Raw genomic sequence first — 230686 nt, 5'->3', positions numbered from 1 at the left:
ATTAAGCCTTCTCCGGAGACGTTGAGGAAATTGGCACAAGCCTATCAATATCCGTATACTGATTTGCTCAAAAAGGCAGGATATCTAGAAGAAACTTCCACCTGGTCAAAACCGGCTGAAGTGAATCTAGATAATATCTGGTACGTTGAATTCGGTATCCAATCGATTCTTTATGTCTCTGAAGATGGTATGAAAGAGGAACAGGTCGAATCTCTTGTGGCCTTCACACATTTCATTGAAACATTAACTGAGCACAACTTTGTGAAATTGGATATGCATCTTTTCGTAAATCTGAAAAAAATAAAAAAGTATGCCCCCGCAGAGGGCAGACTTTATTTTGACATCTATGACCAAGCACCTTATATTGTTGCGGCAGCCATTCCGCAGAAAAAATATCATCAAATGATACTCGATTATATCGCTTGTAACAATGGTCTTGCTATCGATTCATCGGCATCATCTTCCGCATGTGCTTCATCTTTGCAAACTAAGTTCTTTTCCTAACATGGTATAAAGGAAAAGAATAACTGCCATACTCAACATTTGAATTGGCATTGCTACACTATACACACTTGCTGGATAGGAATGACGGTAAATCAGTCCTAGCAGTACTACAATGATGAACAGGTATACACCGATATTTTCCCGTACAACCGGAATTTTCGTATAGTTCGACAGAAACGTAAAACCTAAACGAAATTTATACAATCCAAAAAGAATACCAAATTTCACAACTACGACAATCGTGCGAGTTGCATTGACGATGACTGGATTGTTTCTCATCTCCAAAAATTCGGCCGATTGCGTGGAATTAAGACTGACGATGACCGTTGTCGAAATAAAGGCACACATAATGTAACCTGAAAGTGCCATAAGTAACGCGGGTACGAACCGATATTTCCAAACAACCATAAGTAATATACAGATAATAGCAGCGAACAATAACGGATTGTTGGCGGTAAGTATCGATCCTGCTACGATAGCAAGTGATAGTTGTTTCCAATAAGGCTTAAGACGAAGCCTAAATAACATTAATGAGAAAAAGAGCATGGGAACAAAATGAAGTACGGATAGTATCAACTTCTCCCCTGTAAACAATTGCCTTTCCCTCTTTTCTTAGTGCTGCCATTATCCAGCGCAGCGTACCGATTTTCAACCCCACTTAGAACTATACAGGATAACTGCATTTTTGCGGTCGAAGTGGACTAAGTTGGCTGTTTCTGAGTATAAGATGACATGGTCCTTACAGAGATATAGCAAGGATTGGAGTGAGATTTAAGGAATGGAGCATCGCTTTAGAGTCGCGATCGTAGAAGATAATTATTGGGTAGGGCAATTGCTTGAAAGCTATTGTCAGCAATGCGGGTTGCAGGTCATTGCTAACGTGTCGGACGGGGAACAATTTCTACGAGAATACGATAAGCTACAGCCAGATATTTTACTTATGGATATTGGTCTTGAAGGTAATTTGGACGGGATCAGTGTTGTTCAAGCTTTACGCCTTTCTGGATACCAAATGAAGGTCATTATGGTTAGCGGAACAACGAATACCGAGCATATCTTGACGGCCTTCCATGAGCTGGATTCTGTCTATTTTCTCTCTAAACCTGTCGTACTGCCGAAATTTCAAGCAGCTATTTGCAAAACTATTGCTGAAATCCAACTGGAGCGAAGCCGTATATCGCTGGAACCACAACCTACTTCAGCTACATGGATTACAGTTAAAAATCAAAAATCGCAACTCCCTATTTCCGAAGACGCCATTCTTTTTGTTGAAAAGGAAGACAAACGTCTCTCCAGAATCCACCTGGTGAATGGTGCTCAAATGGAATCCAGTTCTAATTTATCTGAGATTCTAGCTCAGAGTACGACACATTTGTTCAGCCCCTTCAAGGGCTATCTCGTCAATCTAAGGCACGTCGTTTCCTTCGTGAAGGAGAGCGGGTTTCCCACTTCTCGGAGATTTATCATTCATTTAAGACATACTTCCGTCAAAATTCCTTTGAGCCGCGATTTGCAAAAGGATTTCGCTAGGTTGCTCCAGGAAATCAAATAAACGCATCCGTCTACGTGGACGGATGCGTTTATTGCGTACTTCTTTTACATTTTGACTACCAAATCAACAATTCTATACCATACGCCTCTAGGAATTCTTAGAGGTTTTTTTATTTTTCAGCTTGTCGCGGCGTGCGCTAAGCATTTTCAATCGTTTCATAAGTTGCTCTTCCCATTCCTGATCGGCAATGGTTTTGGCGAAGCCCAGAAGATCTAGCGCCATGTCAATTTGACAGCGAACGATATCGAGCGGCTCTTCCCCTTCGTGATTAACACAATTATCGTGCAACATATGATCTTTGCCATCTACGTATTCTATAAAATCTACTTCTGCAGCCCCATCCCCATGTGCATACTCGGCGAGAATTTCATATTCATTCTCCACCAAATAGTGAACCTCAATATGGTGACATACCGGGCAGAAGAGAATGGGCACATTGTGAATTTGTGTACGTACGTGCTTCAAAGTACCTTTCGTTCCAATCATACTGGCTCCACAGCAAAAACTCATGGAATTCCCTCCTCATCGTCGATCCCGGATTAATTTAATATATTCGTTACAAATGTGTGAAATTCCTTTTTCATATGAGAGCTAGCTTATGTCAAATCATTCTAAATGTGTTTGAATAAGCATAATTATAGTAATGATCGATCCAATACGTGTTTTCCGAATTCTTAAGATGAAGGGGAGAGCGGCGTGAATATGATTCCGAGTGTTTCCAGACAGATTGCCTTTGTGCAGTATGACGATCAATCCTCCAGCATGACAGTTCAATATCATACCGGATTCAGAGCCTCCTACACCAATGTAAAACAGGATGAGTATCTCTATGTTTTTACATCGGCCAATCGGTATGATTCTTTAATGAAGCTTACGGAAAGTAGGTACATGGAAGAAAACATGCCAGCCGAGTGATGCATAGGATTTTCTTTCCGCTCAGGCCAACCTGACGAGCAAACCCCTAGTAGTAGGCAAGCAATCTCCTCCCTTTCTATATGGGTGGAGATTTTTGGTTTATATGGTGCATATGCTACAATAAAACATAGGATTAACACAAATTGCTCTTCTTACTACTTACTACTGTCATACAGTCCTCTTGCTTCATGAACTCTGAATTCTGATAACTCTAGAAAAGGTGAGTCTGATCTCTACTCAAGCACGCCCCTTTGCCAATGATCGCGATACACTTTATTTACTGGCACAATCTCCTGTCGTGCAGTTCATTTATTGGCAGCTCTCAACTAGTAAGCAATGGCTTCTTCAGGAGCACTTCCAGAAGGACTGGCGTTCATTAACTCCCACCCTACGGTTTCATGAAGTCGGAGATCCTTCTCCCAGCATGTCATTCACCAAGCTGCAGCAGCCCGTTAAACGGGTCTCAGAGCTATTACTTCCCCAAGAAGATTCCTGCTTTATTCGCGGGTTAACTTCCGGTCAGTCGTACTTTGCAAGTCTTGGTATCCGGAATGAACAAGGCTGTTTCCTTCCGCTCCTTCATTCCAATACGATTCAAATTCCAGAGCTAAGCTTGCCTAACACACAGCATCCAGCTGAATCTGATCAGCCTTACATCTACCAGTTGGCGCCTATTCTCTTACAGCAAGTAACGCCCGATGCACATGCCTATTTCTCGGCCTATTCGGTGTATGTCCCGAAGAACACTTACCTAGTAGATATGGAATCCGGAGGCGATACTGATTGAGCACTAACGTACAAGGCCATGTTGCTTTGCTCTTGCATGCCCATATCCCTTATGTTCGCCATCAGGCATCTGAGATTACGTTGGAAGAACGCTGGTTTTTCGAGGCGGTTGTCGATACGTATCTTCCTCTCATCGACATGATGGAGCGACTTATTGAAGAGCAAGTCCCCTTCCGCCTTACACTGTCCTTATCTCCTCCGCTGCTTGCCATGCTAGAGGATTCACGGCTGCACTTGCGTCTTCGCAAGCACCTTTCCTCGCTTTGCGAGCTGGGGCAGCGAGAAGTTATTCGCCTGTGGGGCGATGAAGACTTCGGCCCCCTAGCCAAACTGTATGCCGATCACTATCACAGGCTCAAGCTCTTATACGATCGCCTGCATGGCGACCTCATTGCGAAATTCCGCAGCCTCAGCAGTTCAGGCTGCTTAGAAGTAATAACCTGTGCCGCTACACATGCGTTTCTACCGTTGGTCAAGCACGATGCCACGTTACGCGCACAGCTGGAGGCGGCTGTGCAGGAATTCCGTCGGCATTTCGGCGTTGCTCCTGCAGGCATCTGGCTGCCAGAATGCGGCTATTCCCCTGCGCTTGAACCTCACCTGCAATCACTAGGTCTTCGCTACTTCGTCGTAGAGACGCATGCGCACACCTTAGCACGCCGCGATGAGACGGCGAACATCGAAGGCTTGCCGCTGCGCACACCAGGCGGCGCTTGTGCATTCGCTCGGGATCCTGAAGCCGGCGCCAACGTATGGAGCGCCGAGGCCGGATATCCCGGCGACCCTGCCTATCGCGAATATTATCGCGATATCGGTCACGACCTCGGCCGCGATGGCGGCGCCGAGTGGGCCTACTTGAAGCCCTACGTGCTGCCGGATGGCGCACGCATCAACACGGGCTTCAAGTACTACAGCGTCACCGGCACGGCCGCTGACGCCAAAGTGCCCTACAACCCGGCACGCGCCGCTCAGAAAGCTCAGCAGGATGCTGAGCATTTCATCGCTAGCCGAGTTGCGCAGGTGCGCCGCCTCGCGGAGCGGCGCACAGCCCTGGGCGCAGGCGCGGATGCAGCGCCTGCAGAGCCCTCGGTCATCGTATGTCCATACGATGCCGAGCTGTTTGGGCACTGGTGGTACGAAGGCCACCAGTGGCTTGAAGCTGTGCTGCGCGGCTTTGCTGCGCGCAGTGATGAAAGCGTAGTCGTGCAGACGACTACGCTTGGCGGCTACGCCGCCGCCCATGCGCCGACCACCGTAGCGGAGCTACCGGTGTCGAGCTGGGGTCGCGGCGGCTATGCCGAAGTCTGGCTGCAGCCGCGCAGCCAGTGGGTTACGCCGCTGCTGCACGCGGCGGAGGATCGCATGGTGCTGGCTGCGCAGAAGCACCATGACCCGGCAGCGCTTAGCAGCTTGCAGCTGCGGGCGCTGAATCAAGCTGCGCGGGAGCTTATGCTCGCGCAGAGTAGCGACTGGACGTTCATACTGGATGCAGATACCGTTCCTTCGTATGCGAAGAAACGGATTGAAACGCATTTATCTCAATTTCATCACTTACTGAATAGCCTAGATAAAGCCGTCTCTGACAAAGAGCTGTCCACCCTGGTTCACGCTTTAGAACGGAAGTCTCCTTTTTTACCAGAACTTCATTATCTCATTTTTCAGTCATCTTCTGCCAAGCAGAACATTCAACGCTCCCTAGCGCGTGTAGATTCCTTCATTCCTTTAAAAGAAGTTGCCGTTACGTCCCATACAGAGGCTGCACAACTCAGTCCATCATCCAAACTGCGTATTCTCATGCTCGCATGGGAATACCCGCCACACGTCATAGGCGGTCTTGCAAGAGCCGTCTGCGATTTGTCCAAACAGCTCGCTTCCGATGGCCATACTGTTCATGTCATCACCTGTGAATCTCCCGGATCTCTGCCCTACGAAGTTTCAGAAGGCGTCCATCTTCATCGTGCAGAAGTACTCCCTTCGGCAGATTCCCTGCATTTCCTAGATCGTGTATTCCAAATAAATATGGCATTTACGGATCTCATGCTGGGATTATCACGGCAGGGCTTCGTTTTCGATGTGGTGCATGCGCATGATTGGCTAGTTTACTACACAGCGCATATTGCCAAGCAACAATTGCACCTTCCGCTGGTAGCAACGATTCACGCAACTGAAACAGGACGAAACCTTGGAAAATTAGAGTCACCGCTTCAGAAGCGGATTCATACCCTAGAAGGTAAATTAACAGAAGCAGCTGATCACCTAATTGTTTGCAGTCTATCCATGCAGCAGGAGATCAAGACTCTCTTTCATATCCCTAGTCATAAAATATCAGCCATTCCTAACGGCGTTGCTTTTCGTACTTCCGAACCATCGCAGCCAACCATAAATGTTCAGCTTACACACGCCATATCCGCTCCTGTTAAGCCGCAGCGCATTCTTGCTTTTCTAGGACGACTTGTATATGAAAAAGGAGTACACACCCTTCTAGCCGCGATGCCGCTCGTTCTCGCAAAATTCCCGGAAGCCAAGCTCGTTATCGCGGGAACGGGTCCGGAGCATGATGCCTTGGCGGCACTCGCTGTAAGCCTAGGAGATCGGGTAAGCTTCCCAGGCTTTCTGGATGAGGCTGATAAAAGCTTACTTTTAGACACGGCAGAGGTTTGTATATTTCCAAGTCTCTATGAACCATTTGGCTTGGTTGCACTAGAAGCCATGGCCAGTGGGACACCGCTTATCGTCTCTAATGTCGGAGGCCTCAGTGAAATTGTTAGCCATGGGGTAAACGGATGTACATGTCCTCCAGGCGACAGTAAGGCTTTAGCCGCACAAATCATTCAGCTTTTAGATCAGCCACAGTATGCCGCTAAGCTTGCTTCAACTGCTTTACGTACTGTTCAAAGTCGTTATGACTGGGGGAAAATCGGATCTTTGACAATTCAGGTTTACGAGGCTGTAATCTCCAAACAAGCTGCTCCAATCAGTCATTCCCCGCATCAAAAGGAAATAATCAAATAATTTGGAGATCTTCTCCAAATGTAAGCGTGACCAGTAAGAATTTTCAGTTTTTTTTCAAAGAATCATTGATTCCTTTGTCAGAATTAGGTAACCTAATTGCAAGACTTGTGCTCCATCGTTCAGTCCTCTTGGCCTGATCTGAATGCGCGATCAAACAAATGAGTGGGGAAGTGATTGTATTGCCAAGACATCTGGTCATCGGAAATGGAAAATTCCTTATTAACCTCGATCAGCATTCCTACATGCGGGATCTGTACTATCCTTTCGTAGGCCAGCTTAACCATATTGGCGGTTATCAGTGCCGTGTTGGTGTATGGGTAGATGGTGACTTCGCATGGCTGAATGCCCCTGAGTGGCAATTCAAGCTCGCGTATGTGGAGGATTCCCTTGTCACAGAAGTGACAGCTACACATCCCGGCCTCGGTGTTACTCTTCTTATGAATGACGGCGTTCACCAGCGTGAGGATATTTATTTGAAGCGAATTCACATTACCAATCACACGAATACGGTTCGTGAAGTACGCATGTTCTTCAACCAGGATCTGCTCATTAATGAGACGGAGGTTGGCGACACAGCCGCTTATTACCCTTCAACGAATACCGTCTTTCATTATAAAAAAGATCGTTACTTCATGTTTAACGGCAGTACCGGCACAGAAGGTATATTTCAATATTCTACAGGTGTCAAAAGATTCTATAACGCAGAAGGCACATGGCGCGATGCTGAAGATGGTCATTTAATGGGGAATGCCATTGCACAGGGCTCTGTCGATAGTACGATTTCGTTCCGACTCTTCGTTCCTCCTAATGGAAACCAAACCCTCTACTACTGGATGGGCGCAGGCAAGAATCTGGAAGAAGTTAAGAAGCTCGACGCCTACGTCAAAGACAGCCACCCTGGCAAGCTGCTTGATCGTGTGACGGTATATTGGCAGCGTTGGGCGAACAAAATCGAGCGCGACTACTTCGATCTCACACCTGAAGTGCAACGCCTTTTCAAACAAAGCCTTCTGCTCGTCCGCACGCAAACCGATGTCAACGGCGCAATTATTGCAGCGAATGATTCTGATATCATGCAAAGCAACCGTGATCATTACAGCTACATGTGGCCACGAGATGGTGCATTAATCGCTTACTCCATGTCCATGGCTGGTTACCAAGGAATGATTATTCCATTTTTTAACTTCTGCGCAAACGTGCTGTCACCGGAAGGATACCTACATCACAAATACAATCCAGACGGAACCGTGGGCTCCAGTTGGCATCCCTACATTCATTCTGGGCGCGTGCAGCTTCCAATTCAGGAAGATGAAACAGCGCTCGTCTTGTTCGCTCTCTGGCAGGATTTCCAGAAGAATGGAAGCTTGGAATTTGCGCAATCGTTATACCGCAATTTGATTCGTCGAGCAGCCAGATTTATGTCCACTTACATTGATCAAGAACTGAATTTACCTAAGCCGAGCTACGATTTGTGGGAGGAACGTTACGGAATCTATACCTTTACAGCATCTGCTGTATATGGTGGCTTGATTGCTGCCTCGAACTTCAGCAACTTGTTTGGGGATGAAGAGCGGAGCAATCGCTACAAGCATACCGCGGAGAAAATTAAATCCGGTATCCTGAAGCATCTTTGGGACGAAGGTGAACAACGATTTGTTCGCGGCTTATATATGGAAGACGGTCAATGGGTCAAGGATATGACGTTGGAAAGCTCTGTGTACGGGATTTTTGAGTTTGGCGTATTGCCTGCTGATGATCCACGTGTGGTCAGCACGATGCAAGCTAACAAAGAAGGTCTCATGATCAAAACCGAAGTCGGCGGCTCCGCCCGTTATCATCATGATTATTACTTCCAACGCTCGACAGACATTGAAAAAGTGCCAGGGAATCCTTGGATTATCTGTACACTCTGGATTGCTGAATGGGAAATTGAGTACGCCAAAACGGTGGCTGACCTTGAAGCTCCGCGCAAAACGCTGGAGTGGGTCGTCAAGCACGCCATGGAAAGCGGCGTATTGTCCGAGCAATTGGATCCATTCTCCGGCGAGCCGGTGTCTGTAGCGCCTCTTACGTGGTCGCATGCGACTTATGTGCTCACTGTGGTTAAATATCTCAACAAATATAAGCAACTTGCGAAATCGTAACGAAACGTGTCGGCCGTTCTCTCAGGGGGACGGCCTTTTTCAGATATGACCATTCATTTTTCGAGGAGGCGTGTATATGGGCAATCCTATGGGTACATTCATTACTTTTTTCATTATCGTAATTGCAGTTATATTCCTTATTACAGCCTTTACCCACGAATCTCGCAGCAGGAACCAGCGCAGACGCCGACATGACAACCATGACACTAGCTATAGCGGCTTTGCTAGCGATTCCTCTCCCTTTGAGGATCATCGTCATCATGGTAGTCATCATCATGGAAGCCACCATCATGGAGGTCATAGCGATCACGGGGCATCCAACGATAGTGGCGGAGGGAGTAGCGGTGGCGGAGATTCTGGCGGTGGCGGCGGTGGCGGGGACTAAGCCAACGCTACTCGGAATAACCAGCCTTTCTCATACGGTGACTCATAAAGCATTCCCGTTGCCCGCTCGATCAGTATGTTCACAGCGATCACTTCACCTGTTACAGGAGAAAATAAATCGTGTTCATCTACTGCGGTTTCAAGGGAACTCATGAACGCACCTTTCGTTAATTGCGCACCTTTTTCTGGCAGTTCGATGTATAGAATCATGCCCCATTTCTCTAATGCATGCTCAGTTAACCCTATAACCGCTTCATTGCCTTCTTGACGTATCCAATACAAATCTTCCGTCATCATTTCATCCATCGTCTGTTCTCCTTATAAAGAAAGACCCCTCCGCCCGCATTCGCATGCTAACCGAGGGGCCTTCCTATTGAGTTAAAACTTATTTAACAACCAAGTTTTTGTCGCCTGGTTTCCAGTTCATTGGGCACAATCCGCCGGATTGAAGCGCTTGAAGCACACGAAGTGTCTCTTCTACGCTGCGACCTACGTCGTTGTGGTTAACAACTTCGTATTTCAATTCGCCTTCTGGATCGATGATGAATAGACCGCGAAGCGCGATACCTTCTTCTTCGATTAGAACACCATAGTCACGTGCAACGGATTTCGTGATGTCTGCAGCAAGTGGGAATGCCAATTTGCCCAGACCGTTGTCGTTAACTGGTGTGTTGATCCACGCTTTGTGAGTGTGGATGCTGTCAATGGAAACACCAAGAATTTCAGTGTCCAATGCTTTGAATTGATCAGCAGCATAGCTAAGTGCTGTGATTTCAGTCGGACATACAAATGTGAAGTCCAATGGGTAGAAGAAAAGAACTAACCATTTTCCTTTGTAATCGGACAAAGATGCTTTACCAAATGCTGTACCGTCACCTGTAGCTGTCTCCATTGTAAAATCAGGAGCTTGTTTACCAACTAAACGTTCTGCCATGGGTATAATTCCTCCTCAAAATCTATCTAAATTCTATATTATCCGTATAAAATGGTAACATCCGCTTACCTGAAAGTCAATAATTAGATCGTATACTAGATAATAATTATTTTAATCCAATAGGGCTTCCCTTTGTGTGAACGCCTTCATTTCACTGCATACGTTTTTGTGGTAAAAAAGCCCGCATTCCCGAAGCAAAACCACTTCGGAAAATACGGGCTTATTTGTATGATTATTTGCGCATAGCGTCAACGATCAATTGACCCATTGCCAATGTACCGATTGCTGTGCTCTTATCCACTGCGATGTCACCTGTACGGTGACCAGCGTCCAACACTTCTTTCACCGCGCGCTCGATGGAATCCGCTGCTTCGTGGTAGCCGAAAGTCAAACGGAACATCAAGGCAACGGAAAGGATTGTTGCGATTGGGTTGGAGATACCTTGACCTGCGATATCAGGTGCAGAACCGTGTACCGGCTCATACAAGCCGAATGCGCCTTCGCCAAGGGAAGCAGATGCTAGCATCCCGATAGAGCCTGTCAACATCGCTGCTTCGTCGCTCAAGATGTCGCCGAACATGTTCTCTGTTACGATAACGTCGAAGCTGGAAGGACGGCGAAGCAATTGCATGGCACAGTTATCAACCAATACGTGCTCAAGTTCTACATCTGGGTAGTCAGCCGATACGCGGATGACGACTTCACGCCATAGGCGGGATGTTTCAAGTACGTTCGCTTTATCAACAGAAGCAAGCTTTTTGCGACGCGTGCGTGCGATGTCAAACGCTTGACGTGCGATACGTTCGATTTCATGCTCGCTGTATGCACAAGTATCAACCGCTTCTTGACCGTTTGCTGTTTCACGACGGAATTTCTCGCCGAAGTAAATACCGCCAGTCAACTCACGAACAACGATCAAATCCGTACCTTCAAGAACTTCTGGTTTCAATGTGGAAGCTTCTTTCAAGCAATCAAAGATGAACGCAGGACGGATGTTGGAGAACAAGCCAAGCGCTTTACGAATACCTAGAAGACCTGTTTCTGGACGAAGCTCTTTGGAATTGTTGTCCCATTTCGGACCACCAACTGCTCCAAGAAGTACAGCGTCTGCGGATTGACAAACTTTCAATGTCTCTTCCGGAAGAGGTGTACCTTTCTCATCGATCGCGATACCGCCGAAAAGCGCGTGTTCTGTTTCAAATTGATATCCGAATAATTCTTCGGTACGTTTCAATACTTTTTCTGCTTCTGCAACGACTTCTGGACCAATACCGTCCCCAGCGATTACCGCAATCTTTTTAACATCAGCCATGACAATCATTCACTCCTTATTTTAGCAAACCTAGTTTGTTAGTCTTCCAATCGTTTATATCCTGACCTCATTGTACCATAAGATAACACCCTACTTTAGATATAAAAGCTATCGCTTTGATAGTTTATTCCTATAAGTATGCCTAAAAAATCCCCTCTCTTGTTTCAGGCAAGAAAGGGATCACACATTAGCTAGGTTTGATGATCATGAAGATGAACAAAATGACACCTACCGTAGATGCCGCATAGAAATAGTTCCGGGCCTTGGCCCATAGCAGCAGCTGCTCGCCAGGGAGTGAAGTCGCCTTCTGGTTGGAAGGGTCCAACACCCAGCCTCCGAGTTTTTTCTGATTAGGCGTTGCAAAGCCAATAGCAATAATTTGAATGATGACATAAGCCACAAGCGAGCCGATCAACCAGATTTGCATGATAGAGCCATAATCGCCTAACCAAATCAACAATAGACCTGTTAGCACGGCAAGGCTGCCGCCGATCTTCGGGAACATTTCCAATCGACTTCCCACACGCAAGGACATTCGTAACTCTTCAAGCGTTTGATCTTTTCTAAGCAATACATGAGCAAAAAAAGTTGGACCAACCCCGATAATGGCAGACAACACATGAATGAGAACAAGATACTTCACGCCATTCACCTCTCGCTTTTTGTAATATATAAACAACACAGTTTATAAGATACAATCCAGAGGCTGAATTTTCTATGATGGCCCTCACCATTACTGTATTTTATTACCATAAATCTGATTAAAATTTCATCAATTTTTATCTGCATTCCCAGCCGTCAGCAACGGTTCATACATCATAATCGCATGGTTATCCGTTACCCATTCATCCCTCACCAAATGTCCTTCTCTATTCATGACTCTGCGGTGAATTTCATTATGCCTGACATATCCACCCCAGAATTCCCGCGTAATTCTATGGTTCTTCTCATAGATCTCATAGCTATGAAGATTAGGCCTAAGCGCACGCCATTCACCAACCAAATGGGTATCCGAAACATGAATCTTCAACTGATACGGTTCTTGTGTCTCATTCCTAATCTGCAAATCTAAGTAATTATAATAACACGTTGCTCCACTCCCAAAAGGTTGCGATCTCCCCGCATCTGGAAATACATCATAACTATGTCGATACCTCTCCGTTACCGTAAGCGGCGTGTGCAGGGTCATCCAGTAGATTAGATTCGAAAGCTGGCATAAACCGCCCCCAACTCCCGTCTTCACCTTCCCATGAAAGAGAACCATCCCATCAACATACCCCTTCCTGCGGGTTGTACTGCCAATTAAGCGCCAATAGGAAAAAGTCTCACCAGGCTGTAGAATTACACCATTTAACTGTTTGACTGCTACCTTCAAGTTGATCACCTTATTATGCTGGAGCCACATATCTACATCCTTCAACTGTCTTAAAAGAGGGGTACGATGCGTAAAAGCTACCTCTGGCAGCAATTGATCTTGTTTACGTGTTGCATATTGTTTACCGTCAAAAAACCATGCCAAATATCTTTTCAAACGATACGCTTTGATCCCTAGATAAATCCTGGCCCGACTTCGGTGGATCGGCTTTAAGGGCTTACTCATTTCGTGAAGGTCCCCCTTTCATCACATCCTATTTCCATCTTAGTTTCAAAATAATTCCAAGTCAACGGACTCAAACCTTGAATCTAGCTTAATGAGAAAGTGACAGTAGTAGCTGGCTGAATCCTTTTGCGTTCTCGTGTTGGGCAGCTTTTGCGGATTAACTGGATTTCCTACATCTATTTCTGGGTAAAACTAGCCTTTGGGGAGTTTAACTGGATATACTACATCTAATTTTGTCCGAAATGTCCTGTTTGGCGAAATTGGCTTGAAATATCGGGAGGAAATCCAGTTAATTTGCGAAATCCCGTAATTTCACTTGAATTAACTACAGAATATCCAGTTATTCACTTGACGATAATGCCCTATGGCTTGCGACGATAGTTGCGCCCACGTGCGCCGCAAGCACTTCAATAGCGCCCAAAAAGGGCGCTATTCCTCTCGCTCTCGACCGACGCAGCCGGCGCGCCTCACAAAAAAAACACCCAAAGCCAACGGCCTTGGGTGCTTCTTCTCTTATGCATTTTGCAAATAGGATTCCATTGCTTTTGCGAGCTTTTTCATGCCCAGAACGGTCGTTTCTTTATCCGTGTGTGTGTAATTCAGGCGCATCGTGTTGTACTGCGGATTCTCCGCGTAGAACGTAGCACCGGGAACAAAAGCAACGCCTTCTTTGACCGCGATTTTCAACAGATCGGCTGCGTTAATTTGCTCAGGAAGCTCGACCCAAATGAACATGCCGCCCTTTGGCTCTTCCCATTTCAGACCCGGCCAGTTCAACTCTGTGAGCAGTCCTGACATGAACTTCATCCGATCCAGATACTGTTCACGAATCAAGGAAATATGCGCGTCCAGATCAAAATGCTCAAGCAAATGATACAACGTTTGCTGATCAATCGTACTGGAGTGCAGATCCGCGGATTGCTTGAAACGAGCAACTTGACGAATGAGCGACTCGTCACCCATGATCCAACCTGTACGGAAAGCAGGTGCGACGGTTTTGGAGAATGTGCTCGTGTAAACAACATTCCCGCCTTCTGCTTTGCCACCTAGGGAGTAGACAGTCGGGTAGCTTTCGCTCTCGTCAAACTGGATTTCCCCATACGGGTCATCTTCCAGGATCAGCACATCAGCGCCGCGGCAAATATCCAGCAAACCTTGACGGCGTTCCAAGCTCCATGCACGACCCGCAGGGTTCGAAAAGGTTGGAATGACGTAGACCATTTTCGGATTATACTGTGCAATTTTAGCAGCCAAATCCTCGAGAATCATGCCGTCATTGTCACTATCGACAGAAACAATTTTGGCACCTTTGGCCTGATACACTTGGATTGCAGCCAAATAGGTCGGACGTTCAACAAGAATAACATCGCCTTCATCAATATATACACGTGTCAAAAGGTCAATCGCTTGCTGCGACCCTGTCGTCAACAGCATCTCGTCTGGGGTAACCAGCATGTTCTTCGCTGCCATTCGTTTACATAAGGATTCGCGCAAAGGCTTGTAACCTTCTGTTAACCCGTATTGCAACGCAGACTTCCCGCCGCCAATAACTCTTGTGAACGCTTCGCTAACCGCGTCTAATGGAAAAAACTCTTCAGCAGGCAATCCGCCAGCAAAGGAAATAATCGAGCTCCCTTGAGTCAACTTAAGAATTTCTCTTACTGCTGACGAAGAGAAGCCTTCCAACGATTTAGAAAATCGATATTTCATACAGGGACGCATCCTTTCGCATTTGTAGAAAGCACCCCTCCTCGATATATGGAGGTGAGGTGCTAATCCGGGTTGCCATAATAGCTAAGAGCTTATATTAACGTTACGTTGCTTCTATTACTTGTTGGGTTTTTGCGCTTATCGATTAGTCTGTTGACAGCGTCCAGGTAAGCCTTCGCGCTTGCTTCCAGAATATCGGTTGAAATCCCACGCCCTTGAACAGACACGGAATCTTGCTTTAATACAACGTGAACTTCACCAAGCGCATCTTTTCCGTGGGAAACGGATTTGATGGAATAGTCATCAAGCTCAACATTTTCCTTCGTCGCTTTATCAATCGCGTTGTAAATCGCATCAACGGAACCATTGCCTACCGCGCTTTCAGCCACTTCGCTGCCATCTTGGAAGCGAACATGAACCGTTGCGGTTGGTGTCATTTGATTGCCATAGGCAACTTGAAGCGTGCCAAGCGCGAAAATTTCCGGTGTCTCGATCAATTTTTCTTCGATCAATGCACGAATATCCTCGTCTTCGACTTGCTTCTTGCGATCTGCCAAATCCTTGAACTTGGCGAAAGCCACGTTGACTTGCTCGTCACCAAGCTCATAGCCAAGATCAATGAGCTTCTCACGGAACGCATGGCGTCCGGAGTGTTTACCCATAACAAGCTTACTTTCCTTCACGCCGATCGTTTCAGGAGACATAATCTCGTACGTTGTTTTCTCTTTGAGCATACCATCCTGATGGATGCCAGACTCATGCGCGAAAGCGTTAGCGCCAACAATCGCCTTGTTGCCTGGAACCACCATGCCAGTCAGCTTACTGACTAGTCGGCTGGTGCGGTAGATCTCGTTCAGCACAAGCGAAGTCTTCGCTTGGTAGAAGTCTTGGCGTGTTTCCAGCGCCATGACAACTTCCTCGATCGAGGTGTTCCCTGCTCGCTCGCCAATTCCATTGATCGTGCCTTCGATTTGATCGGCACCGTTCAGAACAGCAGCTAGCGCGTTCGCAGTCGCCATGCCTAGATCGTCATGGCAATGCGCGCTCAACTGAATTTTCTCAATGCCTGGGACAGTCTCTTTCAGCATTTTAAAAATATTCCCGTAATCATACGGTGTCATATAGCCGACCGTATCTGGAATATTCACGACAGATGCGCCAGCACGAATCGCCATGCTGGTCACCTCAGCGATGAATTCCAGCTCCGTACGTCCAGCATCCTCGAGTGAAAACTCGATTTTGCTGAAATACTTCTTCGCATATTTAATCGCAGCTTCAGCCGTTTCCAACACTTGGTGCTTCTCCATCCGCAGCTTATGCTGACGGTGAATCGGAGACGTAGCAAGGAATAGATGAATGCAAGGATCTTGTGCACCTTGAAGGGCTTCACGCACAGCCTCAATATCATTCTCTCTCGCACGGGACAAGCCGATAACCGAAGCGTTCTTAATCGCTCTAGCGACCGCATTCACACCAGCCAAGTCCCCTGGGGATGCCGCAGGAAAACCAGCCTCCATACGATCCACACCCAGCTTCTCCAGCTGCAAGGCGATCTCAACCTTCTCCTGTGTATTCAAGTTCACACCTGGTGATTGCTCTCCATCACGAAGGGTTGTATCAAAAATATAAATTTTACGCACCATGTCACCTCCTAAAAGTTTTCGATAGAAAACTTACTTCGTAAGTATTTGCATAGCTATTTTTTTCTAAGTCGTTATAGTATTCACAGGGAGCAATTGGGAAATTCTCCTCAATCACTCCCTGTGGAATGTACAGCTATAAGATTTTAATAATGCCTACAATTATTTTTTGATCCAGTGCATCATTTCGCGCAATTGGGAACCAACAACCTCGATAGGGTGTTGAGCTTCGTTACGACGCGTAGCGTTCATGAAAGCAAAGTTGGATTGGTTTTCCAAGATGAAATCGCGAGCGAATTTACCTTGTTGGATGTCGGAAAGAACTTCTTTCATCGCTTTTTTCGTTTCAGCTGTGATGATACGTGGACCAGTTACATAGTCACCGTACTCAGCTGTGTTGGAGATGGAACTACGCATGGAAGCAAGTCCACCTTCGTACATCATATCAACGATCAATTTCAATTCGTGCAAACACTCGAAGTAAGCCATTTCTGGAGCATATCCCGCTTCAACCAATGTTTCGAAACCAGCTTTAACTAGCTCGGAAGCACCGCCACAAAGAACTGCTTGCTCACCGAACAAATCAGTTTCTGTTTCTTCACGGAAAGAAGTTTCGATAACGCCTGCACGTGTACAGCCGATACCTTTTGCATAAGCAAGACCGATTGCTTTTGCATTACCAGTCGCATCTTTTTCGATTGCGATCAAGCCAGGTACACCAAAGCCTTCAACGTACGTACGACGTACCATGTGACCAGGGGATTTAGGAGCTACCAAGAATACATCTGTACCTTCAGGAGCAACGATTTGTCCGAAATGGATGTTAAATCCGTGGGAGAACATGATAGCTGCGCCTTTTTTCATGTTCGGTTGAATGGACTCTTTGTATACGCGAGCTTGCGTTTCATCCGGCATCAAAATTTGGATAACATCAGCGCGACGTGCTGCTTCTTCTACAGATACAACTTCGAAACCATCGTTTTTAGCTGCGTTCCATGAACGGCCTTCACGAAGACCGATAATAACGTTCAAACCACTGTCACGCAAGTTTTGTGCTTGTGCGTGCCCTTGGGAACCATAACCAACAACCGCAATCGTTTTACCTTTAAGTACCGCTAAGTCTGCATCTTTTTCATAGTAAGTAGTAACTGCCATTCGAATAAATCCTCCTTTGATATAATGAATCCGTTTTGTCTACCCCTTGAGTGGGTGTTTCAACGATTTACCGTGGTACCTCGCTGAAACCCCCACTCAAAGAGAGCTTACTTCTCTTCTAAAAATGGGTGTTTCTTTTATTTAACCGAACCGCGAATCATCGCAGTAACGCCCGTACGGGAAAGCTCACGAATGCCATAAGGACGAAGCAATTCGACCATAGCATCTATTTTATCTGAATCTCCGACAACTTGCACGATTAATGAAGCTGGACCAATATCAACAACCGCTGCGCGGAACGTTTCAACAATGCCTAGAATTTCAGGACGCATAATAGGTTCAGCATTTACTTTAATAAGTGCGAGTTCTCTAGCTACCATAGGGTTGGAGCTCAAATCCACAACCTTGATAACGTCAATCAACTTGTACAATTGCTTGGAGATTTGCTCCAACGTGTTGTCATCACCTGTGGTTACGATAACCATCCGGGAAAGTCCGTTTTCTTCGGACTCCCCTACGGTGATGCTTTCAATGTTAAAGCCGCGGCGTCCGAACAAACCAGATACACGTTGCAGGACACCAGGCTGATTGTTTACGAGTACGGAAACTGTATGTTTAGTTGTCATTCCGAATCCCCCATTAACATGTCACTAATTGTATCGCCCGCTTTAACCATTGGGAACACGTTCTCGCCCTTCGGTACGACGAAATCAATAACGACAGGCCCCGGTGTATCGAGGGCTTCCTGCCATACTCTTCTTGCTTCTTCCTTCGTCGTTGCGCGCAAGCCTTTTACGCCGTAAGCTTCTGCAAGCTTAACGAAATCAGGGCTTCCTGCCAAGTCAATGTGACTATAGCGATTGTCATAAATAATCTCTTGCCATTGGCGAACCATTCCAAGCACTTGGTTGTTGATAATAACAACTTTAACTGGAATGTTGTTGATCGCACAGATCGCAAGCTCTTGCGCACACATCTGAACACCGCCGTCGCCATTAATGGAAACAACTAGTTTATCTGGGTTCCCCATTTGAGCGCCGATCGCCGATGGGAATCCGAAGCCCATTGTTCCAAGTCCACCAGAGGTTACCAGGGAGCGAGGGTTTTTGAATTTATAGAACTGCGCGGCCCACATTTGATGCTGACCAACGTCAGTTGTAATGATCGCTTCACCTTTCGTTGTTTCGCTGATCATTTCAATAACGTATTGCGGTTTAAGCTCAGTTTCGGTTTCGCCGTATTTCAACGGGAACTTCTCTTTGCTTTCTTGCAGCTCAGCAATCCATGCTGCGTTATTCGCAGGTTTTGCTTTCGTATTCGCATACTCCAGAACGGCCTTCACATCACCAACGCAAGGGATATCCGTCTTCACGTTCTTGCCGATTTCAGCTGGATCTACGTCGATATGAGCGATTACTTTTACCTTTGGAGCAAAACCATTCAAATTCATCGTCACGCGATCATCGAATCGGGAACCGATAGAAATCAATAGATCTGCATTCTGGATCGCAGTATTCGCTGTAAACGTTCCGTGCATCCCTGGCATACCGAGCCATAGCTCATGTGCACTAGGGAAGCCGCTTAGACCAAGCAATGTCGTTGCTACCGGGATCTGCGTTTTATTAACAAATTCGATCAATTCTTTGGAAGCATCTGCATAAACAACGCCGCCCCCTGCAATGATTACTGGACGTTCAGCCTCTTCGATGGCTTTGATCAGCTTATCAATTTGCAGCTTATTCGGTTGTACCGTAGGGTTGTAACCACGAATGCTTACATCCTTTGCGGGTTTAAATATCGTTTTATGAGCGGAGACATCCTTTGGTATGTCAATGAGAACCGGGCCCTTACGTCCTGAGTTCGCAATATGGAATGCTTCGTGAATGATACGCGGCAGGTCATTAACGTCTCTTACCAAGTAGCTGTGCTTCGTAATCGGCATTGTAATACCTGTAATGTCAGCCTCTTGGAAAGCATCCGTACCGATGAAGTTCGTTGCAACGTTACCTGTAATAACAACTAGAGGAACAGAATCCATATATGCTGTAGCAATACCTGTGACTAGATTCGTAGCCCCCGGTCCGGAAGTTGCGATACATACGCCAACTTTGCCAGTTGAACGAGCATAGCCGTCAGCTGCGTGAATAGCGCCTTGCTCATGTCTAGTTAACAAGTGATTGAAATCATCAAAACCATGCATCGCATCATAGATGTACAATACAGCGCCGCCTGGATATCCAAAGACGCAGTCCACACCCTCCAGCAATAAGCTTCTTAGCAAAATCTCGGAGCCTGTAATCAGGTCTGGTTGCGTAAGCTTCTCAATTAGTTCTTCTTTAGAGCGTTTTGGTTCAGTTTGAACATTCATTGTGATCCTCCTCTCGAAAAGTCAATTCGTGTTATCTTCTACCATGCCATGAAAATAAGAAAAACCCCTATTCATCCCGTGCGCGCACAAAACGCGCTCAACGGGACGAAAGGGGTTTAAGCTTCCGTGGTACCACCCAAATTTGCTATATGCCTCACAGCACATAACCTTAGCAGGTATGTTCATGAACGAACATTACCCTCAGCACGATAACGTGTGCTCTTCCGATTCTCCCTAATACTTGCCTTCAGCAGGTTTCAGGAAAACAGCTCCGAGGTGACTTCGTACGTAAGGGATTAAGGCGATGGTTTCAGCAAGTCCAACGCTCTCTGCGCATAAGTGCCCTTATTACTTCTTCCTCTTCATAGCGATTCATTCGTATGCTTCACCATATCAAATATGATTAAAGATTATTATATGCATCCGAAGGCCAATAGTCAATAGGTAGATCGAATAAAACAATGGGAAGTGAGAGAAGATAATACCAATTCTATGGAAAGTTCTGAGGAGGCCTACAATGAAAACGTCTCTGCAAGTCCCTTTCCCCATGTCTACTTCGTTACAAGACAATGTCAAATGGCTGAAAGATAAACTAGGTACAAGCTCAGATGTGTACTATCGCCAGTTGGAAATCGGCGTGTACCCAGACACGAATAGTGTTGCTTTATTTTACATCGATGGACTCGTGCAGAATGAGATTTTGAATGAACACGTTACGAAGCCGCTCCTCAGCGCTCATGAGAATGCCTCCTATTGGCAGCAAGATCTATGCTTCCATGATTTGTTGTGTCAGGCGATCACGATCAGCGAACTCTCCTTAAGTAACGAGGGAACTGACGTCATTGCGGCCCTTCTCGGGGGACATACCATCCTGATTGCGGATGGCTATGACGAAGTGATTATCGCTGGTACCTCCGGTTGGGAAACGAGAGCCATTGAAGAACCACAAACACAAACCGTCGTTCGCGGTCCCAAAGAAAGCTTTACGGAGGACATTCGAACGAATACTTCTTTATTACGGAGAAAAATCAGATCTCCTGATCTTCGTTTTATTTCCCTGCGCATCGGTCGGTATACGCAAACCGAAGTCATCATCGCTTACCTAGAAGGCATTGCTGATGAACGCGTAGTCAAAGAAGCTACATCGCGATTAGAGCGAATTGATACGGACAGTATTCTAGAAAGCGGCTTTATCGAGGAATATATCGAGGATGTAACGTACTCCCCTTTTCCAACGATTATGAACTCCGAACGCCCTGATGCTGTTGCCGCCGGCATTCTTGAAGGTCAGATCGCCATCCTCGTCGATGGGACACCTTTTGTTTTACAAGCGCCTGTCACTTTCTTCAGCTTCATGAAATCAAGTGAGGACTATTATCAGCGCTTTGATATTGCAACGTTTGTGCGTGGTGTTCGCTATATCTCGTTTTTAGTCTCCATGCTGCTTCCAGCACTCTATATCGCCATCACGACGTTTCATCAGGAAATGCTGCCAACGACCTTACTCATTTCCTTGGCCGCACAACGTGAAGGTGTTCCCTTCCCAGCACTGCTAGAAGCGTTGCTCATGGAAGTCACCTTCGAGGTACTTCGTGAAGCTGGCGTACGCATGCCGCGTGTTATTGGCTCAGCCATTTCGATTGTAGGCGCACTCGTACTCGGGCAAGCGTCTGTACAAGCTGGATTAGTCTCTGCCGCCATGGTAATCATCGTTTCTTTTACGGCTATTTCAAACTTTGTAACGCCTGCACTCAATATGGCTGTTGCTGCCCGATTAATTCGCTTCGGACTCATGCTGCTAGCTGGCTCCTTTGGCTTATTTGGTATCCTGACAGGCTGTATGGCCATCTTGATTCACCTAGCTTCACTCCGCTCGTTCGGCGTCCCTTATTTAACACCTGTGGCACCACTCGCAGTTAGCCACATCAAGGATACGTTACTTCGCGTGCCGCGTTGGATAACTGGAATACGTCCCTTTACGCGCTCAAACACTACAAGAAATAAGCCCTACGATAAGCCTTCTCCACCTAAAAGAGATCGCTACTAAGACATTCTCTGGGAGGTTATCGCCATGAAGCTGTATCGCAACCGCAGCATGCAGTGTCTGATGATCCTCAGTTCTTGCTGCTTACTACTTACAGGTTGTTGGGATCGCAAAGAATTGAACCAACTTGCTATTACCTCTGCAACCGCCGTGGATTGGGACGGAAAAGTCTGGACCATTTCGTATCAGGTCGTCATCCCGCAATCCATCGCTAATCCCAATACGGGCGGAAGCCCTGGGCAGCAAGCACCTGTCATGGTTTTCTCCACAAGCGGTAGTTCGATTCGTGGTGCTGTCCAAGAATCCAGCTTAGAAATGCCAAGATCGCTATTTTTTGCTCACAATCGTGTGATTGTTATCGGAGAAAAGGCTGCGAAGGAAGGCATTTCCCAACTACTGGACGTCTACCTGCGCAATTCAGATTCACGCGAAACGGTGGGGATACTGATAACAAGTGGCGAAGGACGAAAAATTCTGGAACAAATTGTCCCATTAGAAAAAGTGCCCGGTGCCGCCATCAAAAACATGATTAGAAACGAAGATATGAATAGCTCCAATTTCAAGCAGGTATCCATCTATCAAATGATGACGACTATCGCGAGTGACGCCCCTTATACACTCGTACCCGAAATTACCATTTCTGGTGAAGGCGAGAACAATACGATTGCTGCACTAAAAAAAACCTCCTTCACAAACAAGTTGAAGCTTGGCCGAATGGCTGTTTTCAAAAAAGATAAATTAGCAGGCTGGTTTACACCTAGTGAAGAATATGGCCTCAGCTGGATTCGCAATACAATCAAAAGAACAACCTTATATTTTGGATGTACGAAAGGCAGCAGAGACATCAAAGCGGCAATTCGAATCGATCGTAACCGAACTAAAATGAAGTACATACGTTCCAACACGGGACGTTTGATTATGCATGTCGACGTAGATACCATGGGCACCATCAATGAGAATGCCTGTAGGAATGACCTTACACAACCTAAGGAGTTACAAGCTTTCGAAGGGGTCGTAAGCGCCGAAATCACTCGTCTCATGACGGAAGCCTTTCAGAGCGCAGTTCAGAAGAATCTAGATGTTTTTCACTTCGCCGATAAGATTCATAAGCATGACCCTACATTCTGGAAGCAGATTAAACCTGATTGGGACGAGTATTTTGCCAACCTGCAATTCGAGTCTCAAGTCAACGTGAAAATCGCCAGAATCGGTATGAGTGGCAAATCATTCTCGGAGATGATCAAAGGTACTGGTGAGTGAGCCATTAGCAGAGAAAGGAGGCCGAAGGGCATCGAAGATCGCATTACGAACTATCAACTCGTCGTTATGATTATCCTATTCGAAATCGGGAGCACTCCGCTATTCGCATTAGGCAGCAGCGCCAAACAAGACTCCTGGATTGCTATGCTTGCTGCAGCTCTATTTGGGTTTCTCTTACTTCTCATGTTTGTTACGATTCAACGACGCGCACCAGATCAAGACATCATCGGGCTCCTACGGCTCTGCTTCGGAAAACTGGCTGGAACGATCATCGGCATTTCCTTTGCCATATATTTTGCCTATGAATCCATGAGGAACGTCCGTGATTTCGGAGAAATCTCGAACTTAACCTTGCTGAACACAACACCTAAATACATAACGATGTTGATTATTCTGCTACTAGCTTCTTATGCCATACTCATGGGCGTGGATACGCTATTTCGCGTGACTGAAGCACTGCTTCCCTTATTGGCAATCAGCTATGGCTTACTTATTTTTTTGATCAGTATCGCACATCTAATTCATCTAGATCACTTACTGCCCATCCTGGAAAATGGCTTTAAACCCGTCCTTCATGCCGCTTTTCCTGATATGGTCTCTTTCCCTTTCGGGCAAACCATCATCTTCTTCATGGTATGGCACATGCTGCCTGAGCAAGGAAAAGTGAAGAAGCTAAGTCTTACGGCTTACACCATCGTCTCCCTCTTCTTGATTTTGATGAATATCATCAATATCACGGTACTCGGCACCACACTTGCTGCCAACAGCACGTTGCCCTTTTTGCAAACGGTACAGCTCATTGAAGTTGGCGATATCTTTGAGCGACTGGATGTACTCGTCACACTCCTGCTCTTCCTTGGCTTGTTCGTCAAAATGACAACGTTCTTCTGGGGGGCTGTTTATGCCTTCGCACATATTTTCCCCTCACTTCGGAAAGCCACCTGGCTTGTCATCGTGGGCAGTCTTATCTTCATCTCCTCCTTCTTTGAACCCAACTATACTATCCACGTATGGCTCGGGCTTAGGATCAGTGTGAAGCTCTACCCCCTGTTCCAGGTTGTCATTCCAACCCTCATGTTTATCGTGATGTTCTTTCGGAAAATCCAAGCCCCACAAGCCTCATCTGACGCATGACGCAAAAAAAGAGCCTGCCCCCTAATGGGGACAAGCTCTTTGGCGTATCGCATCGCTTACGCGTTTACTTTCGCTTTTGCAGCTGTTGCCAAATCGTTGAACGCTTTGGAATCATTCACAGCTAGGTCAGCCAAGATTTTACGGTTAACTTCGATACCAGCCAATTTAAGGCCGTGCATCAATTTGCTGTAGCTCAAGCCGTTTTGACGAGCGCCTGCATTGATACGAGTAATCCAAAGTCTACGGAAGTTACGTTTTGTTTGACGACGGTCACGGTATGCATATACCAATGACTTCATTACTTGCTCTTTAGCTGTTTTAAATAAACGGTGTTTGGAACCGAAATAACCTTTTGCTAATTTCAAAATTTTCTTACGACGGTGAGCGCGAATAAATCCGCCCTTGACTCTTGCCATTGTGAACTACCTCCTGGGATATATAAATGATGTTCCGTGTTTAAGCTGAGTAACGATTAACCTTTGATAAGGGACAATTGTTGTTGCAGACGACGTACATCGCCAGGAGCCATTACTGGGTTCGTGGACAATACGCGTTTTTGCTTGGATGATTTACCAGAAAGCAAGTGGTTCTTACCTTGTTTGTATCTCATCACTTTGCCTGTGCCAGTGATTTTGAAACGACCTTTCAGGCTGCTGTGTGTTTTCATTTTCGGCATGTTGTTGTTCCTCCTAATTTAGTATACTCGCCTAAGTTGTCGCTTTTGGCGTTAAGATCATGATCATGCTTCGTCCCTCAAGCTTAGGAGCACGCTCCTGCGAGGAGATTTCAGCAGTTTCTGTAGCAAGGCGCTCAAGCACTTTGCGACCAATCTCCGAGTGCGCAATTTCACGACCACGGAAACGGACGCTGGCTTTCACTTTATCGCCTTCGCCAAGAAACTTAACTGCGTTGCGAAGCTTCGTTTGGAAGTCATGTTCATCGATCGTCGCACTCAGGCGAATCTCTTTGATATCCACAATCTTCTGGTTCTTACGAGCTTCTTTTTCTTTCTTTTGCGTTTCATAACGGAACTTGCCGTAATCCATAATGCGGCAGACAGGCGGCTTCGCCGTCGGTGCAACGTTTACTAAATCAAGGTTCGCGTCAAGTGCAATTTGAAGAGCTTCGCGAATTGGTGTAATACCAAGTTGTTCTCCGTCCGCCCCAATAAGGCGTACTTCCTTCACACGAATCTCGTCATTAATCATATGGTCTTTGCTAATTGTGTTCCACCTCCATAAAGTATGTAACTCTCTTCCAAATATAAAAAAGATGCGGGCACAGTGGGCCCACATCTTCATCAATAACAGGTCTATAACAAACCTATTGAATGTACATGATGATTCATTCAAACCAGCCAACGGTACGTTAGTCAGGTGAGAAGCGGGCGCTTCTGCTTTACTCGAAATATAATATCATCTCATTCTAGAAAAGTCAACTCACTTGTTTACTTTTCATTTCATCCAAACGAATGACGCGTGTATGCTCGGTATGGCTCCATTGTTTGTTGTTTTGCGTGAAGAACGCATAGAACGTAATCGGCCACCAAGACAACATGAAAATAGGATATAGCAGCAAATATTTGTAGGTTTTCTTATGCGCCTTTTCAATCAACATCGACATCGGCAGCAAGACGTAGATCGCTAAGCTAAGTGAATTAATGACAACCGGATTGATATGAACCAAAGCCGAATCGGCTGTTCCATGCGATGTCATGGATTGGATCCACAGCATAACCGTTAGGATAGCACCAAAGAAGAAATTGTATACGTTGGCCGAATAGATCGCCGCGTCAATTTTCATCCAGCTTCCCGTTTTAATCCCCTGCCACAGCAATGGGAAGAAGAAGCGTTTGGCCACTTCAAAGTGACCTTGCATCCAACGCAGACGTTGCTTAGCCGATGCATTAAAAGATAACGGCTTCTCATCGTAAACGCGTGTATCGTAATTGAATGTCGGTTTGATCCCCATTTGGATACATCTCATTGAGAATTCAAGATCTTCGACCAAGCTTGTTGCACGCCAGCCAATCTGCTTTAACAGATTAGAGTCGAAGCACATGCCCGTACCGCCAAGATAGTTGGCTAGTCCCAGGTTCGATCTTGGTGTTTGGACAAAACGGTTCGCATAGAAGTACGAGATGGCAAAAGATCCGGTAATCCATGAGTCATTCGGATTCTTCGTATCCAGATAAGCTTGGATAACGCGGGAACCTGAACACAGATCGTTATTCATGTGAATCAGATAATCCGGGCTAACTAGGTTATCCGCATCGAACATTACGATGCCATCATACTGGCGCTCGCGTTTCCATAACTCTTTGAGCATCCATTCAATCGCATACCCTTTCCCTCTCAGGTTCGGGTTGTGGCGTTCCATCGCATACACACCATGGTGGCGTGCAATGTCAGCCGTGTTATCTGTACAGTTATCACAAATCACGAATATGTCATATAGCTCTTTCGGGTAATCCAAGGTCTTCAAATTCTCAATCAAGGCCCCAACAACTTGTTCCTCATTATGAGCGGCAACCAATACAGCAAACGATTTCTGCGGAGCAAACATCTTTTTGTTTTTGGGACGATACCAACCAAAAAACGTTAAAAACAACTGATACGCACCGATCAAAGCCAAAAAGACCTGAACGGAAAGCATAATCTTGTCTAGCATGAAGCAAAGTCCCCCTTTTTTTGTGCACGTCAGCTATCTTTTTGTATGCTTAGTGCTTTTATGTACAGGTCATTCATGTTAACAATCTAAACGTGAAACAATCGTTTTTGATTTTCCTCTCTTTCCCCCCGTTTGTCAAAGTCTGCAAACTACGAAAAAGCGTCAGTTCTTTGATATTTAGGAGGTTTGCACACACGGAATAGAGCATGCTCTTGAAATCAGGTCAAAAATGTCTTGTTTTCATCGTTTTTCATTTATTGTGTACCAAAAGTTCACCATTTAGACGAACACTAGCTTTTCTAAGTGGCAACGTCATTATTATAAGTCAATCAACAGAACGCTGACAACTTTTGCTTAAATACCCTGTTAATGGATAGCAATATTCACCATAACAACATTCGTATATCGAAGTCCAAAAGAGTCCGTCGTTCACAAGAAGGACATATCATGCGTAACTCGAGTCGGATAACCTACCCAAATGAAGGGAACAATTACTAGATATCCTGCAGAAAATTGTACCGAGTCGGGTCGAAGCTATTTGTCATCCTAACATAGAAATGTTAACGCCAGATTAGTGCAACATTAAATTCCACGCAGGAATATTTATCAGTCCGTTAATCTTCCTCGAATAAATCTTTCGTACAATAGAGATAGAGAGAACTTCAAATGAGAAGGAGGCGGTTACGCATGAATAGTAAAGTTGTCCATTGGCTGCAACATCATGAAACACGTCTATTTCACTTCGTTAACCAACGAATTCAACATCATTTCCTCGATCTTTTTTTTACGAGAATTACACATTTAGGCGGTGCTACAGCTGCTATTATGGTCTCGCTCTGCTTGGCATGTTTTGGTCAAGGTTCGTTGCGTATAGCCGGTCTTCAAGCACTGATTGCTTTGACAGTCAGTCATATTCCCGTTGCGATTATGAAAAAAAAATACCCTAGACTACGTCCTTATCTTGTTCATCCACAAGCCATTACTCATAGAAATCCTCTAACCGATCATTCCTTTCCCTCTGGACATACCACGGCTATCTTCTCTGTTATCGTTCCTATCGTATATGCCATACCCATGCTAGGACTCGTCCTAATCCCGCTTGCAGGTTTCGTTGGTCTTTCACGGATTTACTTGGGACTTCACTATCCATCCGATTGTATCGTAGGCTGCTTGTTAGGAACGACGGCATCGCTACTAACAGTCGCATTCTGGGGGTAATTCATGGCACAACCGCTCACGCAAAAAAGAAGAGTTCTCATCCTTTCCGAAGGTTTTGGTGCCGGTCATACACAAGCCGCATTTGCATTAGCTAGCAGCTTAGAACAGCGATGTTCTACGATCGAGACGCGTGTCGTTGAGCTCGGATCCTTCCTCCATCCCACGTTGGCTTCTTGGGTTTTCAGTGCCTACAAGAAAACAATCTCGAAACAACCGAAATTATATGGTCGCTTATACCGTTCACAATATCAGAAATCACTTAATCCGCTGACTCAGCTTGCGCTTCATCGCATTTTTTATGCGCAAACGGCAGCTATGATTCGTCACTGGGCGCCACAAGCCATTGTATGTACGCATCCTTTTCCAAGTGCCGTCGTTTCGCGGTTAAAAAGAGCAGGCTTACACATTCCCCTATGCACAGTCATCACGGACTATGATGTTCATGGGACCTGGATCAGCCGTGAGGTTAATAAATACTTGGTGTCTTCCGAGGATGTGAAGAATAAGCTCATCGTGCATGGCATCGCGGCTGCACATGTCGAAATAACAGGAATCCCCGTGCATCCCAGCTTCCGAGAAGCGCACGATCGAACGCTGATTCGACAACAGTTCGGGCTATCTTCCTTGCCAACTGTACTGGTCATGGGCGGTGGTTGGGGCTTGATCGGCGGAGATTCATTAAGTGAGCATTTGCTAGCCTGGCGAGAACAAATTCAATTTATTTTCTGCTTAGGGCATAATGAAAAAGCTATTTCAAAACTAGCCGCTGATCCGCGGTATCAACATCCGCATATCCGCTTGCTCGGATTTACGCAAGAGATAGGAAAATTAATGGAAGTTTCCGACTTGCTCGTTACGAAGCCAGGAGGGATGACGTGCTCCGAAGGACTTGCCAAGTCGATTCCCATGTTATTTTATGATCCGCTACCAGGCCAAGAAGAAGAAAACGTCCATTATTTCACCCGACATGGCTTTGGGGAATCCATCCAGTCGGCAGCTACAATTTCGCATTGGTTGTCCATGCTGGTTAGCCGCTATGCAGATGTGCAAGCCAAACGTTTATCCAATCAACATAAAAAGAGTCACCTGCCTGCTGGGGATGGATCCGAAGTCATTCTCGCGCTTTTAGGATAAAAAAAACAGACTGTCCTGGCTGCTAATTGGCAACCTGGATTAGTCTGTTTTTCAGCTTATTCAGCTGATTCTTTCGATTCCGCAGCTAGGGCAGATGCAGCGGCTTGCTTCAACTGCTCTTGGTGTGTGGACAAAGCTTCTTGTCCAATCACAACTTCGCATCGATGAATATTCATGCCTTGGCCTGCGAATTTAGTTTCGTACTCCGTCATCACATGATCAGGATGAATCCCATCAACGTGAAGATTCAGCGAAATATTACGCATTCTTAGACCCATATCCGCAAAGGAATTCAATGAAAATTCGAATAAGGATTGGGAATCTGTTTTCAAATGAATTTCGCCTTTCGCGTTCAAAATTTGTTGATATTTAGCAACAAATCCCGGATGCGTTAGACGTCTGCGCGCATGTTTCTTCTTTGGCCACGGATCACTAAAGTTCAAATACACGCGCTCTAGCTCGCCTTCGGCAAAAGCTTCCTCAATATGCTCGATATTAAACAGCATCAATCTTAGATTAGGAATGCTTAGTACCGCATCCTCCTCAGTTTCCACTGTAATATCGTGAGCAACCTTGGCTTTCTCACTTGCTTTTCGAATTAATTCGTCATACATATCCACACCGATGAAGTTAATGTTGGGATACTTTTTACTCATTTCACTGATAAAGCGCCCTTTGCCCATACCAAGCTCGGCATGAATCGGGTTATTATTTCCGAATAACTCGGCCCATTTGCCCTTGTAATCTTTGGCATTTAATACAACGAGTTCTTTTTGACGTTCGATATCTTCTCTGATACCTTTTCTACCCCGTAAACGCATTATTCATTTGCCTCCTACACGTACATGCTATCGAATACAAATCATAGTCGATTCTATAAAAAAAATCAAAACTTTCCTCTAGTAGATGAATGGAAGAATGAAAGAAAACACCCTCCGAAATGGAAGGTGCTTCACGTTTAGCAGATCAAAATGTTTATTTATAGCTTTCGTCTCTTCTACTATTATTGCTTCGTAATCCAGCTAAGCCCAATAGACCAACTAGACCTAACCAACCCCAATTACTTCCATTGGAGTTATCTGTTGTTGCATAAGCGCGATAAGAATTAGTTCCATAAGTGCTTGGCGGCGTTGTTGCAATACTTTTCGTACTCATTCTATCGACCATATTCGTGCTGCGATTCACACCTCGCTCAACCGCATTGGCTCCGCGTTCGACACCCCGCTCAACCGCGTTAGCTCCTTTTTCGATTGGATTGGTTCCATATCCATTCATATGGTCCATAACACCTGTGCCTCTTTCGGCAGTTCCATAGCCATTGTAGGTGTTCGTGGTCGTCAAATTCCCATTATAGACCCCGTTCGTGCCATTCCCGCTAAAATTCTGAGAGCCGATGCCACCAAGCCCCATTCCTGGTGAAGTCGCATCATAATTGCTCCCCGTGTATCCCGTTGATGTCGTAGTCCCCAATGTCCCAATTGGTGATCCGTTTCCGATCGCATTGCCCGTATCCACATTCTTGGCCTGAGCACTTGCTGCCCCCATACTTAAAGCTGTCGTCAATGCTACCGCCAAAGTTATCGTGCGAAACTTTTTCATGTAGTCAATTTCCCCTCTCAGCTTGTAATTGTGGTGCACCGTTATCATGCTCGCATATGATCTGTTTTATAGGGGGACTTGTTGGAAAGGCAGGGGTCGCTTTCATGTGTAAATTTCGCTACAATATAGGTTGAAACAAAATAAACGACAACGCCGTTTATGGAGAAGCAACAGAAAGAAAGGATACATGTCCTATGTCTACAATAATTCAGGAATCACCTCAGCTTTGGGGAGATAAACGTTTCCATACATGGAATTATGAAATGCGCGATGCCTTCGGGGGTAAAGTTTTCAAAGTTATGCTAGATGCGGGCTTCACCTGCCCGAACCGTGACGGAAAGATTGCAACAGGCGGATGTACCTTCTGTAGTGCACGTGGATCAGGAGATTTCGCAGGAAGCCGCCGCGATGATCTCGTTACACAATTTAATAAGATCCGCGATTTACAGCATCAAAAATGGCCGGAAGCCAACTATATCGGCTATTTTCAAGCCTATACGAATACTTACGCGCCAGTTGAAGAGCTGCGAGAGTATTATGAAGAGATTTTGAAACAGCCTGGTGTCGTAGGCTTGTCCATTGCAACGCGGCCGGATTGCCTGCCGGATGATGTTATTGAATATTTGGCAGAATTGAATCAACGCACCTATTTGTGGATAGAGATGGGTCTGCAAACGGTTCATGAATCCACATCCGTGCTCATTAATCGGGCTCATGACACGCAATGCTATCTAGATGCTGTAGCTAAGCTCCGCAAACATAATATTCGCGTGTGTGCGCACATTATTTATGGCTTGCCTGGAGAAACCCATGACATGATGCTGGATACTGGCAAAGCGGTTGCTCAAATGGATGTGCAAGGCATCAAAATCCATTTGCTTCATCTCATGCGCAAAACCCCTATGGTGAAGCAGTATGAAGCTGGCTTGCTGCAATTCTTGGAGAAAGATGAATACGTGAAGCTGATTGTCGATACACTTGAAATTTTGCCACCTGAAATGATCGTTCATCGCCTCACAGGGGATGCCCCGCGGGATCTCTTAATCGGACCGATGTGGAGTTTGAAGAAATGGGAAGTGTTGAACGCTTTTGATAAATTGCTCACGGAACGTAATACGTGGCAAGGGAAGTATTGGACTGGGAAAGCAGAGCAAGTTTGATAGGATAGAACAGAACAGAGCATCCCGTCCTGATGTAAGGGAACTAGGATGCTCTATTTATTTGATGGAGGCATGCTACACATGGGATTCGTTTCAGTTCTGAGTTATGTACACCAGCTAATTGGGCAACGCGTCCAGCCTGGTGATACCGTTATAGATGCCACGCTCGGCACTGGCGTGGATGCCTTGCATATGGCGAAGCTCGTAGGCGCTCGCGGCAGCGTCTACGGCTTCGATATCCAGCAGGCCGCGCTGGATCAAACCGGTGAACGTCTGGCGAAGGAGCAGCCAGACGCCCAAGTACACATGAGCTTATGCAGCCATGCGCTCATGGAAGCGGCGGTGCCGCAAGACCGCCACGGCAAGGTCGCCGCGGTCACCTTCAATCTCGGCTACCTGCCGGGAGCCGATACAGCCATAATCACTGAGCAGGCATCGACGATACCTGCTCTCGAGGCCGCCCTCCGCCTGCTGCGCAAAGGCGGGATCGTGACCATCGTGCTGTACAGCGGCCACGATGGCGGGTCCGATGAAGCCGCAGCGGTCGAGCGCTGGGCAGAGAACTTGCCGCTCGCAGCGTTTCAAGTGCTGCGGTATCAATTTGCCAATCGCAGCGCCTCCGCGCCGTATCTCTTGGCTCTAGAAAAAAGATAGCCGCATGATATAATGCTAGAGTGGTATAAATGACAGAATGCTAGAATAGACTAGGGGAAAGTAGGGATTGTTTTGAAATCATACCCGTTACAATTTCAACCTGAAATGAAAGAACGTGTTTGGGGAGGCAGAACCCTCGAACGTTTCGGCTTTGAGCTGCCAGAAGGCGCAATCGGTGAAGGCTGGATGATCGGCGATCACCCGAACGGAACAACGAAAGTCATCAATGGCGAATTAGCTGGACTAGGTCTGGACGAAATTCGTGAGAAATACGGCAAAACATTGTTCGGCACCAAGGGATTTTCTGAGAAAAACGGACGTTTTCCACTCTTAATTAAATTGCTAGATTGTGAGGACGATCTGTCTGTTCAGGTTCATCCCAACGATCACTACGAGAACCTCGCGGCTGGTGAACTTGGCAAAACAGAAATGTGGTACATTCTCGATGCGAAGCCAGGCGCCAAAATTATATATGGCATGAAAGAAGGGGTAACACGGGAAAGCCTTGCAGAAGCAATTGCGGAGAACCGCATTATGGATTGCTTGCAAGAAGTTCCTGTCGAAGCCGGAGATTCCTTCTACATACCTGCTGGAACGGTTCACGCGTTAGGTGCAGGTGTGCTAGTAGCCGAAATTCAACAAAACTCGGATACAACGTACCGATTGTATGATTACAACCGTCCAGGCTTGGATGGCAAAATGCGTGAACTTCACATCGAGGATTCCCTCAATGTCATCGCGTATGAAGGTTCAGGCTCCACACGCATGAAGACAGATTTGACGGAAGCAGGCACATGGTTGACGCTCGCTTCATCTCCTTTTTTCACTGTGGAAAAAGGTCTGGTAGGTCCGCAATGGGAACTCACAACGACGCCTGAAAGCTTCGTGATCCTTGTGATCGCAGATGGTAACGGAACGCTGCAATGGGCAGACGGTCAAATCGCGACGAAGCCAGGCGACTGTTTCTTACTTCCTGCTGATTTGGGCAGCTACTCACTTGAGGGCAAAATGACGGTAATTCGCAGTTATTTGCCATAATAAATAATTGTTCGCTAAGTAATGAAAAAAAGCTCTCTGATAGCAGCCGCGGTTGACGGGCACTGTCAGAGAGCTTTTATTTATCGGTGTTAGTGTTCTTCCGTAAGGCTGCTTTCTTTCAGGATCACGTCGTGTGCTCCGCCTTCAACGAGTGATGTTGCGGATACGAGCGCGATTCTTGCATTTTGCTTCAATTCATCCAGCGTCAAGGAACCGCAGTTGCACATTGTTGACTTAATTTTACCCAGCGTCTTGTCCAAGTTTTCTTGCAGACTTCCCGCATAAGGAACGTAGGAATCTACGCCTTCTTCGAATAGAAGCTTGCTCTTGCCGCCAGTGTCATAACGCTGCCAGTTACGTGCACGATTGGACCCTTCGCCCCAATATTCTTTGACGAAATTGTTGCCAACTTTCAGCTTGCGAGTAGGACTCTCATCGAAACGTGCAAAATATCTACCCAACATAACGAAGTCCGCACCCATCGCCAAAGCAAGAGTCACATGGTAGTCGTGTACGATACCACCATCGGAACAGATCGGAACATAGATCCCTGTTTCTCTGAAGTACTCGTCTCTCGCTTCAACAACCTCCATCACAGAGGAAGCTTGGCCGCGGCCAATACCTTTTTGTTCCCGCGTAATACAGATGGACCCGCCGCCGATCCCCACTTTAATAAAGTCAGCACCTGACTCTACCAAGTAACGGAAGCCTTCGCGATCAACAACGTTGCCGGCACCAATTTTCACATCAAAATTCTTCTTCACATACTGCACCGTCTCATGCTGCCATTCGCTGTAACCGTCCGAAGAATCGATAACGAGAATGTCTACGCCCGCTTCAACTAGCGCAGGAACTCGCTCCGTATAATCCTTCGTGTTGATCCCAGCGCCAACAATATAGCTCTTATTCTTATCTAGAAGCTCCATCGGGTTTTCTTTGTGCTCATCGTAATCCTTACGGAAAACAAGCGTATCAAGCTTCCCATTGTCATCCACGATCGGTAAGCAGTTCAGCTTATGATCCCAGATCAGATTGTTCGCTTCGGAGAGCGTAATGCCCGACTTACCATAAATTAATTTCTCAAAAGGCGTCATAAACTCCGAAATTTTACGATCTAACGGATCACGGCTCTTGCGGTAGTCACGGCCTGTTACGATCCCCAGCAATTGTCCGTTCGCTGTGCCATCATCGGTGATCGCAACGGTGGAGTGCCCTGTGTCTTCTTTCAAAGCTAGCACATCACTAAGGGTCTGCTCAGGTTTCAAGTTGGAGCGGCTTAAGACAAAGCCAGCCTTGTACCCTTTTACCTTACGCACCATCTGTGCTTGCTCTTCAATGGACTGAGAGCCAAAAATGAACGAAATCCCGCCACTACGCGCCAATGCAATAGCCATTCCATCATCGGATACGGCTTGCATGACAGCAGAAGAAAACGGGATATTCAGTGAGATCGCAGGTTCCTCACCTTTATTAAACTTAACTAGCGGGGTCTTCAACTTTACATTTGCCGGTGTACATGCCTTCTTCGTCAGGTTAGGAATCAACAGAAACTCACTAAACGTACGCGATGGGTCCATATAATACGTAGCCACTTTACACTTCCTCCTAGTATAGGGATTTTTGAGCGTAGCTCAAATTCTCTCCTTAAATTGATCCATAGGTAAATTTTTATAATCTTATCACTGAACCTTACCTGTGGTCAATGGATTTTTTAGGGAAATGTTCAGTAGGCTGCGAATCGATGTTATTTCTTCCAAATCTGCGGCTCAGAGCCATGACTCGAATATTCCATATAGTACGGGGACACATCCATCACGACATAGTCAGGATCATGCGGTCCATCAAACCATTGTTTCATCTCGTCTTTCCATAGCTTCTCCCGAAGCGCATTGTCTGAAGAAATCGTAGCTGTTGCCTGAATTTGCAAAATATGCGGCGTTGATTTGCCATCGTAGCCCACAAGAATATGCACATGCGGATTTTCTTGGAGTTCTTCCACCTTATCTGTTTTTTTGCTCGTTGTTAAATAAATCTCTAATCCTTCATGAAACAAAGCCATATAGCGCACCTTTGGCTTGTTTCCGTCAATTGTCGCAAAGGAGCACACTTGATTGGCGTTCAGCACTTGGATGATTTGCTCTTCGAGTTGTGCGTTTTTGGTTTCGATCATAGTTAGCTCTCCTTTCAGTTTTCAATCTACTTCAACTACCCTAGATTACCCAGATGGGCGCGTGTTCAATCGGTTTATGCGAAAAAAAATCCCTCTCACGCCAGAGGTGAGAGGGATGTGAAGCTAAATCGTTGCCAGTTGCTGCAACGGCATCGTATAGTAGGACGCCGGCTTCTGCGCGTCCGGCGGGAAATGCACGATAAGCAGCTCCTTGCTGCTTTCGTCGAGTTCGCCGCTTTGCAGGTACGTCTGCAAAGCGAAGGGTAGAACCTCAAGCATCGCATGCTTGTGGAGGTCTTTTTCGTTGATGCGGAGACTCCCGAAGTCTCCGCTTGCGAGCTCAGGCTGCTCTGCAAGCAGCTTGAGGTAGGCATTCTGTTCGGACTTCTCCAAGGTGAAGTCCCACCAGATTTTGCGCGGCTTATATTTATGGCCGAGGAAGTAATCGAGCTTCATCAGGCCTTCGATGATGTGCATGTTGTTCGTCCCGCGATGCATCAGGAACTCGTGCAAACGAGTGAACAGATCCTCGAGCTGATGCCCGATCTTCTGCCAGCCGCGGCCTTCCCAGAAGTCGCCGAATTCTTGGAAGAAGTCGAACGCCGAAGCAAACTCTTTGGCGATCAAGTGCTTCACCGTATGATCCATCCGGTGGGCGTTCCAATATTTCTCGAGCACATCCTCCACACGCTTGATTCGAATCAAGTCGGTGAAAGGTAGGATGTCGTTGCCGAGAATCTCGTAAGGAGCGTGGTCCATATAAATATAGCCATATTTATGGGCATCGTTACGCATGCCTGTGCCGCGTAGCATTTTGAGGAAGCCAAGTTGCAGCTCTTCCGGTCCTAGCTCGAAAACGTCGTTAAACGTCTTACGGAACGAGTTGTAATCTTCTTCCGGCAGACCAGCGATGAGATCGAGATGCTGATCGATTTTGAGGCTATTTTTCACCTTAGACACAGTACGACTCAGCTTGAAGAAGTTCTGTCTGCGCTGCACGAGGTCATTCGTCGTGTCGTTCGTCGATTGCACACCGATTTCAAAACGGAACGTGCCCGGAGGGGCATTTTCAGCTAGATAATCAAGAACTTCGGGTCGCATAATGTCCGCTGTAATCTCGAATTGGAACACGGTGCCGCGGTGATTCTTGATGAGGAATTCAAAGATTTCCATCGCATAGTCCCGCTTGATGTTAAACGTACGATCCACGAATTTGATCAGCTTCGCGCCCGAATCAATCAGATACAGCAGATCCGCCTTCGTCCGCTCCATATCAAAATACCGCACACCTACCTCGATACTTGATAAGCAGAATTGACAGGAGAAAGGGCAGCCACGGCTCGTCTCGAAGTACACAACACGATTCGCTAGGCTCGGAAGATCTTCCTTGAAGCGATGTGGAGACGGGATATCATCCAGCTTCAGCTTCGGTCTGCCCGGCATAAGAATCACTTCTTGTTCCTTGCGGTAGGCAACGCCGTAGACGAAGTGATATTTACGCGTCGTTGAAATTTCGGTGAGCAGCTGATGGAACGTTTCTTCCCCTTCGCCCATCACGATGAAATCAACCTCAGGAATGCGCTCCATCCAGTAGTCGGTGTCATAAGAAACCTCGGGTCCGCCGAGGACGATGATAAGTTCGGGACGGATTTTTTTGATCATTTTGATAATGTTGATCGTCTCTTCGATGTTCCATATGTAACAGGAAAAGCCCAGCACGTCCGGCGCCTTCTGATAGATGTCAGAAACGACATTCATGACAGGATCTTTAATCGTATATTCGGATATTTCAACATCAAAATCCTTCTCGCAGAACGCTTTAAGGTAGCGCAAAGCCAAGGAGGTATGAATGAATTTGGCGTTTAGTGTGGATACAAGTACTTTCATATGAAAAAAACCTCGTTCTATTCTGGGTTATCGTGCCTCTACTAATTCTACACGAAAACGGTTGAAATACAAAGGAAAGCCCTCCCATGCGGGACGACTTGTGCCGTGTTTTGGCCAAATTGGAAGAGTCATTCGGACAAATAAAGAGCTGTTAGAGCACCATATCGTCGTCCAAATGTGGGGCTTCATAGGGGAATTGCAAGTAGGAGGCTTCTTCGATGGCATTTTTCCAGCGTTCGGCGTGAGCGTACAATTGTTGTTCGACTTCCTGAATTTTCTGATGGATGACATCAGCGGATTCTGCCGGTTCATGCTGCAGCGATTGCTGCAAGGTTGAGCGTTCTTCGAACCACTGTGTTAATTGATATAAAAGCATAAGGACACATCTCCTTCACACGATAGATGATAATGTACGTGCTAGTGTTCCCTGATTTGTAGAGGTGTATTCGGGGGAGTCTGGCAGCTGCCGGCATTAAGGGATATAGCGTGCGTTAGAAGATTGGTGGTCATGTAAGGATGGTGCGGTAGCTGATTCTGTCCAGGGAGAGTGTGTTGGAGTAGCTAATGGTTAGTCATTGGATAAATCCAATGAAATCAACAAATTTGGACTTAATTTTTCTCTCACATTGGATTTATCCAGTGGAGAGGCTCATTTGGGGCAGAAAAAGTGGCTATTCTGGGAATTTGAATGGATTTATCCAATCAAACACAAAATCTGGCAACTTTTCAGAGCGTTCTATTGGATTTATCCAATGAGGAGCGGTGGGGCGGGGGTTGGGGTTGGGTTGGGTTGGGTTGGGGTTGGGGTTGGGGTTGGGGTGAGGCCTCCTACAAACACACATCAAAAACCCCAGCGTCACAAGACACTGGGGGTTCACTAACGATATCTACTTCAACAAAGCCCCATCCTTCTCAAGGACGGCTTGTAGCTCGGCAACGTTAATCTCTGCTGGCAGCACGCCGTGCTTCACAGCGAGCCCTGCAGCGGAGCCTGCGGCTTGGCCTGTAGCCATGCAACTTGGCGTTAGGCGCGTCGTCGCGAGCGCTTCATGCGAGGTGGAGATGCAGCGACCTGCGGTGAGCAGGTTCTCGATTTTTTGCGGGAGCAGGCAGCGGTACGGGATGTCGTAGGCACCATCGCCTTTAACCCAAGCTGCGGTTACGCCTTTGCCCGATGGATCGTGGATATCGATCGGGTACCCACTGCGTGCGATAACGTCATCAAAATGACGGCCTTGCACGACATCATCCACTTGAAGCGCATACTGGCCGTCAATACGACGTGTTTCGCGAATACCAATTTGTGCGCCAACGTTGGAAATCGAGGCTTTTTCAAAGCCTGGCAGGTTATTTCGCATAAACTCAGCGACCATCAACACTTGCTTGCGCCCAAGCTCTTCGGCCTCGGTCAAGTCTTCTACATTGGTGCCATCCAGCCCCTGCACACGCGTAGTATTGACCAGTACTTCGTCGTCCTCTGGACCTGTGAAGAACAGTACTTGATCGCGATTGATCGGCAGATTCGCTTCCTTCCAGTGTTTGAAATAGCCAAGCACACCAGAAAGAGGGAGATCAGCGAGCTCGGAGAAAGGCGTCTTTTTATAAAACTCATCCGGGTGATCGATCATGTATTGTTTCACGGCAGGCAGATTCACACCCCGCATTCTGAATTTCATCGTCATTGGCTGTGTCGCTTTATCCCCGTCGCGCCCCTTTAGGCACGGAGCACCAGACAGATACGCGAGATCAGCGTCTCCTGTTGTATCAATAAATACTTTGCCACGGACATCAATTCTGCCGGATTTGGACGTCAACTGCACCGATTGAATGCGATTGTCCACGGTCTCTACATGATCGACAAAGCTATGGAAAAGCAGCTTAACGCCCGCTTCTTTGAGCATATCGACGGCAAGAACTTTATATATTTCAGGATGATACGGTGTGATCGTATTCACGAAACCAACGGTATCGCGAAGATGTCCCGGTGATGCGTTCATCGCCATCAGGCGGTCAATAATTTCTTGCGCAAGACCCGCAATGACTTGTTTGCCATCCGTTGTATGAAACGTCATCCAAGGATACACTAGCGCTGCCGTGGACATCCCGCCAATAAAACCGTATTTCTCAATTAAAACAGTTTTGGCCCCGCTTCGACCTGCAGCAATGGCTGCGTTAACCCCCGCTGGTCCTCCACCTACAACGACCACATCTGCTTCTATCTGTTTGATCATCTGACTTCGCTCCCTTAGGTTCATTGTTTGGTTTTCCGAATGCTTTTTCTATGTCTTGCTTCTCTCCTAGTGTAGTTTAAAAAGAACCTTCTTTTTAGTATCAAATTAGTTTAAAATTAGAGATACAGAAGGTATCAGAAAAGGAGACATCTCAGACGAATGCGCAAACGAATTACGCTCTACGATTTGGCCGATCAGCTAGGCTTAACGATTCAAACGGTATCCAAAGCGCTGCGCGGACTGCCTGGCATGTCAGAGCAGACACGAAGTGAAGTTTTCAAACTCGCGCGCGAGCTTGGCTATATGACCAAAGACCAAAAAGTAACGCTTCAACAAGATCTCATCTCACCGTATCCCGTTGTACAGCGCAGGTTCGTACTCGTCCAAAACAAACAATCGTTAAACTTTAATCGCCTGCTGCTGCAAGGCCTGCATGAACGCTTCATGGAATTCGGACACACGGTCCAGCCACTTCTCATTCCTCCTAAACTGAAGCCATCGCAATTCAATGACTGGGCTGAGGATCAAGGACTGCTGTATGCAGAAGGGGTGTTTATCGCACCACGAATGAACTTCGATCTCTTGGAACAAAAGCTGCTGGAACTGCAAATCCCCCGGATTCTGCTGAATTTCCCGCCACCGGAGTCAAAGGTGGATAGTGTCATTTGGGATGTGTATGAGGCTGTTTATCAGGCGGTTCGAAGGCTAGTACGCATGGGCCACAGAAACATCCTTTATGTAGGTGACACGAAGGATCAACGCGGATTCGTTATCCGTTGGCAGGCTTTCACAGAAGCGATGAAAGAAGCTGGAGTCAACGTAGATCCTGCCGAGCACGCGATAGAGCGAGATGGTTCAGAGGGGTGGCTGCACGATTTTGAGCGAAAATATCAGCTGCGTCAACCAACGGCTGTCATTTGCGGCATTGATGAAGAAGCTGCGCCTGTGTATCACACGCTTCGCCGATTAGGCGTAAACGTGCCGCAGCAATGCTCGCTGGTTGCACTGTTGAATGAACAGATTGACACGCTCCCGCTCTGTTCTCGCCCTCAACTGCCGATCCGCGAGGCTGGCTATCGCGCAGCAGATCGCATGCTATGGCGGATTGCGAATCCGCATTTACCTTTTGAACATGTGCGGCTGCAGGGAGATTTTTTCATGGGGAGCACGATTCAGAAGCTGTAGCGTTCGAGTCAATCATTTCATTTGCTTTTACGAACGTGGTATATTGGAGGTCGAATGAACTGACCGGAAGGTAAGCCATCGCACTAGGAGGTATTTTAAAATGCAAAAAAAACAAGGTTCACGTCCAAAATCCACTGGAGGCCAAAAACCCAGATTTGGTACGCATAAAGCACAAACCCATTCGAGTCAAGCAGGTGCAGGTAAGAGTAGTCAGGAATCGAGTACTCGCCAGTATACGGTGAAGGAACCTGCTGAGCTTCTGCCCTTTTTATTAGAAAAGCTATCGAGTCTAGGTCGAAATGCGGTCAAAGCGATTCTCGCTCGTGGACAAGTCGCAGTGAATGGCAAAGCGGTCACGGCTTATAATTACCCTTTGCAACCGGAAATGACGGTCACAATCAATAAGGATAAAGTCGTAGAGGATATTCCGCTGGCTGGCATGACGATTTTGCACGAAGATAACGATGTAATTGTGATTCAAAAGGATGCTGGCCTTCTATCCATTGCAACGGACACACAGGAAAATCAAATTACGGCCTATCGCCAACTTACGGCGCATGTGCGGAATCATGATCCGAAGGCGCGGATTTTTGTCGTTCATCGTCTTGATCGTGACACATCTGGAGTGATGATGTTTGCCAAAAACGAACAGGCACAGCAGCATTTGCAAAACACTTGGCAGGAAAGCGTCAAGGAACGGACGTATGTGGCTTTAGTGGAAGGCATGGTGCGTAAGCCAGAGGGCACGATTTCTTCGTGGCTCAAAGAGCACGCGAAATCACTCAAAATGTTCTCCACACCGTACCCGAACGATGGACAGCACGCTGTCACGCATTACAAAACTCTGCAAGCAAACAAGAGCTTCTCCCTGCTTGAGGTGAATTTGGAGACTGGCCGCAAAAACCAGATTCGCGTTCATATGCAGGATATCGGGCATCCCGTTGCTGGAGATAAAAAGTATGGCTCCAAATCTAAGGAGATCAATCGACTCGGTCTGCATGCGCGTGTGCTAGCCTTCTTGCACCCGACAACAGGACAGTTAATGCGTTTCGAGACACATATTCCGAAGCTGTTTTTGAACCCTTTTAAAGAGCCAGGTGTGAAAAAATAACGCCTTGAGGATAAGCGAAACAGATGGCATAAAACATGGAGAGGGTGTACTGGGATGAACATTGTGGTACTTGATGGATATGCGTTAAATCCAGGAGACTTAACTTGGAGCGAGTTTGAGGCACTTGGGGAGCTCGTTGTTTATGATCGCACAGCAGAAAACCAAATCGTCGAACGTGCGGCTAGCGCAGATATGGTGCTGACGAATAAAACCCCTCTCTCTGCACAAACGCTGGAGCAGCTGCCTAATCTAAAATATATTGGCGTTTTGGCGACTGGCTACAATATTGTCGATATCCAAGCGGCGAAAATGAACGGCATTCTCGTTACAAATGTGCCAGCTTACAGCACGAATTCGGTTGCTCAATTGGTTTTTGCCTTGGTTTTGGAGTTCTGCCATCGTATACAACGCCATAGCGACAGTGTGCTTCAAGGTGACTGGGCTAGATCGATCGATTTCAGCTACAGCAAGTCCCCGCTAGTAGAGTTAAGCGGTCAAACCATAGGGATGATCGGACTTGGTCAGATCGGCAAACAAACGGCGCTTATCGCTAGGGCGATGGGGATGAAGGTCATTGCTACAGGCAGCGGGCGAAGTGTTCCTCAGCCTGTCGAAGGCATAGAGTGGGTATCTCTTGAAGAGCTGCTACAGCGCGCTGATGTGATCAGCTTGCATTGTCCGCTGACCCCAGCAACGAATGAGTTGATCAATGCAGAGCGCATCGCTTTGATGAAGTCATCGGCTATTCTAATTAATACGGCAAGAGGCGGTCTCCTTCATGAGGCCGATGTCGCGCAAGCTTTGAATGAAGGCCGACTCGCTGGTGCTGGGCTAGATGTATTAACGGTAGAACCACCCAAGCCAGATAATCCCTTGCTACATGCGCAGAATGTGATTATTACACCGCATATTGCTTGGGCAACAAAGGAAGCCAGAGCTAGATTGATGGCTGTTGCAGGCAATAATGCGCGGAGTTTTGTGCAGGGCACGCCTGTGAATGTGATTGGGTAGGGGATACTTTAATTAAACCTCTTAACCAGAGGGAAGTTCTGGTATGATAAAAACAAAAAAGCTGTCTTCCCAGTAGATGTTATCTACGGGAGATCAGCTTTTTTTGCGTTCTATTGCTATTTCAATAAAGCCGCATAATCCATCTGCGGCACAAGGCCTGCCTCGGCGGCACGTTGAAGCAAGGTCAACACAGCGCCATATCCGCTATCGCCGAGATCAGCGGTGAACTCATTGACGTACAGGTCAATGTGCTGCTGCGCAACCTGTGGATCCATCTCCTGCGCGTGTTCCATGACGTAGTCGCGTGAAGCTTCCGGATGCGCCCACGCGTATTCAACGGAAGCGCGAGCCCAACCCGCGAGCGCCTCCACATCCATCGTGCGCCGAGCAATGATGGCGCCCAGCGGGATCGGCAGCCCGGTGTCGGACTCCCACCAGCTGCCCAAATCGGTTAGAAGCGCTAACCCGAACGACGGGTACGTAAATCGCGCTTCATGAATAACGAGGCCGGCATCGATGAGGCCGTCCCGCACGGCGGGCATGATCTCGTGGAACGGCATGACCACGATTTCGCCTACGCCGCCAGGTACGTTCTGTTCAGCCCATAGGCGGAACAGTAAGTACGCGGTCGAGCGCTCGCTTGGCACAGCGACTCGGCGGCCGCTAAGTGCAGCCGGGTCCTGGGTGCCAGTGCCGTTTGGCTGCATAAGCACAAGCGGCCCGCAGCCTCTGCCCAAGGCGCCGCCGCAGGGCAGCAGGGCGTAATCCTGCAGCACCCACGGGAGTGCTGCGTAGGAGATCTTGAGCACGTCGGGGCCAGTCCCTTCGGCGGCCAGACGGTTCGTAATATCGATGTCCGCGTAGAGGACATCGAGCTCTGGTGCACCTGGAATTAAACCATGTGCCCAGGCATGGAAAACAAAGGTATCGTTGGGACAAGGTGAGAACGCTATTTTCATATTAAAGCACCTCCGCTATGACTGAACCTGCTGATTCTAAAGCTTGTAAGGCCTCACCGATCCGCCAAGCGTCTCGGTCTCGCGGCCCCACGGCGTTGGAGATCGCGCGGATCTCCAACACAGGCACGCCGCGCTGCTGCGCTGCTGTCGCAATGCCGAAGCCTTCCATGGCTTCGGCGGCAGCGCCAGGCACGCGCGCCGCCAGCGCAGCGGCGGTTGCCGCTGTTCCGGTGGCCGTAGCCACCGTCAGCACCGGCGCCGCTTGCGCCTTCAAGCCGGCGGCTTGCAGCGCCGCCGTCACGCGCTCGGCTTCGGAAGCAACGCTGATACGCGTTGAGCCGAAGCCCAGCTCGTCTAAGCTGCTGAAGCCGTCCAGCAGCTCAACACCAAGATCAGCGGCGATGATCTCGCTCGCAATAACCAGCGAGCCTATTTCTGCTTGACCTGCGAAACCGCCGGCGATACCGGCGATAATCACGAGGTCATAGTCAGCTTTGGCAAGCTCAAGGGCTCCATTGACCGCTGCCGCGGCAATGCCCACGCCAGCTAACGCATATTCAAATCGACTATCCTGACCAAGACCCCGTTGTATGGCATCTCGTTCAGCAGCGACTGCTGTCATCACAAGTATTCGCATGATTACGATTTTCCCCTTTAAACTTTGACGTCTATCTACATATTTTACATGAGCACCGCCCAGAAGGAAACTTTCACGCTTGACACACCCATCTAATTTAAATATTATCTAATTAGATATATATTTAATTTAAGTTGAGGAGCTGTCAGATATGCAACTGGATAAAATCATCACCTACCATAAGGCACTATCCGATGCGACTCGTATACGAATGCTCATTTTGCTTGCGGACGGGGAATCTAATGGGCTAACACTTGCTGAAAAATTAGGCGTGACCCCGGCGACCGTCACACATCACGCTGCCAAACTTCGCGAAGCCAACCTGATTCATGAACGTCGCGACAAAAATACGATCTATTTCACCTTGAATGACGCGTTCATCCACAGTCACGGTCAAGCGACCGCTGATCTTATTTTCAAAAATAAAAAGGAGGTTCCTGCATCCATGGAAATCGCGGACAAAAACTCGAACTTGAAGCAGTCCGTTATACGGAATTTTTTCACGTTAGATGGAAAGCTCAAACACATTCCTTCTCAGCTTAAAAAGAAATTGATTGTTCTCGAACATATGGTTACTGGGCTAGAGAAAGGCCGTTCCTATACCGAGAAAGAGCTAAATGAGCTACTCAAAAACTATCATCCGGATTTTGCAACCCTGCGCCGCGAGTTCATTATGCACCAGTTCATGTTTCGCGAAAAAGAAATCTATGAGTTGAACCCTAGGGAAATGTGGGCAAAGTGGGAAACCTTGTCGTAGGTGGGGCACTCCTACTTACTCCGCTTCACTCATCTGCTTCTCACTCAGTTTAACTGGATAAACTCCAGCTATTTTCAACTGTCCCCGCTGTTTCAGACACATAAATGGAAAAACTCCAGTTAATTTCTCTCAAATCCCTCTTTTACTCGGAAATGATCGAAATTAACTGGAGGAAATACAGGTATTCCGTAAATCCCCCCAAAATCCCCCGATTTAGATGGAGAAAACCCAGTTATTTGCCTCTACGGGGGCTTGGTGGCGGCTGGCTAGGCGCTCAGTAGGTGCTTGGTGGGGGGGTTGTGGGTACTTGGTACGCACTTGCCGGGCACTTGGTCGGGACTTGGTGGACGCTTGGCGGGCAATTAGCGGGTACTTGGTCGGAACTTCGTGGACGCTTATTAGTTTACTTTTTGGTGCCTGTTGGACGCTCACTAGATACTTAGTAGGTATTTGATACTTAGTCAGTTCTTGTTGGACGTTCATTGGTGCTTGGCGGTCGCTTGATGTTCGCTCTATTGATACTTGCAGAGTCTTTGCCAGACGTTCTATGGACGCTCGATGGTACCAAGCCCATGCCTCCTAACACTAGCTAGCCAGCCTGCCCTTTCATCACCGCACCTCTCCCTGCACCACACTAGCATTCTCCCCCGGGCTCACTCCCCTCCCGCTCTCCGTAAGGCGCAAAAGCCACTTTTTATATTCGTTTGGGGTAATCCCAAGGCATCTTTTAAATTCCTTGGAAAAGTGTGCATAATCATAGTAGCCGAACTGCCCCATACAACTAGCGATATCCACCGTCGGATTGAAGAAGATTTGAAGCCGAGCGAGATTAAAGCGTGATACGGCATTTAACCGCTTGGGCGACATGCCGACGAGCTCTGCACAAATGCGCTCAAAGTACCGCTGGGAGTAGCCGCTCTCCGCTACACTGATGGGAACATCCTGCTCCATCGGTGTTCGATATAACTTGGATAAGATATTAATCATAGCGGTATGCTTGGTTTCTGGTAGGAAATGACGGTACAAATAAGCCGTCAATAGCGCAACTCCCTCGTCCAATTCAGCTTCTGCCAGTTGCGCAATTAGCTCGGCAAGCTCATATTCGTGCTCGGGAAATATAGTTGTGAGCGGAAGAAACTTGTCGATCAACGCGCGATGATCCATCTCTTTGAAAGCTCGCAACCCCCACGGCAGCAACCGCACTCCGAATAGACGAATCGGACCCTCCGCTGTAAGCGGGTGATACTGGGAAAGCGTGCCGATAAAAAAAGCCCTCGGCAGAACCTGCCCACCTACGGAATACTCAGCTCCAAAGTGAAAAATCAACTCTTGGCAGCCATCTGGCCACAGGGTTTCTCCCTCTTCCACTGCACTGTAATCTCGCTCCAAATACCAATAACATTTCACATATCGCGCTAATGTCTCATCCGGTTGACGTTCCTCGTAACGCATGCGTTTGATTACCTCCTTTCCTTCATGTTGCCTGCCACTTCATTCCGAATTGTGAACTCTCCGATCTAGTCCCACAAAATGGACACGTTGCCCAATTATTTCTCCGTATACAGGGCATTCATCCATGCACCATCTAGTCAGATCACATATAGTAATCTTGTGAAGGGAGGGATTGACATGAGTTGTGGTTACCCTGCTGGTGGATCAAGCACTGCTGTAGTCCTCGTTCTATACGTCCTCTTAGTTATCGTTCTAGCTACATTCGGGTTTGGTTGGTAAAATAGATTTGGTAATATAGATAAGCATGAGCGGCTGGGACGATGATTTCCGTTCCGGCCGCTTACTTTTTATTGTCCTTTTAGCTATAATTAAAACTTAAGCTAAGATTTGCTTCTATTCTCTATTCAGGACGGAGACGAGTACTGTGTCTAAACCGATTTTGACCATTGTGGTCCCTTGCTACAACGAAGAAGAAGTACTCCCGGAAACTGTTTTTCAACTTAGTGAGGTCTTAGATTCCCTGATAACGGATCAATTGATTGCCCCCAATAGTACGGTTTTGTTTGTCGATGATGGCAGCAAAGATGCAACTTGGTCCTTGATTGAGCGATTCCATCTTGCTCATTCGTTCATAACGGGGCTTAAGCTCGCCAAAAATGCCGGTCATCAAAGTGCTTTACTTGCCGGGCTTCTAAAAGCAAAAGAGTACTCCGACTGCGTCGTTTCCATCGATGCGGATCTCCAAGATGATACATCCGTCATCCGTGAATTTATCAAGAAATTCCACGAGGGCTTTGACATTGTCTACGGTATTCGTCAAGATCGCTCCGCAGATACTTTTTTTAAACGAGCTACCGCCCAAGGCTTCTATAAACTCATGACATCCTTAGGTGTGAAAATACATTACAATCACGCGGATTTCCGCTTAATGAGCAAACGCACGCTTGATAATTTGGAAAAATTCCAAGAAGTTAACTTATTCCTTCGGGGCTTAGTCCCTCTGCTAGGATTTCCCTCCACACAGGTCTATTATGACCGAAAAGAACGATTTGCTGGTGAATCCAAATATCCGCTGCGCAAAATGCTTGCTTTTGCCTTCGATGGCATTACCTCATTCAGCGTAACTCCGATCCGTTTGGTCACCGTGATGGGCTTTATGCTCTTCGCACTTAGCGTAGTTGCTGCTATTTATGCGATTGTAGGCAAACTGCTAGGTGCAAACGTAACGGGCTGGACTTCCCTTGTTCTCTCCGTTTGGTTCATCGGTGGTGTGCAGCTCCTTGCGATCGGCTTGATCGGCGAATACATAGGAAAAATTTATAAAGAAGTGAAGCAGCGTCCCCTATTTGTTATCGAAAAGGAATTAAGGGAGCACATACAAGCTGACGAAACGGTTACTTCACCGATCCAACCTGCTTCTTCAAGGCGGTAATCGGATGACGTCTTTGAAAACCTTCTTAACAGGCAGCTTTGCGCGTTTCTTACTCGTCGGTGTGTTCAATACGCTGGTAGGCTTGTCTATCAGTTTCGTACTTTTTAACTTATTTGATCTCAATTATTGGATATCGACATTTGGCGGCAATACGATCGGTGCTGTGGTGAGTTATCTGCTTAACCGCACGTTTACGTTTCGCTCGAATGCCAGTATTGGCAGCAGTTGGTGGAAGTTTGGCATTGTCATTCTTGTCTGTTACGGATTCTCCTACGGGATCAGCTGGCTGCTTGCTGATGTGCTAGGAGCCTTTCTGACGAATGTCAGTACAGGCTGGCTCCATAATGGCGCCATACTCGTAGGTAATGGATTGTACACGATTGGCAATTATATCGGGCATAAATATTTCACTTTTCGTACTCATGATCCGAAAAGGGGCAGGGCATCCTAACACCTAAGAGGTGATAGACGATGTCACGAAGAAGAAGAAACCGGGCTATGGTGCCCGGATCCGAACATGGCTTAGGGCTACTGAAAGCCCAAGTTATGCAAGATCAAGGATACGCCGTTAATCCAGAACGGCCTGATCTTGTCAAGTATGAGGTTGCGCGCACACTTGGTGTTCCCTTGCAACAAGGCTATAATGGGCAACTGAGCTCAGAAGATGCCGGCAGAGTTGGGGGGCCGATCGGCGGTGCTATGGTCCGTGAGCTTGTGCGCATGGCCCAGCAGCAGCTCGCTAATCAGCGGCCGCCGCAGTAGTCAACATGTCCGATGTCTAGAAGTCAGCCATAATCTGCCGCGTTTGCACATAAACTAGTAGCGAGCTGCTCGCAGCTCTACTTTTAATGGTGAAGTCAGGTGATGATGGCAGATGAATCCTCCAGGCAATCGTTCGTCAAAGCCCGATTGGAAGGGACTGTCGGCGCAAGCTGGCGATGTACTTGGTCCTGATTTCTGGCAGGATATTGCCAGTATTATTCCACTAACCGGACCTAGAATTGATATGTATGAGACATCACAAGAGCTCGTTGTCGTCGCGGAGGTACCCGGATTGTCGTCCCCTGAGAACATCCAGCTATCTTTTCGTGACCAATCACTCTTGATTCGAGGCATGCTCGTTCGGCCTTATCAGGTCAGCGATGAGCAGATGCGGCTGTCCGAGCGTTATTTCGGTACCTTTGAGCGCGCGATCCGCTTGCCTGGCAGGGCCTTGACCGATCAGATGCGAGCGCAGTATCATAATGGATTGCTCATTATTCGCATTCCGCTTGCACCACCCGATGACGAGAAGGTCATCCCGATACAATTTACGTGAGACCACGCTTGATGAAGATTACCGACGCCACTCCTGGGCGTGCACGGTGATCTTTTTGTTTTTGCAAAAAGAGAAATGATTCTGCGTTTGTCCCCATATACATGGAAAGGAGACGCTGAATTAGAGGATTTGGAGGGAATACGATGGTACGGATCCAATTTAAATCCATTCATATCGATGACATATCGGAAAATTCTAGTGTAAATAAAGGCAGTAATCGGATCAGCGGCAGAAGGCATTCTGCCAAAAAGAATCAAGGATTAGGTGAACTCAATGGCGAGCGTAATGTGGTGATAGGTGGGAAACATACGGTACTCGATAATGATAAGTTTGATGTTATACCGAACACACGAAAGAGCTGATCTAACTTATGTGGTTTCAAAAAAAGAAAACATCGCCGCCTCCATCGGTCTCATCTGCTGCCATGCCTAAAACACCGCCGCTTGCGAGATCAGAATCTTCACCCCCTTCCGTACACGCCCAAACCATACACCAATTGGAACAACGGCTGCGAAGGCTTGAAGATCAGCTGGCTGACCTCTCTGCCAAGCACCCACGCATACATATCGATAATCTTCACGTCCATCAGCCTGTTCTCGAAAATTTGACCTTTCGACTCGACCATCTCGATATTAAGGAACTGAGCGGTTCGTTGAATTTAGGAAACAATTTCGGTGCTAAGCCGAATGGGAAAGCGCATGATGATACGGTTGATAAAGCTATCCAACGTACACAAGTGACCAGAGAATCTAAATCAGAGCGATCCACCGACGGTGTATCGCATTCATCAACCGCACCAGAGGGTTCAGGTCCCGAGCGAACCTCGACGGGCTACCGCTATACCCCTCCCCAGTCTAAAGTGTAAAGATGAGGTGATTACCATGTCGTCATTCATGTCTCCAACTTTTATCATCGGTTCGATTCGTATTGGGTCCGTCGAAAGTGCATCCTGCATCAATATGGGAAATAACTGGCCTACTGATTTTCAGAGTAATCAAAAAACAGTTCAAGGCTTCGGCGCTGTCGAAGGCGATCATAACCAATTGGTGGGTACACGTTCGATGCTGAATGATTCCGATTTCCTCGATATGCTCAATGTCGGTGATAATGAAACACCGGAGTGGCTGCAGGAAATGATTACTGTGCAAGCACAGGCGTCTGGCTTCACTACCAACACCGCGGCGACAGCGGCTCCGACAGAAGAAACGACTAAAGCTCCGCCAACGGCCGAATAAGGCTGTCGCGGAGCTTTTTTTCAAACACGACCAATAATCAAATCACCTTTGGTATAAGGCGCATCAATGATATCGTTATCGTAAACCGTATTCACATTGTTCCACACCATATTATGTTCACCGCTCACTTCACCGAGGCCGCTATTGCTTTTACCGCTCGTTGACCAATTCACTTGTGCATTCGTGCCAATGAATATACCAGAAGCATCAGCTATCGAATTGACATGAATCGAGTCAAATTGAATCAATGGTGGATCTAGGGGACCGGGTAGATTCGTCATGGCGTACTACCACCCTTTCCCTAAACTTGATTCGTTATGGCTGGTTTAAAGTCCTGATCATTAATCGGTGCATCAATAAAGTCATTATCATAAATGAAATTGACGATGTTACACGTGACTGAATTGCCGATGAATTCCCCGGTACCGTAATTGTTTTTGCTATGGGAATCCCAGCTGGATTGGGCGTTCTCTCCAATCCCGATCGTTGCATTCGTATTCTGATTATTAATATTGATCATGTTAAACACGATGGAACTCGGCATGCTGCTCACTCCCTGTCCGCGGTTAGTTCCAGAGCTTAACTCCTGGAGTTGGGTCTCTGCCATAAAGCTGTATCATAGCCTATTCAGGGAGCAGCCAATTGGTGCGGTATTTTCATAAGAGGGTATCCGCACAAACAAAAAACTCTCCCCTGAAGGAGAGAGTCTTCCATGCCTATTCGATTTCGATCATCCTCAGAACCAGAGTCCTGGACCACCGAAGCCGCCAAAGCCGCCACCATACGGAAAGCCACCAAAGCCACCGCCAAAGCCGCCACCATAACCTCCAAAGCCACCGCCAAATCCACCATACGCATAAGGTGCAGTGCCAATAGCCAGCAAATCAAATAAAACCAATGGAATAATCGCTTTTACTTGAACTTTTTTGCCATTTTGTGGAGCAACAATCAACGTGTTCCCGCTGATACGCACCAATTTGCCAGTTACTTGTGTACCATCTTTTTTAACAGCCAAAATATCTTTCCCGATCAATTTACGTACTTCTTCTTTACGAATTCTGGATGCCACGAACGTCCACCTCCTTCACCCAACAGAGATACATTGCTCTACAGTGTATGGCTAATGGGGTAACATCGCATGGATAGCTGTCCATTTTTACGTAAAAATACGCTCATGTCTCTACAGTTAGCTTGGTCAATGCCTTCTTGGCGGGTCCTTCGATCACATCCCCTTGGAAGGAATACCTAGAACCGTGACATGGACAGTCCCATGTTCGCTCCGCGTCGTTCCACTCGACTTCACATCCCAAATGGGTACAAGTCGTATCAACAACGTGCAGTTCCCCATTGGGTTCTCTGTAAGCACCAGCTCTCTTGCCTTTCACACGTACGACAGAACCCTCATCTGGCGACAACTCTTCAGGGTGCTTATGCTCTAAATCAAACTTCCCAGCAACAAAATGCTTCGCCACGTTGGCATTCTGCATGATAAATGTTTTGACGCTAGGATCCGCATGGAATCGATGCGGGGTAAACACATCTTCATAGGGACTTTGCTCCCCTAGAATTATTTTCGTATTCAGCAACGCAGCCACCATGCTGTTCGTCATCCCCCATTTGCGATAACCCGTCGCCATCAAGAGATGAGGAGCATCAGAAAATTGCTGCCCAATATAGGGCATTTTATCTAACGTGAACACATCCTGCGCTGACCAACGGTACAGGATCTCCCGCAGTCCGAAGGTATCCTCTCCAAATTTCTGTAGATTCTCATAATACTGATGGGTGCACAGCCCTTGCCCCGTCTTATGTCCCTCCCCGCCAATCAGGACCGCAGGTTCTCCCTGTATGGTGACAGCACGGAGAGACCGAGAAGGTTGCTCGACGTTTAAATACATCCCTCCGGGGTAAGCCTGCTTAGTACGTGCAGCAATGACGTATGACTTCTCTGCATGCAGACGAGTAAAGTAAGCGCCTCTGATGTCGTTAAATGGGTAGTGCGAGGCGGTGACAACGTAATTACAAGTGACCTGGTGGCCTTGCTTTGTTTTGACAATGGATGGCTGCTCATGAGAGGCACCGACAACCGGTGTTCCTTCATAAATGTGACCGCCAAGCCGCACGATTTCCTGGATAAGTCGAATCAGGTAAGGCACAGGATTAAACCTGGCCTGATCTTTTAGCCTAATTGCTGCTTTTGTTTTGAACGGCAACGGGGTTGATTCCAGATAGTCGCCGCCTATTTTCAGCTGTCCATATGCCAGGTACTCATCTTGTAATTGCTGTAAATACGCATCATCACATGTATACAGATACGCGTCATCTTCGGTAAATTGACACTCGATGCCTAGTTCATCAACCGTTTTCTTGATGAGCATCAGCGCTTCGTGATTCGCTTCGTAATAAAGACGAGTCTTCTCCTCGCCAAAATGGGCAAGAAACTCATGATAAATAAGTCCATGCTGCGTGGTAACTTTAGCCGTGGTATGTCCTGTCGTTCCTTCAAGGATAGGTCCTGCATTGAGCAAAATGACCTTTACGCCTTGTTTCGCGAGTAAATAAGCCGTGGTGATTCCGGTAATCCCTGCACCAATAACGGCGACATCGGTTTTTAGATCGGTTGTGAGGCTAGGAAATTGCGGGATCTTGTCCACAGAGTCGAGCCAGAATGATTGGGGAAATTGAGGTAAAGCGGCATTTGAAGCCTCTCCATGTTGCGTCAATTTACACGTTCTCCTTTTGTACCATTTTCTACCTATTTTGTCCTTGTCGTTGTGATAGTATGTATGAGAGTAGATACTTCTTAACCTTGATACGGAACGTATGTTCTATTACAATGAAGATACCAGCGAAATTTTCTGAGTTTACTACCGCAGATCGGAGTGAGATCATGTCAGAGAAAATGAACGCTTCACCAGTTATTATCGTGCCTTGGTCCGAATCGGATTTCGAACTCCTTCGACTTTGCAATGCTCCTGAGATGATGGAGCATCTTGGAGGCCCGGAAACGGAAGAGCAGCTTCGCGCTCGCCACAACCGGTATCTTACCCTCAGCGAAAGAGAAAAAGGGCATATGTTTAGTATCGTTATGCTGCCTAATCATGAAACCGTAGGTAGTATTGGATACTGGGATAGCCACTGGCAAGGAGAAAATGTCTACGAAATCGGTTGGAGTGTACTTCCTACCTTCCAAGGGCGAGGAATAGCGAGCAGCTCCTTGCAGGCAGCTATTTCTCATGTGAACGCGGGGGCTAAATATCGATGGATGCATGCGTTTCCTTCCATTCACAATCCTGCTTCGAATGCGGTGTGTCGCAAGCTTAACTTTACCCTTAGGTCTGAGTGTGAATTCGAGTACCCACCAGGGCATTTTATGCAATGTAATGATTGGTGTTTAGAGCTTGCAGGTAGTTAATTAGGAGGTTTGGAGGTAGTCCTAGGATGAAAAGTTCAATATCTTTCCTCGGCATTTGTGCTTCATTGGGAAGTATGCTGCTTTGCTGTTGGTTCCTTTTTTGGAATCCCTACTCCGAAGTAGTAGCTAGCAGAGATACTATGCTCATCCTACTCGTGATGTTAATTGCACCTGCTGGACTCGCGTTGATCGGTTCCTTTTTAAGGAATAGGAAGTTGCTAATTGTCGCTTTTATCTGGTCACTTCCCTATGGACTCTATCTAACACTAGCGAGCTTACCGAGCTTCTGGAATTTATTCGGCGTGGTGCTTCTATTGTACCTAGTAGCAGCTTTGCGAATGAAACCACGACCATAGTGTCGATGTAAATGATAAGTAGCCTAAGTAGGACTCACTCAGGTGGGTGCTGTGTGGGGCTGTTTTTTTAGTTAGGAATTAACTGGATTTCATACAGCTAATTTCGTGGGAATCAGCGGTTTGGAACGATTAACTGGATTATATACAGCTAATTTTGTGCAAAGTGGTCCATTGGGCGAAATTTAATCAATTTAGCGGGAGAAAATCCAGTTATTTTCGCAAACGCAGGGATTTGGCATGAATTAGATGTAGAAAATCCAGTTATTTGATTTGGAGGGGAAATTGAGGGGGGCAGGGTTGGGGTTGCGGGGTGCGGGTTGCGGGGTGCGGGGTGCGGGTTGCGAGTTGGAGGCTGGGGGTTCGGGCGTTCGGGCGTTCGGAGGCGGGAGCGGGCCACAGCCGAAAGCAGCAAAAAAGCCGCCCCTCCGACACAACGTCAGAAACAGCGGCTTACTAATTTGGCTTAGGATAATGACCAACCCATTAGGCTTTGCGAATTTTTCCAAGCTCGGTCGTGATCGCATCAATCTCGCTAATGCTGAAACGATCCTTACTTGCAACCATATCATAGAGATCCTTCAGGTCCTCGTAGACTTCTTCTTTGACATTGGAGGCTTTGATAGATCCCCCAGTCGCCATGCGCAGCTTTTTCTTAATTTCCTCAAACATAAATTCAACGTTCTCTTCCGACCATATCGTTAAATCCATCGTATATGCTCATCCTTCCTCGGTATCTTGTCATCATTTTAAAGCACAGAGGGGGTAATGTAAAATACAGATTGCCCCAATAAGCAAAAAGAAGCACAGACAGATCGTCTCGCTTCCTTAATTTCTTCTATATAACGTTGGATTTCCGTACGTTTTGTCCAATCATTTTGACGAGCGGACGCTGAACTTCTACGGAATCCACATCCAAGCTGACACAGATCAGTCTGATATGCTCATCAGCCAATTTGCGTGCTTCCTCATAAGAAAGTTTGAACTGAATGCAATAAGAGATAAAGCCATGTAAGGACATAAATAAATTCCACGGAAGCGTGTACTTGCGGCTCTCTGCTCCTGGCTGATCTTTCAAGACTTCACGAATGACAATCGCAAACATATCCAAACACTGAGCTTGTTCGGTACGCGAGTACTGCTGCAGTTCTGGCTCGTTAATCATAAACATCATTTCGTAATGATTCGGGTTGCTTAATCCAAACCAGACGAATTCCATCATTAACTTTTGAAGCAAATTCACGCTAAACCCATGCTCACGAACGATCATTTCCTTCTGACGCTGCAGAAGTGAGGCGAAATCGTCTTTAATTAGTGCATAAAATAATTCTGCTTTCTCATTAAAATGGTAATATAACGCCCCATGACTGTACCCCATTGCTTTAGCAATGCTTCGCATCGTTAAAGCGCGATAGCCGAAAGTAGCGAATAATTCCCGCGCCTCCGTAAGAATTCGTTCTCTGCTAAGCTCTTGCGCGACTGCTTTCCTAGCCATTCCTATCCCTCCGCATCCTCAGCTCATATGAAATTTTGTTTAGATTCTGGGAGCCTGCCTATTCAGGCAAGCTCTCATGAACGATGTACTCGTTCTCACCAGCGATGATCATGCTTTGACCTTGTGTGACATCAGTTGCCCAATTCATAAATGCTTCCGCTTTAGCAGCTAAAGGATAACAAGGCACGGTCACTTTGTCCGTAAACCCGATGTCCCCAAGCAGCATCCCTTGATTTCTCAGTTCATTTTCCAGCTTGCCATACCATGTATAATCGACTTCAATCAGCACGAGCTGATGATTTACTTTATAAATCGGCTTGCCTGCTTCTATGCCTGCCACAGCCCCATCCGCATAAGCGCGAATAAGTCCGCCAGCACCTAACATGATGCCACCAAAATAACGAGTAACTACGACAACGGTATTCTTGAGCCCTTGATGCTTCATCACTTCCAGAATCGGCTTCCCTGCTGTTCCGCTAGGTTCTCCATCATCGGATTGCTTCTGGATTTGATCCCGCTCACCAATGACATACGCACTGCAATTATGCGTCGCCGACCTGTGTTCCTTTTTGATCGCTTCAATAAACTGGATTGCTTCTTCTTCTGAATCTACGGGTTTAGCATGACCGATGAAACGTGACTTCTTGATGATAATCTCAGACGAACCATACGAATGGATTGTTTTATAATGTGCTAGCATAGCCAACCTTTCTCGGTAGAAGGAAACAACTGTTTCACTATATTCTACACACATGCCTCGACTTCGACAATATGGAAAGAAAATTTACCATCTAAATAATGGAAAAAGAGGTGCAAAAAAACGACCTATCCGATAGGATTGATCGTTTTTCGTTTTTACCACGCATTATTGCTCTAGACGAGCTTCAAGTTCCGCTTTTTCTTTTTCATAACCAGGCTTGCCCAAGAGAGCAAACATGTTCTTTTTATACGCTTCAACACCCGGTTGATCGAATGGATTCACACCCATCAAGTAACCGCTGATGCCGCATGCTTTTTCAAAGAAGTAGACCATGTATCCGAACGAGTAAGGCGTCATATCCGGCAAAGTCACGATCAGATTCGGCACTTGACCGTCTGTGTGCGCAAGCATCGTGCCTTGGAAAGCCTTTTTGTTCACGAAATCCATCGTTTTACCGCTTAGGAAGTTCAAACCGTCCAGATCATCTGCGTCTGTACCGATCGTGATATGATCCGCCACTTGGTCAACTTGGATAACCGTTTCGAACAAAATGCGATTGCCATCTTGAACGAATTGCCCCATGGAGTGAAGATCTGTCGAGAAGTCTACAGATGCAGGATAAATCCCTTTGTAATCCTTCCCTTCGCTCTCCCCGAACAATTGCTTCCACCACTCCGAAACGAAGTGCAAGGATGGCTCATAGTTCACAAGGATCTCAATCGTTTTCCCTTTACGATACAGGGAGTTACGAACTGCTGCGTATTGGTAAGCTTGATTCTCACTAAGCTTCGGATTGGAGAATTCTTGCTGTGCATCTGCTGCACCTTTCATGATCGCTTCAACGTCAATACCGGCTGTTGCAATAGGAAGCAAACCAACCGCTGTAAGCACAGAATAACGTCCACCCACATCATCTGGAATAACGAAAGTCTCGTATCCTTCTGCCGTTGCGAGTGTTTTGAGCGCGCCTTTCTCTTGATCCGTTGTTGCATAAATCCGTTTACGAGCTGCTTCTTTACCATATTTCTTCTCCAATAGTTCGCGGAAAATACGGAAAGCAATCGCAGGTTCAGTAGTCGTACCGGACTTGGAAATTACATTCACGGAGAAATCCTTGCCTTCAAGCAATTGAAGTAAGTGCGTAACATATGTCGAAGAGATATTATTACCTACGAAATAAATCTCAGGCGTTTTACGTTTATCTTTTGGCAAAATGTTATAAAAAGAATGAGACAACATTTCTAGCGCCGCGCGTGCACCTAGATAAGAGCCGCCAATACCGATTACAACAAGTGCCTCGGAATCCGATTGAATTTGCTTCGCGGATGCTTGAATACGAGCAAACTCTTCACGATTGTAGTTCTCAGGAAGATCCACCCAGCCCAAATAATCTGAGCCAGCACCTGTTTTGTTATGTAGTTGATTGTGGGCTAATTCCACTTGAGCCGCCAAGTAATCGACCTCATGTTGGGATAAAAAGGATAATGCTTTGCTGTAATCAAATTGTAGTTTTTTACTCAATAGGTTCGCCTCCATCTCTATTTTTTACCTTTTCCTAGCATACTTATTTGCTTGTCCAAAAGCAAGTGAGAAAGGAATTCACAGGTATTAATTCCCATGCTAAAATGAAGTCAGAGGTGAGGACATGAAACGTATCGGCTTTATTGGACTTGGCACAATGGGTAAGCCCATGGCTGCTAACCTTATTCAAAAAGGGTTTATGGTAACTGTGTATAATCGAACTGCTGGCAAAGTGGACGAGCTTGAGCAAATGGGGGCTGAAGTTGCCCTTACTGCTGCGGAAGTCGCTCGCCATTCAGATGTGCTATTCACGATGCTTAGCAATGATGCTGCGCTGCTTGAGACATTTTACAGTGAACAGGGCATTCTGAGCGGTATTCACCCTGCACTCACGATTATTGACTCCAGCACGGTATCTCCTCAAACAAGTCAAAAGCTCGCAGAAGAGCTCGCTGCACACTTCGTCGACTTCCTCGATGCGCCTGTGACAGGTACGAAGCCTGCTGCTGAAGCAGGTACGCTTACGTTCATGGTCGGCGGCAGTAAAGAAGTGTTCGAGGAGCAGCTCGAATTGTTCCACGCACTTGGCAGCAAAGCACTTTACTTAGGCCCAAGTGGTTCTGGTTCTTATGCGAAGCTCGCGCACAATACGATGGTCGGTATTAACCTAGCAGGGCTTGCTGAAGGCATGTCCATTGCAACAAAAGCTGGGATTCACCCTGGCCAATTTTTAGAAATCGTCCGCTCCGGCGGAGCCAATAGCAAACAAGTTGAGCTCAAAGGCGAGAAAATTCTCGATCGCGATTTTAGCAATCAATTCTCTTTGAAGCTGATGCTGAAGGATTTGCTCCTCGCGCAAGAAATCACCAGTAAATTTCAGTTGCCAACACCCATGCTGCAATCTGCGACTAATCTATTCCAAATCGGCCTAAGCAAGGGCTTAGGAGAAGAAGATCTTAGCGCTGTTATTAAGTGCTACGAGGAATGGATGGGACAAGCTGTTGTTAAGCCTAGTGCGCCTGTTGCTGCGGAACCAGTGAAAGCCGCTTCTCCGCTCTCTGGTCGCGAACGTCGCAAGAATACACGCGTGCAGCTGGATATTAACTTGAAATTGTCCATCTATCAATGGGAGCAAGAGGGTTCTTTCTCCGGGCAAAACATCGATGGCACTCTCTTCGATCTATCCGAAAGCGGATTACAGATCACAACGAATGTTCTGCTTGCCCCCGATATGTTCGTCGTTATCCATTTCCCACAGGAAGCTGGATTACCGCCGATCACGGGTCGTGTCATTCGCATCGTAACCGAAGGACGCAGCTTCCGCTACGGATGCATGCTCTCAGGACTGCCGCCATACGTACGGATTAAGTTGGAGCAGTATATTGAAGATCATATTGCGAGTGCGGTGTAAGACGTACTCATAAGAAAAGAACACGGTCTCCTCCTTAGATGGAGTCGGTGTTCTTTTTTTAATTTATACTGCAATCGAATCGTTCACATCTGCCCTGACACTTTACGAAGCTCATTGGCTAGCCGATGAAACTCTTCCCTAGCTTCGATATCCTCCGTGCTTGTCCATGCTGCAGACAAAAAGGTAATAATTTTTTTGGCATCTTCTGGGCTCTCATAGCCCTTCCCCCTTGCTTCGCAAAATCTGAATCAATTGCTTTACAATGAGCGGAAGTGGCAGACCAAATCGTCTGTAATTTTCAGTGATAGATATTAACTCATTCGCTAAGTAAAAGTAAATCGCCCCTATCATTATTAGGTCAATACCCATGAGGATATCCATACGATGCGCTAGCATAATAACAAGCAGCATCAGTCCTTTGCGCGCAAGTCTCCAAAAGCTATCTTGGCTGATAAGACCCTTTTGACCTTTTATTGCCACAGCAATACCTGCGACGTAATCGACGAGCATCACCATGATGAGAAGACCTGTGAGCTCGCACCAACCTCCGAAAGTGTACATTACAATGGCTTCGAGTGTGTCCGATATTAGGTTAAATCCGCTTTGGTTCATATGTTATTCTTTCCTCCTATTTTTGTTTTGAAATTCAAAACATTTTTTTCTTTTCAAAAACATATTTTCACTCCTTACACCTCCGCCGCAACGGTTTCTTGTTCCTCTTGTCGGCATTATCACCTCCCTTACTTGGCTACACAACGATCATAACATGCCATATTCTAGGTGAACTGCCAATAAACGGCCAACTCTCAGTCACCCTTGTTGTAACTTCACTTCCAACCGCAGCATGTACGCTAGCTTCTCGATCGCTCTATTCTTCATCCGCCGATACGTACGCTCACTCAAACTAAGCTCATGAAACAACAGAAAATCGAACATCCTGTCCCTTTTTAAATAACGTTCCCGAATAATTCCCTGCTCTTGCTCGTCTAGCCGAGATATGGCCTGCTCCACTTCCTCACATATGCCTCTCATGTGTTCATCTGTTCCCGCCTGGTAAGGAGCTGTGTGCTCCGCCACTTTGAACCATTGATTCCTAGCGGAAATAGCTTCATTTCCTTTTCGTAAATCCCCCATCGCTCGATACATACGCACGGCTTCAAGCACACTTTCCACCCTTTTGCGGGTTGCTCGGCGATCAATCTGTTCTTGCTTTATATTCAAAATACGTTCTAGCATCTCTTGATCATCTCCTAAAATTTGTTTGTTTTGTAATTATAAACACATCATACGTTGTCTTGTTTAAAATTTCAACACAAAAAGTTTTGATATTCAAAACTTTTTAGTGATCTCCCCTTGTTTTTTGTACCGCTCACCATTTACAATAGAATCAGGTGATCAAACGATGAAAGATATGGTGCAATTCGGCATCCGAATCCGGGATCTGCGAAAGATGAATAATTATTCCCTCAGAGAGCTTGGCGAACGGTCCGGTGTTAGTTATTCATTTATTAACTCCATAGAAAATAACCGCTTCAATCCCTCAAGGGAAACGGTTATTGCCTTAGCCGATGCGCTTCGTATAGCTGAGAAGGACGAGCTTCTGTTGCTTGCTGGATTTGCTCCAACGGAAGAGGAGTCACTCGATGGCTTATCTGGAGACGGTCTTGACGAAGTCGATGACCCTGATGTGAGCTTATTTTTTAAAGACTTCAAAAATGCCCCTAAAGAGCGCCGCGACGAGATGCTTCGTTTCTGGAACTTCATCAAAGAACAGCAACAGAACCGAACACCTGACAGCAAGCAGTAATTCATAAAGCCAAGCCCTTATGGGCTTTTCTTTAGCCCTAATAAGCGAACATATATTCTATTCCATTGAAAAAAGCGAGGTGTATTCACCTGTTCACTCATTACCAACCAACCTCTCTTGAACAGTGGGTAGAGGCTTTATATAATCAACTTGATATTACATCACCAGCTCAACTCAGTATGACAAATTTGGCTGCCAAGCTGCATATTTGGGTTTATACGATGGATATGAACAGTATGGCTATCGAAAAAGATGGACTATTCAGCATCAATGTAGACCGCCGCTTATCCGTCAAAGAACAGTGGGAGGACTTCCTGCATGAACTTTGTCATGTGCTTCGCCACTCCGGCAACCAAATGGTTATGCCTGATCGCTATGTCGATTGGCAAGAGCAGGATGCCTCCTCATTTCAGCTCTACGCGGCTATTCCGATGTCCATGCTGAAGAAACTTTCACTGCCCGAGCAAAAAAGTGAAATCGTCGCCTTTCTAGCTGAAGAATTTCAGGTTACCTATCGTCTTGCCAATGAGCGGATCGAACAAATCCAACGGCGCGTCCTGCAAGGGATTCTGGATTATGAATACCAACAGTTTACTCAGAGTCAAGTGAGGACGTACGATTCAGCCAACTGGTCCGATGCCACCCGCGCCATCATGAACAAATTGGAACATTTAAAGCAAAAAGGGGAAATGGCCCATCGTCAAACTAGCCGTCTTTTATGACTTTCATGAAGAGCACATACAACCACTCATTATGGCGCTTCGGTTTCGGCCTAACGAACTTGATTTTAGTAAGTCCACCCTTTACATACCGATCAATGCTCCTTTTCAGCAACTTCATATCGAAGAAATCCCCGAACTAGAAGCTGGAATCACCGTGCTGCTAGAGGACCTTGTCGTCAATCCTGCACGTCCTGCTTCTTTCGGCATCAGCCTCTCTAGCATCAAGCAACGACATACGCTCCTATTCCAGGATCACCCTGAGATCCAGCAGTTATGGGTTCGTATGACCGACATCGAAGAGGTGTTGCAGATGGATATTCGGTCCCTATATAGCTGGACTTCTAAATGAAAAAAACCATACATCCATTGAACATAACGTTCAATTCCGATGTATGGTTTTTCGCTTCAAAGCGTTCGACTCGCCGTGTAATTACTCAGCGATATACGAACAGATATAATCGCTCACTGTTTTCACTTCGAGCTTGAATTTCGTGTTCGCTGGCACGGTGAATTCACCTTGGCCATTGATCGTAATCCACTCTGTGCTGCCTGGAAGCAATACGTTCAGCTCACCAGCTTGGATTTCCATGATTTCTTTCGTGTCTGTTCCGAATTCATATTCACCTGGAAGCAAGATGCCTAGTGTTTTCTTCGTGCCGTCTGCGAATTGCACAGTGCGGCTTGTTACTTTTCCATCGAAATAAACATTGGCTTTCGTAAGTACAGTTACATTTTCAAAGCTAGACATGATTAAAAGTTCCCCCTCTAAAATGGCTATGAATAAATGCAAGCCGAGGCCCAGATGAACTGAGCCCCAGCTAATTAATTAACCCAACAATGCTTTCACGCGTACTGCAACATTCTCAGGTGAGAAGCCGTATTCTCTAAGAACCGTATCTCCTGGCGCGGATGCTCCGAAAGTGGAGATTCCAAGGATTGAACCCTCGTCGCCTGTGTAACGCTCCCAACCAAGTGGGTACGCCATCTCAACAGCAAGACGTTTCTTCACGCCTGGCAGGATAACGGAATCTTTGTATTCTTTGGATTGTTTTTCGAACAATTCCAAGCTCGGCAGGCTGACAACGCGAACGTTGATGCCTTCAGCTTGCAGCAATTTTTGCGCCGCGACAGCTAGTTGTACTTCAGAACCTGTTGCTAGGATTTGTGCATCTGGTTGACCGTTTGCAGCGTCGGATACCACGTATCCGCCTTTGCGCAGGTTCGCTTTTGCTCCTTCAACCGTACCTGGAAGGATTGGCAAGTTTTGACGAGTCAAGACAAGCGCAACTGGACCTTTGGATTCCGAGATCGCATAGCGCCAAGCTTCGGATGTCTCGTTACCATCAGCAGGACGGATAACTGTGATGCCTGGAATTACGCGAAGTGCCGGAAGTTGTTCGATCGGCTCATGCGTCGGCCCATCTTCACCAACAGCGATACTATCATGCGTTAGCACGTAGATCACTGGCAATTGCATCAAAGCTGCAAGACGGATGGATGCGCGTAGGTAGTCGGAGAATACAAAGAAAGTTGCTCCGTACACTTTTACCCCACCGTGAAGAGCCATACCGTTCATTGCTGTACCCATACCAAACTCACGAACACCGAACCATACATTGCGTCCAGCATAGTTGCTAGCGCTGTAGTTGGATTCGCCTTTGATCATTGTGTTATTAGAGCTCGCTAGATCCGCGGAGCCACCAATCAATTGTGGCAATTTGCCTGCAACGGCATTGATTGCATTACCAGAAGCAACACGCGTAGCCATAGGCTTGTCTTCTGTCGTGTATGTAGGAAGATCAGCATCCCAACCAGCTGGAAGCTCACCATTCACAGCAGCGCTGAATTGGTTGCCAAGCTCTGGGTAAGCTTTGATGTACTCGTTCAAAAGGTTGCTCCAAGCTTCTTCAGCTGCAGTACCTTCTTTTTGAATTTCTGCATAGTGTGCGCGAACTTCGTCCGGAACATAGAAATCCGGCTCTTCCGGCCAGCCGTATGCTTGTTTCGTTAATTTTACTTCGTCGCCGCCAAGTGGGGATCCGTGAGGTCCAACGTGACCACCTTTACCGCCTTTGTTCGGGGAACCGAAACCGATTGTCGTTTTCACTTCAATCAATGTAGGACGAGTTGTATCAGCTTTCGCTTCAGCAATCGCCTTGGAGATCGCAGCAAGGTCATTCTGCTCTTCAACGCGAATAACTTGCCAGCCGTAAGCTTCGAAACGTGCTTGCACGTTTTCAGAGAACGCCATATTTAATTCGCCATCCAGCGAAATATCGTTGGAATCATACATCATGATCAATTTGCCCAATTTCAAATGAGCAGCAAGGGAAACGGCTTCAGAGGAAACGCCCTCCATCATATCGCCATCGCCGCAAATTGCGTACGTGTAGTGATCGATAACTGGGAAGTTTTCTTTGTTGTACGTTTCTCTCAAGTGAGCTTCAGCCATCGCCATACCGACTGCCATACCCACACCTTGTCCAAGTGGACCCGTTGTAGCGTCTACACCAGCTGTGTGACCGTACTCTGGGTGACCAGGCGTTTTGCTTCCCCATTGGCGGAAGTTCTTGATCTCTTCCATTGGCAGATCATATCCGCACAAGTGAAGCAAGCTGTATAGAAGCATGGAACCGTGTCCAGCAGATAGAACGAAACGGTCACGGTTGACCCATTTAGGATTTGAAGGATTGTGTTTCATATGCTGTTTCCACAGCACGTAAGCCATTGGAGCAGCTCCCATAACCATACCTGGGTGGCCGGATTTTGCTTTCTCAACCGCGTCGATACCGAGTGTACGGATCGTGTCCACGGCTAATTGTTCAATTGTTTTCGTTGATGCAGTCATTCGAAGATTCCCTCCATTGTTTCTGTATTTTCATCAATCTCTAACTTGTACATACAAGTGACATTTGTCGCTTGCATTATTGTACCATTTGCTTTAAGGCAATGCCACAATAACTCATTAAAACGTCATTTTTTTCACATAATCCGACTATATATAGTAATAGGATTGGGACAAGAGGTGAGAAATGGCAAAGAATTGGACCGAGAGAGAAATCATCCATTTGTTTAATCGGGCTGCCTTTGGAGCGAGTGATGAAGACATTGCGGCGAGCTTGGCCTTGGGTAGGGAAGAGTCGGTGAGGCGATTGGTGAATGGGGTGCCTATAACGGGTAAAATGGTAAAGATTGAGGCGATAGAAAAAATTCATATAGAAGGCCGCTACCTAAATTCAGATCATTTTGAGGATCAGCAGCTCTATTGGATATATAGAATGATTAAGGGTAGCACACCTTTAGTAGAGAGAATGACACTCTTTTGGCATAATCACTTCGCAACCTCTATTCGCAAAGTAGACGATCTAAAGAAGATGATCGTTCAGAATGATCTTTTGTGCAGCAAAGCACTTGGACCCTTTCAAGATTTACTAGTTGCAATCGGTAGAGATCCTGCCATGATGATATGGCTTGATATCGGTGAGAATCGAAAGGATAGTCCAAATGAGAATTATGCACGCGAGGTTATGGAATTATTCACGCTAGGGAGGGGTAATTATAGCGAACAAGATGTGAAAGAAGCTGCGAGAGCTTTTACTGGTTGGCGATATATGTATGAAACTAAAGATTTTATTTTCGATCCCAAACAGCATGACAATCAAATAAAAACGTTGCTTGGTGAGACAGGAAATATGAATGATCAGAAAGTAATTGAAGTCTTACTCACACAACCCGCCCTATATAACTTCATAGCTCTAAAATTATTGCATGCTTTCGCTACAACCACCCCTTCGGCTGCTTGGATCAAAAGAATCGCCTCTCGTTTCGCACAAACGAAACAAATTAAAGATGCCTTATATGAGATCTTTATTTCCGATGAATTTTATACCGATGCCAGTTATATGTCACTTATTAAATCGCCCGTAGACCTTGTTGTCGGATTAGCTAGAACACTCTCACTGCCACCATCTGAACTCCTACTCGAGGCTTTGGAACGAATGGGGCAAAGACTATTCATGCCTCCTAATGTTTCAGGTTGGCCAGGAAACAACTCTTGGTTGCTCTCGAACCTTTTACTTACCCGATTCCAATTTGCTGAAAAAGTATCCTTTCTAGTTTCTTCAGACTGGTTCAACCTCGATTTGTACAAGTCAACACCAAAATTACTTATCGAAGAAAGACTGAGACTTTGGAGCAAGAAACTTAGAATTGGCTATTTGAATAGCAGTACTATTCAAGGTCTATCCTCTTATGCACAAGACAGTCCCTCACTAACCGATTCGGTAAATCGCCAACTACTTCTAATTATGCTATTATGCCCTGAAAATCAGGTCAAATAAGGAGGCGTTGTCAAGCGTTTATGAAAATGACAAGAAGAGAGTTTCTTAAAAAGAGTACAGCACTCATTGCTACCCTTAGTTTTGGCGGGACTCTACTGGCTTCAGAGAAAGGGCGAGCTCTGTTAACAGGACATGCCAAATTTAAGTATCAGAGTAAATCTCCTGTTCTTGTTGTTGTACAACTTTCAGGCGGAAACGATGGCATCAATACCCTTATCCCCTATGGTTCGGGAGTATATTATGACAAACGCCCTACCCTTGGATATAGACAAAAAGAAGTACTTCCGATTAATCATCAGCTTGGACTTCATCCAAGCCTTTCACATATGCACAACTCTTTTCTTGATGGTAACCTTGCCATTATTCAAGCAGATAGTTATCCGAAACCCGATTACTCGCATTTCCGTTCAATGGATATCTGGCAAACGGCTCTACCCGAAGAGTACTCAGAAAGTGGTTGGCTTGGTCGTTATATCGCTTCATCCTTACCTAAGCAGCCCATGCCCGCTATTCAAATTGGCGGTTATACACAAAAGGTCTTCAACACGCCAGGAATTAACATTCCAACAATAGAATCTATTGAAAATTTTTATCCATTTTCCTCTACAATTACTGCAAATGATCAGCAACGAATGACACAATTGCTTAAAAATTTATATCAGAAACAACCGAATCAAGTAACGCTTCGTGTTTCAGCAACTTATGCATCTGCCGCTTTTCAAAACGCTGAAATCATTCAATCTATGGCATCTTCGACTTATACTAGCAAGGTAAATTATCCACAAACCGGATTTTCCAATAACCTACAAATTGCTGCCAAGCTGATTGCAGCTAAGTCAGATACCCGCGTCTATTACACAGAACTGGATGGTTTTGACGATCATGCGAATGAACGTGAGCAACATGCCAAAATGTTAGATACGTTGGATAAAGGACTCCATGCATTTTACTCTGATTTAAAAGGGCTACGACTGCAACACGATGTTGTTACCCTTATTTTTTCTGAATTTGGCCGTCGTGTGAGAGAAAATGCCAGTGGTGGAACTGATCATGGAACGGCAGCTCCAGTTTTTGTAATGGGAGGGCAAGTAAATGGCGGTTTGTACGGTTCTTCACCAAGCTTAAATATTCTAGATGCGACGATTTAAAATACGAGATTGACTTCCGCTCGGTGTACTATACATTAATCGAGGATTGGCTGCGTGGAGATGCCAAAGCGGTTTTAGGAAAAAGATATGAAAACCTAGGGTTTATATGAAAATGGGAACAAAAAAACTGCGTCCGATGTGGACGCAGTTTTCTTTAGTTAAAAACAACCGTCTTATTATTGTGAACGATAATCCGATCCTCGACGTGCCAAGCAACGGCTCGTGCCAATACGATACGCTCAATATGACGACCGATTCTTTTCAAATCCTCGACATTATCTCGGTGACTTACCCGCTGAACATCCTGTTCAATAATCGGTCCAGCGTCTAGCTCGTCCGTCACATAATGCGCTGTCGCACCAATAATTTTGACTCCGCGGTTATGCGCTTGTGCATAAGGCTTACCGCCTACAAAAGCAGGTAAGAAGGAGTGGTGAATATTGATGATGCGATTTGCGTAATTTTGGATAAATGAAGGGGAAACAATCTGCATATAGCGAGCAAGCACGATCGCATCGACGCCATCTCCGATGACTTCAAGTTGACGCTGTTCAGCCTCTGCTTTCGTAGCCGCGGTAACCGGAATATGGTGAAACGGGATTCCGAAAGGCTCAACAAGTGATCGCATATCATTGTGGTTACTGATTACCATGGCGATGTCCGCGTTTAGATCGCCAGCACGCCAATGCCATAACAATTCGAGCAAGGCATGGTCTTCCTTCGAGACGAAGATCGCAATCCGTTTCTTCTGACTAGCCAGCGACAGACTCCAGTCCATCTTGAATTTATCAGCAACAACTGAGAAATCAGCTCTTAACTTCTCCACACGAGTTGCCAACTCTGTTAAATCGAACTCAATTCGGATGAAAAACATGCCGCCTTCTGGATCCATCGTGTACTGATCCGATTGCACAATATTTGCACCATATTCAAATAGAAATTGTGATACGGCTGCTACAATTCCTGGCTGGTCCGGGCAAGAAATTAGCATTCTTGCTCTATTCATCAATTCGCTCTCCCGGCGATTTGTGCTATTCGTGGTTCCCGCTTCCATCTGTATCCCCCTAGCGATATCTGTCTCTATGAAGCTTAGGCTTTCTTCAAGATGTCATTTCCAGCAAGCCAGACAATCAATCGTTGATTAATTTGTTCTTCACTAAGATCAGCGAAAAGGCGTTCCTCATGAAGAATATCATATAAGCGCTCCAATGGCTCGCGTCCATCCGCTTTCTTCGCTTTTGCATCATTTTTAAGCAGTTCCCATGTTTTAATTACGAAATCGCGGTAGTGAATATCTTTTTTGTTCATCAAAAAGTCAATTCGCTCCACTTGATCCAGGAACTCGCCGCCAAAACGGCCACTTAGGTTACCGGAAAGCAACGCAATTTCCGCTTCGTACATCGGACGCTGTGTTTTGTCTTCTTTTCCAATCCAAGGTGTTTCTAGAATCATCGGCAAATGTTGCAGCTTCTCATGGTTAGCAATATTGTTCATTGCTTCAAAACCAATCCATCCTGATCCTAGCGGTGCGTGACGATCCTTGCTTGCGCCGCGTGGATTCTTACTGTCGTTCAAGTGAATAACGCCTAATTTCTCTAGCCCAATCGTACGATCAAAATGGTGCAGAACACCATCCAAATCATTCACGATATCATAGCCAGCATCATGAATATGACAAGTGTCCATACAAACAGTCAGTTTATTGTTGAACTCTACACGTTCCATGATTTCTGCGATTTCTTCAAAGCTGCGACCGATTTCGGTCCCTTTGCCAGCCATCGTTTCCAAGGCAATGTTAACGTTCGTATCTTTGACCCCAGCGAGCACTTCATTCAAGCCATCAGCAATTCTAGCGATCCCATAGTCCGCATCCTTATCCGTATAAGCACCAGGATGAAGCACGATATTGCGAACGCCGATGTAATCCGTCCGACGAATTTCTTCTTGAAGGAAACGTACGGCAAGCTCGAAAGTATCTTCCTTATAAGAACCCAAGTTGATAATGTAAGGTGCATGAACGACGATTTCATTCATCGCATGCTTGTCCATCACAGCTTTGCCTTCTTCAATATACTGTTCTTCAATCGGTTTACGGCGCGTATTTTGCGGTGCGCCCGTGTATATCATAAACGTGGATGATCCGTAGGAAACGGCTTCTTCTGCTGCATTTAATAAGCCTTTATCTGAGAACGAAACGTGTGATCCAATTTTCGGCATAGTCCATAACTCCTTTATTAGTAGCTGCTACCCTCCTATTTTACTCGTATTGTCGCAAGAAATCTAGAAATAAGGTATAATTCTTACTATCTATTTGAAGCAAATTAGTGAGGTGACAAATAAATGGCGAATGATTTCTTTATGTATTTCATCATTTTCTGGGTATGCGTGTTGCTTGCATTCATGTCCATCGGCGGGTTCTTCATGTTCCGCAAGTTCATTAAGGTCCTTCCCAAAGAGGACGGCAAGTCCAAACTCGATTGGCAAAATCATTACGTGGACAGTTCACGGCATCTATGGACGACAGATTCCAAAGCATTTCTCGACCAGTTAGTATCACCTGTACCGACAGCTTTCCGCGATATTGCCAAACATTCCATCGCCGCGCGTATCGGACAAGTAGCCCTAGAGGCCAAAGCAAATGAGGTCACAAGAGAACATTGTATCGAAGGTTACATACTTGCAACGCCTAAGCGAGATTATCGGAGTTTGACTAGCTTTCTGGAGAAGCAAAAGATTGATTATAGTGCGTTTAAGCATTTGTTGAGTTAGAAGAGCCTGTTATCCATTCTTGCAAAAAGCCACCCCTCACTTAAACAGTAAGGGGTGGCTTTTAATATATAAGTGTTCTGATTCCCCGCTATCTCCCTTAGTGATTATTCAAAAATGTAGGATGAATTCTCTGAATAATTTGAATCGAATTGTACTTTTTTAGAATTCATAAGAATGCTAATATCCATTTCTGTCGTTTCTAAACAAGTGCAATTTTTACAATGGGACAACGGAATATTCGTTTTATAAAAACCAGTTTTAAAAATTTTATGTGCTTCATTTCTTAATATTAATGAATTACATTCTAAACAATACACCACGTTTGATTCATTCATCTTTACTTCAACTCCCTTGAAAGTTCTTACTTTTCAAAAAGTTACAATTTGTATATAATTATATTGTACGATACATTATGTATCCTAGCAAGTTCTTTTCCTATTATTACTTTTGAAAATCACACTTCATTAATAAAGAGGAGGAGCTTTTTTGTGGTGTTTAAATTGAAATACAAGTATATAGGGTACTTACTATTCATTGGCGCATTATTTCTCGTTCTTATATTAATTTACAAACATTATCACACCGTACCTACCCTGGTTAATGTTAAAGATTTTGGTGCCAAAGGAGATGGCGTTAGTGATGATACAGGTGCTATTCAGACTGCACTGAATACAGGAACAAAAAAGAAGCTACATATTTATTTCCCTGCTGGTACATACATCGTTAATTCAAATGAATCTTTAATACTAAAATCCAATACTAGTATTACTGGAGATGGGGCAGAGTCAGTTATTAAAGCTAACAACTCCAAGTTTGGGTGGGGTTTATTTCATATATCAGGTACAAATATACAAATTAATCATATGAAATTTGATGGTAATAATATGGTTAACCGCGTATTGGTTATTCAACCCGGAAGTTCACTGGTTCAAATTACTAATAGTTTTGTCGCGAATGCTTCTCAAAGTACTGAGAAGTCAACTGATTTTTATTCTTCAATTGTTTCTGGAATCGTTATTTATGGGAATACAGATTCAATCCTCATTGACCAAATTGAAATTCAAAATATCGTCTCTCTTCATCCACTAAATGGAAGCTTAATTGCTAGAGGAATATACATAACTACAACTTTAGGTACACTTGAAAAATCTACTTCGAATCTTAAAATTCAAAACTCAAAGATTCATGATATTGGTCCTGCAGATGACGGCGATGGAATTTATTATGAAGACCCACTTCTTGATAAGGATATAATCCAAAATACGAATAGTTCTATTACGAATAATACGTTCTATAACTGTGCTAAACGAGCCATTAAACTATATGCAAATGGAATCACTGTAACTGGTAATCATATTATTAATGATTATATGAATAACAACTATTATCAAGGAAAAGACAAAGGTAAATTAGCCCCGGATATGTATGCAGGCATCAGTGTATACGGTAATAATATAAAAATTTCAGATAATATAATCGAAGGGAAAGGTAGTTTTTATTCTGGGATTGAAATCACTTCTTCAAAGACGGTGAAAAATGTAGAAGTGAGTAAAAATACGATAAAAATGGGGGTAGAGAGTAACAAAAAGGGAACCACTTCCATTCGAGTTGGTGATATTGAAGATTTCAGGATCACTTCCAATATTTTAGAAAATGGCGAACGCGGTATTTGGAATTGGCAGAATGCAACAAGAGGTACTATTACCGAAAATGTAATTCATATGCCCGAAGGAGGTGGCATCGATCTCACCACTTACTTGCCTAACTTTAACCAGAACAACATTCATTGTTTAAATAACTTAATTACTGCCAAAAACTTTAAAATCCTCGTACCCGAAGGCAATTTATCTATTTTTTTAAATAGCTAACTTAATAAATAGGAAAAAAAGTTTAATAAATAAAGCCCCTTCACTCTATAAATAGGTGATTAGGGCTTATTTTTGTCGTTATAAGATTAAGGTCTAGTTCAAATTCATCAGAAGTACATATGATGGTACGTATGACAAATTACCCATTTTTTGATTTATGTAATATGAGTTAAATGATGGTTCTAAGACATAAAAGAATGGAGGAGAAAACATGCAAGATTTAATTACAGTCCCAGGTGACTTTGTTACCGTTATCAACAGTAACTTTCGAACTCTCCAATCGGCTATTGACAACATAGAAGACAGTTCCAGCAGCTCTGGTTCCACAGCAATAGCCGATATTCAAAACAATTTCCCTACTCCAAATACTGCAAATCGCGGAAAGCTGCTTTTGTTAGCAGGAACTACAGGCGTACCCGACAAGCTATATTGCTGTATGAAACTAGCCGATGACACGTATGAGTGGTTACAAATAAGATAAGGAGGGTGAAATAATGTCCGTTAATAATACCGTAATTAATGTTAAGGATTATGGTGTAAAGGGTGATGGTAAAACAAATGATACCGCAACTCTGCAAGCAGCTCTCTCTTCAATAGCTTCTTTAGGTGCCATAGCTTATATTCCACTCGGCACTTACCTTATCAGTTCGACTATCACAACATCAGTTTCAATATTAAGTAATGGGGCTACTTTAAAAGTAAGCGCTACGAAATTCGAAATGATGATGTTGAACATAACCGGGACCAATATTATTATAGAAGGACTTAATTTAAATGGGAATAATATTGCCAATAGGGGCATTACAATCTCTGCTAATCGTAGCAACATCACAATTCGCGATTGTGAGATCTATAGCCTTAAGCAATTAACTGGATACACAACGGAAACTTTAGGCATCCATATTCAATCTGGAGTAACTCATGTATGGATCACGGGCTGTTACATTCACAATTTGGATGCAAGTGTGACTGGAATTTGCAGAGGGGTTTTGGCCAATCAAGCAGGAGGCACAGCTGATTCAACAAATATTATGATTACAAATAATCGTTTCGAGGAGATCTCACCTATTAATGATGGAGATGGCGTAGTAATTCAAGATTTCAAAGGATTTTGTTACATTACTGTGGCTAATAATTACTTTAAACGCTGTTACAAAAGATCTATTAAAATTCAAGTCAATGGTACTCTCGTTACAGGTAACTTAATTGATAATCCTTTTCTTGGCGCAACAAAAGGGCAGATCCAACCTTATTCAGCAATTTCAGTTTACGGCAGTTATTCCATTATTACAAATAATAATATCATCGGGGGAACTTATCTGTGCGGTATTGAGATTGGTTCGCTCATAGACGTTACAAATCATATTATTACGATAGGTAATATCGTAAAATTTGACGCACTTAATGCCGATGTTTCAGGTGCTGATTGTATACGTGCTTATGGGGCATCTGATTATTTAACAATTAGCGATAATATACTAAAAGATGGAAGATATGGAATTCGACTCACAGCGAATTCAAACGGTGTAACCATTAATGGAAACATTCTAGAAAACATGAAATTCCCAGCCATATTATTAGAGGGAACTAATAGCTCATATCCAAAAAATGCAACCATTAATGGGAATTCATTTGTTGCTTGCCAACATTATGGTATCGACATTACAAAAAGCACATCAGTTACTAGTACAGGAAATGTAGGAGACGCCGCTTTTGGATTGATTAATCCAAGTTGCCTTCCCAACCTAGGAATAGCTGGTACATCAGTTCAAAGACCAACAACTAATCTCTACCCGGGACTCTCTTATTTTGATACCTCACTTGGCTCAAATGGGAAAGCGATTTGGCGAAATAAGAATAATAACGGCTGGGTCGATGCAACTGGTATTTCTGTCTAGCCCCATATTAGTTGTTAAGCCTCGCTCTCAAGTGAGGCTTATATACGTATCATTCACCACTGACCTTAGATGGCAAGACTTCTTGCTCATAGTATTGTTTAATTGTCATAAATTGATAATTACTCTTCACGAGCTGATCTAGGCAATGAAAGGACATTTTCGATAATCCTTTAGGATGCGAAATTATATTTACAACATCTAGCTCCGAATGTTGAATGATACGACATAGATCATCAGGAAACATTCGTTCCAGTGAAACCATTTCATAAGTAGGTAAAAATCGATTAATCGAAGTCATTGGAATGCCATTTCCATCACCGTAAGGAATTAACTCGTTCTTATGTAGTTTATTTTTGATTTTTCTAATGATTTTTGAATAACTACTGCATCGAAAAGTTGAAATTGGGATTTCTACTAAATCTCCATATTGTTCATTTTTCGTAGGATCCTCATTAAATCGATAGTAATTTATAGGCTTTACATTTGAAAAATCAAACTCATGTACAGAACTAGTCCCCCTAATACAAGGTGCCACAGAACTATCCACCATAACACCACATTCAATAAAAGACTTCTTTAATTGGTCAAATGGTTGAATGCACCAGCCACCAGCTCGATATGACATTACCTTATAGTTGTGCTGAACTTCACCAGCAATCTCTTCAAGAACCCTACATGACTTACGAAATAACTCCAATATTTCTAACTCAGATAACGATTGTAATCGGTATCGTTGATAATGTGGGAATTCCCAAGCGCCATTTACATAAGTTGCATCTAACCAGTGCGGGTGTAAATGCGGCTCAATTCTGCTTCCTGATAGAACTAAACGCTGTAACTGCAACTTGAGAAGTTCTGCTGTAGGTCTAGTCTCTTCATGTTCTAGCAATCTCAAATAATACAAGACATCGACAAAAAAAGTAGCACCAATCCTATGCATCTCAAAAAAAGTTAATAAATCATTTACAGGGTTTTGTATACAACTTTTAAATGTTCCAGATTTTTTAAAGAAGACTTCATAGTCAAATGTTAAAAGAATCTTTTTATTATTTACTTTCCCATTTTTCATGCTGTTCCCCCTGTTCAGTCTTATTAAATAATATGTATTATTTAAAAAAATTATCAATTTCATCTACTATTTTCTGAGATGCATTTCCATCCCCGTATAGATCTTCAATATAGTTCGACATTTTTTCTTGGCGTATCAAAGTACTTAATTCCATCTCAAATGGGTTGACTAACGTATTCCAACCTGTATCGACAGTCTCTACCCATTCTGTTTCTTCTCTCAGTGTGTAACATGGGACTTTTGCGAAATAGGCTTCTTTCTGGACACCACCGGAATCCGTAATAATTCCTTTCGACTCCATTTCCAGCATTATCATTTCCAAATAGGATACTGGCTCGATCAGTTGAATCTTCTTGTGTTTTTGAATTTTCCCCATTAGATCTAATTCTTTGAGAATCTTATGTGTTCTAGGATGAAGGGGTAAGATAACAGGCATATTCAGCCTAATTAATGAATCAATTATTGCTTTTAATCTAACTGGTTGATCGGTATTCTCGGCTCTATGAATTGTACATAAATAATAAGACCTTTTACTTTGACCAAACTTACTTATTTCAACCTTATCTCGTGCTATCATATAATTGTAGCGGACTGCATCGTACATCACATCTCCGCTCAAACGCACTGGATGCACTATATTTTCTAAAGTAAGATTATGTACAGCTCTTTCCGTAGGTGCAAATAACAGACTTGATAAATGATCGGTCATGATTCGGTTTATTTCTTCGGGCATTTGTTTGTTATAACTTCTAAGACCTGCTTCGACATGAAAAATAGGGATATGCAACTTACTTGCTGCTAATGCTCCTGCTAAAGTCGAATTAGTATCTCCATACACTATGACGCCATCAGGCTTCTCTTTTAGTAATATCTCTTCTATTAAACCCAACATAATCCCCGTTTGTTTGCCATGTGAATGTGAGCCAACTTCTAAATTATAATCTGGTCGTGGAATTTGCAGTTCATCAAAAAATACACCTGACATGTTAAAATCATAATGTTGGCCAGTATTTATAAATATTTCTTGATATGTTTTCCTTAAAATTCTAGAAACAGGTGCAACCTTAATGAACTGCGGTCTAGCTCCCACGACAGTTATAATTTTTCTCATATATATGGCTACTCCTTTGAAATAAATACATTGACGTTAGAATTAATAAAGCGTGTGATTTTACTTCTAGCTTTTGTTTCTTCTACTGTAATTCCCTTAGACTGTTCCCGATGTAGAACCACAAGGATCGTCTGAAATAATATCTTCAGATCTAACAAAAGTGAATAGTTCTTGATATACATGAGATCATATCTTAATTTATCTGATGGTAACGTACTGTAGTTACCCATTACTTGAGCCATCCCCGTAATACCTGGTTTCACCATAAAACGGTATGTATAATGCGGTAGCTCTTCTGAGAAAGCTTGTGTAAAAAAAGCTCGTTCAGGTCTGGGACCTACTAAACTCATATCCCCTCTAATTACATTGATTAATTGTGGCAATTCATCTATTCTTGTTGCCCTAATAAATGTACCAAGCTTCGTTATTCTTACATCCCTTTCTGTAGCAAGTACAGGGCCTGTGTGTTTTTCAGCATTATCTACCATGCTTCGAAATTTCAACATATTAAATGGCTTTTCGTCTTCTCCAATCCGCTCTTGTGAGAAGAATGCTTTGCCATGTGATGATAAAGGTATGATAAGTATCATTAAAAGGAGAATTGGAGAGGTGCAAATGAGGAGAATCACGGAAATGACCAAATCCAGCGCCCGTTTCATTGCTTTTTGAAATTGACTAAAATGAGGGGATTGCACGGAGTAAACAAGCATATCGTCGATCTGCTGGGGTTCCGCACCCATCATGAGTAGATCATTGTACTCAGGGATTAGCAACACTTCCTTACCCTCTTTACCAGCCAAATGCAATAATTCTCCTTTTAGTCCAGGATCAATATCAGGACTAATAATAAATAACTCAATATCCTGAAAGGCATCTGATCTAACTCTAAACAATTCTTTTTCTGTTTGAATAACACCTTGTACTTCAAACCATTTCTCACCTTTGGTTAAAACCTTTTGAATAATACCATTGTCTGCTTTTGAACTTTTTACGATTATGAGTGTTTTTTTCTTAGTTAGGTCTTTGGACAATAAACGGAACAGCATGCTTCTCACACCAATCATAAAACTGAGTTGCAGGATAATTGCTATGAGTACTGTACTTGAAGGAATATTCAATTCTTTGAATCCGTACTTCAGTAGCATCCATTCAATAGCAATCATCATATGTGCAATGACGAGATTATAATAATATTTAGAATAGGAAATGCGGCCCGCGTATGCATATAGGTTAAAAAAATGATAAGTCAGAATACACATGACGCTAATCCAGAGTATGTGGTTCAGAAATGAATGAAACTCAATAATTGAAGTGTATATTTGAAAACTAACTCCGTATGCAAGTACGTAGCTGATGGCAATCACAATGCAGTCCAGCAATCCAATTACCCATTTCGAATCCCTCGGCCGATTCAAGCTATTCATATTACCATACCCTCTCCATTAATTTGAGATGATGAAGCAGCTTCGGGTAGCTTCTTAGATAACGAGTAGACTTCATCCAACAACACCATAATTTCTTTCAAATCATACTGACTAGCTTGAACGTAACTATTACGCCCCATTTCCATGCGCAGTTCTTTATCCGCATAAAGATGTTCTAAGGCTTGAATAGTCTCTTTATCTCCGCCAACAGGCACAACATAACCGTTGTTTGAAGATGACACAATCTCTCTACTTCCTCGGACATCCGTTACAACCATGGGCTTACCCGCGGCTAATGCTTCTAATAGCACCTTTGGAAGTCCTTCGCGTCGAGACAATAACGCAACTGCGTCTGCCATTTGCATAAGCGCAGGAATATCTTTCCGAAACCCTAGAAATCGGATACTATGTTCCAAATGAAGTTGTTTCACGAGAGATTGGAGATAACCTTCTTTGGCACCTCTTCCTACAAGCAGACAAGTAACGGAAACTCCTTTCTTGTTCAATTCATACACGCTGTATATGAGTTGCTCCTGATTTTTGTTGTAATTCATTTCAGCAATACATAAGATAATGAATTCGTTTTTCTTAATCCCTAGCTCATCCCAAAGATCGTCTACCACTCGTTCATTGACATTCTGATAGGTTTGAATGTCCACACCAACTCCTGGGATATAAACAGCTTTTTTTCGAACTGGAAATTTTCTTGCACGCTCATAATCTTCTTGATTAATTGTAATAAGTACATCGGTCCAGAAAGACATCAACCACTCGACAGGAAAATAAAAGAGCCAGTTTATCCATGGGGCTCCTTTAAAGAAATGAAAACCATGAGCAGTATAAACGACATTCTTGCATCCAGCCAGTTTCGCCGCAATACGGCAGATTACACTAGCATTCGGTGTGTGTACATGAATAAGATCGTATTGCTCATGCTTAAACCATTTCGTGAGTGAAATGAGCGCCTTAATATTCTGTAGGGCAAGTGGATTACGGCTAAATGTAATATCGCGGCATTCAATTGATGCTTGTTGCAAATCTTCTTTGCAGTGATCTCGGCCGCCGTAAGCATGGACATGATGTCCTTGTGATTTCAGCCTTTGGATAAAAGGAATGTGAAAGACAGCAAGATGCGAATATACAGTAGCTACATAAGCAACTTTGGGATTTGTCATCTAATTCACCCTCTCCTTCCGATCTTGTGCTTTTGTCTTAAACAGATCATTGTAAATTGATTCCCAACGTAAGATAATCGCATTAATGTCATACTTTGCTAATACGAACTCGCGCCCCTTTTTTCCCATCACGATTCGTTCCTCTTTCGTTAAAGACATCATCTTTTGCATCTTTTGCGAGAGATCTGGTGCGTCTATTGGGCGAGCAAGATAACCAGATACATCTTCCTCTACAACTTCTCCGTTGCCGCCAACATCCGTAGCCACCATAGGAAGTTCACTTGCTGATGCCTCCAACAACACCATCGGCATACCTTCCCAGATTGAAGAAATAACAAAGGCATCTGACGCATTCATTAAGCGAGGAATGTCTTTACGAATTCCAAGAAACTTAATGTGATTTTCCAGGTGTAGCGAGTGGACATAGGTTTCTAAAGCAGATCGTAAAATGCCTTCGCCAACGATTAAAAGCCTGGAATGCGTATTACTCTTTACAATTTCTGAGAATGCTGTGACTAACGTATGATAGTCCTTAACCTCAACAAGTCGACCTACAGCCAGCCAAACAAATTCATCTTCCAGACCTAATTCTCTTCGAATATCTGTATAGTCTTGTTCGTGTTTATTGAATCTTTTTAAATTAATACCATTCGGTACGAACATAATTTTGTTTGCGGGGCAAGCCTTTTTCTGAATATAACTCTGTACAGCATCTTGGCTCACGTTGGTCGTTATTTCACAAAGGGAATCCGTAGCTCTGTATAGCAGCATCCTTGTTTTCCCACCTTCATTATTACTATGCGCAGTTGAAACTAGAACCGGTATTTTGACAAATACCCGAGTAACCCTAGCCAAGATGTTGGCATGAATCATGTGACTATGCACAATATCAGGATTGAATTTTTTGATAATTTGTTTGAGTTTGCTAATAGCACGTGGGTCAGGGATACCCTTCTTCATATTCAATGTAAAGAGTTCAATACCGAGTTCGTCCAATTCTTCGACATAAGCAGTGGGTTTTATCATCGATATGACTTGGACGAGCCAACCTCTAAGTTGTAGTCCTATTGCCAATTGGATTACTTGAGCTTCGGCCCCTGCGTAATCTAAACCGGTTAAAATAAAGATGATTTTGTCCATGTCTATCAACATCCTTTTCTTTCACTTTTGGCGCTAAGGCCAATGCAGTTATCGCAACCAATAAGTATTCGTAGTTATAACCAAAATCACCACTAAAAAGTGCAGATATCATACCTTGAAATAATAAAGCTAACAACACACCGCTAAACCTCGCTATATAGCAAGAATAGATGAAAGCAATCCCCCATAGGGTAATACCAACAAGTCCAAGTTCGCTGGCAATTTCTAGAACAATGTTATGTGGATAGTAAAACCTACCCATTAGTGAATCACCGCCTAAACCAGTACCAAAGAAGGGATGATCCATAAATTTATTTAATGCATTAGCCTGCAAATATTTTCTACCTAGAAAGTTAGCATCACCGGCTAATTGATTTTGATTAACCAATACAGTGAATCGACTTCCTCCAATTGCATCCTGTACTTGATCTCTAAAATGCATACCAACGAACCCGACAACAATGAGCAGCAGCATTGCTCCTATTTTGAAAGAATTGCTAATCCGTAATTGGTTATTCTTATATTTCTTATATAGTACATATAAAAGTACCAGCAGATTTGCTACTATGAGTGCCAATAAAGGCCCTCTAGATTGCGTTGCGATTCCTGAAACTAACCCAAAACTAATAGTCGCTATTCGCAGAATGAGAGGGATACGTTTCCCCCAAATAGCAATGGTCACAGCACCGAAAAGTATACGTGCATCAAAAATTGGATTTCCACCTGGGAGAGTTAATCTTCCTGGATACAGTGGGGTATACAAAGCGTATAAGTGATGCATAATCGAATAGGCTAATCCAAACAAAACGACCGAAGTCCATGAGAATTTTTTGTATTTCTTGTATACTATAAAGATATAAATACCTGGTATAATGCCATGAATGAGAAGAATTTGCAGTTTGGAAAAGCCCAACTGATCGTTAAAAGCCCAACTTAACGATATGATGCTATAACTAAGAAATATGAACCATAATTTTAATCCCTGGCTAGTAAATAAGCCTTCACTTAGTCTGCTTTTATGTAGAAAAGTTACTACAACAAGAATCATTGGAACGGCCAGTAGAAGAAACAATGAGCTACCATGCATATACTTTTTGTAAAGAAAACCTATTAAATCAAAGAAAAAACTAAAGCCAAAGATCCAGCCAGCATCCAGTTTTAGCCCTAGCTGCTTAACACATTGCCAAAAGAAAACCAATATGCATCCAAAGAGACACCCAATCATTATCAATTGAACACTCAATATTGCTCACCTATTCTCTACAATACTTGTCATATAAGCAATTCGAATTGCTTCTTTTTGTTTCGTATCTAAATGTTGGACCCATTCTCTTGATACCCTCTTACCTGCCCAGTATGTTGAGAACTCTGTTATTTTATCTAAGTAGGGCACGATGTTATTAGCCTCATTCGGCAGCTCTAGTATGAAAGGGGGATTATCTTGAAAATCTGTATCATGGTAACCCACAATGACTGGTATTCCGTAGGCCAAGTATTCTCTCACTTTCAATGGTGAAGCTTCTTTCATATTCTTTCGATGTAGAGCTAGTGTTCCAATCGCAATATCTGCTTGTTGTATAATTGGCTGATACTGCTCTCTCGTTAATTTTCCGTGAAAAGTCATATTGCTTGGAATTTCTTTCTTAATAACATCTGTACCGATCATATCGAATTGCCAATTCGGTTGACGTTTTGCCAGTAGTATAATTTTATCTATTCCGTGCCAAGTTTGACCTGCAGATCCAATAAAGACTAGTTTAATCGATTTATTTTCTGTATTTATTGAGGGTGGATATTTTTCCAACTCAATGCCATTTCCAATAATAATTTTACTTTTAACATATCGACTGTAATGCTTCTTCTCAGAAAGCTCATTAGTTACAAAAACAAACCCTTTAGTTACTTTTAATGCTCTTGTACGCGTCAAGAGATGGTACCAATACCTAACACCAAGAAATGATCTCATTTCCGTTAAGTCATTTGAATTAATTTCAAGAACAGACGGATATTTACGCAATAGACGATTCAAATGTGGATAGTAAAGATCAAAACGATGATAGATCGTATCTGGATTCCATTGTTCAATTTGCGTTACTAAAGCACGAAACTGGGTCAATCGACTCCGCCATCCGTCGTATTGCTGCAGAATTACCTCAATTTGATCACAGTGTAAACTCCAATCATTGCTACTCTTGTTTGTAAAAATAAATAACTTGATTTCATTCCCCATTTTTCTCCATTCGTTAACTTGTGAGCATATTTTCTTGAAAACTCCGCTTTCAGGCCCTTCATTCCAGTGGATCAAATAAGCTAGTTTCATCTTTACATCTTCTTTCCTATTTTGTTTTTAATAAACTCACACATTCCTGATAAAGTGATAACTCGTCATATTTTACTAATTGACTGTTATGCCATAACAAGGTGAAATCGCCATTAAATCTCTTACATTGATTATGAAAATTACTTATTACTTTTAGTGCTTCCTGTCCTTTCAATCCCAAATATTGCATGTGAAGAACAGTTTGTTCCATTACAATCAAAGGTCGTTCTTTTAGTTTTAATGACCTTCTAGTCAACAAATTAAACACGGGGTATTCATAACATACTCCGCAGCGGAAACCAGGGAAATCCGCATAACTTAGTGTACTGTCATAACTTAATCCAGCATCCTCCCAATGTTGCCAAGTTTCGGATGCACTCCATCGCAAATAATGCTGTCTCCCTCCCCATTCATCCTGAAATATTCTATTTGCCTGGGTAACATCGAGCAAAATTTCAAACTGCTGCTTTAACCTCTGTGGACTAGAGTAAGTATTATAACTTGGGTGTAATCCGATCTCATGCCCTCTATCATTAATTTCACAAAGCAAATTTTGAATTTCACGATCATACATAGAATAGTTGCCGTCTAATCCACGTAAAGTCTCTTGTGTAATGAAATAAAACGCACTACGGATACCTGCCTTTTCGCTCTGATCCATAATCCATCGAAATGTATTAAAGGGATCCTTAGTCAAATCTCCATTTCTTGTAGACCATATTGCCTTTGCTTTTATATAGGCAGACTGAAGATCACGCCTCTTCACAGTATCCGACATTGCTTCCTTTATTATTTGTGAATTTGTTTTACCAACCACGTAAAAGGGCCAGTCGACATCGTGACTCAATATAAACTTTTGTTTTCTTGGTAACCTCTGAATTTGAGGCCAAAGAGCACTTATTGATTCCCACAAAATTTCTACATATTCATTAATAATTGGACGATTTAAAAATTTCTCTCTAAAAGCGAGTGAGCTACGTGCTGAGAATCGATCACGTTGATCTCTCTCTGTAATGACATACTCCTCATAACGAGTTAACATAAAAAAAGCACTTCCAAATATATCTATTCCACAATATATAGATTGTGGGTAATTATCATAGTAAGAGCCATTACTGTTCCTCTTCCCAAATATAATTGGAAGTGGCCCGTATAAGGGATGCTCCAATGATTCTAAAGGGGACTTAGGCAGCGCAGCTTTTGTTAACCAAAACAGTTCATCTGTTTGTAAAAAAACATCTGCTATCACTAGTTTCGCATTGTTATTACAACCCTCTAACGTGATCTCAAACTCAGCTCTATCCTCAAATAAAATATTGTATTGAATACCTAAGAATTCCTGAAAAATAACTTTCAGAATATATTCTCTTTCAGGTAAATACATTAGTGGTGATCGTATTGTCAGCAATTCATTATCCTCCATGCTTTTTCAGAAAGTTTATCCATTCTCTACCAGTTCTGAACAGCTCTTTAATTCCTTGTTTTCTTACTAAATAATAGGGAACTAGCTCGCCCCCCCACTGAGACTTTGCCTCGGATACTGAAGGAATATTTGCTCCACAAAAATCAAATCCACCTATTCCGTCGAAAGATAAATCCCTAAAAGAGAAATCAATTAGTTTCTGCGTCACGCCATGAGATAAATATGCGTGTTTAGTACCTAAAACCCACCCCAACGCGCACTTTTTATTCAACACAAGAATGATACTCGCACTAACAGGTACACCATCTTTGCTGTAACAAACATACGAGCGAAATGATTGTTCACCTAATAAATCTTTTGCCAATTTCATATCCTGAATAGTTAACTGATGATTAAATCCTTTTCTAGTTTCCGTTTCCATTAAACATTGATGGACATCATCAAAGTTATCCGTTTTAACAACGATATACCCTTCCGAATTAGCCTTATTGATCTTTCTTTGAATAAGACTATCCAGTTGTTCAGGCTTATAAGGAAACATAATTTTGTAAGTATATTGGACACTAATCTGAAATCCTGCCCATATCCAGGGGCGAATATCTGATATTTCTGGGGGAAGAACAAAATCAATATCAGACCCATTTTTTATCATATCTCTTAACATAACGTCTGCTACATCATTCCATTGTCGTATGATACGGAAATTTTTGTTTGTAGGTGTTGGGGTAAATTCAACAGGATGGTAAAAATTTAGTGGAGGCAAATATATTTTTCCTTGCTGATTAAGAAAAAATATACTATCACAATACGCATCCGAATTTGGAGCTTGGAATCTTTTCAGAAGAACCTTGCACTTCCATTTTTGCCTATTAAATTCCCCCCAATTAACTAAAGCTTCTTGAGTTTGAACCTGAACTTGAGCCTGCATCATACTCACTCCCATTAATTTTTCTCATCTTCTTAACAGCAAACCAAGATAAGCTTAGATGTAAGCTATATCCTAATGTGGAAGCAATACTTAAGAATGTAATTGCTATATCAGAAGTTTGATTGGTATACCGTGCCAGAAATAATGCCCCAAGAATCGTAACAATTCGAATTATTTCTCTATATAGATGCAGATCCTGCCGTTCCATAACACTAAGCGTTGCCCCTACTGAGGTGGCAATAAACTGACTTAAGTACATAACAGATAAAATCCTCATAAAATGGCCTGACTTTTCCCATGTATCACCGAATAAATAGTGGAATAACATAGGAGCAAAAATGACAACTCCACCTATGATGATGATTCCAAAAACTAGTGATTTTTTGACTGTGTTCCTAAATAATGAATATATTCTCGATGGATTTTGGTTTAGACATACAGCAAACTCAGACATATACACTTGATTAATTGAAAGGGAAATCAGGGTAATTGGAGCTCCAAGAAATCGTTGTCCCATTGTGTATAAACCCGCTATATATGGTCCGTATAAAGCTGCAAGAATGATATTAGGAAGATACAAACCAATACTATTTAGAATATTTGACCAGCTTGATAACAAAGGAAACCTTCGATAGCGATGCGCGCTATCTTTCATATCCAACCAAGTGGTTTGAATACCTTTTGTCTTTACATCGTTACGCCAAAGCCTCCATTGCGAGGTCACACCTGTTAAACGACCCAGCAACTCACCGATAATAAGACCTAGTGGACCCCAGCTAGTAAAACTTAGTAGAAGTTGTGAAGAGACTTGACTAACACTTTGCATATATTTTGTTCGAGAGAGCTGCTTAAAGTATTCTTTTCGTATTGACCATAAATTCAAGATTTGATGACACCCTGCACCAAACAAACTTAAAGTAAACAAAAATGCATAACGTTTCATATCAGGCTCATCTAACCAGCGTGAGAATTGTATGTGGAGCACATAAAAACCTACCCCCCCAACAATACTAATGATCACACATAAATATAAGGAGAGCTTTACAATACTAGATGCCATCCGATCATTTTCTGGCAATGGAATAGCAATCTCATATGACAATGAAACAATAACAAGAACAATTGAGATGATAGATATATAAACTGAAAATATGCCGAAATCGGAAGGGCTGTAAAGTCGCGTTAGAATTGGTAACGTCGCAAGTATGATTACTTGACTGAGCACAGTTCCCCTCGCTAAAATAACCACTTTGCGCATAAATTGATCCAAGGATAGCCCCTTAATCAGTTTCATAAATTCCCCATTCACAATAATTCGATCAGTTTAGAACTTACATACGACTGAATCTCCCGATCGATTTGTGGCCAAATTGGCAATGAAAGTACTTCACTGGCTAATTTCTCAGCCTTGGGCATCTGAATTCCCATCGTTTGATAGACGGGCAGCTTATGAACAGGTACTGGGTAATATATCATTGTACTTACACCCAGAATATCCAATTTCGCTTGAAGCTCGTCACGTCTTCCCTCTTTAACACGAATGGTATATTGATGAAAGACATGCTTCGCGTAACTCTCTTCGACCGGGAGAACAATTCCTTCTACGCCGTTTAGTAATTCCTTATAGGTACGCGCAGCAAGTTTTCTTCCGTCATTCCACTTATCTATATGCGGTAGTTTCACACGCAAAATTGCCGCTTGGATTTCATCTAATCTAGAGTTATAACCAATGACCTCGTTATAATATTTCTTCTTAGATCCATGTACCCTAAGCATTGCTGCTTTCATTGCGAATTCTTCATTGTTCGTAGCTAACAATCCACCATCACCATATGCACCTAAATTCTTCGAAGGAAAGAAAGAAAAGCACCCAATATCACCAATTGTCCCTACTTTACGATCTTGGTATTCCGCACCGAATGCTTGAGCGGTATCTTCAATCACAAGAAGCTGATGTTTGTTAGAAATTTCCAATAGCTTTCCCATATCTACTGTATGACCGAATAGATGAACAGGGATAATTGCTTTTGTTCTTGGTGTGATAGCAGCTTCGAGTTGTAACAAGTCCATATTGTAGGTATACTCATCGACATCCACGAATATTGGCGTCGCCCCCACTTGACTAATTGCTTCTGCAGTAGCAAAGAAAGTGAATGGCGTTGTAATAACTTCATCACCTGGACCCACTCCAGCTGCAAGTAATCCTATGATGATGGCATCTGTCCCTGAATTTAAAGTAATTGCAAATTTCACCCCTAAGTAGTCTGCAACCTCTTGCTCAAATTTTTTGACGTTAGGTCCCATAATGAATGTTCCGGCATCTAGTACATTTTCAAATACTTGCATCAGTTGTGGTTTAAGCTCATTAATTTCATAACTTAAATCAAGTATTGGAACTGACTTCATTGACAACATGTTTATTCCTCCGTTACTTTGATTAATTTGTCTACAATTAATTGGTAACTCCTTTGACACTCCGGACAAACAATTGTATTCTCATGTGTTGTTAAAGAATGCCCACATTCGCAGACCCAACCAATTCTTCTCGCAGGGACACCAGCCTGAAGCGAGTACGAGGGAACATCCTTTGTAACTACGGCCCCAGCTGCGATAAAGGCCCACTCGCCAATGGTTACTCCACAAACAACTGTCGCGTTCGCACCAATTGATGCCCCTTTTTTAACCGTTGTAATATGATAATCATCACTTGTATTGCGCGGAAACGCAGATCTTGGCGTTCTGACATTCGTAAATACCATGCTAGGTCCACAGAATACGTAATCCTCCAAAACAACACCTTCATAAATGGAAACATTATTTTGAATTTTTACACCTTTTCCAATTTCTACATTATTAGCTACGAATACATTTTGTCCTAAACTACAGCTCTCGCCAATAATTGAATTGCTAGATACATGTGAAAAGTGCCATACCTTCGTCCCATCACCAACGCTTGCACCTTCATCTATAATGGCTGATTCATGCTTAAAGTAAGTCATTCTCCAATCTCCTCACTATAATAAATAGTAATGTGTTGGCTTGGTACAATGCTTCATAGCATTTCTTGTATCAAATACAACCGAAGCAGTTTTACTGATAAGCTCGTAATCAAATTGCGAATGGTCAGTTGTAATAACCGTAATATCCGCATCTCTTAATCGCTCGCTTGTGACTGTCACACATTCATAATGTTGGTTTTTATGCTTGAAGGATCGAATGCAAGTATCACTAATGATAACTTTTGCTCCTCTCTCCTCTAACTGCTCAATAATATGAAGTACAGGTGATTCCCGATAATCATCGATATCCTTTTTATAAGCAACACCTAACAAATGTACCGTCGATCCATTAATTGATTTGCACTGCTCATTTAGGATTTCACCAATCTTCTTTACAACAAATTCAGGCATAGCATTATTAATTTCTCCTGCTAATTCAATAAGTCTTGTATGATAATTAAATTCTCTTGCCTTCCATGTTAAATAGAAGGGATCAATAGGAATGCAGTGACCACCAAGGCCTGGGCCTGGGTAGAATGCCATAAATCCATACGGTTTGGATTTAGCTGCGTCAATAACCTCCCACACATTTATGCCCATTCGGTCACATAGAATGGCCATTTCATTAGCTAGAGCGATATTAATATGACGGAAAGTGTTCTCATAAATTTTCTCCATTTCAGCTACAGAAGGACTGGAGACTTTATGTACATCACCTTCAAGCACTTCTTGATACAATGCAACAGCCGTTTGCAAACACGCCTCGGTTACACCACCAACTACTTTTGGCGTATTCTTCGTACTGAAAAATTTATTACCTGGATCAACACGTTCAGGAGAATACGCTAAGAAAAAATCCACGCCACAACGCAATCCTGTTTGTTCCAATATCGGCTTGACAAGTTCCTCTGTCGTCCCTGGGTAAGTTGTACTTTCAAGAACAACTAACATACCTTGATGTAAGTATTGCGAAATTGCTCTGGTTGAATTAACCACATAGCTCGTATCTGGCTGTTGATAAATATCGAGGGGGGTTGGCACACAGATCGCTACTGCGTCGACTTCACTTAAAAACGCAAAATCCGTTGTAGCTCTTAAACGTCCCTCTTCAATAATCACACGCAGGTCTTCGTCAATAACATCCCCAATGTAGTTAATACCCGCGTTCACCATATCTACTTTGGTTTCTTGGACATCGAATCCAATTACTTGATAACCTGCTTTAGCTTTTTCCACTGCGAGCGGGAGACCAACATACCCAAGTCCAATTACACCAATGACTGCCGTTTTATTCTCAAACTTGTCTATGAGTGACTTACTATGATTAGTAATAAGACTTTGTGTATCCATTAACATACGACCCCTCCTATTCCCCTTGTAGAAAGATGGTCGAGTCCATCTTCACAGATATCTAGTACTAGTTTTACTGCACTTCTCCCATCTGCAGCAGTTACAATAGGCTCTCGACCTGAATGAATTGCCTCGACCATATCAGCAATAATTGCTTGATGTCCTGACGTACCCATGGGATCTGCCTCGACTTGTTTAATCCATTCATTAACTTCATCTGGAGAAGTCTGTGAACATTTCCATTGCTTAATCCAATTTGCAGTCGGTCCACCAATAATCGCATAACCCATTTCACCGAACACACTTATCGATTCTTCTAAATTGGCTTGATAAATCGTAGTTGTAGCTTCTACAACACCAAGAATGCCATTTTTAAATTTTAGCGTTGCAACTGCTACATCCTCTGACTCCATGCGTCTGATACGCGTATCCATCATCGCTTTTACTTGATCAACAGAGCCAAATAGCCATTGCAATAAATCAAGACTATGTATGGCTTGGTTCATTAGAACACCACCATCCATTTCTCGAGTTCCACGCCAAATGGATTGATCGTAGTAAGCTTGATCTCGATTCCAACGCAACGTCACATTGACATGACTAATTTTTCCAAAAACCCCCTTGTCTAATGCCCATTTCAATCTCTGTATGGCGGGACGGAATCGATTCGGATGAACGACAGCTATCTTCACATTGTGCTGGGAGGCAGCATCCACCATGGCATCTACGTCCTCCAGTGTTAAAGCCATCGGCTTCTCAATAATCAAATGTTTCCCAGCCTGAGCTGCTACTATGGCATGCTGGACATGTAATCCACTTGGCGTACAAATACATACCACATCAATTTCAGGCAAACTTGTTAACATTTCCGTCATATCTGTGAAGCAGGCTACTTGCAAGCTCACTTGTAGCTCTTGTAGCCTCATTATGTTCGTGTCACATAAAGCAATTAGCTTTGCTCCTTTGATTTTAGTAATAGCTTCAATATGTTTGTTCGCTATATGACCGCAACCAATTATGGCAAAATGAATCATATCTAAACCTCCAATTGGGTAGAAGCTTCCCTATTAACTTGCGCCTCTAAGCGGAAATTCGGTAATCGCTCTTTTTTTTTTACCTTTTTTATTCGCTTCTTATCTAGTAACAAGCAAAAACTTGTTGCTGCAAAAAAACCTACAAATGCACATACAGCCAGATTAAACATTTTCTTCGGTTTAACAGGTGATGATGAATTTTCATACACAGCTAAGTCGAGCACATTCACATTAGCTTGATTAAGAATAAGAGTGGAGTTGCTTACGAAGGATTCTGCGAACGCATTGGCGATAGCTACAGCTTGATTTGCATCATTTGCATTTGCGTAAATGGATAGAATTAAGGCTCCAGGATCTGTCTTGACTTGAATCTTTCTTAGTAGTTCACTCGGAGTCAAATTGCTTGAAAGCTTAAGCTTTACAATGTTAGCAATAAATAGACTTTGAATTGCCTCCTGGTAGGTGGTTGTTAACATCTGGTTAGCAAGTAATTCATTATATTTGTTCGAGACATTATCACTGGCTTTACCAAAGTTAGCAATCAAGGTGGATTTCGCTTGGTATTCTGGTTGAAGTAGCATATTGATTCCGAATCCTGCAGCCACAAAGCATATTAAAATCATAGGAAATACGACAAAATGTCTACGAATAGCAGTAAAAATCTGCTCGCCCATTACCTCACCTCTCTTATCTTTTGAGTACTTGTTAAAACATCTTGATTGTGGTAATTTCCAAGCACTGTGTCACACAATTCCTCCATACTTGTACTTACCATGCCATACTGTTGTTGAAGATTTTTAAAATGCTCGATGATTTTTCGGAAGGCTGCCATATTGGCTTCTTCATCATTTGCAAAATTGTAAGGGTGCCACCACAGATGATACACAAGTCCGTGTTGTGCGGCGTACGTCATACTGGAAAGCACACGCTTTAACCTAAGCGATTCTAACATCTTTATCTTTTTTGAGTAGGGTCTTAGGAAGTGACTCGCTGGCAAGTTAAGAGGAATTTGTTTATCAAGATCTTTCAAAGAGTAACAATTGTGTCCAGAGAGATTCACATAGGAATCTACCAAACGAAAAATTCGTTTCATAAAGGAGTCAGACCTGGAGTAACCCTTCCGATAAACCCAATGTGATGGATTTCCACGGTAGGAAAGAATACCATATTTTTTCAAAACTCTAATGTACTTGTCATTAACTTGGTTTCTTGGGAAAATGATACTTTTTAGTTCTAATCCTTTCTTCTCCGCTGTCTTTACAGCAGCTTTTAAGTCCGCTTCAAAATGTTCTAGAGATTGCCCCTGTTCCAAACAATAGTAATGAGAGAATGTATGGGTTGAGATATGCTGGTTTCGAGTCTCTTCAATTGCCTTGATTAACGAAGGAGCATAATGATGCGGATCCAACAATTCATTGAAGCCTACATTTCCATTCTTTATGTAAGGATAAGGAGATAGGTCAGATTCGGTATAATCAGGTACCAAGCGCGGCAGGCTATTTGCTAGTTCTTCAAAATTATCAAAGAATAAAAGCCCGACAACCGCCCAGGTAGCGTGAATATCATATTCCTCTAGATAAGCAAGTAGCTTCGGAATTAACCGTCTTTCATTTGACATCTGTTCGATATACTGATGAAGCGAATAGATATCTCGAATCCCCCAATACATTTCAAAATCAAGTGAGATGACAAATTGCCCCTGTATTTTCTCCATATGATCTCCAACCAATGATTTATACCCAACTTCTTTCCAGTTCAAAAGAACTTTCATATCCGTTTGGATTGTTCACTTGCCAACGCCAAGCATCCATACACATTTCTTCAATCCCTTTTTGAGCTTCCCAACCTAACTCAACTTTGGCTTTTGTCGGATCCGCATAACAGACTGCGACATCACCAGGTCTGCGCTCAACAAATGAGTAGGGAATGCTTTTCCCAGTTATACTTTCAAAGGTATGTATCATCTCAAGGACGCTATAACCCCTTCCAGTACCTAAGTTGTAGGCGTTCACCCCAGTAGCCCCGGACATTACTTTCTCGATTGCCCTGACATGCCCCAGTGCTAAATCTGTTACATGAAGGTAGTCCCGAATACCTGTACCATCAGGTGTTGGATAGTTGTTTCCAAAAATTTTCATATCCCTTAACTTACCGGCAGCAACTTGAGTAATATATGGGGTTAAATTATTTGGCGTACCATTTGGATACTCCCCTAATCTCCCACTCCGATGTGCACCAACCGGATTGAAGTATCGTAAAGGAATAATACTCCACTCCTCATCTGATACGTACAGATCCCTTAAGATTTCCTCAATCATTAACTTGGATCGACCATAAGGATTAGTTGCTTCTAATGTATTGTCTTCTGAAATTGGAACCTGTGTTTGTAAGCCATACACAGTTGCAGAAGAACTAAATACCAACTTCTTCACTTCATATTTTTTCATCATTTCAATGAGTGTTACAGTACCATTAATGTTATTGTCATAATATTTAAGCGGTAAATGAATTGACTCTCCAACTGCTTTCAAACCTGCCAAATGAATCACAGCTTCGATACTATTCTCGGAGAAAACTCTTTCCAGTTGTTGCTTATCACGCATATCAAGTTCATAGAATCGAAAATCTTTATTCGTTATTTCATAGATTCTTCGTAACACTTCTGGCTGACTATTACTAAAATTATCGAACAATACAATATCATAACCAGCATTAAGCATCTCGACACTAGTATGAGCCCCTATAAATCCACTGCCGCCAGTGATTAAAATAGCCATCTTAGTTACACCCTTTCAAGGTACTAGTCTCATAGTTTACTAGATATAAAACCTGAAATTTATGATACAAAACGGATTCATAACCGATAGAAATGAAACGATTTGTATCATTTACATTCTAAATATACGATACAAAATGTATCGTGTCAAGCACTACTTCGCCTGAGCCTAGTTCGTTTCTACCTTAAATACTAAAATACATTTTGTATCATTCCCATGATAGGTTAACCTATATTATTCACGTTGAAAATAATCCTGGGATATCTTTTTTACTTCATTCATATCTGGAATCCAGTACCACACATTGTTCTTTACTAAGGGATCCATTTCCAAACTCGATTGTCCTGGTATCTGAATATAACTAAAATCTGATGCCTTTACCCCATTTAATAACCAAGCTAAACTGATTAAATCCCCGTCAGAAAAATTTGTATCAGAGATATCTTTCTTAACTAATGAAAGTAATTTAGGTAACTTCGGAAGCTGCTTAGGTTGAAGTAATTTAACTGCTATTTCTTTCAAAACCTGTGACTGATTAAACTGTCTCCCAAAATCCCCGTTTTGCAACGAGTGTCTCTCCCGTACTAAACTAAGTGTGGTTGCCCCGTCAATATGCTGCATCCCTTGATGAAGAAGCAGTGATGACTCACCTAAGTAAATATCCTCCGTGACCTCAATATCAATTCCACCAATTTCATCAATCATGTTAATAAAACCTCTGAAATTAGTTTTCATGTAATAATTAATTGGAATATTTAAGAAGCTACTAACAGTTTGTAGCACTAATTGAGTGCCCTCCTTATTTCCTCCACGAAGTTCACCTACGATATGAGCATGATTAATTTTTGTATAACCAACATTGTCGACTGCAACTCTCGAATCGCGCGGAATCGAAACGATGGCAACCTTTTTCTCATTTGGCATCACATGTGCCACAATAATTACATCTGATCGAGAGTCCTCGTTTCCAATGGCATCCGTTCCAAGAATAAGAACATTAAACGACGAGTATTTTTCTTCTTTTTCAACTTTTCCAGTTACTGCTGTTGGTTCTGATTGTATGGACTTATTATCCTCATTGGGTTGAGCTGGTTGATTCGATTGATTTGTTAGATATGATGAAGTCGTTTGATAATTAGGTGTAGATAATACAGGTAATTCACTTCCTTGAAAGTGATGGTTGGGCTCGAAACTCAAGTAAATCCAACAACTACTTGCGAGCCCTAAAGAAGCAACAAAGTAATAAATAGCTCTTCGTTTCATATATCACCCTTCTTAATAAATTAATCATCAATGTAACAAATCGTATCTTTCACTCGTCTACTTTACGATACATTTTGTAACATGTCAACAGTTGACTTTTAACTTTATACAACTCCGTATTTCTCAACTTTCAATACATAAAACCGAAAAAAAGACGGTGATAATCACCGTCCATTTCTATCGATTTATTATTGCTGATTTTCTCGCTTGAATTTTATTATTACTCTCTTTAACATTAGAGAATGGTTTACCCGTCACATAAGTTCCAAACTGAATACCATAATCTACTTCACTTATATCATTTCCGGTAATTGTGCCATTGACAGCTCCCTGCCATGTCCAGATCCCATTACTTCCGCGTATTATTTTATTTCCTGAAATTTCAAAGTTTGCCACATCCCCAATTCGCATTCCGCTAGTACCACTCTGATTTGAACTCGCTCCCATTGTAATGGTATTATTTAATATTTTAATTCGATCGACCAAAAGTTCAGCCGAGACTTCAATGCCACCATAAAAGCTACCCACACCATCTATGTTGTTGCCGCTAACAATGACATCATTAGCATACACAGATATCCCTGCATACATATCCATTCCTGGGACTGGATTACTCGCCACATATTGATTATTGTTTAAAAAAGAATTAATGACATGGTTATTTGAAATAGTAATACCTGGAGTTGCAATTTTAATACCTCTTTTTCCAACCCGTTCAAATGTATTCCCACTTATTACAGAGTTAGATAGAACAGTGCTTGAATCGAAATAGATGCCATCACCATCATCTTTTGGTGATATGTCTGAGATCGTATTATTACTAATTGTAACGTTCTTTGCAATCGTACCATTATAACTCGAAACCATTACCCCTCTTGACACAGCGGGTGCATTTTTTGCTCTTACACTATTTATCGTATTATTATCTAGCACCACTCCTACAATACCTGTTTTTATCATTACGCCTGCAACGAGGTCAGTTGAGTAACTCCCCCCTTGGGTAATGTTTTTAATGGTACTGTTTGTCATTTTAATATTGGATATATTCTCATATAGAGAAACTCCTACTTTGCTGAGATTATTTCCATCAATAATTAATTTATCAATCTCAACATTACTTCCTTTAATCCCAATTACTTCTGCTGCATGTCCGGTTCCAGTCATCTTAATAGTTGATCCATTCCCTTGCAATTTAACATTAGCTGCAATCGCTAAGGGAGCTCCTACAGCAATCGTAAACTGACCATTTGAGGGAAATACAACTGTTCCACCTGCGACAGCTGCAGCATCTAAAGCCAGTTTAATCGTACTATAGTCGGCAACATTAAATACCTTTCCAGTTGGTGTAGTTGGGGGCGTAGGGGGCGTTGGCGTAACAATAGCAGGAGTTGCTACTTTTGTCGTCTTTTTGCCGTCAAAAATATAGGCTCCATCATCTGGAATAACAACATAAAAAGGTTCTCCATTTGCGAAAGCAGTATCTAACGCCTTTTGCATGTCTGCATCAGCCATATTTCATTCATCTCCTTTTTATTTTTCTAGCATTTTTGTCATATGACAAATTCATACTATAATTCAGTTTATGTAAACCCAAACTGTTTGCTCTCGGCCAATGACTCTATGATAATGAGACTTCAACGCTTAATTGATTGATAGCAAAAAAAAAAAAGAAGCCCTATTGGTTGGGCTTCTTCCTTTTTTTTGCTATGCATGATTTACATCATAGTCACTTGCATATATTTTGTTATCTTTTATTTCGATTGCTCTTTTGTAATTATTCGGAAGGTATGTCTCCAAATTAATTCCTCCACCTCCTGGCATATTAATTTTATTACCATTAATAATACCATTTGAGGCACTTTGCCAAGTCCAAATGCCAGTTTCTCCATTTTCCAATTCATTGTTACTGATTGTAAAGTGACTGACATATCCAATTCGGATAGAGGTTTTCCCTCCTAGATTACTGTAAGCTCCCATTTTAATTTTGTTATTACTCACGATAACATGACTTACCATCCGTTCAGCAGTAATTTCGATTCCCGCGTAAAAACTTCCACTACCCTGAAGGATATTATCTGAAACAATATTATTATCCGCATAGATGCTAATGCCAGCATACATATCTGGAGCAAGACTGTTTTTATACTTACCCTCATAATAATTATTGTTCATATAATTATTTACAATCAAATTACCAATAATACGGACACCCTGAGCGTTTATTTTAATCGCGCGCTTAGCACAATTCTCAAATCGATTATTTGAAATCGTACTATTAGTATCTTCTATCAAATTTTTTTCTAAATTCGGGTCTTCATAAAAAATACCGTCCCCATCATCTGCCGGCCCAATATCATGTATATAGTTATTTACAATGGAAACATTTTTCGCAGCTTTTTCAAGCCAGCCCGATTTATTTTCAGTTAAGTATATGCCTCGAGCAACCAAACTACCTTGATTCTCATGGATAGCCTTTATATTCTTTATCTCACTATGATCTATAGTAATTGTATTTGTATTTCCGAATATTGTAATACCACTTACTACCTCATTATAATCGTCTCGAGAAGGATTATTACTTTGAGAAGCATTAGCAATCATACAATTATCAACCATAATATTCGAACTATTCGAATCAACTAACAGAATATTAATTACACGTTGATTTCCATCTAAACTAAGATAACTCATCGCAACATCATTACCAGAAATGGTTAATAAACTTGTTCCGAATTCTACGTCAGATTTCGCCTTCAGACCTGTCGAGGATCCTTCCCCGATAATCTTTGTATTAGAATTTACTGTTAGTTTTTGTGTTGCATCTACGATGTAAGTGCCGCTTGGGAAGAATAGTGTACCATTTTTCTTCGAAACTTGTTGTAAAGCAATTTGAATGCTTAATGTATCATCTGTTAACCCGTCGCCTTTTGCTCCAAAGCTTTTTACATTATAAGCAACGATGTCGAATGGATTTAACTTATCTGGTTGAATCTTGTCAGGGGATTGAATGGTAACTATGTGGCTATCGGGATCCCAGTTGATCGGAAACCCACTATTCTCGCTTATAAAACGAAGAGGAACAAGGGTCATATTTTCTACAATTTGTGCAGGTGTTTGAAGTTTGATAGCCCTGTCATTGACGTATGCGACTGGACTATCTATTTCCATTGTGATGCTTAAATTGTCTTTCCTGCCAGTAACAGACTGTTCTTCATCATCCCAAAACACCTTAAAGCCCATACTCTCAAAAATTGGTCGAAATGGAACAAATGTGCTTCCATCTTTAATAAATGGATTAACTTCAAAACGCAATTCAGTATCGTCAAAGAATACCTTTAATGTTTTCTCTGCAAATACAATATTAGGCACTACTAAAAAGATCCACATAAGTATTATTGTTATACCCGACTTTAAAATTTTCAAAATATACTCTCTCCTAACGTGATGTTGATAAATGATTTGCATAACAAAAAAGTCTTGGTGTACAAGACCTTTCAGTTAAGCTCGATTAGATAACTTGTAATATATGATTTTCACCCATTCTAATGGAACATTCTTTTTTGTATCATGATGCGTCCACCATTGGTCAAACGTAAATTCTGATGGTGCTGCAACAAAATGTAGTTCAATACCAGAATTTTTATACACTTTTTTAAAAGTTAGGCGAGTTCGCAAAGTATGCCAATCTGAAGTTACAACAAGCGCTTTCTGCATACCTTCTTGCTCAAGAATTTCTTTGGAATATTTAGCATTCTCAAAAGTATTTTGTGCATGATCTTCTAGCATAATGGATTCTTCGGGTACTCCTAAAGCTTCAACCTTTGCAACCATTTTATTAATTTCCATGTCATGTTTGTAATCAAAGGTTCCATCTGTCAACAAGACTTTCCTGGCATAACCATTCTTATACAATTCAACAGCCTTTCTCGATCTCTCCCCGAACCCCCCTTCTCCTCCAAGAAGTATAATTACATCACTTTTACTTACTTCATCGTAAACAATCAACTCGTTACCTAAGACGTCAAGCCATCTATCTTTTGTATAATATAGCACTAGCAATGTAACGACTATGAGAGGTAATATCCAACTCATAACACGTAATATTACCTTCATCCATGGCATAAATTCCACTCTTTCTTTCATAGCCTTAGCACCTTATGACATTAACATAACAAATCAAATTGTTTTTGTTGTTGGACTGTCGTATATTCATTAAAATATCTATAACTTTCATTAGCTTGGAAAGTTGCAGGATTAGGTTGAATAAAAAATGATAATACAAGGCGGCCTAATTCTAAGCCTCCTTTCCATTCCACTTCATATTCATTTCCCTCGTCCAATCTATTTACATTTATGAGAATTCCCTCAACTGAAAAGGTCATTTCACGCAATGTTAATTGAAACCTCCAAGTGACATGCTGACTTAGTGGCAGTGCTAAAGAAGATAGAAATCGCAAACCTTGAGAAGTAATTTCTGTAAGTATCACTTGAGTAGGCTTTGATTCCATCCGTTTATTTTTAATCTCAACGATCTTAATATGACTATAAAATAATGTCTCATTTTTGAGGTCAAACTTTCGACTTTTAGCAAGGTTAGTCAACATGTGTTCAGCTTCCTTTTCCTTATAGTGGAGATTCTTCTTTGCATATTACAAATAGTAGAAAGAGAAACTGGAGAAAATACATTTTTTCATTTTCATATCTAGTAAAACACTGGTATAATAAGTCTTACTAAATGGATATACTAAAATTATTCATATGGAAATGTGAGGAAATTAACAATGACGAAATACGGGGACAGAATTGCCTTTCTGAGAGAACGGCATGCACTCACCCAGGAAGATCTGGCTAACAAGTTAGGCATTTCAAGAGCCTCACTTTCACACTATGAGACTTCACGTAGAGAGCCAGATTACACGACTATCAATAAAATCGCTTCTTTTTTTCATGTATCCATTGATTATTTGCTTGGAAGAACAAATCAGTCTGATCGTATACTCGACGAAGAAGTACGCGATTTCGTGGATAACTTAGAACTTTCTGATGAAAAGATTATGGAGAAATTCGCACTAACCATAGATGGGAAGAAATTATCTTCAGATGAAGCTCGGCGTTTTATTGCCTTTGTACGGGCAGAACGTTCCCTAGATTAATAAAAGTCGGTTTCTCAAGTTCCTGTTCAGCTAAAACCAAAAAGTCATTTGGATTTATTCCTGTTTGTACCAATATTTCCATGATATCAATTTTAGCTTGTCTCTTTTTCTCCATAAACAAATCTCTCCCAGGTCATGTTATCTTTACTTCATGATCTTATTTCCTTTTCTCACTCCATTAATTACGATACATTTCGTATCTTATTATTCAGTAATCTACTCATTACTTGCCACTAATCGGGTTTCCCCCCTCTTATCTAACTGCACCTGTACGCCTATATAACGCAAAGTTACAGATGGGGCAGAATGGTTGAAAAGATCACGAAGTACAGAAATATTTTTCGTCCTTTGATAATAATGGTATCCAAAAGTCTTCCTTAATGTATGTGTGCCAATATCATGGAGTCCAATCTGTTTCGCTGCTTCATTCAAAATACGGTATACTCGAATCCTTTTTATTGGCTTTCCTGTTCGTTGAGATGGAAAGACATAATCATTGTCATCCATATATTTTACATATTCTGAAATGGACTCATTAAGCTTAGCGCTTATTGTAAAATTCTTTTCTTTCCCTGTCTTTTCTTCACGTATAATTACCCTATTCTTACCTTTCAAATCTTGCACTCTTAAAGTCAACAAATCACTTAGGTGTAAACCAGAATTAATACCAATTGTGAATAAGAGCCAGTCTCGATGTGACTGCCTTATTAAAATTTCTTGCATTTCTTCAATTTTCACTTGATCACGAATAGGTTGTACAACTTGCATGAAACAACGCTCCTTTTATATAAATTAACCGATACAAAACGTATCTAGCCAAACATAACTAGCCCTTAATACTAAAATATAAGCCTAACCTCCTATTCCTCCTTTCATGTTCCTTATTGAAAACCAATTACATTATCCTCATTAATATAGCATCATACGATACATATCGTATCATTATAAAGATACAAAAACAAGTGTTTTATAAAATTATTATGTATTTACTATTAGCAAAAAAAAAAAAAAAAAAAAAGGACCTTCTTCTTAGAAGGTCCCCCACATCTCCTATCTCATTCCCACCGACACCACACGCACAGACTCATTCGCTCCAAGTCCAGAAACAAGCAAAGCTTGCTGCAACAGCAAGGCTAATAGCTTGCGCATGGAGCCAATTCCGATTTTCCCCATAATGTTGGCGAGGTGAATTTTCACGGTTTTCTCACTAATACAGCAATTTTCGGCAATTTCCTTGTTGGTGTAACCATATGTCGCAAGTAAGGAAAGTATTTCGGTTTCACGTTGTGTTAGACCATAGTTGGAATAAAATTGGAGTAAAACGTCTGACTTCTCTATAATTATTGGCTTCATATGACAACTTCCTTTATATGAATGTGTCTTTCTCGACTGAGATCAAGAAAGGTATTTTCGATTTTCACGAGTGGATTTGTATCATCCGTTGGATTAATATAGACGACTTCGCCCCAGCGTCCATCTGTAAGCAGCACTTGCCTGCCTACTAGATTGTAAATAATGTTCTGTAAAAAAACAGAAACAATATGTGGATCTAACTCTCCAAAAAAACCTTTTCTCAAACGACTGACAACCTCGTGAAAAGGCATCATTTCATGATAGGGCCTCTTCGATGACATCGCGTGGAAAACATCTGCAACGGCGACGATTCTGCTCATTTTGTCTAGTTGATTATCTTGCAGCTGCAACGGATAGCCCGTCCCATCAGCCCGTTCATGATGTTGCAGAGCAACCAGCGCTACACGATAGTTAATGCCTACCGTTTCACGCAGCATGTTATAACCAAGAATGGTATGCTTTTTTATTTCATCATACTCTTTCGGAGTTAATTTCCCTGGTTTCATTAAAATTTCTTGAGAAATCTTGATTTTACCCACATCATGCATTGTAGCCGCTAAGGATAGAAGCGCTACTTCTGTATCTGCAAGGTCCATCCACTTACCAATGAGTGTTGATAGAATGCCCACGCCGATATTATGCTGGTGGGTGTATTCATCCTTAGCCTTAACGGCTTGAAACAATTGAAAGAGATCAGGGTTTTCGGCTGCCTGCTGAACGATTGGAATTAATTCTGACTTGATCTCTAGAAGAGGTATTTTCTTTTGCGTCTTAATACGCTCGAATAAGTCTTTGGCATACTCCGTAGCTTTTTGAACAAGACGATTTGCATCTTGAGCAGGTACGGATTCAGACGGCTGGCTCTCAGGCATCGTCGTTGTTACAATATCCATCTGATCGATGCGATGCTGCCTAAATAAATCCAAATGCTCTTGATTTAGAACGGTATGAACAGGGACTAAGACTAGTCCATAACTTGTTGTCACATCATATCTTAATCTTTTACCCAAAAGGTCTCTCAAGAAATCCCGCCCCATTAATTTCAAAATCGTTCCAATTTCCATTATATACGACAAATTCCATCATATATATGGGATATTACACCTATATTTCGACAATATATCATAGGTTTATTTTCCCAATTCGAACTATTATACCACTTCTTATAGGTCTAGTGATGCTTAACTTTTGTTATTTTCAAACCGTGACATCCGTCTATCTCCCTGCATATAGTAAGTATCGACAATCCGCTTTTACCTAAGGAGGACTTACGAATGGCATCGAACAAGAAACAAGAACTGCGCGATGTAGAACTGGAAACTGAGATTTCACAAAGCGCGGCAACGGACTCGGACTACCCAACAGCATATTATCCACAACATACACCATACCCTTATGGGTATCCCGTACCTCAATACTACGGCTGGGTACCTGCCTATGATCCACGAGGCTTAGGTGGCTTAGGAGGTTTGGGCATCCCCGGATTCCCAGGAACTGGCGGCATGATACCTGGCTTCCCAGGAGGGCAAGGTGGTTTTGGCGGTCCAGGATTCCCAGGCGGACCTGGTGGTTTCCCGGGGGGGCCTGGATTTCCTGGCGGACCTGGCGGTTTCCCAGGTGGACCTGGATTTCCGGGTGGACCAGGCGGTTTCCCAGGTGGACCTGGACCAGGGTTTCCACCTCCAGGACCTGGATCAGGCCAAGGCGGGTATCAACCGCCAACGTCCGCGCCGCCATCTCACATACCGCAAAAACCACTTAAAGCACCCGGCGTATACGCCGTAGATCCGGGCGGAATCTCCCGCTGCTTGTTCAGATTCACGTATATATGGCAAAGCAACGGACAACAATACTGGTACTTCCCAGTGTTCGTTGGACGGACATCGATTACTGGATTCCGTTGGACTGGATTTTCTTGGATATTCTTTGGCATTGACTTACGCTTTATTGATTCCTTTACTTGTTAACGCCCTAGATTGCAAAAAGCTTCCAATCCCACATTTTGTGGGGCTGGAAGCTTTTTGATTATACGCCACTTCATTAGCTTTCTTGCCAAGCAAACCGGTACCCAATCCCCGGCTCAGTCAAAATATACTGAGGTCTCGTCGGATCCGTCTCTATTTTCTTCCTCAGATGTCCAACATACACCCGCAGATACTGACTGTCTGATTCATACTGCTGGCCGCCCCATACTTCCTTGAGCAACTGTTTATGAGTCATAACGCGACCAGCATTAACGCCGAGCACCTTGAGCAAATCATACTCGGTTGGCGTTAGCTTCAGCTTCTCACCATGGAGTTCTACGCTGCGCTTAGCCAAATCAATGACGAGCTGCCCTAGCCTGATCACAGGCTCATCTTGCGTTTTGGCAATATGCCGAAGCGCCACTCGCATGCGAGCCATGAATTCGCCCATACCGAATGGCTTCGTCACATAATCGTCTGCACCGCGATCCAATGCGGCGACTTTGTCAGTCTCTTGATCCTGTGCTGTCAAGATAATGATGGGAACATTCGACCATTCACGAATGCCGTCCAATACTTCCATACCGGTCATATCTGGCAGCCCCAAATCTAACACAATGAGATCCGGCCGAAACATCGCAGCCTGCAGCAAGCCTTCCTTGCCAGTTGCCGCTTCCGCTATTACAAATCCATGTGCAGTTAACGTAACACGCATCAATTTGCGGATTTGTGCCTCGTCATCAATAACTAAAATTTTCGCCCCTGTGGTTGTCATCCTTCTCTCCATCCCTCTTAGCGAATTTCTACTGTGATAAAGGCAAGCTCAGTTCGATAACTGTACCCTGCCGACCGTCTTTCCTCTCGCTAGCGGTAATTGAACCGCCATGCGCTTCCACAATACTTTTACAGATGGCAAGCCCAAGGCCTGTGCCTGGTATATGTTTCGTTCGATTTCCACGATAAAATTTCTCGAAAATCCGTTCCCTATCAGCAGGAAGTATGCCCGCCCCTTCATCAGTAATGCTCAGACGCAGCCTATCGCCGTCCTTTTCCGCTTCAATCTGAATCTCACTGCCTTCGGGTGAATACTTAATCGCATTACTAAGCACGTTGATCAGCACTTGCTCGATAAGAACTTCATCCAGCGGGACAGACGGAAGCTCCGGATCCAACGCGATATGAATGACTCTATTTTGCAAAGAATCCTTCAATTGCGTTAAAGCAACCCCAACAACATCCTCGATTCCGCACCACATCTTATTTAAACGCATCATCCCGCTCTCAATACGAACCATGCCGAGCAAATTCCCAACAAGCCTATTCATGCGCGTTGCCCCTTCACGGGTGGTAAGGAGTAACTCTCGACGATCATCCGGACTAAAAACGTGCTCTCCCTCAAGTAAGCCCGTAACAGAGCCAATAATCGCAGCCAGCGGCGTACGCAATTCATGAGAGAGCGAGTCCAGCAGAGCAGTGCGGAGCTTTTCGGATTCAGCCGTCAATTGAGCCACTTTGGCCTCATCCGCGAGCTTGACCCGAGAAATAGCCACGGCAGCAAGATCAGATAACGCTTCAATGATGCGAATAAGCTCTGGCATTTCCGTCACACTGCGATGGCCAACATGCACAGCAAGCACGCCATGCATCTGATGATCGGTTGCCAAAGGGATATGTAAATCAGAGGCTTCACGCAACGTCTGCGTACCCCGACCAGCAATGGTATGGTTTGCATTGACCCAAGATGCGATAGACAGATGCGACTCATCACTCGCCCAATCCTTATCCTTATTGGAGTAAGCGGTCAGTTCTTGCTCCCCCAGCACATTCTGGAAAAAGATAGCAACTTTCGTATCCAGTGTTTCAGCAATATGCTGAACAATCTCGATGAGTAAAACATCTAGATCAGAAATCGCTGTAATCTTGCGACTTAACGCGTATAAGGCAGCCGTATTTGCTTCTCTTTTTTGCGCTTGCTGAATTTGATTTCTAAGCTTAGAAGCTAGACTTGCCGTAAGGCCCGCCACACATAGGAAGACAATGAAGGTAAAAATGTATCGCAAATCAGCTACCGATAGACTGCGCGTAGGTGGAACGAAGAAGAAGTCAAACGCCAGCACACCTAATCCCGCAGCAAAAAAAGAGGGACCTCTCCCCCAACGAACTGCACTAAATAGCACCGGAAATAAATAAAGAAGCGAAATATTGACGAGATCAAGGAAAGGGGCAACACCTTTTAGTACAATCGTTAACACGACAATAAAAAGGCTCGTCACCCCGTACGATTTCCAGTAATTTTTTTCGTTTTGTTGAGTTTCCATAGACTTATTTTACCCTATTTCACCAAGTTTGCCACACGCACACTATTGTAACGCAGATCTCTGTAAATAAGGAGTAAAGATAAGTAGCAATTGTATAAAAAAAGTATAAAAATTGAGGTTCGGCTAAGTAACCCGCCGCGGCGTTTACTATACGGATTCAGCACCTCTTTTACTTTTTCAAATGATACGGCACGGTCGTGACAATCAAATTCCGCTTATACAACAGGAAGGCCCTGATCAGTAAACTGGATTGATTGTGAAGGATGTTATGCCAGTTTTTCTTGGGGATAAACTGGGGGATGATCACAGTTACCCGGTAGTTGGATTCCGTAGCTTTATGTTCAACGGTATCAATAAATTTAGTCAGCGGATGCACGATACTTCGATATTGGGAGTACAGCGAAACCAAACGCACATCGGGCTGCCACTTTTGCCATTTTTCCGCAAATTTCTTTTCATCCTCCCGTTCAAACGCCACATACACCGCTATAATTTGATCCGGAGAGAGCGATTTGGCATAGTTGAGCGAGTTCTCCACCACATAGGTGAAGCCTGCGACCGGCACGATCATCACATTCCCTTCGATAGGGATAACAGGTTCACAAGAAGTTAAGCGCAACTGTTCCGCGATGGCATCGTAGTGCTTTTTAATTTGATGGAAAATAAAAACGATGAATGGGAGGAAAATCAGTACACTCCACACTTGACCGAACTTAGTGATAAAAAAGATCATCATGACGATGAAGCTCATAATGGCGCCCACCAAATTTACGGATAATTTGAGCAACCAACCTGGCGGCCTCTCCCGACTCCACTTCACCAACATGCCTGTCTGCGCCAGTGTAAAAGGAATGAATACCCCCACAGCATAAAGTGGGATGAGCTGCTCCGTCTGTCCTTTGAATACGATAATTAACAACATCGAAGTGACAGCTAAGAAAATAATCCCATTCGAATACCCCAATCTGTCTCCGCGCATCGTAAACATTCTCGCAATAAATTTATCTTTAGCCAGATTAACCGCCAGCAAAGGAAAGGCAGAATACCCCGTATTCGCTGCAAGAACGAGGATCATCGCTGTCGTACCTTGGACAATATAGTACATCAGATTTCTACCAAACGTAACGGTCGCAATCTGAGAAACGACGGTTTCCTTCTCCTCAGGTGCAATGCCGTAATAGTAGGCTAAGTAAATAATTCCCGCAAAAAGAATGGCTAGCAAAAAGCCCATAGCCATCAATGTTCTGGAGGCGTTATTCGGGGCAGGAGACTTAAAATTGGGAATGGCATTGGAGATCGCCTCAACCCCAGTTAAAGCCGAGCTTCCCGAAGAGAAGGCTCTTAGCAAAATGAAGAGGGATATACCCGCAATCGGTGTCCCCAACGGCGTATGTAAATCAGCTGAGATTTGGCCTGTCACTATTTTGTACAAACCGACCCCAATGAGAATTAGCAATGCCAGCACAAATAAGTAAACGGGATACGCTAAAATTGACGCCGACTCCGTTATACCACGGAGATTGAGGATGGTAATGAATAGCACAAGCGCTAGTGCAATCGGAACTGTGTAGGCATGTAAGCTTGGAAAAGCCGAAGTTATCGCATCCGTGCCCGCAGAAATACTGACCGCTACTGTCAAAATATAATCGACCAATAAGGAGCCGCCTGCAAACAAGCCAGCGTTCATGCCTAGGTTCTCTTTTGACACGACATAGGCACCGCCGCCTTGCGGATAAGCAAAAATAATTTGTCTATACGACAATATAAGAGCTACTAAAAGAAACAGAACACCGCAACCAATTGGGATTGTATACCAGAAGGCTGCCGCGCTAATCGTGATTAAAACAATTAGAATCTGCTCAGGACCATAGGCAACCGAGGATAACGCATCCGATGAAAGAATGGCCAGGGCTTTCTTTTTATTCAGTTTCTGCTCGCCCAATTCGTGGGACTTCAATGGCTGGCCAATTAACAAACGCTTCAGATCAGACAACAATGTGTGCACCACCCAGATGTGATATGTTCGTGTTAGTTTGTCCTTATTCTCCAAAATAATTATAAATAATGGAAATACCCATTATGTTAAGGAAAAAGCGACCGATCACTTAGATCTTTCGCTCTTTTTGCATCTTAAAAGTCGTGTATATCATCTAAATTCCCTCAAACCTTAATAAAGAACGAAAATGGACGAAAATAGACTAAAAACTATCAAAAATAACGATATTGTTTCTTTAAACGAACAAAAACAACTCAAATATCCCATTTTCCAGTATTTACAAGAGAGGCAAATTGCTATATAGTCAATCTCATAAGTTCTTTATAACGAACGAAACAGAAAGAACGGAGTGAACAAAGTTGATGCGCTATACCCGTTCATCAAGGCACAGATTTTTTCAGAGCAAGCCGCTCTTATATACCATCTGGCTTTTTAACACATTATGTATAACAGCAATCGTCAGTGTACAAACGATTCCAACTTATTCGTTAGTTACCGCGACTCTCTCTACATCACTCTCTTATTCAACTGCGGTTTCGTTCTGCTCAAAGGCAAGTCTCTCAATGCCAAGCATTTCTGTGGTGAGCAGTGTTTATGGAGCGGAAAATAACAATAGTATCGCTCTTCCTACCGTAAGCAATGCTGTATACGGATCCGAGTCAGGAAATCCATCTTTGATTACATCCTGCGCTCCCCCACAATCAATTGTTCCAATATTCACGACTGTAACCGGAAGTACTTATGGATTACCCACACTAGAAAGAGATGGAGAGTGATGACTAGCATGCGTTTAAAATTAAAATGGATCAATCATTCTATAACTGTGCTTTTAAGCCTTTTACTTCTGGTCACCTTATTCTTTGCGATATCTTCCAAGTTATCTGGCGGCATTCCTCGCATATTTGGATATCAAATGTTTTCCGTACTCTCCGGCTCAATGGAGCCTCGTATTCATACAGGATCCATCATTTTTACTAAGCCAAATATTGCAGTTGACTTACTCAAAGTTGGTGACATCGTCACGTTCAAATCTCCAGAAACACCTGATATCCTCATTACTCATCGGATAAAAGAAATTAATTCAGCTTCCGGAGTTCTTGAATTTATAACTAAAGGGGACGCAAATGATGCAGCAGATCCAACGCGCGTCATTGCTTCTAATATCGTTGCAAGATATGCCAATTTTACAATTCCTTATCTTGGCTATTATTTTGACTTCTTGAAAACTAGGCTTGGCCTATCTTTATTACTCATCGTTCCTGGCCTGTTACTCATCCTTATTTCTGTGATTGAGCTCATTCGTGCAATTTTGAAGCTTGAAAGAGCAAGTAAAGCCAAGGATGTTACTGTAAGCAGCTAATTAGTCACCAAAGCTTTGTCACCTTCTCGGTTCGTTCTGAGGAAGGTTTCAAATATAACCCTTAAAGGGACAAAACAATTCATGGGAGGAATACTTGTATGAGTATCAAAACAAAACTTGTCATGCTAACTGCCGTATCAGCTTTAGGGGCCACAATGGTAGCCGGAGGATCATTCGCTTTATTTTCAGACACCGCAAGCAATGCTGGTAACACATTTTCATCTGGAACAGTTGAGATTGAAGATTTTACAGGCGGCAAAGTGGCGAATACTATGCTTAACTTTAATAATCTTGCACCAGGCGATACGAATTTCAAATTCATAACGATTAAAAATACAGGTTCTTTAGATGCCTGGATTGGGGTCAATTCTCCAGCTACGCAAGCAAGTAAAAGTGGTAATTTATTTTGGGGGAATACGCCTTTGCAGATTTCCTATGATGCTGCTCCTACAAGAGTCGCTTCTGGGCAAACGGCTACGTTAAAGATTACTTATAAAATGCCGCTAGAAGCAAATAATTCTTACCAAAACCAATCCGGAAGTATTAATATCGTGATTGATGCCGTTCAAGCACGCAATAATGAACAACAATATGGTACTGGAAATAACGCCTATTGGGCTCCATATTTCTTCCCAGCCGATGGAGCTCCCGTTTCTGGCACCGTTGCTACTGATACTGTTGCTCCTGTGATTTCCGATGCAAGTGCAACATTATACGAAAACGGGAAATATCTCCTTCTAAAATTTAAATCCAATGAGTCCATCGACTTAAGCGCTCTAAGTGCTGGAAACGTAGTAGTTAGATATGGTACAGGATATGGCAATAATTTTATTGATGCCCCTAGAGCGAATACTCTTCCTATCATAAAAAACAAACTGTGGGACGGTTTTTTAAATGGCCCAGGTGATACGATTAAATATCCTCAAGGTGCTGCACAAACAACTACTCACAACGGAATTCAATATGTAAATACGCTTCCTGCTAATACAGAAATCAGCACACAAGTAAATGTCGAGGGTTCTAACCCGCTCGGGGATCTCACGTGGTATAATACCCTCCACAATAGCGGCAGCTATGTCCGCTTAGAAGTGAAGGACAATATTGGAAATACGAAAGTTGAATTCATTCCTATCAACATCAATTGAGCTAGTAGAATAACTCAGTCATAGAAAAATCATATACCCTCGCCAATCCTCTGTGGATGACGAGGGTTTCTAATTAATCCATACTACGTTACAATCTGTATCATTCATATTACAAAAAGCCGCTGCTATCCCCTCTCTGATCTTCTCAGCCACCTTTTATCGAATATCGTAATGAGCTAAGATAAAATAATTGCTGCTCTTCTGCATTTGTTACCATGTTCTCCCAAGCTAACTGTTTCAGCATCCTTCTCACTTGCTCCATCTGTAACCCCTGATCACGGGCTCTCTTCATTAATTGAATCCATGCCTCTTCCTCACTCAAACAGCTTGACCGCACCATTTCTTCCAATGCCATGTCCTCCCACGAAGTCCATATCACTTGATATCCAGCTATAGTCCTATTATAACTAGGTTACTTTACAATGTTTGTCGATTGTCGTATATATATTCCATTTTATTCTGTAACATTATGTAGAATTTCGCCTCACATTTATGTCGGAATTACCACTTTTACATATTTTATCAATTTTATACGTTTTTAAATAAACATTTGATATAATGAGAGTATTACATTAACTATAAAAAGGAAGTTTATTATGATTGGTCAGCGAATTCATCAACTCCGCAATGAAAGAGGGCTGTCCTTATCAGAACTAGCCGAGAAGGCCTCGATCGCAAAGTCTTATTTGAGCAACGTGGAAAGGGGTATTCAATCCAACCCCTCCATCCAAGTTATTGAGAAAATAGCTGCGGCTTTAGATGTCTCTATCGAATCCATTCTAGTTGAAACAACCGAAGGTGGAGAACTCGATGCTGGCTGGTACCAGCTTGTCTTGGAAGCGATGGCCTCTGGCGTGAACAAAGAACAATTTCGGGAGCTTCTAGAGTTTCACAAATGGAAAACGAATCAGTCTCAGAAAGAGTAGTCCAGTGCGCGGCAACCAAGCCAGGCGCACGGACATACCAAAAAGCCGAATCCCAGCAGATGTTTCGCTGATTCCTTCGGCTTTTTGGTATGTCATCATTTCTTTTGCCTAAACAATCTCAACATCAATCAACTTAAACTCGGTCACATCAACCAACCCACGATTAGAAATACGAATCTCTGGAATCACCGGCAGCGCGATGAGCGAGAATGTCATATACGGCGCATTCAGAGAGCAGCCGATTTGTTTCCATGCTTGATCCATCTGTGCGACTTCCGCCACCACTTCAGGCAAAGACTTCTCCGACATAAGTCCAGCAATCGTCATCGGGACCTGCGCCAAGACTTGCCCATTTTCGACCACGATCATGCCGCCGCCCAGCTTCACTAGCTCATTAGCCGCGAAGGCCATATCGGCTTCATCGATCCCCATCACAAGGAGATTATGGCTGTCATGGGCCACTGTTGAGGCAACCGCCCCTGACTTCACACGAAAGCCATGTGCAAAAGCAAGCGATATCTGACCCGTACCCCGGTGCCGCTCGATACAAGCTAAACGAACCACGTCTTGCGCAGGGTCAGGTTGGATACGACCCGCTTCCACACGAAGCTCCGCCGTCATTTTTTCAGTTCTGGCGCTATTTTCGATAACGTTGATCACGTTGACCTTCGTTGTCTCTTGCCCAGCCTTCGATGCAAGCTTGAAGTCTTCCGCTGCCAGCTCCCGCTTCACGTTCATGGACGTACGAATATGAGCTGGATACGTAAATACGGGGAACTCCACCACGAGCTTTCCTTGCTCAGCAATCACATGACCGTCCGTAATAACGGTAGATGGCTCCATTTTCTGCAGATCATCGATCAACAGAATGTCCGCGCACTTGCCTGGCGAGATTGAACCCAAATCATGCTCCAGCTTAAAATAGCGCGCCACATTTATCGTTACCATTTGAATCGCTGTGACAGGATTCACGCCTTCTTCTATCGCGCGCCGCGCCACGTGATTAAGGTGTCCTTTTTCCACTAGTGTTTGGGGATTCACATCATCCGTTACAAGCGAAATATTGGACGTATTCACGCCATCCTCGGTGACAATTTTGATGACTTCTTTGACATCATGCCACGCTGAGCCTTCACGAATCATGAGATGCATCCCCATGCGAACCTTATGCAGACCTTGCTCTCTTGTTACCGTCTCATGGTCTGATGTTACGCCAGACGCTAAATAAGCTTGCAGCATGCGATCATCGTCACTCGGGAAATGTCCTGTAACCGTCTTCCCGCTTAACAGCGTTGCTTCAATTTCTCCGCACATTTTGGGATCACCATACACAACACCTGGGAAGTTCATGACTTCGCCAAGTCCCACCACATTGTCCCACTGCAGCCCCGCTTGAATATCGGCTACTTCCAGTGTAGCGCCGCCATCTTCCAGATCATTGGTCGCAGGTACGCAAGAAGGGAACGTAGTGAACACTTTAAGGGGCAACTGCTGCCCTTCTTCATGCATCAGTCGAACACCCTCGGAGCCGAACACATTCGCAATCTCATGCGGGTCCATGAAGATACCTGTCGTCCCTTTCACAATCGCCGCTTTGGCAAATTCCGTCACAGATAGCATCGTGCTCTCTACATGCATATGGCCATCCAGTAAGCCTGGCACCAGATACTTCCCGGCTGCATCGATCAGGGCAGTTTGAGCTCCGATGGTATGATCTGCCTTCCCAATATACGCAATGCGCCCAGCAGCAATCGCAACATCCATATGTGTAAGAAGTTCACCTGAATGCACGTTCACTAAGGTACCATTTTGAATAACAAGATCAGCCGCAGCTTCTCCCATTGCAACCTTAGCCAGTGTACGGCTAACGTCAGTCAGTTTATTTCGATTAGGGGTATATGTCATAGATTCGTGCTCCTTTATTCCCACATTAAAATACGTAATGATTATTAAATGTACACTTTAATGGATAGGAGAGCAACTAGTGAACAATCAAGCATACGCCTTGCTCAAATGCTCCGAAATGGACGTAAAAGCGAAATCCTTCAGCATGTGTTCAAGCTTTGCTTTTGTTCCTTTTACATTGTAGTAATGAATGAATCGCTCTTTGAAGGGAAGCTCCAGCTGGTGCTCCGTCGGATCAATCTCCCGAGGATGCAAATAAACAATGGAACTCTTACCTTGGCGGTTAGCCGATTGAATGGCTTTTCGAATGATCATCTCGGGAAAAAATCTAAAATAAAATCCACCGGAATAGCCGATATTTCTCCCCGCAGCTCGCATCACAGACATAGGAATTTCGTATAGATTAAGTTCTCTGCCGTTTACGATTGGCTTATGAATCTCAGTAGGCGCTGTTGGAATTCCGTATAAGAACGTTTTTACAGGAAAAATACTCGCATCATACACTAAGCCCATCTCTTCCAACACTTCGAGGTAGTGATGATTACTTTCAACGATCGACCATGACGGTGCCCGATATCCCTGTACTTTCGTTCCGGTTAGATTTTCGAGAATATCGATTGATTTTTGGACATCCGCACGAAACTCTTCTCTCGTCTGCTTGTACGCTAATTCATGGGCATACCCATGAGATGCGACATCATGACCCTCACGCGCGATTGCCTGCACGATATCTGGGTAATCCTCCCCAATACAGCCAAGTGTAAAAAAGGTCGCTTTACATCCGGCATCGCTGCACATTTGAAGCAGTGTATCCATATGTGCTCGGAAGCTCGAGCCCTTACTGCGGTCTGGCCTTACATCGTCGTAGTTCGCATGAAACCATTCCTCAATATCGAACGTGAGGATGTTAGTCATAGAATGCGTAGCATTCGTAAGATTCTCAGGATTCAAAAAGTTAGACATGCTTCTTGCTCCCCTTAATCGCGAAAGAGGTGCATAAGCGATCATAAACCTTCCACTCTGCGCTTCCTTTCGTCACGTACGGGAAGGGATGATAGATCTTTAAGAACTCTATATGCTCAAATCCGTGTTCGATGAACACTTTTTTCAATTCAGCCATCACGTACATACGGTCAAATTTTTTCGTTTTTTCAAACAATTGCAACACTTTCCTCTGCCAGGACTTCTGGTGCAAGGTTTCAATGAGCAGGGTTCCACCAGGCTTCGTCACCCTAGCCAGCTCTGCAATAACGGATCGATATTGATCGATAAGCTGAATCACACCAATACATAAGACGAGATCAAATTTGCCTTCCTCGAAGTGAAGAGCTGTCAGATCATCCGATGATGTACGAAGCCCTCTCTCCGCGGCAAAGGCCAAGCTTTTCTCCGAAAAATCCACGCCATACACGGTGTTTGTCCTAACAAGCGGCTCACTAAATGCCCCCACGCCGCAACCTGCGTCAAGTATCTCTTTCCCTTCCAGCTCTCCGAGCCACTTTAACGTTTGATTGCGCTGCATAAAGAAGCTTTCCTCATTATAGTAGTCGGAGGATTGCACGGACGCACCGTGAACTTCTGCCCTCTTGTCAAAATATTGCTTCCAGCTGAGATTAGCCATGATCTATTTCCCCCGATTTTGATGTGTTATGGCATAAGATACTTAATGAGCTGCTTTCCAACCGGTTCTGTCACAAAGTTAGGCATGACCTTCCAGAGTTCTACGAAGAAGCGTAGCTTTTCTTTGTCTGGAGGACCCGCCTTTTTATTAGTGCTGCCCATGACATAATACGTGAGCTGCTCGGCCTTGGCCCCCCATTGTTCTTTGTATTTATATGTGCCTGAACCCGTTTGTGAACGCCCTAGGTCAAGCTTCTTCATACCGCTTCTGATACCAAATTTTACCGCTTCCCAGTACATAAAATTATTCAAATATTTGTGATTATACGTCGTCAGATTTGCACCATACGGATAATACAGCGTCGAGTTCCCCGGACTTTTGAGCAGCAGCATGCCTCCAGCCACCTCACCGCTCTCTGCGTCTATTACCGTTAGTAACTCAGCGTGCCCAGGGAAATTGTCGAAGAAGCGTTGGAAAAAGCGAATATCCTGCGCAGGTGAACCCAACTGCTTCATTCTTTGAACATACACCCGATGGAATCGTCCCAGATTCCCCTTATCGTACGAAACCGTAAACCAGTTGTTCTTGTAAACCTTCCGGATATGATTTCGATTGCTGCGAGTGGAGAGGGCAAGTACTTCATCTTCCGTCGTCAGGGGCAATACAAACGTATGATTGCTAAGGTTGATTTGGCCATGATTTTCATGCCTAGTCGGGATCTCACTCTTAAACCTCAACTCGATGTAGCTCAGTTGGTATTTCTCCTTAAGATCCGCTATGGCAGCCATCGCAAAGTGAGCAGACTCCTCATCGATGGCACATATGTCCAAATAATTGATGAAAGGGAGCGAGACTCCCACCTTCTCAAGTCCTAAGTTGCGACCACTAATCAATGGAAGTAAGGCACATATATCGTTATTGCGATTAACAATCGCATGGTATAAGCAGTGGTAACCAAACGTATCGCATAGAATTTTCCTAAAGGCTAACGTATGGTAAATCGTCCCCTGAGACCCTGCCAGCCTGTCCCAGGCTTCCTTCATCTCTTCGGTATAGGGCACACAACGGTACATGTAGACTATCCTTTCAACCATAAAATGACACCAATCATAATAAACACACATCCGGCCCATTTCATTGCGCTAATTTGTTCATGGAAGATCATGATGGAAACTAGAATCATAAAGATATATTGAATACTCGATACGAAAGTTACATAGCTCAGATCAAATTGGGACAGGCAATAAATCCAGATGAATGCCGCCAGTGCATAAAAGGCAAAACCCGTCACAATCAATGGTGTCGTCATGTAACCTAGGGCAATCGCCATAATTCCACCTTCAAAATTGACAGCTCGACCACCTATTTTAAGTAAGGTACTGGCCACAACCGTCATAAGTACACTGGCAACTAACATGATGTATTTGATGATTTTTCCTCCTCGTTGCTTTTCTTCTCCAGCTCTTCAAGCCTTAACTTGGTCAATCCGAGCTCCTGGGTAAGTGCTTTATTGTGCAGCTTCAGGCCCGAAATGCTAATACTCGTATTCAGCAGAAGCAAGTAGGCAGAAGCAATTAATATGGCAAAAAAAGCAGAAGGCGCATAGTCGATACCAAGCAGCTTCGAGAACCACTCCATCAAATTCGTGAACATGGACATAATCAACGTAAAGATACCAATCACAAACCAGACAAGCGCATACTTCTCTCGAAGTCTTCTAGCTCTAACCATCATAAAAACCGTGCAAATTAATATAAAACTGAAAATCACACCCATTAATTGCACACTGTAGAGAGGATGCTCACTCGTTAACATACCTACCACCTCGTCCTTGTCCTTGTATAGGAGAATAAGATAGACATAATGACCTTCGTCATATAGTAGGGACTTTTGATCGGGGTAATCGATGAGACACCGTGCTCACGCTCTCTCATTTCAACACCAATTTCACCGATTCGAAGCCCGTGTTTGCTGAGCAGAATAATAGCATCCGGCTCCGGATAATCGTCGGGGTAGAATTGGCTTAAGAGCCCAATGCTCTTACGATTATACATACGAAAACCTGAGGTTCCGTCTGTTATTTTGGTCTGAATCAATAGTCGAAATAAATAATAAAACACTTTAATACCCAGTCGTCTGGTCCATGTCGTTTGAAACGATTTGATATCTAGAAACCTAGAACCAATAACCATATCGCAGCCCGATTTCGTCATATGCGCATATAGCTTGCTTACCTCACTGGGGAGGTGTTGGCCATCGCCGTCAATTTGTACCATATACGAGTAACCGTTAGCATTGGCATATTTGAAGCCTGTTTGCACCGCACCACCAATCCCTAAATTAAAGGGAAGGTCCACGACTTTCACACCTCCGCCAGCCTGTTTGGCAATCTCCGAAGTGTTATCCTTTGAACAATCGTTTATGACAAGAATATCGCAGTTCGGCAGATTCTCACGCACATCTCTGATTACTTTTAGAATATTGTTCTGCTCATTATAAGCCGGGATTACAATGAGTGTTTGTTGTTGTTCCATTGAGACAGCCTCCCCCAAAGTTTGTTGGCTATGACCCGGATTAAGCTGATCAATCTTTCGGCCCCATACCCACAGACGATACATATAAAGGGTAAAGCAGGAAGCTTATAGCGATACATACTATCCATGAACAGCACCATACAAAAAATAAATATCGATAAAATAACCAACCAAACTAGTGATGATTTTCTAAAAATGTTGTTCTTTATCGCTGCATAAGTACCAATAATAAATAGCACTAACGGGATGAGATCCTTGCCAAACTTAACCAGACCCGACAAACTTCGAATATCCGTCTTCCATACCCACCAGCCAATAAAAGCGATTGCTCTTCTTCCATATAAAAGCAGAACATGGTCCCAATTATGAATAAGAAAGCTTAGGATTAAGCTGCCGAATATATCTATGCGATAATCGGGTCGATAGAAATAATCATGACCGGAGGGATTATCATAGATCCACCCTTTGGCGTAAATGTTATATAAAACTAACTTCGCATTATATTGTAGAGAGGCAATAAATGGATTGAATTTCTGACCCAAAGCAAGATAAATAACAACAGCGAGGATGAAAAATAAAGCGCCTACAATTGGGTATCTATACCGCTTTAGTAGAAGAATGGTTGAATGTTTGTTTAGATTGATTACGAGATACAGCCCAATAAAAGCAAGTGTCAGGACACCCGTTGGCCGGAAGATAAGCATGATGAGTGAAGAAATGATGAATAGAATGGTCACTAATTTCTTTTTACTCTCCAGCATTTTTAGAAGAAGTAGGACATTTAGTAGAACTAGATTCATAAAAAGACTATCGGAAAGAATGTACATCGACCAAATCATCATGTGCCAGGAAGTGGCATAGAAATACGAGGCGACAATAGCGGTTAATCGGTTAAATAAACGTAGTGTGATGAAATACACGAGGATCACACACATGGCAGTTGTTACGGCTTGTATAAAAATAACGGTTTGCGCTTCCTTAAACACACCGATCAACACGGTCAGGATGAGGTTGTATCCCATGTAAAGAAGATCATTCATATGTAAGCCAATTTTGAAATCTGCTAACAAGGCGTGGGCGTAATCCAGATACCACTGTGAATCATCCGACTTAGGAAGTCCCTTATCTGAATGCAGGATAAAGAAGTAGTATTGCAAGACACGCTTTAAGGAAAGCACTACAAGGGGGAGGAGATAGACCCATTCGTAATTCTTATATTTCTCATAGATACGATAAATCAGATACACTCCGCAAACAACTCCATATCTGTAATTGTAATTGTGATCGAATTGTAAAAAAAGTGTGATATAACTATGATTAAATTGTGAAAACAACTTAGAATTTTCGACATTGCGTGATAAATTCCTGCTTCTTTTGAACTATTTAACAATAAATTTATATGAACGATTCGAAGACGAGAAAAAACCACTTTTACATAAGCAATTGTGGCCAAGAAGAACACCTACTGACGTGATATTCACGATCATTTTCACAATCTTCACTATCCCCATCGCTCAGGTTACATCCATACCAACCCTACTTGCTTATCCATCATTTGCTCACGCTTTTTTGACTGTCTTAATAATCTTGATATTACTTTGTGAATGCACAGGATTAAACACATCTTTTGAACTGTTGTCCTCTGGTAACTTTTACCTTAAAATAAAAAGGAAACGACAGGAAATTTACTAGGGCGGTGACATTTATTCATGAGTTATCAATCACAGGTGAGAAAGAACACATCGTCAGAACAACTCGATACACATTCGAAATCAAACAGCTCAACTACACACATTGGAAAAGCCGATCGCATGTCTCCTTTTTCCACTTCACATATTGCACAACTACAGAGAACAATCGGAAATCGCGCCGTCGCTCAATTATTCAGGTCTCAAACACCAACACAATCACAACCAGATAAACCGATTCAGAAGAAGGAAAATCACACAGGCATGCCTGATCATCTTAAATCAGGTGTCGAAAACTTATCCGGTATGTCGCTGGATTCTGTAAAAGTCCATTACAATTCCGATAAGCCTGCTCAGTTGCAAGCCTTAGCTTATGCGCAGGGGAATGACATTCATGTGGGACCTGGTCAAGAGCAGCATTTGCCGCACGAGGCTTGGCATGTCGTCCAACAGCGTCAAGGACGCGTAGCCCCAACGCAACAAGCAGGCGGCGTCGCCATCAACGATGATCATGGATTAGAATCCGAAGCCGATCATATGGGAGCGAAAGCATCTGATTTAGGCGGCGAACGTATGCAAATGAAGCGATCGGACAACGATAGTTTAGTAAGTGGAGAAACATCAAGCTCTTCGGATACGATTCAAAAGGTGGCTGCTACCTTATTCGACGGATTGGACAAGGACAAGCCAAGTACCTATGATGTAGGCGGTGGACATTCCTATGCTGATCATGGGGCGCAAACTACGGAAGTACAACAAAGAAATCGATTAAAAACCGGTATCGCGCCTTCAGGCCGAGAGAGTAAGGTTCCATCCGGTAAAGCCGCTTCCAAATTTGCTTCTGATGATAAGCATAAGGAAGCTTTTACTAAGGCTTACACAGCCTTGGTAACCAAAAATGGGCCAAAGAAAAATCTAGTCGGTATGGGCGGGATCATTGACGTTGATGGTGCAGGGGTCGGTTATCTCCGAGATGGCACCGAAGTTGCGTGCGATAAAGTCAACCTGGACATCCAACCTGACGGTGGCAAATTGAGAATTAATACGATGTTTCCAGTAAGTTAGGAGGATTTAGACATGGGTTCATCTGAAAAGAATACATTGAAACTGGTGTTGGACGAGCTGGCATTTGAGCTGACCGAAGGTCAGTCACATACGATTGACAAGCAAGCTTTGGCGGAGCACATTGCGGATAACGAGCTTGATGAAGAGGGGGCTGCTCCTTCTTGGCTGATAGATCTCCTCACCGCGGTGCGCGATAGAAAAGTCACAGGCCACTGGGTCGATTTCGTGCGTGAGTCAGGCGATGACACGCATATCTTCGATTTCATCCGGCACTTGCACACGGTGCTCCCGATTAGGTACGAAAACAACGAGGAGAGCTGGTTGTTAACCTTCCCGCAGCTCCAACTGGAAGCTTGCATTTCGTTGGAGGGTTCTTGCTACAAGGTGAGCGGCATCGGCGATACGTGGGAATTAGAGGATGCGTTGAATGAGTAAAAAGCAGTCCCTACTTGGGGACTGCTTTTTTTCTTTCGATAGATAGTCGAAGGTAACGTGAGTGCGCTATTCTCAGGGAATTAGCCAATTCTTCCCCTCTTAATCCTTATACGGATCAAACTCATCGGCCCCAGCCATACAAACACCGATCGGCTTCAAAACATGCAGAACCTCAATCGTCTCCTCGTGCGCACCTAGCACATCTTCCAGCTTACGATAGACAAAAGGACTCTCGTCCGTGCCGGCTCCACGAAGCTCCACACCATAATCCTTGACCGCACTCATCATGCGTTCTGGTGAAATTTGTCCGCCGCTTCGGGTGCGGTTTCTCCAATTCATTTTGCCTGCCGCCTGCGTCCGGCTCATTACTCGACCTGCACCATGCACCGTGCTGTAGTAAGCATCCCGATTCTCATCGGTATCTTTCCCTCTGACGATCACGGAGATATCACACATGCTGCCCCCGATAAAGCCCAATTGCCCTGGCGCAGAAGGCGTAGCCCCCTTCCGAACTACTATTACATCCTTACCATTGTGAACCTCTTTCCACGCAAAATTATGATGATTATGCACCGCGAAATCCGCTTCCGCTCCTAAAATAGCGAGCACCTGCTCGATCACATAATCTCGCCCCGCATAGGCATACCGCCCTGCCAGCTTCATAGCCCTGTAGTACATGTCTCCCATTTCGCTCGACAAATCCAGAAGAATCGGCGGTTGATCCATCTTTTCACCTGGTGCGTTACCCAGAAAATCGCGGCCGGCCGTCAGATTGATAAAGCCGCTCGCTGTCTTATGACCGAACCCGCGGCTGCCAAAATGATTCGCCACCCACACCCGGCCCGTGCTCACTTCCTCAAACACATCTACGAAATGATTCCCACTGCCCACAGTCCCAAGCTGATCACGTGCTAATGCCTTTAACTTGTCGTGCTCTTGTTTACCAATTGCTTTATACACATCCCAATCCGGGTCATAGAACAGGTCATGATCAACCTTCTCATTATTTACACGTCCGATACCGAAGGAAATTTTACGTGCAATTTGATCCATCAGTCCTGGCATGCGAGACTTTATATCCCCAGCTAAGAGATTGGTTCTTACTGCTTTGTTCCCACAAGCGATATCATAGCCTACACCTGATGGCGATAATTGACCGTCATATACGACAACCCCGCCTATCGGCTGGCTATACCCCTTATGATGATCTGCCATGAGGAGCGTTTGAACGACTCTTCCTGTTTCTGAACATGTTTTTGCTTGTGACAAAGCGCCCTCATCCGGTTGTCCCCAGACGCGTACGCCATTTATATTTTGATAGGCCATGTTGCTCAACTCCTGTAATTTATAAATGGTAGATCCTATCCCCATACTTCCTTCAATGCTGCTCGAAATAACGCGTCAAGCTCCCGATCCTGACCACCCTCACCAACCTGCATGGTGGAAGCGGTATGATCATAGTAGGCGATTCTCGCCTCCAAAAACTCATTAATTGGATTGATTCTTGGCTCATAATCCATTTCGTCACCGGCTATTTTACGAGCAAGTAGCTCTTGAATAGCAGCCTTCAGCGGACTGCCCTCTTGTACTAAACGATCCACAAGATCTTGAAACGCGATAGGTGGCATCGTATTATGCCGCTCAATCCATTCACAGGCCAAGATCGGGCGCAGGACATAGAAATACTTTTTAATTTTAACATGATCACCCTGCAAGTATTCCCGATAATTCCCTTTTGCCATGTGCAAGTAATGGTGCATACAAGATTTCGGTGAAAATGTGAGTGGCGAAATACGACGGATTTGATCAGCTATCGTGAAATTCTCCAGATATGGTATAGGAGACTGTAACCACTCTAATAAGGGTGGATTCGACTTCCGAAACAAATTCAAAGCCTTCCTCAGGTCCCAGCCATTAATATCCAACATATCGCTAATCGGTCGCTCGATAACATCCCGTTTTTCATAAATCGAAAGATACCAATCCACAGGCCTGATATATATAAATCTTACGTCATAATCGCTATCCTTGGAGGGAAAGCCCCATGCTCGACTGCCTGATTCACAGGCATACAAGATGCGGACGCCTTCTTCCTTCTCGATCTGTTTCAATTCTTCAAGGATTTGTTGATGAACATCAAACATAGACTTTCCTCCTTTGCTATATGTTGTATTCAATCCTCTAACTCTATCGCCGCTACCCGCTCAACCAGGGTTGAATAGCCTTGCACAGACTGCGCAATGTAAGCAAGAACTGTGTCACTCCACCCGTAAATGTAAAAGGTTTGCGCATCCTGCACTGGAACCATCGCTTGCCGATAAGGTGCAATATCGACGATGAACGCCTTCACATCACGGTTAACCTTCGCACGGTACCGCTTCAACTCTTCATAGAAGGCACTGCCGCTGTTTTGTTGTTCATCTGTGATGATGATGATCTGATCTACATTCTTGTGCTCCTGAATCAGCTTCCTTACGGGTGCACCTGTATCCGTTCCACCCCGAGCGTGAATCTGTGCCGCTTGCGTTAAGATACTATCCTTACGGGATGGGTTAGCATCCACAACATCGGTATCGAATAGCCAGAATAGGGAGTTTCCTTGCGTCTTTTTGTACAGTGCCAAGGCAAAAACCGAACCAATTTCCAGATACTGACCGTTCATGGAACCTGAGATATCTAAGAAAATAGCGTTACGCTCACCTAGCTCAGGCAAATTATCAAAAGTTAAATCTGTCGCTTCACGCAGCGCATCTCGCAATTCTGGATGTTCTACCTGGCGGAACGCAGTTGCTAACCGAAATGGCATGATTCTCGCTTTGCGGAGAGCTCCCTTATCCGTAATACGTTGAATGACATAATCTAGATTTTGTTTTTTGTCCAAAACACCGGCACGCAGCAAGGCATTCATATGGCGAAGCAACGCAAATGTCGGCATTTGAAACAGCAACGCTTCCCACACTGCCTTCGATGGCTTGATCGCACCTGTTACGGTTTCATAGGGCAGTTTCCCACGTTCAATCCATTTGATCTGATCCGCTTCTGTTGTGGAATGTTTTAAATTCTCCAACGCCTCCACCTGCGGCAGCAAGGTAAAATTCGCCTCCTGTCCCCGCAAATAACGAAACAACGCTTGTTGCTTTAAATCTTGTGGCTTCGGATGTGCTGTAGCAATCGCATCTCCTAGACTATACCCTCTACCATGTCCGTTATACTTCATTGCCCAGTATTCAGATACATGAGCTAAGAAGCGATTCACCTGACGTTTCACAGCTCGGCCGCCTTCTCCTCGTCCCAGCCCATTCAATATCGTTAGAAAATCCGACAAATCGGAAGGAATGCGGATGATCAGCAGAAAGATCTTGGCGAATAAGTCTGGACGATACTGAGATAAAATCGCAAGTCCAAACAACGGCTGCATGCGCATAAAGCCTTCATTTCGCGCGAACACAATCGCTTTGGCCATAAACGTCGGATTGGCATCAGCCATTTCGTGATGTAGCTGCGCAGCCTCGGTTACTAACTCATTTTGATCCGCATAAAAGGTATTGCTCATTGTATTGGTTAGAAGAGTCTGTAGATATTGTTCCTCCACAGATCGCGTGAATGCTGGATAATTGTCTCTGTTAACCGTATTCGGTCTAAGTGTACCAAACAATTTCTTGGCCATGCTCATGTTCTTGAGCCTCCTTTAATTAAAACACTGGTGAGGAAAAAGCAAGATAGGTCGTCTGCAGGATTCGAACCTGCCGTATTGCCCGGGTTTACCATTGGTCGATTTAGCTCGAAGTAACCCATCTCAGCGCCTCACCAGTTATTCTTTTCGTTGATCATCATCGAGGAAATTGGTCGGAAAGGTACATGCTGCTCTACCCCTGAGCTATTCCCCCACGTGGAGGAAGTTGGATTCGAACCAACGACACGCCGATTAAAAGTCGAAGTAACCCTTCCAGGCGCCTCGATGATGTTGGGGTCCTACACTACTGTTTCGCGTCGGCCTTATGTACCTATCTTCGCTCATTTTCATCCCATCGAACATGGCGAAAGTATTACGACAACAGAGAAAGTTTCCCATTTCGCCCAATTCCATCCCCTGTTACAATGGAAATACGATGTAGATGGAACGGAGGAGTAAGGTGGCTAAGGAAAGCTTTGATAAAGAAATCCAGTTTCTTCGTATGCTCGTGTTGACGAGTGGCGCCTACAATAGACAGCAATTTTCAGAGCGACTGGGCATTTCTATCCATACCTTTGACAAGACGATTCGACGGTTAAAAGAGATCGTTAGCTCTACGTATCAGCACTTACCGCAGGAGGAGCGCAAAGAGTTTGCCGAAACGATTCGCTTCAGCTATTACGAGTCAACCGATCCGATGTTGCTGTTTTTATTTCGCGCCAAATCGTTGAAAGAATCTGAATCTCAGAGAATCTCGTTGCTTTTAGCCGCCATGAACGAACGAGCTTTGACAGCCATGGAACTATTAGACATTTGTAGTACCAGTCAATCCTCCGATCTATCCTTGCCTGATGAGAAAACCATTCGTTCTGACCTCAAGTATTTGGAAGAAGTTGGTGTCATTGCAAGACAAGCAGGTGCTCGTCCCTATCGCTACCGTATCCAAAACGATTTGATCCACGAACTGTCGGACGATGAGCTTTATGATCTCTATGATTTCGTAGATGTCATGGCCAACACGCAGGTTCCTTCTGTTCAGGGTTATTTGCTGCGCGATGGCTTGAAGAAGCATTTTGTTCGCCAACAAGCGGAGAAGCATGCGATTGAGCCATTTTTATATAAATATCACTACTATTCACGCATCTTAGATGAGGCCCATTTGTTCACGATTCTTCGTGCAATCCGTAACCGGCGCAAGGTTCGATTCCTCTATTTTTCACCGAAATCCGAAAAAAGCTACGCCTCCAAGAACACCAATCCGCTATTCGAGCGGGATACGAATGGAAAAGTGGAGAAAACGATCCCGCTGAAAGTGGTCTATGATCATCAGTACGGGCGATGGTATCTACTCGGAAGTGACAGAGAAGGCGTTCGGAAATATCGTTTAGAAGGGTTAACACAGATCGAAGAGGATGAATCCGTGGACGAGAATGTTTTTGAGACTAGGATGAACGAGCTGCAGGAGAAAATCCAGTATAGCTGGCTAATTGATACGGGGCGACCTGTCACGGTTCGTGCTCGATTTTACAATCCAGAAGGTTCGGCGCCTAACTTTGTTAGGGAGCGTGTCATGCTGCAAGGTCAATGGGGACAAATCGTGCAGGAGGATGAGCATTCTTTTATCTATGAGATCCTGGTTAACGGGACGACAGAAATTAAGCCTTGGCTGCGCAGCTTCGGGTCTAGCTGTGAAATACTCGAGCCTGCTCAATTCCGTAGAGAAATGATTGCCGAATGGAAGGAGATTCAAGCTTATTATGAATCTGTTTGAGAAGATTTTTAACTACCAGATTATTTCCCGGCTAGAGGATTCAGGTACGTTCATGGTCACTTCACACGAAAGAGCCTGGCTAAAAACGATGCTTGAACACTCTGCGGCTAATGAGGCTTTCACTCCTGATACGTTGGATAAACTACGTGTGATCCTAAGTCAAGATCAAGTTATGGATACCTCTGACCACCTTATGGAGAAAGCACGAAGTAGAGAGAAACAGATCTACCACCCGCTCCTGCGTGTGTTACGAAGGCTGATCACCGAGAAGAATGGTATCCGCATGTCTTATGCAATCAAAGGTGGACGCCATCTTTCGGATCAATCTGGACTCCCTTATAAATTAGAATATTCCATGGTCAAAAGAGAATGGTACTTGCTCTGGTACCACCTTCGGCATCAGACGTTTATGCGCACCAAGCTGGACAAGATTGCTTCCGTCACGCCAGAGGCATTGCAAACATTGGATGCCGAGAGCATCCTTGTGCGAATTAAGTTGGCCCTCGATGCTCGGAAAGGTGAAACCGTCCTTGAAGTTGTTCGTGATTACAATAGAGAGCTGTCGCGTATCCTTTACGCCCTCTCTAGCTTTGAGAAAGACGTTGCCTATGATACGGAGAACGATATTTATAGAGTCAGGGTAGTCATTCTCGGCAATGAAGCGGAATATCTTCTTTCGAAGATCCGGTTTCTCGGAAAGCGAGTCCGAGTCATTGAGGGAGATTTCTTGAAAAGGCGTATGCTGGAGTCGGCGACGAAGGCTTTGGCGCGTTATGGAGTGAGTTCGGTTGGTGGAGAAGTGACGGAGGAGGGGGCCGTGTAAAACGATGGATGAATGGTCTAATAAAAATAAAGACAAAGTGGGGAGACCGAAGTCGCATATTTGGATAGCGATTGCGGGAGCTGTGTTCATTGTTACAGGAGGGCTATTTCTGATATGGCTCTCGATTGAACATTTTTTAACACGGATTTGTGAAATTACGCATTGTTAGCTACTTAGATGAAATAAAAGAGCCGAATGGATCATTCTCATCCACTCAGCTCTAAGGATTATTTTACAATAATTTGTATAGCATCACTTACCGTTGTTCCACTTTCATTCATAAACTCGCCACGATACTGATAACTGCCAGGAGCTTTCCCAGAAATGTGTGTCGTTGCTGATTGCGCACTTGGTGTGTGTGGAGATAAAGCTTGCGTCTCAATAAGTTCGCCATTTTCGTATAATCGATACGCTACCGCGTTCGTCCCCCACCACATATTCGCAGTAATGGTATAGTTTCCATCTTGATCCCAGTTGTCACTAGACAACACAGGTTTACCAGGATTCGCTTCAACTACGGTAACGGTGTGTGGATCACATGCAGTCTTCCCATACGAATTCGATAACTCACATGTATACACATAGGTTCCGTTTGGCTTAGCTTGAATCGGAATAGTGGACGTCTGGGCTGCTGGCGATGCATCAGCCAGAGAATTCGTTTGGATCAGCTGACCATTCTCGTACAACTTATACAGTGATCCATTATTCCCCCACCACATATTCATCGTAATTTCGTAATTACCATCCTGCAAGCCTGTCGCAACCACATTGTTATCCGATAGTATCGGTTTAGCTGGTGCGAGTGCGTTGTTGGCATATGCTGAGCTGAAGGATTGACGTTCGAACTTAACGGCATCAGCCCTCGTATAAATCATATCAGCAGGAAGGGTTGGCGGATCTACGGTAGTTGCAGTCTCCCTAGTTAAACGAACATACTCGCTGCCGTCTCCGGTAAAGTCGAACGTACCGAGATTAACCCAACCCGACGAACCGACGGTCGCATCGAGATACGTGACCTCGGTCACCGACTGATGCTTCACTTCGACTTTGACATGATTATCGTTGGCCGTTGTATGGACGAGCTTGTAGATAGAAACCGTATATCTCCCCTCTGGAAACTGAGCTTTCCATGTCGCCGACGATCCTTGAACGGTAGAGTAACGGGACTTCACACCAATTTTGTAGCCGGCTAAATTACTTTGGCTCCAAGACCCTTCCGTCGTATATAATCCAGCCGTATTCGTGCTGTCGACGATAACCGTCAGATCCCTAATCGCTATGGTCAAATGCGGTGTAGTTAACGTCACTCCGTCCATCGTTACTGTTGCCCACACTTCGATGTGATCCGTTACGCCATCTAGGTTTTGAAGGGTCACTAAACCGTTACTGTCCACTGCAGCCAGATCGGTTCTATCAACGAAATACTGCACGTTTGCCTGTGTCAAATCACCGATCAATCCGTTGTCCAAATAGCCGGTTACACTCAGTTGAGCTGCTTGCGTCATTTGCAGTTCGTCCCTATCCGATTGGATGACCACCGACTCCAATTGCAGCGTCCGATTCGGGTCCACCCACATCATGGCATCGGCAACTACCCTGGACTTGTTAGCCTTATTCGTTAATTCAACATACCCACTATCCCCTGCTGCAAAAGGATACGCTCCTAGGAACACCCACGTCCCATTGGCCGTTGTCTGATCAACGGTAACTGTCTCGGAGCCCCCGCTATAATAAACGGTAAAAGAAGCATTTGTTGCCCAATTTTCGCTTGTAGCAGTGATTTGCGGCAGTTTGTAGTACACGCTATAAGTGACACTTTCCGGCAACTCCGGCCGCCATTTCATTGTGCTTGTTGCTGTGCCCGTAGTTGATTTGGCATACACATAGTTATCGTAGTAGTAGTCATTAGCCGTTGTATCTCGAATCCAGACGCCTTCTGTCTCCGCTTCGGTATTATCTACAATGATAAATGAGGCATCCTGCCATTCCGGTTGTACTGGCGTTACCGCTACATGATCAGGCAGATATAGCGATCGCTTGCGGGTCTGTTTGCCGTCAGATTCCACATAATAGGTGAAAGTCTTTGATAAATCATTTACCCGTATCGACCATTCCATCGGATAAATCGTATCTGGAACGGTCGTGTACGTGACCCCACCATCTAAAGAGTAGTGGATTGTAGCAGGCTTTGTCGTTTTTGCCTCCACGTAAGCATCGTAGGACGTTTCGTCTGGCTTGACGATGAGCATGCCTTTAACAGCATCGATTGGACTGTGCACATCGAAGAAATAGCTTGCATCCGATGTATCGGCCGTACTAACTTGGTGCAGCGGCACATCAATGTCGAGCCCCTCCACAATGATAGCGGTTATTCCATTGCCCGAAACTGTTGCCTGAATGACTCCACCACTCATAACAGTTTGTTCTGGTGTGCCGTTATCACGGATGATGGTTACGTTATAATTTTGTGCTGGGTTGAAGCCGATCAATTGCGCATTCAATTCGATCGGAGTCTGTACCTCAGATGTCGATTCGTTACTTAAGCTGATGTAGAATTTATTACCGCTTTCTCCCGTTATCCAGTTCAATTGTGGATGGTTGGTCTCAATAATCCCCTTGGGCATCCAGAGCCACACGTTGGAATTGCCGTAAAATTGACCTGGCTTATTCCCATAGAGGTGATATTTGAACCATAAAAAATTCGTTTCAAATACGGAAGGGAATGTAATACTTCCATTCGATTTCAGCGATTGTTCCGTGATCAAATAATCCATCGTTTGCCCGAGCTGCGCCGGCATATGGTGATAATAGATGGATGTAGCTCCGCTTGGACCTTCCAGCGGAAAATCCGGCTCCAGTTGACTTACGGCGAAGCCCTTATAGTAATAACCTGGATAGTTGGAATAGCGTCCGATGACCGCATTATGAGCGATATCCTGCAGTAGTTTATCGCCTGTATAGAGCGACAACCTCAGCATAAACGGAGCCTCCTGCGCATTCATCCGGTAATAGCCGGTTGTACTTCCCGCTTCAAACGTCAACCCATTGGGTGAAACAAGCCAACTGTCCGCTTCTACGCCCCCTGCTACATCTTCAGGAAGCTTGCTTCTAGGATAGTCGTACTTCCCACTTTCTGGCCAATGGAACGACTCCGCGTAATTATACGTCTCCGGCTGTGGAATCGTAACGGTGCCTTCAGGAACCGGGCGAGCAACGAACATGGTGGCGTACTGTTTGGCTTCCTTGTACGCGGCATTCAAGTATTTAGGATCTTTCGTTTCCTCATACAGCTCCAAGATCTCCATCCACAGCTTGCTATAATAATAGATAAACTCATTTTTACTCACATTCGTGGTTGCAGGTATATCGATATTTTGAGCGATATAGTTGTCGGCTGCATCCTTGGCATCCTGCAAATACTGCGCATCCCCCGTCATCCGATACATCATAAGGGGTTGAATGACAGGCCCCCGATCTTTCTGATCAGGATCTCGCACAAGATACTCTTCCTGCCCCAGTGCCTCAATGCCTGCCGAAGTGCCCAGCATTTGATTGACAGCAGCTACGCTTGAAACATCGAACGGCAAGGTTGCCATTTTCCATAACGAAGGTACGCTGTATACGGGCTTCTGTGTCGGCGACCAACCGATACCATTTCGTGATACCCCGTACTGAATCAACGGCAATGCCCTTGTATCGTAAAGCTGGTCGTCCCCGGTCAAATAATAAGCCCCCAGAAGAGCCGCATTCGATGTAGTTCGCACACTATCCTCATTCTCGATATCAATGAAGCCCTTGGCCCGGTTCCACCACCCGCTTGGCGACGGGACATAATTGACAGAATCGTCCCCCTGCGGCTCTATCTTCATCAAATCGATCATATTGAACATCGCGTCAGTAAGCGACTGATCGGCGACATTTTCCCGGTATGCTGAATAATCGTATTCCGTGCGGAGAATATCCTCGTAGGCTTTATACAGACTGCCTTTCTGAGCGATTAGCCCCATATGAAATTGATAGGTGCTTTCTGCATTCATTTGCGAATACGTCCCTAGTTGAGGAGCGTAGATGATCGGCTGCACGCTGCCTTCGTTGTTGACAAGACTCATGCCAAGCCGTTGTTGGGAGACGCCTCCTGTCGGTTCAAACTCGATTGGAAGTTCCTCAGAAGGTACAAATACGCCATAAGACAGAGCATTCCCCGCACCGTCATTCTTTTCAACCAGACTCATCGGAGCGCTTAACTCCCTCAAGCTAGTTGATTCAACCGAACCTACCATTTTGGCATGCGACCTAAAGCCATTTAGCACTTCGTTAACACCAGTGACTGACTCCGTTGTGAAAGATTGATAGCCAATCACATAATTACCATTCCGACGAGGTGTAAAGTTGTAAGAAACATCCGGTTTATCCCCTGACATGGACCAGTTCACTTGTAAATCGTAATCGCTGCCATGCAACGAATCGGTTAATACGGCAGTCTGGCTATCAGGGAAACTGATCCCATCAAAGGTAATCCAGCGTTTGTTCATCGTATCGTAGTAATTGGTTCGACTCCCCGCATTCCCATCCAATAAGACCCACTGTTCTTCAAGTCTTTCCGACACAGTATTGGTTGGCACCCAATTCCCCGTACCCGTGTCCTTGTAGAACAGATCACGAACGATGGATTTGCCGCCATCCCAAGCGGCTTCATAGAAAGTCGCTTTATAGTTGGCATTTTCAATGCTGCCTTTCTCCGTATAACTGAGATTCGCCAAAGTGCGGCTGCGCAGCGGAGGCAACGGTGGCGCTTGCTGCCGAATGTTCCCTTCGAACTTGACCGCGTCAGCCCGCGTAATGATCGTTCCGGTCGTAGGTTGCGTTCGTGTCAGCCTGACAAACTCCGTATCATCACCACTGAAATAATAGTTCCCCAAATCAACCCATCCGGCGGAGGGACCTGATGAAGGTCTTAGATCCATGAACATGACATCCGTAATCCCATTATGCACAATTTCAATTTTCACATTACTATCTGCTTTATCCGCCCAATCCAATTTGTAAAATGATATTTTCGCCGTTCCTGCTTCCAATCGCGGATTCCATGTGATCGTTCTTCCCACAGCATCTGTATAGTTGGAACTGGAATTATTGTACCCTTTCACGCCCGTGCTTGTGCTCCAATATGGAGCGGAGTATCCGTTAATCTTGTTATCCACATCGGTAGTGACGACACCGTCTGTCGTGATGCTTCCATTATCAATAATGATCGTCTTATGAGGCTCTTTTTGCTGAATATTCCCTTCGAACTTGACCGCGTCCGCTCGCGTAAGTATCGTGCTGGTGCTGCTGGTAGACCGAGTTAATTTAACGACTTCTTCACCATTCCCGGAAAAATAGAACTCTCCTAGGTCAACCCATCCCACAGGTGCCCCGAATGAAGGTCTCAAATCTATAAATTGAACATCCGTCGTGCCATTATGAACGATTTCGATTTTCACATTGCTATCTGCTTTATCCGCCCAATCGAGCTTATAGAACGATATTCTCGCCGTTCCTGCAGCCAATCGTGGATTCCACGATATGGTTCTGCCTGCTGTACTAGTGTATTTGGAACTGGAATTATCATACCCCTTCACCCCTGTACTTGTGGTCCAATTTGGGGCTGAGTATCCGTTATTCACATTATCTGCATCAGGGGTCACAACTCCATCAACCGCAATACTCCCATCATCGATGATGATTGTCTTGTAAGGTAAGGACTCCGCCTTAGCGGTCTTTATTCCGAAAAAGCTTATTGGCACTATCATCGTCATCATTAAAACGATTAAGAACAGTTTCTTTACTATCATATAACTCACATCCTCCCCAAACATTGTTTGCGCTTTCAAAATATCATTTCCTCCTTCGTTAACATGGTCGCAAAGAAGCAATAGCCCTATTCGTCTGGCTAATCACCCTCCGTCTTATGTATCATAGCATCTCGCATGACCCTGAAATTTCTTGGATTTCTAGAATTTCTTATAAGATTTTAAGTAAAATCCTCCCTCGAAAGGGAACGAGGATGTCCTATTTGCGGATACACCATTACCTCTACTTCTACGCTCAAACCCTCCTCCTACTCCATTCTCCCCGGCTCAGCTCGTAACCAGCAATCTCATCATCGCAGACATAACAATAAAGCCGTCCACAAGTAGAAGAATCTACTTATGGACAGCCTCTTATACTTGCTACGTCAGGTCTTCCACATGGCAATGTGAATCTCATCCATTATACGGGCGGCTGCACCAACAACAACTTCCCAAGCTGGATCACCGTTTGATTGTACCAATCCGGATGCTCCTGAACATGCTGCCTGCTTCGCTCATTGCCGGATGCTTCAAACACAGCCGCTTTGTCTGTCTTCTCCGAGTCGATTTCAAAACGAACCGTATGGCTCCCATTCGGAAGCTCTGGCAAGAATACAAACTGATTTCGATTGTGATCGTTGTAGGATGTGAATCGGTCGACAAGGAAGGGCTCTCCGCCATCCACCGTCACCTTCAATCGGCCAGAATCCGGTCCCCCGATATCGAACAGCCCGATGTGCGTGCCTTGGAACTGCACCGTGATAGCCTCTCCAGGATCGACCGCTCGCCACAAGCCGGGAAACAACCAATCGTACTTGCGGGCTAGCTCAAATTCATCAGGAGTCACGTAAGACCATCCTGCTGATAATTGGGCATGCCCTTCCAGTGGCATCATTGCAGCGTACTCCCAAGGATTGGCTGGGACCAAAGTATCCTGAGGCAGGTTATGTTCAACAGCTCCCGAACTAACCCCAAGTTCACGGATTCGCTCAAAGGACCGAGTGATCGTATCCGTGTAAATCTGGTGCCCTTCAGGGATTAGTGGATGGATCGCATCATGCGTAAAAACAATAGCCCCAGGAAAGGACTCTCCTGCCTTTGAAGTGAAAACAAGCTTGCCCTCCGTCACCAATTGACTGACTGCCACACCCAAATGAATCGAAGGAATACCATAGTAGTCAGCTACTTCATCTTGCATAATAGCACCCTTTTGGTATTCCCCGGACTGAAATCCGGCCACATCCCGCTCCTTGAGCGTATACACGAACAGAATATCAGTAAACCGGCTCATCTTGCGGATCTGACGGACAATGCCTTCGATCCGCGCCTTCGACTCTGGCACTCCGCCATCGTTACCGACAAATTCAACAAACACAAGATCAGGCTGATGGCGCAGGACATCCCTCTCCAAACGGGCACATCCCAAATCCGATCCAGTACCGTCAATTCCTGCATTTACACAGCGGATATCCGCCTCGGGATACTGCCCCCGCAGCCAATCCGCCGTCATCACCCTGTATCCCTGAGAACGAGTATTACTGCCGCCAAAATAGACAATTGTCACCGTTTCCCCGTTTTCTAACTTCTGAATGACATTAGGTAACCCTCTTCGAGGGAATAATTCCTGCATCACGACTTCACCTGACCTCACTTATCATTTTTGGGAGCAAACAATTTGACAGCAAAAACTTCATGATAAGGCGAACCGTAAGTTGCGCAGAAATCAATTCGGATTCGGGTTACACATTTCGCATCCACCTTATGTTTATTCAACGTGTGATAATTGCCACGGATACTGATTTCCCTCTCGGTTCCGTCTTCAAAAGTCAAGGTCACATCATAATCTTGCATAAGGGGCTCGATCGGATCGTCGAAATGCTCCAAATCCAACTGTGAATTGAAAACGAGATGCATTTCATCCAGACTTTTAGGGCTTGCAAAACAGAGTTCCAACCACTCCTGTCCTTCCGTACGTTCGGAAATCCAGCCATTCGGCAGACCATAAGGTCTGGAGTAACCGTTGACGACATTCTCAGGATTGTACATATTCTGGTGTGGCAGCAGATCCTTGAAGCAGATGCTCTTATTGAACTTCTTCAATCTGGATGGCTCCTCCGGCCTATAATGGAAGCTGACCGCTCCAGTCAGTTTCTCTTCATTGCCGTAAACGGCAAGGCTCGACGTACCTTCCAATACGATGTAAATTTTGTCGTCCTCTGGCTTCTCGCAGCCCAATTCCAGCGTAATCCAGTCGTCATGTCCAGCTGAAATAGCTAAACTGTATTCTTTCAACGGGTTGGTGGGAATATAGTTTTCCTTCCGATCCCCGCCAAACAACTTCACATGCAGCATTTCCGAATGTTCGGAACTATTTTTAATTTGGATCCGTACGCTCTCCGCCACGGATGTCTCAATTGGCAGAACCAAACATACCCCTTGCTCCAAGGAAATCGCTTCGGTCGGATGAAGATTCTCATAGCTGCGCTGAGATGAGGCACTTACGCGTAATCCATCAGCGAAGTAAGGATCCAATTTCTCTTTAAGCCCTACAATCGTTTGCCCGTCACGAAGCAACAGCGACTGCAGCTCCTTCATATGAGCTTCGACGATGTCTGCTGGGTCTACGTCATATTTTAAGCATAACGAAGCGGCTGTTCCAACTGCCTGCCCCATACAACCGCAGGTTGCCATTACCCTTGTTGATCCAAAAGCAACATGGGTAGCGCTTATATTACGACCAGCGAACATGAGGTTAGGAATATTTTGCGAAAATAAACTGCGAAACGGGATATTGTACAGGCCAGGCACAAAATTCCAGGCAGTAGCTGGTCCCTCATCGTAGATGCCCTTAGCCGCATGTAAATCCATATACCATCCACCCACGGATACAGCATCATCAAAATGCGGTTTTGTGGTCAGATCATTTTGAGACAACATGTGATTCCCAATAAACCGCCTCGACTCCCGCTTGCCCGGAATGGGGCACACATAATCCAAGATGAGATTGTCGACATCATCAAATTCGCCGCTATTTTTAATATAATCCCAAATCCCATAAACTAATTTCCGCAGCTCCAGGGCAATGTCTTCATTGTTGGTGATAACATCCATATGACCGCCGTATTCCAGCCACCACAAGCCGCCAAGACCATTGATCTTCCTAGGGAAAGCTCGATGATTCAAACCTTTTCGGATACTTTCAAAAAAAGGCAACTTCGTTATATCATACGCAAAGCCTGGCCTCTTGTAAGGAACGGAATATTCTACATCACGGGCTTGGAAAAGAATCGTATCTCCCATGGTGTAATGATCCGCTACTTCTGGAGCCAAATCTTCCCCGTATTCATACTTCGCTTCTCTCCCCCATCGGAAGTGAGCACCTGCCTGATAGCCGACAACCCCGTCGCCAGAGCAATCGATGTAGGTTCGGCTTTCAAATCGGAATTTCCTTTCCGAAGCTAATTGAATACCCTCCACCCATGTGATTCTACCGTTCTCCATGCCCGTTTCATGCACGCATGTATTCAGAAATAGCGAAATGTTAGGCTCAGCATACACCATATCCAACAAGACCGTATCCGAAAGCGAAAGCATAAGTTTTTTGTTATATAACGGATTATAGTGGAAAATCTTCATCTTGAGTTCTTCCACTAACCCGCCCTCACGCGCATAATAGGATGGACTTTTCCCGAGATAGGCCGACCCGTTGATATGAACCCTAACCTCGCTGCTGGCATTCCCCCCAAGAACTGGCCGATCATTAATAAGTGACACCTTCAGCCCTTGACGAGCAGCAGCAATCGCAGCACAAATCCCCGCAATACCTCCGCCGACGACGGTTACATCCGCTTTAATAAGCTCCATTTTGATAACCTCCATGATAAGATACATCTATCATGTTAGTCTTTTTGAACTGGTTTTTTTTACAGGATTTCAAGAAAAACTCATATTTTATTTAGATTCATACCGTGTTATTTTTATCCGATATTGCTTAGGCGTATCACCCGTATATTCTTTAAAGAGTTTGCAAAAATACCCTTCATTGACAATGCCTACTTCCTCGCATAATTCCAATAACGAATAATCCTGCACATTTAACAGTTCGAGCGCCAATTGGATTTTTTTACGGTTGATGTAGCTGATAACACCCTCGTTCATTGTTTTCTTAAAAAGGCTGCTAAAATACGATGGCGCTAAGTTCACATCCTCAGCGATAGCCTCCAGGGTTAAACGCTGTTTCAAGTTTTTCTCTATAAACCGCATAGCTCTCATGATTTCTGCCCGATGCAAAAGTTGACCAGCGTGTACATATTCGAATGTAAAGTCGCTAATATAAGCTAACTGCTCCCGAAATGCCATAAATTCGATCGGGAAATCTGCTATTTCCGTCGTCGAGGTGTTCCCCGATTTAAATTTCATAACAACATCTCTATACAAGTCTCGAAGCATAGGCGCCATGATGGACCTATGGATTTTATGCTCGGTAGCAAATTGGTTCAAGTCAGCAAATTGTTTCTCCAGCTCTTCCTTCGAAACCTGTCTCTGCACCCATACCAGAAAATCAGCCAGTTTCTGCTGAAAATCTACTCTTCTGTCATTTTGGTAATGGAATCGATGCGCGGGTGTTTTGACTACTTTTTCTGCATGATAATAGAAATCCTCACTCACACTTTGCGCTTCCTTATAAGCTTGTTTGATGGATTCCCAGCCTCGATGCGGACCGCCAAAAGCGACAGACACCCTTTGATTCAAAAACTGCTGCAAATGAGAGACGATCTGACTTCCCAAAGCCTGGCAGGCATTTTCCGTATCCATGCTACTTCGATTATTTTCCCAGGAAAGAAAACCAATAAAACGATTATCGGATAGATCCGTAGCTACGCCCCTGCCACAGTTCATCACCGTTTCTTCGATGACATTCGTAATCGCATATTTCAAGATGTTCTGGTCAACCGCCGAATATTCATTTCGAAAATTTTCATACAGATTCATTTCTACAATAAAGCAGCAAAAGTTAGCTTGAAAGACATGGGATTGCATGCTATCTACAAAATTCGATGCCCGCTGAGCGGGTATCTCGCCTCTGATCAGTTCGTTAAAAAATTGCTTACGAACTCTATATTTATTTTCAAGCACGGATATGTTTAAGGATTGAAATTCCTCTTCCTTTTTCCTAACCTCATCCCATATTCCAGCCGCCTTACCCAAAGCTCGATCCAAATCTGCTTCATTCAAAGGAACCTTAACAATGTACTCCAATACATTGGCATGAATAGCTCGCTGTGCATATTCAAATGTCGAATAGGCAGTCAAAAGAATAAATTGAGTATGCGGCAGCTCCGGCTTTAACTGTTCAATCATGGCTATCCCATCCATTCTGGGCATAACGATATCAGAGATGACGATATCCGGTTTGAGCTTTAAAATCTCCTCTATCCCCTTCTGTCCATTATTCGCTTTGCCCACAACATGGAATCGCCTTTCCTTATGGGAAAGCTCGCTAAAAAATAGTTCCAGTCGTTGAATGATTAGATCTTCATCGTCGACAATGAAGCAAGTGTAGTCTCTCACTTTTCATGCATCTCCTTTAAACGAGCCTACCGGGAATACGGCGCGGACACTGGTAAATTCCTGAGGTTTGCTTATGATTTGGAGCCCAAACTGCTCCCCGTAGTGAAGTCTTATTCGACCATGAATGTTATTTAACCCGATTCTTTTCCTCTTTACTTCCGGATTACCTGGGTCTGCCTTTAAAATATGTTCGATGCGATCTGCCGGAATGCCCTCACCTTGATCAATGACTTCGATGATGACGGAGCTGCCCTCCCTGTAGGCATGAATCGTAATCGAGCCTTCGATTCCCCCTCCGTTATAGCCATGAAAGATACTATTCTCCACAATGGGCTGCAGCAGCATTCGAAACACTGGAAAGTCCATTAATTCATCTTCGATTTGTTCAATCAAGTTGAAGTGCCTGTTATAACGGATGTTCTGAATCTTGATATAGTCCGAGACATTGCGCAACTCCTGACGTAGTGAAACCTTCTCTGCAGCGTCGGCGATCCCGTATTCCAATAAGGAAATGAGAGATCCGATCACCACATCTACTTTCTCTAATTGCCCGAGACGTATGACATTGCTGATAGACCCTAACGTGTTATACAGAAAATGAGGGTTTATTTGCGATTGCAGCACTTGAATTTCAAGTTTCCGTTCCAGTTCATTATGAAGCTCTGCTCGCCGAATCAGCTCCATAATTTGCTGCAGCATACGATCGAATGCGCGGGAAAGATCCCCGAATTCATCATTTCGCTTAATGATAACTGTCGTAGTCAGATCGCCCTGCTCTACCCGCTTCATCGTTGTTTTGAGTGCATAGAGCGGATTCCTTATATACTTGGCGATAAAAAAGGAAATGAACAAACTCAAGATCAGGCCTGCAACTAGAAGTCCGAGATAATAGTTTTCCAATCTGGACAACGCAGCTTCTAGACGAGATTCATCGTTCATCGAGATGAGGAACCAATTGAATTTCTCCGTCGGTTTCTTCAGAATGGAGACGGGTAAGCCATCTTTGGTATGGAGTTGAAGGCTTGTTCCCGTCGTATCCAAAATTTGTTCGGCTGACATTTCACCAATTGAAAAAGTATGGTCTTGAATACTTATAGGTCCTCTATTTTCCGAAAATCCAGCAATGATTTTACCCGATGTGGTAATCAGGGCCAGATTCATTTGTTCTTTTTTATTAATCTTAAACAAGGTTTCTTCAATGGCATTTAGATCCAAATCTACGGCAATAGCCATAGGAGTCGGAGTGCCGTTCAGATATCGCACCATTGTAACGGTCCAGCCAGAATACTTCGATATATAAGGATCACTGACAAAGGTAGTTCGTTTGTTTTTGTCAGCCGCATCAAACAAAGGTTTTCTATCCGATAAAGGTTCATCAAAAATTCGCGTAGTCGTACTTCCGCCTAGAATGGATAAATCGCTATTAATCAAATAAATGTTACTTACATAATTACTGTTAAGCTCATAGAGCTCTCTTAATTGCTTTTTTATCACTTCTGTGTTGGAAATGTTTGCTTTCACCGATGTTTCGACTGAGAACAAGATCGTCTGGAAGGAGGAAAAATTAACCGTTAAATACTGGTCAACTTTATCCAATATTTGATTTGTGTAATAAATGTCGTTGGTTCTGATTTCCTTTTGGACATAGCGATAGGACAATTGACTTATTAAGATGATGCAGCTTAAGACAAACGCGAACACGATCATAAATAGTTTTATAGGCAAGCTGATTCTTCTTCGCATCGCTCATCTTCCTTTTACATCTGTAGTAAACTCAGCATAGCATAGGACAACAAAGAGAGGGGCGATTTATCGCCACTCTCTTCGTTCATTTACTTGATTAAACCTGCTTCTTTAAATTGTTTCACGGCTGTATCCTTATATTTTTGCATGTCGAACTTGGTATCCAATGTTTTGAGGAAATTATCCCAGTTGGTTAGAGGATCTTTGCCAGACATAAATTTGACTAAGCTTTCATTAATAAAACGTGTGCGGTCAGCTGCCAAAGAATCACTCGGATCTGCCGTCAACAAGTTACCAGGCAAAGTAAGACCTACATATTGCTGATTGTTCGTGAAAGCTTCTGCCGTCTTCGGATTCTGGAAGCTGAAGTACTCGGCATCATCGCCACGGCGCGGCATTCTATAATGATCCACCCATAAGTATTTCTCTTTCACTTCCTTGGATAATTCAGAGGTTTTATTTTTGATCTTGCCGTCTACGACATCCCAATGAATCCCTTTAATTCCGTATGCGAAATTCGGATAGGCTTCTTTGTCCGTAAACATATATTCCAGCATAGCCAGGATTCGAATGATTTTTTCCTTATCCGCTTTCTTGGAAATGGCCCATGAATTGCCTTGGAACGATTTTCTCTCTACGATTTGATCCCCGTAAGGCCCTTTCATTGGAGGAATAACGATCCATTCTGGTATCTCTCCGCCGATTTCTTTCATTTTCTGCTGATAATCCGGCTCCAGTCTGCGGGCATCTCTAATCATAAAGCCAACTTTACCTTTAAATAACTTCTGGTCCAATAGATCAGGTGTATTCATCGTCACCCAGTCTGGGTCCACCACTTTCGCTGTCATCATTTTATTAATGTAAGCGAGTGCTTCCTTCATTTTAGGATCAATAAATAAGTACACAGGTTTGTTATCTTTCACATCAATGGCGGAGGGAGGATTGACACCAAACATCCACATCAAGCTATCAAAACCATAGGTTTGCAGATTGCCTTCTTTATTCATACCGCCTATGAATCCGTACGTATCGTTCTTGCCATTTCCGTCTGGGTCTTTCTCCGTAAAGGCTTTCATCACTTCGAACAATTCGTCAGGGGTTGTCGGCACTTTCAAGCCTAGCTTTTTTAACCAATCATTACGGATGAAGAAGCTACGACTGATACCGTTTACATTATCATAACCGGGAACTCCAATCGTTTTGCCCAGATAGGATGTCGCCTCCCAAGAGTCTTTAGCAAAACGCTTCTTCAATTCAGGAAATTGATCTAAGTATGGGGTCAAATCTGCAAGAACACCTTGATCATAATATTGTGCGAGATCGGAACGACTCTTCAAGAAGAGCAAATCGGGAATATCTCCACCTGCAATAAGTGTATTGAGTTTAGTTGTTGCTTGCCCAGCTTGAGGAATCGTCATATCCAAGTCAATGTTCATCGCCTTTTCCAACATTTGGCGTTGAATATCCTCCTCACGTGGAGGTAGCGGAGCGGCAGCATTGAACGTACCTTGGTTAAACATCGAAATCTTCATTTTGGTCGCAAACTTGTTAGCCTCGGATTGAGGGCTGCTCGAAGCTGTCTGCTTAACTTCTTCTTGGTTCCCACATGCTGACAATAGCGTTCCGAGCCCTACTATAGCAGCCAGAACAGTCCATGTAATTTTTTTACGTTCCATATTGACCTCTCCTTTTGCTTGTATCTATATTATCACGGTGTCCCCGTAACAACCTAGGTAGGAATTGCCTTTTAACCTTTAATCGATCCCATGAGTACACCTTTTGTAAAATGCTTTTGCATAAAAGGGTACACGATTAAGATCGGAACCGTCGTCACGACGACAGCAGCCATTTGCACAGCAAACTTGCTCACAGTTCCGGAATTAGCCATCGATTCAGCGCTTTCTGATGCAATGTTAAGCAGAATGTTGCGCAAGACAACTTGCAGCGGCATTAAGTTCGCATCATTCAAATAAACAATGGCATCGAAATAACTGTTCCAATGCCCTACGGCGTAAAATAAGGAAATTGTGGCAAGCACGGGCATAGAGAGGGGTAAAATGATCCTCCATAGCGCTTGAAGCTCACTTGCGCCGTCGACTCTTGCCGATTCCTCGATTTCAGCAGGCAATTGCTCGAAAAAGCCTTTAATAATAACCAGATTAAATGCACTAATCAGAGTCGGAATAATTAATACCCATGGACTGTCTAACAATCCCAGTGAGCGGATTAACAAATACGTCGGAATTAATCCTCCGCTGAACATCATGGTAAACACAATGAAGATTAAAAATGTGCTGCGCCCTGGCAAATATTTTTTGGATAATGGATAAGCAGCTAGTACCGTAAAGAGTACATTAAGCGCCGTGCCTACGATCGTTCGAAACAACGTAATTTTATACGCCTGCCCTATACCATGCGAAATGAATACCTCTTTATAGGCTAAGAACGTATAGGATTCTGGTATGATCACAATCCCTTTTCTCACTACTTCCGATTCTGGCGTCACGGATACGGCAACGACATATAAAAAGGGAAGTAAGCAAAGTAGGGCTAGTATAATAAGAATAGAATATACGACTACTTGCCATATTTTTTCCCCGACTGTTAGATTAATCATCTATAAAACCACCTCACCAAATTTGCCCATCGAATTTTTTGGCAATCTTGTTCGCAGCCAAAACTAAAGCAAATCCGATGATAGCTTTAAACAATCCCACAGCCGTAGCCAAACCAATCTTAAGACGCTCCAACCCTTCACGGTATACCCATGTGTCGATAATATCGATCTTCTCCTGGTTAAAGCTGTTGGCAAACATGAATATTTGGTCAAATCCAGCGTCCAGAATATGACTTAATTTCAGGATTAGCATTAAAATTATGACGCCTCGAATGCCGGGTAATGTGACATGCCATAACTGTCTCAACTTGGAAGCCCCATCCATGCGAGCTGCTTCATATAAACTTGGATCAATGCCCGCTAATGCGGCAAGGTACAAGATCGCTCCCCAGCCAATATCCTTCCATATTTCAGATAGGATGATCAGCAGTCTACCCCAGGCAGGTTCCGTTAGGAAGGAGATCGGCTGAATCCCATTTTGCTTAAAAATCATGTTAAAAAGGCCATCCCCTGGTGCTAGTAACGCCACCATCAGTCCATAAACAATGACCCAAGATAGAAAATGGGGTAGATACGTGATCGTCTGCACAATTTTCTTAAACCATTGGGTATACACTTCATTGAGAAGCAAAGCCAGTACGATAGGAGCAGAGAAACCGAACAATAGCTTATACAGCGATATGATGATCGTATTTCGCATAATGTCCCAGAAATAAACGCCATTGATAAAATCTTTGAAATTCTTAAGTCCCACCCATGGGCTATCCCATAGTCCCAAAGCTAGGTTATAGTTTTTAAAAGCAATAATGATTCCCGCCATTGGAATATATTTGAATACGGCAAAGTACACTAATGCCGGAAATAAGAGCGCATACATGACTTTATATCTTTGTATTGTTCTTATCCATGAATCCCGTTTCTTCGGGGTGGGATGGGCGTCCGTTGCCAGTTTTGCTTGCATGTCATCACCTCGTCTTTGTTTATATGTGTATCTTAGCATCCGCTAATCGGATAAATTTCTGTGATTTCTAGAATTTCTTACAAGATATTAAGTAGTGGGGACTTGGGTCATTTTCATACCATATAGCCAACTTATGTCTCCCAGTCTGCGTAGCTTATGGGGATTAACTGGATTTCCTACATCTATTTCCGGGCAAAATTAGCCTCTGGGGAGTTTAACTGGATTTTCTACCTCTAATTTTGGTCGAAATGCCCCGTTTGGAGGTATTGGTCTGAAATAACGGGAGGAAATCCAGTTAGTTTGCGGAATACCGTAAATTCGCTTGGATTAGCTGGAGAAAATCCAGTTATTCACTTGGCTGTCGCTTCCCCAAACCCCAGAAATGAAAAAAAGGACAGAGTGAGCGCTACCTTGTTCAGGTGCTTTCACTTTGTCCGTAAGTCATTTTCATATCGCTACAACCCATCCCTCAACCCAACCAACCTCACCGCAATCGCATCCAACCGCTTCCTAATCAGGATCGCCTCCGCATATTTAGCAGGAATCCCATCATAGCCATAATAAATGCCTGCCAACCCACCGGCAATGGCACCTATCGTATCCGAGTCTTCGCCTAGGTTAGCCGCCTTTTGAACAACTTCACTAAAGTCGGAAGCTTCCAGCAAAATGTGGAGCACCCAGCGGAACGTATTCACAACGAAGCCGGTAGCTTCGCAACTAGGCTCGGACGTAAGTATACGTTCATACTCCGTTCCAATCAGCTCCTGCTGGATGACCTCTTTCAACTCTTCCCCCTGGAGCAGCCGGAAAGCAATGCGATTATAGAGGATGCAAGCCTCATTGCATCTTTCGTCATAGTGGGTCATTTTCGATTGCATATGGGAAATTCGCTCGATATCTTTCCACTCCGTGTACGCCAACGCTACTGGCAAACAGCGCATCAGTGAACCATTCCCAGCACTTTGGCCCATTTCAATGTGCGTGACATAAGCCGCCTCGAACCAACTCTCCTTCACATTTTCAAAGGTATGTCTGATGATGTTGCCGATATCTTTCGGTCTCGTTTGGTACCATTTCATGAACTGATCACCGATAGCATCCAAAGGGTGTGCTGGGTTTTCCAAAATCCCCTCCGCCACACACAACGTCATCATCGTATCATCTGTCACTTCACCAGGCTCCAATCGCCAAACGCCCCCACCAATGATCTCCGTCAAATAGCCATATCTCGCTTGGATTTCCAGGACACTCATGAATTCGGTCGTACCGCCTAACGCATCACCGATCGCGACGCCGTAGATCCCGCCTTTGATTTTATTCAACAAGTCGTGTTTGTTCATGCACATTACTCCTTCCAACCGCTACCTGTTTGGCTTCATTATACATTCACTCAAGCTATGATATTTCTGATATGATTTCAAAATATGACAGACTTTCTCTGCTCTCTCCTCGAGCGTTCCTTGTAATAGGAAATACGGGATCTGTCTCATTTTGAGATCAGCAATAATCTGCTTCTGGAACACAAATCGCTGCACCTCTCCCGAACGATCCCAAGTATCCGCATAAGGAATATCCGTATCACATACAAAAACAAGCTCATACCGCGACGCCGCATCCACAGCCAGTTGAGTCAAACGTGGCGTAGCCGTACCGTGATAATAATGGGAAAACATATACGTTGTAATCGCATTAGTATCCACGAAGAGGACATCTCGCGCTTCTTTCACAAGTAACTCTTCTCTTGCCAAATGCCCCTCCGCGATCTCTTCCAACTGCTCTAACGATAATCTGCGATCCACCTGGTGCTTCTCCCAATATTCCCGTCCGTACTCCACCATCCAACTTGTATCCATCTGTTTCGCCATGTAAGCAGTAAGCGTGGATTTCCCCGTCGAGGGAGCACCAAGAAATACGACTTTGGTAATCAGATCTTTATAAACAACCGGACTCAGAAACTTTCTATTATCAAAAGGATTCCCCCGCACTTGCGTGCCCGAGACCGGAAACGTGTCCCGATCCGGATCAACCTGGCGATTAACTGCCCCCAAAGCCGCGCTCATGTGATCACCATAAAACTCACTGGAATAGAAATGTGTGATCTTCCGCCCCTCCAGCTTCTGCAGGATATAGGCTTCATGCGTCCTTTTAATCGCCCGCGTATCGCCTATTTCAACGGGACCGTCCCACGCTTCGATAACATGCACCTGCGGGTAAAGGGTACGAATCCAATTGGATCGCACACGCAAAGGGATATCCGTCGTTTCTGGACAATCATAGATGACAACGATCACTTCATCCATCTCCTTGATCGCAGTCTCAATCATGAATTGATGACCTGCATGCAGGGGTGCAAACTTGCCTAAAGTTAAACCTGTTCTGTTGTTTTGTGACATATGAGATTCCTCCGTTCTATGTTGTGTAGTTCACGTTTCCATCCAACATATCCAGCGGTGGCGATGAACAAGAAAATAAGGTATAAGAAGGCCACAGCATACAAATCTTTGTACGCATACATCGCTACCGACATCACGTCAACAGCAATCCAGATGAGCCAATTTTCTAGCACTTTGGACGAAAGCAGATACTGTGCAAGGAGGCTTAACGTAGCAATGAAAGAATCGGCATACGGAATCGAGGCATCCGTGTACGTTTGTAGCACATAGCCCCAGAGCAGGGTCATCACCACCAAACATACACTTAATATAAACGTGAGTCTCGGTGTTATTTGTCTAGTCGGACGCACCTTGGTACCTTCTCTTTTCGTCAGCCAAATGATCCAACCATACACGCTCAAGACGAAAAAGAACACCTGCAGCATCGTATCCGCATATAATTTCTCTTCCCAGAACATCACGAAGAAACAACCCACATTGACCAGTCCAATTGGCCATGACCAGATGTTTTCCTTCGCTGTTAACCATACGCACAACAAGCCTGTCGTAGTCGCGACGATCTCAATTGCCGTTGATGACGTGTACATCGCAATCGCAACCATACCGACGAATAATGCCACAAGCGTCCATGCTTTTCTCATACGTAACGCCTCCTCAAGATTAACTTTCAACGCGCTAATATTATCAATATGATATTATCAAAAGATAAAAGAGAAGCGCCTAGCTGTAAATCGACAGCTGAGGCGTCAGATCCGTGAAACGATAGAGCTGTGCAGCTCTCTGCGAGTAGCGATTGGAAAGCTTCGGCTCTCCGTTACGATCCACCGCTTCTTCAATAATGCCTTTGCGGCTTTGCGTTGAGGTAATTTTGCGGATGAAGTTGCTTTCCTCAAAATGCGGCACAACCGTTTGAATCACTTGATACAGCTCACCAATGGTGAACTCTTCGGGAAGGAACTCCTTGGCAATGGTTGTCGTTAGCATCTTTTTCTGAATCTGATGCAAGGCATCCGTCAATATCTCCCGATGATCAAAAGCCAACGTCAGCCCAAGCGCTTCCTCCACCGTAAATAAGTGAACATCAGACGCATCTGTATCGGCACGCCTTTCAGCCAACAATCTCTCATGAACTAAAGCATAAAAAGCGTGGGAAATGATCCATCCTCTCGGATCACGTCCAGGTTCGCTGTAGACGTTTAAATATTCCATATGAACATCCGCAACGCCCGTCTCCTCTTGGAGCTCTCTCCGAGCACAGGTGTACATACTCTCTGACTCTTGGCAAAACCCGCCAGGTAAAGCCCATTGGCCCTCGAATGGCCATTGTTTTCTTTGTATGAGCAGAACCTTTAGTTCTCTAATCGGCAGTGCCTTTTTGGTTGTGTTCTTTTCCGTTGAGGTGATGGTGAAAATAACAATATCACTCGGTGCACCGTCCGGTGTCCGATACTTATTGGAGGAGTAGTTCGACTCTTTTTCGTTCGTGTCCATTGTGGCACCTGCTTTCATAACTTTAATGTCGATTTGATATTATCATTATGACATATTAAATACGGATGTCAAGTGGGCATTAGCCTATCTTCTTGTTATATCTCGCCAAAATCGCTTTCTTTCACAAGGCACATCACGTAAAATATAACTAAGCATATCCATCGCACACGTTGGATACAAATTCGATCTTATAGAGGTAGGCTATGAAACCAACCGTTCTTCACTTCATCGCTCCACCGATTCCTTATTTTTTAGATTGCGGAAGCGCTTACTACGATATTGGAGAAAGTCATATAAGTAGAACTAACATCGGTGCCTTCGACCTCATCGTCGTTAAGAAGGGCACTATTTTCATCGGCGAAGGTACGAATGAGTGGACGCTCCAGCAGAATGATGCCATCATTCTAAGACCCGATCTTTCGCATTTTGGAACCGCTCCTTGTGAGCAACAATCCGAAATCCTTTGGATCCATTTCCATACGTATGGCGCTTGGGATGAGTACATGGATATGGATGCGTGTTTAGAGAATCAGAACACTCTGATTGAGGATCACAAACAAAAGGCATTTCTAAATCATGCTGAAGTGAATTCCATATTCATCCCCAAATATATGAAACTCAATCACAAAGCCTTAGAAATCTTAGAATATTTCTTCGATTTGGAACAGGAATCGCGCTCCCAACGCAATTGGCGGAAACAGAATACGTTTCAATTGTTTATGCAGCATATTAACCGTGAATTAATTTCAACAACCGACATGACTGCCTTTCATTTAGCTGAGAAAGTTGAGCTATTTATTCGCCAAAATTATACGAAAAAAATTTCCAACTCCCTCTTACAAGAGCATCTTAATTATCATCCTAACTACATCGCCAAATGTATGTTGAAAGTGTTCGGGATGACCCCCAATGATTATTTGCTTCAATTTCGTATCGAACAATCCAAGAAGCTGTTGATTCAAACGAATTGGACTATGGCGAGAGTTGCGGAAGAGAGTGGCTTTCAGCACGCCTCCTACTTCTCACATTGCTTCTCAACCAAAGAAGGGATCTCACCTTTAAATTTCCGCAAAAACTATACAGGCCATTCATGACCGTCATAAGACCGGACACGGGATGTCACAATAGATTTATTTAAAAATATCAACCTGAAAAAAACCCTTAAAGGATTATCCTTCAAGGGGTTCTATTTTGTACAGCCAGATTAACTTTTCATACCGGTCAACGTGATTCCTTCTACAAAATACTTTTGACCAATCAGGTAGAAAATGACGCCTGGCGCAAAGGACAGGCATGTGGCTGCCATCGTCAACGACCAATCTTGCTTTAATTGACCTTTAAAATTGGTAAGCCCCAACGCTATGGTGAATTTTTCGCTCGAATTGATGTAAATCATCTGTTGGAGCAGATCATTCCATAGGCCGATGAAAATAAACAAGGCGACGACGATCATAGCGGGCTTAATCGCTGGCATAATAATGCTGAACAAAATCCGGAAGTACCCAGCCCCGTCTATCGTGGCCGCTTGGTCGAGTTCTCTCGGTATGGAGAGAATGAACTGCCTGATCAGAAAGATATTGAAAGCGCCGCCGCCGCAAAAATAGGGCAAAATCAATGGCAGATAGCTGTCATGGAGCCCCAACCCCCGTGTCCATCCAATGTACAGGGGGATGAGCGTTACCATGGCAGGCAAGAGCATTGAACCGACGCATAGGATCCAGATCAATTGTTTGCCTCTGAAGCGCAACCTCGCAAAGGCATATCCGCACAAGGTAGCCGTGAACGTCCCCCCCAAACAGGAAGGAACGATAATGATCATCGTATTCCACAAATATTTCCAAAACTTAAATATGTTCAATGTTTTTTCATAGTTGGAAAACAACCAATTTTTCGGAATGAGAGACGGCGGATACTTGTAGATCTCGGGATTCGTCATCAGTGACGTACGGAAAATCCACCAAATCGGGAAGAGTACGATGAGGGCAAATACAATGACGACTATAAGTGTAAGCACGTTCATCGTTCGTTCACTGCGTTTCTTGCTTTTTAACCTGGCGTATACGACTTCGCTCATTTATCGTCGTCTCCTTCGGAAAAGATCCACCGTTTCGACGTCTTGAACAAAACGGCAGTAAATGCGGCAAGAATGGCGAAAATAATAAAGGTCGTCGCGCAGGCATAGCCCAGCTTGTAATTGACGAAAGCCTGATCATACATCAGATAAGTCATGAATCGAGAAGAGTTGCCTGGACCGCCATTGGTCAGAGCAAGGGCTGGCGTAACGACTTGGAGATTAGCGATCAGACTCAGCAGCAGGTTGTAAAAGATGATCGGCGTCATACATGGCAAAGTGATATGAAGAAAGCGATTCCATCCGTTCGCGCCATCCATTTCAGCCGCTTCATGATAGACGCTCGGCACACTCTGAAGACCAGCCAAAAAAATAACGATTAAGTTCCCCGACAGCCAGACCGCAATCAATGAAAGAGATGGAATTACGTAATTGGAATCCGCAATAAAGAGAATTTTATTCAATCCGATTTCGGAGAGGAGATAGTTGAAGAAACCAAAATTGGCCTCATAAAGCCAGGACCATCCTACATATATAGCGGCAGCAGGCAAAACGAAAGGCACATAGAATACGGCTCTGAAGAATCCTCTTGCTGGAATTTTTCGATTCAACAGCATCGCGATGAAAAGTGAATAAACCATGCTTCCGGCTACGGATAAAAATGCGAAGTAGAGCGTAGCGATAATTGAATCTTTAATATAAGGATCGGTGGTAAATAGCGTGATGTAATTGCTGAAGCCGATAAATTCAGGGTTTTTTAGCCCCGTCCAATTCGTCATACTAATACCCAACACACCAAGAAGAGGTAGATAAGTCAGGAAGATTAATCCGAGTATGGCCGGAATCAAGCATATGTAAGCAACTCTTGCCTCGCTTGAAAAAAAGCGGGAACGGCGTTGCTGAGGTTTATTACAGGTATCCATATCTTGCCCCCCACCTCATATGTGAAGGATGACCGCCGCTTGCTTATTTTTGACGGTCATCCTTCCTAAACGTTATTTTTTGCCTTTATTGGCTGCTTTCAAAGCTTCGAGATTTTTGGTAATGGCATCCTTGGCGGTAGCTTTTCCGGTCCAAACATCCCCCAAAGTCGATGCCAGCAAGGTGTTAAAGTCCGTCGTATGATTCGTATAGAACCAGGCAGCGGGTCTGGCGGCTGAGGATTGCGCATAATCGACGACTGCGGACTTGTATTCGTTATACGGAGGGAAGTTCTTATTGTCAACCCATTTATGGGTAAGCGTTTCATCCGTATACCACTTTTTCAGCGTTGGCATCCAAATGCCCGATGAGATTAGTCCCCAGTTGTTTTCTTCGGCCGTGTACCATTTGAGCCATTCCATCGCTTCTTTCGGATGCTTGGTTTGGGAGAACACGACATTGGCACCGCCCGTGTTGAGAGTAACCTTTTCCTTCATATAAGGTAATACCGCTACACCATATTTCAATCCTGCATCCTTGGCCGCATTCAAGCTAGTGCCTATGTTCCACTGGCCGTTCGTGGCCATGGCAACCGTTCCTGCGATGATCGTACGCTGAATGCCATCATCCGTCTGTCCAACAGACAACGGGGCAACTTTGTCTTTCAAGTACAGATCCGCGACTTTCTGGATCGCTGCGATACTAGCGTCTTCCCCGATTCTCACAGATGTACCATCACCCGAATAGAAACCGCCGCCGTTACTAAGCACCCAAGCTTCCAACTGCCATGCCAAATTTTCGATGGATGCGCCGTACTGAACGATGCTCTGCGGATTAAAGCCAGCCTCGTCAGCATGTTTGCCATTCTTATCGACCGTCAGCTTTTTGGCCGTAGCTACGAATTCATCCCATGTCCATGCTTTATCGAGTGCGGATGGCGGATAAGATACTTTCGCTTTGTCGAACATGTCTTTGTTGTAATAAAGGAGCAGGATTTCATTCGCAGCGGCATAGGCTACGGTTTTACCTTGATATTTGTAAGCTAGGCTATCCAGCGGCTTGCTGTCACTTCCCGAGTACATGGCACTTACATCATTCAACATACCATCGGAGGACCATTGGATGACGCCATCCTCCTTCAATATTCCCGTATCTGGTAATTGACCTGCTGTTGCCTGCGTATTCAGTTTGGTCATGTAGTTTTCCCAAGGTATTGCTTGCACTTTGACTTCAATTTTGTTTTGAGAAGCATTAAACTTATCCGCTGCTGCCTGGGTTGCGCTTCCTTCAGCCTCACTTCCCCACATCGAATAGGTAATCTTAACCTTCTCCGTGGAAGGAGCTGCCGTCTTCTCTGGTGCTTTTGTAGCTGCTTCTCCCGTTGTTGGCGATGCGCTTGGTTTATCGTTATTCGTGGAGCATCCAGCCATCATGCTTAAGATCAAAACCATAGATACGCTAAACATGAATCCTTTTTTCATTGTTTTCATATTAACCCCTCCATCATAATAATTCGCCGTCACTCCTTAATTCCTCCCGCGTGGACGGGGAATATTTCATCTGTCTATTGAGACTGCTATATGGTTGATTGATCCCTTCCCTCCTTGACCAGAGTCAACAAGCGTGATCTATCCTTGCACCTCAGGGTAATACCGTATTTTCTCTGATCCATACTCTCATTTCTCCGCTTCCCCGGTTCGCCCATGCAAAGTAAGGGATAAATCGGGCGGTCGTCTGTTCTAGATGATCCTCGCCTTTCACTCGGTACAGTCGATCCTTCCAGCCCTCGTCTTGAATCCGATAAGCTGTTAAGTCGATGGTAAGCAATCCGCCTAACAAGCTTGCGTCGAAACTAACTTGATTTTCGAATCTCGGATGGAGGATCAGCTTATGTAGCCCTTTGCCATTATCTGCTTCCTCTAGGCAGTACACCATCGGGCCTCTCTGAATGGCGACCATGCCTACGGTCTCTCGAATTTCCGGATTGCCTTTCATTGGACTTACGTTCATTTGTAAAACCAGATGGACAATATCACCGTCGTTCCATTTCCGTTCGAGATGAAGATAACCGTTAATCAGGTGCATAGCGGATTCCGCTACTGGCTGCCCATTAACACTGACTTCCCGAGACCCACACCAGCTTGGTATCCGAAGAGCCAAGGAAAAAATTTTGGGCACATCCATCTTCAGCTCGAATCTGATGTTACCGTTCCAAGGCAGTTCAGAATGCTGGACAATCCCAACAGCGCTGCCATCCACCTCCACCGTAACTTGACTCCCAATATATAAGTGAGCATATAGGGCATGCCCATGGAACGAGTAGATATAGCTGCCAAGAGAGGCGAGCAGCCGAGCGATATTAGGCGGGCAACAAGCGCAACCGAACCATCGCTGCCTTTCCATCTTCACATGATCGAAATTCCGATTCTTTCCGCTCGCTTCAGGCCAAACTTCCAACGGATTCACATAGAAAAAGTGTTGTCCGTCTCGAGACATTCCACCGATAACGGTGTTATAGAGCGCTCTCTCCAAGACGTCCGCGTACTCGCTTTTCAGCTCAATCTGTAGCATGCGCTGTGCGAAGAAGATGAGACCGATCGATGCACACGTCTCGGCGTAGGCGGTATCGTTCGGCAAATCGTAATCGAGCGTAAATGATTCGCCGTAAGACATCGAGCCGATTGAGCCCGTAATGTACATTCGCTTATTCACAATGTTTTGCCAGAGCGCCCGGCATGCCTTCAACAATTCCTCGTCTCCGGTCGCTGCTGCGACATCAGCCATACCGGTGCACATATATACAACCCGTACCGCGTGACCTTCGGCCGTTTTCTGCATGCGAATCGGGACGTGTGCTTGGCTGTAAGATTTATCTTTGGCTATCTTTAGCGCTTGGAAATGAATCTCGCCGTTCCGGCGATCGAACTCTACGTCGTAGAAGTGGGGACTCTGCCCTCTCTCATCCAAGAAGAACTTCGCCAGCTTCATATAGCGCTCATTAGAGGTGGCTCTGTAAAGCTTCATTAACGCCAGCTCAACCTCTTGGTGCCCATCATAACCTTTGATCTTGCTATCCTCTGGCCCGAACGTCGCATCGATGCAGTCAGCCAATTTGCAAGCCACATCCAGAATCTTGCCCTTCCCAGTTGCTTTCTCATAGGCGACCGCCGCTTCGATCAGATGACCCGCGCAGTAGAGCTCGTGGCACTCGGCGAGATTCGTCCATCTGCCTGCCTTTTCTTTAAGTGTAAAATACGTATTCACGTATCCGTCTGCATGCTGCGCCTTAGCAATCAGATCGACGACTTCGTCCGCTACCTTTTCCAGATCAGGATCAGGCATTTGCTCCAAAAGATAACCAACCGCTTCGAGCCACTTGGCCACGTCGCTATCTTGAAACACCATGCCGTAGAAGTCGCCCTGCTCCAATCCCGCAGCAATTCTGAAATTCTGGATGGCGTGACTCGGCTCGTTACCTTCGATACGGTCATTCAGCGCTTCCCACTGGTAAGGTACAACAACATCGCGAATCAATGAAATATAAGGGGACCAGAAGTCATCCTGGATTATCACGTTCTTCAATTGAACGGGTGTTGAGATAGATATCATACTCATCAGGTGTGCCCCTTTGATAAATTTCGCCTCCTTAATGAAAGCGCTATATTCATAATACATGGGAAAGCCTGGTATTAATTAAAGTTTTACAACCACTTTTTTAGAAATTACAACCAATAGAACATATACAATTCACACAAATGAGCTCACCAATCTTACCTTCCCTCTCGCAGGCTATCCCTTATTTCATTGAGTGTGGAGCGTGTTCTTTGGGGAAGGAGAATAACATATAAGTCGGAATACCATCGGAATAGTAAATTTATTATTTAAGTCGCACTACGATTTGACTAACATTTAGATGAATTTTATTTTCACACTTGCAATTCCGTTAATTCCGAGTATAATACTAGGTATAACACCGAAAAGAGGTAAACGCCATGCTAGAAACCGTGAAATTAGAGCAACGTTGGAAAGATGATTATCTGGATTTGTTGAACTATGCGAAGCAAATCGGGGACGTAGAATGGCAAAACGAAATTATACAGACGCTGAGTAAATCAGCCTTATATATGCAACAAACAACACTTGAACATCAAATAAACCAACTTTGGCAACGATTCGATGCCGTCAATAAGAAAATGCTGGAGCTGTACAGACAATTGAGCGAAACAAATAACGTGTATGTCTCTTCACGGTTGACAGAGGAAGTTTGGGGATTGAAACTACAGCGGGTTGAAATTGGTAAACAGTTGAACGCAACTTACCATAGCTAAAAAATGCAAAAAATCCCGTATGCGGATTACCGCTCTACCGGACATCGGTTCATGCCTATTATCGTCGTCATTTCCATGCATGCAGTCATCTGCTCTGCAGAATTCCTTTAAACGGTACGCATCAATTTGCAGATTGATATGTACTTGCCACAAAAATTTCAACATATGAATCCAATGATAACCGTGTGTGTGCGATAACTCCTTGAATAAGGACGAATCTTACACAGCGGTTTGTTTCATTTCACGCATCATACCCATCATCATCGTCATCATCTCATCGCAAGACTGCATCTTGGACATCATCATATCCATATCCATCATCTCTGCCATTTCCATACCTTGCATGCAATCCATCATCATCTTCATGTTGTTCATTTTACACATCATTTCTTCCATACACATCGACATCATCATTTTCATGCTCATCATTTCCATGTGTTCCACTCCTTTCTCTCTACTTAATATGTCTTCCAACAATTAGAAGATTAACCCATTTGAATGATTTTATCAAGTCTTTTTCGAAAAAATTATTGCTTTCCACTAAATGTTTGTGTTATATTTTAATATTTGCTAAATACCTATATAACCCCTTGGACTGAGTGTTTTAGTCGGGTTTAGGCGATTTCATACGTCGCATATGCTAAATTAGCTCCTCCGTTGGCGTGTAAGTCGATATATTCGACTTGCGCACGCGCGCCTCGGTCTTTCGAGCTCCGTAAGTCGATTATTTCGACTTGCGGAGGCGCAGCTTGGCCCTCCGAGCTCCCTAAGTCGATTTTTTCGACTTACGTGCACACAGCTCGCCCTTCCGAGCTCCCTAAGTCGATTTTTTCGACTTACGTACGCGCTGCTCAGCACTCGGTGCTCCCTAAGTCGATTTTTTCGACTTACGTACGCGCTGCTCAGCACTCGGTGCTCCCTAAGTCGATTATTTCGTCTTACGTACGCACGCCTCGCCCTCGCAATAAAAAAAGCCCAACCCCTATCCGACTTGGGTCGAGCCAATCCTCAATCGTATTTATCTTCATCTTCTCGTTCTACACCGTCTATTATCAATTCTAATTCCGTCTCCAGATTCAAATGCAAGGGAGCAGGCAATAGGTCGAAAATTTCTTGAATCATCGCCATTTCAAGCATATCATCTAACGTAAGAGGCAGAGGATCTAGACGGAGTGCCCAATCGCGGACGGCATCAATAAATACATAGAACGAAGACTGAAATTGATCAGCCACAGCTTCTTTCTCATCGCTTTGATAAGCGGTCATGACTTGCCAGTTATGCAGCATAGTATCTAAAGTTTGTTTCACTTTGGAATCCATCGGGTGCTCCTTTGTTAACGCGTTGCGGATTGTATACTCCCGATTATATGAGATTTTACTGTTTTTTGCTAACAAGGCTGTAACCATTTGTGTCCTTCGTGGAATAGATAGGGTTCATTCCCTTGAGAACGTTTCTTCCAAACGCTAGTCATCACTTGCTGCTCTTCCGAATCAATCAATCGAATTTCGTAAAGCTCAATGGATTCATCTATTTCGGCATACAGGACAGCGAGGCTCTGAGCTTCAAGAACGAAGGGGAACATAGCGGACTCATCTGCCCCCATCCGCAACGAAACAAGTGAGGGGGTCGCACAAGACGACCAATCCCACACCTCAACGATGACCTTCTGGGTATCATGCCTCTCCAGATTCATAAGATGAATGACGGCCGTTACAGCAAACGGTGCTTTATTTAACACGCCAGTGGACATTACAACTTTGTGGGACGGCATCAAATCAACCCAAACTCCCTGCCAACCTTCTCCAACGTAGCTAAGGCAAAATCAAGATCCGCCTCCGTATGCTGTGCCGTCACGATCAGGCGAACGCGGCCTTTGTCCATGGCAACCGTCGGATAGACGATCCCCTGCGCGAAGATTCCCTCCTCCAGCAGTCGGTCTGAAAAGCGCATCGTCTGAGCGGGATCGCCGACAATGATCGGAATAATCGGCGTTTCGCTTGCTCCTGTATCGAAGCCTAAGCGCTGCAAGCTCGCCCGAAAGCCATTGGCATTGTCCCAAAGCTTCACGACAAGGTCGGAACTCTCCTTCAGCACTCGGATAGCAGCCAGGCAAGTCGCAGCAACCGCTGGCGTTTGCGAAGTGCTGAACAGAAACGGCCTCGCCGTGTGGATCATATGATCCTTCAGCAGCTGAGCCCCTGCCACATAGCCGCCTACAGCACCGATGGCTTTGGACAAGGTGCCGATCTGAATGTGCACACGCCCATGTAGACCAAAATGATCGGTCGAGCCCTTCCCGTTTTTGCCCAAAACACCACTCGCATGGGCATCATCCACATACACGATGGCATCGTAGGCTTCGGCTAAATGAACGATGTCTGGCAGCGGAGCAATATCGCCATCCATGCTGAACACGCCGTCGGTAACGATGACACGTTTTTTGTGATGCTGCGTTTCTTTCAAAACCGCTTCAAGCTGATTCATATCCTTATGCGCGAAAATTTTACGGCTCGCCTTGGTTAGCCGAATACCATCAATGATGCTGGCGTGATTCAATTCATCGCTGATGACGACGTCATCCCCACCTAGAATTGCTGACAGCGCGCCTTGATTCGTTGTAAAACCAGATTGGAACACAAGCGCTGCTTCCGTGCCTTTGAAGGTAGCCAATTCAATCTCAAGCTCATCATGAATATCAAGCGTGCCCGTAATCGTGCGTACAGAGCCGCTGCCAACGCCATACTTCTCAATAGCAGCAATTGCTGCTTCTTTTAGCTTCGGATGATGGGTAAGTCCTAAGTAGTTATTCGAAGAGAGCTGGAGAATCCGTCTGCCATTTAAATTCATCCACGTATCGGAGCCGCTCTCCCACACTTTTATCTGACGGTATCGCCCGTCCTGTTTTAATTTCTCGATATCCGTTGCCAAATCAGTTAAATAGCTCATAGGATCCTCCTTAGTGAATGAATACAATTTTGCCGCATTGCCCAGACGCCATTAATTGAAACGCTTCCTCGTATTGGTCAAGTGTAAATCGATGTGTAATGACGGATGCAAGATCGATTCGCTTTTGATTTAACAGCCCTTTGATTTGATACCAGGTTTGGTACATTCTCCGCCCCGTAATTCCTTCTACCTTCAGCCCTTTGAAAATAATATGATTCGTAACGTCAATACTGACTTCATTCGTTGGAATGCCGAGTAGGGATACTCTTCCCGCATTCGCCGCAGCTTCAAATCCGTCCACAATCGCCTTGGGGCTCCCGGACATTTCCAGTACGACTTCGATGCCCTCCCCATCGGTAAAAGCACGCAAAGCCTGCGAAGTCGAAGTTTCCAACGCGTTAACAACGTCGTCCGCGCCCATGTCCAGCGCCATTTGCAAGCGATTCGGATTAATATCCACCGCATACACCGCTCCAGCACCACAAGCTTTGGCCACCTTGATCGCCAGCAGTCCAATCGGTCCTACGCCGATAATGGCGACTGTTTTGCCTACAATATCACCCGACAAAACGGTTTGCACGGCATTCCCCAACGGGTCCTGCAGACACGCGATTTCAAATGGCAGCGCTGGATCATTTTGAATAATATTACTAGCCTTCACTACTGCATACTCAGCAAAACAACCCGGTGCTGTTATGCCAAAGCTTTTCGTATTTTTGCATACATGGGCATTTCCAGTTCGACATGCTTTGCACGTTCCACAAACCATATGCCCTTCTGCGGAAACATGGTCACCGATCTGAACACCGGTTACCCGTTCCCCTACTTCAGCAACGATACCAGCGAACTCATGGCCGAATACATTCGGGGTTAGTACCGTTTTGTCCGCCCAGGCATCCCATTTGTAGATGTGTACGTCTGTTCCACAGATTGAAGTTGCTTTAACCTGAATGAGCACTTCATCAGCACCACACGTCGGAACAGGTACTTCTTTCAAGCTGGCCCCTGGTCCACGATGCTCTTTCACCAATCCCATCATCGTAGCCTGCATGTTCATCAACCTCATCTTTGTCCAATATATTATACGTTCGTGCGTTATTATATGTATATGATATTACACGAATGTATGTTATATTGTAAATAGGCATTTTTCGATCGTGGTTTAGATACAGAAGGAGTGAATGAAATGAACGAACCCATACATAAATTAGTTGGCAGGAAGCTTTTGACTATTCGTAAAACAAGGGGCTTAAGCTTAGATCAAGTGGCTGATCTAACAGGCGTCAGCAAGGCGATGCTAGGGCAAATTGAACGCGGTGATTCCAATCCAACGATCTCGGTGCTTTGGAAAATTGTGAATGGCCTGCAGATTTCATTTACCAGCTTAATTGAAGATGATGAGCCAACGGTCACCGTTATCCGCGCAGCCGAGCTCACCGCTTTTGAGGAAGAGGATGGGCAGTACAAAGCGTTTCCATTGTTCCCTTTTCATCCTCAGAAAAGCTTTGAAGTGTACACAGTGGAGATGGCGTCCGGCTGCATTCACGTCTCGGAACCGCATAATGATGGCGTTGAGGAGTACATCCTGATGGTGTCTGGTAAACTGCAACTCACGCTGGCTGATGAAAGCTATCTCCTTGGCGCTGGGGATGCCCTTCACTTCACTGCCGATCGGACGCATACGTATACGAACATGTCGGATTCAACAGCCGTGTATAAGACGTTGATTTACTATCCTTCGTCCTAGTAAGAAAAGAACGCAAGCAGCCTGTATCGGCCGCTCGCGTTCTTTTGTTTATTTTGCAGACTACAATGTTATAGGGAGGCCAGTTCTAGCAGATTCGTTCGCAGCAAGAGTAGCCTCTAAAGTCTTCATCGCATCAGCATACGGTGACAAAATGAGCTCTGATCGCTGGTTTACCAATGCCTCCACGAATGCGTCATCTTGCTCTTTATAGAAATCCATACTGCTTTTATACGTGATGGTGCGCTCTTTGTCCACAATGGAAAGATTACTTCCATCAAGTACCACTCGAAAATCGCGGCCCAATATTTCAATACCTGTGCGATGATCGTGTTGTGTAAAAGAGGTGTCCACATGACCGATCGCCCCTGAATCGAAAACAAGGTTAACGATGCCAACATCGGGAATATTGAGATCCGGAATATCCTTCATTACTCGAAGCGACATGTTGGCATATAGTTTACGGATATCCCCAGCTAAATAGCGAACCAGGTCCACCGTATGCGTAGACTGCTCGACCAGTTGACCGCCGGATTTAAGGCCATTGCGCCACCAAGGTGTTGCTACGAAGCTTGTCAGATAATGAGCTCGCACCATCGCGATTTCTTTATCGATCAAGTATTGCTTGGCCTTGGCGACCGTATCTAAATATCTCAGGCAGTAGCCGCTTGCGTTTAGTATTCCCGCCTTACGAATGGCTTCGGCCTTGTTTCGAACAACCTCCATGTCCAACCCGAGCGGTTTCTCCACAAACAGATGAATCCCTCTGACCGCTGCCTTCTCTTCCAGATCGCCATGGGCGAACGGCGGCACGCAAAGGAATAACGCATCCAGCTTCTCACTGTCCAGCATGCGATCCGCATCGGTATAGGCTTTAGCCCCGTACGCGATGGCCTTTCTCCGGACGTTCTCCTCCGCGATATCGCATAGAGCGACCAGTTCAACTTGAGAGTTTTTACTAAGATTGCTCAAATGCACGTCGGCAATACCGCCAACACCGATGAATCCAATTCTTATTTTCATGTCATGAAACTCTCCTCAGATACAGTCATATTAGGTGTAATAGTCCTTACAAAACGAGTTACAAACCTTACCTTTTATGCATGAACTCGCAACAGCTCTGTGCGATACTCCCCTGGCGTCTTACCTGTTTCCATTTTAAACGCTTTTGTAAATGATTGAACCGTCAAGTAACCTACTTGATCTGCAATCTCCTGGATCTTCAAGCGCTGGTCGCCAAGAAGCGTTTTGGCTGCTGCAAGCCGGCGTTCCGAAACTCGGTCCTTAATCGTTATACCGGTTTCATCCTTATAGATTTTACGCATATGCGAAGTACTTATGGCAAAAATCTCGCTCAATCGTTCGATGGTTAAGTCATCTGCAAGATGCGCGTCAATATAGGCCGTAATGCCATCCGCCAATTCCTTATTCTTCAGTGATCGTTTCTGCTCCAGCTGATCAAGTACGAGCTCATACAGCGACTGCATGTAACCGACCATGCTCTGCATCGTTTCCATCTCTAACAAATCAGTATGCCTCAACTGCTGAATGACCGGCTGAAAGCCGATATTGGCGTCTATTTCGTAGACGCATCGCAGCGAAGATGAAAACAATTGCAGGAAATAATGCCTGACAACTTCAATTTGTCTCGCATGATGCTCCATCATATGGGCTTCAAACTCTTGTAAGGCAGCGGTGACCCCTTCCCGATTTCCCGTTTTGAAGTGCGTTAGTAATTGCTTCTCAAGACCCAGCGGATACATGACAATTCCCGCTTCCGGCCGGACAGCTTCATAATAAATGACCGTATTGCCTCCATACACGAGTTTCTGTCGTAAGGCCGAGCCCGCTTCCTGATAGCAATCACTAAGCTCCTCAATGGACGTGTGCAAGGCACTTACACCAATCGTGAAAGTCATCGTCGAATCCTTGCGCAGTAACACCAAAAGCTGGCGCAGCCAATTGCGCAGGCTGTCGGGCAGCAGTTCCGATTCGTTCTCTTCTTTGCCTAAATGGAGGACAAGCACCATTTCATTCGGCTCTGCCTCTACCAGATAGCCTTGATACCCTTGCTGTCCAAAAGCCTCTTCTTGCAGTCCTTCGGACAACTGCAACAGCCGCGTATTCCGCTCAGATTCGTGAACCTCCTGCGAAAATTTGGTGTACTGATCCATAGAGACGAGTACAACTACGAAATCCCCTCTCGCGGGCAGGCTTAGACCGTAGTAAGCCAGCCGTTCCATCGTTTGCGTCGATATCTGCTCGTCACCGCAAACCAGTCGCTGTAGAAATTTATTCCTGCTCTGGACCTCATAATCCTTCAACAGAGTCGTCAAATCTCGGTTTTGATCCATCAGACGGCTGACGTTGCGTTCAATCTGAACGATCTCTTTGGCATGCTCAGTCCTATTATCATCTAATTTCTGATCGATTCCCCGCATCATAAGCAACAACCGGCTCATCGGATTGACAATTCTTTTGGATAACAGAAGCGATCCAATCAGACTTAGTACAACGGCTATTAAGCAAATGATGACCGTCATTCGACTCCATAAATCGAGACTATGGGTAACAACAGATTTGGGAATCATGTACGTGTACACCCAACCACTCGTCAGGGAAGTCACGTAGCAAATTAAAGAGTCTACGCCGTTCACTTTGGCAATCACGCTGCCGGAAGGTCCCTCTAGTTGAGCAATATTTAATCCACTGAACAAGCCGCCGGAATCGGAAGTCTCCTCTTCTGACACTTTTTGCGAAAGAATATGTCCTTCTCTGTCTGTTACAGTCAATTGGACATCGGGATTTGTATTCAAAGATTGCATAATCTGTGCCAAGTAGTTGCCCTTAATGTTGATCACCACATAGGCGGATGGCGTCCCCGCATGAATGATGGGTAGTGTCTTGACAATGGAGATGACCGATTCTTCCTTGGTTGCGGATATTTCCTGTAGAAATCTTGTACGGACGAGCGACTTGTTTGACGTCTGTCCTACCATGGAGCGGATGAAATCCCTATCCTGAAAACCACTAAGTGGAACAGCCCCCTGCAAGGAGGACAGGATCAGCTGCGAACTCGTGTAGTAGATGGATACCGAGTGAATATAGTCACTGGACAATACGACATTCTCGAGACGCTGCCTAAGTTGAAGCTGCATGTAAATATCCGCTTGCTCGTAATAATCCATATAATGTAGGAAGGAAGAATCTAAAAATACCGATTCCATCGCTTTGTCGACCTCAGCCAGTACGATCTCCTGCCCATTCTTGAGCAATTGCAGTGTATTGCTGCTGTTCTGGATAGCATCTCTCCACAGTAGGGATGAAGAGGAATAATAGAGTGCCCCCCCTGAGATCGCTGCCACCAGTAAGGAAAGCACTAGAAAGTAGTTGAAATATTCAAATAAGCTGCTCTTCATGAAACGCTTTTTAAATTTTTCTTTCATTTTTGCTGCCCCCTTATTTCATCTAGGTCAGCACCCGTTGACCGCTTCTCCTTAACCTGATAGCTCTAGCTATAAAAAATTAAATGCCAGAGCTTGCATGTGCCGATCTCAGCTCGTTATAAGATTTAATTTTGGAGTCCAGCAAGGCTTCTCCGCCTTTCCTCATCCATGTACTCACATACTCATCCCATTTGGACAGTGACACCTTGCCAGTAACGAACTTGATAAACATTTCTTCCTCGTATTTAGCTACATCTGGGCCATACGATTTTTGTTCATCCGTCAGCGGGATGCCGTAGAAGACGTCTTGATATAAGGTGAATTGAGCTGCAGACGCTATGAAGCGGTTACTATCAATCTGCACCGGATCTTTGGATGAGGTGCTTACTTTTTCCACGAGCTCCTGCCTCGAGATAATTTGGCTCAACGGATCCAGCCATTTTTCGTCAAATGCCTTCTGTCCTGTCGGCGTCCGTGCTTCCGTTATATCGGTGAAATGCTCGCCTTTGAATCCGTAGTGACTAATCACCCATCCTTCATCCGTGGACATATAATCGAGGAATCGAAGAACAGCTTCTGGATTTTTCGTCTTGGACGAAATCGCAATCGTTCCACCTAAGTTGCCAAAGGAGAGCATGCCGCTTTTCCCTTCAGGTCCCTTAATGCCTGGAAAGACTGGCTCCCATTTGGCATTGGGCACTATTTCCTTCATTTTGAGTTGCTGGCCCAGCGTCTGCGGGGCGAAAGACCACCAAGCATTGAAATAACCGATCTTCCCTTGAGCCGCCTTCTGCATCGCTTGATCCGACTTGATCGTGAACATCTCTGGATCAATTACCTTGGCATCCCACAGCTTTTGAATATAGATCAAGGCCGCCTTGTATTCTTGCGAAATAGCAACCGGATAAATCTTGTTTTCCTTCAGATAACTGTTCATGGGCACACTGTTGGCAAACATCCCAGGCGAGATGCCAAATGCCCCGAAAATAGGCATGAAACTCTCTGCATACGTGTTAGCGTTGCCAATACCGTACGTATCATCCTTGCCATTTTTATCTGGATCTTTATAGGTAAACGCTTTCACCATCTGCTCAAATTCGTCCAAATTTGTAGGCATTTTCATATTCAGTGCATCCAGCCAATCCTGTCGGACTACCGGAACCTCTTTGCCAGCCGCATTCTCATACGGAATTACGTACTGCTTACCTTTATGCTTCGTCAAGTCCCATAACTCTGGCTTCAGATTCTTCAGCAAGTTGGGAGCGTATTTATCTAAATAAGACGTCAAGTCCAAGAATAAGCCTTGATCCACAAATTTTTGGTAGTCGAACGAGCCCAGCCTGCTCATATCTGGAATTTCACCCGATGCGGCAAGCACATTATACTTGCTATTGAAATCGTTATTGGGCAGCATGTTCACGTTCAGCTTCACTTGAGTTCTCTTCTCAATTTCTTTGGTGACCGGATTGTCGTTTCTCCAAATGCGGCCTCCATCCGGTTGTATGAGTGAGAGCGTCACCGGAGCAGTAGATGCCTGACCGCCGGGAATAGAACTCTTCGTATCTGTGTTGCTGCAGCCCGAGGCCAAAACTACGGCCACTGATGTCATCCCTAGCAAAGCGGTAGCTCGCTTAGTTGAATTGGTTTTCATGACTGGCGATCTCCCCTTTTTCTTGTTTTTATTATAAGCCATCTCTATCCATTATCACAGACTTAGCCTTCATAAAACTGAATCCTGAACAGGAATATGTCAGGCAGCCGATCGTATTGTTGTTGGTAGCTCTATTTTTTCACGAAAGCGATTTCATTTCTAGGTGACATTGTGCTTTTTTGTGCCCGTACTGCCGATTCATCAGTTTGGATAAAAAAAAGCAGTTCTTTTCGTTGCCAGCTCACGCTTGGAACGAGAAGAACTGCTTATGTGAACCATCCTCACCTTGCGAACTTAATTACGATCTTTGCCCGGCCAATCCCACTCCTTCAAGTCCTTACTCCATGCAATTCCGATCGATGCATGTGTATCAAACAGCACACGCTCATCCTCAGGTCCACTGCCGTGAAAAAACAGGATAAAGGCCTCTATTCCTTTCGTATGTCTGAGGTCTAGAACGAATCCAGCTGTCAATCGGCCCTTAGCCCATTCCCACTCCTGCATGCCCAATGTAATTAAAGAATCCTCCTGATGCCAGTGAACCAGATCGTGCGATCTCGTGATACCAATCCCATTTTCAGGAGAATGGAACATGACATACTCCTCATCCTGCCGGATAATGCACACGTTCTCTCCTGCCTGTTCTGAACCACAAAAGGTCCACTGCTGAAAATTACTTGTTTTTGACATACTGACGCCATTTTGCTTGTAGAAACATAACCATTCCCCGGGTTTATTCGCATTTTCGATGAAATAGGGGTCAATCATCCGGCCCATATCCTCTACAGCCACATGTTCCCCTTTGACGCGAAGCAGCTCCGGAGCCGTCCAATTAACCAAATCATGGCTTTCCATCATCCAGATGCGGCAATCTCCATTGCCATATTTCTCGCCATGGGGCCGTGGGTAGGATTGCAAACACATCCGCCATCGGCTGCCGGTGTATATCAAATTGCCAGGACTGGAAAAATTCAAGTTCTGATTCTTCGGGGTAAGAAGAAGCGGGTCGCTCCACTCGTACAAATTGGTACTTTGGCTTAACGCCGTGTACAGATAGACGCGACCATCTTCTTCCGTTTCTACAAGGGTGTAGTAAAGCCACCAAATGCCGTCATGATAAAGCGCGCATGGATCCCGAAATGCTCTCCGATGATCCCCCTTCAAGAGAATAGGCGACGGCAGTGCAGTGAAATCCATAGTTAAACGCCCGAGCTCACATTGCTTGATTTCAGTTCATTATATTTTTTCACTTTAGAGTCTAGTAAAGATTTGCCGCCTTTCTTCTTCCATCCATCCACATACGCATCCCAATTGGACAGTGGTTCCGCTCCTGTGACGAACTTCAGGAACATCTCAACCTCATATTTAGCAACATCCGGTCCAAGTGTATTTTGCTCATCCGTTGCTGGGACTCCGTAGAAAATGTCTGAAATCAAGGTATAATTGGCTGCTGCATCGATAAAGCGATTGTTTTCTACTTGAATTGGGTCCTTCGTAGCTGCATTGATTTTATTCTGAATATCTACTCTGGAAACAATCTGGCTTAGTGGATCCAGCCATTTTTCGTCAAATGCTTTCTGTCCTTCAGGTGTACGTGGCTCTGTAATGGATGTATAGTGCGTACCTTTCACTCCATAATGGTTGATTTCCCAGCCCTCATCCGTGGACATATAGTCAAGGAAGCGAAGAACTGCTTCAGGATTTTTCGTCTTAGCGGAAATGGCGATGGTTGCGCCTACATTCCCGAAAGACAGCATACCACTTTTCCCTTCCGGTCCTTTAAGCCCAGGAGCGATTGGCTCCCATTTCACATTAGGCACAATCTCCTTCATCTTCAATTGCTGAATGAGCGTTTGCGGAGCGATGGACCACCAAGCCGTGAAATAGCCGATTTTCCCTTGCGCCGCTTTCTGCTGCCCCTGATCGGCTTTGATGGTGAACAACTCGGGATCGATGACCTTTGCATCCCACAGTTTTTTGATATAGGCCAGGGACTCCTTATATTCTGGCGATATGGCGACCGGAACAATCTTGTTGTCTTTCAGATAGCTATTCATAGGCACGCTACTTGCGAACATGCCAGGAGCGATGCCGTATGCCCCGAATATCGGCATGAAGGTTTCCGCGAAACTGTTCGTGAGGCCCATACCGTACGTATCGTTCTTACCATTTTTATCAGGGTCATTAAACGTAAACGCTTTCAGCATCTGCTCAAATTCGTCGAGATTCGTAGGCATTTTAAGATTCAGGACATCCAGCCAGTCCTTGCGTAGCACCGGTACCTCCTTACCAGCCCCGTTCTCATACGGAATGACAAACTGCTTGCCTTTGTGCTTCGTCAGCTCCCACAGCTCAGGCTTGAGGTTCTTCTTTAAGTTCGGCGCATATTGATCCACTAGCTTGGTAATATCCAGGAACAACCCTTGATCTACATATTTCTGATAGTCAAATGCACCCAGTCGGCTCATGTCAGGGATATCCCCAGAAGCGGCGAGCACATTGAATTTACTGTTAAAATCGTTGTTTGGAAGCATCGTTACGTTCAATTTGACGTTGGCTTTCTTTTCAATTTCTTTGGTGGCTGCATTATCGTCTTTCCAAACCCGACCTCCATCGGGCTGTGTGAGCGAGATCGTTGCTGGTGCAGCGGAGGCCGTTGCCGTTGCTGGTGCCTTGCTGCTTTCCCCGGCGGCCGGTTTACTCGTTTCCGTGCTGCTGCACGCTGCAGTTAATGCCGTTGCCATTGAAACCGTACATAAAGATGCGATAACGCGTTTGGTTGATTTGTTTTTCATGGATTGTGTGTCTCCCCTTTGATTAGATATGTATGATAAGTCCTTACTTTAGCCCTTCACAGACCCGACCATAACTCCCTGTACAAAATACTTCTGCAGGAATGGATAGACGATGATGATTGGCAAAGCAGACAGAATCACCGTTGCGGCACGAATCGTCTCTACTGGCGGCGGCAGGCTGTCTCCGTCGAGCTGTTCCAGCGAAAACGAGTACATTTTACGCAGAATTAACTGTAAGGTAGATAGCTTCGGATCGTTGATATAAATAATCACGTTGATATATTCATTCCAGTGTCCTACACCATAGAACAAAGCCAGTGTAGCTACGATCGGAAGAGATAACGGCAGCATGATGCGAACAAGAATACCCAGTTCTGAACAACCGTCTAAACGGGCCGATTCGCTAAGACTAACAGGAATACCCTGAAAGAAATTGCGCATCAGGATTAAGAGCCAGGCATTGATTGCGAATGGCACCATCAGTGCCCAAACGGAGTCGACCAAATGCAGTGAACGGACAACCAGATACGTAGGGATCAATCCCCCATTAAAGAGCATCGCAATGACGACAATGGTCATCAAGGCATTACGCCCTGGCAGCTCTCGATTAGAGAGCACATAAGCACCTAAGGAAGTCATGATCAAATTGATCAGCGTGCCTACAACGGTAATAAAGATTGTGACCCCATAAGCGTCGAGTAGTCCTGAATGGCGAAGCACATAGCGATAACTGTCCCAATGAATGGAGCGCGGATAGAGCAGGAGCCCTCCTTGCTTCACGTAATCCTTCATGTCAGCGAACGACACAATAAGTACATTTAGAAACGGATACAGCGTGCTCACACAGAGCAGTGCCAAGAAGAACCAGATGAAATAATCCACAATTCCCGGCTTGGACAAAGACTTAGACTTTCCGCTTACCATATCGCTCCCTCCTCGTCGATTTTCTTGGATACATAATTGGCAACCAATACGAGGACAAGCGCGATCGCTGAACGGAACAAGCCTACGGCAGTTGCATAGCTGTAATTATTCGTATTGAGTAGTCCTATACGGTACACATAGTAGTCGATGACCTCAGCGACTGGCGCTACTTGAGGATTGATCATAACCAACGTTTGTTCAAAACTTACACTGAGAATTCCGCCCAAGCTCAACACAAACATAATGCTGATTACGCTTCTGATGCTAGGCAGGGTAACATGCCACAAGCGCTGCCATCGATTCGCACCATCAATAGCTGAAGCTTCAATCATATCTGGGTCAACCCTTGTTAAGGCTGCCAAAAAGATAATGGCGCTCCATCCGATTTCCTTCCATATAGCGCTGCCTACAAACATCATCCGGTAATATTCCGTGGATGACAGAAACTCAAGCGTGTGGCCAACGGAAGATTTGAGCAACAGATTAATCAAGCCGCTTTCCGAGAAGAAATTGTACAGGAGCGCGTACACCACAACCCAGGATACAAAATGCGGTAAGTACGAGATAGTTTGGAAAAAGCGCTTCCATTTGGCAAATCGCATTTCGTGAACCAGCAGCGCGAACAGAATAGGTGCCGGAAATCCGAATAAAATACGATAAAAAGCAAGCAACAATGTATTACGGAAGATAACCCAGAAATCACCATTATCAATAAAGCGTTTAAAATGTGCGAGTCCCGCCCACCGGCTCCCGAAGATGCCGTCCATAAATGTGTAATGCTTAAAAGCGATCACGACACCCGTCATCGGTGCGTAATGAAAGATGGCATAATAGGCCAGCACGGGTAAGAATAAGAGGTAAAGCGGTAGGAAACGCTTCATCTTTTTCCACGTCTTGTGCCGCTTAGCCGAAGCTGTTGGCTCCCGGATCAGCGTCTGGGGCATGGCGTGATTCGTTGCAGGTTTCATCTTGTTATTCCCCTTTCCGATATGTAACTAGGCGTCTAAAGCTCATGTAACGTCATCATGTAAGCGATTGCGTTTTGTGATTCCCTGCTGTGAACCCATCTTTACACGAATACTGCGGCAAATATAGAAACCAAATTGCTTTTTGTTGCCGATTCCGCCAATACAGCAGTTCGGATAAAAAAAAGCAGCGCCCTCCTCTGTCTAACTTGCATCGTTGCTCAGCCTGTTGCGGGTTTTCTGGAAAGGGGGTATTATCACTATTGTTAACAGGGCATCCTGAAGGCGTTTTCTTTGGAGGATGACAATATCATGGATTGGGGCGAATGGCTGTGGGGAAACGCAAGCTCACTCCCTTTAACGGGATAAGGTGGAAATTGTCCGATATTCCTTTGTTTTATAAACTAAGCATCTGTTTCTTGTTCCTCTCTTTCCTAATGATTCTTCTGTCTTATGGCCACTTTATAAACTACAAAAAGGATAAGGAAGCTGTCTCACTGGAAGCAATCGACCAGGCCAATAAGCAAACAATGGGCAGAATCGACTCCTATTTGGCGGATTTGTCTTCTATCACCATCATCCCTCTCATGGAACAGAATTCGAAAGATAATTTCTTTCAGAACCTGAAATCATTTCAGAAAAATGAAGTCAGCCTGGATTTTCAACGGGAAGCTGACATGATATTTAATAAAATGTTTTTGTTCAAAAAAGACATCCACTCCATTTTCTTGTTTAACCTGAACGGAATGAGCGAATACAAAGTGCTGGATACGGCATTGTTACGCCCGTTTGATCCTGTTCAAAAAGATTGGTTCCATAAAAGCATCGAGAGCTTTGGCATGCCGCAGATCGTCTCCACGTATCACTTGCCTAATGTATCCGATCAGAGGACACGTCCCATTCAAGTGTTCGGAGTGGCTAGAGGGCTTGTGGACGTTAATGCAGGAGCCGTATCGGCTGTGCTGCTTGTCAATACAAAGGTTGATTACTTGGCTGAACAAATCAAAAATTTGATGCTTTTTCCCAATCAAAGGGTAGTCATTGTGGATAAGTATGGTCAGACCATATACGATACCCGTACTTCGAATATCGGCAGTCCCGCCGATAAGGATCTGCAAAGCATAGCCGGCGCACGGCTCAGTCAGGCAAGCATCATTGAAGACACGCATTCCATTGTCCGAAGCTTCACTTCCGAAGCGAACGGATGGACCATTCTGACCATCATCCCGGAGCGTGAATTGTTTCGGAAGATCAATCAGGCAGGCAAAGTGACGATGTTCATTACCTTTCTTGCCATCGTAGGCTCCTTTTTCTTTCTGTTTATTATTTCCAGACAAATCGTGAATCCGATTAAAGCGCTTATCACTACTATCAAAAAATTCGAAAAAGGCAATTTCGGGGTGAAAGTCCAAGATAACAGAGCGGATGAGATTGGCGCCTTGGGCTCATCATTCAACCGAATGACAGACCGAATTCAAGATCTTATTCAGGAAGTATATATAGACAAGCTCCGGAAGAAGGAATTACAACTTCAGAGCCTTCAGAATCAGATCAACCCCCACTTTCTATACAACACCATTGAATCGATACGGATGATGGCCGAAATCAATGATGACGATGAAGCATCCCGAATGGCGGTTGCCCTTGGGGGCATTCTGAGGTATGGCATTACCGACCCATTGTCCAAGGTGCAATTGCGGGATGAAATTCATTATTTGAAGGAGTATGTCTTGCTTCAGCAAGTCAGATACGGCGACTTATTCCAAATTGTTATCAACGTCGAAGAAGAAATTGAGGATATTCCGATTCCCAAGATGGTCTTACAGCCGCTGGTGGAGAATGCAATCAACCATGGGTTGAAATATACCTCCAATGGCGGACTCATAACCGTATCCGTAAGCAAGTTTGGGAACAACGTTGTATTTGAGGTAACGGATAACGGGTGCGGCATCTCCGTGGACAAGCTTAAACAAACTATGGATGATTTGAACGGAATGAATGAATTCCCCGGCAGTATTGGGATGAAAAACGTCCATCAAAGGATTGGCTTGCATTATGGAGTCGGATATGGTTTACAAATTCGAAGTGTGGAGCAGGTTCAAACGACGGTATTTTTTCAAATTCCAATCGAGACCTAGACCATTTAGAAACGAGGCTAAACTATGTATCACGTATTCATTGCAGATGACGACAGAATCATTCGGACCGGTCTAAGAAAAATCATCGAGAAAAATTGTCCGGAATGGACGGTCGTCGGTGAGGCATCGAATGGACAACAGGCCTATGAGGACATCTTGGTGTGCAAGCCAGACTTGTTAATCACAGATATCAAGATGCCTGTTCTGGATGGCGTGGAGCTGATTCGGAAGGTGAAGGCGCAACAGGATCTACTTGATCGGATGAAAATTATCGTGCTGAGCGGGTACGGCGAATACCCGTATGTCAGGGAGACATTGCGTCATGGGGCGGTGGATTATTTATTGAAACCGATCCCCACACCGGATATTGTAGCGTTGCTGCAGAAGATCAAAGATGACCATGCTCTGGAGCTGGAAGCCTCTCGGCGGGACGAACTGCTGAAGGATAGATCCGAGGAAGTGCAACTGTTTGTCGAGGAGAAGGCATTGCTGCAATTACTCCATGCCAGCCCACAAGATCTAGAGTCATGCAAGCAAAAGCTGCGAGACTATGGACTGGCAGACAACGGGAATTTTCTGGTCGCCATCCTACAGGTTCACCAGAATAATCCTTTGACTCTTGAAACAATAAAGAACGATGTGCTCTCACTAGTACCGAAAATAGTCCCCGTGGTTCGTGTCATGCTTGCTTTACGCGGTACTCAGGTTATTGCTGTATTTTGCGGAAATAAGGAATTCGTCCATTTCAAGAATATCGTGCAGGATGCTCTGAACCAACAGGCAGCCAACTGGAACTCCCAGCTAGATATTAAAGTTACGTACGGCATCAGTGATGTATTGTCAATCATAGATGAACTGCCCAATGGAGCTAAGGAGGCAGAGCGTGCTCTGGAAATTGGCTTCTACGAAGATGGAGGCGCGAAATTTCTTACTTCGCAGGATAGATCGAACAAGTCAACGATTACATCGTTTCCCTGGGAACCAGAGGTTCAACAAATTGCCAGCCTAATGGAGCTCGGGGATTTTAATCAGGCCAGGGATGTACTGCTGCAATTGTTGTATCGTTTGGAGATGCTTCAGGCGAGACCTGCGAACGTGAAGGATGTCTGCAAAAAAATCGTTACCCGCATGGAAGTTGCATTTCGCGACTTCGCTGAAGCCTCCTCCAACAAGACGGCCAACGGGCAAGATTTGTTTGCTGCTATCGATCTCGTTCCCACTATGAAAGATCTTATCAGGCTGCTCGCCGAAGACTTCACGGATCGAACAACTACGATTCACAATCGTAAAAGCGAGAGAAGCATTCGCATTATCGAAATCGCCAAAGACTATATTCAGCAGCACTTCCGCGAGGACTTGATGCTTCAGAGCGTTGCGGATCGGGTATGCCTGAATCCCTTCTATTTGAGTAAGCTATTCAAAGATCAGACTGGAAAAAGCTTCACGAATTTTCTCATGGAGGCTCGCATTCAGGAAGCCAAGAAACTGCTGGCAAAGCCCGAAATTAAGGTGTACGAAGTAGGCGGAATGGTTGGATATGACGAACCTGAATCGTTCAGCCGAGCCTTCAAGAAATTGGTAGGCGTGTCACCTACGGAATACAGAAAAAAGATCAAGTAAATGAACAATCAAATAATCTGTTAAGAAATCCAATATCAGATCATTCATTTGGTCTCTTGAAAACGCTTAAAATAGGGGTATCAAAGGATGCATCCTGATGAACAAGAACAGACATACAAGGAGGTCAATATGAAAAGATTGCTCACGCTCGTTTTTTCTCTCAGTCTCGTAGTGCCAGTCGTCGCATGTTCAAGCGGCAAAACCAGCACTAACACATCCCTCGCTCCCACTGCACCAGCCACTGCTGCAGCAACTGCGAAGCCGACACCCGAAGCTGCTAATTTGCAAGGCAAGATCGTATTCGGTACCCATCGTACGGATATTGCTGAAACTAAAATTAAAGCGCTTGCAGACGAGTTTATGAAAGCGAATCCAGGGGTTCAAGTTACGATTGAATCTTATAAAGATTGGAAGCAAATCTTAAAGACTCGTGCAGCAGCCAGTGAATTGCCAGATGTTACGATTGCCCTTCCCGAAATTACGAAGGCTGATCTACCTAAGTATTATATGCCATTGGACGACTTGGGCTATAACAAGGATAACCTGTGGTTTCATGCAAGCGGTTTAGGGGATGACGGGAAGCTGTATAAAGTCAACTCCGGCGCGGCATATCTAGGTGTTGTATATAGCAAGACAGCATTCCAGGCGGCTGGGATCACGAAAACACCAACAACCACAGAAGAGTTGTTCGCTGCCTTCCAAAAGCTGAAGGACAAAAACATTATTCCTCTGGGGACAGGTTTTAAAGACGCATTTACACTTGATCCTTACTTCTTCCAATACACACATGTGAGTACAGGCAACGCGAACTGGAGAAACGACTTGATTGCCAAAGCCGGAGACTTGTTCAACAGCGAATTTTTGAAAGGTTTCAACTTGGCAAGGGATGCTTATCAGAAAGGATTTACAGAACCTGATCTCATGTCGGCGAACTGGGAACAGACCAAGAAGGATCTTGCGGCAGGCAAAGTCGGTATGATGTTTATGGCGGATTGGCTCGTTCCACAGTTGATCGACTTAGGTGCTAAAGCGGATGCGGTCAGTATGTTTCCACACCCGGGGTCAAAAGCCGTTTATGTCGGACCGGACAAACCATTCGTCGTATCTAAGAACACGAAATATCCGGAAGCCAGCAAAGCATTTGTCAAATTTATGCTCACCAACAGCCGTTATGCACAAGCAAGTGGTGTGAACTCATCCATCAAAGCAGATAAAGCCGTTATTCCGGGAGTAGATGAATTGCTGGCATCCAAACTGCCTATCATTGAAGACACAGCTGTTGATATTAAATTCCAAGACACTTTGAATAAATCCCAAATCAATCTGTCCCAGGTCGTTCAAGAGTTTATGCTAAGCAAAAATACAGATGACGTCGTGAAAAAGTACAATGAGAAATGGCAAAAAGCGCGCATGGAAGTTTTAGGAAAATAACATGATTGCACACTTCAGAAGATGGGTTCAACTCGGATCCATCTTCTGTTTCAAAATCTGGATATAAAGAAGGATGGAGTTATGAGAGAGAACACCTTCAGAAGGGTACGCAGATACGACTATCAGAAAGGTTTGACCATACTGGCGTTTTTGGTCTTGCCGGTCCTGCTCCTGATAACTTTTACGTACCTGCCTGCCCTTAAACTGTTTCAAATGAGCTTCTCGAAATGGGACGGCATATCCCCCGATATGCCCTTTGTCGGGTTCAGAAACTACATGGATGTATTCGAGGATACCGATGTTTGGATTGCGGTGAAAAACAACGGAGCCTATATTGTGGCTATGCTTGTTCAGAATGTGATTGGTTTGTATTTTGCCATTATCCTCAGCACCAAGATGAGAGGAAAAAATTTCTTTCGTTCCGTTCTGTTCATGCCGAACATTCTGAACGGCATCGCGATCGCATTCATGTTCAATTATTTATACAACTACACCAACAGTCCACTAAACGCTGCGCTGAAGTGGATCGGCATGAACCCAGTGCACTGGCTGCCAGAGAATTATTTAATCAACTTCTCCCTTGCCTTCATCGGCACATGGATGTTCACGGGTTGGTGTATGGTCGTCTATCTGGCCGGGTTACAGTCCATTCCGAAGGACGTATATGAAGCAGCCAGTATCGATGGAGCCAGCTTTCATCAGATGATTCGCTATATGATTATTCCTAATATTATAACTGTGTTTGAGCTTAATCTGTTCCTCGGAATTAACGGAGCACTGCAAGCCTACTTCCAACCTTTTGTCCTGACAAAGGGTGGTCCTTACGGCCTGAGCGACACTTTCGTCTCCAAATCCTTGGCCATCGCATTCGAATTCAGCAATTATGGTAAAGCAGCTGCAATGGCTGTAGTCATGCTGATCATTGTATCTATTGTGGTTGGTCTGCAAAGAATCTGGTTATCGAAACGAGAGCGGCAGATATGAAATCCCAATCAACCGACATCGGACTAGAGATAAGCCACCCTCTTCTGAAGCTGTTCAATTATGCTATGGCTTTGATCGGGGTAGCCATTATTATGTTGCCGCTCTTCATCATCCTAAACGTCTCGTTGAAAACCAGTGAGGAGTATGGGCTGAAAGGCTTTATGGCTTTACCTGACAATCTGTTTAACTTCGATAACTACATAAAGGCAATCAAGCAAGGCAAAATGCTATCTGCTTTCGTGAATTCCTCAGCCCAAGTTGCGGTAGGTGTAACCGGAAGCGTATTCCTTGGTTCCATGGCCTCGTATGTCCTGAACCGTTTTGACTTCCGCTTTAAGAAAATCATCATTACGGCATTCGTCGCTTCCGTCCTGATTCCTCATGTGCTGACATCCGTGTCGACATTCATGGTCATCAAATCCTTGGGATTGTTCAATACAAGAGAGGCCGGTTTTCTACTGTATACAGGCGCGGATGTCGTTGGCATTTATATTTTCCTTCAGTTCCTGGAAAAGATCCCGAAGCATATGGACGAGAGCGCGAAGATTGATGGAGCGTCCTACTTCCGCATTTACTGGTCCGTCATTCTGCCTCAGATGATGCCCGGTATCGCGACGGTCATTATTCTGAAGACGATTTCTATCTATAACGACTTCCTGAATCCGTATTTGTTTATGCCGAAGAGCTCTCTGCGAACCGTCACCGTCGCTCTTAACTCTTTTTCCAGCGAAAATGCGACCGATTGGCCAGTCATGTCAGCTGCCATTGTAACAGTCCTCATTCCCACTTTACTGCTCTATCTCTTCCTGCAGCGGTTCATTATTTCCGGCGTATCCGATGGATCGATGAAAGGTTAAGTGTCCCGGAGTCAGGAAAACAGAGGAAAGCAATAGCCTCAAGATAAATTTGGAGGAAAAAACGAAAATGAAATTCAACGAGTTGATTCCAGATAAAAAAGTGATCACAGCAGAAATTGAAGCCATTATTCATAAAATTGATACCAATATGCTTACCTTTCAAACCAGATTCCCCCATAAATCAGCCACTGGCAATTACTCAGATTTACTTAATGCTGATGGGAACTGGACCGGCTCTTTTTGGACGGGAATGGTACTGCTCGCCTATGTGTATACAGAGGATAAGAAATACATGAATTATCTACTGAATTATATGCCTGTATTTCGTCAAAGACTAGAAACCGGCTATAAAGACCATGATCTGGGCTTTTTGTATCAGCTGTACGCCACTGCCTTGTATAAAATCACAGGAAATGAAGAGGCCAAGATCTTGGCCGTGCAAGCCGGGGATGAGCTTCTGAAAAGATATAATCCCCTAGGAAAATTTATACGCGCTTGGGAAAGACTCGAAGTAGAAGATCGCAAAGGAAAGCTCATCATGGATTGTATGATGAATCTCCCTCTACTCTACTGCGCTTCGGAAATTTCAGGGAAAAATAAATATTTCCAGGCCGCCGAGGGGCACGCAGCTACCACAAGTCAATATTGTATACGCAAAGATTATTCAACGTACCATACTTATGATTTTAATCCCTATACCGGTGAGCCTGTCGGGGGCTTCACTGAAGGAGGCTACTCCGACGAGTCGGCTTGGTCAAGAGGCCAGGCCTGGGGAATCTACGGTTTTGCCCTTTCCTATGAGCATACTGGCTTAGGTAAGTACTTAACAGCTGCAGAAAACCTTGCCGACTATTACCTAGATAACTTGCCGCAAGATTTAATCCCTTATTGGGATTTCAAGCTTCCCGACTTTACGGATGCAGTGAAGGATGCTTCAGCTGCATCTATCGCTGCTAGCGGAATGCTGGATATAGCAGCCTTGGAGCCTGAAGCCGAAAAAGCCCGATTCTATGAAGCTTCTGCCTACAAAATTTTGGAATCCTTGAGAACCAACTATTCAAAAGCTATGGATCCATCGGTAGAGGGCATTTTGCAAAATTGCTATGTAAGAGATCCAAAATTGGGGGTCATGCACAGCTATACCATATGGGGAGACTATTATTATCTGGAACTTCTAATGAAATCAGTAGGCATTAACCCTAAATTGTGGACTTTAAAGTAATAGAGGCAAAGTCAATGTAACCTGCGCTTCTCGGTTTTCCAGAAGCGGTACCGACCTATCGAATGGTTCATTCGATAGGTTTTTTTGATTACAGACAACTTGCCCATCATTAAGTATTGGCCTAAATCAAGTTAACGTGGTAACGTGGCCCTCACGTCGCCGAGTTGGAAAGCAGAGCTGCTACGGATATTTAAAAAAGTTCAATCGCGCTTAAATATTTCGTCAACAAGGATGATTTATGAAGCTGTACTACCGAATTCTTTCCAACCATAAAAAACAAAAAAATCCTTGAGAATCAAGGATTTTTGCTTGTAAAACTGGGATGCGGCGGAGGGATTTGAACCCTCATATCTTGTGAGCGCCCCCCCTGCCGTTCCACCACGACCGCTTACTGCCATAAGGCTTAATATAAGGTTGACCACTTACTTTTCAGTTCATTAAACCAGATTATATAGTGGTTCTCATGCTATGTAAAGTGTTCACTAAAATATAAAGATAGTGTGTTTCAACGAATGATTTGATCTTATTAGTTGATGATGCTTCACTGTTTTTACTTTGACACGCTATACTAGTTAAACAGGTAAAAAAGTGGAGTTGCTATATATCCAGATGATAGTCACCATAATAACTACTGTATTTTATTTGTATTTTTTACCGTTTCTGCTTCAATAGTTCGTGCAGTCCCCCCCACACAAAGCACAACATGCCCAAAGTTATCTCAATTAGCTAATACATCGCCACAAGACAAGGAATTGAACTGACCTCTGATGGTCTTTCTGTAAGGTCTGCACACAGAACAATAATCCATATAAGAAAAGGCTTTTCAGTATGATATTCTTGGGATACTGTGTGCAGTCACTTAATCAAAAGAAAAAGTGTGACCAAATATGTTGACCATTACTTCATTAAGAAATATCTAAATTAAAAAAAGAAAGAGCTGAATCTATTTCAACATCTATTCACAAGGTTCATCTACTGAACCGAGTATGAATTTTTCTATTCTGTTTAGAAAATCATTGAGTCTAATGACAAAATGATTCCCAAAAGTTTCATTCACTTCATTTCCTCATTTGAAATATCCAAGAATCTATAATAATCATAAACCTTATCTATTCGCTTTGTTCCTACTGGAGTAAGAAAATCAGCCACAACTGGAAAATCAAAGATATTATTATCTTCCCTATGTTCCTTTGTCTGAGAAACTACATTATTAGTTGAACCATAGAATTCATTTCTTGCTGAAACACTCAGCATCTTATTGAAATTCAATACTTATTCTATGGAAAACATTACTCTGTAAAATAATACCGAGCTCTTTTCATTTTTACTCCAAACACAAAATTTATTGTGTTACGATTTTGTATACACTAGGCTCATAGCTATATTTCCCATCTTTAGAAACTACTATAACAGATATTTCTTCTGCCTTTAAAACTTCATCTTTATTTAACACTGCACTAAAGCCTGATTTAAGATACTTTGGATTATTGAAGTATTTAACAACAGTTTCATTCGAAATGTTAGATTTGCTTTGATAAAATTTATCTCCAACTTTAATTATAACCTCTGAAGTTTCGGAGTTAGATAAGTTATCCACAGCCCATCCACTTAAATTAACTTCATTGCTGTCATTGTTAACATATAGTTGTGTGGTATAAATTTGATTACCATTAAATTTATCAATGAACATTGAAGGTTTTTTGTTATTACTTATAGGAATATTTTTTGTATATACTTCTGATTTAATGAATTTCGAATGTTCTAAGAATCCATCATTTTGTAATCTATAATTAAAAGCTCTATCTACAGATTCATATATTACCAAGTCTGGTTTAACCTTATTAATAACATCTTCATTTAAATAATTAGAACGAACAACGATTACATTTTTAAAGTTTTCCCCCAAATATTGTGGCATAAAACCATAGAAAAATGAATCACAAACAAGTAATAATGTACCTTTTGCTTTTTCATTCGAATAAAATTGTATTCCACCTTTAGTGAAAAATTGATCCACTTGTTGCTGACTATATATATAATTTTTTAAATCAGGATTTTCTACTTCTTTAACATTTGGATTTTCGACCTCGAGGGTTGGTACAGTCTCATTTCCTACCAAATTATAACCAATCATCTTAGCATAATCAAACTGATTTGTCACATCAACTTCTTTAGTATATAACTTAACGTCATAAAAATATTTTTTATCTTTTATAACATCTTTAATTAGTCCGTAAGTTAAATAAACAGAATAATCCGTCCAATGTGAATCTGTCTTTTTATACATTTGTTTATTTGGTTTCAGCTCGATAATTTTTGCTTTTGGATTAATATAATCAAAATCACTTGGTAGTTCTTTACCCAGTTTATCGACTGGAGTTTCAATCATACTTGGCTTAAGACCTTTTATGTACTCTGGGTAGACGCTAACTTTACCAGGAGCGCCAACAAAAATATAATCGATACCCTTAGAGCTTAAATAGTTCTTTACATTTTCTTGAATTTTCGAAATTTTTTTATACCCAACATCATCAATAGGATACTTATTAATAGCAATTGTCAAATTATTGATCCAATTACCTCCAGCACCCATTTCTTTGTAGAAATACCATCCATCTTTACCAATAGCAACTGAGTTTGTTGGTGATGTATTAAAAATATTAAAAGACATTTCAGCATGTAGCTTTAATAAAACATTTCTAAATCCAATATTGTCATTAATCCATGTCTCGAAGCCACTTAAAAAGTGTGTATTTATTTTACCAGTATTAGTTTCAAATAAAACAGGGAAATTTGCAAGAACTTTATTCTCACCTTTTGATACTGCGCCTTGTATCCTATTAGAAAATAATAGTGGTAAAGATATAAATAAAATAAAAATAATTATAATAATAACGCTTATTTTTTTCATCACTTGTACTCCTTAAAATCTAAAATAAATAAATGGACTATATGTAGAACTCATAACATACATAATAGCAATAATAAATAAACAAAATAAGCTGAAATTATAAATCACAAATCTTGTGTTTTTATTTTTTATAAAACCAAAAGATAAAAGTTTATTTTTAATAGGAAATGAGAATATAACACCAAGTAAAAATATAAATAAATATTCTGGTTGCATATACCAAAGAATATTAATATTTGAAATTGTTGCTTGTCCTAGTCCAAACATTGCCTTTAAATATCCAATTGCATATGTTAGATCAGTTGATCTAAAAAATACCCAACCAATTATAACAACTATAATTGTATAAAACCATTTTATAGGTGCAGGGATTTTAATATTAATTTTAAATTGTTTAAATATTCTTTCGATAATCAAGAAAACACCATAATACAAGCCCCAAACTATAAAATTCCACGATGCACCATGCCAAAGACCAGTAACCAAAAAAACAACGATTAAGTTAAAATATATATTACCTTTTCTGTTACCACCTAATGGTATGTAAAGATAATCCCTAAACCAACTAGAAAGCGAGATATGCCACCTTCTCCAGAATTCAGTTATAGATTTTGAGATATAAGGATAATTAAAGTTTTCTAAAAATTCAAAGCCAAACATCTTGCCAAGTCCAATAGCCATATCGGAATAACCACTAAAATCAAAATAAATTTGCAACGTGTAGCATATAATGCCCACCCATGCTATAGCTACTGTATGACTACTAGGGTCTAACCCAAAAATTTGGTCTGCAACATAAGCCATATTATCAGCTACTATTACCTTTTTAGCTAACCCAAAAATAAATCTATGTATACCTTCAACAAATCTATCAGAAGTGCATTCTCTATGATCTATTTGGTCATTTACATCTTTAAATCGTACTATTGGCCCTGCAATAAGATGTGGAAAAAAGGAAAAATTAATTGCTAAGTTGATAATATTTTTTTGCACTTTAATTTTCCCCATATATACATCTAAACTATATGATAAACCTTGAAAAGTATAAAAAGAAATTCCAATAGGAAGTATAATATTCTTTAATGGTATAGATGTGTTGAAAATACTATTAATAGTATGCAAAGTAAAGTCGAAATATTTAAAATAAAACAACAATAAAAGGTTTAAAAAAACTATTAAAAATAATACTACCCTTCTATACCCTTTCAACTCTTCTTTTACATTTGTAATATAATTAATTAATAAACTAAAAGAATAATTTATTAAGATTGATATACACATTATAATCAAATATTTCGGACCACCGAACGAATAAAATAAAAAACTTACTAATGCTAAGTAAATGTTTCTATATTCCTTATTACATACATAATATAACAATAAAACAATTGGTAAAAACCAAAATATAAATATTATTGATGAAAAAACCATTAAATTATCCTCTTTTCATGATAGTTTAGAATTTAATAAGTAAAAGCAATTTTACTCTTTGCTAAATAACCTTCGTTAATTACTATAATACACATGTGTTGTAATAAATCTAAATAAAGAAAATTTTGAGAACCTTTGTCGAAGGCAAAACAACTAAGAAAGACATACAACCTTTAGAGAGAAAATGACCATGACCACTGTTACAGAGGAATAAGTATAAGAAAAACAGATAGTTAGAGTCAAATTAGAACAAACAAAGTAAGAACCCTTACACAGTAAGGGTTCTTAGCATTTCAAAGCTGTAATACAGTCAGCGAGATTTGAACCCGCACAAGATGGTGTGCCTGCCATTCCACCACTACCGCTTACTGCAATAAGGCTTAACATAAGGTTGACACTTACTTTTCAGTTCATTAAACCAAATTATATAGTGGTTCCCCTACTATGTAAAGTGTTCACTTAAATTATTATGGTAGTGTGTTTCAGCAACGCTTTGTTCTTATTAGTTGATGTCGCTTCACTGTTTATCACACTATACTATCCTAGTTCAACGGGTAAAAAAGTGGTGTTGCTATATGTGTAGATAATATTCACCCTCACTGTTAAAAAGATGGGGGACTGTTGTTTTTCTTTATTAATGTAAAATTAAACAGTATAAGCCGATTCGTTAGTTAAAACAACTGGAGGATAAGAAAAGTACCCTCGTGATATTCATTTTCCCCCTCTACTGGGAAGCATAACCATGAGGTGATTCATGAGAATGGTTTGATCGCTATTGCTTTGGATTATTACCCTTATTTACAATAGCTGTTTCAATTATAACTTTCCGGATACCATTCGCTAATCGTGCAACTTGAAAGCTTTAAAGCGATATTTTCCAGAAGTAGCTTATCATGATGCAAGATGTAAACTTGACCTTTTACATTTTCAGCGTTGTTACGCTGATTACTCTGCTTAATCCCCTGCGAAAAATTCAGTAAGCATGTCCACCAATTCAACAGCTTCGATGCGATTATCATTGCACCTTCTAACATTGTCATACTTTGTACGTCAATATCATCTAAGACTTCGCCAACTTGCTCGTAAATGGCTTCACCTTGGCAATTTAATTATTTTCGTTCTTATGCAAGATACCGTAAATTGCTACAATATCGCAGTCTTTGAACTTGTTACTTCCTTTAATTGCTCCATAATGCGCTAACAGGACTTGCTCCTTTCGATGTATTCATGCAGATGCCCTTCAATTTCTTCTTCATTGCTAAAAAATCTAGGTATATAAACCTTACTATTTATCAGTTCTCCAAATATTTGAAACTAATTCAATGTCATAAGATAAGTTCTAATCGTTCTAGGTGATGAGTTCTTGTATTCTCGGTCATCTTTAAACTCTTAGATAGCAAACTTTAGCAACAAAAAAAACCACTCCCAAATCAGAATTTTGACGTTCTGAAAAGTAAGTGGTCTAAGGTATAGGAAAAATGTTCAAGTAAGTACACTATCTAAATTTACCTTATAAAACCTGAAAATCAATACTGGGATGCGGTCGGGGGGATTTGAACCCCCACGCCTTGTGAGCGCCACCCCCTCAAGATGGTGTGTCTGCCGTTCCACCACGACCGCATGAGAGAATAAAACAATGACCCGTAGGGGACTCGAACCCCTGTTACCTCCGTGAAAGGGAGGTGTCTTAACCACTTGACCAACGGGCCATAAAATCGTCAATTGAACATTTCAGCCCGTTAAGGACGACAATTGTTATTATAAAGGATTCTTCCTTCTTTGACAAGCCTAATTCTTGGAAATAAAGCCAGTTAAAGCGGATAAGTTAGGAGTTCCCATGCCCTCGCTACAAAAAGGATGAGAACCCCCTACTCCACACTTTATTTGATTTTGAAATAAGACACAGATTCGTTCAAGGTGTCGACAACAGACTTCAACTGTTCCGACGCAGCAGCGATATTCTGCATCATGGCAAGCTGCTCTTCTGTTGCTGCTGCTACGGACTGAGACCGCACGAGAATTTGTGATGAGCTTGAAGCTGACTGATCCATGGTCGCCGAAATTTCTTCCGAGCTAGCCGACATTTGTTGTGTGATGGCCGAGGTCTCGTGAATCTGCGTGACAATATGCGTCACAGATTGCATGATCGTATCAAAGCTCTGGTTCACTTCCTGCATCATTTGCGAGCCTGTGCTCGCTTCCTGCTTCGTCGCATTCATCGAGTGTGATACGCTCTCAATCTCGACTCGCGTCTCGTGAATTAACTGATTGATCCCGTCAGCAGATTCGATGGATTGTGAGGCCAGTTTGCGGATTTCTTGCGCAACGACATTAAAACCTTTGCCATGCTCCCCGGCTCTAGCTGCCTCAATGGAAGCATTCAACGACAAGAGATTGGTCTGATTCGCGAAGCTCGTAATGCTTGATGCAATCTGTCCTATCTCATCAGACTTCCGAGTTAGCGATTGTACCGTCATAGACAACTGCTCGACTGAGCTCAACATATTTACAATTTGATGTTGCAGCTTTGAGAGCAACTCATTCCCTAGTGTTGCATGCTGAGAGGTTAATGAAGAATGATCCGCCATCACGCTTGAATTCTCAGCAACACGTTGAATCCCAATCGCCATTTCCTCAATCGCTCGGCTTGTCTCTTCACTGCTTCTTGCCTGTACTTCGACTTCCTGGGTCATTTCTTGAATATTCGAAGCCACATGTTCCGCAGCGTGGGCAGACTCTTTGGAGCTATCCGAAAGCTCCATCGAAGCATCGTGCACGAATTGCGTATTGTGTGCGATCGTGCCGATTAAGCCCTTCATTTTCGCAACCATATTATCAACCGATTCCGAAATCTGTCCCAGTTCATCCTGCGAGTAAGTCAGCTGTGGCTCATGACGCAAATCTCCGGCAGCAACCTTGCCTGTAATCGTCAAAATCCTGCGAACCATAAGCATAATTTTCGTAATCACCCATCCGCCAGCTCCAAACAGTAGGACAATAATGATTCCCACACCAGCATAGACGCCTTGTGCCGTTTTACTATTTTGCTGCTTAATATCACCGATACTTTGGGTGGCATATGCGTCTAGAATTTCACCAATAACATTCAGACCCTCGCGTCCTTTTTCAAAGGTAGCCGCCAGCTTCGTTTCATTCAATACCCCTTTACCAACGTTCCCCGTTTGAACAACAGCATTTGCTTCTTTGCTCCACTGATCGAATGACACTTGGAAGCTCGCAGCGCTTTGTTCTATCGTCACCTTTGACTCGGTATGTGGGGTTTGCAACAATTCTTTACTTTTTAAAATCGCAATTGCCTGTCCAACTCTTTCATTCGTTTGATCAATATTTTCCTTCAGCGCCTTCAACTGACTTGTTTTCTCTTCCGCAGTCAAAGTGCCCGATACCAGCAATTGATACGCCGTTAAAGCTTGGTACATATCACGATCAGCATTCAAAATAAAGGAGGTACTCTTCTCCGTCGTCTCATACAAGGAGGAGCTAAGCGCATCCGTATTCGATTTGTTTAGCTGCAGTAAGTATACACTCGTACCTAAATATAAAAGGGATGGAATCAATAGCAATAAAATGAGCCGTACGCGTATTGAAAATAATTTAGTCACAGTGGGTTCCTCCATCATGATGCTTTTTTATTCACTATAGAGGACAAACATTTAACACTTATTAGAAAAATGTTAGAATAGGTTGAGTTTGAGATGAACAAAAATAAGCCCAACGGCATGAATGCCATTGAACTTATTTCGTGACGGAGAGAGAGGGATTCGAACCCTCGCACCACTTACGCAGTCTAACCCCTTAGCAGAGGGTCCCCTTATAGCCACTTGGGTATCTCTCCATATGGCTCCCCGAACAGGACTCGAACCTGTGACAACTCGATTAACAGTCGAGTGCTCTACCAACTGAGCTATCAGGGAATGGACAAGTTTTATTTTATTATGAAGGCGCTGTTAAGTCAAGTGTGTACGATTTCAATTTTCCCCTACAATTTCCACAAGCAAATTTACGGACATCCATTTTACGTTTCCGATAATACTCTGTCTTGCAATTTACGCACTCTAACCTATATTTATAGGGCTGTTTCGCCCGGGGTCGCGGTAATGATTGGCAATATCGAGTACCTCCGACTTGGGCTAGCAAAGTTTTGAAATCCTGATCTCGATGCTGATAGCCTCGCTTCAAAATATGTAAATGATAATGGCAAAGCTCATGCTTGATGATCTTCTCGATTTCATCTCTCCCATAGGTTTCCCACTGGCTCCAACTGATCTCAATATCATGCGATTTCATAAAATAACGTCCACCCGTCGACCGTAATCTTCGGTTAAAACGTGCCTGATGAACGAAGGGCCTGCCGAACGATTCCATTGAAATCTGCTCGATCCATTGCTGCAGCTCACGATCTTCCATAACGAACACTCCCAATGACAAGTCAGGAACAGGACTCATGACAAGCCTTAAATACTTTGAATACCAACACATAAATACTTCAAAAGACAAGTTCTTACTTGAATTTGTACCGTATCTACGGCTATACTGTCAAGTAGAAAAGAAGATCGAACGCCCTATACAGAAAGGAATTGAACCACCACATGCCACAAATGCGCTATGCGATTTTGAAGCTTGACCAACAACTTGAATTCGTCGAGATGCCTTCCTCCTATTCCTATCAATTAACAGCTTTAAACCAACGTCTGCACAAAGAATTAGAGAAATTAACCGCTGACCATGTGCCGCAGCTTCCACGCGTTATTGCGGAATGTGACGACTTGGAATTGATCGGTACGACTTATACGCTTATCCAAGGCCTGGACTACATCAATGGTTTGGAGAAAACGTTCGCTGGTATCCAAGAGAAATCGTACCCGCTGATCTCCTTGTTGACTGAAATTCGTGCCCTGCAAGCACAGCTTGAGCAATGGTACGAAGAGGAATTTGATCTCTAAACAATCGGGACCTGCACCCATTTCCCTCATTCTTCATATGCTAGAAGTACATGGCGAAGAAGGGGATGGGCATATGCCACAATGGCTTTGTAATCAATTAATGCGTGCCTTCCAGAACAAAAACCGCAGACAAATTCGATTATTGAACGATAGCTGGTACTTTTACCGCACTCGCCGCTCACAAGAGGAGTGGCCTGATAGCCAATCGACGGACGGACCGAGTAAGCGTAAATTTTGATAAAAAAGCTAGTACTTGTGCCACAAGTGCTGGCTTTTTTGCCATGGGTACATACGACCATGTTAGGAAGATTCAACATGTGAGAAAAAGTATACAAACCTGACGACATCAAGATCAGGAAAAAACAGTTGCATATTTTAAATGTGCCCTCTATACTGTAAATAAATGTAATAAAAAGTAATCAACCATTCGGAAATTAAAATACGAATACCTGAGTGAAGCACACTCGAATTGCAGCATATTCTGCAGTTCGTTTGTGCTTTTTTTGCGTATCGGGTAAAAAGGGGCTTAGTGACATGGAGCAAAATAGCAGTCAGTGGTTACGAAGAATGCGTGAGAAGCATCGTCGAATTGTAGGGATAAGGGAACCGAGCGCACATTATAACGAGCAACTGGGGGAAGAACTCTTTGATCAGGTGAAACAGAACGGCAGTCAAAACAACGTCATCCCCTTGGATGAAAGAAGAAGGATATCTTCCCTCAGCAAACCACATCCTCGCACCATCGCTGATCTTGAAACGGACATGTGGGAGCTGCGAAAGCAAACTATCCTCCAGATCGCCAATCGGCGAAATGGCAAAGTTCGTCTTCAAGAAGTCGCAGCCGAGTGCAACGTACATATTCGTGTCGCTGCAGCGTGGCTCAGCCGCCTCTCGATGGAAGGAATGCTTTCCCTTGTTGCCGGTCAGCGGTATGCGTCGACTTATATGGTGAGGGAGGTGGGAGGTGCACAGAAGTAGGGGGTGAGCAGGAACATTAGATGAGCGTCCATGAGGACAAGGTCCATGCAAAAAAGCAGTTGGGAGGAACTCCCAACTGCCTGCTAATTCAAATGCAAATTACAAACAACTGCTAACTGACACCTATTATTGCGGTTTTTTCATGGTCAAGCCGACGCGGCCTTTTTTCTGGTCCACGTTGAGTACCCACACTTGGACGATGTCTCCGACGGAAACCACATCCATCGGATGTTTCACGAAGCCGTTCTTGAGCTGGGAGATGTGCACCAGCCCATCGTTCTTAATGCCAATATCGACGAACGCGCCGAAGTCGATTACGTTACGCACCGTGCCGGTCAATTCCATGCCCGGCACAAGGTCTTCCAGCTGCAGCACGTCTGTGCGGAAGATCGGCGCGGGGACTTCGTCCCGCGGATCCCGCCCAGGCCGCTGCAGGCTGTCTAGGATGTCCCTCATCGTCGGGACACCTACACCAAGCTTAGGAGCCAGTTCCTCTGGCTCCAACGTCTGCAGCAGCGCTAGCAGCTGCTGAGAGCCCAGCTGCGCAAGCTCGATGCGCAGCTCCTTGAACAACCGATCCACCACGTCGTAAGACTCCGGATGGATCGGGGTGTTGTCGAGCGGATTCCGGCCGCCGGCAATCCGCATGAACCCGACACACTGCTCGAAGGATTTCGCGCCAAGGCGCGGAACCTTCGACAGCTCCTGGCGGGAGCTGAACTTGCCGTTCTCCTCGCGATACTTCACGATGTTCTTCGCAAGTGTCGCATTGACCCCCGACACGTACGAAAGCAAGGACGGGGACGCCGTGTTCAAGTCCACCCCGACATGGTTAACGGCCGATTCTACTACGGCCTTCAAGTTCTCGTCCAGACGTTTCTGCGAAACGTCATGCTGGTACTGCCCGACGCCGATCGCTTTCGGCTCGATCTTCACAAGCTCCGCGAGCGGGTCCTGCAGCCTCCGCGCGATCGAAATCGCGCTGCGCTCGGCCACGTCGAGCTCAGGGAACTCCGTCTGCGCCAGCTTCGACGCCGAGTACACGCTCGCGCCCGCTTCGCTGACGATCAAGTACTTGAGCTTCCGCTCCTTGATCTCACCGATCAGCTCCGCAACGAACTGCTCCGTTTCACGGGACGCCGTCCCATTCCCGATCACTATCAGCTCCACGCTGTATTTGCTGATCAACTGCTTGAACTTCGCCTTCGCCTCTGCCACCTTATTGTTCGGTGGAGTTGGGTAGGTGACGGCGATTTCAAGCATTTTACCGGTGTCGTCAATAACGGCCAGCTTACAGCCTGTCCGGTACGCCGGATCGACACCTAGTACCACATGGCCCTTGATCGGTGCTTGCAGCAGGAGATTTCGCAAATTCTCCGCGAAAATCTTAATCGCCTGCTCCTCGCCCGCTTCCGTCATTTCACCGCGCACTTCGCGCTCAACAGAAGGCGCCAGCAGTCGTTTGTACGCGTCTTCGACAATCGTACGAAGTAAGTCACGCACAACCGAATCGCCTCTTACGATTTGACGCAGCATGAAATCGTGTATTTTATCCGGTTGGACATCTAGACTAACCTTCAGGATCTCTTCCCGCTCCCCGCGATTAATCGCGAGAATACGGTGCGGCGGCAGGCGCTTCACAGGCTCCTGATAGGAATAGTACATCTCATAGACCGATTCTGCCTTCGCATCCTTAGCCTCTGTCCGCATAATGCCATTATCCTGCGTGTATCGACGCACCCAGGCCCGTATTTTCGCATCATCCGCGATATTCTCCGCTAGGATATCCATCGCGCCTTGGATCGCCTCAGCGGCGCTTCCAACCTGCTTGTCCGCGTTGATGTAACGCGATGCCTCTTCTTCTAGCGAGCCTTGACGAGGCTGCTTCCAAATCCACGCTGCAAGCGGCTCCAATCCGCGTTCCTTCGCAACACTGGCTCTTGTTTTCCGTTTCTGGCGGTACGGCCTGTAAAGATCTTCAATCTCCTGAAGCTTCACAGCGCGTTCAATTGAACTCCGCAGCTCATCCGTCAGCTTACCCTGCTCGTCAATTAGACGAACAACCTCGATTTTGCGATCCTCGAGATTACGCAAGTACTGCAAGCGCTCCTCGATATCCCGCAGCTGATTCTCGTCGAGTTCGCCCGTCATCTCTTTCCGATAACGTGCGATAAACGGAATCGTGTTGCCCTCATCCAGCAGCTCCATCGTCGTCTTCACTTTGCCGGCAGGCAGCTGCAACTCAGCGGAGATTTGTTTCAGGATCCGTTCCTGAATCTCCGCTTTCTTCTCCGCAGGAATCTGTATCTTCTCCTTCGGCTCTTCATACTCACTTGCTTTTGCCTTTAGTCCTTCTGTCTCCACATTTGCCACAGTCATACCTCTCTTCTATTGATCGTATGTATATGTATGTACAAACCAAAAAACGAGGGTACTATCGCCCTCGTCCGTTCCAGACCTTATTCAAAATTCTATCAGTCCCACACTAATTTGCAAAGCGTCGTCAACCTTTCGCATCGTTTCTTCATCCAAATGCGTAATTTTGTCCGTCAGTCTTTGCTTGTCGATTGTTCTGATTTGCTCAAGCAGAATGACCGAATCTCGATCGAAACCGTGCGTCTCCGCATCGATTTCCACATGCGTGGGAAGCTTTGCCTTTTGGATTTGAGCTGTAATCGCTGCAACAATCACAGTGGGGCTAAAGCGGTTGCCGATATCATTTTGGATCACTAGAACAGGACGGACTCCTCCCTGCTCCGATCCTACGACCGGCGAAAGATCTGCGAAAAATACATCGCCACGTTTCACAATCACGTCTTACACCCCGCTTACTAAGCGATCAAGCGTTCCGTCCGCTTCTTCCTCCGCTTGAAAAGCTTCAGATGCCATGCTGAGATTTATTTTCGCCATTTCCATATACCCACGCTGCATGGATTCGCGTAGACTGCGCTTTTTGCGTTCAATTAAATACAGCTTCATTGCCTGACGAATGAATTCACTCCGATTGGAGTTTTCCTTCTCAACAATTCCGTCCACTTCTTGCAACAGATTGTCAGGCAAGCTAATCATGATCCTTTTCGTATTATGCGCATTGCTCACACTCTCGCACCCCCAGAAACGATACAAAGACAATATTACCAGTATGTCATTCCAAAAACCAAATTATACAATAGAATATATGCCTCCGGTATATCAAATATGTTACACCATAAGATATAAGATTGTTAATACATAGTATTCTATACCCTATTCTGAAAATCCTCTCCAATAGCTGCAAAATTTACATGGTAAATTCATGAAGTATGGTCACTTTTCTAGTAACGGTGACGCATAAGAGGATTAAGAGCTTCAACTCGTTCGCCATTTCGAACGTAGACACGTGCAACACGATGTGAAATCATACAGATGATTTCATAGTTGATCGTCCCTAGTTGATCAGCCACATCTTCTGCGGTAATTCGTTCTTCGCCCTGCTCTCCGATAAGGACAACCTCATCTAATGCAGCTACATCAAGCACATCAGTTACATTGATCATACATTGATCCATGCAGATCCGGCCGACGATCGGCACTCTGTTGCCACGAACCAGCACTTCGGCTTTTGTGGACAGCATGCGCGAGTACCCGTCTGCGTAACCGATCGGCAGTGTCCCAATTCGTTCTTCACCCTTGGTGTGATAAATCGTTCCATAACTGACACCCGAACCTGCAGGCAGCGTTTTGAGATGAACAATCCCTGTTTTGAGACTCAGCACCGGTTTAAGCTCAATCTTCGATTGATCCACTTCTCTAGAAGGATAAAGACCATACATCGAGATTCCGAGGCGTACCATCGAATAGGTTAAGCCTGGTAAATCAATGGCTGCCGCGCTATTTCCCGCGTGAATATAAGGGAACGTCTCCCCTTTATCCGTAAAATAGCTCACAATCCGCTCGAATCGATCGTATTGCTGTAACGTGTAGTTTTTATCGATTTCATCAGCATTCGCATAATGTGTAAACAGTCCCTCTACATCCACATTAGGCAGCAATAATGCTTCCTCTATAAAAGGAATTGCATCCGCTTCCGTGTGCAAACCGAGTCGACCCATGCCTGTATCCAATTTGATATGGATTTTCAGCTTTTTCTGCGTTGCGTTTTCTTGCTTATGACCTTGCTCACGCAGTGCTTCCAATACGTCACGACTGTATACCGCAATCGTCACATCGAGTTCCCGAGCGCGATTAATCCCCTCTGGCGGCGTGTAGCCGAGTACAAGAATGGGCGCAGTAATGCCTGCATTTCGGAGCTCCAACGCTTCATCAAAGAAGGCAACTCCTAGATAATCCACACCTGCGGCGAGAACCTCTTTGGATACTTCTACAGCCCCGTGTCCGTAAGCATCCGCTTTAACGACTGCCATCTGCTTCATACCTGCAGGCAGTACCTTCTGAAAATGTTCAATGTTGCTTCGCAGTGCATCTAACGATATTTCTACCCACGTGGGCCGATAAAAAGCATCCACCAGCGTTCACCTCTTCTATCCACTTCCAAGTAAATTTATGTTACGCCCGATTTCAAAATACTGTTAACTCTCGTAATAATCTTACAAGCAGCACTTTTTATATTTTTTGCCGCTGCCGCATGGACAAGGATCATTACGTCCAATTTTGCTTTGCTCAGAAGCAGAAACTGGGGCACTTTTCAATATATAAGCCGCTTCATTCACAAAATAACGGAATACTCGGTTACCTGATTCTTGTACAGTCATCGTGACTGGTTTTCTCTCATTCGCATACTTCATTTCTGAATCTGGTAAGAATTGTGCTTGAAGCAACCCAAAACGCACTAATATGGTTACTACTGCATGTAAGAATACATCAACACCTGTATCCAGCAGGATCCCGGATTGGCGATGTTTATCCCATTCTTTTTTCACATTGTACTCAACACCAACTGTCCAGCTTGCTAGCACACTCGCAATGGCTCTTCTCCATGCCTGAATATCTTCGGGACGTCCACCTTCGTTGAGTTCCTCCAGAATCCCCCATGCTAACTTGTTCCAAAGTGTGTTTAATAAGAGGACTGCCTGCTCCTGCTCCGAAAGTGCCAAGTAGTTCGCCAATTGCTTCGCATTCACTGTAAGCTGTGTTCCTTCTTCTGTCATTCCCAGCACTAACGCTACATAGAAAAAGAATTGATACACCGGCTCTTGGTCTTGATTCAACGTTGGCTTACGGAAAAGCTGCAGATTCTGCCCCTCATCGAACTCACTCCAGAACTTCCGCGGCAAATGCTTGCGCGCTGCAGACAACTTGACGTTCTTTCCAACCTCCACAGCCTCCAAGAACGCTTTAAATTCCTGAACGATTTGCGGGACAGGTGTCCGCCCATCCATCCAAAGCTGATACAGTTTCTCGTCAACCACAAGTGGGTTCAGCTTTTTCTTAGAAGCTGCCTTGACAGGGGATAGGTGTGCCCCAATGTCATTCGAGTTCAGCCAACGCTCCAATGCGTAATCACTATCTGCTTTCATATATTGATCAAAACGATCTAAGAAGTACGTTTTTTGCTTACATACCTCATTCAGTGACGTGATTTGTTCCTTCGAAATTTTGGATGTAAGCCCCAGATATTGCACCCATTTTTTCAATGCAGTCAAATAAGCTGTAATATCCGACTCTGTACTATTCAAGACATGACTGATCGCAAAGCGACCTAAGAAATCAACAATCGTTTCACCTTGCAGATCCTCATAACTGATGTCATAACGAACCATATACTCCGTCGTCACAAAACGTATGCGATCTACATGCTTTTCGGTAGTTTCTGTTTTCAATTTACCTTCATCCGTTAAATGCTTCGCGAAGGCAATCGTCTCATTTTCCCAGAACAGCATCTGCTCTTCCATTGTTAAATTATCAATTGTACTCATCTTAAACACTCCAATTATCTATTCGCTCCAAAGTTGCATTATACCAAAAAAACGCCCGTTCGTGGGGATTGGATAAATCTTCTTTTAAAATTAATGTGAAAATGATGCCTAAAAGGGTGAAAAAACCCTGCACCTTGGGTGCAGAGCCTTCTCATTTTTACACAAAATCGAGACTATTTTCCGGACTGTCCATCCGTTGCCATCGCAACTTGAATCATTTCATTAACTGGCATGTCGCCTGTGAACATACGGAACTCAACACCATCATTCGTCCAAGTCAGCGTTCTCGGCTCATCCTTCGAGCCATTGCCTGTAAGTACCCCTACCGTGAACCCGAGGTCAACAATGTCGCCTGGAGGCAGTGAAACCGATTTAGCTTGCGGTCTTACTTCAATCAAATTGAAGCTATATTTGCCTTTGTATCGTAAAAGCACCGCGGCATCCTCACCTAGTTTCATATCAGTGATGTCTTGTTTCACAACATCTTTTGGCAAGTAGTATGGCTCAACAATACCAATGCTTTGTGCTTTGGCCGTTGCTGGTGCCGTTTTCGTCGCATCTGGTTTCGTCGTAGTGCCCGTAGCTTTGGATTGATCGGATTGACCGCCTGTTGCGGACAGATTTTTGTCCGTTACCGATTTGCCCCCAGTTGCCGCAGGGTGATCCGCATCAGTCACCGCAACGTCAGCTGACGTAGGCATCGTTTGCTGCAAGTTCCAGCTGGTCATATTGCGCTCCATTTGGAAGTAATCCTTATCGAAATCCGTATCGAACTCAAAGTGCGTGAAATTCACTTGCACCAATACATTCTGATTGGCATCTGACACTTGAACTTGCGCAGGTGCGAGAGTTTTCTTATTCAGCCAGATCTTCTGGCGAGAAAGCTGTTCATTCTGGTAATTTGCGGCAACATCGAACACGTAGGAGTCCTTGTCCGTCGTAAATTGGCGATCCTTATCCGCAATAATACTTTTCGCTAAAGATTGGAACAGATACACCTGGCCTTGATTCTCCGGCCAATCACTTTGGAAGCGGAAGCTCTTCTTCAAATGCGGCGTTAAGACGAACACACCTTCTTCATTACGCAAAACAATTTGAGTAACATCCTTCGTGGCATTCGTCAGTGAAATCCGGTAGAAATGCTCCGGCGAGAACGCTACTTCGACTGCATACTCTTGTGGCTGCTGCCCTGTGTTTAGAATCATGCTTCCTGATGCTTGATAGCTGCTCGACTTGCCCATCACATGATCCAAGTCCTTTACGATAGATCCTGCATCCTTTTTACCCATCCCGCATCCTGCGAGAACCAATGCTACGCACATTACCACTGCTACAACCCATGTGACCCGGCGCATTCGATCATCCCCTCACTCATGATTAACATCAACATAGTACATGCATATGAGGGGACTTGTTCGATTATGCAGCCAAGCTTCCGGCTTGGCCGAAAAAAGCATTTGTAACAAAGAATTATTAATAATTCAGTTACCTTTCAGGTTGTATGCATATTAAATTCACAGTCTTCCGGCATGATATTTAGTTGTATCCCCTATTCATGAACCGGAGGAATTACTTTTGATTCAGAATCAAAGAATTATGCTTCAGGCATCCCGAGGAACTGCAGCCTTCTTTGTGATGCTTTTTCATGTTTCAGCCATGTCACTCAAGTACTTTCAATTCGACTTTCTAGGGATCGGCACTTTAGGACGTTCAGGAGGTGTAGATTTATTTTTCTTACTTACTGGTTTTCTACTGTATCATACGTATGGTCATAAAATTGGAACTAAAGCAGTTGTGCTTCCCTACTTAACTAATCGTCTTATACGTATTTATCCCTTTTACTGGCTAATTACACTCATTGTGCTGCCTGTCTATTTTCTCGTTCCGAGCTTTGGTTATGGATTTGAGACACATAAAGATACGATTATCAAATCATTGCTACTGGTCCCCCAAACACATGGTCCTGTATTGCCAGTCGCTTGGTCGTTAAGTTATTTCGTATTATTTTACTTGGTGTTCAGCCTTCTTATGGCACTTGGGAAAAAGCCGGCCTACTTCTTACTTTCTATCTGGATTACAATTACACTTTGTCATGTACTACATGTTCCAATAATTAGTGCTGATATTGACCGGCATTTCTACCTAAGCTTTCTCTTTAGTGAAGTTAACTTAGAATTTATATCAGGCTGTTTATTGGCCAAATGGGCTGAAAGTTATAGATTTAAACACTACAAACGATTGATCGTAATTGGAGCGCTTTGCTTTATGCTGATATGGATAAATAACAAGCATTTGCTTATTCCATATCACAATTATCTGCTTTACATCATTCCATCTGCCTTAGTCCTTTTGGGAGCTTCTTCCGTTCCAGAAAAACTCCAGTTGCCTTATTGGGTAAAGAGCTTGAGTAAACTTGGAAATGCTTCATACACCATTTTGCTAACTCATCTATTATTTATTTCAGTCTTAATGAAGCTGAGTGTAGCGACTCATATCATTGACTACATGGGCTTCTTTTTTACAGACCTAATCATTGTGGCGATGACCGTTCCTCTTTGTTATTTGACCTATCGACTTGCTGAGAAACCTCTAGTGACACGACTCAAAGACGCAACAAAATTACGTCTCTCGCAAATATCAGATTCTATCTCCTAATAATATTAACTCCGCATCCTTTAACAAAGGGTGCTTTTCATCTTTTGCTGATAAAATAGGGGCGCTCGCAGGCCACGTTATGCCGATTGCTGGATCACTCCACAAAATTCCGCGATCATGCTGCGGCGAATAATACGCATCCACCTTATACAGCACCTGCGTCTTTGGCTCTAGTGTACAGAAACCATGTGCAAAGCCTTGAGGAACTAACAACTGCCGCTTATTAGCGGCACTGAGCCTAACACCCACCCATTGACCAAATGTAGGAGAACTTGGACGAATATCAACCGCCACATCGTAGATCGAACCAGATATGACTCTGACTAGCTTCGTCTGCGCATGTGGGTTCAGCTGGTAATGCAATCCACGCAGTACGCCAATTTCTTCGGAGAGTGAATGATTGTCTTGAACAAAATCTATCAGTATCCCCTGCTCTGCCAGTTTCCCAGCATGATAACTTTCCATAAAAAAGCCCCGATGGTCCGCATGGACCTCAGGTTCAACGATCACTAATCCCGCTAATGTTGTCGACGTAATCTTCATACTTTCTCTCACCTCTGTTTCTAACATATGCAAGAGAGCCGTAGAAAGCCTCAGGCAATGGTTTAGAGATCGGTGAACAGGTGCGTCTGTTAGAACGTAAAAAGGCCACCAAGGGCTTCACAGCCCCAGCAGCCTCTTCCTATGTGATACAACTACCATATATACACGATACCCGCAATTATACCTGCCCATATCAGGGAACCGAAGACCACACCGACAATCAAACCTTTGCCGATCGACAAATGATCATCCTGATAAGCGTCTTCATGATCGATCATAGTAAAACCTCCCCGCCTACTCAGTATATGCAATAGTATGGGGAAAATGTTGGCGAATCATGCGGGTGATTAGAATTTTTTTATCAATAAGCGTTTTTATTAATAAAACCTTTCACAATCGTTCTCCAAATAATTTTAATATCAAATAAAAAAGTCCAATTTTCGATGTAAAAAATATCATGCTTAATCCGTTCCTCAATGGATGTATCACCGCGTAAGCCGTTGCTCTGTGCCCATCCCGTAATCCCAGGCCTTATATGATGTTTGACCATATATTTCGGTATTTCTTCCTTAAATTGTTCCACAAAATAAGGACGCTCCGGCCTCGGGCCCACAACACTCATATGGCCAAACAACACATTGAAGAATTGCGGCAGCTCGTCGAGACTTGTTTTACGTAAGAATGTGCCGACCTTCGTTCGCCGCGGGTCATTCTCCACCGTCCACTCCGTATTCGAAACGATGTCGCCGAGCACCTTCATGCTTCGGAACTTGTACATCATAAAGTTTCTACGGTTCAGACCCACACGTTCTTGTTTGAAAATGATAGGACCGTCGGAGCTCAGTTTGATGGCAATTGCAGCCGAGAGCATGACGGGGGATGTTACCAAGATCGCAGCAGATGCGAATACGATGTCGAAAATTCGTTTGAACAATCGGTTTCGAAACTCGTCTAATGGAATATCACGCACGTTAATTAATGGCATATCCGCAAAATTATCAAAATATGGCCGCGATGGCAAGAAGTCATAAAAGTCTGGGATAATCAGCGTTTTGACGCCAATTTTTTCACAAACATTAATAATACTGCCGAACTTCGGATGGGCATCCAAAGGAAGCGCGATAATAACCTCATCCACGATGCGATCGTTCAGGATGGATTCCAGCTCGTCAATCTTGCCTAGAATTGGTTTGTAATTCTGGTAAGGCATCTCATGCTTCTCTTGGTAATCGTCAAGGAAACCAACCACTTCATAGCCTAGTTCAGGATGCTGTCTCAACTTTGTATAAAACTGTCGACCAAGCGAGCCAGCGCCTAGGATAAGAATAAATTGCTTGTTGTATCCCTTTTGACGGGCGCGTTTGAGCGAGATTTTGATCATATAACGATAAAAACTAATGAAAAGAATGTTATTCACCAAAAATAGCAATAGATAAGAACGAGAGACGTCGACTTCTTTTAAAATAAACAAAACACTTAGCAGCATGAGTAAGCTGAAAGCATATACTTGAATGATTTTCAAAACCTCGAAAGAGAACCTTTTTCTCCGCTTCGGGGTATAGAAATTCACTAAATAACTAATGAATATCGCGATAACTGCGTAAGTTATACTCCACATGACATAGTGTTTAAATGGCAGAGGAGACCCGTATGGGATCCAACCGCTTTTAAATTTTAGCCACCACGATAAAAGAAACACAAGCTGAATGCAAATGAAATCAGCTAAAGCATATAGTTGGGTCAAGAATCCTTGACTCTGACGGATCAACGGGATCACCTCACCGGACGCAATTTATTTTTCGCTAGTGCTAGACTGAATTTCACACCTACACCTGCATAAACCATCGCATTTGTCAGCCATGAATACTTGCTACGATAGTGCTTATTATGAAACAAAATCATCGCCCGATGAAACTCATAGATAATTTTATATGGCTTACGTCGACTACTTGCCCCTTTGTGATGGACAATTTGTGTCTTGGGGTAATAATAGTTTGCCCAACCAGCTTCCTTGATTCTATAACACCAATCGATATCTTCACCATACATAAAAAATTCCTCATCTAGCATGCCAACTTGGTCAATTGCCTCGCGGCGTACGAGCATGAAAGCTCCAACTAGTGAGTCGATGGGGTATTGTTGGTCAGGATCTAAAAAACCAAGCTGATATTGATTAAATCTGTGGATTTTCGGAAATAGCTTGGCAAATCCAAACGCATAGTAGAACGATGCTGAAGGAGTTGGGAATCCACGTTTGCAGGCTTTGTCGAGTGAACCATCAGGGAGTACGATTTTGCAGCCACTGGCCCCTACTGTGGGATTCTCATCCATGAATTGCAGCATTGTTTGGAATGTATCTGGTTGGACAATTGTATCAGAGTTCAGGAGCAACACGTAACGACCTTTGGCGATGCGAATGCCTTGGTTGTTGGCCCTAGAGAAGCCTACATTGTCTGAATTGGCGATAGTGACTACTTGTGGGAACTGCTCATTGACTGCCAGTATCGTTCCATCGTTTGATGCGTTATCAATAAGAATGATCTCGTATTTGTATGATGTAATTGACGAGAAAACCGATTCAATACAGGCTAGTGTTAGATGCTTCGTTTTGTAGTTCACGATGATAATAGATAAATCCACGAGATGACCTCATTTTTAAATTGATTACCTCTAGTATAGCACGGGAATATTAAATTTCGCCTAAAAAATAAGACTAGCAGCTGCTAATCTTAGGGAATTTATTTTATAAACCAACGATTCACTTAGAAGATGCATGTCTGTGTCTAGCCTGAACTCATCTTTTCTTGACCCTCAGTTCTGGATACTTGCGACATAAGCAAAACTGAGGCATTTATACGACAGTGAAACGAGATTCTTCAACTCCAATTCAACTACATTGAGATTTCATCATTTTTCAACATTATTTTATAGCGATAAATGTAGGATAACCTTCTTACAAAAAGCGGTTTGCTTCTCCTGGCGCCTTTTTTCCTGCACTGTTCTGGATAACTAAAGACCCATGAACTAGATCGGAAGTATCATACTTTTGCTAAGATGATTACATCGACTAGAGCAAACCGCAAGTTTGTCTCCTTTGTACGGATTAAACGTGAAACATTGACCCTCTTTCCTATTACCTAGTTGCCTCTCAAAACCGTATATATTAAAATTTAAGAGAGGGAAGCATAATAAAGTGTGTTTCTTAGAGTATTTGTTTTTGAATCAAGTACTCGATAATACGCCCAGCCGATTCCTCAAGCGAATACTTTCCGGTTTCTATATTCAGTTCTGGCGATCTTGGTGCCTCATATGGTGCAGAAATTCCAGTAAAATCTTTAATCTCTCCATTTCGGGCCTTTTTGTATAGACCTTTAGGATCTCGATGCTCGCAGATTTCCAAAGAACAATTCACATAAATCTCAATAAATTCATTCGTATCAAACATGGTTCTTGCCATTGCCCTCTCTGCTTCATAAGGCGAAATAAACGCGGTAAGCACTAGCACCCCTGCATCTACGAATAATTTGGATACCTCTCCAATCCTGCGAATATTTTCTCTGCGATCCTCTTCACTAAAACTTAGATTCTTATTAAGTCCAAGACGTATGTTGTCGCCATCTAGAATGTAAGTGCGAATTCCTCTTGCGTAAAGCTGCTTCTCGACTTCATTAGCCAACGTTGATTTCCCAGAACCAGACAAGCCTGTATACCATAACACACAGCTTTTATGTTGATTTAGTTGATGGCGATCTTGTTTATTAATAGTTGAATTATGGAACGTTAGGTGTCTTGTTGACGTTTCTATGTTCACGCACCGCCCTCATAATTTGTCGAATTCCCCCTATGTTAACCCTCTCATGGACTATCGTCAAGGGTGCAATGTTCTTTTCAGTAACGGCTTCATGTAGTTAAGTTGCATTTGGATCACTTTGAGAAGTCCTTACCTGCTGTTTTTTATTGTTTGACTTGGCTGGGCCTATTTAATCCTTTTAAACATATAATTAAAATCTCTAAACAGCTTTGTAACTCTCCAAGACTTAGATTTCAAGAATTGCTCTATTTCATTGTTTTTACGTTCTATTTCAATATTTTTTTGTTCAATTTCAATGGTTTTTCGCTCTATTTCATTGTTCTGTTGTATTGCTTTTCTGTTAAATAAATTTAACAACTCTTTTTGTTTAATATCTTTAAGCTTAAAATCTATTTTTATATATGTTGCTTCTTTAAAATCTCCTTCTAAGAAATAAATAGGGTCTAACGTTAGAAATTCGTCATAACCATCTTGTTCCCCCGTAGCATTTTTATATCTAATGCCTTGATAATCCCCATCCGTTTCAATTTTTAATATTGTACAGCGGCAAGCTTTTCCATTAACAGGGGCAAAGCGTAGTGAAATTACTTCTTTATAAATAAACTTTTCCTCTTTGAGATCTTTTATATTAAATAACACTGAAAAATCATAAAACATTGTTTTAGAAAATATTGACTTGGTTATTTGTTCCGTAAATCCATCATTGAACTCTATATATAAATGTGTACTTAAATTTAAATCCTCCGGCAAACGTTTAAAAATATCATACTTTCCCGATTCTTCAATTAAGTTCATGAACGTAAAATTATAAAGCCCCTTAATTTCCAACTTTTTTTCTTCATTATTCACTAGTTCTAATAGCAAACTTAAACCAAACAATTTGTGAAACTCAAAAGTCCTTTGCTCTAGGCAAACCATTGCAAATGCATATTCGATGACCATTTCATTATTAATGAAGTACTTACTAGTTTGAGGGAATATCTTCATTAACTCCGAAGGAGTCTGTACTTTTAAAAATTGTTTTAAAATATTAAAATATTCAAACCTCCCCCTAATTTGCACCTCTGGTCTTGCTCCACTCATATTTGCTTCATTATCAAACACTCTAAATTTAACTAACTTTTCTTGCCATATATGAATATCATATTTTAAACATACTTTTATCCATTTTAAAAAATCTGGAAGTTGCACGTAACCATAATCGAATAGCTCACACTCTTCATAACATTCTCTTCTTATTAAGATACTTGGATGGCATAAACAATTATTATTATAAAAAAAGTAATTTAACCACTCAAACCTGGTTCTATTACTTTTATTATATATATGATAATAAAAATGATCAGTTTTTAGAAAGGGGTTTTCATTCTCATCAATAACATCGACCAAGCTAAAGACAGCCGCATAATCCTCATTTTTATCTAAAAACTCTACTTGTTTTTCTAACTTCTCTTTCTCCCAAATATCATCCGAATGATGCATTGCAATATATTTGCCTTTAGCATTTTTAATTGCATTATAAAATCCTTCTTGCCTCATATTTTTACTATTCCTTATAGCAACGATTCTTTCATCTTGATAGCTTTCAATAATATTAAAAGAATTATCAGTTGAGCAATCATCAACTATAATCAACTCAAAATCTGTATATGTTTGATTTAAAACACTTTCAATACTCTTTCTGATATATTTTTCATGGTTATATGATGTTAATATAACTGAAACTTTCGACATATACGCTCCTTAATTGATAATCTGCTCTCGATTCTCACTAATAAAATTTATTATATTACAAATGTCCTTAACGCTTTCTTCAGAGACTTGATTACCGTTAGGTAATACTAAGACATTTCTTGTTAACCTTTTTGTACATTGTAAATCAAAAAAATAATCATCATTTTTTTTTTGATTTTTGTAAGGTAGTATATGGTGACAACCAGGAAAAAAATACCTTCTAGCGATCACATTTTCCTTATGTAAAATATCATGTAGTCTATCTCTGCTTACACCATACACATTCTCATCAATTTCAATTACGATATATTGATAATTATTATTTTCATGTTCATCATATTTCACAATATCTAATCCTGGAATTTCGGAGAGCATTTGCTTATACGTATTATAATTGTCTTTATTAACTTTTAAATATTCATTCATATGTTTCAAATTAACGAGACCCATAGCAGCACAAATTTCCGTCATTTTACCATTAATACCCAAATTCGTTACATTATCATAGCCTTTAAAACCAAAATTACTCATACTTCTCATTGTTTCTGCTAATTGGTCATTATTAGTTGTAATCGCGCCGCCTTCAAAAGTATTAAAAAACTTCGTTGCATGAAAGCTAAACACTTCGCATTCACCAAAATTACCTATCATTTCTCCATTATAACTAGAACCCATAGCATGTGCAGCATCAAAGAACAACTTTAAACTATTTCTATTGGCGACTTGTGCTAAAGTATCCACATCACATGGTCTTCCCCATAAATGCACACCTAAAAGACCTGTTGTTTTAGAAGTAATTGCTTTTTCGATACTTCTTGGATCAATATTATGAGAATTTTCATCAACCTCAACAAATATAGGCTCTATGTCAAGCCATTTCAACGCATGTGCTGTAGCTACAAAGGTAAATGATGGTACAATAACTTCACCTTTTAGCTCCAGTGCACGTATAGCAATTTCTAATCCAACAGTGCCGTTACATGTCGAAATGGCATGCTTAACACCAAGATATCTTGCTAATTCTCTTTCAAAATCATTTACAAGAGGACCAAAATTCGTAAGTTGCTTACTTTCATATATTTTATCTATATACTGCAAAAGCATTTCTTTTTCCCCCATATTTGGACGACCTACAAACAAAGGGTTCTCAAAAAAGGGAATTCCATTAAATATCGCTAAATCATTTATACTTCTTAAGTCTTTCATATTAGATCCTCTGTTAGGTTGGATCCAGCAACGCCATATCGCCCGAAACCTGGCTCCAAATTTAGCTTTCGGCGTAATTCATTTGATGGCATAACTACTTTCTCATTTGCTGCAATAATATTGTGAACTCTATTTAAAAGGTCTCTATTTGTTGCTAATTTTGATCTATCTTCATCATACCAGTAGTTATCTTCCAGTCCGATACGTACTCCCCAACCCATTGCAATGGCTAAAGAATTCACTTTCAACTGGGCTTGTCCAACCCCTCCTAAAGAGAAAATCGTGTTTGGAGGGAAATCCTTAATCATACACCCAATATGTAACAAATCCCCTTGTGCACTTGCAATATTTCCCAATAATAGATTGGCATAAAAAGGGGGGGATAATATCTTTTTCGAGATTAAATAATTGAAATAGTTAACCATGCCCAAATCAAATAACTCCAACTCAGGCATTATTCCTTTTTTTCTCATCCGCTCAGCCAAAGAAAAAATCATTGAGGGCTCATTGATACTGGCGCTTTTGTTAAAATTTAAAGAAGTGAGCGTCAGGCTGGCCATATCCGGTTTCAAAGCACTATCAAGAGACAAAACGTCTGATCTGGTTTCGAAAGTGTTACTAGCCCGTCCTGATGTAGAAACACAGATAACAAGTTCTGGTGCAAAACTACGTATGCCTGAAATGATTTCACTAAAATGCTCCTTATGGTAACTTGGTGTTTGGTCATCACAATTTCTAGCATGTAGGTGAACCATACTAATCCCAAGCTCCCATGCGGCCTTTACATCACTAATGATTTCTTTAGGTGAAATTGGTACATGAGGTGTATCGTTTTTTCGGGGAATCATACCTGTTGGTGTGAAGTTCACAATAATTTTGTCCATATTATAGAATCACCTTCAACCCTTCTTGCTGATGATAACCCAGTACTCTTGTTGGATTTCCGACGTTCCTAGAAAATGGTTCTGTATTTTTTATGACAACACTTCCAGCTCCAATTAGATTTTCCTCAGAAATTAAAATATTATTTATCACTGTAGCACCTATCCCAATATAGCAATTATTTTCAATTCGGCACCTGCCACCGATTTTACATCCTGGGGATATCACATTGTTATTTCCTAATGTAAAATCATGTCCTAAATATACTTGCTGCCGAATTGTATTGCATGAACCCATGTGCCCTTTAGCTCCAAGATAAACTTGCTCAAAAATTATATTATTTTCCCCCATTTCTATATCTTGTGAAACAATACTTGAAGGACTAATATAATTACGGTGACGGTATCCTAATCCCTTTGTTTTTTTGTACAAGCCTTCTCTATTTCGCATATCATGATAGGAAGTTGTTAATACAATCATATCGAATGATGATGGAGGATAATTTTTTGCGACTGAGCTCAATCCTACCTCAGGAAGCCCCAAATAAGAACCTGAACCATCCAAGTAGGATTCGTCTTGAGTAAATGCTTCAATTTTAAAGTCTGGATGTGTTAGTGCATCGTAATACAACATTTCTGCCAAAACTTTACTACCGCACACAACTACTGAGTTGCCCATCTTATTATTTATCCTTCCTGTAAATCAGGTAACTAACAAACATTACCTTATTTAATAATCTTTTTTATGACATTCGCGAAATGCAATAAACCCTTTTTCTCTTTATTAGGTGATTGATTCAATTTTGGCATTTGATGACCATTAAATTCAATATCTAAAAAATTACAAATTATCTTAGCACTAGCTTCATCTGATAGATTGATCTTCAAAAAATCATTTTCTCTGAATTTAAAATAATCCATAGCTCTTTTGTTAAAATCATTATAAAATTTTAGATAAATTTCCTTGTTATATAATGTATCTTCATCAATCCCAAATCTATCTTTCTGGACATTCCAAAGATAACCCTTATATCTATACTCAAACGCTTTTAAATCGTCTGCTGTTGGAAGCCTATTAGCTCCAACAATCTTTGTATGGAACCTAGTCAGTGATTCATACCAGACTCCAGCTGAATTTCTTACCGTAAGAATAAACTTTGATCCAGGAAAAGCGTAATCTAGAATTTGATAAGTGTAATCTAAGCTAAACGGTATGTCTTGAAAAGCTTGTGCACTTTTGCAAAACGTCACAATATTTTTAAAATCTCTTTTTGCCCAATCATTAAATAACAGCTCTCCATGTACTTGATTACCTAACTTATACCCTAAGTTACTTAAAAATGTTTCCATAGAAGTCGTTCCTGTTTTATTAAGCCCAATGCAAAAAACCTTTTTGTCATTATTTACTTTTAAATTTATCTTTTTTGAATTAGTATCCATCACCAGTTCATCCTTAATTAACTTCGTGTAACAAAAGGTACAGCCTCTCAAGAAGCTGTACCTTTCCTTGTAACTATTTATTCATAAACTCACTAATCTCTTACTTTGCGCTTTCCGCTAACATCTTAAGAAACGCCTTTAATCCTTCTCGCCAAGGCCTTAAATCCCTAAACCCGTTTGCTCGAATCGCTAAATGTTCCATAGCAGCGTAACGCGGCCGTGGTGCAGGCCGTGGAAACTCCTCTGTTGTGCAATGCTCAACCTTTATCGTCATCCCGCATTCCTCAAAAATGGCACAAGCGAACTCGTACCATGAACATACTCCCGAATTTGAGGCATGGTACACACCGTATTTCTCGGTATGTATGAGCTGTTCAAGAAACTGTACAAGGTCAACCGTGTAAGTTGGTGAGCCAAATTGATCATTTACCACCTTAAGTGTCTCTCCGTCTTTAGCCAAATTAAGCATCGTTTTTACGAAGTTAGTGCCGTTTCGCCCATACATCCACGAAGTTCTCACGATATAATAGCGAGAGGTTAGGGTCTCAACAAGTCGCTCCCCTGCTCTTTTGGAATTACCATAAACACTCTGGGGATTCGTACGATCATATTCTCTATACGGCTTAGAGCCTGTACCATCGAACACATAATCTGTGCTAATATAGCAAAGCCTCGCGCCCACCTTCTCAGCTCCGACAGCGACATTCCTTGTTCCAAAGGCATTGATTCTGTAGGCCAAGTCCTCGTTCGTTTCAGCCAGATCCGTTTCCGTATAGGCTGCGGTATGAATAATAACTTCAGGCATTATATTGGAGATCACTTTTATACACTGATTTTCGTCAGTGATGTCCAGTGCATCTCTCCCAAAGCCAAAAACCTCATGCCCGTATCCTAATCGTTCCATTAAATCCTGCCCTAATTGACCGTTCGCCCCTGTCACCATTATTCTCATAACTAGATACCCAAGCGAGAGCTATACTGCCGCGTGAAGTACTCTTGATATTGACCCGACTGGATGCGTTCCCACCAAGCCTGATTATCCAAATACCATCGAATTGTTTCATGTATACCTGTTTCGAAGTTATGAACAGGTTTCCAGCCAAGCTCCTTCGTAATCTTTGTTGCATCAATGCCATAGCGACGATCATGCCCCGGACGATCTTTTACATACTGAATCAACGACTCCGGCTTGCCTAACTCGCGAAGAATCGTCTGTATAATGTGAATATTCGTCCGTTCATTGTTCCCACCGATATTATATACTTCCCCATTGAGACCTTTATGTAGGACTAGGTCTATCGCACTACAGTGATCTTCAACATACAACCAGTCCCGGATATTTAGCCCATCTCCATATACAGGCAGCGGCTTGTTTGCTAAAGCGTTAGCTATAACAAGCGGGATTAGTTTTTCTGGGAACTGATACGGTCCATAATTATTTGAGCAACGTGTAATGTTGATAGGTAATCCGAATGTTTCATGGTAAGCCCGTACTAGAAGATCAGAACCAGCCTTACTTGCTGAGTAAGGACTATTAGGCGCAAGCGTTGTTTCTTCAGTAAAGAGCCCTGTCTCTCCTAGAGATCCGTAAACCTCATCTGTTGAGATATGCACAAACTTTTGAACACTATGCTGCTTCGCCGCTTCCAGTAGAACCTGTGTGCCGAGAACATTTGTTTTAACGGAAATATCTGGATCAAGAATACTCCGATCCACATGAGATTCTGCCGCGAAGTGGATGACAGCGTCAATACCTTTTTCAAAGAGGTTATTAACTAGCTCCTTGTTGGCGATATCGCCCCTAACAAAAGAATAGTTGATGTTGCTTTCGATTGCAGAAAGGTTTTCCAGGTTACCAGCATACGTTAGTGCATCCATATTAATAAGCTCATAACCAGGATATCGGTTAAGCATATAATGGACGAAGTTGCTGCCAATGAAGCCAGCGCCGCCAGTGATTAGTAGTTTCATAAAAATCTCCTTATATTTCAAAAATTACGTACGCCACAAATAAAGTATTAAACCAATATTGCGCAATAATCCTTGTTTATAAAATTTATACTTAAATGTAGTCTTCAAACGAAACAAGTACGAAGCATTCACCATGCTTAAATATGCTTTTAGCACAGAACGCTGCTCATTGAACTTTGGCTCATTCAGAATTGTATTTAATCGTTCTGCAAAGCATTGAGCTTGTCGATAATTTTTAGTTAAAACAGGTGGGGTAAACATCCTCTTTAAAGCGAATAGTATACCGAACTTTTTCGCTCCAATATTATTGATATCATGTTGTCTATATAGCATTGTCGGCTCTGTAACGTAAGCAATTTCACCAAAAGCTGCTGCAATCAATCCTAGCCACCAATCGTGCATGATCGCCTCTCGAGGAAATGAACCCCCTAATCTTGCTAAAGGTTGATTAATCATCATTGTACAACCCGTAATAACATTTTGCACCAACATTCGATTAAAATGACCAAAGCGTGGATCTAAATTTTGATACTCCCAAAATGAAGAACTTAATTGCATTAGATGTTTATCTACAACGACTAAATCGGAATGAATAAGAATTGGCTGTCCGATATGAAGGCTCTCCGTATTTTTCATACAAGAGAGGGTCCGCTCTATTTTTTCGGGAAGCCATACGTCATCTTGATCGGCAAACATGAAATATTCATACAAATCCCTATTCAACGCATGTTCCAGCAAATAACTGAAACTTTTGATAATCCCAACATTACCCGACGATGGCAATATTTCAACATTTTGGTTTTCAAACATAAAATCCTGCAAAACTTTTAACGTATCGTCAGTTGATCCATCATCTCTAATAATAAGAGTGAAATGTTTGTAGGATTGTTCCCTTAGCGAACTTAAAAGTACAGGTAAAAACTTTCTTCCATTGTACGTAGATAATAGAACGGCGATTTTCATGGTACCACTCTTTCTTACATGCACTTCACAAAACTAAAAGTTTAACTCGGCATCTTTTAGCAGTGGGAGCTTCAGATCTTTGTCTGATAAAATTGGTTTAGATGTTGGCCAGTCAATATTCAGCTCCGGATCATTCCATAATATACCTCGATCATGCTCAGGCGAATAAAACTGGTCCACTTTATATAGAACTTCTGTATTTGCAACAAGAGTACAAAAACCATGTGCAAAGCCTTGTGGAATAAGCAACTGCCGCTTGTTCTCTGCACTTAGAATTATTCCAGCCCATTGACCAAATGTAGGTGATGAATTGCGAACATCTACTATAACATCATAAATCGCACCGGCTAATACACGAACAAGCTTGGTCTGCGCTTTTGGATTTAACTGATAGTGAAGCCCACGGATTACTCCTGTTTCAACGGAGAGCGAATGATTATCTTGCCCAAAAAAATGATTGATCCCTATTTCTTGGAATTTTTGTTGATTATAACTTTCCATAAAAAAACCGCGATTATCCGCAAACACCTTAGGTTCCAACAGTAATGCATCTGTATAATAGGACTTCACTAATTTCATTTTTATTCATCCCCCAACCTAATACGCTCTGCTAGATTAATTAAATATTGACCATATGCATTCTTCCTCAAAGGTTCGGCCAAGTCTAGCAGCCTTGCTCGTGAAATATAACCTTTGCGGTAAGCAATCTCTTCAAGACAAGCTACTTTTAAACTTTGACGTCTCTCAATAGTTTCAATAAAAGTAGATGCTTCTAACAATGACTCGTGCGTCCCTGTATCTAACCAAGCGAAACCACGTCCAAGTAATTCAACGTTTAACTCGCCTGTCTTCAAATATATCGTATTCACGTCGGTGATTTCCAATTCTCCACGAGCAGACGGCTTTATGGTTTTTGCAATTTCTACGACTCGGTTATCATAAAAATATAAACCAGCAACCGCATATGTCGATTTCGGATCCTTAGGTTTTTCCTCAATAGAAAGAACCTTTCCTTCCTTATCAAATTCGACTACACCAAAGCGTTCCGGGTCTTTTACATTATAGCCAAATACAGTTGCGCCACTTTTTCTACTGTGTGCTCGTTCTAAAATATTTGTAAAACCATGACCGTAGAAGATATTATCTCCTAATATAAGCGCTACCGAATCTCCACCAATAAACTTTTCACCAATTAGAAATGCTTGTGCTAAACCATCTGGCGAAGGCTGAATTGCATATTCAATTAAAATACCGAGATCAGATCCGTCACCTAATAGCTGTTCGTACCGCGGAGTATCTTCAGGGGTAGAAATGATTAAAATCTCTTTAATACCAGCCAACATTAACACAGAGAGTGGATAGTAGATCATAGGCTTATCGTACACTGGAAGTAATTGCTTAGATATCGATTTCGTAAGCGGGTACAAACGTGTACCGCTTCCACCTGCTAGGACTATGCCTTTCATAAATTAATCTCCTTTTCTCTAGGAAAGTCCTTCTAAATATAACTGTTAGGATAGTTGTCTCTGCGAGGCTCATGTTTCCGTGCTTTCAAAATTAATCATTCTCCGTGAGACACTATAACAAAAGCTATGCATTTATTTATTTACCTTATAAATCACAGGATCATAAGAGTATTTCCCATCTTTAGATATAACTATTATTTCTATTTCATCTGCGTTAATAACCTCATTTTTATCTAAAGTCGCCGTAAAACCGGAGTTCAAGAAATTTTTATTATTAAAATAATCTACGACAGATTGCCTATCCTCTCCATAATTTGCACTATAGTACTTACTTCCGACTTTAATTATGATATTTGATGCCACACTATTATTTAAACTATCAACAGCCCAACCAGCTAGTTTAATATCATTATCCTCTTTTGAAACTGTTATCTCATTTTTACCAGCAAGTCTGTCATTAATAAAATCTAGCCACATCTGTGCTTTTTGACCGTTTGAATCCGGAATTCTACTTTGAAATAACTTAGAGGAATCACTTTCAAAATATAAATTTTGAAGTAACCTTGTAAAATCTCTTTCAAACACTTCTGTTATAATAACATCAGGTTTTACAGCATCAATAACATCTTCAGATATAAATCCCCCGCTTCCGACAATAATTGTATTTTCAAAGTTTTCACTTATAAAATGACCAATAAATGCATGAAGTGGTTCATATCCAACAAAAAAAGAATCAGCAAATATTAGAATTGTTCCTTTGGCGTTATCATTTTTATAAAACTGCACACCACCCTTTAAAAGCGATTTGTTTACAGTTTGTTTTTGTTTTGAAATTATATAATTTGCTAATGAGGGATTATCGTACTCATATGAACTTTTGTTATTGACCTCTAAATAACTATATGTTTCTGGCGGAACAAGTCCATAACCAATAACATTTCCGAATGCTAAATTTTTCGTAAATTCCTTTGGTTTAATTTCTAATTCTTTTGTCGTAAAATAGCTCTTCGACCTTAACTCTTGAGTAATCATCTTATACGTTTCAAAGGCTGAATAATCATTCCAATGAAGATCATTTTTAAAATACATTGAATTTTGTGATTTATTTGCTATTATGTTCTGCTTAGGGTTTATAACATTAACACCAACCTTAGTAAGCTCTTGTTGAAGCTTATCGCTATAAGTGTTTGTTGGTGAATATTCTATACCTTTCAACATCTCAGGATAAATATTCTCTTTGGAGGGTGGAGATATAAAATAATAGTCAATACCCTTTGCTTTTATTTTATCGCTAATAGACTTTAGATTTGAAGCCATCTGTTGATAGTCCTGTTTCGACATCTTATCGTAACCAAATGCTGTTAATCTACTACTATATGCTTCAAATAAATAATCGTCTTTACCTAAGGCTACCGTTTTAGATGGAGAAGTATCCAATGCTTTAAGTGATAATAGAGCATGTGCGTGCAAAAATTCACTCCTAAACCCAATATTATCATTAATCCACGAATCAAACTGTAATGGAAGTTTCTTGTTGATTGCTCCAGTTTTTGCATCAAATATCGAAGGTTGTGAAGCTAGAACTTTGTTTTCACCGGCAGAGACTTTTCCGTTTATTTTGTTATAAAACAACAACGGCAATGTTATTATACAAATAAAAATAACAATAAATATTATATTAATTATTTTACGCATTGCTACCCCCGCTAGAATCTGAAATAAATAAATGGACTATATGTCGAGCTCATAACGTACATAATTGAAATAATTAATAATCCTGAAATAATTAGATTATAAACAAAATGCCTCACCATATCATTTTTTATGAAAGCAAATTTCAAAAGTTTATCTTTAACCGGGAACGAGAAGATAACTCCTAGAATAAAAATAAGCAAGTACTCTGGTTGTATATACCAATTAATATTAATACTTCTATTAGCATCAGCGTTATACAAAAACATTGCTTTTAAGTACTCAATTGCATAGCTCAAGTTTGGTGCTCTAAAGAATACCCAGCCTACAATAACTATTAACATGGTCATCAACCATGTAAGGATTGTTGGAACTTTAATGGGGATCTTTTTCACCTTAACAATTTTCTCAATAATAAGGAACACACCATAATACATTCCCCACACAATGAAATTCATAGAAGCTCCATGCCAAAGACCGGTCAAGAAAAATACTATAAATAAATTGACGTACATATTACCGCTTCGATTTCCTCCAAGTGGAATATATACATAATCTCTAAACCATGATGATAATGATATGTGCCATCTGCGCCAAAATTCTGTAATACTTTTAGATATATATGGATAATTAAAGTTTTCTAAGAAATCAAAACCAAACATTTTCCCTAAACCTATTGCCATATCGGAATATCCGCTGAAATCAAAGTAAATTTGCAGTGTGTAGCACAGAATACCCAACCACGCAACTGCATTTGTATGCTCTGAGGGCGGTACATTAAATATCAAATCCGCAACATATCCCATATTATCTGCAATTATAACTTTTTTTGCTAAACCAAAAACAAATCTGGAGACTCCCTCCAGGAATTTATCTGTCGTTACATTTCTATCTTTTACTTGAGCTGCAATATCACTATATCTAACAATAGGCCCAGCAATCATATGCGGAAAAAACAAAAAATTCAAAGCCACATTCACTGGATTTTTTTGTGCTTCCACTTTTCCCCTATAGACATCTACTGTGTACGCAATACCTTGAAAGGTGTAGAAGGAGATTCCTATTGGCAACAAAATGTTGTTCATCAATAGATTAGTACTAAAAATTTGATTAAGAATACTAATAGAAAAATCGAAATATTTAAAGTAGAACAGCAATGATATATTCATTACTAGCGCAACGATTAATACAAACCTACTGGATATAGAAAGCTTTGGCCTTACTTCAGGTCTGTTATTAATATAATTTATTACTAAGGCAGCAGAATAATTTATTAATATGGATAGGAGCATAATAAGCAAATATTTTGCCCCACCCCAAGCATAAAATAAAAAGCATGCCAATATAAGAAATACATTTCTGTATTTCTTTTTTATCAAATAATTAATACATAATATGATTGGTAAAAAACAAAATATGAAGGTTATAGATGAAAATACCATGAGGAAATATTGCCTCCTTAATAATTGCCCTTCATACCTCTCGGTCCGAAGATTAGTCGTTTTAAATCTATTATTCTGCGGAAAATAAAACCTGGTAGGTATCTTTTGAGTTTATTTCTTATATCACTATTCATTTGATAACCTGAACTGCTGTGATGTAATTTAAAATAAGTATGCAAATGATATATATTCGTTGCTTCTACTCTAGCCATTTCATCAGTTTTTACAAATCCACTATAAAATCCTTCGTGTTGTGGAACAATTCCATATACTCTTTCTATAGCATGCAATATGGTTCCATCGTAATTATTAGGCTCTGGGGGGAAATCACTATATTTCCAATCGCAATTGAAAAGTGCTTTTAGTGCCTTAGGTCTAAACCAAAACATTGTTCCTAAAGGAGATATAGGCGGTTTTTCTGGAGAAATCTGTACATTAAGCTTCATTTTATTGATTGCAAGATCATAAACATTGTCGAAGTTTGCCGTCCACTCATGTCCAATTAATGACTGGTAGACACCATGTATAGGAGGTGCAGGAGATAATACTCCTAATTTGCTGTTTTTATTAAATAAATCAATTATATTTTTAACATACGTTTCACTACCTAATGTACATTCAAAACATTTTTCGGAGAAACCTTCTCCGATAGTCCATGGCTTCACTTGTGCTGTTTTTTTGTCATGCACAAAACATACATAGTCATAATCCATAACAATATCTTTAACACCTACTAGTAATGCACTAACATCTCTGCCTCGATTTTCAATTTTAATATACTCAATCTTGTTGAATTTATATTCTGCTTGTTTGAATACATTACGAATAAGGTCTAATTTAATGTCTGAATCACTAGTTATATAAATATCAGAGCCCTTAGGCATATTGATAATATAATTATAACAATACTCAATTAAATCATCGAAATATATATGAGCCACTAGTGCTATTTTTTTTTCAGCAAAGCTAAGCTCATCAAAAGTAGCTTTTTGGGGCAAAATAAAATCTAAATGTAATGTATTCTTTATATCAAACAGATTAAATACCCTTATTACATTTTCTAACATCATATCGGTATCATATTTTGTGTTTTCTTTTAAAAATTCAAATGTTTTTAATGTCTCATTTCCCAATGAGGATCCAAAAAATGAACCATATGGTTCACCGAAGCTTTTTCTTTTCATCACTGGACATCTTCGATTAACGATTAGTTCATATGCTTTAAAGAGTAATGGGTATCTAGTGTATTCACGTAAATCATCAGTATTGATATATAGATCAGAAACAAAACCCTTATTCTCAAAGTCCTTGGTAAAAACACCTTCATATAATTCTACTGAGTCTCTATAACCATTAATTTCAGGCATATACTTCCAAAGGTTTTTATACTCAGGACTATTTAACATTTTGTTCCTAATAGCAATAAAACTTGACTGAATATGATCAGGAACAAAATTACCGTACTTTGTTGAATAGAATCCCTCGGTTTGTAAATGTTCAGTGATTCCCCAAAAATCTATTTTTCTACTCTCCATTTCTTTAAACATCTCATCGAAATCATAAATCGGCCCATAAATCGTATCATTAATTAATAAGAGCTCGTCAATTTCTTTCGTATTACTCCAGCCAATATATTCTAGGCCTGCTTTATATGCCCCAATATCAAAATCAATATTTTCTCTAACAATTAAATCTTTACTTATATTTTCTAGCTTGTCTCTTCCTATTTTAGTTAACTTACCATTTACAACTATCACTAATTTTGTAACATGAGGAAGAAGTGCATTTAAGAAATACTCTACATATCTATCAATAATTCCTTCTGCATCATAGATTATATATATTGCTTGTCTATTAATTCTGGGACTCATTAAAGTACTCTCCATTATTTGATTTAATTTTATTTTTTGTGATGAATTGAAGTTACCACTCATTAAATCATATATGATGTCGACTAAATACGAATTATTCACTTTATTTAAAGCTATCAATTTCAAAAATTCTGTTTTAAAGAAATCTACACTAACTGTCTTTTCAGCAAGGTTGATTATAACATTGATAAGAAATTCGCTATCTATTTCCTCAATGCGCGGCCATTTTAAATATTCCTGCCCGGAATATTTAACTTTTTCAAACTTATTTATTCCTAAATATTGATTTACGAAATCTATTTCTTTGTTTAAAGACTCTACCTCTGAATTACTAAGACTAAACTCTAATTTGAATTTATTACTATTATCGAGTCTATTCAATAAATCGATATCAACTTCTAAATTTTGCCCATAATTCTTTGCCATATTGAATAGTTTATTTATTAATATAATAGTATTGTTATTCGACCTTTGATTCAGGAAGCCTACATCCTCAAGTTTAATCTCCAAACTTTGATCAATAGCGTTAAAAAAAGCATCCATTATGTTTAAATTATTATCTAAAATCTCATTAAAATTAATAAGATTCATACAATTTTGTCCAAAGTTTTTATTATATTCAGAGCATAGAGCCGTGTATTTCCATCTATTCACAAAGGATTTATCAGTGAATACTTCATCCAATGAAAGATGTGGCAATAAACAACTTTGTAACAAACCATCTGTATACGAAAAATAATCTCTCACAAAAAAAATCACTTTAAATTCATCGAAATATTTTTTCAAAAAACTAGCTAGCGTCTGAATTTCGTTTGGATTAAAAACTTCAAATAATTCTGCTGAAATAATGTAGTAAAGAGAATCGGAAGCAAAGAATTTAATGAAATCTTCCTCAAACAGAAGCTTTATTTGATTTTTTAATTTCTCATAATCATTATCTGTTGAAATGTTAAAAAAACTATCAATGACATTATTAACTCCTCTTTCTTGAACAACTGGACTTATTGCAAATCCAGTATTAGCAAACTCCCATTCATGATTATTTTGTCGATTCTTGCCATAAAACTCCGTCAGTTCATTTTGAAGGCAATTCCATACTTTATATTTCACACGTAATATTTCACGATTACGATATAAAGTAGTCTGTATTGTAGTAGTTGCCGTTTTATGTGCCCCAATATGTAAAATTAATGTTTTCTTGTTAGTCATAATGGTGCTCCTTTTACCTCTTTTCCCTCTTTACTTCAGCAAATCTTTGTATTGAGTTCTCATTATTTCTGATATTTTATCGTTATTTCCATATACTTCACTAGAATCGTACAATCTATCGGGGAAGGCTCCATAATCCAGTCGTATTTTAAGACCATTATTTGCTATAAAACTTTCTACTTTTTCTTTTAGTGTAATAGGTTCTCCACTACAACAATTGATGACACCATTAATCTCATCTTGTATAGATACAGCAACTATCTGCTTTGCTAAATCAACAACATCAATGAAATCATACTTATTTTTACCTGAATTAAAAGGAAACCTTTCCTTTCCTTCCGTTTCGGCTAGTAATATTTTCGTGAAAATAGAATGATTATTAAAATCATCGCCAGTTATATAGAAACATCTTATCCATTGAAAAGTAACATTATGTTCTTTTGCGAGTAACTCAATAGACCTTCTTAATGCATTTTTTGATATTCCATACATATTCAAAGGATTAGTTGGAGTATTTTCATCAACTGCCCCCACATGATATCCGACCTCATGCACTGATCCCAACACAACTATGTGTTTGATACCATTAATAATTAGATTTTTCAAAAATTGATAATGTTCCGATAAATAGTCCATATGATAGTTTGAATTATGAATAAAACCATCTTTCCAAGCTAAATGTATACATACATCCGGTCTCCAAAATTCTTCAAACAAATTTTCACTATGATTAAATATTTGTTCTTCAACTTCGATTACCCGAATATCTTTTGACCCATTATATTTAGGTACAATCACTTGGCAATTTCTTTCTAATAATTCTTCGACAACATGTTTCCCAATATAACCACTGGCACCAGTAAGGAGTATTTTTCTCATATTGCACCCACTTTTTACAGTATTATGTATTGTTATAGACAGTTAATCCCTCATTTGTTTCGCCATCAAAAACAATACAACCATTTTCTATAATCACTACTCTTGTGCACAGTTGCCTTATTAAGCTATCCTCATGAGAACTAAATAAAATAGTTTTGCCACTTTCAAACATTTCCAATTGTTTTTTTCTTGATTTCTCCCTAAAATCCTTATCTCCTACTGAAAAAACTTCATCAACTATCAGTATATCAGGGTCAAAAAAAATGATAAGAGCAAACCCTAATCTTGCCGCCATACCACTAGAATACATTTTCAAAGGTAAGTCAAAATACTCCCCGATACTTGCAAAATCCATAATATCTTGCACAATTTCATCAATCTGTGACATCTTCATACCCATAAGTTTGCCCTTATAGTAGACATTCTCACGCCCCGTATAATTAGGGTTAAATCCAGCGCCTAGATTAATTAGAGAACCAACTGAACCGTTAATATGTACTTGCCCCAATGTTGGCATAGCAATTTCTGCAATAATGCGCATTAAAGTTGATTTACCGGCACCATTTTTACCTATTAGCCCGACTATTTCACCTTTTTTTATGGATAGATTGATACCTTGTAACGCTATCTTCTCATCATTGTGTCCCTTTTTTGTAAAAAGCCATGGGATTTTTTTAAAGTCTTTTTCAAAAAGAAAGTATGATTTTTTAACATCAATTAACTCTATTGCTACATCATTATTCATAACAATCTCCTAAATGAAGTCTAAGTAGTATCTTCTAAGTTTATATTGAATATAACAGCCGAAAATAAACATTATGCATAACACTACCCAAAAACAAATAGCATTATTAGCATCTACGACAATTTTAGTAGGAGCAAAGCTATTTCTAAAGCCCTCAACAATGTATACCATAGGATTTAATTTAACTAATCCTATTACCCTAGGGTAATCTTTGAGTGTTTCATACCCCCACATAACTGGAACGAGAAAGAAAAATACAAAAGTGATGGATGAGTAAAGTTGCCTAAAATCAAAAGAAATTGCTATAAATGCAGAAAAAATCAAATTATACGCTATCATGAGCATGTACATACACAACATGTAGTATAAAAAAGAAATAACATTTACATCTGCAAAACTCCCAAAAAAATAAATAGCGGGAAATAAGAATACTAAAGTAAACAATCTTTTAATAAATATTGCAGTAACTTCGATGGTGGGAAATATAGATATAGGGAATTTTATGCTATTAAAAATAGATGTATTTACAGCAACAGCCATAGTACCTCCATTAATGACTTCATTCATAAAGTTCCAAGGAATAAGCCCAAGTATTAGATAGAGCACGAAATTTATTCCTTCAATTTTTGCGCCACCAGATAATAAAAACATAAACACTAAATATGAACAGAAAAAAACTGCATCCCTAAAAAAGATCCAACCAATACCAAAAGAAGTGCGTAATGTATATTGTTGCACATGATCTAAAGCAAGTTGCCATATTTGACGTCTATTGTTGAAGTGCTCTCCAAATACAAATTTCAGTGATGTTATCAAATCTATAAAATACCGCATTTACAACCCTTCAATCTTGGATAATTTTATAAAGGAACAATTACTTTTTCGCTATTAAACTATGCGTTGAGCACAATTATGCTAACTTGATACTTGTCCTAACAGAAAAAATCATTATGTGCTCGATCGAGACTGGTTCGCTTGGTTTCTTTAGTCGTATCAGTCGCTTGTGATGTTTACATTACGGCTCAACTCGTTTCGGCTGCTACAAACTAGACTTTAATGTGTTGGTTACAATACTATCTTCTTTTCGATGGATAATAAAAGCATCTTGCCATATTCCTACTACAGCTAATATCGTCGCTACTTAGAATAATCTCTATTTGGAAACCATCTTCCAGTATGCTAAAATAAAGTCGAACTTTAGCGAAGAAGGAGACTATCTGGAATGAGTGCAAGTAAGAATGCCTACGCGGCTTCGCGTGCAAAATCGATTGGAACGATAACAACGGATAAAAGCTCTATCATTTTTTGGATATTAGCCGTATTTACGGGCTTATTCATGTTCTGGGCACCTTTTCAAAGGGCGCTGTTTAATGGCGGTTCATCAGAGTTTGAGAGAAGTATTTACTCGGCTTCTGTGTGGTCCTCCATTATCCTATTACTTGTTGCGATTCTTGCATTTTTTGTGTTTAGACTTCAAGAAAAGAAAGATCTCGTTACTATTCTCGTCTTCATGATGCCTCTTACGTATGTTATCTCATTGTCCAATGCGGCTTCGCACTATTTGGCAACAAATATGGTTTACATCCAAATGCTGTATGCAACCTTCTTCATTTTAGGTGTATTTTTGACAAAAAACAAGCTTGGCGTGTCGATAGTTACCCATTTATTCATGATATCGGGATATTTCATCGTGCTATTCGGTCTTTTGTACTGGTTAGGTAACAAATCCTTCGCAGGACACCTAGTTGGTTGGTTTGCACTTATGGATGGAGCGGACGCGAATCTATACCGTGATGCCGTTATGACGGACTCCAACGGTCTGCGGTTAACTTCAGTGTTCCAATATGCAAATACGTATGCTGCCTTTTTAATAACCTTAACACTTAGCTCCACATTCTTCATTAGTAAATCACGGAAATGGTATGTAGTTCTCACAAATGCGTTCCTACTGATTCCAACGATCGTTTCATTCTGGTTAACGTTATCCCGTGGTGCGATTGTTGTAATCCCGGTTGTTTTCCTCATTATGCTATTCTTCTTCAAAATGAGTAGACAAATCATCTCGCTCATTCAGCTTGGATTAGCCTTTATTACTTCTATTGTTATTTTAGAAAAAGTAACCGATATCGGAATTGGCCTTCAAAAGCAGAGCAGCGCTTCAGAATCTTGGCACGGCTGGTGGATTTTGCTGCTAGCATCCTTAGTTTTCGCTGCACTGTCTGTCCTTATTCAACGCTATGCAGAACCTTGGTTGGAGCGTGTTACAACTCGTTTTGATTCAAAAAAATTCGCAACTTTCATTCTCCCAGTGGCTGCTATTCTCATTGGTGCCCTTGGTGCTATCCTTCTTCTAAGTGACACTGGCCTAAAAAATATTCTTCCTGATAATGTGAAAACACGTGTAGAGAATATTAACTTCCAGCAGCACAGTGTTTTGGAGCGTGGAACATTTTATAAAGATGCTGTAAAGCTGTGGTCCGACTATCCGATCATTGGCGCTGGTGGTGGAGCCTGGGCTTCCCTGTATGAAAAGTATCAAAATAACCCATACACAAGTCGTCAGGCACACAACTTTGCTCTCCAATACTTAGTTGAAGCTGGCGCTTTAGGATTCCTAGCTTTTATAAGCTTCGTTGTTGCAGTCAGCTGGCTCTACATACGGAGCTATATCCGAAGTTCACAGGAAAAGCGAGATTTACATTTCCTATTTTTCATTATCATGATTTCTCTTTTGGTCCACAGTATGATTGACTTTGATTTGAGTTATGTGTACTTAGGCGCTATCCTATTCCTCGCTCTTGGTGGGATGCTCAGCAACAGTTCTTCAGGTGAACTAAGATTGAAGTCAAAATCTGCTGTGATCCACAAGCTATTCCCAGCAAGTATCGCGGTTCTATCTCTTGTTATGCTCTTGATTTCTGCTCAAATTCTTTCAGCCAACGGTTCCTATAGACAGGCGGTTGAGGTTGTTAAAACGAGTACAGATTATAATCAGATAGCAACACCGCTCGATAAGGCCATTTCTTTGCATCCTGCTCATCCAGACTACTTACTGACTGGTCAAGTTAGTCGAATTGGAATACTACTTAGTGTTTATAATCAAATGCAGAAGGAAAACCCAAATGATCCGAAGAAGAGTGAGCCATTTTTCAACCAAGCTCAAGATCTTATGAGCCAGCTTTTAAAAAAAGAGCCGCATAACCGCGTCGTTGCTATGCAGCAGCTCAATATGCTTCTTCTAAAAGGGGAACATCAAAAGGCGTTAGATTGGTCTCACGCTCAGATTCCTAACTACCCTTGGTATATGGATATGTATGAGAAGAGTATCTCCTTGAATATTGAACTTGCGAATCAAGCAAATGCGAAAAGTAATACACGAGAGTTCAACACTAGATTAGAAAGTGCGCTTGCCACATATAAAGATGTACTTGCACGGATTGATTCGTTAAAAAACCTACCTAAAGAACAAGCCCAAGGTCGTGCATTTGCAGTCACTCCTACGATGGCATTAAATATAGGCCAAATAAGTTATATGCGAGGGGATTACAAAGCAGCAGCCACTATAATCCAGCCGTACATCACTGAAAATATGGATGACCAAGTGAATCGATTATTAATTCGCTGGTATCTAGCTATCATGCAGAAGCAAGGCACCCCAGATCAAGCATTAATGAACAAACTCATCGCCAAAGATCCAGCTGAAAAGCAAAATGTCGATGCCATTCTTGCAGCTGTTTTCCCTGCAAAATAAGTAAAAAGCGCCACATCGCTGTGGCGCTTTTTTATATGGCTTACTTCTCCATCCACTCCCGCCTCAAAGCAAAGAGCTCGCGCAGCTCGCTCGTCGACATCTCCGTGACCCAGTTCTCGCCGGTGCCGATGATTTGGTCACTGAGCCCCTGCTTACGCTCGATCATCTCGTCGATCCGCTCTTCGAGCGTGCCGAGCGTGACAAACTTGTGCACCTGCACGTTGCGCGTTTGCCCGATGCGAAAAGCGCGATCCGTGGCCTGATTCTCCACGGCCGGATTCCACCAGCGGTCGTAGTGGAACACGTGATTCGCCGCTGTGAGGTTCAACCCCGTTCCTCCTGCTTTCAGCGAGAGGATGAAGATATGGTAACGCTCCTCCGCTGGGAGCGTCGCATCTTGGAAGCGCGCGATCATCGCATCGCGCTTCGCCGCACTTACACCCCCGTGCAAGAACTGCACGGGTTCACCCAACGCCTGCGCAAGCGTAGCCTGCAGCAGGTGGCCCATCTCGACGAACTGGGTGAAGAGGAGGCAACTGCCTCCTTCGCTCCTGAGTTCGTCTATCATTTCAACCAGCCGCTCCAGCTTCGCTGAGCGTGCTCTCATCTCCGCGGCGGCGAACGCGCCGCGCCCAGCCTTTGCCACCGGGCTCGCACCCGCGCCACCAATCTCCTTCAAAAACAACCCCGGATGATCACAAATCTGCTTCAGCTTCATCAGCGAGGTTAGAATGAGGCCCTTCTTCTCGATCCCACTGGAGTCCTCAATCTTCTCCATCAAGGTCTGCACGACATTCTCATACAGTGCCCCCTGCTCAGTGGTCAGCCGCACATACGTCTTCCCCTCGTACTTATCCGGCAAGTCTAGTTGAATGGCTGGATCCTTCTTTAGGCGTCTCAACAAAAAAGGTCGAATCATACGCTGTACACGTGCCGTCAGTTCCTTCGCACCATCGCCATTTTTCTCTATTGGACCTACATATTGTCGGTTAAAATGGGTCAACGTCCCTAGGTACCCTGGGTTCACAAAGTCAAAAATCGACCACAACTCGGTCAATCGATTCTCAATCGGTGTGCCGGTCAGAGCAATTCGCTGCCCTGCTTCCAGCTTACGAATCGCTTGAGATTGCTTGGTATAAGCATTCTTGATATTTTGTGCCTCATCCAAGCAAAGGGTATCCCATTTAACGCTCGACAGATCCTCTTCATCCAACTGCGCGAGAGTATAGGAGGTTATTACCAAGTCCGCCTTCCCAAGCGAAGCTTCAAACGCCTCTCCCTTGGCACGCTGTGCACCATAGTGCAGATGTATCCGAAGCGTCGGTGCGAATCGAGCCAACTCCTTCTGCCAATTCCCCAACACCGAAGTCGGACATATGAGCAGTGAAGGTTTTAAACTTGGTTCAATCTCCTCCTTCTCCCGCACCCTCAACAAATACCCAATAAACTGAATCGTCTTCCCCAATCCCATATCATCCGCGAGACACCCGCCTAGTCCTAAGCTACGCAGGAACAAAAGCCACGAAACCCCCTGCACTTGATAAGGCCTAAGTTCTGCACATAAACCTTCAATTTTACCGACAAGTGGAATGGACTTCGTCTGACCCAGCTGTTTCATCAAAGCACGAAGATGACTATTGAGCTCTACTTTAACCGCGACAGCTTTCCCCTTGTCAGCGCCAGCCATGCCTCTCTCTTCCTCATCCTCCCCCTCCATCAGATGCATCTCCAACACATCCCGGAAGGAAAGCCCCTTCTTCCTCTCGACCTGCTTCATAGCATCGCGTATTTGTTCCAAATGCGCAGGATCCAGCTGCACCCATTTGCCTCGAATATAGATCAAACGTTTCTTTTCTAAAGCCAGCTGCACGAATTCTTCCTCGGAAACATCGACGCCACCCAGCGCCACTCGCCAATCAAACTGTACGATCTGGTCCATCCCGAACATTGCTTTGCGTGTAGAGCCCACGGAGCTTTTGATCTTCGCCTTCAAGTGAGGGCGGTTCATTTTCTGAATTTCTTCCCACCACGAGGGTAAAAAGACCGATATCCCTGCCGCCACCAGCTGCATGCTCGATTCCGTTAAAAATGTCCAAGCCTCATCATCCGACAACTGCTCGATGATTTTGCCTGGTTGGTACGCACTCTCTAGCCAAGGCAGCATCCGCAACAACCGCTTCGTTTGCTTTTGAAGCTTATCCGCAATGTCTGTCTTCCAAGCAAGCGGTACATCACCCACGAGCACATTGCCCGTGGAACTAAATTCAACAAATCGGTTCGCATCCCGACGATCCTGTGCTATAAAACGTAAGCGCCAATCCGCTGCGTTGTCCTTCGCTTTCGTTGTCCCATCGACATATGTCTCCGCGTAGGGCTCAACTAGCTGCACACAAATTCGATAGGCTCCATTATCTTCACTCCACCCAATTGCAAAAAGCCAATCCTCTTCCTGCATCCAGGCAGCATCCCTCTGTAAAGCTTCAAAACCCTGCTCATTCACTCGCAGCAGTCTATTCCCCTGGGCTAATCCGGTCCACACCCGAGCTAAGCTGAAATCTGGATCAGTCCCCAGCATTTCATTGATAACTAAGCTGAACCATCTCTGCCAAAAGCTTTCCGGAAACGCCCCGGCGCTCAGCTCCCTTAATCTTTCAACCTGCTCCTCAGGCAGTCGCAGCTTCCAACCATTGATCCCTTCGAGCCAAAGCTCGTAGGATGGCACATACCAACCAGCATCAAGTGCCTCCCCAAGGATGGCCGCTCCTTTTTGCAGCTCGATAATTCCCTCTTCCCAAGAAAGTCGGCTATGAAGCAGCACACCTGGAGAACGCATATAATCCAACGCCATAGCAGGAGAAAGCACAATCGCATCACCATAAGAAATCCGTGTGACTTCCAATTGCGTCCCATAGAACGAGCGTTCATGCCAAGCAAAAAGCAGCTTACGCAGCATATAACCCGGAACCTCGTTCGCATCCTCCGTTTCGCCATATAGAGCAAAGCTCCCCGAAGGCAACCTCTGCATTCTCATATAAATCGGTGACAAGGCTATCATGGAATTAAGTTTCCTCTCCGTAATTCCTCATTGAAAGCACGATAGCGAGCATATTGCTTAACGATTTGCCCCAAGTACGCCTCAAAACGAGGTGTTAGCTTCAGCTTTTTATAAGCAGCCGCTAATTTCTTCAATAGTTTAGTGGCTTGGATGTAATCGGCACGATTTTTGCCCTGCATGTACGCTTCAATTGCATGATGATAAATGGGCAGAAGATAGCGAACATTGGCTTTCTCGACGATTTTTAACTGCGCTGTATCAATCTGTACCGTAGCTAGATCCAAAAGCAAACAAAGATCCGCCCATTCTTGGTATTCACCCTTTGTTACTAGGAATCCGGCATAGTGATCATAACTCGCAGGCAAAAGCGATACCATGACCTCCCGCTGCTCCTTCTCTACATCTCGCTGTTCCGCTGCCAAACGCCAGTAATTCAAAAATTCACTCGCATACGCTCGATCTCCCCGAATCATCCTCGGTTTTAGCCATCGCAACCATGCCAATAAACGATCCCACTGACTTTCAAAAACGAAAGTGTTCAAGTAGTTAAACCAATACTCAGGCTCAATTTTAAAAATCCCCGTATCTGCCCGTTCCCAGGCATTTTCATCCTCACCACGGCTAATATCCAAATGAATGGAACAGAGTGTTGCCACTTGATGCACATGTTGACTCGCTCGCGAATCTGCCAGCAGTTGTCTAAGCCTTGTTTTTTCTAACTCCAGCATGTCCTTATTTTGAAATAATTGGGACCACAACAGCTTATACAAATCGATCCATTCATACAGGTACGAGCTCGAGCTTGTCTCACATAGTTCTGCCAGAAAATTGGATAACTCCTTCATATGCCCAGCATACTGCTCGTATGCCCGATTAACATCCAACTCATGGAGCGTTGCTTCCAACTGCTCACGGGCATGGCTCAGAACACGTTTAACATAATAGGTCGTATTTTGAAAATAATCATACGTATTCGTCTTCGGTCCTGCCATCGTATCGCATAGCTTTATCACATATAGCGCTACTTGCACGTCATACAAGCCTCTAATGGTCGGTTCCCATGCATCAGCCTGCTTATTAAGTTCTCTCCAAGCTCGAAGACTCACTTCCTCTAGGCTGAACGCGTTATAAATTTTCGCAGAACCATATTGTTTATTAAAATAAGACCGCCACATGTCACAGCTATCCGTCGGCTCTGGCAGCTTCATCTTAGATTTAGATTTCTGAGGCATATCAGGCTCTAAACTCGACAGTTTTGTATTGCCTGACCGGAGTTCCTCCGGATCATAACCTTCCTGCTTCGCCACTTCAAACAATACTGCAGCCATATGCTTACAATAGTATCCGTATGGACATGTGCAACCACTTCTTGTGAAATTCTTGAGATCTAAGGTAATCTTGTAACTCTTTGATCCCTGAGCCCTTGCCTTTATAATTGAGGAGCCTTCCACTTGAATATCGTTAACAGCACCTTCATTGAAATATGCCCAACCTCTCGCGAGGATTACGTTATCAAACTTGGGACGTATCCGCTCCATCCAATACGACCAGTCGATGTCTACCTCTTGCATGCTTCCTATCCCCCGTTACCCCATTCAACTTTCCTTCCACCATTATATAATCAATTCCCCCTACAAAAAAACACCCCCCGCCAGAATCAACGAAGGATTCTTAGCGAGAAGTGCCTGGTTGTCACTTCCTGAGCATACCTTGATGCGGGTGCGGGTGAGTTCCGCAATACTCATCGGTCTCTGTACAGGTATATACATGCTCATATACTGGTACACAGTGATGGCGATTCACAATTTGAATCGGATGAATGACTTGAACCTTTTGTGGATGATAGAAATCTCTAACTACACGTTCTGGATCTGTCATTATCGGGTCAGCAGGTGGACACTGAAATTGTTTTCCTGTACTTGTGCTCGGTTGTTGTTGTTGGAATGCCATTTTAATGAGTCAACTCCTCTGTTAGTTTGAGATAGTATACGTCTAACCCTAGTCCAGAGAGTGTACCAATGCCTATCTTTCTCATAAATGGGCTAATGCGCGTGGGCCAAGCAGGCATAGTGTCCAAGCAAATGGAAAAAAGCCAGGCTCTAAGCTTGCACAATTAGTAATGCTTACGCAGTTTTGGAATCGGAACTTTAGACCATTCGAGATCAGAAGCCAAATAAAAGCTCGTATAACAGGGCTGATTATAAACGACATTCTGCCAGGCGACGCCTGTTCTATATTGCCTATCGTGCATCAGCGTATACAATTTCCGATCGGTAAGTTCTGTACTAAGATAGATTCGGATCGATGAGCTGTCCGACGTTCGGACCAGCAGCTCTTCCCGCCAGTCCCCGAACACATCCGCAACTAGGCAAGGATTGCCCTTCGTACCGTTATTACTGCAAGTCCCTTCTGCTGTCAGTAGACGGCCTCGCTTCCAATCATCGATCACAACTGGCTGATCGAAGCTGCCGCTGATGATTTGAGTCGTCATATCCGCTGCCCATTGAATCCGCATATTCGTCCCCGGTACCTGCTGACTGATCCTTTCTCCCGTTGCTGTCAGTAAACCGAAGGCATCGTCACTCGTATAGCTCTCACTTGCCCATGTCTGAAGCCCGCGATAAGATGGGTCGACTTGACCCACCATCCCACGTCCAACATCCTCTGTGGCATAACCGCCATACAGCACCTCTCCTGTCGCCGCATCACGCAGCGTGTACCCGAAGGGTCCCCATACACCACTCTCATGCACCATAAAAATCTCAAGTCCTGGCCGATCCGGATCGATATTAGCCACATGAAGCGCATCCCCATGTCCAAGCTTGGCCAACGTACCAGGCGCTGCACTTCCTTCCGGCAGGATTCCCCTTGAGCTGTATAAAATCGTACCATCATGATCGATCGTTGCCGCCCCGTAGATGATTTCATCACAGCCGTCGCCATCTACATCCGCTATGCTCAACGAATGTGCCCCCTGCTTCGCAAGGCTGCCCCATTGCTCGCTGCGACCGTCCTCCTGCTTCAGCGTATTGTGAAACGGATTGTTCATCGGGACCCATCCGCTATCTGCAAACCAGTGTTCCTGTAGCTGTACTCCGTCCCACGTATAGGAGACAACCGCTGCCCGCGTATAGTAACCTCGTGCAAAAATCGCATGCGGCTTACGGCCATCCAAATAACCAACGCCAGCAAGGAAACGATCCACTCGATTACCAGGCTCAATACGGTTCCAGGCGTAATCCCCCCACATCAGTCCGTCATCCTGACGACCTGGCTTATAGGAAACAGTCTGCAGCTCCGCGCCTGTCTCCCCCTGAAACACCGTCAAATATTCCGGCCCTTTGACGATAAATCCCTCGAACGAGCGCAGCTGATTTCGACTGCTGCGGCTTGGCGCATAGACGTCCATGAAGTGATTTGTCAATTGCTCGGCATCCGCCCGTGACAGTGGGTATGGATAGGCCGGTTCGAGACCAAAGCACGCCTCTAGCGTTTCGGGCCAATTGCCAGCCGTCACTTCCTCATGCGCATGCCACCCCATGAACATTTGCACAACATGTTCAAAATAATCCGTACTACTCATGCGGTAATCGTCCTCATGGCTGTATCCGGAAGCCAAATCTTCCTCTGGCATCGAAATATAGTCTTCCGATGCGGGGCAACCTTCCAGATCATAGGTAATCACCTTGGTGCCTGGCGCTGTTTTAAGTATGATTTCCGCCTTGCCATCCCCATCGAAATCATAAACTAAAAACTGTGTATAATGCGCGCCAGCCCTTATATTGACGCCAAGATCAATCCGATATAGCAACCTGCCATCCAGCTTATAGCAGTCAAGGTATACGGGTCCGGTATATCCCGAATGTGAGACATCCTTGGAATTGGAGGGATCCCATTTAACAAAAAACTCATATTGACCGTCCCCGTCCACATCCCCAACACTCATATCATTCGCTGCATATGTGTAATGCTCGCCACTTGGCGTCACTCCATCAGCAGGCTTGCGTAGCGGAAGCTCATAATAGTCGCTCTCCCACGGTGTCACATCTTCACTGCGATCAACTTCCTGTCCCTGAATAGTCGCACAGACATAATAAACAGAAGAACCACTCCCACTACGATCCAAATAGTTAGTACTGTCACAAACAGTCGCGATGCGAACGCCATCCCGATATAGGTTAAAATCTGTCCCTACCAATCCTTGCGCCGAATATCCGGTCACTTCCGTCCCCAACAGTCGCCAACTGAGAAAAATACCTTCCGATGTTGAAGCTGCAACCAACCCTCGATCTAGATCTTCTAGCTGTATCGCATTGGCAGAACCATTATCACCGGCGTCATGCAGCGTCTTGTTTTGCTCTAATTTCATTGTTTCCTGCCTCCAATGGTGAAGAGGATTCAGCAGCCATCCTCCAGTTTTTATCGTGACTACTACGATACCTCATCGGAAGTTTAACTACATTAAGACATTTTTGCCCGAGAAAATGACATGCAAAAAAGGCTTTGTACAAATTCAATGAATTTGTACAAAGCCTTTTTTATCGAGCTATGAAGCAATAGGCTTTTCAGCCAATTACATCATGCCGCCCATACCACCCATGCCGCCCATATCAGGCATACCTGGTTTGTTTGCTTCTGGTTTATCAGCGATTACCGCTTCAGTTGTCAAGAACATAGCTGCTACGGAAGCTGCGTTTTGAAGTGCAGAACGCGTTACTTTCGCAGGGTCAACGATACCAGCTTCGAACATGTTTACCCATTGTCCAGTAGCTGCGTTATAACCGATGCCTACTTTTTCGTTTTTCAAGCGCTCAACGATTACGGAGCCTTCTTGACCAGCGTTAGCTGCGATTGTGCGAACTGGCTCTTCAAGGGAGCGAAGGATGATGTTAACACCCGTTTGCTCATCACCAGTTGCTACAACTCTCGCTACTGCGTTGTATACGTTAACTAGGGCAGTACCACCACCAGAAACGATACCTTCTTCAACTGCTGCACGAGTCGCGTTCAAAGCATCTTCGATGCGAAGTTTGCGCTCTTTCAATTCAGTTTCAGTCGCTGCGCCAACTTTGATAACAGCTACGCCGCCAGAAAGTTTAGCCAAACGCTCTTGCAATTTTTCTTTATCGAAGTCGGAAGTTGTTTCTTCCAATTGGGAACGGATTTGTGTAACACGAGCCTTAATATCTTGTGGGTTACCAGCACCATCAACGATGATTGTGTTTTCTTTCGTAACACGGATTTGACGCGCGCTACCCAATTGATCAGGAGTTGTGGATTTCAGATCCAATCCAAGCTCTTCTGTGATCACTTGGCCACCTGTTAGAGCAGCGATATCACCCAACATCGCTTTACGACGGTCACCGAAACCAGGAGCTTTAACAGCTACGCAAGTGAATGTGCCACGAAGTCTGTTCACAACAAGTGTTGCTTGTGCTTCGCCATCAACGTCTTCAGCAATGATCAGAAGTTGTTTACCGGATTGTACCACTTTTTCAAGAACAGGCAAGATTTCTTGGATGTTCGAGATTTTTTTATCTGTGATCAAGATGTACGGGTTGTCTAGAACTGCTTCCATTTTATCCGTATCTGTGATCATGTATGGGGACGTGTATCCACGGTCGAATTGCATACCTTCTACAACCTCAAGCTCCGTCAAGAAGCCTTTGGATTCTTCAACTGTGATAACACCGTCTTTACCTACTTTTTCCATAGCTTCAGCGATCAATTCGCCTACTTCTTCGTCAGCAGCAGAGATTGCCGCAACTTGTGCGATGGATTGTTTGCCTTCGATCGGCTTAGCAATAGCTTGAAGCTCTTCGATAGCGGCTTTAACAGCTTTCTCGATACCTTTGCGGATAACCATTGGGTTAGCGCCTGCAGTAACGTTTTTAAGACCTTCACGGATCATAGCTTGTGCTAGAACCGTTGCAGTAGTTGTACCGTCACCAGCAACATCGTTCGTTTTGGTAGCAACTTCTTTAACAAGTTGTGCTCCCATGTTTTCGAAAGCATCTTCA

The 230686-nt window shown here is 43.4% G+C and carries 207 protein-coding genes, 4 tRNA genes, 2 pseudogenes and 1 other annotated feature (2 of these 214 running past the window's edge); of the genes and pseudogenes, 64 read left to right on the top strand and 149 right to left on the bottom strand.

The features are described 5' to 3' along the window. Positions 1 to 504, top strand: partial view of a helix-turn-helix domain-containing protein gene (locus AC58QM_RS02085; RefSeq protein ID WP_497280949.1) — the 3' portion only. The gene continues 144 nt to the left of window position 1, outside the view; only the last 504 of its 648 coding nucleotides appear in the window; its start codon lies off the left edge, out of view; its stop codon occupies positions 502 to 504. Here the strand turns inward: AC58QM_RS02085 and AC58QM_RS02080 are convergent. Beyond that, complete coding sequence (locus AC58QM_RS02080; protein ID WP_497280948.1) at positions 475 to 1098, bottom strand: hypothetical protein; 624 nt, start codon at positions 1096 to 1098, stop codon at positions 475 to 477. The two genes, AC58QM_RS02085 and AC58QM_RS02080, sit on opposite strands and share 30 nt — an antisense overlap. Positions 1099 to 1282: 184 nt before the next feature. Here AC58QM_RS02080 and AC58QM_RS02075 point away from each other — a divergent pair, with 184 nt between their 5' ends. Next, positions 1283 to 2056 (top strand): LytR/AlgR family response regulator transcription factor, encoded by a 774-nt coding sequence (locus tag AC58QM_RS02075; protein ID WP_497280946.1) that lies wholly within the window; start codon positions 1283 to 1285, stop codon positions 2054 to 2056. A gap of 87 nt (positions 2057 to 2143) precedes the next feature. Here AC58QM_RS02075 and AC58QM_RS02070 read toward each other — a convergent pair whose 3' ends face one another. Further along, positions 2144 to 2566: a hypothetical protein gene (locus AC58QM_RS02070; RefSeq protein WP_497280944.1), complete on the bottom strand. Its 423-nt coding sequence runs from the start codon at positions 2564 to 2566 to the stop codon at positions 2144 to 2146. A 192-nt stretch (positions 2567 to 2758) separates the two neighbouring features. Between AC58QM_RS02070 and AC58QM_RS02065 the strand changes: the two genes are divergently transcribed. The 5 genes from AC58QM_RS02065 to AC58QM_RS02045 all read left to right on the top strand — a co-directional run bounded on the left by AC58QM_RS02065 (position 2759) and on the right by AC58QM_RS02045 (position 9298). Beyond that, positions 2759 to 2971: a hypothetical protein gene (locus AC58QM_RS02065; protein ID WP_497281566.1), complete on the top strand. Its 213-nt coding sequence runs from the start codon at positions 2759 to 2761 to the stop codon at positions 2969 to 2971. 220 nt (positions 2972 to 3191) lie between these two features. Beyond that, a complete protein-coding gene (locus AC58QM_RS02060) occupies positions 3192 to 3758 on the top strand; it encodes a DUF4912 domain-containing protein (protein WP_497280942.1) in 567 nt (188 codons plus the stop codon). Then, positions 3755 to 6769 (top strand): 1,4-alpha-glucan branching protein domain-containing protein, encoded by a 3015-nt coding sequence (locus AC58QM_RS02055; RefSeq protein WP_497280940.1) that lies wholly within the window; start codon positions 3755 to 3757, stop codon positions 6767 to 6769. The genes AC58QM_RS02060 and AC58QM_RS02055 overlap by 4 nt, the downstream gene beginning before the upstream one ends. A gap of 179 nt (positions 6770 to 6948) precedes the next feature. After that, positions 6949 to 8913, top strand: coding sequence for a glycoside hydrolase family 15 protein (locus tag AC58QM_RS02050; RefSeq protein WP_497280938.1), 1965 nt, complete (start codon positions 6949 to 6951; stop codon positions 8911 to 8913). Between the two features lie 76 nt (positions 8914 to 8989). Continuing rightward, positions 8990 to 9298 carry a hypothetical protein gene (locus tag AC58QM_RS02045; protein ID WP_497280937.1) on the top strand — a complete coding sequence of 103 codons (309 nt, stop codon included), beginning with the start codon at positions 8990 to 8992 and terminating at the stop codon, positions 9296 to 9298. Here AC58QM_RS02045 and AC58QM_RS02040 read toward each other — a convergent pair. The 10 genes from AC58QM_RS02040 to ilvB form a co-directional block, all read right to left on the bottom strand. Continuing rightward, positions 9295 to 9603: a glycine cleavage system H family protein gene (locus AC58QM_RS02040; protein WP_310501236.1), complete on the bottom strand. Its 309-nt coding sequence runs from the start codon at positions 9601 to 9603 to the stop codon at positions 9295 to 9297. The genes AC58QM_RS02045 and AC58QM_RS02040 overlap by 4 nt on opposite strands. Positions 9604 to 9682: 79 nt before the next feature. Beyond that, positions 9683 to 10231, bottom strand: a complete 549-nt coding sequence (locus tag AC58QM_RS02035) for a peroxiredoxin (protein WP_028554012.1) — start codon at positions 10229 to 10231, stop codon at positions 9683 to 9685. 232 nt (positions 10232 to 10463) lie between these two features. Continuing rightward, positions 10464 to 11543, bottom strand: a complete 1080-nt coding sequence (gene leuB, locus AC58QM_RS02030) for a 3-isopropylmalate dehydrogenase (RefSeq protein ID WP_068666406.1) — start codon at positions 11541 to 11543, stop codon at positions 10464 to 10466. A gap of 187 nt (positions 11544 to 11730) precedes the next feature. Next, the gene (locus AC58QM_RS02025) at positions 11731 to 12186 is read right to left on the bottom strand and encodes a DUF2269 family protein (RefSeq protein WP_497280936.1); all 456 of its coding nucleotides are present in this window, start codon (positions 12184 to 12186) and stop codon (positions 11731 to 11733) included. Positions 12187 to 12315: 129 nt separating this feature from the next. Further along, positions 12316 to 13143 carry a VanW family protein gene (locus tag AC58QM_RS02020; RefSeq protein WP_497280935.1) on the bottom strand — a complete coding sequence of 276 codons (828 nt, stop codon included), beginning with the start codon at positions 13141 to 13143 and terminating at the stop codon, positions 12316 to 12318. A 513-nt stretch (positions 13144 to 13656) separates the two neighbouring features. Beyond that, a complete protein-coding gene (locus AC58QM_RS02015) occupies positions 13657 to 14853 on the bottom strand; it encodes an aminotransferase-like domain-containing protein (protein ID WP_497280933.1) in 1197 nt (398 codons plus the stop codon). A 92-nt stretch (positions 14854 to 14945) separates the two neighbouring features. Then, on the bottom strand, positions 14946 to 16493 hold the full coding sequence (locus AC58QM_RS02010; protein WP_497281564.1) for a 2-isopropylmalate synthase: 1548 nt from the start codon (positions 16491 to 16493) through the stop codon (positions 14946 to 14948). A 162-nt stretch (positions 16494 to 16655) separates the two neighbouring features. Continuing rightward, the gene (gene ilvC / locus AC58QM_RS02005) at positions 16656 to 17648 is read right to left on the bottom strand and encodes a ketol-acid reductoisomerase (RefSeq protein ID WP_028554004.1); all 993 of its coding nucleotides are present in this window, start codon (positions 17646 to 17648) and stop codon (positions 16656 to 16658) included. 137 nt (positions 17649 to 17785) lie between these two features. After that, positions 17786 to 18274 carry an acetolactate synthase small subunit gene (gene ilvN, locus AC58QM_RS02000; RefSeq protein WP_056609108.1) on the bottom strand — a complete coding sequence of 163 codons (489 nt, stop codon included), beginning with the start codon at positions 18272 to 18274 and terminating at the stop codon, positions 17786 to 17788. Beyond that, positions 18271 to 20016, bottom strand: coding sequence for a biosynthetic-type acetolactate synthase large subunit (gene ilvB, locus AC58QM_RS01995; protein WP_497280931.1), 1746 nt, complete (start codon positions 20014 to 20016; stop codon positions 18271 to 18273). The genes ilvN and ilvB overlap by 4 nt, the downstream gene beginning before the upstream one ends. A gap of 517 nt (positions 20017 to 20533) precedes the next feature. Here ilvB and AC58QM_RS01990 point away from each other — a divergent pair. The 3 genes from AC58QM_RS01990 to AC58QM_RS01980 are packed head-to-tail and all read left to right on the top strand — an operon-like array spanning position 20534 to position 24454. Then, on the top strand, positions 20534 to 22063 hold the full coding sequence (locus tag AC58QM_RS01990; RefSeq protein WP_497280929.1) for a spore germination protein: 1530 nt from the start codon (positions 20534 to 20536) through the stop codon (positions 22061 to 22063). Between the two features lie 24 nt (positions 22064 to 22087). Next, positions 22088 to 23320, top strand: a complete 1233-nt coding sequence (locus AC58QM_RS01985) for a Ger(x)C family spore germination protein (RefSeq protein ID WP_497280927.1) — start codon at positions 22088 to 22090, stop codon at positions 23318 to 23320. 3 nt (positions 23321 to 23323) lie between these two features. Beyond that, the gene (locus AC58QM_RS01980; protein WP_497281563.1) at positions 23324 to 24454 is read left to right on the top strand and encodes a GerAB/ArcD/ProY family transporter; all 1131 of its coding nucleotides are present in this window, start codon (positions 23324 to 23326) and stop codon (positions 24452 to 24454) included. A 56-nt stretch (positions 24455 to 24510) separates the two neighbouring features. Here AC58QM_RS01980 and rplT read toward each other — a convergent pair whose 3' ends face one another. The 4 genes from rplT to AC58QM_RS01960 all read right to left on the bottom strand — a co-directional run bounded on the left by rplT (position 24511) and on the right by AC58QM_RS01960 (position 27124). Beyond that, a complete protein-coding gene (rplT, locus tag AC58QM_RS01975) occupies positions 24511 to 24870 on the bottom strand; it encodes a 50S ribosomal protein L20 (protein ID WP_028553998.1) in 360 nt (119 codons plus the stop codon). 56 nt (positions 24871 to 24926) lie between these two features. After that, positions 24927 to 25130: a 50S ribosomal protein L35 gene (gene rpmI, locus AC58QM_RS01970; RefSeq protein ID WP_068666422.1), complete on the bottom strand. Its 204-nt coding sequence runs from the start codon at positions 25128 to 25130 to the stop codon at positions 24927 to 24929. Positions 25131 to 25161: 31 nt separating this feature from the next. Continuing rightward, positions 25162 to 25662: a translation initiation factor IF-3 gene (gene infC, locus AC58QM_RS01965; RefSeq protein WP_056609101.1), complete on the bottom strand. Its 501-nt coding sequence runs from the start codon at positions 25660 to 25662 to the stop codon at positions 25162 to 25164. Positions 25663 to 25714: 52 nt separating this feature from the next. Next, positions 25715 to 25859: a sequence feature (ribosomal protein L20 leader region), on the bottom strand. A 29-nt stretch (positions 25860 to 25888) separates the two neighbouring features. After that, positions 25889 to 27124, bottom strand: coding sequence for a glycosyltransferase family 2 protein (locus AC58QM_RS01960; protein ID WP_497280925.1), 1236 nt, complete (start codon positions 27122 to 27124; stop codon positions 25889 to 25891). A 687-nt stretch (positions 27125 to 27811) separates the two neighbouring features. Between AC58QM_RS01960 and AC58QM_RS01955 the strand changes: the two genes are divergently transcribed. Beyond that, positions 27812 to 28342, top strand: coding sequence for a phosphatase PAP2 family protein (locus AC58QM_RS01955; protein ID WP_497280924.1), 531 nt, complete (start codon positions 27812 to 27814; stop codon positions 28340 to 28342). A 3-nt stretch (positions 28343 to 28345) separates the two neighbouring features. Beyond that, on the top strand, positions 28346 to 29476 hold the full coding sequence (locus tag AC58QM_RS01950) for an MGDG synthase family glycosyltransferase (protein WP_497280923.1): 1131 nt from the start codon (positions 28346 to 28348) through the stop codon (positions 29474 to 29476). A gap of 56 nt (positions 29477 to 29532) precedes the next feature. Here AC58QM_RS01950 and trmB read toward each other — a convergent pair whose 3' ends face one another. Both trmB and AC58QM_RS01940 read right to left on the bottom strand, forming a co-directional pair. Then, positions 29533 to 30297: a tRNA (guanosine(46)-N7)-methyltransferase TrmB gene (gene trmB / locus AC58QM_RS01945; protein WP_497280921.1), complete on the bottom strand. Its 765-nt coding sequence runs from the start codon at positions 30295 to 30297 to the stop codon at positions 29533 to 29535. Between the two features lie 154 nt (positions 30298 to 30451). Then, positions 30452 to 31075: a WGxxGxxG family protein gene (locus AC58QM_RS01940; RefSeq protein ID WP_497280919.1), complete on the bottom strand. Its 624-nt coding sequence runs from the start codon at positions 31073 to 31075 to the stop codon at positions 30452 to 30454. Between the two features lie 194 nt (positions 31076 to 31269). Here AC58QM_RS01940 and mnmL point away from each other — a divergent pair, with 194 nt between their 5' ends. The 3 genes from mnmL to AC58QM_RS01925 all read left to right on the top strand — a co-directional run bounded on the left by mnmL (position 31270) and on the right by AC58QM_RS01925 (position 33927). After that, the gene (gene mnmL / locus AC58QM_RS01935) at positions 31270 to 32235 is read left to right on the top strand and encodes a tRNA modification radical SAM protein MnmL/YtqA (protein WP_497280917.1); all 966 of its coding nucleotides are present in this window, start codon (positions 31270 to 31272) and stop codon (positions 32233 to 32235) included. A gap of 81 nt (positions 32236 to 32316) precedes the next feature. Next, positions 32317 to 32889, top strand: a complete 573-nt coding sequence (gene mnmM / locus AC58QM_RS01930) for a tRNA 5-(aminomethyl)-2-thiouridylate-methyltransferase MnmM (protein ID WP_497280915.1) — start codon at positions 32317 to 32319, stop codon at positions 32887 to 32889. A 72-nt stretch (positions 32890 to 32961) separates the two neighbouring features. Then, positions 32962 to 33927, top strand: coding sequence for a type I phosphomannose isomerase catalytic subunit (locus AC58QM_RS01925; protein WP_310501254.1), 966 nt, complete (start codon positions 32962 to 32964; stop codon positions 33925 to 33927). Between the two features lie 89 nt (positions 33928 to 34016). Here the strand turns inward: AC58QM_RS01925 and AC58QM_RS01920 are convergent, their stop codons facing one another. The 5 genes from AC58QM_RS01920 to AC58QM_RS01900 form a co-directional block, all read right to left on the bottom strand. Next, positions 34017 to 35519 carry an IMP dehydrogenase gene (locus tag AC58QM_RS01920; protein ID WP_497280913.1) on the bottom strand — a complete coding sequence of 501 codons (1503 nt, stop codon included), beginning with the start codon at positions 35517 to 35519 and terminating at the stop codon, positions 34017 to 34019. Between the two features lie 152 nt (positions 35520 to 35671). Continuing rightward, on the bottom strand, positions 35672 to 36097 hold the full coding sequence (locus AC58QM_RS01915; RefSeq protein WP_497280911.1) for a pyridoxamine 5'-phosphate oxidase family protein: 426 nt from the start codon (positions 36095 to 36097) through the stop codon (positions 35672 to 35674). Between the two features lie 123 nt (positions 36098 to 36220). Beyond that, entirely contained in the window at positions 36221 to 37984 is a 1764-nt protein-coding gene (locus tag AC58QM_RS01910; protein WP_497280909.1) for a B12-binding domain-containing radical SAM protein, read from the bottom strand. 151 nt (positions 37985 to 38135) lie between these two features. After that, positions 38136 to 38360 (bottom strand): hypothetical protein, encoded by a 225-nt coding sequence (locus AC58QM_RS01905; protein WP_497280908.1) that lies wholly within the window; start codon positions 38358 to 38360, stop codon positions 38136 to 38138. Between the two features lie 511 nt (positions 38361 to 38871). Next, a complete protein-coding gene (locus AC58QM_RS01900) occupies positions 38872 to 40215 on the bottom strand; it encodes an FAD-dependent oxidoreductase (protein ID WP_497280906.1) in 1344 nt (447 codons plus the stop codon). A gap of 159 nt (positions 40216 to 40374) precedes the next feature. On the opposite strand from AC58QM_RS01900, the gene AC58QM_RS01895 reads away from it, so the two are divergent. The 3 genes from AC58QM_RS01895 (at position 40375) to AC58QM_RS01885 (ending at position 43522) form a co-directional block, all read left to right on the top strand. After that, positions 40375 to 41400: a LacI family DNA-binding transcriptional regulator gene (locus AC58QM_RS01895; protein WP_497280904.1), complete on the top strand. Its 1026-nt coding sequence runs from the start codon at positions 40375 to 40377 to the stop codon at positions 41398 to 41400. A gap of 100 nt (positions 41401 to 41500) precedes the next feature. Beyond that, the gene (locus AC58QM_RS01890; RefSeq protein ID WP_497280902.1) at positions 41501 to 42511 is read left to right on the top strand and encodes an RluA family pseudouridine synthase; all 1011 of its coding nucleotides are present in this window, start codon (positions 41501 to 41503) and stop codon (positions 42509 to 42511) included. Positions 42512 to 42565: 54 nt separating this feature from the next. Further along, the gene (locus AC58QM_RS01885; protein WP_497280901.1) at positions 42566 to 43522 is read left to right on the top strand and encodes a D-2-hydroxyacid dehydrogenase; all 957 of its coding nucleotides are present in this window, start codon (positions 42566 to 42568) and stop codon (positions 43520 to 43522) included. Positions 43523 to 43638: 116 nt separating this feature from the next. Here AC58QM_RS01885 and AC58QM_RS01880 read toward each other — a convergent pair whose 3' ends face one another. Continuing rightward, on the bottom strand, positions 43639 to 44481 hold the full coding sequence (locus AC58QM_RS01880) for a 1,4-dihydroxy-6-naphtoate synthase (protein WP_497280899.1): 843 nt from the start codon (positions 44479 to 44481) through the stop codon (positions 43639 to 43641). A 1-nt stretch (position 44482) separates the two neighbouring features. Further along, positions 44483 to 45118, bottom strand: a complete 636-nt coding sequence (locus tag AC58QM_RS01875) for a futalosine hydrolase (RefSeq protein WP_497280898.1) — start codon at positions 45116 to 45118, stop codon at positions 44483 to 44485. A 151-nt stretch (positions 45119 to 45269) separates the two neighbouring features. Here AC58QM_RS01875 and AC58QM_RS01870 point away from each other — a divergent pair, with 151 nt between their 5' ends. Both AC58QM_RS01870 and AC58QM_RS01865 read left to right on the top strand, forming a co-directional pair. Further along, a complete protein-coding gene (locus AC58QM_RS01870) occupies positions 45270 to 45875 on the top strand; it encodes a DUF2087 domain-containing protein (protein ID WP_497280896.1) in 606 nt (201 codons plus the stop codon). 299 nt (positions 45876 to 46174) lie between these two features. Next, positions 46175 to 46318 (top strand): hypothetical protein, encoded by a 144-nt coding sequence (locus AC58QM_RS01865; protein ID WP_497280894.1) that lies wholly within the window; start codon positions 46175 to 46177, stop codon positions 46316 to 46318. 166 nt (positions 46319 to 46484) lie between these two features. Here the strand turns inward: AC58QM_RS01865 and AC58QM_RS01860 are convergent, their stop codons facing one another. Beyond that, a complete protein-coding gene (locus AC58QM_RS01860; RefSeq protein WP_497280893.1) occupies positions 46485 to 47327 on the bottom strand; it encodes an AraC family transcriptional regulator in 843 nt (280 codons plus the stop codon). A gap of 177 nt (positions 47328 to 47504) precedes the next feature. On the opposite strand from AC58QM_RS01860, the gene AC58QM_RS01855 reads away from it, so the two are divergent. The 8 genes from AC58QM_RS01855 to AC58QM_RS01820 all read left to right on the top strand — a co-directional run bounded on the left by AC58QM_RS01855 (position 47505) and on the right by AC58QM_RS01820 (position 51312). Then, positions 47505 to 47606: a YjcZ family sporulation protein gene (locus AC58QM_RS01855; RefSeq protein WP_310501266.1), complete on the top strand. Its 102-nt coding sequence runs from the start codon at positions 47505 to 47507 to the stop codon at positions 47604 to 47606. A 145-nt stretch (positions 47607 to 47751) separates the two neighbouring features. Next, positions 47752 to 48759: a glycosyltransferase family 2 protein gene (locus tag AC58QM_RS01850; RefSeq protein WP_497280891.1), complete on the top strand. Its 1008-nt coding sequence runs from the start codon at positions 47752 to 47754 to the stop codon at positions 48757 to 48759. Positions 48760 to 48763: 4 nt separating this feature from the next. Then, a complete protein-coding gene (locus AC58QM_RS01845; RefSeq protein WP_497280889.1) occupies positions 48764 to 49210 on the top strand; it encodes a GtrA family protein in 447 nt (148 codons plus the stop codon). A 20-nt stretch (positions 49211 to 49230) separates the two neighbouring features. Beyond that, positions 49231 to 49521 (top strand): alpha/beta-type small acid-soluble spore protein, encoded by a 291-nt coding sequence (locus tag AC58QM_RS01840; RefSeq protein WP_497280887.1) that lies wholly within the window; start codon positions 49231 to 49233, stop codon positions 49519 to 49521. 112 nt (positions 49522 to 49633) lie between these two features. Beyond that, on the top strand, positions 49634 to 50077 hold the full coding sequence (locus AC58QM_RS01835) for an Hsp20/alpha crystallin family protein (RefSeq protein WP_497280886.1): 444 nt from the start codon (positions 49634 to 49636) through the stop codon (positions 50075 to 50077). A gap of 143 nt (positions 50078 to 50220) precedes the next feature. Further along, positions 50221 to 50439: a hypothetical protein gene (locus tag AC58QM_RS01830; RefSeq protein WP_497280884.1), complete on the top strand. Its 219-nt coding sequence runs from the start codon at positions 50221 to 50223 to the stop codon at positions 50437 to 50439. 8 nt (positions 50440 to 50447) lie between these two features. Continuing rightward, positions 50448 to 50942 (top strand): hypothetical protein, encoded by a 495-nt coding sequence (locus AC58QM_RS01825; RefSeq protein ID WP_497280882.1) that lies wholly within the window; start codon positions 50448 to 50450, stop codon positions 50940 to 50942. Between the two features lie 16 nt (positions 50943 to 50958). After that, complete coding sequence (locus tag AC58QM_RS01820; RefSeq protein WP_497280881.1) at positions 50959 to 51312, top strand: hypothetical protein; 354 nt, start codon at positions 50959 to 50961, stop codon at positions 51310 to 51312. Between the two features lie 20 nt (positions 51313 to 51332). Here the strand turns inward: AC58QM_RS01820 and AC58QM_RS01815 are convergent, their stop codons facing one another. From AC58QM_RS01815 to AC58QM_RS01800, 4 genes are all read right to left on the bottom strand, one after another. Continuing rightward, positions 51333 to 51593 carry a hypothetical protein gene (locus AC58QM_RS01815; RefSeq protein ID WP_497280879.1) on the bottom strand — a complete coding sequence of 87 codons (261 nt, stop codon included), beginning with the start codon at positions 51591 to 51593 and terminating at the stop codon, positions 51333 to 51335. Between the two features lie 20 nt (positions 51594 to 51613). Continuing rightward, the gene (locus AC58QM_RS01810) at positions 51614 to 51856 is read right to left on the bottom strand and encodes a spore germination protein (RefSeq protein ID WP_436238391.1); all 243 of its coding nucleotides are present in this window, start codon (positions 51854 to 51856) and stop codon (positions 51614 to 51616) included. A gap of 192 nt (positions 51857 to 52048) precedes the next feature. Continuing rightward, positions 52049 to 52381, bottom strand: a complete 333-nt coding sequence (locus AC58QM_RS01805; RefSeq protein WP_310501276.1) for a hypothetical protein — start codon at positions 52379 to 52381, stop codon at positions 52049 to 52051. A 103-nt stretch (positions 52382 to 52484) separates the two neighbouring features. Continuing rightward, complete coding sequence (locus tag AC58QM_RS01800; RefSeq protein ID WP_497280877.1) at positions 52485 to 54035, bottom strand: FAD-dependent oxidoreductase; 1551 nt, start codon at positions 54033 to 54035, stop codon at positions 52485 to 52487. A 167-nt stretch (positions 54036 to 54202) separates the two neighbouring features. Here AC58QM_RS01800 and AC58QM_RS01795 point away from each other — a divergent pair, with 167 nt between their 5' ends. Together AC58QM_RS01795 and AC58QM_RS01790 are read left to right on the top strand one after the other, a co-directional pair. Further along, on the top strand, positions 54203 to 54727 hold the full coding sequence (locus tag AC58QM_RS01795; protein WP_497280875.1) for a GNAT family N-acetyltransferase: 525 nt from the start codon (positions 54203 to 54205) through the stop codon (positions 54725 to 54727). A gap of 26 nt (positions 54728 to 54753) precedes the next feature. Continuing rightward, positions 54754 to 55083, top strand: coding sequence for a hypothetical protein (locus AC58QM_RS01790; protein ID WP_497280873.1), 330 nt, complete (start codon positions 54754 to 54756; stop codon positions 55081 to 55083). A 483-nt stretch (positions 55084 to 55566) separates the two neighbouring features. On the opposite strand, the gene AC58QM_RS01785 is transcribed toward AC58QM_RS01790, so the two are convergent. The 4 genes from AC58QM_RS01785 to AC58QM_RS01770 form a co-directional block, all read right to left on the bottom strand. Next, the gene (locus AC58QM_RS01785) at positions 55567 to 55791 is read right to left on the bottom strand and encodes a DUF1128 domain-containing protein (protein ID WP_497280871.1); all 225 of its coding nucleotides are present in this window, start codon (positions 55789 to 55791) and stop codon (positions 55567 to 55569) included. 127 nt (positions 55792 to 55918) lie between these two features. Next, complete coding sequence (locus AC58QM_RS01780; protein WP_497280869.1) at positions 55919 to 56575, bottom strand: TetR/AcrR family transcriptional regulator; 657 nt, start codon at positions 56573 to 56575, stop codon at positions 55919 to 55921. A gap of 58 nt (positions 56576 to 56633) precedes the next feature. Then, a complete protein-coding gene (locus AC58QM_RS01775) occupies positions 56634 to 57275 on the bottom strand; it encodes a YigZ family protein (protein WP_497280867.1) in 642 nt (213 codons plus the stop codon). A 165-nt stretch (positions 57276 to 57440) separates the two neighbouring features. Then, a complete protein-coding gene (locus AC58QM_RS01770; protein ID WP_497280865.1) occupies positions 57441 to 58796 on the bottom strand; it encodes a glucose-6-phosphate isomerase in 1356 nt (451 codons plus the stop codon). A gap of 124 nt (positions 58797 to 58920) precedes the next feature. On the opposite strand from AC58QM_RS01770, the gene AC58QM_RS01765 reads away from it, so the two are divergent. Beyond that, on the top strand, positions 58921 to 60207 hold the full coding sequence (locus AC58QM_RS01765) for an NAD(P)-binding domain-containing protein (RefSeq protein ID WP_497280863.1): 1287 nt from the start codon (positions 58921 to 58923) through the stop codon (positions 60205 to 60207). A 213-nt stretch (positions 60208 to 60420) separates the two neighbouring features. Here the strand turns inward: AC58QM_RS01765 and AC58QM_RS01760 are convergent, their stop codons facing one another. Both AC58QM_RS01760 and AC58QM_RS01755 read right to left on the bottom strand, forming a co-directional pair. Beyond that, positions 60421 to 60819, bottom strand: a complete 399-nt coding sequence (locus tag AC58QM_RS01760; RefSeq protein ID WP_497280861.1) for a phage holin family protein — start codon at positions 60817 to 60819, stop codon at positions 60421 to 60423. A 198-nt stretch (positions 60820 to 61017) separates the two neighbouring features. Next, complete coding sequence (locus tag AC58QM_RS01755) at positions 61018 to 61443, bottom strand: ArpU family phage packaging/lysis transcriptional regulator (RefSeq protein WP_497280859.1); 426 nt, start codon at positions 61441 to 61443, stop codon at positions 61018 to 61020. A 166-nt stretch (positions 61444 to 61609) separates the two neighbouring features. On the opposite strand from AC58QM_RS01755, the gene AC58QM_RS01750 reads away from it, so the two are divergent. From AC58QM_RS01750 to AC58QM_RS01740, 3 genes are all read left to right on the top strand, one after another. After that, positions 61610 to 62014, top strand: a complete 405-nt coding sequence (locus tag AC58QM_RS01750) for a helix-turn-helix domain-containing protein (RefSeq protein ID WP_497280857.1) — start codon at positions 61610 to 61612, stop codon at positions 62012 to 62014. 179 nt (positions 62015 to 62193) lie between these two features. Continuing rightward, positions 62194 to 62736: an ImmA/IrrE family metallo-endopeptidase gene (locus AC58QM_RS01745; RefSeq protein ID WP_497280855.1), complete on the top strand. Its 543-nt coding sequence runs from the start codon at positions 62194 to 62196 to the stop codon at positions 62734 to 62736. Between the two features lie 31 nt (positions 62737 to 62767). Then, the gene (locus AC58QM_RS01740; protein WP_497280853.1) at positions 62768 to 63085 is read left to right on the top strand and encodes a hypothetical protein; all 318 of its coding nucleotides are present in this window, start codon (positions 62768 to 62770) and stop codon (positions 63083 to 63085) included. Positions 63086 to 63166: 81 nt separating this feature from the next. Here AC58QM_RS01740 and ppnP read toward each other — a convergent pair whose 3' ends face one another. Continuing rightward, positions 63167 to 63484 (bottom strand): pyrimidine/purine nucleoside phosphorylase, encoded by a 318-nt coding sequence (gene ppnP, locus AC58QM_RS01735; RefSeq protein ID WP_310501303.1) that lies wholly within the window; start codon positions 63482 to 63484, stop codon positions 63167 to 63169. A gap of 78 nt (positions 63485 to 63562) precedes the next feature. After that, positions 63563 to 65584: a transketolase gene (gene tkt, locus AC58QM_RS01730; RefSeq protein ID WP_497280851.1), complete on the bottom strand. Its 2022-nt coding sequence runs from the start codon at positions 65582 to 65584 to the stop codon at positions 63563 to 63565. A 184-nt stretch (positions 65585 to 65768) separates the two neighbouring features. Here tkt and AC58QM_RS01725 point away from each other — a divergent pair, with 184 nt between their 5' ends. Beyond that, on the top strand, positions 65769 to 67076 hold the full coding sequence (locus AC58QM_RS01725) for a DUF1800 domain-containing protein (protein WP_497280849.1): 1308 nt from the start codon (positions 65769 to 65771) through the stop codon (positions 67074 to 67076). A gap of 20 nt (positions 67077 to 67096) precedes the next feature. Next, entirely contained in the window at positions 67097 to 68224 is a 1128-nt protein-coding gene (locus tag AC58QM_RS01720; RefSeq protein WP_497280847.1) for a DUF1501 domain-containing protein, read from the top strand. Positions 68225 to 68378: 154 nt separating this feature from the next. Here the strand turns inward: AC58QM_RS01720 and purU are convergent, their stop codons facing one another. Together purU and AC58QM_RS01710 are read right to left on the bottom strand one after the other, a co-directional pair. Continuing rightward, a complete protein-coding gene (gene purU, locus AC58QM_RS01715) occupies positions 68379 to 69230 on the bottom strand; it encodes a formyltetrahydrofolate deformylase (protein ID WP_497280845.1) in 852 nt (283 codons plus the stop codon). 83 nt (positions 69231 to 69313) lie between these two features. Next, the gene (locus tag AC58QM_RS01710; protein ID WP_497280843.1) at positions 69314 to 70441 is read right to left on the bottom strand and encodes a deoxyribonuclease IV; all 1128 of its coding nucleotides are present in this window, start codon (positions 70439 to 70441) and stop codon (positions 69314 to 69316) included. Between the two features lie 123 nt (positions 70442 to 70564). On the opposite strand from AC58QM_RS01710, the gene AC58QM_RS01705 reads away from it, so the two are divergent. From AC58QM_RS01705 to AC58QM_RS01690, 4 genes are all read left to right on the top strand, one after another. Then, on the top strand, positions 70565 to 70993 hold the full coding sequence (locus tag AC58QM_RS01705) for a DUF2621 family protein (RefSeq protein WP_497280842.1): 429 nt from the start codon (positions 70565 to 70567) through the stop codon (positions 70991 to 70993). Positions 70994 to 71481: 488 nt separating this feature from the next. After that, a complete protein-coding gene (locus AC58QM_RS01700) occupies positions 71482 to 72861 on the top strand; it encodes a glycosyl hydrolase family 28-related protein (RefSeq protein ID WP_497280840.1) in 1380 nt (459 codons plus the stop codon). Positions 72862 to 73072: 211 nt separating this feature from the next. Beyond that, positions 73073 to 73342, top strand: coding sequence for a hypothetical protein (locus AC58QM_RS01695; protein WP_497280838.1), 270 nt, complete (start codon positions 73073 to 73075; stop codon positions 73340 to 73342). A gap of 13 nt (positions 73343 to 73355) precedes the next feature. Continuing rightward, positions 73356 to 74759 carry a right-handed parallel beta-helix repeat-containing protein gene (locus AC58QM_RS01690; protein WP_497280837.1) on the top strand — a complete coding sequence of 468 codons (1404 nt, stop codon included), beginning with the start codon at positions 73356 to 73358 and terminating at the stop codon, positions 74757 to 74759. A gap of 49 nt (positions 74760 to 74808) precedes the next feature. Here the strand turns inward: AC58QM_RS01690 and AC58QM_RS01685 are convergent, their stop codons facing one another. From AC58QM_RS01685 to AC58QM_RS01580, 22 genes are all read right to left on the bottom strand, one after another. Further along, the gene (locus tag AC58QM_RS01685) at positions 74809 to 75828 is read right to left on the bottom strand and encodes a polysaccharide deacetylase family protein (RefSeq protein WP_497280836.1); all 1020 of its coding nucleotides are present in this window, start codon (positions 75826 to 75828) and stop codon (positions 74809 to 74811) included. Positions 75829 to 75865: 37 nt separating this feature from the next. Beyond that, complete coding sequence (gene wecB / locus AC58QM_RS01680; RefSeq protein WP_497280835.1) at positions 75866 to 76939, bottom strand: non-hydrolyzing UDP-N-acetylglucosamine 2-epimerase; 1074 nt, start codon at positions 76937 to 76939, stop codon at positions 75866 to 75868. 8 nt (positions 76940 to 76947) lie between these two features. After that, a complete protein-coding gene (locus AC58QM_RS01675; RefSeq protein ID WP_497280833.1) occupies positions 76948 to 78363 on the bottom strand; it encodes a sugar transferase in 1416 nt (471 codons plus the stop codon). Next, complete coding sequence (locus AC58QM_RS01670) at positions 78360 to 79538, bottom strand: glycosyltransferase family 4 protein (protein WP_497280831.1); 1179 nt, start codon at positions 79536 to 79538, stop codon at positions 78360 to 78362. Before AC58QM_RS01670 ends, AC58QM_RS01675 begins: the two co-directional genes overlap by 4 nt. Further along, positions 79539 to 80678, bottom strand: coding sequence for a glycosyltransferase (locus AC58QM_RS01665; protein ID WP_497280829.1), 1140 nt, complete (start codon positions 80676 to 80678; stop codon positions 79539 to 79541). It lies immediately after the preceding gene. Beyond that, complete coding sequence (locus AC58QM_RS01660; protein WP_497280828.1) at positions 80590 to 81921, bottom strand: O-antigen ligase family protein; 1332 nt, start codon at positions 81919 to 81921, stop codon at positions 80590 to 80592. The genes AC58QM_RS01665 and AC58QM_RS01660 overlap by 89 nt, the downstream gene beginning before the upstream one ends. A 6-nt stretch (positions 81922 to 81927) precedes the next feature. Further along, positions 81928 to 82998 carry a glycosyltransferase gene (locus AC58QM_RS01655; RefSeq protein WP_497280826.1) on the bottom strand — a complete coding sequence of 357 codons (1071 nt, stop codon included), beginning with the start codon at positions 82996 to 82998 and terminating at the stop codon, positions 81928 to 81930. A gap of 16 nt (positions 82999 to 83014) precedes the next feature. Continuing rightward, positions 83015 to 84406, bottom strand: a complete 1392-nt coding sequence (locus AC58QM_RS01650) for a polysaccharide deacetylase family protein (RefSeq protein ID WP_497280824.1) — start codon at positions 84404 to 84406, stop codon at positions 83015 to 83017. Between the two features lie 4 nt (positions 84407 to 84410). Beyond that, positions 84411 to 85352 (bottom strand): hypothetical protein, encoded by a 942-nt coding sequence (locus AC58QM_RS01645; RefSeq protein ID WP_497280822.1) that lies wholly within the window; start codon positions 85350 to 85352, stop codon positions 84411 to 84413. After that, positions 85306 to 86643, bottom strand: coding sequence for a lipopolysaccharide biosynthesis protein (locus AC58QM_RS01640; protein ID WP_497280821.1), 1338 nt, complete (start codon positions 86641 to 86643; stop codon positions 85306 to 85308). The genes AC58QM_RS01645 and AC58QM_RS01640 overlap by 47 nt, the downstream gene beginning before the upstream one ends. A gap of 11 nt (positions 86644 to 86654) precedes the next feature. Beyond that, a complete protein-coding gene (locus AC58QM_RS01635; protein WP_497281561.1) occupies positions 86655 to 87755 on the bottom strand; it encodes a DegT/DnrJ/EryC1/StrS family aminotransferase in 1101 nt (366 codons plus the stop codon). A gap of 11 nt (positions 87756 to 87766) precedes the next feature. After that, a complete protein-coding gene (locus AC58QM_RS01630; RefSeq protein ID WP_497280820.1) occupies positions 87767 to 88348 on the bottom strand; it encodes an acyltransferase in 582 nt (193 codons plus the stop codon). A gap of 15 nt (positions 88349 to 88363) precedes the next feature. Further along, on the bottom strand, positions 88364 to 89704 hold the full coding sequence (locus AC58QM_RS01625) for a nucleotide sugar dehydrogenase (RefSeq protein WP_497280818.1): 1341 nt from the start codon (positions 89702 to 89704) through the stop codon (positions 88364 to 88366). After that, the gene (locus AC58QM_RS01620; protein WP_497280816.1) at positions 89698 to 90732 is read right to left on the bottom strand and encodes a Gfo/Idh/MocA family protein; all 1035 of its coding nucleotides are present in this window, start codon (positions 90730 to 90732) and stop codon (positions 89698 to 89700) included. Before AC58QM_RS01620 ends, AC58QM_RS01625 begins: the two co-directional genes overlap by 7 nt. 2 nt (positions 90733 to 90734) lie before the next feature. Further along, entirely contained in the window at positions 90735 to 91406 is a 672-nt protein-coding gene (locus tag AC58QM_RS01615; RefSeq protein WP_497280814.1) for a YveK family protein, read from the bottom strand. Next, positions 91406 to 92446, bottom strand: coding sequence for a polysaccharide deacetylase family protein (locus AC58QM_RS01610; RefSeq protein WP_497280812.1), 1041 nt, complete (start codon positions 92444 to 92446; stop codon positions 91406 to 91408). Before AC58QM_RS01610 ends, AC58QM_RS01615 begins: the two co-directional genes overlap by 1 nt. Before the next feature lie 19 nt (positions 92447 to 92465). Further along, a complete protein-coding gene (gene galE, locus AC58QM_RS01605) occupies positions 92466 to 93509 on the bottom strand; it encodes a UDP-glucose 4-epimerase GalE (protein ID WP_497280810.1) in 1044 nt (347 codons plus the stop codon). Between the two features lie 234 nt (positions 93510 to 93743). Next, positions 93744 to 94772 (bottom strand): LCP family protein, encoded by a 1029-nt coding sequence (locus AC58QM_RS01600; RefSeq protein WP_497280808.1) that lies wholly within the window; start codon positions 94770 to 94772, stop codon positions 93744 to 93746. A gap of 177 nt (positions 94773 to 94949) precedes the next feature. Then, a complete protein-coding gene (locus AC58QM_RS01595) occupies positions 94950 to 96284 on the bottom strand; it encodes a right-handed parallel beta-helix repeat-containing protein (RefSeq protein WP_497280806.1) in 1335 nt (444 codons plus the stop codon). Positions 96285 to 96476: 192 nt separating this feature from the next. After that, complete coding sequence (locus tag AC58QM_RS01590; protein WP_497280805.1) at positions 96477 to 98195, bottom strand: stalk domain-containing protein; 1719 nt, start codon at positions 98193 to 98195, stop codon at positions 96477 to 96479. A 75-nt stretch (positions 98196 to 98270) separates the two neighbouring features. Then, entirely contained in the window at positions 98271 to 98915 is a 645-nt protein-coding gene (locus AC58QM_RS01585; RefSeq protein WP_497280804.1) for a YdcF family protein, read from the bottom strand. 20 nt (positions 98916 to 98935) lie between these two features. Continuing rightward, positions 98936 to 99376, bottom strand: coding sequence for a hypothetical protein (locus tag AC58QM_RS01580; RefSeq protein WP_497280802.1), 441 nt, complete (start codon positions 99374 to 99376; stop codon positions 98936 to 98938). A 177-nt stretch (positions 99377 to 99553) separates the two neighbouring features. Here AC58QM_RS01580 and AC58QM_RS01575 point away from each other — a divergent pair, with 177 nt between their 5' ends. Beyond that, a complete protein-coding gene (locus tag AC58QM_RS01575; RefSeq protein ID WP_497280800.1) occupies positions 99554 to 99925 on the top strand; it encodes a helix-turn-helix domain-containing protein in 372 nt (123 codons plus the stop codon). Positions 99926 to 100141: 216 nt separating this feature from the next. On the opposite strand, the gene AC58QM_RS01570 is transcribed toward AC58QM_RS01575, so the two are convergent. The 3 genes from AC58QM_RS01570 to AC58QM_RS01560 form a co-directional block, all read right to left on the bottom strand. After that, entirely contained in the window at positions 100142 to 100693 is a 552-nt protein-coding gene (locus AC58QM_RS01570) for a site-specific integrase (protein WP_497280798.1), read from the bottom strand. 282 nt (positions 100694 to 100975) lie between these two features. Further along, on the bottom strand, positions 100976 to 101278 hold the full coding sequence (locus tag AC58QM_RS01565) for a helix-turn-helix domain-containing protein (protein WP_497280797.1): 303 nt from the start codon (positions 101276 to 101278) through the stop codon (positions 100976 to 100978). Beyond that, complete coding sequence (locus AC58QM_RS01560) at positions 101275 to 102300, bottom strand: HD-GYP domain-containing protein (protein ID WP_497280795.1); 1026 nt, start codon at positions 102298 to 102300, stop codon at positions 101275 to 101277. Before AC58QM_RS01560 ends, AC58QM_RS01565 begins: the two co-directional genes overlap by 4 nt. A gap of 252 nt (positions 102301 to 102552) precedes the next feature. Here AC58QM_RS01560 and AC58QM_RS01555 point away from each other — a divergent pair, with 252 nt between their 5' ends. Continuing rightward, positions 102553 to 103245, top strand: coding sequence for a hypothetical protein (locus AC58QM_RS01555; RefSeq protein ID WP_497280794.1), 693 nt, complete (start codon positions 102553 to 102555; stop codon positions 103243 to 103245). Positions 103246 to 103318: 73 nt separating this feature from the next. Here the strand turns inward: AC58QM_RS01555 and AC58QM_RS01550 are convergent, their stop codons facing one another. From AC58QM_RS01550 to AC58QM_RS01540, 3 genes are all read right to left on the bottom strand, one after another. Further along, positions 103319 to 104017, bottom strand: a complete 699-nt coding sequence (locus AC58QM_RS01550) for a response regulator (protein ID WP_497280792.1) — start codon at positions 104015 to 104017, stop codon at positions 103319 to 103321. A gap of 28 nt (positions 104018 to 104045) precedes the next feature. Continuing rightward, on the bottom strand, positions 104046 to 105560 hold the full coding sequence (locus tag AC58QM_RS01545) for an ATP-binding protein (protein WP_497280791.1): 1515 nt from the start codon (positions 105558 to 105560) through the stop codon (positions 104046 to 104048). 169 nt (positions 105561 to 105729) lie between these two features. After that, positions 105730 to 107556 (bottom strand): APC family permease, encoded by a 1827-nt coding sequence (locus AC58QM_RS01540; RefSeq protein ID WP_497280789.1) that lies wholly within the window; start codon positions 107554 to 107556, stop codon positions 105730 to 105732. A gap of 775 nt (positions 107557 to 108331) precedes the next feature. Between AC58QM_RS01540 and sipW the strand changes: the two genes are divergently transcribed. Together sipW and AC58QM_RS01530 are read left to right on the top strand one after the other, a co-directional pair. Then, a complete protein-coding gene (gene sipW / locus AC58QM_RS01535) occupies positions 108332 to 108916 on the top strand; it encodes a signal peptidase I SipW (protein ID WP_497280787.1) in 585 nt (194 codons plus the stop codon). A gap of 98 nt (positions 108917 to 109014) precedes the next feature. Then, entirely contained in the window at positions 109015 to 110061 is a 1047-nt protein-coding gene (locus AC58QM_RS01530) for a TasA family protein (RefSeq protein WP_497280786.1), read from the top strand. 145 nt (positions 110062 to 110206) lie between these two features. Here the strand turns inward: AC58QM_RS01530 and AC58QM_RS01525 are convergent, their stop codons facing one another. Beyond that, the gene (locus AC58QM_RS01525) at positions 110207 to 110410 is read right to left on the bottom strand and encodes a hypothetical protein (protein ID WP_497280784.1); all 204 of its coding nucleotides are present in this window, start codon (positions 110408 to 110410) and stop codon (positions 110207 to 110209) included. Between the two features lie 247 nt (positions 110411 to 110657). Here AC58QM_RS01525 and AC58QM_RS01520 point away from each other — a divergent pair, with 247 nt between their 5' ends. Then, positions 110658 to 110987 carry a helix-turn-helix domain-containing protein gene (locus AC58QM_RS01520; protein ID WP_497280783.1) on the top strand — a complete coding sequence of 110 codons (330 nt, stop codon included), beginning with the start codon at positions 110658 to 110660 and terminating at the stop codon, positions 110985 to 110987. A gap of 108 nt (positions 110988 to 111095) precedes the next feature. Here AC58QM_RS01520 and ade read toward each other — a convergent pair whose 3' ends face one another. The 8 genes from ade to AC58QM_RS01480 all read right to left on the bottom strand — a co-directional run bounded on the left by ade (position 111096) and on the right by AC58QM_RS01480 (position 118294). Further along, entirely contained in the window at positions 111096 to 112892 is a 1797-nt protein-coding gene (gene ade / locus AC58QM_RS01515) for an adenine deaminase (RefSeq protein WP_497280781.1), read from the bottom strand. 87 nt (positions 112893 to 112979) lie between these two features. Continuing rightward, on the bottom strand, positions 112980 to 113855 hold the full coding sequence (locus tag AC58QM_RS01510) for a DUF3473 domain-containing protein (protein WP_497280779.1): 876 nt from the start codon (positions 113853 to 113855) through the stop codon (positions 112980 to 112982). Then, positions 113848 to 114513, bottom strand: a complete 666-nt coding sequence (locus tag AC58QM_RS01505) for a class I SAM-dependent methyltransferase (protein ID WP_497280777.1) — start codon at positions 114511 to 114513, stop codon at positions 113848 to 113850. The genes AC58QM_RS01510 and AC58QM_RS01505 overlap by 8 nt, the downstream gene beginning before the upstream one ends. 26 nt (positions 114514 to 114539) lie before the next feature. After that, entirely contained in the window at positions 114540 to 115586 is a 1047-nt protein-coding gene (locus AC58QM_RS01500) for a GNAT family N-acetyltransferase (RefSeq protein WP_497280776.1), read from the bottom strand. Positions 115587 to 115591: 5 nt separating this feature from the next. Then, positions 115592 to 115843 carry an EamA family transporter gene (locus tag AC58QM_RS01495; protein ID WP_497280775.1) on the bottom strand — a complete coding sequence of 84 codons (252 nt, stop codon included), beginning with the start codon at positions 115841 to 115843 and terminating at the stop codon, positions 115592 to 115594. Positions 115844 to 115923: 80 nt separating this feature from the next. After that, a complete protein-coding gene (locus tag AC58QM_RS01490) occupies positions 115924 to 116328 on the bottom strand; it encodes a DUF2304 domain-containing protein (RefSeq protein WP_310499836.1) in 405 nt (134 codons plus the stop codon). A gap of 2 nt (positions 116329 to 116330) precedes the next feature. Further along, entirely contained in the window at positions 116331 to 117047 is a 717-nt protein-coding gene (locus AC58QM_RS01485; protein ID WP_497280773.1) for a glycosyltransferase family 2 protein, read from the bottom strand. Next, positions 117020 to 118294 carry a glycosyltransferase family 39 protein gene (locus AC58QM_RS01480; protein ID WP_497280772.1) on the bottom strand — a complete coding sequence of 425 codons (1275 nt, stop codon included), beginning with the start codon at positions 118292 to 118294 and terminating at the stop codon, positions 117020 to 117022. The genes AC58QM_RS01485 and AC58QM_RS01480 overlap by 28 nt, the downstream gene beginning before the upstream one ends. 462 nt (positions 118295 to 118756) lie before the next feature. Here AC58QM_RS01480 and AC58QM_RS01475 point away from each other — a divergent pair, with 462 nt between their 5' ends. Continuing rightward, positions 118757 to 119800: an eCIS core domain-containing protein gene (locus AC58QM_RS01475; RefSeq protein WP_497280770.1), complete on the top strand. Its 1044-nt coding sequence runs from the start codon at positions 118757 to 118759 to the stop codon at positions 119798 to 119800. Positions 119801 to 119812: 12 nt separating this feature from the next. Next, positions 119813 to 120235 carry a hypothetical protein gene (locus AC58QM_RS01470; protein ID WP_497280768.1) on the top strand — a complete coding sequence of 141 codons (423 nt, stop codon included), beginning with the start codon at positions 119813 to 119815 and terminating at the stop codon, positions 120233 to 120235. 99 nt (positions 120236 to 120334) lie between these two features. Here the strand turns inward: AC58QM_RS01470 and AC58QM_RS01465 are convergent, their stop codons facing one another. The 3 genes from AC58QM_RS01465 to AC58QM_RS01455 are packed head-to-tail and all read right to left on the bottom strand — an operon-like array spanning position 120335 to position 123908. Further along, complete coding sequence (locus AC58QM_RS01465) at positions 120335 to 121561, bottom strand: RtcB family protein (RefSeq protein WP_497280766.1); 1227 nt, start codon at positions 121559 to 121561, stop codon at positions 120335 to 120337. A 35-nt stretch (positions 121562 to 121596) separates the two neighbouring features. Next, positions 121597 to 122379: a nucleotidyltransferase domain-containing protein gene (locus AC58QM_RS01460; protein WP_497280765.1), complete on the bottom strand. Its 783-nt coding sequence runs from the start codon at positions 122377 to 122379 to the stop codon at positions 121597 to 121599. A 29-nt stretch (positions 122380 to 122408) separates the two neighbouring features. Further along, complete coding sequence (locus AC58QM_RS01455; RefSeq protein WP_497280763.1) at positions 122409 to 123908, bottom strand: TROVE domain-containing protein; 1500 nt, start codon at positions 123906 to 123908, stop codon at positions 122409 to 122411. Positions 123909 to 124368: 460 nt separating this feature from the next. On the opposite strand from AC58QM_RS01455, the gene AC58QM_RS01450 reads away from it, so the two are divergent. From AC58QM_RS01450 to AC58QM_RS01440, 3 genes are read left to right on the top strand one after another with little or no spacing between them, the layout of a single operon-like run. Beyond that, positions 124369 to 125679 (top strand): helix-turn-helix transcriptional regulator, encoded by a 1311-nt coding sequence (locus tag AC58QM_RS01450; protein ID WP_497280761.1) that lies wholly within the window; start codon positions 124369 to 124371, stop codon positions 125677 to 125679. Continuing rightward, positions 125666 to 126502: a WYL domain-containing protein gene (locus AC58QM_RS01445; RefSeq protein ID WP_497280759.1), complete on the top strand. Its 837-nt coding sequence runs from the start codon at positions 125666 to 125668 to the stop codon at positions 126500 to 126502. The genes AC58QM_RS01450 and AC58QM_RS01445 overlap by 14 nt, the downstream gene beginning before the upstream one ends. A 4-nt stretch (positions 126503 to 126506) precedes the next feature. Further along, positions 126507 to 126671 carry a hypothetical protein gene (locus tag AC58QM_RS01440; RefSeq protein WP_497280757.1) on the top strand — a complete coding sequence of 55 codons (165 nt, stop codon included), beginning with the start codon at positions 126507 to 126509 and terminating at the stop codon, positions 126669 to 126671. A gap of 58 nt (positions 126672 to 126729) precedes the next feature. Here the strand turns inward: AC58QM_RS01440 and AC58QM_RS01435 are convergent. The 13 genes and pseudogenes from AC58QM_RS01435 to AC58QM_RS01375 form a co-directional block, all read right to left on the bottom strand. Continuing rightward, positions 126730 to 127299: pseudogene (locus AC58QM_RS01435) on the bottom strand (chitinase N-terminal domain-containing protein); the annotation flags it as partial. Positions 127300 to 127416: 117 nt separating this feature from the next. Then, a pseudogene (locus AC58QM_RS01430) lies at positions 127417 to 132294 on the bottom strand (golvesin C-terminal-like domain-containing protein); the annotation flags it as partial. 460 nt (positions 132295 to 132754) lie between these two features. Continuing rightward, entirely contained in the window at positions 132755 to 133963 is a 1209-nt protein-coding gene (locus AC58QM_RS01425) for an SGNH/GDSL hydrolase family protein (protein ID WP_497280755.1), read from the bottom strand. A gap of 17 nt (positions 133964 to 133980) precedes the next feature. Beyond that, positions 133981 to 136197 carry an FAD-dependent oxidoreductase gene (locus AC58QM_RS01420; protein WP_497280753.1) on the bottom strand — a complete coding sequence of 739 codons (2217 nt, stop codon included), beginning with the start codon at positions 136195 to 136197 and terminating at the stop codon, positions 133981 to 133983. A gap of 87 nt (positions 136198 to 136284) precedes the next feature. Further along, on the bottom strand, positions 136285 to 137904 hold the full coding sequence (locus AC58QM_RS01415) for a response regulator transcription factor (protein ID WP_497280751.1): 1620 nt from the start codon (positions 137902 to 137904) through the stop codon (positions 136285 to 136287). A gap of 3 nt (positions 137905 to 137907) precedes the next feature. Beyond that, on the bottom strand, positions 137908 to 139647 hold the full coding sequence (locus AC58QM_RS01410; RefSeq protein WP_497280749.1) for a sensor histidine kinase: 1740 nt from the start codon (positions 139645 to 139647) through the stop codon (positions 137908 to 137910). 89 nt (positions 139648 to 139736) lie between these two features. Beyond that, positions 139737 to 141323: an extracellular solute-binding protein gene (locus tag AC58QM_RS01405; RefSeq protein WP_497280748.1), complete on the bottom strand. Its 1587-nt coding sequence runs from the start codon at positions 141321 to 141323 to the stop codon at positions 139737 to 139739. Between the two features lie 71 nt (positions 141324 to 141394). Beyond that, positions 141395 to 142264 (bottom strand): carbohydrate ABC transporter permease, encoded by an 870-nt coding sequence (locus AC58QM_RS01400; RefSeq protein ID WP_497280746.1) that lies wholly within the window; start codon positions 142262 to 142264, stop codon positions 141395 to 141397. A 13-nt stretch (positions 142265 to 142277) separates the two neighbouring features. Then, positions 142278 to 143225: an ABC transporter permease gene (locus AC58QM_RS01395; protein WP_497280745.1), complete on the bottom strand. Its 948-nt coding sequence runs from the start codon at positions 143223 to 143225 to the stop codon at positions 142278 to 142280. A 455-nt stretch (positions 143226 to 143680) separates the two neighbouring features. Beyond that, positions 143681 to 144565, bottom strand: a complete 885-nt coding sequence (locus tag AC58QM_RS01390) for an ADP-ribosylglycohydrolase family protein (protein WP_497280743.1) — start codon at positions 144563 to 144565, stop codon at positions 143681 to 143683. A 21-nt stretch (positions 144566 to 144586) separates the two neighbouring features. Further along, positions 144587 to 145618, bottom strand: coding sequence for an AAA family ATPase (locus tag AC58QM_RS01385; RefSeq protein WP_497280741.1), 1032 nt, complete (start codon positions 145616 to 145618; stop codon positions 144587 to 144589). Then, on the bottom strand, positions 145591 to 146259 hold the full coding sequence (pnuC, locus tag AC58QM_RS01380) for a nicotinamide riboside transporter PnuC (RefSeq protein WP_497280739.1): 669 nt from the start codon (positions 146257 to 146259) through the stop codon (positions 145591 to 145593). Before pnuC ends, AC58QM_RS01385 begins: the two co-directional genes overlap by 28 nt. 79 nt (positions 146260 to 146338) lie before the next feature. Continuing rightward, positions 146339 to 147109, bottom strand: coding sequence for an NUDIX domain-containing protein (locus AC58QM_RS01375; protein WP_497280737.1), 771 nt, complete (start codon positions 147107 to 147109; stop codon positions 146339 to 146341). Positions 147110 to 147312: 203 nt separating this feature from the next. Here AC58QM_RS01375 and AC58QM_RS01370 point away from each other — a divergent pair, with 203 nt between their 5' ends. Further along, positions 147313 to 148203 carry a helix-turn-helix transcriptional regulator gene (locus AC58QM_RS01370; RefSeq protein ID WP_497280735.1) on the top strand — a complete coding sequence of 297 codons (891 nt, stop codon included), beginning with the start codon at positions 147313 to 147315 and terminating at the stop codon, positions 148201 to 148203. Positions 148204 to 148313: 110 nt separating this feature from the next. Here the strand turns inward: AC58QM_RS01370 and AC58QM_RS01365 are convergent, their stop codons facing one another. From AC58QM_RS01365 to AC58QM_RS01350, 4 genes are all read right to left on the bottom strand, one after another. Next, on the bottom strand, positions 148314 to 149183 hold the full coding sequence (locus AC58QM_RS01365; RefSeq protein WP_497280733.1) for a carbohydrate ABC transporter permease: 870 nt from the start codon (positions 149181 to 149183) through the stop codon (positions 148314 to 148316). After that, the gene (locus AC58QM_RS01360) at positions 149180 to 150103 is read right to left on the bottom strand and encodes a carbohydrate ABC transporter permease (protein WP_497280731.1); all 924 of its coding nucleotides are present in this window, start codon (positions 150101 to 150103) and stop codon (positions 149180 to 149182) included. The genes AC58QM_RS01365 and AC58QM_RS01360 overlap by 4 nt, the downstream gene beginning before the upstream one ends. A gap of 72 nt (positions 150104 to 150175) precedes the next feature. Then, positions 150176 to 151591, bottom strand: coding sequence for an ABC transporter substrate-binding protein (locus AC58QM_RS01355; RefSeq protein ID WP_497280729.1), 1416 nt, complete (start codon positions 151589 to 151591; stop codon positions 150176 to 150178). Positions 151592 to 151742: 151 nt separating this feature from the next. Continuing rightward, positions 151743 to 153716: a glycoside hydrolase family 127 protein gene (locus AC58QM_RS01350; protein ID WP_497280727.1), complete on the bottom strand. Its 1974-nt coding sequence runs from the start codon at positions 153714 to 153716 to the stop codon at positions 151743 to 151745. 377 nt (positions 153717 to 154093) lie between these two features. Here AC58QM_RS01350 and AC58QM_RS01345 point away from each other — a divergent pair, with 377 nt between their 5' ends. After that, complete coding sequence (locus tag AC58QM_RS01345; protein WP_497280725.1) at positions 154094 to 154429, top strand: hypothetical protein; 336 nt, start codon at positions 154094 to 154096, stop codon at positions 154427 to 154429. Between the two features lie 219 nt (positions 154430 to 154648). Here the strand turns inward: AC58QM_RS01345 and AC58QM_RS01340 are convergent, their stop codons facing one another. From AC58QM_RS01340 to tdh, 5 genes are all read right to left on the bottom strand, one after another. Beyond that, a complete protein-coding gene (locus tag AC58QM_RS01340) occupies positions 154649 to 154864 on the bottom strand; it encodes a hypothetical protein (protein ID WP_497280723.1) in 216 nt (71 codons plus the stop codon). A 573-nt stretch (positions 154865 to 155437) separates the two neighbouring features. Beyond that, the gene (locus tag AC58QM_RS01335) at positions 155438 to 155749 is read right to left on the bottom strand and encodes a hypothetical protein (RefSeq protein ID WP_497280721.1); all 312 of its coding nucleotides are present in this window, start codon (positions 155747 to 155749) and stop codon (positions 155438 to 155440) included. A gap of 68 nt (positions 155750 to 155817) precedes the next feature. Next, the gene (locus AC58QM_RS01330; protein ID WP_497280719.1) at positions 155818 to 156201 is read right to left on the bottom strand and encodes a hypothetical protein; all 384 of its coding nucleotides are present in this window, start codon (positions 156199 to 156201) and stop codon (positions 155818 to 155820) included. Beyond that, positions 156201 to 157376: a glycine C-acetyltransferase gene (locus AC58QM_RS01325; RefSeq protein WP_497280717.1), complete on the bottom strand. Its 1176-nt coding sequence runs from the start codon at positions 157374 to 157376 to the stop codon at positions 156201 to 156203. Before AC58QM_RS01325 ends, AC58QM_RS01330 begins: the two co-directional genes overlap by 1 nt. Positions 157377 to 157386: 10 nt before the next feature. After that, entirely contained in the window at positions 157387 to 158427 is a 1041-nt protein-coding gene (tdh, locus tag AC58QM_RS01320) for an L-threonine 3-dehydrogenase (protein ID WP_497280715.1), read from the bottom strand. A gap of 135 nt (positions 158428 to 158562) precedes the next feature. Between tdh and AC58QM_RS01315 the strand changes: the two genes are divergently transcribed. Beyond that, on the top strand, positions 158563 to 159123 hold the full coding sequence (locus AC58QM_RS01315; protein ID WP_497280713.1) for a helix-turn-helix domain-containing protein: 561 nt from the start codon (positions 158563 to 158565) through the stop codon (positions 159121 to 159123). A gap of 60 nt (positions 159124 to 159183) precedes the next feature. Here the strand turns inward: AC58QM_RS01315 and AC58QM_RS01310 are convergent, their stop codons facing one another. From AC58QM_RS01310 to AC58QM_RS01280, 7 genes are all read right to left on the bottom strand, one after another. After that, a complete protein-coding gene (locus tag AC58QM_RS01310; RefSeq protein ID WP_497280711.1) occupies positions 159184 to 160143 on the bottom strand; it encodes a Gfo/Idh/MocA family protein in 960 nt (319 codons plus the stop codon). 74 nt (positions 160144 to 160217) lie between these two features. Then, a complete protein-coding gene (locus AC58QM_RS01305; protein ID WP_497280709.1) occupies positions 160218 to 162566 on the bottom strand; it encodes a helix-turn-helix domain-containing protein in 2349 nt (782 codons plus the stop codon). Positions 162567 to 162645: 79 nt separating this feature from the next. Continuing rightward, positions 162646 to 164217, bottom strand: coding sequence for an extracellular solute-binding protein (locus AC58QM_RS01300; protein WP_497280707.1), 1572 nt, complete (start codon positions 164215 to 164217; stop codon positions 162646 to 162648). Between the two features lie 294 nt (positions 164218 to 164511). Further along, positions 164512 to 165414 (bottom strand): glycoside hydrolase family protein, encoded by a 903-nt coding sequence (locus AC58QM_RS01295; RefSeq protein WP_497280705.1) that lies wholly within the window; start codon positions 165412 to 165414, stop codon positions 164512 to 164514. 2 nt (positions 165415 to 165416) lie between these two features. After that, positions 165417 to 167012, bottom strand: coding sequence for an extracellular solute-binding protein (locus AC58QM_RS01290; RefSeq protein ID WP_497280703.1), 1596 nt, complete (start codon positions 167010 to 167012; stop codon positions 165417 to 165419). A 48-nt stretch (positions 167013 to 167060) separates the two neighbouring features. After that, complete coding sequence (locus tag AC58QM_RS01285; RefSeq protein WP_497280701.1) at positions 167061 to 167936, bottom strand: carbohydrate ABC transporter permease; 876 nt, start codon at positions 167934 to 167936, stop codon at positions 167061 to 167063. Then, positions 167930 to 168904, bottom strand: coding sequence for an ABC transporter permease (locus AC58QM_RS01280; RefSeq protein ID WP_497280699.1), 975 nt, complete (start codon positions 168902 to 168904; stop codon positions 167930 to 167932). Before AC58QM_RS01280 ends, AC58QM_RS01285 begins: the two co-directional genes overlap by 7 nt. A gap of 329 nt (positions 168905 to 169233) precedes the next feature. On the opposite strand from AC58QM_RS01280, the gene AC58QM_RS01275 reads away from it, so the two are divergent. From AC58QM_RS01275 to AC58QM_RS01250, 6 genes are all read left to right on the top strand, one after another. After that, positions 169234 to 171039 carry a cache domain-containing sensor histidine kinase gene (locus tag AC58QM_RS01275; protein WP_497280697.1) on the top strand — a complete coding sequence of 602 codons (1806 nt, stop codon included), beginning with the start codon at positions 169234 to 169236 and terminating at the stop codon, positions 171037 to 171039. 24 nt (positions 171040 to 171063) lie between these two features. After that, positions 171064 to 172659: a response regulator gene (locus AC58QM_RS01270; protein WP_497280695.1), complete on the top strand. Its 1596-nt coding sequence runs from the start codon at positions 171064 to 171066 to the stop codon at positions 172657 to 172659. Positions 172660 to 172788: 129 nt separating this feature from the next. After that, positions 172789 to 174090, top strand: coding sequence for an ABC transporter substrate-binding protein (locus tag AC58QM_RS01265; RefSeq protein ID WP_497280693.1), 1302 nt, complete (start codon positions 172789 to 172791; stop codon positions 174088 to 174090). 81 nt (positions 174091 to 174171) lie between these two features. After that, complete coding sequence (locus AC58QM_RS01260) at positions 174172 to 175074, top strand: carbohydrate ABC transporter permease (RefSeq protein WP_497280691.1); 903 nt, start codon at positions 174172 to 174174, stop codon at positions 175072 to 175074. Then, positions 175071 to 175931, top strand: coding sequence for a carbohydrate ABC transporter permease (locus AC58QM_RS01255; protein ID WP_497280689.1), 861 nt, complete (start codon positions 175071 to 175073; stop codon positions 175929 to 175931). Before AC58QM_RS01260 ends, AC58QM_RS01255 begins: the two co-directional genes overlap by 4 nt. Before the next feature lie 67 nt (positions 175932 to 175998). Further along, complete coding sequence (locus AC58QM_RS01250; protein ID WP_497280687.1) at positions 175999 to 177153, top strand: glycoside hydrolase family 88 protein; 1155 nt, start codon at positions 175999 to 176001, stop codon at positions 177151 to 177153. A gap of 1342 nt (positions 177154 to 178495) precedes the next feature. Here AC58QM_RS01250 and AC58QM_RS01245 read toward each other — a convergent pair. The 8 genes from AC58QM_RS01245 to AC58QM_RS01210 all read right to left on the bottom strand — a co-directional run bounded on the left by AC58QM_RS01245 (position 178496) and on the right by AC58QM_RS01210 (position 185923). Continuing rightward, the gene (locus AC58QM_RS01245; RefSeq protein ID WP_497280685.1) at positions 178496 to 180064 is read right to left on the bottom strand and encodes an alginate O-acetyltransferase AlgX-related protein; all 1569 of its coding nucleotides are present in this window, start codon (positions 180062 to 180064) and stop codon (positions 178496 to 178498) included. A gap of 12 nt (positions 180065 to 180076) precedes the next feature. Continuing rightward, positions 180077 to 181495 (bottom strand): MBOAT family O-acyltransferase, encoded by a 1419-nt coding sequence (locus AC58QM_RS01240; RefSeq protein ID WP_497280683.1) that lies wholly within the window; start codon positions 181493 to 181495, stop codon positions 180077 to 180079. Positions 181496 to 183033: 1538 nt separating this feature from the next. Further along, positions 183034 to 183115: transfer RNA gene (locus AC58QM_RS01235), tRNA-Leu, on the bottom strand. Between the two features lie 17 nt (positions 183116 to 183132). Next, positions 183133 to 183204, bottom strand: a tRNA-Glu gene (locus AC58QM_RS01230). Between the two features lie 171 nt (positions 183205 to 183375). Beyond that, positions 183376 to 185118, bottom strand: coding sequence for a methyl-accepting chemotaxis protein (locus AC58QM_RS01225; protein WP_497280681.1), 1743 nt, complete (start codon positions 185116 to 185118; stop codon positions 183376 to 183378). A gap of 144 nt (positions 185119 to 185262) precedes the next feature. Continuing rightward, positions 185263 to 185351: transfer RNA gene (locus AC58QM_RS01220), tRNA-Ser, on the bottom strand. 3 nt (positions 185352 to 185354) lie between these two features. Next, positions 185355 to 185430, bottom strand: a tRNA-Asn gene (locus tag AC58QM_RS01215). A 19-nt stretch (positions 185431 to 185449) separates the two neighbouring features. Next, positions 185450 to 185923 carry a SprT family protein gene (locus AC58QM_RS01210; RefSeq protein ID WP_497280679.1) on the bottom strand — a complete coding sequence of 158 codons (474 nt, stop codon included), beginning with the start codon at positions 185921 to 185923 and terminating at the stop codon, positions 185450 to 185452. A gap of 182 nt (positions 185924 to 186105) precedes the next feature. Between AC58QM_RS01210 and AC58QM_RS01205 the strand changes: the two genes are divergently transcribed. From AC58QM_RS01205 to AC58QM_RS01195, 3 genes are all read left to right on the top strand, one after another. Further along, positions 186106 to 186459 (top strand): hypothetical protein, encoded by a 354-nt coding sequence (locus AC58QM_RS01205; RefSeq protein ID WP_056608646.1) that lies wholly within the window; start codon positions 186106 to 186108, stop codon positions 186457 to 186459. Positions 186460 to 186532: 73 nt separating this feature from the next. Then, entirely contained in the window at positions 186533 to 186697 is a 165-nt protein-coding gene (gene cmpA / locus AC58QM_RS01200) for a cortex morphogenetic protein CmpA (protein ID WP_141692697.1), read from the top strand. A 296-nt stretch (positions 186698 to 186993) separates the two neighbouring features. Continuing rightward, positions 186994 to 187437 carry a hypothetical protein gene (locus tag AC58QM_RS01195; protein WP_497280677.1) on the top strand — a complete coding sequence of 148 codons (444 nt, stop codon included), beginning with the start codon at positions 186994 to 186996 and terminating at the stop codon, positions 187435 to 187437. Between the two features lie 126 nt (positions 187438 to 187563). On the opposite strand, the gene AC58QM_RS01190 is transcribed toward AC58QM_RS01195, so the two are convergent. From AC58QM_RS01190 to AC58QM_RS01165, 6 genes are all read right to left on the bottom strand, one after another. After that, on the bottom strand, positions 187564 to 189816 hold the full coding sequence (locus tag AC58QM_RS01190) for a Tex family protein (RefSeq protein WP_497280675.1): 2253 nt from the start codon (positions 189814 to 189816) through the stop codon (positions 187564 to 187566). Between the two features lie 84 nt (positions 189817 to 189900). Continuing rightward, a complete protein-coding gene (locus tag AC58QM_RS01185) occupies positions 189901 to 190251 on the bottom strand; it encodes a type II toxin-antitoxin system PemK/MazF family toxin (protein ID WP_028553893.1) in 351 nt (116 codons plus the stop codon). Positions 190252 to 190254: 3 nt separating this feature from the next. Beyond that, positions 190255 to 190536, bottom strand: a complete 282-nt coding sequence (locus AC58QM_RS01180; RefSeq protein ID WP_028553892.1) for a CopG family ribbon-helix-helix protein — start codon at positions 190534 to 190536, stop codon at positions 190255 to 190257. Positions 190537 to 190751: 215 nt separating this feature from the next. Beyond that, positions 190752 to 191942 (bottom strand): alanine racemase, encoded by a 1191-nt coding sequence (gene alr, locus AC58QM_RS01175; RefSeq protein ID WP_497280673.1) that lies wholly within the window; start codon positions 191940 to 191942, stop codon positions 190752 to 190754. Positions 191943 to 192023: 81 nt separating this feature from the next. Continuing rightward, positions 192024 to 193352 (bottom strand): YecA family protein, encoded by a 1329-nt coding sequence (locus AC58QM_RS01170; RefSeq protein ID WP_497280671.1) that lies wholly within the window; start codon positions 193350 to 193352, stop codon positions 192024 to 192026. Positions 193353 to 193525: 173 nt separating this feature from the next. Beyond that, entirely contained in the window at positions 193526 to 194707 is a 1182-nt protein-coding gene (locus tag AC58QM_RS01165; RefSeq protein WP_497280669.1) for a LolA family protein, read from the bottom strand. Between the two features lie 220 nt (positions 194708 to 194927). On the opposite strand from AC58QM_RS01165, the gene AC58QM_RS01160 reads away from it, so the two are divergent. After that, positions 194928 to 196007: an acyltransferase family protein gene (locus AC58QM_RS01160; RefSeq protein ID WP_497280667.1), complete on the top strand. Its 1080-nt coding sequence runs from the start codon at positions 194928 to 194930 to the stop codon at positions 196005 to 196007. Here the strand turns inward: AC58QM_RS01160 and rfbC (AC58QM_RS01155) are convergent. The 21 genes from rfbC (AC58QM_RS01155) to AC58QM_RS01055 all read right to left on the bottom strand — a co-directional run bounded on the left by rfbC (AC58QM_RS01155) (position 195990) and on the right by AC58QM_RS01055 (position 218694). Then, positions 195990 to 196550, bottom strand: coding sequence for a dTDP-4-dehydrorhamnose 3,5-epimerase (rfbC, locus tag AC58QM_RS01155; RefSeq protein WP_497280665.1), 561 nt, complete (start codon positions 196548 to 196550; stop codon positions 195990 to 195992). The two genes, AC58QM_RS01160 and rfbC (AC58QM_RS01155), sit on opposite strands and share 18 nt — an antisense overlap. Before the next feature lie 152 nt (positions 196551 to 196702). Continuing rightward, positions 196703 to 196828 carry a hypothetical protein gene (locus AC58QM_RS01150; protein WP_310499762.1) on the bottom strand — a complete coding sequence of 42 codons (126 nt, stop codon included), beginning with the start codon at positions 196826 to 196828 and terminating at the stop codon, positions 196703 to 196705. Between the two features lie 83 nt (positions 196829 to 196911). Beyond that, positions 196912 to 198318: an undecaprenyl-phosphate glucose phosphotransferase gene (locus tag AC58QM_RS01145; protein WP_497280663.1), complete on the bottom strand. Its 1407-nt coding sequence runs from the start codon at positions 198316 to 198318 to the stop codon at positions 196912 to 196914. Positions 198319 to 198323: 5 nt separating this feature from the next. Continuing rightward, positions 198324 to 199190 (bottom strand): glycosyltransferase family 2 protein, encoded by an 867-nt coding sequence (locus tag AC58QM_RS01140; RefSeq protein WP_497280661.1) that lies wholly within the window; start codon positions 199188 to 199190, stop codon positions 198324 to 198326. Positions 199191 to 199752: 562 nt separating this feature from the next. Further along, on the bottom strand, positions 199753 to 200361 hold the full coding sequence (gene cysC / locus AC58QM_RS01135; protein WP_497280659.1) for an adenylyl-sulfate kinase: 609 nt from the start codon (positions 200359 to 200361) through the stop codon (positions 199753 to 199755). A 165-nt stretch (positions 200362 to 200526) separates the two neighbouring features. Then, a complete protein-coding gene (locus AC58QM_RS01130; protein WP_497280657.1) occupies positions 200527 to 202095 on the bottom strand; it encodes a glycosyltransferase family 2 protein in 1569 nt (522 codons plus the stop codon). Positions 202096 to 202104: 9 nt separating this feature from the next. Beyond that, on the bottom strand, positions 202105 to 203301 hold the full coding sequence (locus tag AC58QM_RS01125; protein WP_497280656.1) for a DegT/DnrJ/EryC1/StrS family aminotransferase: 1197 nt from the start codon (positions 203299 to 203301) through the stop codon (positions 202105 to 202107). After that, a complete protein-coding gene (locus tag AC58QM_RS01120; RefSeq protein ID WP_497280655.1) occupies positions 203298 to 204185 on the bottom strand; it encodes a beta-keto acid cleavage family enzyme in 888 nt (295 codons plus the stop codon). Before AC58QM_RS01120 ends, AC58QM_RS01125 begins: the two co-directional genes overlap by 4 nt. A 1-nt stretch (position 204186) precedes the next feature. Further along, on the bottom strand, positions 204187 to 204861 hold the full coding sequence (locus tag AC58QM_RS01115) for an LbetaH domain-containing protein (protein ID WP_497280653.1): 675 nt from the start codon (positions 204859 to 204861) through the stop codon (positions 204187 to 204189). A 47-nt stretch (positions 204862 to 204908) separates the two neighbouring features. Beyond that, positions 204909 to 205622 (bottom strand): sulfotransferase, encoded by a 714-nt coding sequence (locus tag AC58QM_RS01110; RefSeq protein WP_497280651.1) that lies wholly within the window; start codon positions 205620 to 205622, stop codon positions 204909 to 204911. Positions 205623 to 205722: 100 nt separating this feature from the next. After that, entirely contained in the window at positions 205723 to 206574 is an 852-nt protein-coding gene (rfbD, locus tag AC58QM_RS01105) for a dTDP-4-dehydrorhamnose reductase (protein WP_497280649.1), read from the bottom strand. Between the two features lie 2 nt (positions 206575 to 206576). Further along, positions 206577 to 207593, bottom strand: coding sequence for a dTDP-glucose 4,6-dehydratase (gene rfbB, locus AC58QM_RS01100; RefSeq protein ID WP_497280647.1), 1017 nt, complete (start codon positions 207591 to 207593; stop codon positions 206577 to 206579). A gap of 24 nt (positions 207594 to 207617) precedes the next feature. After that, positions 207618 to 208556, bottom strand: coding sequence for a glycosyltransferase family 2 protein (locus AC58QM_RS01095; protein WP_497280645.1), 939 nt, complete (start codon positions 208554 to 208556; stop codon positions 207618 to 207620). A 33-nt stretch (positions 208557 to 208589) separates the two neighbouring features. Continuing rightward, complete coding sequence (gene rfbC, locus AC58QM_RS01090) at positions 208590 to 209135, bottom strand: dTDP-4-dehydrorhamnose 3,5-epimerase (protein WP_497280643.1); 546 nt, start codon at positions 209133 to 209135, stop codon at positions 208590 to 208592. 2 nt (positions 209136 to 209137) lie between these two features. Next, positions 209138 to 210022, bottom strand: coding sequence for a glucose-1-phosphate thymidylyltransferase RfbA (gene rfbA, locus AC58QM_RS01085; RefSeq protein ID WP_497280642.1), 885 nt, complete (start codon positions 210020 to 210022; stop codon positions 209138 to 209140). 132 nt (positions 210023 to 210154) lie between these two features. Then, a complete protein-coding gene (locus AC58QM_RS01080; RefSeq protein WP_497280640.1) occupies positions 210155 to 211717 on the bottom strand; it encodes an alginate O-acetyltransferase AlgX-related protein in 1563 nt (520 codons plus the stop codon). A gap of 11 nt (positions 211718 to 211728) precedes the next feature. Then, on the bottom strand, positions 211729 to 213156 hold the full coding sequence (locus tag AC58QM_RS01075) for an MBOAT family O-acyltransferase (protein WP_497280638.1): 1428 nt from the start codon (positions 213154 to 213156) through the stop codon (positions 211729 to 211731). Positions 213157 to 213173: 17 nt separating this feature from the next. Further along, positions 213174 to 216236, bottom strand: coding sequence for a rhamnan synthesis F family protein (locus tag AC58QM_RS01070; RefSeq protein ID WP_497280637.1), 3063 nt, complete (start codon positions 216234 to 216236; stop codon positions 213174 to 213176). A 30-nt stretch (positions 216237 to 216266) separates the two neighbouring features. Next, complete coding sequence (locus AC58QM_RS01065) at positions 216267 to 217115, bottom strand: NAD-dependent epimerase/dehydratase family protein (RefSeq protein ID WP_497280635.1); 849 nt, start codon at positions 217113 to 217115, stop codon at positions 216267 to 216269. A gap of 22 nt (positions 217116 to 217137) precedes the next feature. Then, positions 217138 to 217860: an ABC transporter ATP-binding protein gene (locus AC58QM_RS01060; protein WP_497280633.1), complete on the bottom strand. Its 723-nt coding sequence runs from the start codon at positions 217858 to 217860 to the stop codon at positions 217138 to 217140. Between the two features lie 9 nt (positions 217861 to 217869). Next, a complete protein-coding gene (locus tag AC58QM_RS01055) occupies positions 217870 to 218694 on the bottom strand; it encodes an ABC transporter permease (protein WP_497280631.1) in 825 nt (274 codons plus the stop codon). Between the two features lie 388 nt (positions 218695 to 219082). On the opposite strand from AC58QM_RS01055, the gene AC58QM_RS01050 reads away from it, so the two are divergent. Then, the gene (locus tag AC58QM_RS01050; RefSeq protein WP_497280629.1) at positions 219083 to 221611 is read left to right on the top strand and encodes an O-antigen ligase family protein; all 2529 of its coding nucleotides are present in this window, start codon (positions 219083 to 219085) and stop codon (positions 221609 to 221611) included. Between the two features lie 40 nt (positions 221612 to 221651). Here the strand turns inward: AC58QM_RS01050 and AC58QM_RS01045 are convergent, their stop codons facing one another. The 5 genes from AC58QM_RS01045 to groL form a co-directional block, all read right to left on the bottom strand. Then, the gene (locus AC58QM_RS01045) at positions 221652 to 224666 is read right to left on the bottom strand and encodes a DEAD/DEAH box helicase (RefSeq protein WP_497280627.1); all 3015 of its coding nucleotides are present in this window, start codon (positions 224664 to 224666) and stop codon (positions 221652 to 221654) included. Continuing rightward, positions 224663 to 226237, bottom strand: a complete 1575-nt coding sequence (locus AC58QM_RS01040) for an SWIM zinc finger family protein (RefSeq protein ID WP_497280625.1) — start codon at positions 226235 to 226237, stop codon at positions 224663 to 224665. Before AC58QM_RS01040 ends, AC58QM_RS01045 begins: the two co-directional genes overlap by 4 nt. Before the next feature lie 121 nt (positions 226238 to 226358). Continuing rightward, positions 226359 to 226616 carry a hypothetical protein gene (locus tag AC58QM_RS01035; protein ID WP_497280624.1) on the bottom strand — a complete coding sequence of 86 codons (258 nt, stop codon included), beginning with the start codon at positions 226614 to 226616 and terminating at the stop codon, positions 226359 to 226361. A 163-nt stretch (positions 226617 to 226779) separates the two neighbouring features. Next, a complete protein-coding gene (locus AC58QM_RS01030; RefSeq protein ID WP_497280622.1) occupies positions 226780 to 229035 on the bottom strand; it encodes a rhamnogalacturonan lyase in 2256 nt (751 codons plus the stop codon). 204 nt (positions 229036 to 229239) lie between these two features. Next, a protein-coding gene (gene groL / locus AC58QM_RS01025; RefSeq protein ID WP_497280621.1) for a chaperonin GroEL crosses the window boundary here: on the bottom strand, positions 229240 to 230686 show its 3' portion. 182 nt of this gene lie beyond the right edge of the window; only the last 1447 of its 1629 coding nucleotides appear in the window; the start codon falls outside the window, past its right edge; the stop codon is at positions 229240 to 229242.

The sequence above is a fragment of the Paenibacillus sp. J22P165 genome (assembly GCF_059692015.1).
This window is presented reverse-complemented; position numbering and strand designations above follow the sequence as displayed.

Coding starts and splice junctions, on each gene's coding strand:
- leuB (WP_068666406.1), bottom strand. CDS start 11,543: ATGGCTGATGTTAAAAAGATTGCGGTAATCGCTGGGGACGGTATTGGT.
- AC58QM_RS01420 (WP_497280753.1), bottom strand. CDS start 136,197: ATGGAGCTTATTAAAGCGGATGTAACCGTCGTCGGCGGAGGTATTGCG.
- ade (WP_497280781.1), bottom strand. CDS start 112,892: ATGACATATACCCCTAATCGAAATAAACTGACTGACGTTAGCCGTACA.
- AC58QM_RS01300 (WP_497280707.1), bottom strand. CDS start 164,217: ATGAAAACCAATTCAACTAAGCGAGCTACCGCTTTGCTAGGGATGACA.
- AC58QM_RS01205 (WP_056608646.1), top strand. CDS start 186,106: ATGCCACAAATGCGCTATGCGATTTTGAAGCTTGACCAACAACTTGAA.
- AC58QM_RS01720 (WP_497280847.1), top strand. CDS start 67,097: ATGAAAATGACAAGAAGAGAGTTTCTTAAAAAGAGTACAGCACTCATT.
- mnmM (WP_497280915.1), top strand. CDS start 32,317: ATGGGATTCGTTTCAGTTCTGAGTTATGTACACCAGCTAATTGGGCAA.
- AC58QM_RS01310 (WP_497280711.1), bottom strand. CDS start 160,143: ATGAAAATAAGAATTGGATTCATCGGTGTTGGCGGTATTGCCGACGTG.
- AC58QM_RS01985 (WP_497280927.1), top strand. CDS start 22,088: ATGAAGCTGTATCGCAACCGCAGCATGCAGTGTCTGATGATCCTCAGT.
- trmB (WP_497280921.1), bottom strand. CDS start 30,297: ATGCGTTTACGGGGTAGAAAAGGTATCAGAGAAGATATCGAACGTCAA.
- purU (WP_497280845.1), bottom strand. CDS start 69,230: ATGAATAGAGCAAGAATGCTAATTTCTTGCCCGGACCAGCCAGGAATT.
- AC58QM_RS01690 (WP_497280837.1), top strand. CDS start 73,356: ATGTCCGTTAATAATACCGTAATTAATGTTAAGGATTATGGTGTAAAG.
- AC58QM_RS01315 (WP_497280713.1), top strand. CDS start 158,563: ATGAACGAACCCATACATAAATTAGTTGGCAGGAAGCTTTTGACTATT.
- AC58QM_RS01265 (WP_497280693.1), top strand. CDS start 172,789: ATGAAAAGATTGCTCACGCTCGTTTTTTCTCTCAGTCTCGTAGTGCCA.
- AC58QM_RS01345 (WP_497280725.1), top strand. CDS start 154,094: ATGCTAGAAACCGTGAAATTAGAGCAACGTTGGAAAGATGATTATCTG.
- AC58QM_RS01245 (WP_497280685.1), bottom strand. CDS start 180,064: ATGAAAAAAATAAGCGTTATTATTATAATTATTTTTATTTTATTTATA.
- AC58QM_RS01810 (WP_436238391.1), bottom strand. CDS start 51,856: ATGCCGAGTTCCATCGTGTTTAACATGATCAATATTAATAATCAGAAT.
- rplT (WP_028553998.1), bottom strand. CDS start 24,870: ATGGCAAGAGTCAAGGGCGGATTTATTCGCGCTCACCGTCGTAAGAAA.
- AC58QM_RS01455 (WP_497280763.1), bottom strand. CDS start 123,908: ATGAGCATGGCCAAGAAATTGTTTGGTACACTTAGACCGAATACGGTT.
- AC58QM_RS01830 (WP_497280884.1), top strand. CDS start 50,221: ATGGTACGGATCCAATTTAAATCCATTCATATCGATGACATATCGGAA.
- cmpA (WP_141692697.1), top strand. CDS start 186,533: ATGCCACAATGGCTTTGTAATCAATTAATGCGTGCCTTCCAGAACAAA.
- AC58QM_RS01750 (WP_497280857.1), top strand. CDS start 61,610: ATGAAAGATATGGTGCAATTCGGCATCCGAATCCGGGATCTGCGAAAG.
- AC58QM_RS01760 (WP_497280861.1), bottom strand. CDS start 60,819: ATGAACCAAAGCGGATTTAACCTAATATCGGACACACTCGAAGCCATT.
- AC58QM_RS01050 (WP_497280629.1), top strand. CDS start 219,083: ATGAGTGCAAGTAAGAATGCCTACGCGGCTTCGCGTGCAAAATCGATT.
- AC58QM_RS01390 (WP_497280743.1), bottom strand. CDS start 144,565: ATGAACAAACACGACTTGTTGAATAAAATCAAAGGCGGGATCTACGGC.
- AC58QM_RS01255 (WP_497280689.1), top strand. CDS start 175,071: ATGAAATCCCAATCAACCGACATCGGACTAGAGATAAGCCACCCTCTT.
- AC58QM_RS01385 (WP_497280741.1), bottom strand. CDS start 145,618: ATGTCACAAAACAACAGAACAGGTTTAACTTTAGGCAAGTTTGCACCC.
- AC58QM_RS01115 (WP_497280653.1), bottom strand. CDS start 204,861: ATGGGCAACTCAGTAGTTGTGTGCGGTAGTAAAGTTTTGGCAGAAATG.
- AC58QM_RS01855 (WP_310501266.1), top strand. CDS start 47,505: ATGAGTTGTGGTTACCCTGCTGGTGGATCAAGCACTGCTGTAGTCCTC.
- AC58QM_RS01575 (WP_497280800.1), top strand. CDS start 99,554: ATGACGAAATACGGGGACAGAATTGCCTTTCTGAGAGAACGGCATGCA.
- tkt (WP_497280851.1), bottom strand. CDS start 65,584: ATGACTGCATCAACGAAAACAATTGAACAATTAGCCGTGGACACGATC.
- ilvN (WP_056609108.1), bottom strand. CDS start 18,274: ATGACAACTAAACATACAGTTTCCGTACTCGTAAACAATCAGCCTGGT.
- AC58QM_RS01905 (WP_497280908.1), bottom strand. CDS start 38,360: ATGCTTTTATATCAATTAACACAGTGGTTCGAAGAACGCTCAACCTTG.
- AC58QM_RS01120 (WP_497280655.1), bottom strand. CDS start 204,185: ATGGACAAAATTATTGTGAACTTCACACCAACAGGTATGATTCCCCGA.
- AC58QM_RS01485 (WP_497280773.1), bottom strand. CDS start 117,047: ATGGAACAACAACAAACACTCATTGTAATCCCGGCTTATAATGAGCAG.
- AC58QM_RS01075 (WP_497280638.1), bottom strand. CDS start 213,156: ATGGTATTTTCATCTATAACCTTCATATTTTGTTTTTTACCAATCATA.
- AC58QM_RS01790 (WP_497280873.1), top strand. CDS start 54,754: ATGAAAAGTTCAATATCTTTCCTCGGCATTTGTGCTTCATTGGGAAGT.
- AC58QM_RS01635 (WP_497281561.1), bottom strand. CDS start 87,755: ATGAAGTCAGTTCCAATACTTGATTTAAGTTATGAAATTAATGAGCTT.
- AC58QM_RS01095 (WP_497280645.1), bottom strand. CDS start 208,556: ATGAAAATCGCCGTTCTATTATCTACGTACAATGGAAGAAAGTTTTTA.
- AC58QM_RS01820 (WP_497280881.1), top strand. CDS start 50,959: ATGTCGTCATTCATGTCTCCAACTTTTATCATCGGTTCGATTCGTATT.
- AC58QM_RS01395 (WP_497280745.1), bottom strand. CDS start 143,225: ATGCAAGCAAAACTGGCAACGGACGCCCATCCCACCCCGAAGAAACGG.
- AC58QM_RS01190 (WP_497280675.1), bottom strand. CDS start 189,816: ATGACTGTGGCAAATGTGGAGACAGAAGGACTAAAGGCAAAAGCAAGT.
- AC58QM_RS01170 (WP_497280671.1), bottom strand. CDS start 193,352: ATGAGTACAATTGATAATTTAACAATGGAAGAGCAGATGCTGTTCTGG.
- AC58QM_RS01785 (WP_497280871.1), bottom strand. CDS start 55,791: ATGGATTTAACGATATGGTCGGAAGAGAACGTTGAATTTATGTTTGAG.
- AC58QM_RS01365 (WP_497280733.1), bottom strand. CDS start 149,183: ATGAGCGAAGTCGTATACGCCAGGTTAAAAAGCAAGAAACGCAGTGAA.
- AC58QM_RS01470 (WP_497280768.1), top strand. CDS start 119,813: ATGGGTTCATCTGAAAAGAATACATTGAAACTGGTGTTGGACGAGCTG.
- AC58QM_RS01645 (WP_497280822.1), bottom strand. CDS start 85,352: ATGATGCAGGCTCAAGTTCAGGTTCAAACTCAAGAAGCTTTAGTTAAT.
- AC58QM_RS01270 (WP_497280695.1), top strand. CDS start 171,064: ATGTATCACGTATTCATTGCAGATGACGACAGAATCATTCGGACCGGT.
- AC58QM_RS01520 (WP_497280783.1), top strand. CDS start 110,658: ATGATTGGTCAGCGAATTCATCAACTCCGCAATGAAAGAGGGCTGTCC.
- AC58QM_RS02035 (WP_028554012.1), bottom strand. CDS start 10,231: ATGGCAGAACGTTTAGTTGGTAAACAAGCTCCTGATTTTACAATGGAG.
- AC58QM_RS01460 (WP_497280765.1), bottom strand. CDS start 122,379: ATGTTTGATGTTCATCAACAAATCCTTGAAGAATTGAAACAGATCGAG.
- ilvC (WP_028554004.1), bottom strand. CDS start 17,648: ATGGCAGTTACTACTTACTATGAAAAAGATGCAGACTTAGCGGTACTT.
- AC58QM_RS01030 (WP_497280622.1), bottom strand. CDS start 229,035: ATGAAATTAGAGCAAAACAAGACGCTGCATGACGCCGGTGATAATGGT.
- AC58QM_RS01510 (WP_497280779.1), bottom strand. CDS start 113,855: ATGTCTAACTTTTTGAATCCTGAGAATCTTACGAATGCTACGCATTCT.
- AC58QM_RS02040 (WP_310501236.1), bottom strand. CDS start 9,603: ATGGATGAAATGATGACGGAAGATTTGTATTGGATACGTCAAGAAGGC.
- AC58QM_RS01370 (WP_497280735.1), top strand. CDS start 147,313: ATGAAACCAACCGTTCTTCACTTCATCGCTCCACCGATTCCTTATTTT.
- AC58QM_RS01955 (WP_497280924.1), top strand. CDS start 27,812: ATGAATAGTAAAGTTGTCCATTGGCTGCAACATCATGAAACACGTCTA.
- AC58QM_RS01070 (WP_497280637.1), bottom strand. CDS start 216,236: ATGACTAACAAGAAAACATTAATTTTACATATTGGGGCACATAAAACG.
- AC58QM_RS01815 (WP_497280879.1), bottom strand. CDS start 51,593: ATGACGAATCTACCCGGTCCCCTAGATCCACCATTGATTCAATTTGAC.
- AC58QM_RS01725 (WP_497280849.1), top strand. CDS start 65,769: ATGGCAAAGAATTGGACCGAGAGAGAAATCATCCATTTGTTTAATCGG.
- AC58QM_RS01325 (WP_497280717.1), bottom strand. CDS start 157,376: ATGAGCTATTTAACTGATTTGGCAACGGATATCGAGAAATTAAAACAG.
- AC58QM_RS01655 (WP_497280826.1), bottom strand. CDS start 82,998: ATGAAACTAGCTTATTTGATCCACTGGAATGAAGGGCCTGAAAGCGGA.
- AC58QM_RS01250 (WP_497280687.1), top strand. CDS start 175,999: ATGAAATTCAACGAGTTGATTCCAGATAAAAAAGTGATCACAGCAGAA.
- AC58QM_RS01330 (WP_497280719.1), bottom strand. CDS start 156,201: ATGCCGTCCCACAAAGTTGTAATGTCCACTGGCGTGTTAAATAAAGCA.
- AC58QM_RS01610 (WP_497280812.1), bottom strand. CDS start 92,446: ATGGAGAAAATACAGGGGCAATTTGTCATCTCACTTGATTTTGAAATG.
- AC58QM_RS01875 (WP_497280898.1), bottom strand. CDS start 45,118: ATGCGAATACTTGTGATGACAGCAGTCGCTGCTGAACGAGATGCCATA.
- AC58QM_RS01545 (WP_497280791.1), bottom strand. CDS start 105,560: ATGGAAACTCAACAAAACGAAAAAAATTACTGGAAATCGTACGGGGTG.
- rfbC (WP_497280643.1), bottom strand. CDS start 209,135: ATGAAATTAGTGAAGTCCTATTATACAGATGCATTACTGTTGGAACCT.
- infC (WP_056609101.1), bottom strand. CDS start 25,662: ATGATTAATGACGAGATTCGTGTGAAGGAAGTACGCCTTATTGGGGCG.
- AC58QM_RS01600 (WP_497280808.1), bottom strand. CDS start 94,772: ATGAAACGAAGAGCTATTTATTACTTTGTTGCTTCTTTAGGGCTCGCA.
- AC58QM_RS01710 (WP_497280843.1), bottom strand. CDS start 70,441: ATGCCGAAAATTGGATCACACGTTTCGTTCTCAGATAAAGGCTTATTA.
- rfbD (WP_497280649.1), bottom strand. CDS start 206,574: ATGAGAATAATGGTGACAGGGGCGAACGGTCAATTAGGGCAGGATTTA.
- AC58QM_RS01795 (WP_497280875.1), top strand. CDS start 54,203: ATGTCAGAGAAAATGAACGCTTCACCAGTTATTATCGTGCCTTGGTCC.
- AC58QM_RS01305 (WP_497280709.1), bottom strand. CDS start 162,566: ATGAAAGAAAAATTTAAAAAGCGTTTCATGAAGAGCAGCTTATTTGAA.
- AC58QM_RS01615 (WP_497280814.1), bottom strand. CDS start 91,406: ATGGGCGAGCAGATTTTTACTGCTATTCGTAGACATTTTGTCGTATTT.
- AC58QM_RS01860 (WP_497280893.1), bottom strand. CDS start 47,327: ATGCGTTACGAGGAACGTCAACCGGATGAGACATTAGCGCGATATGTG.
- AC58QM_RS01780 (WP_497280869.1), bottom strand. CDS start 56,575: ATGGCTAGGAAAGCAGTCGCGCAAGAGCTTAGCAGAGAACGAATTCTT.
- AC58QM_RS01055 (WP_497280631.1), bottom strand. CDS start 218,694: ATGCGGTATTTTATAGATTTGATAACATCACTGAAATTTGTATTTGGA.
- AC58QM_RS01585 (WP_497280804.1), bottom strand. CDS start 98,915: ATGAAAGAAAGAGTGGAATTTATGCCATGGATGAAGGTAATATTACGT.
- AC58QM_RS01280 (WP_497280699.1), bottom strand. CDS start 168,904: ATGAAACCTGCAACGAATCACGCCATGCCCCAGACGCTGATCCGGGAG.
- AC58QM_RS01495 (WP_497280775.1), bottom strand. CDS start 115,843: ATGGCGATTGCCCTAGGTTACATGACGACACCATTGATTGTGACGGGT.
- AC58QM_RS01290 (WP_497280703.1), bottom strand. CDS start 167,012: ATGAAAAACAAATCAACCAAACGCGTTATCGCATCTTTATGTACGGTT.
- AC58QM_RS01740 (WP_497280853.1), top strand. CDS start 62,768: ATGGCGCTTCGGTTTCGGCCTAACGAACTTGATTTTAGTAAGTCCACC.
- AC58QM_RS01870 (WP_497280896.1), top strand. CDS start 45,270: ATGCAACTGGATAAAATCATCACCTACCATAAGGCACTATCCGATGCG.
- AC58QM_RS01360 (WP_497280731.1), bottom strand. CDS start 150,103: ATGGATACCTGTAATAAACCTCAGCAACGCCGTTCCCGCTTTTTTTCA.
- AC58QM_RS02075 (WP_497280946.1), top strand. CDS start 1,283: ATGGAGCATCGCTTTAGAGTCGCGATCGTAGAAGATAATTATTGGGTA.
- AC58QM_RS01910 (WP_497280909.1), bottom strand. CDS start 37,984: ATGAAAGTACTTGTATCCACACTAAACGCCAAATTCATTCATACCTCC.
- AC58QM_RS01350 (WP_497280727.1), bottom strand. CDS start 153,716: ATGAGTATGATATCTATCTCAACACCCGTTCAATTGAAGAACGTGATA.
- AC58QM_RS01240 (WP_497280683.1), bottom strand. CDS start 181,495: ATGGTTTTTTCATCAATAATATTTATATTTTGGTTTTTACCAATTGTT.
- AC58QM_RS02070 (WP_497280944.1), bottom strand. CDS start 2,566: ATGAGTTTTTGCTGTGGAGCCAGTATGATTGGAACGAAAGGTACTTTG.
- AC58QM_RS01490 (WP_310499836.1), bottom strand. CDS start 116,328: ATGTTAACGAGTGAGCATCCTCTCTACAGTGTGCAATTAATGGGTGTG.
- AC58QM_RS01950 (WP_497280923.1), top strand. CDS start 28,346: ATGGCACAACCGCTCACGCAAAAAAGAAGAGTTCTCATCCTTTCCGAA.
- AC58QM_RS01755 (WP_497280859.1), bottom strand. CDS start 61,443: ATGCTAGAACGTATTTTGAATATAAAGCAAGAACAGATTGATCGCCGA.
- AC58QM_RS01530 (WP_497280786.1), top strand. CDS start 109,015: ATGAGTATCAAAACAAAACTTGTCATGCTAACTGCCGTATCAGCTTTA.
- AC58QM_RS01165 (WP_497280669.1), bottom strand. CDS start 194,707: ATGCGCCGGGTCACATGGGTTGTAGCAGTGGTAATGTGCGTAGCATTG.
- AC58QM_RS01040 (WP_497280625.1), bottom strand. CDS start 226,237: ATGCAAGAGGTAGACATCGACTGGTCGTATTGGATGGAGCGGATACGT.
- AC58QM_RS01915 (WP_497280911.1), bottom strand. CDS start 36,097: ATGATCGAAACCAAAAACGCACAACTCGAAGAGCAAATCATCCAAGTG.
- AC58QM_RS01765 (WP_497280863.1), top strand. CDS start 58,921: ATGAAACGTATCGGCTTTATTGGACTTGGCACAATGGGTAAGCCCATG.
- AC58QM_RS01130 (WP_497280657.1), bottom strand. CDS start 202,095: ATGTCGAAAGTTTCAGTTATATTAACATCATATAACCATGAAAAATAT.
- AC58QM_RS01900 (WP_497280906.1), bottom strand. CDS start 40,215: ATGATCAAACAGATAGAAGCAGATGTGGTCGTTGTAGGTGGAGGACCA.
- AC58QM_RS01550 (WP_497280792.1), bottom strand. CDS start 104,017: ATGACAACCACAGGGGCGAAAATTTTAGTTATTGATGACGAGGCACAA.
- ilvB (WP_497280931.1), bottom strand. CDS start 20,016: ATGAATGTTCAAACTGAACCAAAACGCTCTAAAGAAGAACTAATTGAG.
- AC58QM_RS01195 (WP_497280677.1), top strand. CDS start 186,994: ATGGAGCAAAATAGCAGTCAGTGGTTACGAAGAATGCGTGAGAAGCAT.
- rfbB (WP_497280647.1), bottom strand. CDS start 207,593: ATGAAACTACTAATCACTGGCGGCGCTGGCTTCATTGGCAGCAACTTC.
- AC58QM_RS01665 (WP_497280829.1), bottom strand. CDS start 80,678: ATGGACAAAATCATCTTTATTTTAACCGGTTTAGATTACGCAGGGGCC.
- AC58QM_RS01045 (WP_497280627.1), bottom strand. CDS start 224,666: ATGATAGCCTTGTCACCGATTTATATGAGAATGCAGAGGTTGCCTTCG.
- AC58QM_RS01630 (WP_497280820.1), bottom strand. CDS start 88,348: ATGACTTACTTTAAGCATGAATCAGCCATTATAGATGAAGGTGCAAGC.
- AC58QM_RS01375 (WP_497280737.1), bottom strand. CDS start 147,109: ATGGACACGAACGAAAAAGAGTCGAACTACTCCTCCAATAAGTATCGG.
- AC58QM_RS01685 (WP_497280836.1), bottom strand. CDS start 75,828: ATGAAAAATGGGAAAGTAAATAATAAAAAGATTCTTTTAACATTTGAC.
- AC58QM_RS01445 (WP_497280759.1), top strand. CDS start 125,666: ATGAATCTGTTTGAGAAGATTTTTAACTACCAGATTATTTCCCGGCTA.
- rfbA (WP_497280642.1), bottom strand. CDS start 210,022: ATGAAAGGCATAGTCCTAGCAGGTGGAAGCGGTACACGTTTGTACCCG.
- AC58QM_RS01840 (WP_497280887.1), top strand. CDS start 49,231: ATGTCACGAAGAAGAAGAAACCGGGCTATGGTGCCCGGATCCGAACAT.
- AC58QM_RS01125 (WP_497280656.1), bottom strand. CDS start 203,301: ATGAAAGACTTAAGAAGTATAAATGATTTAGCGATATTTAATGGAATT.
- AC58QM_RS01960 (WP_497280925.1), bottom strand. CDS start 27,124: ATGCTAGACAAGATTATGCTTTCCGTTCAGGTCTTTTTGGCTTTGATC.
- AC58QM_RS02065 (WP_497281566.1), top strand. CDS start 2,759: ATGATTCCGAGTGTTTCCAGACAGATTGCCTTTGTGCAGTATGACGAT.
- AC58QM_RS01625 (WP_497280818.1), bottom strand. CDS start 89,704: ATGTTAATGGATACACAAAGTCTTATTACTAATCATAGTAAGTCACTC.
- AC58QM_RS01110 (WP_497280651.1), bottom strand. CDS start 205,622: ATGGATACTAATTCAAAAAAGATAAATTTAAAAGTAAATAATGACAAA.
- AC58QM_RS01035 (WP_497280624.1), bottom strand. CDS start 226,616: ATGGCATTCCAACAACAACAACCGAGCACAAGTACAGGAAAACAATTT.
- AC58QM_RS01835 (WP_497280886.1), top strand. CDS start 49,634: ATGAATCCTCCAGGCAATCGTTCGTCAAAGCCCGATTGGAAGGGACTG.
- AC58QM_RS01940 (WP_497280919.1), bottom strand. CDS start 31,075: ATGAAAAAGTTTCGCACGATAACTTTGGCGGTAGCATTGACGACAGCT.
- wecB (WP_497280835.1), bottom strand. CDS start 76,939: ATGAGAAAAATTATAACTGTCGTGGGAGCTAGACCGCAGTTCATTAAG.
- AC58QM_RS01990 (WP_497280929.1), top strand. CDS start 20,534: ATGAAAACGTCTCTGCAAGTCCCTTTCCCCATGTCTACTTCGTTACAA.
- AC58QM_RS01440 (WP_497280757.1), top strand. CDS start 126,507: ATGGATGAATGGTCTAATAAAAATAAAGACAAAGTGGGGAGACCGAAG.
- AC58QM_RS01340 (WP_497280723.1), bottom strand. CDS start 154,864: ATGGAAATGATGAGCATGAAAATGATGATGTCGATGTGTATGGAAGAA.
- AC58QM_RS01675 (WP_497280833.1), bottom strand. CDS start 78,363: ATGAATAGCTTGAATCGGCCGAGGGATTCGAAATGGGTAATTGGATTG.
- AC58QM_RS01570 (WP_497280798.1), bottom strand. CDS start 100,693: ATGCAAGTTGTACAACCTATTCGTGATCAAGTGAAAATTGAAGAAATG.
- AC58QM_RS01410 (WP_497280749.1), bottom strand. CDS start 139,647: ATGCGAAGAAGAATCAGCTTGCCTATAAAACTATTTATGATCGTGTTC.
- AC58QM_RS01475 (WP_497280770.1), top strand. CDS start 118,757: ATGAGTTATCAATCACAGGTGAGAAAGAACACATCGTCAGAACAACTC.
- AC58QM_RS01775 (WP_497280867.1), bottom strand. CDS start 57,275: ATGCTAGCACATTATAAAACAATCCATTCGTATGGTTCGTCTGAGATT.
- galE (WP_497280810.1), bottom strand. CDS start 93,509: ATGGCTATTTTAATCACTGGCGGCAGTGGATTTATAGGGGCTCATACT.
- AC58QM_RS01400 (WP_497280746.1), bottom strand. CDS start 142,264: ATGATTAATCTAACAGTCGGGGAAAAAATATGGCAAGTAGTCGTATAT.
- AC58QM_RS02045 (WP_497280937.1), top strand. CDS start 8,990: ATGGGCAATCCTATGGGTACATTCATTACTTTTTTCATTATCGTAATT.
- AC58QM_RS01065 (WP_497280635.1), bottom strand. CDS start 217,115: ATGAGAAAAATACTCCTTACTGGTGCCAGTGGTTATATTGGGAAACAT.
- AC58QM_RS01895 (WP_497280904.1), top strand. CDS start 40,375: ATGCGCAAACGAATTACGCTCTACGATTTGGCCGATCAGCTAGGCTTA.
- AC58QM_RS01555 (WP_497280794.1), top strand. CDS start 102,553: ATGGCATCGAACAAGAAACAAGAACTGCGCGATGTAGAACTGGAAACT.
- AC58QM_RS01060 (WP_497280633.1), bottom strand. CDS start 217,860: ATGAATAATGATGTAGCAATAGAGTTAATTGATGTTAAAAAATCATAC.
- mnmL (WP_497280917.1), top strand. CDS start 31,270: ATGTCTACAATAATTCAGGAATCACCTCAGCTTTGGGGAGATAAACGT.
- AC58QM_RS01335 (WP_497280721.1), bottom strand. CDS start 155,749: ATGGATTCCAAAGTGAAACAAACTTTAGATACTATGCTGCATAACTGG.
- rpmI (WP_068666422.1), bottom strand. CDS start 25,130: ATGCCGAAAATGAAAACACACAGCAGCCTGAAAGGTCGTTTCAAAATC.
- AC58QM_RS01640 (WP_497280821.1), bottom strand. CDS start 86,643: ATGAAACTGATTAAGGGGCTATCCTTGGATCAATTTATGCGCAAAGTG.
- sipW (WP_497280787.1), top strand. CDS start 108,332: ATGACTAGCATGCGTTTAAAATTAAAATGGATCAATCATTCTATAACT.
- AC58QM_RS01285 (WP_497280701.1), bottom strand. CDS start 167,936: ATGGTAAGCGGAAAGTCTAAGTCTTTGTCCAAGCCGGGAATTGTGGAT.
- AC58QM_RS01210 (WP_497280679.1), bottom strand. CDS start 185,923: ATGGAAGATCGTGAGCTGCAGCAATGGATCGAGCAGATTTCAATGGAA.
- AC58QM_RS01595 (WP_497280806.1), bottom strand. CDS start 96,284: ATGGCTGATGCAGACATGCAAAAGGCGTTAGATACTGCTTTCGCAAAT.
- AC58QM_RS02015 (WP_497280933.1), bottom strand. CDS start 14,853: ATGAAATATCGATTTTCTAAATCGTTGGAAGGCTTCTCTTCGTCAGCA.
- AC58QM_RS01670 (WP_497280831.1), bottom strand. CDS start 79,538: ATGACAAATCCCAAAGTTGCTTATGTAGCTACTGTATATTCGCATCTT.
- AC58QM_RS01295 (WP_497280705.1), bottom strand. CDS start 165,414: ATGGATTTCACTGCACTGCCGTCGCCTATTCTCTTGAAGGGGGATCAT.
- AC58QM_RS01425 (WP_497280755.1), bottom strand. CDS start 133,963: ATGCAGGAATTATTCCCTCGAAGAGGGTTACCTAATGTCATTCAGAAG.
- AC58QM_RS01845 (WP_497280889.1), top strand. CDS start 48,764: ATGACGTCTTTGAAAACCTTCTTAACAGGCAGCTTTGCGCGTTTCTTA.
- AC58QM_RS01405 (WP_497280748.1), bottom strand. CDS start 141,323: ATGGAACGTAAAAAAATTACATGGACTGTTCTGGCTGCTATAGTAGGG.
- AC58QM_RS01355 (WP_497280729.1), bottom strand. CDS start 151,591: ATGAAAACAATGAAAAAAGGATTCATGTTTAGCGTATCTATGGTTTTG.
- tdh (WP_497280715.1), bottom strand. CDS start 158,427: ATGCAGGCTACGATGATGGGATTGGTGAAAGAGCATCGTGGACCAGGG.
- AC58QM_RS01620 (WP_497280816.1), bottom strand. CDS start 90,732: ATGATTCATTTTGCCATAATTGGTTGCGGTCATATAGCGAACAAACAT.
- AC58QM_RS01890 (WP_497280902.1), top strand. CDS start 41,501: ATGCAAAAAAAACAAGGTTCACGTCCAAAATCCACTGGAGGCCAAAAA.
- rfbC (WP_497280665.1), bottom strand. CDS start 196,550: ATGAAGATTACGTCGACAACATTAGCGGGATTAGTGATCGTTGAACCT.
- AC58QM_RS01825 (WP_497280882.1), top strand. CDS start 50,448: ATGTGGTTTCAAAAAAAGAAAACATCGCCGCCTCCATCGGTCTCATCT.
- AC58QM_RS01885 (WP_497280901.1), top strand. CDS start 42,566: ATGAACATTGTGGTACTTGATGGATATGCGTTAAATCCAGGAGACTTA.
- AC58QM_RS01505 (WP_497280777.1), bottom strand. CDS start 114,513: ATGGCTAATCTCAGCTGGAAGCAATATTTTGACAAGAGGGCAGAAGTT.
- AC58QM_RS01565 (WP_497280797.1), bottom strand. CDS start 101,278: ATGAAGCCAATAATTATAGAGAAGTCAGACGTTTTACTCCAATTTTAT.
- AC58QM_RS01150 (WP_310499762.1), bottom strand. CDS start 196,828: ATGATCGATCATGAAGACGCTTATCAGGATGATCATTTGTCGATCGGC.
- AC58QM_RS01705 (WP_497280842.1), top strand. CDS start 70,565: ATGGCGAATGATTTCTTTATGTATTTCATCATTTTCTGGGTATGCGTG.
- AC58QM_RS01580 (WP_497280802.1), bottom strand. CDS start 99,376: ATGTTGACTAACCTTGCTAAAAGTCGAAAGTTTGACCTCAAAAATGAG.
- AC58QM_RS01745 (WP_497280855.1), top strand. CDS start 62,194: ATGACAAATTTGGCTGCCAAGCTGCATATTTGGGTTTATACGATGGAT.
- ppnP (WP_310501303.1), bottom strand. CDS start 63,484: ATGTCTAGCTTTGAAAATGTAACTGTACTTACGAAAGCCAATGTTTAT.
- AC58QM_RS01500 (WP_497280776.1), bottom strand. CDS start 115,586: ATGTACCGTTGTGTGCCCTATACCGAAGAGATGAAGGAAGCCTGGGAC.
- pnuC (WP_497280739.1), bottom strand. CDS start 146,259: ATGAGAAAAGCATGGACGCTTGTGGCATTATTCGTCGGTATGGTTGCG.
- AC58QM_RS01880 (WP_497280899.1), bottom strand. CDS start 44,481: ATGAAAATAGCGTTCTCACCTTGTCCCAACGATACCTTTGTTTTCCAT.
- AC58QM_RS01695 (WP_497280838.1), top strand. CDS start 73,073: ATGCAAGATTTAATTACAGTCCCAGGTGACTTTGTTACCGTTATCAAC.
- AC58QM_RS01080 (WP_497280640.1), bottom strand. CDS start 211,717: ATGCGTAAAATAATTAATATAATATTTATTGTTATTTTTATTTGTATA.
- AC58QM_RS01465 (WP_497280766.1), bottom strand. CDS start 121,561: ATGGCCTATCAAAATATAAATGGCGTACGCGTCTGGGGACAACCGGAT.
- AC58QM_RS02020 (WP_497280935.1), bottom strand. CDS start 13,143: ATGAGTAAGCCCTTAAAGCCGATCCACCGAAGTCGGGCCAGGATTTAT.
- AC58QM_RS01260 (WP_497280691.1), top strand. CDS start 174,172: ATGAGAGAGAACACCTTCAGAAGGGTACGCAGATACGACTATCAGAAA.